This window comes from Schaalia odontolytica (assembly GCF_005696695.1).
GTDB classification, from domain to species: domain Bacteria; phylum Actinomycetota; class Actinomycetes; order Actinomycetales; family Actinomycetaceae; genus Pauljensenia; species Pauljensenia odontolytica_C.
Window position 1 is genome coordinate 1,149,661 of record NZ_CP040006.1, and the last position, 230,686, is coordinate 1,380,346.

The 230,686-nt window shown below is 64.9% G+C and carries 197 protein-coding genes, 8 tRNA genes, 1 pseudogene and 1 riboswitch (2 of these 207 running past the window's edge); of the genes and pseudogenes, 84 read left to right on the forward strand and 122 right to left on the reverse strand.

Features of this window, described 5'->3' with window-relative positions:
* Together sucB and lpdA are read right to left on the reverse strand one after the other, a co-directional pair.
* Nucleotides 1-385: the beginning of a 2-oxoglutarate dehydrogenase, E2 component, dihydrolipoamide succinyltransferase gene (sucB, locus tag FBF35_RS05060; protein WP_060567247.1), read on the reverse strand. 1,337 nt of this gene lie to the left of the window's left edge; the window shows 385 of its 1,722 coding nt (coding positions 1-385); its start codon is at nt 383-385; its stop codon lies beyond the left edge, outside the window.
* A gap of 28 nt (nt 386-413) precedes the next feature.
* A complete protein-coding gene (gene lpdA, locus FBF35_RS05065) occupies nt 414-1,787 on the reverse strand; it encodes a dihydrolipoyl dehydrogenase (RefSeq protein ID WP_007589040.1) in 1,374 nt (457 codons plus the stop codon).
* Nucleotides 1,788-1,999: 212 nt separating this feature from the next.
* Here lpdA and FBF35_RS05070 point away from each other — a divergent pair, with 212 nt between their 5' ends.
* The gene (locus FBF35_RS05070) at nt 2,000-2,491 is read left to right on the forward strand and encodes a hypothetical protein (RefSeq protein WP_187348977.1); all 492 of its coding nucleotides are present in this window, start codon (nt 2,000-2,002) and stop codon (nt 2,489-2,491) included.
* Between the two features lie 90 nt (nt 2,492-2,581).
* Here FBF35_RS05070 and FBF35_RS05075 read toward each other — a convergent pair whose 3' ends face one another.
* Together FBF35_RS05075 and FBF35_RS05080 are read right to left on the reverse strand one after the other, a co-directional pair.
* Nucleotides 2,582-3,043, reverse strand: a complete 462-nt coding sequence (locus tag FBF35_RS05075; protein WP_060567249.1) for a tRNA (cytidine(34)-2'-O)-methyltransferase — start codon at nt 3,041-3,043, stop codon at nt 2,582-2,584.
* 5 nt (nt 3,044-3,048) lie between these two features.
* Nucleotides 3,049-3,576 carry a YbhB/YbcL family Raf kinase inhibitor-like protein gene (locus FBF35_RS05080; protein ID WP_060567250.1) on the reverse strand — a complete coding sequence of 176 codons (528 nt, stop codon included), beginning with the start codon at nt 3,574-3,576 and terminating at the stop codon, nt 3,049-3,051.
* Between the two features lie 127 nt (nt 3,577-3,703).
* On the opposite strand from FBF35_RS05080, the gene FBF35_RS05085 reads away from it, so the two are divergent.
* From FBF35_RS05085 to FBF35_RS05095, 3 genes are read left to right on the forward strand one after another with little or no spacing between them, the layout of a single operon-like run.
* Nucleotides 3,704-4,186 (forward strand): hypothetical protein, encoded by a 483-nt coding sequence (locus tag FBF35_RS05085; RefSeq protein WP_060567251.1) that lies wholly within the window; start codon nt 3,704-3,706, stop codon nt 4,184-4,186.
* A 9-nt stretch (nt 4,187-4,195) separates the two neighbouring features.
* Nucleotides 4,196-5,749 (forward strand): DNA polymerase Y family protein, encoded by a 1,554-nt coding sequence (locus FBF35_RS05090; protein WP_060567521.1) that lies wholly within the window; start codon nt 4,196-4,198, stop codon nt 5,747-5,749.
* 39 nt (nt 5,750-5,788) lie between these two features.
* Nucleotides 5,789-8,920, forward strand: coding sequence for a DEAD/DEAH box helicase (locus FBF35_RS05095; RefSeq protein WP_060567252.1), 3,132 nt, complete (start codon nt 5,789-5,791; stop codon nt 8,918-8,920).
* On the opposite strand, the gene FBF35_RS05100 is transcribed toward FBF35_RS05095, so the two are convergent.
* Nucleotides 8,917-9,981: a zinc-binding dehydrogenase gene (locus tag FBF35_RS05100; protein ID WP_082632885.1), complete on the reverse strand. Its 1,065-nt coding sequence runs from the start codon at nt 9,979-9,981 to the stop codon at nt 8,917-8,919. The genes FBF35_RS05095 and FBF35_RS05100 overlap by 4 nt on opposite strands.
* 117 nt (nt 9,982-10,098) lie before the next feature.
* On the opposite strand from FBF35_RS05100, the gene FBF35_RS05105 reads away from it, so the two are divergent.
* A complete protein-coding gene (locus FBF35_RS05105; protein WP_060567253.1) occupies nt 10,099-13,383 on the forward strand; it encodes an error-prone DNA polymerase in 3,285 nt (1,094 codons plus the stop codon).
* On the opposite strand, the gene FBF35_RS05110 is transcribed toward FBF35_RS05105, so the two are convergent.
* Nucleotides 13,380-14,057, reverse strand: coding sequence for an HAD family hydrolase (locus FBF35_RS05110; protein ID WP_187348978.1), 678 nt, complete (start codon nt 14,055-14,057; stop codon nt 13,380-13,382). The two genes, FBF35_RS05105 and FBF35_RS05110, sit on opposite strands and share 4 nt — an antisense overlap.
* A gap of 88 nt (nt 14,058-14,145) precedes the next feature.
* Here FBF35_RS05110 and FBF35_RS05115 point away from each other — a divergent pair, with 88 nt between their 5' ends.
* The 6 genes from FBF35_RS05115 (at nt 14,146) to FBF35_RS10480 (ending at nt 17,541) form a co-directional block, all read left to right on the forward strand.
* Nucleotides 14,146-14,634 carry a MarR family winged helix-turn-helix transcriptional regulator gene (locus tag FBF35_RS05115; RefSeq protein ID WP_187348979.1) on the forward strand — a complete coding sequence of 163 codons (489 nt, stop codon included), beginning with the start codon at nt 14,146-14,148 and terminating at the stop codon, nt 14,632-14,634.
* Nucleotides 14,635-14,712: 78 nt separating this feature from the next.
* Nucleotides 14,713-14,799, forward strand: a tRNA-Leu gene (locus FBF35_RS05120).
* Between the two features lie 71 nt (nt 14,800-14,870).
* Nucleotides 14,871-15,542, forward strand: coding sequence for a DsbA family protein (locus tag FBF35_RS05125; RefSeq protein WP_060567523.1), 672 nt, complete (start codon nt 14,871-14,873; stop codon nt 15,540-15,542).
* Nucleotides 15,539-16,051, forward strand: a complete 513-nt coding sequence (locus FBF35_RS05130) for a nucleoside triphosphate pyrophosphohydrolase family protein (protein ID WP_060567256.1) — start codon at nt 15,539-15,541, stop codon at nt 16,049-16,051. The genes FBF35_RS05125 and FBF35_RS05130 overlap by 4 nt, the downstream gene beginning before the upstream one ends.
* 71 nt (nt 16,052-16,122) lie before the next feature.
* Nucleotides 16,123-17,220 (forward strand): NAD(P)/FAD-dependent oxidoreductase, encoded by a 1,098-nt coding sequence (locus FBF35_RS05135; RefSeq protein ID WP_060567257.1) that lies wholly within the window; start codon nt 16,123-16,125, stop codon nt 17,218-17,220.
* A 33-nt stretch (nt 17,221-17,253) separates the two neighbouring features.
* Entirely contained in the window at nt 17,254-17,541 is a 288-nt protein-coding gene (locus tag FBF35_RS10480; protein WP_060567258.1) for a hypothetical protein, read from the forward strand.
* Between the two features lie 101 nt (nt 17,542-17,642).
* On the opposite strand, the gene FBF35_RS05140 is transcribed toward FBF35_RS10480, so the two are convergent.
* Nucleotides 17,643-18,575 (reverse strand): aldo/keto reductase, encoded by a 933-nt coding sequence (locus FBF35_RS05140; RefSeq protein ID WP_060567259.1) that lies wholly within the window; start codon nt 18,573-18,575, stop codon nt 17,643-17,645.
* A 4-nt stretch (nt 18,576-18,579) separates the two neighbouring features.
* Nucleotides 18,580-19,434, reverse strand: a complete 855-nt coding sequence (locus FBF35_RS05145; protein WP_060567260.1) for a RecB family exonuclease — start codon at nt 19,432-19,434, stop codon at nt 18,580-18,582.
* A gap of 79 nt (nt 19,435-19,513) precedes the next feature.
* Between FBF35_RS05145 and FBF35_RS05150 the strand changes: the two genes are divergently transcribed.
* From FBF35_RS05150 to nusB, 12 genes are read left to right on the forward strand one after another with little or no spacing between them, the layout of a single operon-like run.
* A complete protein-coding gene (locus FBF35_RS05150) occupies nt 19,514-20,563 on the forward strand; it encodes a tRNA (adenine-N1)-methyltransferase (RefSeq protein ID WP_060567261.1) in 1,050 nt (349 codons plus the stop codon).
* Nucleotides 20,556-22,100 carry a proteasome ATPase gene (arc, locus tag FBF35_RS05155; protein WP_060567262.1) on the forward strand — a complete coding sequence of 515 codons (1,545 nt, stop codon included), beginning with the start codon at nt 20,556-20,558 and terminating at the stop codon, nt 22,098-22,100. The genes FBF35_RS05150 and arc overlap by 8 nt, the downstream gene beginning before the upstream one ends.
* Nucleotides 22,097-23,617 carry a depupylase/deamidase Dop gene (gene dop, locus FBF35_RS05160; protein ID WP_060567263.1) on the forward strand — a complete coding sequence of 507 codons (1,521 nt, stop codon included), beginning with the start codon at nt 22,097-22,099 and terminating at the stop codon, nt 23,615-23,617. The genes arc and dop overlap by 4 nt, the downstream gene beginning before the upstream one ends.
* Before the next feature lie 24 nt (nt 23,618-23,641).
* Nucleotides 23,642-23,818, forward strand: a complete 177-nt coding sequence (locus tag FBF35_RS05165) for a ubiquitin-like protein Pup (protein WP_060567264.1) — start codon at nt 23,642-23,644, stop codon at nt 23,816-23,818.
* 1 nt (nt 23,819) lies between these two features.
* The gene (gene pafA / locus FBF35_RS05170) at nt 23,820-25,205 is read left to right on the forward strand and encodes a Pup--protein ligase (protein WP_060567265.1); all 1,386 of its coding nucleotides are present in this window, start codon (nt 23,820-23,822) and stop codon (nt 25,203-25,205) included.
* Nucleotides 25,202-26,242 (forward strand): FKBP-type peptidyl-prolyl cis-trans isomerase, encoded by a 1,041-nt coding sequence (locus tag FBF35_RS05175; protein ID WP_060567266.1) that lies wholly within the window; start codon nt 25,202-25,204, stop codon nt 26,240-26,242. Before pafA ends, FBF35_RS05175 begins: the two co-directional genes overlap by 4 nt.
* 60 nt (nt 26,243-26,302) lie before the next feature.
* Nucleotides 26,303-27,514, forward strand: a complete 1,212-nt coding sequence (aroC, locus tag FBF35_RS05180; RefSeq protein WP_060567267.1) for a chorismate synthase — start codon at nt 26,303-26,305, stop codon at nt 27,512-27,514.
* On the forward strand, nt 27,511-28,020 hold the full coding sequence (locus tag FBF35_RS05185; RefSeq protein WP_060567268.1) for a shikimate kinase: 510 nt from the start codon (nt 27,511-27,513) through the stop codon (nt 28,018-28,020). Before aroC ends, FBF35_RS05185 begins: the two co-directional genes overlap by 4 nt.
* Complete coding sequence (aroB, locus tag FBF35_RS05190) at nt 28,017-29,099, forward strand: 3-dehydroquinate synthase (RefSeq protein ID WP_060567269.1); 1,083 nt, start codon at nt 28,017-28,019, stop codon at nt 29,097-29,099. Before FBF35_RS05185 ends, aroB begins: the two co-directional genes overlap by 4 nt.
* Nucleotides 29,096-29,620 carry a shikimate kinase gene (locus FBF35_RS05195; RefSeq protein ID WP_060567270.1) on the forward strand — a complete coding sequence of 175 codons (525 nt, stop codon included), beginning with the start codon at nt 29,096-29,098 and terminating at the stop codon, nt 29,618-29,620. The genes aroB and FBF35_RS05195 overlap by 4 nt, the downstream gene beginning before the upstream one ends.
* Nucleotides 29,621-29,644: 24 nt before the next feature.
* Entirely contained in the window at nt 29,645-30,208 is a 564-nt protein-coding gene (gene efp, locus FBF35_RS05200) for an elongation factor P (protein ID WP_007589238.1), read from the forward strand.
* Complete coding sequence (gene nusB / locus FBF35_RS05205) at nt 30,208-30,828, forward strand: transcription antitermination factor NusB (protein ID WP_060567271.1); 621 nt, start codon at nt 30,208-30,210, stop codon at nt 30,826-30,828. Before efp ends, nusB begins: the two co-directional genes overlap by 1 nt.
* 174 nt (nt 30,829-31,002) lie before the next feature.
* On the opposite strand, the gene FBF35_RS05210 is transcribed toward nusB, so the two are convergent.
* Nucleotides 31,003-31,299 carry a DUF2249 domain-containing protein gene (locus tag FBF35_RS05210; RefSeq protein WP_060567272.1) on the reverse strand — a complete coding sequence of 99 codons (297 nt, stop codon included), beginning with the start codon at nt 31,297-31,299 and terminating at the stop codon, nt 31,003-31,005.
* A 404-nt stretch (nt 31,300-31,703) separates the two neighbouring features.
* Here FBF35_RS05210 and uhpT point away from each other — a divergent pair, with 404 nt between their 5' ends.
* Nucleotides 31,704-33,119, forward strand: a complete 1,416-nt coding sequence (gene uhpT / locus FBF35_RS05215) for a hexose-6-phosphate:phosphate antiporter (protein WP_060567273.1) — start codon at nt 31,704-31,706, stop codon at nt 33,117-33,119.
* A gap of 2 nt (nt 33,120-33,121) precedes the next feature.
* Nucleotides 33,122-33,898 carry an inositol monophosphatase family protein gene (locus FBF35_RS05220; protein ID WP_060567274.1) on the forward strand — a complete coding sequence of 259 codons (777 nt, stop codon included), beginning with the start codon at nt 33,122-33,124 and terminating at the stop codon, nt 33,896-33,898.
* A gap of 49 nt (nt 33,899-33,947) precedes the next feature.
* On the opposite strand, the gene FBF35_RS05225 is transcribed toward FBF35_RS05220, so the two are convergent.
* Nucleotides 33,948-34,985 (reverse strand): LacI family DNA-binding transcriptional regulator, encoded by a 1,038-nt coding sequence (locus tag FBF35_RS05225; RefSeq protein ID WP_060567275.1) that lies wholly within the window; start codon nt 34,983-34,985, stop codon nt 33,948-33,950.
* A 131-nt stretch (nt 34,986-35,116) separates the two neighbouring features.
* Here FBF35_RS05225 and pyrR point away from each other — a divergent pair, with 131 nt between their 5' ends.
* The 23 genes and pseudogenes from pyrR to FBF35_RS05340 all read left to right on the forward strand — a co-directional run bounded on the left by pyrR (nt 35,117) and on the right by FBF35_RS05340 (nt 62,071).
* Nucleotides 35,117-35,680 carry a bifunctional pyr operon transcriptional regulator/uracil phosphoribosyltransferase PyrR gene (pyrR, locus tag FBF35_RS05230; protein ID WP_060567276.1) on the forward strand — a complete coding sequence of 188 codons (564 nt, stop codon included), beginning with the start codon at nt 35,117-35,119 and terminating at the stop codon, nt 35,678-35,680.
* A 3-nt stretch (nt 35,681-35,683) separates the two neighbouring features.
* Nucleotides 35,684-36,670 carry an aspartate carbamoyltransferase catalytic subunit gene (locus tag FBF35_RS05235; protein ID WP_060567277.1) on the forward strand — a complete coding sequence of 329 codons (987 nt, stop codon included), beginning with the start codon at nt 35,684-35,686 and terminating at the stop codon, nt 36,668-36,670.
* Nucleotides 36,663-37,982, forward strand: coding sequence for a dihydroorotase (locus tag FBF35_RS05240; RefSeq protein WP_060567278.1), 1,320 nt, complete (start codon nt 36,663-36,665; stop codon nt 37,980-37,982). The genes FBF35_RS05235 and FBF35_RS05240 overlap by 8 nt, the downstream gene beginning before the upstream one ends.
* On the forward strand, nt 37,979-39,166 hold the full coding sequence (carA, locus tag FBF35_RS05245; RefSeq protein ID WP_060567279.1) for a glutamine-hydrolyzing carbamoyl-phosphate synthase small subunit: 1,188 nt from the start codon (nt 37,979-37,981) through the stop codon (nt 39,164-39,166). Before FBF35_RS05240 ends, carA begins: the two co-directional genes overlap by 4 nt.
* Nucleotides 39,166-42,465, forward strand: coding sequence for a carbamoyl-phosphate synthase large subunit (gene carB / locus FBF35_RS05250; protein WP_060567280.1), 3,300 nt, complete (start codon nt 39,166-39,168; stop codon nt 42,463-42,465). Before carA ends, carB begins: the two co-directional genes overlap by 1 nt.
* Entirely contained in the window at nt 42,462-43,328 is an 867-nt protein-coding gene (pyrF, locus tag FBF35_RS05255; RefSeq protein ID WP_060567281.1) for an orotidine-5'-phosphate decarboxylase, read from the forward strand. Before carB ends, pyrF begins: the two co-directional genes overlap by 4 nt.
* Before the next feature lie 101 nt (nt 43,329-43,429).
* A complete protein-coding gene (mihF, locus tag FBF35_RS05260; protein ID WP_007589281.1) occupies nt 43,430-43,741 on the forward strand; it encodes an integration host factor, actinobacterial type in 312 nt (103 codons plus the stop codon).
* Between the two features lie 27 nt (nt 43,742-43,768).
* The gene (gmk, locus tag FBF35_RS05265) at nt 43,769-44,326 is read left to right on the forward strand and encodes a guanylate kinase (protein ID WP_003792399.1); all 558 of its coding nucleotides are present in this window, start codon (nt 43,769-43,771) and stop codon (nt 44,324-44,326) included.
* Between the two features lie 36 nt (nt 44,327-44,362).
* Nucleotides 44,363-44,629 (forward strand): DNA-directed RNA polymerase subunit omega, encoded by a 267-nt coding sequence (gene rpoZ / locus FBF35_RS05270; protein WP_003792400.1) that lies wholly within the window; start codon nt 44,363-44,365, stop codon nt 44,627-44,629.
* A 1-nt stretch (nt 44,630) separates the two neighbouring features.
* Nucleotides 44,631-45,860, forward strand: coding sequence for a bifunctional phosphopantothenoylcysteine decarboxylase/phosphopantothenate--cysteine ligase CoaBC (gene coaBC / locus FBF35_RS05275; protein ID WP_060567282.1), 1,230 nt, complete (start codon nt 44,631-44,633; stop codon nt 45,858-45,860).
* Nucleotides 45,857-47,044 (forward strand): methionine adenosyltransferase, encoded by a 1,188-nt coding sequence (metK, locus tag FBF35_RS05280; RefSeq protein WP_060567283.1) that lies wholly within the window; start codon nt 45,857-45,859, stop codon nt 47,042-47,044. The genes coaBC and metK overlap by 4 nt, the downstream gene beginning before the upstream one ends.
* Nucleotides 47,041-47,676 carry a vitamin K epoxide reductase family protein gene (locus FBF35_RS05285; RefSeq protein WP_060567284.1) on the forward strand — a complete coding sequence of 212 codons (636 nt, stop codon included), beginning with the start codon at nt 47,041-47,043 and terminating at the stop codon, nt 47,674-47,676. The genes metK and FBF35_RS05285 overlap by 4 nt, the downstream gene beginning before the upstream one ends.
* A gap of 42 nt (nt 47,677-47,718) precedes the next feature.
* Entirely contained in the window at nt 47,719-49,701 is a 1,983-nt protein-coding gene (locus tag FBF35_RS05290) for a hypothetical protein (protein ID WP_060567285.1), read from the forward strand.
* Between the two features lie 34 nt (nt 49,702-49,735).
* Nucleotides 49,736-50,680 carry a methionyl-tRNA formyltransferase gene (locus FBF35_RS05295; protein ID WP_060567286.1) on the forward strand — a complete coding sequence of 315 codons (945 nt, stop codon included), beginning with the start codon at nt 49,736-49,738 and terminating at the stop codon, nt 50,678-50,680.
* The gene (locus FBF35_RS05300; RefSeq protein ID WP_060567287.1) at nt 50,677-52,149 is read left to right on the forward strand and encodes a transcription antitermination factor NusB; all 1,473 of its coding nucleotides are present in this window, start codon (nt 50,677-50,679) and stop codon (nt 52,147-52,149) included. The genes FBF35_RS05295 and FBF35_RS05300 overlap by 4 nt, the downstream gene beginning before the upstream one ends.
* A 10-nt stretch (nt 52,150-52,159) precedes the next feature.
* The gene (rpe, locus tag FBF35_RS05305) at nt 52,160-52,822 is read left to right on the forward strand and encodes a ribulose-phosphate 3-epimerase (protein ID WP_034466910.1); all 663 of its coding nucleotides are present in this window, start codon (nt 52,160-52,162) and stop codon (nt 52,820-52,822) included.
* Nucleotides 52,823-52,931: 109 nt separating this feature from the next.
* Nucleotides 52,932-53,061, forward strand: a riboswitch (FMN riboswitch).
* Between the two features lie 56 nt (nt 53,062-53,117).
* Nucleotides 53,118-53,891, forward strand: a complete 774-nt coding sequence (locus tag FBF35_RS05310) for an ABC transporter permease (protein WP_060567288.1) — start codon at nt 53,118-53,120, stop codon at nt 53,889-53,891.
* Nucleotides 53,892-53,903: 12 nt separating this feature from the next.
* Nucleotides 53,904-54,953, forward strand: a complete 1,050-nt coding sequence (locus FBF35_RS05315; RefSeq protein ID WP_060567289.1) for an ABC transporter substrate-binding protein — start codon at nt 53,904-53,906, stop codon at nt 54,951-54,953.
* Between the two features lie 49 nt (nt 54,954-55,002).
* A complete protein-coding gene (locus FBF35_RS05320; protein ID WP_060567290.1) occupies nt 55,003-55,935 on the forward strand; it encodes a helix-turn-helix transcriptional regulator in 933 nt (310 codons plus the stop codon).
* On the forward strand, nt 55,928-56,866 hold the full coding sequence (locus FBF35_RS05325; protein WP_060567291.1) for a helix-turn-helix transcriptional regulator: 939 nt from the start codon (nt 55,928-55,930) through the stop codon (nt 56,864-56,866). The genes FBF35_RS05320 and FBF35_RS05325 overlap by 8 nt, the downstream gene beginning before the upstream one ends.
* Nucleotides 56,863-59,630, forward strand: a pseudogene (locus FBF35_RS05330) (DEAD/DEAH box helicase). The gene FBF35_RS05325 and the pseudogene FBF35_RS05330 overlap by 4 nt, the downstream one beginning before the upstream one ends.
* A 16-nt stretch (nt 59,631-59,646) precedes the next feature.
* Entirely contained in the window at nt 59,647-61,266 is a 1,620-nt protein-coding gene (gene lnt, locus FBF35_RS05335; protein WP_060567293.1) for an apolipoprotein N-acyltransferase, read from the forward strand.
* A gap of 19 nt (nt 61,267-61,285) precedes the next feature.
* Nucleotides 61,286-62,071 (forward strand): polyprenol monophosphomannose synthase, encoded by a 786-nt coding sequence (locus FBF35_RS05340; RefSeq protein WP_060567294.1) that lies wholly within the window; start codon nt 61,286-61,288, stop codon nt 62,069-62,071.
* Here the strand turns inward: FBF35_RS05340 and FBF35_RS05345 are convergent.
* Nucleotides 62,068-62,433, reverse strand: coding sequence for an RNA polymerase-binding protein RbpA (locus tag FBF35_RS05345; protein ID WP_060567295.1), 366 nt, complete (start codon nt 62,431-62,433; stop codon nt 62,068-62,070). The genes FBF35_RS05340 and FBF35_RS05345 overlap by 4 nt on opposite strands.
* A 163-nt stretch (nt 62,434-62,596) precedes the next feature.
* Here FBF35_RS05345 and FBF35_RS05350 point away from each other — a divergent pair, with 163 nt between their 5' ends.
* Both FBF35_RS05350 and FBF35_RS05355 read left to right on the forward strand, forming a co-directional pair.
* Complete coding sequence (locus FBF35_RS05350; RefSeq protein WP_060567296.1) at nt 62,597-63,340, forward strand: phosphatase PAP2 family protein; 744 nt, start codon at nt 62,597-62,599, stop codon at nt 63,338-63,340.
* A 33-nt stretch (nt 63,341-63,373) separates the two neighbouring features.
* Complete coding sequence (locus FBF35_RS05355) at nt 63,374-64,888, forward strand: Hsp70 family protein (RefSeq protein ID WP_060567297.1); 1,515 nt, start codon at nt 63,374-63,376, stop codon at nt 64,886-64,888.
* An 82-nt stretch (nt 64,889-64,970) separates the two neighbouring features.
* Here FBF35_RS05355 and FBF35_RS05360 read toward each other — a convergent pair whose 3' ends face one another.
* From FBF35_RS05360 to pepN, 7 genes are all read right to left on the reverse strand, one after another.
* A complete protein-coding gene (locus tag FBF35_RS05360) occupies nt 64,971-65,522 on the reverse strand; it encodes a MerR family transcriptional regulator (protein WP_034466881.1) in 552 nt (183 codons plus the stop codon).
* A 112-nt stretch (nt 65,523-65,634) separates the two neighbouring features.
* Entirely contained in the window at nt 65,635-66,402 is a 768-nt protein-coding gene (locus FBF35_RS05365) for a MerR family transcriptional regulator (RefSeq protein ID WP_060567298.1), read from the reverse strand.
* Nucleotide 66,403: 1 nt separating this feature from the next.
* Entirely contained in the window at nt 66,404-66,838 is a 435-nt protein-coding gene (locus tag FBF35_RS05370; RefSeq protein WP_003792423.1) for an FHA domain-containing protein, read from the reverse strand.
* A gap of 103 nt (nt 66,839-66,941) precedes the next feature.
* Nucleotides 66,942-67,742 carry a DUF881 domain-containing protein gene (locus FBF35_RS05375; protein WP_060567299.1) on the reverse strand — a complete coding sequence of 267 codons (801 nt, stop codon included), beginning with the start codon at nt 67,740-67,742 and terminating at the stop codon, nt 66,942-66,944.
* 1 nt (nt 67,743) lies between these two features.
* Nucleotides 67,744-68,076: a small basic family protein gene (locus FBF35_RS05380; RefSeq protein ID WP_060567300.1), complete on the reverse strand. Its 333-nt coding sequence runs from the start codon at nt 68,074-68,076 to the stop codon at nt 67,744-67,746.
* Nucleotides 68,073-68,933 (reverse strand): DUF881 domain-containing protein, encoded by an 861-nt coding sequence (locus FBF35_RS05385; RefSeq protein WP_060567301.1) that lies wholly within the window; start codon nt 68,931-68,933, stop codon nt 68,073-68,075. Before FBF35_RS05385 ends, FBF35_RS05380 begins: the two co-directional genes overlap by 4 nt.
* A complete protein-coding gene (gene pepN, locus FBF35_RS05390) occupies nt 68,930-71,509 on the reverse strand; it encodes an aminopeptidase N (RefSeq protein WP_060567302.1) in 2,580 nt (859 codons plus the stop codon). The genes FBF35_RS05385 and pepN overlap by 4 nt, the downstream gene beginning before the upstream one ends.
* Before the next feature lie 72 nt (nt 71,510-71,581).
* Here pepN and FBF35_RS05395 point away from each other — a divergent pair, with 72 nt between their 5' ends.
* The 5 genes from FBF35_RS05395 (at nt 71,582) to FBF35_RS05415 (ending at nt 77,006) form a co-directional block, all read left to right on the forward strand.
* Nucleotides 71,582-73,162 carry a UDP-N-acetylmuramoyl-L-alanyl-D-glutamate--2,6-diaminopimelate ligase gene (locus tag FBF35_RS05395; protein ID WP_060567303.1) on the forward strand — a complete coding sequence of 527 codons (1,581 nt, stop codon included), beginning with the start codon at nt 71,582-71,584 and terminating at the stop codon, nt 73,160-73,162.
* Nucleotides 73,163-73,241: 79 nt separating this feature from the next.
* Nucleotides 73,242-74,795, forward strand: coding sequence for a ribosome biogenesis GTPase Der (gene der, locus FBF35_RS05400; RefSeq protein WP_060567304.1), 1,554 nt, complete (start codon nt 73,242-73,244; stop codon nt 74,793-74,795).
* 161 nt (nt 74,796-74,956) lie between these two features.
* Complete coding sequence (locus FBF35_RS05405) at nt 74,957-75,592, forward strand: DNA-3-methyladenine glycosylase I (RefSeq protein WP_060567305.1); 636 nt, start codon at nt 74,957-74,959, stop codon at nt 75,590-75,592.
* A 60-nt stretch (nt 75,593-75,652) separates the two neighbouring features.
* Complete coding sequence (locus FBF35_RS05410; RefSeq protein WP_034466856.1) at nt 75,653-76,165, forward strand: PH domain-containing protein; 513 nt, start codon at nt 75,653-75,655, stop codon at nt 76,163-76,165.
* Nucleotides 76,166-76,211: 46 nt separating this feature from the next.
* Nucleotides 76,212-77,006 (forward strand): DUF421 domain-containing protein, encoded by a 795-nt coding sequence (locus tag FBF35_RS05415; protein ID WP_060567306.1) that lies wholly within the window; start codon nt 76,212-76,214, stop codon nt 77,004-77,006.
* A gap of 477 nt (nt 77,007-77,483) precedes the next feature.
* Here the strand turns inward: FBF35_RS05415 and FBF35_RS05420 are convergent.
* A tRNA-Pro gene (locus FBF35_RS05420) sits at nt 77,484-77,557 on the reverse strand.
* Nucleotides 77,558-77,964: 407 nt separating this feature from the next.
* Between FBF35_RS05420 and FBF35_RS10485 the strand changes: the two genes are divergently transcribed.
* Nucleotides 77,965-78,402, forward strand: a complete 438-nt coding sequence (locus tag FBF35_RS10485; protein WP_060567307.1) for a hypothetical protein — start codon at nt 77,965-77,967, stop codon at nt 78,400-78,402.
* A gap of 64 nt (nt 78,403-78,466) precedes the next feature.
* Here FBF35_RS10485 and cmk read toward each other — a convergent pair whose 3' ends face one another.
* From cmk to FBF35_RS05460, 7 genes are read right to left on the reverse strand one after another with little or no spacing between them, the layout of a single operon-like run.
* Nucleotides 78,467-79,201, reverse strand: a complete 735-nt coding sequence (cmk, locus tag FBF35_RS05430) for a (d)CMP kinase (protein WP_060567308.1) — start codon at nt 79,199-79,201, stop codon at nt 78,467-78,469.
* A 26-nt stretch (nt 79,202-79,227) separates the two neighbouring features.
* Complete coding sequence (locus tag FBF35_RS05435) at nt 79,228-80,427, reverse strand: prephenate dehydrogenase (RefSeq protein WP_060567309.1); 1,200 nt, start codon at nt 80,425-80,427, stop codon at nt 79,228-79,230.
* Entirely contained in the window at nt 80,424-81,173 is a 750-nt protein-coding gene (locus FBF35_RS05440) for a pseudouridine synthase (protein ID WP_003792436.1), read from the reverse strand. Before FBF35_RS05440 ends, FBF35_RS05435 begins: the two co-directional genes overlap by 4 nt.
* A complete protein-coding gene (scpB, locus tag FBF35_RS05445; RefSeq protein WP_060567310.1) occupies nt 81,170-81,730 on the reverse strand; it encodes an SMC-Scp complex subunit ScpB in 561 nt (186 codons plus the stop codon). Before scpB ends, FBF35_RS05440 begins: the two co-directional genes overlap by 4 nt.
* Nucleotides 81,723-82,601, reverse strand: a complete 879-nt coding sequence (locus tag FBF35_RS05450; RefSeq protein ID WP_060567311.1) for a segregation and condensation protein A — start codon at nt 82,599-82,601, stop codon at nt 81,723-81,725. Before FBF35_RS05450 ends, scpB begins: the two co-directional genes overlap by 8 nt.
* A complete protein-coding gene (locus FBF35_RS05455; RefSeq protein ID WP_060567312.1) occupies nt 82,585-83,448 on the reverse strand; it encodes a ParA family protein in 864 nt (287 codons plus the stop codon). Before FBF35_RS05455 ends, FBF35_RS05450 begins: the two co-directional genes overlap by 17 nt.
* 17 nt (nt 83,449-83,465) lie before the next feature.
* Complete coding sequence (locus FBF35_RS05460; protein ID WP_060567313.1) at nt 83,466-84,413, reverse strand: site-specific tyrosine recombinase XerD; 948 nt, start codon at nt 84,411-84,413, stop codon at nt 83,466-83,468.
* Nucleotides 84,414-84,540: 127 nt separating this feature from the next.
* Here FBF35_RS05460 and tkt point away from each other — a divergent pair, with 127 nt between their 5' ends.
* The 4 genes from tkt to pgl all read left to right on the forward strand — a co-directional run bounded on the left by tkt (nt 84,541) and on the right by pgl (nt 90,005).
* Nucleotides 84,541-86,625 carry a transketolase gene (tkt, locus tag FBF35_RS05465; RefSeq protein WP_187348934.1) on the forward strand — a complete coding sequence of 695 codons (2,085 nt, stop codon included), beginning with the start codon at nt 84,541-84,543 and terminating at the stop codon, nt 86,623-86,625.
* Between the two features lie 169 nt (nt 86,626-86,794).
* Nucleotides 86,795-88,321, forward strand: a complete 1,527-nt coding sequence (zwf, locus tag FBF35_RS05470; RefSeq protein WP_060567315.1) for a glucose-6-phosphate dehydrogenase — start codon at nt 86,795-86,797, stop codon at nt 88,319-88,321.
* Complete coding sequence (locus FBF35_RS05475; RefSeq protein WP_060567316.1) at nt 88,318-89,259, forward strand: glucose-6-phosphate dehydrogenase assembly protein OpcA; 942 nt, start codon at nt 88,318-88,320, stop codon at nt 89,257-89,259. Before zwf ends, FBF35_RS05475 begins: the two co-directional genes overlap by 4 nt.
* 2 nt (nt 89,260-89,261) lie before the next feature.
* Complete coding sequence (gene pgl / locus FBF35_RS05480) at nt 89,262-90,005, forward strand: 6-phosphogluconolactonase (protein ID WP_060567317.1); 744 nt, start codon at nt 89,262-89,264, stop codon at nt 90,003-90,005.
* Between the two features lie 9 nt (nt 90,006-90,014).
* Here pgl and FBF35_RS05485 read toward each other — a convergent pair whose 3' ends face one another.
* From FBF35_RS05485 to uvrC, 10 genes are all read right to left on the reverse strand, one after another.
* Nucleotides 90,015-91,016: a YdcF family protein gene (locus tag FBF35_RS05485; protein ID WP_060567318.1), complete on the reverse strand. Its 1,002-nt coding sequence runs from the start codon at nt 91,014-91,016 to the stop codon at nt 90,015-90,017.
* Between the two features lie 6 nt (nt 91,017-91,022).
* The gene (gene secG, locus FBF35_RS05490; RefSeq protein ID WP_050694727.1) at nt 91,023-91,268 is read right to left on the reverse strand and encodes a preprotein translocase subunit SecG; all 246 of its coding nucleotides are present in this window, start codon (nt 91,266-91,268) and stop codon (nt 91,023-91,025) included.
* A 162-nt stretch (nt 91,269-91,430) separates the two neighbouring features.
* Nucleotides 91,431-92,207, reverse strand: a complete 777-nt coding sequence (gene tpiA / locus FBF35_RS05495; RefSeq protein WP_060567319.1) for a triose-phosphate isomerase — start codon at nt 92,205-92,207, stop codon at nt 91,431-91,433.
* 3 nt (nt 92,208-92,210) lie between these two features.
* Complete coding sequence (locus tag FBF35_RS05500) at nt 92,211-93,401, reverse strand: phosphoglycerate kinase (protein WP_060567320.1); 1,191 nt, start codon at nt 93,399-93,401, stop codon at nt 92,211-92,213.
* A 107-nt stretch (nt 93,402-93,508) separates the two neighbouring features.
* Nucleotides 93,509-94,516 (reverse strand): type I glyceraldehyde-3-phosphate dehydrogenase, encoded by a 1,008-nt coding sequence (gene gap / locus FBF35_RS05505; protein ID WP_034466827.1) that lies wholly within the window; start codon nt 94,514-94,516, stop codon nt 93,509-93,511.
* A 204-nt stretch (nt 94,517-94,720) separates the two neighbouring features.
* A complete protein-coding gene (whiA, locus tag FBF35_RS05510) occupies nt 94,721-95,704 on the reverse strand; it encodes a DNA-binding protein WhiA (protein WP_060567321.1) in 984 nt (327 codons plus the stop codon).
* A gap of 45 nt (nt 95,705-95,749) precedes the next feature.
* Nucleotides 95,750-96,754, reverse strand: coding sequence for a uridine diphosphate-N-acetylglucosamine-binding protein YvcK (yvcK, locus tag FBF35_RS05515; protein WP_060567322.1), 1,005 nt, complete (start codon nt 96,752-96,754; stop codon nt 95,750-95,752).
* Complete coding sequence (gene rapZ, locus FBF35_RS05520; RefSeq protein ID WP_060567323.1) at nt 96,754-97,749, reverse strand: RNase adapter RapZ; 996 nt, start codon at nt 97,747-97,749, stop codon at nt 96,754-96,756. Before rapZ ends, yvcK begins: the two co-directional genes overlap by 1 nt.
* 42 nt (nt 97,750-97,791) lie before the next feature.
* Complete coding sequence (gene purT, locus FBF35_RS05525) at nt 97,792-99,015, reverse strand: formate-dependent phosphoribosylglycinamide formyltransferase (RefSeq protein ID WP_060567324.1); 1,224 nt, start codon at nt 99,013-99,015, stop codon at nt 97,792-97,794.
* On the reverse strand, nt 99,012-101,027 hold the full coding sequence (gene uvrC, locus FBF35_RS05530; protein WP_060567325.1) for an excinuclease ABC subunit UvrC: 2,016 nt from the start codon (nt 101,025-101,027) through the stop codon (nt 99,012-99,014). The genes purT and uvrC overlap by 4 nt, the downstream gene beginning before the upstream one ends.
* 186 nt (nt 101,028-101,213) lie before the next feature.
* Here uvrC and glnA point away from each other — a divergent pair, with 186 nt between their 5' ends.
* From glnA to FBF35_RS05545, 3 genes are all read left to right on the forward strand, one after another.
* Nucleotides 101,214-102,638, forward strand: coding sequence for a type I glutamate--ammonia ligase (gene glnA, locus FBF35_RS05535; RefSeq protein WP_060567326.1), 1,425 nt, complete (start codon nt 101,214-101,216; stop codon nt 102,636-102,638).
* A 115-nt stretch (nt 102,639-102,753) separates the two neighbouring features.
* Nucleotides 102,754-104,619: an AMP-dependent synthetase/ligase gene (locus FBF35_RS05540; protein WP_060567327.1), complete on the forward strand. Its 1,866-nt coding sequence runs from the start codon at nt 102,754-102,756 to the stop codon at nt 104,617-104,619.
* 46 nt (nt 104,620-104,665) lie between these two features.
* Nucleotides 104,666-106,582: an AMP-dependent synthetase/ligase gene (locus tag FBF35_RS05545; RefSeq protein WP_060567328.1), complete on the forward strand. Its 1,917-nt coding sequence runs from the start codon at nt 104,666-104,668 to the stop codon at nt 106,580-106,582.
* Nucleotides 106,583-106,673: 91 nt separating this feature from the next.
* Here FBF35_RS05545 and FBF35_RS05550 read toward each other — a convergent pair whose 3' ends face one another.
* On the reverse strand, nt 106,674-107,168 hold the full coding sequence (locus FBF35_RS05550) for a hypothetical protein (protein WP_060567329.1): 495 nt from the start codon (nt 107,166-107,168) through the stop codon (nt 106,674-106,676).
* A gap of 14 nt (nt 107,169-107,182) precedes the next feature.
* The gene (gene uvrA / locus FBF35_RS05555; RefSeq protein WP_060567330.1) at nt 107,183-110,047 is read right to left on the reverse strand and encodes an excinuclease ABC subunit UvrA; all 2,865 of its coding nucleotides are present in this window, start codon (nt 110,045-110,047) and stop codon (nt 107,183-107,185) included.
* A 56-nt stretch (nt 110,048-110,103) separates the two neighbouring features.
* Here uvrA and FBF35_RS05560 point away from each other — a divergent pair, with 56 nt between their 5' ends.
* Complete coding sequence (locus FBF35_RS05560) at nt 110,104-110,385, forward strand: YciI family protein (protein ID WP_003792462.1); 282 nt, start codon at nt 110,104-110,106, stop codon at nt 110,383-110,385.
* 69 nt (nt 110,386-110,454) lie between these two features.
* On the opposite strand, the gene FBF35_RS05565 is transcribed toward FBF35_RS05560, so the two are convergent.
* From FBF35_RS05565 to coaE, 5 genes are all read right to left on the reverse strand, one after another.
* Complete coding sequence (locus tag FBF35_RS05565) at nt 110,455-112,845, reverse strand: cation-translocating P-type ATPase (RefSeq protein WP_060567331.1); 2,391 nt, start codon at nt 112,843-112,845, stop codon at nt 110,455-110,457.
* A complete protein-coding gene (locus FBF35_RS05570; protein WP_060567332.1) occupies nt 112,835-113,833 on the reverse strand; it encodes a TerC/Alx family metal homeostasis membrane protein in 999 nt (332 codons plus the stop codon). The genes FBF35_RS05565 and FBF35_RS05570 overlap by 11 nt, the downstream gene beginning before the upstream one ends.
* 58 nt (nt 113,834-113,891) lie before the next feature.
* On the reverse strand, nt 113,892-114,872 hold the full coding sequence (locus FBF35_RS05575; RefSeq protein WP_060567333.1) for a TerC family protein: 981 nt from the start codon (nt 114,870-114,872) through the stop codon (nt 113,892-113,894).
* A gap of 275 nt (nt 114,873-115,147) precedes the next feature.
* Complete coding sequence (gene uvrB, locus FBF35_RS05580) at nt 115,148-117,232, reverse strand: excinuclease ABC subunit UvrB (RefSeq protein ID WP_060567334.1); 2,085 nt, start codon at nt 117,230-117,232, stop codon at nt 115,148-115,150.
* 82 nt (nt 117,233-117,314) lie between these two features.
* Nucleotides 117,315-118,007 (reverse strand): dephospho-CoA kinase, encoded by a 693-nt coding sequence (gene coaE, locus FBF35_RS05585; protein WP_410060423.1) that lies wholly within the window; start codon nt 118,005-118,007, stop codon nt 117,315-117,317.
* 91 nt (nt 118,008-118,098) lie between these two features.
* Between coaE and brnQ the strand changes: the two genes are divergently transcribed.
* Entirely contained in the window at nt 118,099-119,451 is a 1,353-nt protein-coding gene (brnQ, locus tag FBF35_RS05590; RefSeq protein ID WP_082632887.1) for a branched-chain amino acid transport system II carrier protein, read from the forward strand.
* Nucleotides 119,452-119,815: 364 nt separating this feature from the next.
* Here brnQ and rpsA read toward each other — a convergent pair whose 3' ends face one another.
* Both rpsA and polA read right to left on the reverse strand, forming a co-directional pair.
* On the reverse strand, nt 119,816-121,252 hold the full coding sequence (gene rpsA, locus FBF35_RS05595) for a 30S ribosomal protein S1 (protein WP_003792472.1): 1,437 nt from the start codon (nt 121,250-121,252) through the stop codon (nt 119,816-119,818).
* A gap of 171 nt (nt 121,253-121,423) precedes the next feature.
* A complete protein-coding gene (polA, locus tag FBF35_RS05600; protein WP_187348935.1) occupies nt 121,424-124,150 on the reverse strand; it encodes a DNA polymerase I in 2,727 nt (908 codons plus the stop codon).
* Here polA and FBF35_RS05605 point away from each other — a divergent pair.
* The gene (locus FBF35_RS05605; protein WP_060567336.1) at nt 124,149-124,625 is read left to right on the forward strand and encodes a PaaI family thioesterase; all 477 of its coding nucleotides are present in this window, start codon (nt 124,149-124,151) and stop codon (nt 124,623-124,625) included. The genes polA and FBF35_RS05605 overlap by 2 nt on opposite strands.
* Nucleotides 124,626-124,685: 60 nt before the next feature.
* Here FBF35_RS05605 and FBF35_RS05610 read toward each other — a convergent pair whose 3' ends face one another.
* Nucleotides 124,686-125,276, reverse strand: a complete 591-nt coding sequence (locus FBF35_RS05610) for an ANTAR domain-containing response regulator (RefSeq protein ID WP_007588074.1) — start codon at nt 125,274-125,276, stop codon at nt 124,686-124,688.
* A 63-nt stretch (nt 125,277-125,339) separates the two neighbouring features.
* Here FBF35_RS05610 and FBF35_RS05615 point away from each other — a divergent pair.
* A tRNA-Leu gene (locus FBF35_RS05615) sits at nt 125,340-125,413 on the forward strand.
* Nucleotides 125,414-125,549: 136 nt separating this feature from the next.
* Here the strand turns inward: FBF35_RS05615 and FBF35_RS05620 are convergent.
* From FBF35_RS05620 to aspS, 23 genes are all read right to left on the reverse strand, one after another.
* On the reverse strand, nt 125,550-125,765 hold the full coding sequence (locus FBF35_RS05620; protein WP_007588076.1) for a hypothetical protein: 216 nt from the start codon (nt 125,763-125,765) through the stop codon (nt 125,550-125,552).
* 236 nt (nt 125,766-126,001) lie between these two features.
* Nucleotides 126,002-127,447, reverse strand: a complete 1,446-nt coding sequence (gene pyk, locus FBF35_RS05625; RefSeq protein ID WP_082632888.1) for a pyruvate kinase — start codon at nt 127,445-127,447, stop codon at nt 126,002-126,004.
* 125 nt (nt 127,448-127,572) lie between these two features.
* Nucleotides 127,573-128,532, reverse strand: coding sequence for a prolipoprotein diacylglyceryl transferase (lgt, locus tag FBF35_RS05630; RefSeq protein WP_060567337.1), 960 nt, complete (start codon nt 128,530-128,532; stop codon nt 127,573-127,575).
* Entirely contained in the window at nt 128,529-129,338 is an 810-nt protein-coding gene (gene trpA, locus FBF35_RS05635; protein ID WP_060567338.1) for a tryptophan synthase subunit alpha, read from the reverse strand. Before trpA ends, lgt begins: the two co-directional genes overlap by 4 nt.
* Before the next feature lies 1 nt (nt 129,339).
* Nucleotides 129,340-130,635, reverse strand: a complete 1,296-nt coding sequence (gene trpB / locus FBF35_RS05640) for a tryptophan synthase subunit beta (protein WP_060567339.1) — start codon at nt 130,633-130,635, stop codon at nt 129,340-129,342.
* Complete coding sequence (gene trpC, locus FBF35_RS05645; RefSeq protein ID WP_060567527.1) at nt 130,635-131,483, reverse strand: indole-3-glycerol phosphate synthase TrpC; 849 nt, start codon at nt 131,481-131,483, stop codon at nt 130,635-130,637. The genes trpB and trpC overlap by 1 nt, the downstream gene beginning before the upstream one ends.
* Before the next feature lie 88 nt (nt 131,484-131,571).
* A complete protein-coding gene (locus FBF35_RS05650; protein ID WP_060567340.1) occupies nt 131,572-133,101 on the reverse strand; it encodes a chorismate-binding protein in 1,530 nt (509 codons plus the stop codon).
* Between the two features lie 103 nt (nt 133,102-133,204).
* Nucleotides 133,205-133,897, reverse strand: coding sequence for a prepilin peptidase (locus tag FBF35_RS05655; protein ID WP_060567341.1), 693 nt, complete (start codon nt 133,895-133,897; stop codon nt 133,205-133,207).
* Nucleotides 133,894-134,763, reverse strand: coding sequence for a shikimate dehydrogenase (locus FBF35_RS05660; protein WP_060567342.1), 870 nt, complete (start codon nt 134,761-134,763; stop codon nt 133,894-133,896). Before FBF35_RS05660 ends, FBF35_RS05655 begins: the two co-directional genes overlap by 4 nt.
* Nucleotides 134,760-136,196, reverse strand: a complete 1,437-nt coding sequence (gene mltG, locus FBF35_RS05665) for an endolytic transglycosylase MltG (protein ID WP_241772574.1) — start codon at nt 136,194-136,196, stop codon at nt 134,760-134,762. The genes FBF35_RS05660 and mltG overlap by 4 nt, the downstream gene beginning before the upstream one ends.
* A complete protein-coding gene (ruvX, locus tag FBF35_RS05670) occupies nt 136,193-136,681 on the reverse strand; it encodes a Holliday junction resolvase RuvX (RefSeq protein WP_082632889.1) in 489 nt (162 codons plus the stop codon). Before ruvX ends, mltG begins: the two co-directional genes overlap by 4 nt.
* Nucleotides 136,678-139,386 carry an alanine--tRNA ligase gene (gene alaS, locus FBF35_RS05675; protein ID WP_060567343.1) on the reverse strand — a complete coding sequence of 903 codons (2,709 nt, stop codon included), beginning with the start codon at nt 139,384-139,386 and terminating at the stop codon, nt 136,678-136,680. Before alaS ends, ruvX begins: the two co-directional genes overlap by 4 nt.
* A gap of 120 nt (nt 139,387-139,506) precedes the next feature.
* The gene (gene rpsD, locus FBF35_RS05680) at nt 139,507-140,130 is read right to left on the reverse strand and encodes a 30S ribosomal protein S4 (RefSeq protein ID WP_016461734.1); all 624 of its coding nucleotides are present in this window, start codon (nt 140,128-140,130) and stop codon (nt 139,507-139,509) included.
* Between the two features lie 119 nt (nt 140,131-140,249).
* Nucleotides 140,250-141,593 (reverse strand): replication-associated recombination protein A, encoded by a 1,344-nt coding sequence (locus FBF35_RS05685; protein WP_060567344.1) that lies wholly within the window; start codon nt 141,591-141,593, stop codon nt 140,250-140,252.
* Nucleotides 141,594-141,603: 10 nt separating this feature from the next.
* The gene (locus FBF35_RS05690; RefSeq protein WP_060567345.1) at nt 141,604-142,920 is read right to left on the reverse strand and encodes a hypothetical protein; all 1,317 of its coding nucleotides are present in this window, start codon (nt 142,918-142,920) and stop codon (nt 141,604-141,606) included.
* 205 nt (nt 142,921-143,125) lie between these two features.
* On the reverse strand, nt 143,126-144,211 hold the full coding sequence (locus FBF35_RS05695) for a hypothetical protein (protein ID WP_241772575.1): 1,086 nt from the start codon (nt 144,209-144,211) through the stop codon (nt 143,126-143,128).
* 330 nt (nt 144,212-144,541) lie between these two features.
* On the reverse strand, nt 144,542-145,336 hold the full coding sequence (locus FBF35_RS05705) for an ABC transporter ATP-binding protein (RefSeq protein WP_060567347.1): 795 nt from the start codon (nt 145,334-145,336) through the stop codon (nt 144,542-144,544).
* Nucleotides 145,333-146,382: a FecCD family ABC transporter permease gene (locus tag FBF35_RS05710; RefSeq protein ID WP_060567348.1), complete on the reverse strand. Its 1,050-nt coding sequence runs from the start codon at nt 146,380-146,382 to the stop codon at nt 145,333-145,335. The genes FBF35_RS05705 and FBF35_RS05710 overlap by 4 nt, the downstream gene beginning before the upstream one ends.
* Nucleotides 146,379-147,374 (reverse strand): FecCD family ABC transporter permease, encoded by a 996-nt coding sequence (locus FBF35_RS05715; protein ID WP_060567349.1) that lies wholly within the window; start codon nt 147,372-147,374, stop codon nt 146,379-146,381. The genes FBF35_RS05710 and FBF35_RS05715 overlap by 4 nt, the downstream gene beginning before the upstream one ends.
* A gap of 36 nt (nt 147,375-147,410) precedes the next feature.
* Nucleotides 147,411-148,448, reverse strand: a complete 1,038-nt coding sequence (locus FBF35_RS05720; protein ID WP_060567350.1) for an ABC transporter substrate-binding protein — start codon at nt 148,446-148,448, stop codon at nt 147,411-147,413.
* 87 nt (nt 148,449-148,535) lie between these two features.
* Nucleotides 148,536-149,720, reverse strand: a complete 1,185-nt coding sequence (locus FBF35_RS05725) for an enterochelin esterase domain-containing protein (protein ID WP_060567351.1) — start codon at nt 149,718-149,720, stop codon at nt 148,536-148,538.
* Between the two features lie 4 nt (nt 149,721-149,724).
* Nucleotides 149,725-150,342, reverse strand: a complete 618-nt coding sequence (locus FBF35_RS05730) for an L-threonylcarbamoyladenylate synthase (protein WP_048673009.1) — start codon at nt 150,340-150,342, stop codon at nt 149,725-149,727.
* A 74-nt stretch (nt 150,343-150,416) separates the two neighbouring features.
* Nucleotides 150,417-152,222, reverse strand: a complete 1,806-nt coding sequence (gene aspS / locus FBF35_RS05735; RefSeq protein WP_007590527.1) for an aspartate--tRNA ligase — start codon at nt 152,220-152,222, stop codon at nt 150,417-150,419.
* A 102-nt stretch (nt 152,223-152,324) separates the two neighbouring features.
* On the opposite strand from aspS, the gene FBF35_RS05740 reads away from it, so the two are divergent.
* Nucleotides 152,325-153,737 carry an MFS transporter gene (locus FBF35_RS05740; protein WP_187348936.1) on the forward strand — a complete coding sequence of 471 codons (1,413 nt, stop codon included), beginning with the start codon at nt 152,325-152,327 and terminating at the stop codon, nt 153,735-153,737.
* Here FBF35_RS05740 and FBF35_RS05745 read toward each other — a convergent pair.
* The 18 genes from FBF35_RS05745 to FBF35_RS05830 form a co-directional block, all read right to left on the reverse strand.
* Nucleotides 153,725-155,893, reverse strand: coding sequence for a DEAD/DEAH box helicase (locus tag FBF35_RS05745; RefSeq protein WP_060567352.1), 2,169 nt, complete (start codon nt 155,891-155,893; stop codon nt 153,725-153,727). The genes FBF35_RS05740 and FBF35_RS05745 overlap by 13 nt on opposite strands.
* Nucleotides 155,894-156,123: 230 nt before the next feature.
* The gene (locus tag FBF35_RS05750) at nt 156,124-157,692 is read right to left on the reverse strand and encodes a GTPase (protein ID WP_060567353.1); all 1,569 of its coding nucleotides are present in this window, start codon (nt 157,690-157,692) and stop codon (nt 156,124-156,126) included.
* A gap of 17 nt (nt 157,693-157,709) precedes the next feature.
* A complete protein-coding gene (locus FBF35_RS05755; protein ID WP_060567354.1) occupies nt 157,710-159,362 on the reverse strand; it encodes a dynamin family protein in 1,653 nt (550 codons plus the stop codon).
* Nucleotides 159,363-160,715 (reverse strand): histidine--tRNA ligase, encoded by a 1,353-nt coding sequence (gene hisS, locus FBF35_RS05760; protein WP_060567355.1) that lies wholly within the window; start codon nt 160,713-160,715, stop codon nt 159,363-159,365.
* Nucleotides 160,716-160,742: 27 nt separating this feature from the next.
* On the reverse strand, nt 160,743-161,462 hold the full coding sequence (locus FBF35_RS05765; protein WP_060567356.1) for an MBL fold metallo-hydrolase: 720 nt from the start codon (nt 161,460-161,462) through the stop codon (nt 160,743-160,745).
* 1 nt (nt 161,463) lies between these two features.
* A complete protein-coding gene (locus tag FBF35_RS05770) occupies nt 161,464-162,798 on the reverse strand; it encodes a DUF349 domain-containing protein (RefSeq protein WP_003792512.1) in 1,335 nt (444 codons plus the stop codon).
* A gap of 165 nt (nt 162,799-162,963) precedes the next feature.
* Nucleotides 162,964-165,264 carry a RelA/SpoT family protein gene (locus FBF35_RS05775; RefSeq protein ID WP_187348937.1) on the reverse strand — a complete coding sequence of 767 codons (2,301 nt, stop codon included), beginning with the start codon at nt 165,262-165,264 and terminating at the stop codon, nt 162,964-162,966.
* Nucleotides 165,265-165,342: 78 nt separating this feature from the next.
* The gene (locus FBF35_RS05780) at nt 165,343-165,882 is read right to left on the reverse strand and encodes an adenine phosphoribosyltransferase (RefSeq protein ID WP_034466718.1); all 540 of its coding nucleotides are present in this window, start codon (nt 165,880-165,882) and stop codon (nt 165,343-165,345) included.
* Nucleotides 165,879-166,967: a protein translocase subunit SecF gene (gene secF, locus FBF35_RS05785; RefSeq protein WP_060567357.1), complete on the reverse strand. Its 1,089-nt coding sequence runs from the start codon at nt 166,965-166,967 to the stop codon at nt 165,879-165,881. Before secF ends, FBF35_RS05780 begins: the two co-directional genes overlap by 4 nt.
* Before the next feature lies 1 nt (nt 166,968).
* Entirely contained in the window at nt 166,969-168,933 is a 1,965-nt protein-coding gene (gene secD / locus FBF35_RS05790; RefSeq protein WP_060567358.1) for a protein translocase subunit SecD, read from the reverse strand.
* A 26-nt stretch (nt 168,934-168,959) separates the two neighbouring features.
* Nucleotides 168,960-169,367: a preprotein translocase subunit YajC gene (yajC, locus tag FBF35_RS05795; RefSeq protein WP_060567359.1), complete on the reverse strand. Its 408-nt coding sequence runs from the start codon at nt 169,365-169,367 to the stop codon at nt 168,960-168,962.
* 179 nt (nt 169,368-169,546) lie between these two features.
* Entirely contained in the window at nt 169,547-170,587 is a 1,041-nt protein-coding gene (gene ruvB / locus FBF35_RS05800; protein WP_187348987.1) for a Holliday junction branch migration DNA helicase RuvB, read from the reverse strand.
* Nucleotides 170,588-170,591: 4 nt separating this feature from the next.
* Nucleotides 170,592-171,197 (reverse strand): Holliday junction branch migration protein RuvA, encoded by a 606-nt coding sequence (gene ruvA / locus FBF35_RS05805; RefSeq protein ID WP_060567361.1) that lies wholly within the window; start codon nt 171,195-171,197, stop codon nt 170,592-170,594.
* Nucleotides 171,198-171,252: 55 nt separating this feature from the next.
* On the reverse strand, nt 171,253-171,882 hold the full coding sequence (ruvC, locus tag FBF35_RS05810) for a crossover junction endodeoxyribonuclease RuvC (RefSeq protein WP_007590391.1): 630 nt from the start codon (nt 171,880-171,882) through the stop codon (nt 171,253-171,255).
* A complete protein-coding gene (pdxT, locus tag FBF35_RS05815) occupies nt 171,882-172,475 on the reverse strand; it encodes a pyridoxal 5'-phosphate synthase glutaminase subunit PdxT (RefSeq protein WP_060567362.1) in 594 nt (197 codons plus the stop codon). The genes ruvC and pdxT overlap by 1 nt, the downstream gene beginning before the upstream one ends.
* Nucleotides 172,469-173,371, reverse strand: a complete 903-nt coding sequence (pdxS, locus tag FBF35_RS05820) for a pyridoxal 5'-phosphate synthase lyase subunit PdxS (RefSeq protein WP_003792524.1) — start codon at nt 173,369-173,371, stop codon at nt 172,469-172,471. Before pdxS ends, pdxT begins: the two co-directional genes overlap by 7 nt.
* Before the next feature lie 2 nt (nt 173,372-173,373).
* Nucleotides 173,374-174,135 (reverse strand): YebC/PmpR family DNA-binding transcriptional regulator, encoded by a 762-nt coding sequence (locus FBF35_RS05825; RefSeq protein ID WP_060567363.1) that lies wholly within the window; start codon nt 174,133-174,135, stop codon nt 173,374-173,376.
* Nucleotides 174,136-174,283: 148 nt separating this feature from the next.
* On the reverse strand, nt 174,284-174,766 hold the full coding sequence (locus tag FBF35_RS05830) for a SixA phosphatase family protein (RefSeq protein ID WP_060567364.1): 483 nt from the start codon (nt 174,764-174,766) through the stop codon (nt 174,284-174,286).
* A gap of 31 nt (nt 174,767-174,797) precedes the next feature.
* Here FBF35_RS05830 and FBF35_RS05835 point away from each other — a divergent pair, with 31 nt between their 5' ends.
* Nucleotides 174,798-175,031, forward strand: coding sequence for a hypothetical protein (locus FBF35_RS05835; RefSeq protein WP_060567365.1), 234 nt, complete (start codon nt 174,798-174,800; stop codon nt 175,029-175,031).
* Here FBF35_RS05835 and FBF35_RS05840 read toward each other — a convergent pair.
* From FBF35_RS05840 to glgA, 7 genes are all read right to left on the reverse strand, one after another.
* Entirely contained in the window at nt 175,019-175,690 is a 672-nt protein-coding gene (locus tag FBF35_RS05840; RefSeq protein ID WP_060567366.1) for a histidine phosphatase family protein, read from the reverse strand. The two genes, FBF35_RS05835 and FBF35_RS05840, sit on opposite strands and share 13 nt — an antisense overlap.
* The gene (locus FBF35_RS05845; protein ID WP_060567367.1) at nt 175,687-178,623 is read right to left on the reverse strand and encodes a bifunctional [glutamine synthetase] adenylyltransferase/[glutamine synthetase]-adenylyl-L-tyrosine phosphorylase; all 2,937 of its coding nucleotides are present in this window, start codon (nt 178,621-178,623) and stop codon (nt 175,687-175,689) included. The genes FBF35_RS05840 and FBF35_RS05845 overlap by 4 nt, the downstream gene beginning before the upstream one ends.
* Nucleotides 178,620-179,960 carry a glutamine synthetase family protein gene (locus tag FBF35_RS05850; protein WP_060567368.1) on the reverse strand — a complete coding sequence of 447 codons (1,341 nt, stop codon included), beginning with the start codon at nt 179,958-179,960 and terminating at the stop codon, nt 178,620-178,622. The genes FBF35_RS05845 and FBF35_RS05850 overlap by 4 nt, the downstream gene beginning before the upstream one ends.
* 69 nt (nt 179,961-180,029) lie before the next feature.
* The gene (locus tag FBF35_RS05855) at nt 180,030-180,989 is read right to left on the reverse strand and encodes an SPFH domain-containing protein (RefSeq protein WP_034466683.1); all 960 of its coding nucleotides are present in this window, start codon (nt 180,987-180,989) and stop codon (nt 180,030-180,032) included.
* Nucleotides 180,990-181,035: 46 nt separating this feature from the next.
* Complete coding sequence (locus FBF35_RS05860; RefSeq protein WP_060567369.1) at nt 181,036-181,503, reverse strand: NfeD family protein; 468 nt, start codon at nt 181,501-181,503, stop codon at nt 181,036-181,038.
* 19 nt (nt 181,504-181,522) lie between these two features.
* Nucleotides 181,523-182,311, reverse strand: coding sequence for an ABC transporter ATP-binding protein (locus FBF35_RS05865; protein ID WP_060567370.1), 789 nt, complete (start codon nt 182,309-182,311; stop codon nt 181,523-181,525).
* A 36-nt stretch (nt 182,312-182,347) separates the two neighbouring features.
* Nucleotides 182,348-183,571, reverse strand: coding sequence for a glycogen synthase (gene glgA / locus FBF35_RS05870; RefSeq protein ID WP_060567371.1), 1,224 nt, complete (start codon nt 183,569-183,571; stop codon nt 182,348-182,350).
* A gap of 171 nt (nt 183,572-183,742) precedes the next feature.
* Between glgA and FBF35_RS05875 the strand changes: the two genes are divergently transcribed.
* On the forward strand, nt 183,743-184,978 hold the full coding sequence (locus FBF35_RS05875) for a glucose-1-phosphate adenylyltransferase (RefSeq protein ID WP_034466673.1): 1,236 nt from the start codon (nt 183,743-183,745) through the stop codon (nt 184,976-184,978).
* Nucleotides 184,979-184,980: 2 nt separating this feature from the next.
* A complete protein-coding gene (serB, locus tag FBF35_RS05880) occupies nt 184,981-185,664 on the forward strand; it encodes a phosphoserine phosphatase SerB (RefSeq protein WP_060567372.1) in 684 nt (227 codons plus the stop codon).
* Between the two features lie 9 nt (nt 185,665-185,673).
* On the opposite strand, the gene FBF35_RS05885 is transcribed toward serB, so the two are convergent.
* The 11 genes from FBF35_RS05885 to FBF35_RS05935 all read right to left on the reverse strand — a co-directional run bounded on the left by FBF35_RS05885 (nt 185,674) and on the right by FBF35_RS05935 (nt 196,980).
* Nucleotides 185,674-186,201, reverse strand: a complete 528-nt coding sequence (locus tag FBF35_RS05885; RefSeq protein WP_060567373.1) for an NUDIX hydrolase — start codon at nt 186,199-186,201, stop codon at nt 185,674-185,676.
* Complete coding sequence (locus tag FBF35_RS05890; protein WP_060567374.1) at nt 186,198-187,046, reverse strand: PrsW family intramembrane metalloprotease; 849 nt, start codon at nt 187,044-187,046, stop codon at nt 186,198-186,200. The genes FBF35_RS05885 and FBF35_RS05890 overlap by 4 nt, the downstream gene beginning before the upstream one ends.
* Before the next feature lie 181 nt (nt 187,047-187,227).
* Nucleotides 187,228-188,562 (reverse strand): PrsW family intramembrane metalloprotease, encoded by a 1,335-nt coding sequence (locus tag FBF35_RS05895; protein WP_060567375.1) that lies wholly within the window; start codon nt 188,560-188,562, stop codon nt 187,228-187,230.
* Entirely contained in the window at nt 188,531-189,145 is a 615-nt protein-coding gene (locus FBF35_RS05900) for a hypothetical protein (protein ID WP_060567376.1), read from the reverse strand. The genes FBF35_RS05895 and FBF35_RS05900 overlap by 32 nt, the downstream gene beginning before the upstream one ends.
* On the reverse strand, nt 189,142-190,323 hold the full coding sequence (locus FBF35_RS05905; RefSeq protein WP_060567377.1) for a glycosyltransferase family 4 protein: 1,182 nt from the start codon (nt 190,321-190,323) through the stop codon (nt 189,142-189,144). The genes FBF35_RS05900 and FBF35_RS05905 overlap by 4 nt, the downstream gene beginning before the upstream one ends.
* A complete protein-coding gene (locus tag FBF35_RS05910; RefSeq protein WP_060567378.1) occupies nt 190,320-191,246 on the reverse strand; it encodes a phosphatidylinositol mannoside acyltransferase in 927 nt (308 codons plus the stop codon). The genes FBF35_RS05905 and FBF35_RS05910 overlap by 4 nt, the downstream gene beginning before the upstream one ends.
* The gene (gene pgsA / locus FBF35_RS05915) at nt 191,243-191,869 is read right to left on the reverse strand and encodes a phosphatidylinositol phosphate synthase (RefSeq protein WP_060567379.1); all 627 of its coding nucleotides are present in this window, start codon (nt 191,867-191,869) and stop codon (nt 191,243-191,245) included. Before pgsA ends, FBF35_RS05910 begins: the two co-directional genes overlap by 4 nt.
* On the reverse strand, nt 191,869-192,462 hold the full coding sequence (locus FBF35_RS05920) for an HIT family protein (RefSeq protein ID WP_060567380.1): 594 nt from the start codon (nt 192,460-192,462) through the stop codon (nt 191,869-191,871). The genes pgsA and FBF35_RS05920 overlap by 1 nt, the downstream gene beginning before the upstream one ends.
* Nucleotides 192,463-192,467: 5 nt before the next feature.
* Nucleotides 192,468-194,501 (reverse strand): threonine--tRNA ligase, encoded by a 2,034-nt coding sequence (gene thrS, locus FBF35_RS05925; protein WP_060567381.1) that lies wholly within the window; start codon nt 194,499-194,501, stop codon nt 192,468-192,470.
* A gap of 72 nt (nt 194,502-194,573) precedes the next feature.
* Nucleotides 194,574-195,599: a lipid II:glycine glycyltransferase FemX gene (locus FBF35_RS05930; RefSeq protein WP_060567382.1), complete on the reverse strand. Its 1,026-nt coding sequence runs from the start codon at nt 195,597-195,599 to the stop codon at nt 194,574-194,576.
* 103 nt (nt 195,600-195,702) lie between these two features.
* Entirely contained in the window at nt 195,703-196,980 is a 1,278-nt protein-coding gene (locus FBF35_RS05935; protein ID WP_060567383.1) for a carboxylate--amine ligase, read from the reverse strand.
* Nucleotides 196,981-197,051: 71 nt separating this feature from the next.
* Between FBF35_RS05935 and FBF35_RS05940 the strand changes: the two genes are divergently transcribed.
* The 4 genes from FBF35_RS05940 (at nt 197,052) to FBF35_RS05955 (ending at nt 201,280) form a co-directional block, all read left to right on the forward strand.
* Nucleotides 197,052-197,903 (forward strand): hypothetical protein, encoded by an 852-nt coding sequence (locus tag FBF35_RS05940; RefSeq protein ID WP_060567384.1) that lies wholly within the window; start codon nt 197,052-197,054, stop codon nt 197,901-197,903.
* Between the two features lie 38 nt (nt 197,904-197,941).
* Entirely contained in the window at nt 197,942-198,652 is a 711-nt protein-coding gene (locus tag FBF35_RS05945; protein WP_060567385.1) for a hypothetical protein, read from the forward strand.
* 87 nt (nt 198,653-198,739) lie between these two features.
* Nucleotides 198,740-199,492 (forward strand): hypothetical protein, encoded by a 753-nt coding sequence (locus FBF35_RS05950; protein WP_060567386.1) that lies wholly within the window; start codon nt 198,740-198,742, stop codon nt 199,490-199,492.
* A 21-nt stretch (nt 199,493-199,513) separates the two neighbouring features.
* Nucleotides 199,514-201,280, forward strand: coding sequence for an alpha-glucosidase (locus FBF35_RS05955; protein ID WP_060567387.1), 1,767 nt, complete (start codon nt 199,514-199,516; stop codon nt 201,278-201,280).
* A 249-nt stretch (nt 201,281-201,529) separates the two neighbouring features.
* On the opposite strand, the gene FBF35_RS05960 is transcribed toward FBF35_RS05955, so the two are convergent.
* From FBF35_RS05960 to FBF35_RS06000, 7 genes are all read right to left on the reverse strand, one after another.
* The gene (locus FBF35_RS05960; protein WP_060567388.1) at nt 201,530-203,452 is read right to left on the reverse strand and encodes a DUF5979 domain-containing protein; all 1,923 of its coding nucleotides are present in this window, start codon (nt 203,450-203,452) and stop codon (nt 201,530-201,532) included.
* 620 nt (nt 203,453-204,072) lie between these two features.
* Nucleotides 204,073-205,701 (reverse strand): DUF5979 domain-containing protein, encoded by a 1,629-nt coding sequence (locus FBF35_RS05965; protein WP_060567389.1) that lies wholly within the window; start codon nt 205,699-205,701, stop codon nt 204,073-204,075.
* A gap of 1,694 nt (nt 205,702-207,395) precedes the next feature.
* Nucleotides 207,396-207,470: transfer RNA gene (locus FBF35_RS05980), tRNA-Val, on the reverse strand.
* A 1-nt stretch (nt 207,471) separates the two neighbouring features.
* A tRNA-Cys gene (locus FBF35_RS05985) sits at nt 207,472-207,542 on the reverse strand.
* A gap of 34 nt (nt 207,543-207,576) precedes the next feature.
* A tRNA-Gly gene (locus FBF35_RS05990) sits at nt 207,577-207,649 on the reverse strand.
* Nucleotides 207,650-207,705: 56 nt separating this feature from the next.
* Nucleotides 207,706-207,777 (reverse strand) — tRNA-Val (locus tag FBF35_RS05995).
* A gap of 1 nt (nt 207,778) precedes the next feature.
* Nucleotides 207,779-207,851, reverse strand: a tRNA-Gly gene (locus FBF35_RS06000).
* 154 nt (nt 207,852-208,005) lie between these two features.
* Between FBF35_RS06000 and glgX the strand changes: the two genes are divergently transcribed.
* From glgX to FBF35_RS06015, 3 genes are all read left to right on the forward strand, one after another.
* Nucleotides 208,006-210,117: a glycogen debranching protein GlgX gene (glgX, locus tag FBF35_RS06005; RefSeq protein WP_060567390.1), complete on the forward strand. Its 2,112-nt coding sequence runs from the start codon at nt 208,006-208,008 to the stop codon at nt 210,115-210,117.
* 142 nt (nt 210,118-210,259) lie between these two features.
* A complete protein-coding gene (locus tag FBF35_RS06010; protein WP_187348988.1) occupies nt 210,260-210,784 on the forward strand; it encodes a DUF3000 family protein in 525 nt (174 codons plus the stop codon).
* Nucleotides 210,785-212,029, forward strand: coding sequence for an HRDC domain-containing protein (locus FBF35_RS06015; RefSeq protein ID WP_060567391.1), 1,245 nt, complete (start codon nt 210,785-210,787; stop codon nt 212,027-212,029).
* A 10-nt stretch (nt 212,030-212,039) separates the two neighbouring features.
* Here FBF35_RS06015 and dxs read toward each other — a convergent pair whose 3' ends face one another.
* Nucleotides 212,040-213,941, reverse strand: a complete 1,902-nt coding sequence (gene dxs, locus FBF35_RS06020) for a 1-deoxy-D-xylulose-5-phosphate synthase (protein ID WP_060567392.1) — start codon at nt 213,939-213,941, stop codon at nt 212,040-212,042.
* A gap of 134 nt (nt 213,942-214,075) precedes the next feature.
* On the opposite strand from dxs, the gene FBF35_RS06025 reads away from it, so the two are divergent.
* Nucleotides 214,076-216,076, forward strand: a complete 2,001-nt coding sequence (locus tag FBF35_RS06025) for an alpha/beta hydrolase family protein (protein ID WP_060567393.1) — start codon at nt 214,076-214,078, stop codon at nt 216,074-216,076.
* Entirely contained in the window at nt 216,073-217,914 is a 1,842-nt protein-coding gene (locus FBF35_RS06030) for a chloride channel protein (RefSeq protein ID WP_410060438.1), read from the forward strand. Before FBF35_RS06025 ends, FBF35_RS06030 begins: the two co-directional genes overlap by 4 nt.
* Here the strand turns inward: FBF35_RS06030 and FBF35_RS06035 are convergent.
* Nucleotides 217,911-219,260 (reverse strand): class I SAM-dependent RNA methyltransferase, encoded by a 1,350-nt coding sequence (locus FBF35_RS06035; protein ID WP_060567395.1) that lies wholly within the window; start codon nt 219,258-219,260, stop codon nt 217,911-217,913. The two genes, FBF35_RS06030 and FBF35_RS06035, sit on opposite strands and share 4 nt — an antisense overlap.
* Complete coding sequence (locus tag FBF35_RS06040; RefSeq protein ID WP_060567396.1) at nt 219,257-221,332, reverse strand: APC family permease; 2,076 nt, start codon at nt 221,330-221,332, stop codon at nt 219,257-219,259. The genes FBF35_RS06035 and FBF35_RS06040 overlap by 4 nt, the downstream gene beginning before the upstream one ends.
* A 90-nt stretch (nt 221,333-221,422) precedes the next feature.
* Here FBF35_RS06040 and FBF35_RS06045 point away from each other — a divergent pair, with 90 nt between their 5' ends.
* Nucleotides 221,423-222,088: a potassium channel family protein gene (locus tag FBF35_RS06045; RefSeq protein WP_060567397.1), complete on the forward strand. Its 666-nt coding sequence runs from the start codon at nt 221,423-221,425 to the stop codon at nt 222,086-222,088.
* A 2-nt stretch (nt 222,089-222,090) separates the two neighbouring features.
* Entirely contained in the window at nt 222,091-222,795 is a 705-nt protein-coding gene (locus FBF35_RS06050; protein WP_060567398.1) for a potassium channel family protein, read from the forward strand.
* Here the strand turns inward: FBF35_RS06050 and FBF35_RS06055 are convergent.
* Genes FBF35_RS06055 through FBF35_RS06070 form a run of 4 tightly spaced genes read right to left on the reverse strand, consistent with a single transcriptional unit; the run spans nt 222,738 to nt 224,738 of the window.
* A complete protein-coding gene (locus FBF35_RS06055) occupies nt 222,738-223,412 on the reverse strand; it encodes a DUF3159 domain-containing protein (protein ID WP_060567399.1) in 675 nt (224 codons plus the stop codon). The two genes, FBF35_RS06050 and FBF35_RS06055, sit on opposite strands and share 58 nt — an antisense overlap.
* The gene (locus FBF35_RS06060; RefSeq protein ID WP_060567400.1) at nt 223,412-223,792 is read right to left on the reverse strand and encodes an OB-fold nucleic acid binding domain-containing protein; all 381 of its coding nucleotides are present in this window, start codon (nt 223,790-223,792) and stop codon (nt 223,412-223,414) included. The genes FBF35_RS06055 and FBF35_RS06060 overlap by 1 nt, the downstream gene beginning before the upstream one ends.
* Nucleotide 223,793: 1 nt before the next feature.
* The gene (locus FBF35_RS06065) at nt 223,794-224,426 is read right to left on the reverse strand and encodes a DUF3710 domain-containing protein (RefSeq protein ID WP_060567401.1); all 633 of its coding nucleotides are present in this window, start codon (nt 224,424-224,426) and stop codon (nt 223,794-223,796) included.
* Nucleotides 224,427-224,435: 9 nt separating this feature from the next.
* On the reverse strand, nt 224,436-224,738 hold the full coding sequence (locus tag FBF35_RS06070) for a DUF4193 domain-containing protein (RefSeq protein WP_003792577.1): 303 nt from the start codon (nt 224,736-224,738) through the stop codon (nt 224,436-224,438).
* A 166-nt stretch (nt 224,739-224,904) separates the two neighbouring features.
* On the opposite strand from FBF35_RS06070, the gene sepH reads away from it, so the two are divergent.
* A complete protein-coding gene (sepH, locus tag FBF35_RS06075; RefSeq protein WP_060567402.1) occupies nt 224,905-226,155 on the forward strand; it encodes a septation protein SepH in 1,251 nt (416 codons plus the stop codon).
* Between the two features lie 65 nt (nt 226,156-226,220).
* Here the strand turns inward: sepH and FBF35_RS06080 are convergent, their stop codons facing one another.
* On the reverse strand, nt 226,221-227,369 hold the full coding sequence (locus FBF35_RS06080; RefSeq protein WP_060567403.1) for an alkaline phosphatase family protein: 1,149 nt from the start codon (nt 227,367-227,369) through the stop codon (nt 226,221-226,223).
* Nucleotides 227,362-227,898, reverse strand: a complete 537-nt coding sequence (locus FBF35_RS06085; RefSeq protein WP_003792581.1) for a DUF5998 family protein — start codon at nt 227,896-227,898, stop codon at nt 227,362-227,364. Before FBF35_RS06085 ends, FBF35_RS06080 begins: the two co-directional genes overlap by 8 nt.
* A 67-nt stretch (nt 227,899-227,965) precedes the next feature.
* Between FBF35_RS06085 and FBF35_RS06090 the strand changes: the two genes are divergently transcribed.
* Nucleotides 227,966-230,434, forward strand: a complete 2,469-nt coding sequence (locus FBF35_RS06090; RefSeq protein ID WP_060567404.1) for a DNA topoisomerase (ATP-hydrolyzing) subunit A — start codon at nt 227,966-227,968, stop codon at nt 230,432-230,434.
* Nucleotides 230,435-230,574: 140 nt separating this feature from the next.
* Here the strand turns inward: FBF35_RS06090 and FBF35_RS06095 are convergent, their stop codons facing one another.
* Nucleotides 230,575-230,686, reverse strand: partial view of a PfkB family carbohydrate kinase gene (locus tag FBF35_RS06095; protein ID WP_060567405.1) — the final stretch only. 839 nt of this gene lie beyond the right edge of the window; only the last 112 of its 951 coding nucleotides appear in the window; the start codon falls outside the window, past its right edge; the stop codon is at nt 230,575-230,577.

The following is a 230,686-nucleotide window of genomic DNA, read 5'->3' on the forward strand; positions in this document are numbered from 1 at the left end:
CGCCCAGAGCGGGCATGCGCACCTCAGTACCCTGCGCGGGAGCGGAGGCAGGGGCGGCAGCGGTCTCAACAGGAGCTGCAGCAGGCGCTGCCGGAGCCTCGACGGGAGCAGCCGCGGGTGCAGCAGCAGGGGCTGCCGAAGCCTCAGACGCATCGCCAATGCGAGCGATCTCGGTGCCGACCTCGACAGTCTCATCCTCGGGGACCAGGATTTCCAGCAGGACGCCGGCCACGGGGGAAGGGACCTCGGAGTCGACCTTGTCCGTGGACACCTCAACGATGGGCTCGTCGAGTTCGACGGTGTCGCCGACCTGCTTGAGCCACGTGGTGACGGTGCCCTCGGTGACGGACTCGCCCAGAGCGGGCATGGTCACTGAAGTTGCCATGTGTGTTCTCCTATTAAAAAATTTTCGGTCAGTTGTGGACGTGGAGCGGCTTGCCTGCCAGCGCCATAGCCGCTTCGCCAAGCGACTCGTTCTGGCTGGGGTGTGCGTGGATCAGGGAAGCGACATCCGAGGGGTATGCCTCCCAATTCACCATGAGCTCGCCCTCACCAATCTGCTCGCCGATGCGCGCGCCGATGCCGTGGAAGCCCACGATCGGACCGCCCTCAACCGAGACCAGCTTGATGATGCCCGATGTGGCCAGGATAGACGACTTTCCGTTGCCGGCGAGGTTGTACTCGACGGTGCGCACCTGGTCTCCAAACTTTTCGCGTGCCTGCTTCTCGGTCATGCCGACGGAGGCAATCTCCGGCTCGCAGAATGTCACGCGCGGGATGTTGATATCAGCCTGCATGGTCGGGTTCAGGCCGGCGATCTCTTCGGCGACGAAGATGCCCTGCATGAAGCCGCGGTGTGCCAGCTGAAGGCCGGGAACGATGTCGCCGACCGCGTAGATGTTTCCAACGCCGGTGTGCAGGCGGTCGTTGGTGATCACGAAGCCGCGATCCAGCGTGATGCCGGCCTGCTCGTAGCCCAGGCCCTCGGTGACGGGGCCGCGGCCAACTGCGACCAGAAGGACGTCGGCGTCGAAAGCCTTGCCGTCTTCGGTCGTGACGTGCACGCCCTGCTCGTTCTGCGTGGCCGAGGCGAAGCGAGTGTTCGTGTGGAACTTGATGCCGCGCTTGCGATAGGCGCGCTCGAGCTGCTTGGAGATGGCCTCGTCTTCGTTGTTGGCGAGGTGGGGCAGCGCTTCAATGATCGTGACCTCGGCGCCGAAGCTGCGCCACACGGAGGCAAACTCCAGGCCGATGACGCCGCCGCCAAGAATCACGGCGGAGGAGGGAACCCAATCCATCTGAAGGGCCTGGTCGGAGGAGATCACGCGGCCGCCGATCTCGAGGCCGGGGATCGAACGCGAGTAGGAGCCGGTCGCCAGAACGATGTTGCGGCCGGTAATGCGCTGGCCGTTCACCTCGATGGTGTTCGCGTCGGCGAGGCGGCCCCAGCCGGAGATGACCTCGACGTTGCGAGACTTGAGCAGGCCCTGCAGGCCCTTGTACAGGCCGGAGATGACGGAGTCGCGGTACTTGCCCACCTGAGCCATATCGATGCCGTTGAAGGTGGAGGAGACGCCGAACTTGGACGACTCGCGCACGGCCTCGGCCGTTTCTGCAGCGTGCAGGTATGCCTTGGTGGGGATGCAGCCGCGGTGCAGGCAGGTGCCGCCCACCTTGTCACCGTCGATGAGGGCGACCTTCATGCCCAGCTGCGCAGCGCGCAGGGCGGTCGCGTAGCCGCCGGAACCCGCACCCAGAATGACGATGTCGTAGGTCGATTCGCTCAAGGTTTAAAACTCCTCGCTGATGAGCCGAAGCTCAGATGGTTGTTTTCATGACGGGCCTCACGGTCCTTATAGGTCCATTGTCCCACGTTTGCGCAACGCTGTCTTGAAGCTCAGTGTTCCATCGCGGTGCATCAGGCCACACGGCATAGTTGCTCGCGGCACTCATCTCTCATGCGATGCGCCGCGACAATGCTGTCGGTAGGATCAGACCTGTGCACGGACATGACACGACGAACGAGGCCGTCGGTGCGCGCGATCAGCGCCCGCCGTCGCTTGGACTTGGCCGCATCATCATTGCTCTCTTTTGGCTCCTCGGAGCTTGGATTCTCGTGACGGCCATCCTCGATCTTTTTCATGCGCAGGGACAGCCCTGGGGTCCGCGCATCGTTGCTCTCCTCGCAGGCATTGACTATCTCGTCGCAGCCACGGCGCTCACCCACAACGGGCGTCGCATGCGCATCGTTGGTTGGGTCACGATCTCTTTGTCGATTGCTATTCCGATTATTCTGTGGGTTGCATCGCTCGGCTTGGATGAGCTGAATTCCGCACGCTCAGCGTGGACTGGCTTCGGCGTCGACTTCTACTTCCTGCCCTTTATCGTGTCGATCATCGGCCTGATCTGGATGTGGCGCTCGAATCCGCGCAGGATCGTCTCACTCGCAGAGCAGGTCGAACGTCCATCCGCCCCGTGGAGGGCGCACTGACCCACTGCTTGATCCAGCGATGAACGCAGTAAGCGAGGCCCGGCGGAGTAATCCGACCCGGGCCTCGTTCGTCATCTTTCCGTCGTGGAGTTAGACGCCGTTCGGGAAACCCAGCTGTCGCCAGGCCTCGTACAGGACGATCGATGCGGAGTTGGCCAAGTTGAGCGAACGCACCCCGTTAACCATCTGAATGCGCACGCGATCCTCCACACGCGGATGATGCATCGCATCCTCCGACAGGCCGACCGACTCGCGCCCAAAGAGGAGGCCGTCTCCATCGGCATAGGAGACGTCGGAGTACATAGTGGTCGCGTGGCCCGTGAGCGCCCAGACGCGCCCTGGAACCTCGGCGAGTGCCTCATCGAGAGAATCGTGCACCATAACGTGCGCGAGGTCGTGGTAGTCCAGGCCTGCGCGGCGGAGCTTCGCGTCGTCCATGTCGAAGCCCAGCGGCTTGACCAAGTGCAGCATCGATCCAGTGCACGCGGACAGGCGAATAGCGGCACCCGTATTGCCGGGGATTTCCGGCTCCCAAAAAATAATGTGCAGCATAATCCTCAGGCCTGGTGGGTCACGGTCAGGGAGGCGCGTGCGATCGTGTGCTCGAGCGCCACGAACGAGGCCATGGCTGGGGTCGCGTCGTCGTCGAGCCCCAGCGAATCCGTATCGAGGGCGTGCACCGTGAATACGTAGCGGTGGGGGCGGTCGCCGGCGGGGGGAGCGGCTCCGAAGTAGGAGGCCTCTCCCGCATCGCCGCGCAGATGGAAAGCCGGACCGTCCAGCATGAGGTCGGATGCTCCGGCACCCGCCTCCAGGTGGGTCATGGACGACGGGATGTCAAGAATTGCCCAGTGCCACCAGCCCGAGGGGATCGGGGCGTCCGGGTCAAAGCAGGTCAGCATGAAGCTCGCCGTGTCCTCGGGGAAACCGTGCCAGGTGAGGTCCGGGGAAAGGGATCCGGCCTCGGCGGTCGCCGACTCGGGCATAGGCGCGCCGTCGGTGAGAACGCTCGATGACAGCGTAAACATGGGGACTTCCAGGCCCTCGTAGGGGCTGGGGGCAAGGGGGCGCTGGTCGATGTTCATGCGTGCTCCTTTCTCGGTGTTTCCATTGTGACCTATTCGCGCGCGATCGGCGTTCGGGACGCAGATGTATGAGCAGGGTTCTACACTTCCAGTGTCGAACACATGTTCTATTGTTGGGAGGGGAGTTATGACCGATGCGCACGCGCGACTACTGGCGGCGCGCGACGTGTTGAACCGTGCCGAACAGGCTGTTGGCCTGCGAGCGCGTGACGATATCGAGCATGCGCAGTCGGGGATTTCTCCTGTCCTTCTGGGGCCGACGGGCAGGGCTGAACTCATCCGACTACTGCTCGATGTGTGCCCCTCCGAGGGGTGGATCGGCGTGTGCGGAGTGAGCAATATCGGCTGGGAATGGGCCTCGCAGCAGGGGATGGACCTCGACCGTGTGCTGGTGTTAAACGCGGGGAAAGATCACCAGGTGGGGGACCTGTGTTCCCTTCTGATAGAAGCCTGCGATGTTGTCTGTCTCGATGTTCCTGAGCTGTCCGGCGCACAGCAGCGGGCCCTGGCGGCTCGGGCCCGATCGATGGGACGCACCATCGTGACACTGCGCCCCTGGCCGGGGTTCTCTCGCGATGCGGTGCGTCAACGGATGCGGCTGGTGGTCTAAGTGCGTGACATGGTGGTGTGGGTGCCCGATTGGCCCGTCCACTGCCTCGTGGTCGATCTGCCGCCGGGTGGCGCTGGGGCCGTCGTACATAGTGAACGCATCGAGGTTGCCAGCGGCGCTGCTCGGAGCGCCGGAGTCAGGAGTGACATGAGCGTACGAGAGGCGACATATGTGTGTCCCGATCTCGTTTGCTTGCCTCGCGACCCTGATCGCGAGGCGCGAGCGTTTAGCGCCGTTGTCGATGCTTTCGATTCAGTGGCGGCCGGGGTGGAGTGCGTGCGCCCCGGGGTAGCTAGGTGTCGGGCGCGCGGTCCCGCTCGTTGGCATGGGAGTGAGGAGGCCGCGGCCTTGGCTCTGGTGTCGGCGATCGAGGAGTCCGTCGGCGTTGAATGTTTTGTTGGCATCGCCGATGGTCCAGTCGCATCCCTGGAGGCGGCGCGCGAGGGGCGCATTGTTCCTGCCGGAGAAAGCCAATCATTTCTGGGGCGCGTCCCGTTACATCGTGCCCTGTGGGCCGTTCCTGTCGCGATGGCTGATAGAGCAGCTGACACCATCGAGCTATTGACGGGCCTAGGTGTTCACACGTGCGCGGATTTTCTGGCACTGGGGCGAGGTCGTGTGTGCGAGCGCTTCGGCGACGTCGGTGAACAACTCTGGAATCTCGCCTCCGGAGGCGACAGCGCCATCACGCTGGCCGGGCGCATTCAACCAGACATCACGATGGAGTGCGTCATTGATGTGGGTGGAGAGTCCATCGATACGATGATGGTGCCCATTGGGCGCATCGCACGAGATCTGTCTCAGAGGCTGGGGCGGGGCGGGCTCGTCTCGCAGACCCTGCGCATCGATGTGGAGGATGCCGGGGGCGGTCAGCGCACTCGCACGTGGAGCGGATGTGACGTGTGCGCATCCGACGACGTTGCGCTGCGTGTCCGGTGGACGCTCGCGGGGTGGACTTCGGGTATCGAAGGGCCCAGTGGCGCGGTGACCTGCATACGCGTCACCGCGTGCGATCCGCGGGTGGGGCGCAGTGCATCAGCACTGTGGGGGAGGTCAGACCGCGAGCGCGATGTCTCGCGTAGCGTCGTGCGCATTCAGGGGATGGCGGGGCCAGATTCTCTCCTGATTCCGCGGGTACAGGGCGGATACGATCCGCGCAGCCGTGTTGTGATGACCAGGTGGGGGAGTAAGCCTCTCCTTCGCCCGCATGAGGGGGCGTGGGAGGGACGCATCTCTCATCCTCCGGCGACGCTTTTTGACGAGCCCGTGCGTGTGAGGATTGTTGGCGCATCGGGGGCCTTCGACGACGTGCGTGTGGACCACCGAGGGGCCTTGAGTGCTGCACCCGCCTACCTCGTGAGCGAGCGTGATGTCTCGCAATCAGTGTCGGGGAGGGGGCGCCGTGCGGCTATCTCGCGGGTGGAAGGGCCTTGGCCAGTGGGAGGTCGGTGGTGGGCGCAGGAGAGACCGCGCGCCTACATGAGGGCTCTGCTTGAGGACGGACGGGACGTTCTCCTTGTCTGGAAGGAGGGGGAGTGGGCGATCGAGGGACTGTCCCAGTGAGCCGGTGCTGGGGATGGGTGGGTGCCGTAGACTGAAAGGATGGTATCTCTGTCGCACACGCTGGCCTCGCTGTCGGATGATGACATGATGGCCCTCGTTGGCCCGGCGGCGTGGGCGAATGGCCTGCGTTTAGCGCGCAGTGGCGCGGTGCGTGAATTCTCCTGGAGCGAGGATGGGGAGCAGGCTGAAGCACGCGTGAAGGAAGCCGGGCTGACCTATCGCGTGCGCGTCGCACAGGGCGCTGTGCGTCCCTCCCTCGCGTGTGCGTGCCCGCTGCGCAGTGATTGTCCCCATACGGTCGCGACGCTCATTGTTGGGCGCGAGGATGCCCGCGACAAGCAGCGCTCGGTGCCTGAGTGGAGCCGTGTCCTCGAGCAGATGCTGGGTTCTGACCGCGACCGCCTGGGCGAGCCGTTGGCCCTCGTCGTCGATGCGCATGATCCCGGGGTTGAGCCGTCTCTCATCCCGCTGCGCCGAAGCTCCTCATCCGGGTGGACGACGAAGAGGGCTTCGTGGCTCGATTTGACGGCGACGCAGTGGGCGTCAGTGACGGATGGGCTGGATCCCACGCATGTCTCGCTCATGCGCGAGGGGTACCGCCTGTCGCGTGAATCGCGTTCGTGGCACTCGCGCACGGAGGTGACGCTCAGTTCGCTGGGTGAGCATGCCTACGCGTGGCTGGCACGCCTGGTACGGGCCGGGGTTGAACTCTACGCCTCGACTGAGGCCGATGAGAAGGTGGTGCTCTCGCACGCAACCTGGGATGCGGACATTGATGTGCGATCCAGTGACGACGGCCTTGACGTCAGAGTCGTCGCGCGTAACGGAGACGAGGTGATCACGAGGCCGCGCATCGACCGCGACGCGAGTGTGCTCCTGCTGGATGGAGGGCGCGGAATCGCGCGGATTGAGGGTGTAGGAACGCTCGACGGCTTTCCTCTCGATCGAGGCCTGCATATTCCTGCCGCAGATGTTGCGCAGTTTCGTGGCACGTGGCTGCCCGCCCTCCTCAGGCGTTTTTCGATGGCTTCCTCCGATGGCAGTTTTGACGCTCAGGCTCGCCCGGACGTGTCGCTCGTGGGCACGGTGCGACGCGACGGGGAATCTGTCGTTGTGCGTTGGTGGGCCGAGTATCGTCAGGGTGAGTCACGCTCGCGCACTCCTGTGGCCCACTGCGCGGACGACGAGGCCGTGGCCGAGATCGTGGGGCGCGTCGAGTTGTGGGGACGCGGGTTGGACTCCGCCCTGTGGACCGCGCCTCCGACGACCGGGAGGCTGTCTCCGTGGCGTGTTCCCGCCTTCTTGGAAGCGGTTGTTGATACTGAGGGCATCGATGGCCTCGTGTGGGACGTTGCGGAGGATGTGCGTGCCATCGACGTGCGAGAAGACGGATTCGATGTCGATGTGAGCGTTGATCCGGCCGAACGCGACTGGTTTGACCTCAACGTGCGCCTGCGCCTCGGTGCCGTCACGATCAGCGTGCGCGATGCGCTCGAAGCGATCGCAGGCGGGCAGGAATACGTCGAGGTCGAGGGAACGTGGGTGCGCCTCGACGGCGAACGTATTCGTTCCTTGGCGACATTGCTGGAAGAGGCGCGCACCCTGGCGGGGTGGGACGGCGAGGGGTTCAGGCTCACGCCGATGCAAGTCGGCGTCGTCGATCTATTCGCGAGCGCATCCGACCACGTGAGGATCAGCGATGCGTGGAGGACGCGGGTTGCTCCACTGCGCGACGGCTCCTCGGATGAAGGTCTACCTCCGGTACCATCGCTCAGCTCGGTTCTGCGGCCGTACCAACGGCACGGCCACGCGTGGTTGACGGCTCGCTTGTCCGGTGGAATCGGTGGAATTTTGGCTGATGACATGGGCCTGGGAAAAACCGTCCAGATCCTGTCGGCTGTGGCAGCGCTGCGAGCGCATGCACCCGCTGGCGATCCCTCGCCTGTTCTCGTCGTGGCGCCGACCTCCGTCGTCGGCGTGTGGATAGACCAGGCGCGCACCTTCACACCGCACCTGCGCGTGCGCGCGGTGACCGAAACGGCCACGCGCCGTGGGACGACGATCCAGGAGGAGGTTGCCGATACGGATATCGTCGTCACCTCCTACACGCTCGCCCGCCTGGAGGCGGAGCAGTGGAACCAGGTGCGCCTCGGCGGAGTTGTCATCGATGAAGCGCAAGCGGTGAAAAACCCCCGCACTGCAACCTACCGTGCGCTTCGCGATCTTGAGTCGCCCTGGAAGTTGGCGGTGTCGGGTACCCCCATCGAAAACTCACTGGGAGACCTGTGGTCGTTGCTTTCCTTGACGTGCCCAGGCCTCCTACCCCCGTGGGAAACGTTCCAGCAGCAGGTGCGCAGGCCCATCGAAAACGGCGCGGACCCGGCGATGCTCGGGCGTCTGACGGCGTACGTCGCGCCCTTTGTTCTGCGGCGCACGAAGGAGGCGGTCGCTCCGGATCTGCCCGATAAGATCGTCGACATTGTGCGCGTCGATTTGGGCAAGGAACACCGCCATATCTACGATCAGTACCTGGCCCGCGAGCGCGCCCGGATTCTCGACCTGCTGCGAGACGTGGATGCGAACCGAATGAGTGTGCTCGCGTCGATTACGAGGCTGCGTCAGCTAGCGCTCGATCCGGCTCTCGTCGAGGAGTCGTATGCGCACGTGGGGTCGGCAAAAATCGAGTACCTGGCGGATCGGCTGGACGAGATCGTGCCACTCGGGCATCAGGCGCTGGTGTTCAGCCAGTTCACCTCGTTCCTGGAACGTATCCGGCACATGCTTGAGCGCCGTGGAATATCCGTCGTTCAGCTCGATGGCTCAACGCGTGGTCGCGCTGAGGTCATCGAGAAGTTCCGCTCGGGCGATGCGCAAGTCTTCCTCATCTCGCTGAAGGCTGGCGGTTCAGGATTGACCCTCACCGAGGCGGACTACGTCTACGTCATGGATCCCTGGTGGAATCCTGCCGCGGAGGAGCAGGCGATTGATCGCGCGCACCGCATCGGTCAGACGAAGAAAGTCAATGTCTATCGAATGGTTGCCACTGACACGATCGAGGCGAAGGTCGTGGAACTTCAGGATCGCAAGCGCCAGCTCATTTCTTCGGTGATGAATGGGACCGGGACGGGCGCTCGCCTGAGCGAGGCGGACCTGCGCGGGCTCCTCGACTAAAGGGCGGTGATGCCCCTCGGGCGAACGGCGACCTTCAGGCCAGCGCGTGTGCGCACGGCGTCGAGGGCGTCGCTGACGTCGGACAGCTCATACTCGTGTGTGATGAGCGGTGATAGGTCAATGCGTCCGCTCGAGAGCGCATCAACCGCCGCCGCGTAGTCGTCAAGGGTCGCGTTCGCGCTGCCGCTGATGGTCAGCTCCCGGTAGTGCAGGAGGTTGGGGTCGATCTGAGTCATCGCTCCCGCGGGGAAGCCTGCAAAGAAGGACACGTGGCCGCCGATGCGCGCGCACTGAGCGGCAACGGGGACGAGGTCTGGGGCTCCGACTGCGATGATGACGACGTCTGCTCCAACGCCGTCAGTCCACGTGAGGACCTCACGCACAAGATCCTCGCCTTGGGCGCTGGTCGTCACCTCGGCTCCCATTGCTCGCGCGGGTTCGAGGCGTGCCTGCCGTCCGCACGCCATGACGCGTGCGCCGGTAGAAACCGCGAGTGCGCAGTGGATGAGGCCGATCGGGCCAGTTCCCAGAACGAGTACACGGGAGTTGAATTCGATGGGCAGGCGTGCTGTAGCGCGCAGGCAGCACGAGAGCGGCTCGGCGAGCGCGAGGTGAGGCGGGGCGATCTCGCGAGCGACGGGGGTGATGCAGGCGAGCGCTTCTTCGGGGACGAGGACGAGGTCGGCGAGGCCTCCATCCACCCCCGTTCCGAATAGGCGCATGTTCGCGCACACGTTGGAGCGGCCGCTAGTACAGGGGGCGCAGTGTCCGCAGGCGATCTCCGGAGCGAGTCCGACCTGCGTGCCCGGAGCGGGAACGTCGACCCCTGCGGTGAGCTCGCTTCCAACGCGCCACACGCGTGCGGCAATTTCGTGCCCGAGGATCACACCCGGGGTGACGCCGTTCGTTTTCTGTCCAGTCGCAATGCGAAGGTCCGTGCCGCACAGGGTTGTTGCTTCGACGGAGAGGAGAACGTCGCGTGGGCCGAGTGTTGGGATGGGGCGTTCGTCGAGTACCAGGGCACCGGGGGAGCGAAGCGACGCTGCGAGCATGGATTCCATGTTCCCAGCATAGGGCTTGTGTTCCTCGTGGGAGGGGCGCCGTTCGTCCTCACTGTACGCACCAACGTACATCCCCACCATCACCACTATCGAACATATGTTCTATATAATGGCTGTGTGACCACGGAACGACGCTACGCAGAACTGCATGCGCACAGCGCCTTCACCTTCCTGGATGGGACCGACGAGCCCGCGCGTATGGTGGAGGAAGCTGCGCGCCTGGGGCTCGATGCCCTCGCGATTCTCGACGTCGACGGCATGTACTCAACCGTTCAGACGACGATGGCAGCCCGCGCGGCCGGCCTGCCGATCGTGTACGGCGCTGAGCTCACGCTCGCACCGGATGCTCTGAGAGGTATCGTTCCGGGCACATCTGCACCGGGGTGGGGACTCGCTCCCGGAGCTGAAGATCCGGGGATGCGCCTTCCTATTTTGGCGGCCAGCCCCAACGGTTACGCGCATCTCGTGGGAGCGATGAGCGATCGAGCACTGTCCGAACCTGGGCAGCGCAATCCACGCCACGACCTCGTCAATCTGAGCGAGGTCGGAGGGGAGCTCGTCGTCCTCACTGGCGGTAGGCGGGGTCCGCTCATGCGCGCGCTGCGAGCCGGGGGATCGGCGTCCGCACGCCGAGTCCTGGATGGGCTCGTGGACGCGTTCGGTCGCGACCATGTGCTCGTCGAGTGGCAGGCTGCGCGTGGGGATGAGGACGAGGTCGGAGACGTGCTCGCGGAGCTTGCGCGCGCGAGCGGAACTCACCTGGTGGCGACGAGCGGAGCGCGCATGTCCTCACCCTCGAAGCAGGCGCTCGGCGACATTTTGACAGCAACCCGCTTGGGATCGTCCTTGGACGAGGCGGAGGCTCATCTGGGCGCACACCGCTCTTTCCTGCGTTCGCCCGCGGAGATGGCGCGACTGCACGGATCACACCCGCAGGCACTCGACAACACGTGCGAGGTCGCAGCCGCGTGCGCTTTCGACCTGCGTCTCGTCGCCCCGCGCCTGCCACGTACCCAGGTCCCCGACGGGCACACCCCGGACAGCTGGCTCGCGCACTGCACCTACGAGGGCGCGCGCGTGCGCTATGGATCACGCGCGCACCACCCCCGGGCATGGGAGACGATCGAGCATGAACTGGGGGTCATCGAGCGCCTCGGATTTGCGGGCTACTTCCTCATCGTCAAGGAGATCGTCGACTTTTGCGCCCGAAACGGGATCCTCTGCCAGGGCAGGGGGAGCGCAGCCAACTCGGCGGTGTGCTATTGCCTGGGAATCACAGCGGTGGACGCGGTGCGCCACAACCTGCTGTTCGAGCGATTTTTATCCGATGCGCGCTCGGGACCACCGGATATCGACGTCGATATCGAGGCGTGTCGTCGAGAAGAGGTCATCCAGTACGTCTACGACACGTTTGGGAGGGATTGCGCGGCCCAGGTCGCGAACGTTATCACGTACCGCCCGCGCTCAGCGATCCGCGACGTCGCGCGCGCCCTCGGCTACCCCGCTGGTACGGCCACAGCCTGGTCCCAAGGCAGGGGAGAAGTGCCACCCCTCGTTGGGGATGCGGCCCAGGCGCTTGCGCGCCTACCCCGGCACATGGGGATCCACTCGGGTGGCATGGTGCTCACTGATCAGCCGGTATCGCGCATCTGCCCGGTTGGGTGGGCCGCGATGCCGGGACGTACGGTTCTCCAGTGGGATAAGGAGGACTGCGCGGATGCCGGCCTCGTGAAGTTCGACCTGCTATCGCTCGGCATGCTGACAGCGTTGCGCGTCGCCTTCGACGAGCTCCAGGCAGGTGATGTGCGTGCGGGGGAGGCCTCGAATCAGCTGCGCGGCTGGGCGCCTCGAGTAGTGCGAGGACGCGAGGGCCAGCCCCTAGGCCTGCACACCCTGCCGGAGGAGGATCCGAGGGTCTATGACTTGCTGTGCGCGGCCGACACGGTGGGCGTCTTCCAGGTGGAGTCGCGCGCGCAGATGAACACGCTTCCTAGGCTCAAACCGCGCTGCTTCTATGACATTGTTGTGGAGGTTGCTCTGATCCGACCGGGGCCGATCCAGGGGCGCTCAGTTAATCCCTATCTGCGGCGTCGGTCGGGACGCGAGAAGGTCACCTATCTGCACCCACTCCTTGAACCCGCCCTGCGCCAGACGCTCGGGGTTCCCCTCTTTCAGGAGCAGCTCATGCGCATCGCGACGGACGCGGCGGGCTTGTCGGGGGCGCGCGCCGATCAGCTGCGCCGCGCGATGGGCGCCAAGCGCAGCCCGGAGCGCATGGAAGCCCTGAAAGGGGACCTCATGGCGGGCATGGAGGAACGAGGGATCGATGCGCCCACGCGCGAGCGTATCTTTGAACAGCTCAAGGGCTTTGCAGACTTCGGATTCCCGGAGTCTCATTCATTTTCGTTCGCGCACATCGTGTACGCATCCTCCTGGCTGAAAGTGCACGCTCCCGAGCACTTTTATGCCGCGATCCTGGCCTCCCAGCCAATGGGCTTCTATTCGCCCGCGACCCTCGTGCAGGACGCCCGCAGGCACGGGGTGCGCGTGGCGGGTCCATCGGTCAACGATTCACTCGTCGACGCAAGCGTGCAGCGCGTGGGCGAAAATGAGACGGGGGAGTCCTACAACCCGGGGCGCACGGAGGCTTTGCCCTCGCGCGGCACCGTTGCCCTCGATGTCGATCGCGAGCTTGCGGTGCGTATCGGGCTCTCTCAGGTACGAGGCCTGGGTGCGGTCGCCGAGCGCATCGTCGAAACCAGGCGTCAGGGAGCATTTACGAGTCAGGCAGACCTTGCGCGGCGCGCCCACGTGAGCGCCTCCGCCATGGAAAAGCTCGCGATGGCCGGCGCCCTCGAGTGTCTGGGGGTCGGGCGGCGTGAGGGTGCATGGGCTGCGGGGGCGCTCGCGCAGCCACAGGGTCGGGGCGGTCAATGGCAGCCGTTTCTTCCGGGAACGGAGGTGGGGTCCCGCGTACCCGAGCTGCCTTCGTTATCGGAGGTGGAACGCATGCGCTCGGATGTCGCTTCGACGGGGCTGACCCCGGGGCTCCACCCTTTCAGCTACGTCCGCGGATCGCTGCCCGCTAGCGTCCTCCGAGCTGGCGAACTAGGCCAGCACCTGGCCGGACGCATCGCCGACATCGCCGGAGTCGTCACCCATCGACAGCGCCCGCACACGGGCGGGGGGATCACGTTCCTCTCCCTTGAAGACGAGACGGGTTTCGTCAACGTCTCTGTCTCGGTGGGTGCATGGAAGAAATTTCGACGCGTGTGCCTGGAGTCGAATGCGCTCCTCGTTCGCGGGACGCTCGAATGGGGTGACGGCGCGATTAACGTGCAAGCCTTCCAGATCGCCCCCGTCGACCTGCCCATCGACGTGCGTTCCAGAGACTTTCGCTAACCAGCGCTTCGCGCATGCTGTGCCACGCCATCTAGGAGGTATGTGCGCAGGTCATCGACCGTGTCGCACACGGCATCCGCGTCGTCAAGGCCGTCCTCAGTCGCGTAGCCCCACCCAACGCCGATCACTGGAATGCCAGCCTCCTTGGCGCCGCGCACATCCCAGATCGAGTCCCCGACGATGACGGGGCGGGAGATGTCGGCGCCGCGGGCCTCCAAGCGCGTCAAGGCCTCGTGAATGACTGTTGCTTTGCTCGATGCCGGGTCGGGTGTAGCGCCAGCAATCACGTCAAAAATGCAGGACAGGCCGAGATGCTCCATCTGAGCGAGAGCCATCGGGGCCTGTTTCGACGTCGCGGTCGCCAACGGAACGCCCGCATCATGAAGTTCGTGAAGCAGATCAATGACCCCGGGGAAGGGCTCGGGATCAAGAAAGTGAGCTTGATATCGCGAACGGTAGCCGCTCACGAGGTTGGCTAGGAGATCACCCTTGTAACCCAGGTCGCCGAAGGAGTACCACAGCGGCGGGCCGACATAGGTGCGAAGCCGCTGATCGTCGGGGATCGGCAAATCGTAGTCTGACAGTGCGCCACGAAATGCACTCATGACGGCAGGAGCGGAATCAACAATCGTTCCGTCGACGTCAAAAAGGACAACAGAAATGGATAAAGACACGTGGCTCCCCCGCGTTGTTGGTGCTTTCTTAGTCACTATGCCCTATTATCCCGAGAGAAGCATCCGACACGACCACGAGGAGGGAGACATGGAATCACGAGCACGACTGACGCCGATCGTTCAGGCCAATAGTGCGCGCGCTGCCGCATGGCGAGTCTTCTTCGAGGCGTCCGGGCGCCTACAGGGCATTCTCGAGACGCGCCTCAAGCGCACCTACGGGGTTTCCATGCCCGACTACAACATTCTCCTGGCCCTTTGGGAGGCGCCTGGCCATCGTCTGCGCATGGGCGAGCTGGCCGACCGCGTCGTTTATTCGCCGTCGCGCGTCACCTACCTCGTTTCGAATCTGTCGCGCGATGGATGGGTGGAACGCGTTCCCTCCGCGGTCGATCGCCGCGGCTACGACGCGTGCCTGACGACCCAGGGGATCGAAACTGTGCTTGCTGCCACAGAGCTGCATCAGCAGACGGTCAGCGAGTACCTCCTGGATGGCATGACGGACGCCGATATCGACTCAATTGCCAAGGTTTTCGCCACTCTCGACTCGCGCCTGCGCGACGGCGAAAAGGACTCCTAGTTTCGATTGGCGCATATCGCCCACATCGTGTTAAGCTTCTACTCGCTTGCGGATCGCAACGGTTCGCATCGCTCACCTGCGCGGGTGGCGGAATAGGCAGACGCGCTAGCTTGAGGTGCTAGTCCTCATTTTACGAGGGTGGGGGTTCAAGTCCCCCTCCGCGCACGAAATGCCCCGGGGCCGAAAGGCTCCGGGGTTTTCCATATCAATCGTGAGGAGGCACCGTGCGTATCGACATGTGGCTCGACACCTGCGACCCGTGGAGCTATCTCGGGCTGCGACACCTGCGCGCAGCCCTCGAGGATTTCGAGCATCGTGACAAGGTTGAGGTCTACCTGCACGCTTTCCTTCTTGACCCGGAACTCGACGCCCCCGTGGACAAGCCCCGCGTCGTTGCTCTCGTGGAATCCGGCGCTGCAACGCTCGAAGAGGTGCACGAATCCGACGAGCGCATGCAGGCGCTCGGCGCGCGCGAGGGGATTCGCTTCGACTTCGATAACCTCATCATCGCTCCGACGTCGCGCGCACACCGTGTCATCGCGGCCGCGCACGATGCGGATATTGATGCCGATACGGTGGCAGGTCCATCCTCTCTGCAACTGAAAGTCGCCGAGGCCATTATGCGCGCCCACTTCGAAATGGGGCTGGACATCTCCCACCCCGAGGTTCTCATCGGGTGTGCCCAAGACATCGGAATGCCGCCGGAGCTTGCTGCTCTCGCTGTGGGCGACGAAGAATGGGCGTCCCGCGTGTATTCAGACTTCCAGATGGCGATGCACATGGGTGTCACCGCCGTCCCAACGTACGTCTTCGACGCGCAGTTCCTCGTCGACGGACATCAAACGATCACCGCATTTACGAACATCCTGGCTACGGCCTGGGAACAGTCTCGAAAGGATCACGCATGAGCGAGAAGAACACCCCCACCTCGAACACGCAGGGGGCACCCAGCCCGATGGATCTCGTCATGGAGTTCCATCGCACATACTCGGTGCCGATCCGATCCTTCAACGATCCGACGCTCTCCTACGATCGCTTGGACCTGCGCATGAGCCTGATCGCCGAAGAATTCGCCGAACTCGTGGGAGCGGTCTACGGCAAGCGCGCCCGCGCCATCATCGAGGAAGCAACCGCTGAGGCCGTTGCTGCCGACGATGGAGAGCGCGATGTTATTGAGGCTGCGGATGCCCTTGCAGACCTCGTGTACGTCATTTTCGGGATGGCGATCGAGTCGGGCATGGATCTGGATTCGGTGCTCGCCGAAGTGCAGGCGTCGAACCTGTCGAAGCTTATGCCTGACGGCTCCGTCAAGCTCCGCGAAGATGGAAAGGTTCTCAAAGGCCCCAACTTCTTCCCGCCGAATGTTGCGCGCGGCCTCGGCCTGGAGACCGAGGAGAGCGCCAACGACGCGGACTAAGGTCCCTAGCACGCGCATTCGTGCCCGCCAGGTGACACAATAGACGCGGTCCACTCATAAGGAGGAAAGACATGGCACGCGTCGCAGTCATCGGCGGAGGTTACGGAGGCGTCACGGTAGCAAAGGGGCTGGACCCCATCGCAGACGTTGTCCTCATCGAACAGAAGGACCAGTTCGTCCATCACGCAGCCGCGCTGCGTGCCGCGGTCGACACCGTATGGGAACACGCGATCTTCATGCCCTACACGAACCTGCTGCACCGCGGCGAGGTCGTCCGTGGCACAGTGTCGCGTGTCGACGGCACGACCGTTCATGTCTTCGGCCACGACCCGATCGAGGCCGACTACGTCGTCTTCGCGACCGGATCGACCTATCCTTTCCCGGCGAAGTACTCCTCTTACCGCTCGTCCGTGGCGAAGGCTCGCCTCGAGCAGCTGCACGAGAACCTCGGCCGCGCCCGCTCGGTGATGATCGTCGGCGGTGGCACCGTCGGCATCGAGCTGACCGGCGAACTCGCCAATGCTTTCCCCGGCCTGGACATCACGATCGTCGAGGCCTCCGATCAGATCCTGGGTACGCCCGGCTACACCGACGCGCTGCGCAACGAGATCAGTGAGCAGCTGAGCACCCTCGGCGTGCGCGTCGTGACCGGCTCTGAGCTCGCTTACCTGCCCCCGCAGAATGTCGGCGACCTCGGTCACTTCATGGTCGAAACCAAGAACGGGGAGGTCATCGAGGCCGATCTGTGGTTCCAGTGCTACGGTGCCCGCGCCAACACCGGCTTCCTGATCGGCAGCGACTACGAGTCCGTCATGAACCCGAACGGCACCATCCGTGTCGATGGCACCATGCAGGTCGCGGATCACCCGAACGTCTACGCCGTCGGTGACCTCACCGATGTGCGTGAATCGAAGCGTGCCGACGCCGCGCGTCAGCAGGCCCGCGTCGTCATCGCGAACATCACCGCCCAGATCGAAGGGGAGAAGCCCGACGCCATCTACCAGCCGACGAAGGAGTGGGTGATTCTGCCCCTCGGCCCGAACATGGGTGCGTCGCAGCTGCTTGATGCGGACGGGCAGACCCGCATTCTCGGCGCGGAGCAGACCGCCGAGATCAAGGGAACCGATCTGATGGTGTCCGTTATTCGTTCGCAGCTCAACCTTCCCTGATAAAGTGCCCCGTCTCACGGTAGAATGACTGTCATGACTGGAGATGCCCGCCGCGCGCTGACGCGCCTGCTCAACGCTTTCGAAAACCACTTCGACATCGCCCGCGATGGAGACGAGGCCGACGACGCCGCGCTCGAAGCAGCTGAGCTTGCGCTGCGCGACGCGTTCTTCACCTACGACGACATTCTTTTCACTCAGCTGGGCGTGGAATTGCCGTTCGACATTCTCGATGACTCCGAGGAAGACGACGATGATTTCGACGATTCCGATGAAGACGATGACGATGAGGAAGAAGACGACTTCATTGAGGTCGACGACTGATTCGATCATCAGCTTGTTCAAGATGGGTGGGGTCCGAACCGCTTGGTTCGGACCCCACCCATCTTAACGTGATCAGCGACGTCAATCGCGTGAAGCGCGCCTTACTGAGCTACCTCGGAAAGAACCTGCCGAATGGGCGCCGGCAACGGCTCCGTGTAGTCGAGCAGCGTCTCCAACTGGCGCAGCGTGCGCGGACCGACGAGGGCACTGGTGACACCCGGATAATCGCGCACCCACGCAAGTGCCACGTCACCCGTTGAGCGCTCCAGTCCCGCGCCTGCACGCGTGGCAGCCTCAATGACGCCGCGCGCCGAGCCCGTCAAGTGACCCTCCACCAGATGGCGAAGATGCGGCGAAGCGGCGCGTGAGTCTGCGGGCGTCGAGTGGCGATACTTGCCCGTCAGAGCACCGCCAGCTAGTGCGGACGCGGCAATGACGCCGACCCCGTGTTCACTCAGCTCAGCGACCGTCGCCGCCCGCGAGGTATCCGCGAGGGAGAAGGGGAACTCGACCACCGAGATCGGAGCGCTCGCTCCGAGCACGCCGCGTGTTACGGCCTCGGCAAGCTGCCAATGCGTTGCCCGCGACAGCCCCACGTAGCGCGCACGGCCAGAGCGATACGCTGCGGTCGCAGCTTCAAGAGTCTCCTCCAGTGGGACCTCCGGGCGAGGCTCCACCATCCACACGTCCACGTAGTCGGTGTCCAACCGTGCGAGGGCATCATCGAGACTGCGCAGCAGATCGCCGCGCCCCGCAGCGCTCACCCACGCGCCTTCGGAGGCCCGGCGTACGCCTCCGCGCCACGCGACTGCCACGCGGTGCCGACCAACAGCTGCGATGGCTTCGGACAGGATGTCCACCGCCATGCCGTCACCATGGGACGCGGAACATTCCACGAGATTGCCGCCCGCGTCGACGAAACGGCGCAGCATGTCGAGCGCTTCGGGGCCGTCAGTGTCGCGCCCCCAGGTGAGCGTGCCGATACCAATGGCCGACAGGTAGAGCCCGGTGCGGCCGCATTGCTTCAAGTCCATGCATCTAGCCTAGCCGAGTCCGCAACAGCCACCGTGCATGTTGCTCGGGCAGCGGGGGAGTGGTTCCGCCGAACACCGGGCAGAGCGCACGCACCCCGCACCAGTTGCACAGGGGATTCTTGCGCGGCGCAAAGGAGTCGTTCTCAATGTCGCGTGCAATCGAGTCCCAGAGCTGGTCAATGTGACGCTCAAAATTCGCGATGTCACCCGCTTCGGGATCAAAGGTGATGACCTGGCCGGCCTTCAGATAGACGAGCTGCATGCGAGAGGGCAGCACCTGAGTGCGCGCGAGAAGTAGGGCGTAGAAACGCAGCTGGTACAGGGCCTCGTCGACGTAGCGCGGGCCGGGAGCCTTCCCGGTCTTGTAGTCCACGACCCGAAGCCGTCCGTCGGGGGCACGGTCCACACGGTCGATGAAACCGAGGAGCCGCACGCCGCCCGAGGTCGTCGTCGTCACGCGCTGCTCGAGCGCTGCGGGCGCAATCCACTGAGGCTGCTCGATCGCAAAGTACCCATCGATGACCGCACGTGCCTCATCGAGCCACGCGTCACGGTCCGCATCGTCGCTGAACAACGCGGGAACCTCCGGGTTCTTCGATGCCAAGGCCTCGTATTGGGGTCCTACCTGGCTGCGCGCGGCCTCAGGTGTACGCTGCTGCGCGGGCAGAGCGAAAAGATGTTCCAGCACCGCGTGCACGATTGTGCCCAGGGCCTTCGCGCGCGTTTCCGGTTCACGGTATCCGTCCAGGACGTGAAGACGGTACTGCAGGGGGCAGCGCTCGTATTCCTTCGCTCGCGAAGCCGAGAGTGCGGGCTCCCACGTGCGCTCGGCCGCCGAAGGGGTGATCAGGTCTGTCATGAATACCACGCTAACCCCTCCCGCCCTCATCTGTGTCCTGCCATGGGCGCAGCTGGTGGCAAGCGCTATCCTTTACGTAATGACTATTCAGCGTAATACTTCAATGTCGGCCAATGATTTTGGCCAGCCCACCCGCCGAGGCGTCCTTTCCGAGGGCGATCGCGTGCAGGTTCGCGACCCCAAGGGACGCTTCCACCAGGTGATTCTCGTGAGCGGTGGTCGTTTCCAATCCAACCGCGGCGGATTCAACCATAACGACGTCATTGGCCGTCCCGACGGCCAGGTGATTGTCACGGAGGAGGGCCGCCAGTTCCAGATCCTGCGGCCCCTGCAGGTCGACTATGTGATGTCGATGCCCCGCGGCGCCGCAGTCGTCTATCCCAAGGATGCAGGGGTCATCACCCACATGGGCGATATCTTCCCCGGCGCGACCGTCGTCGAGGCCGGCGCGGGTTCCGGTGCGCTGTCGATGGCTCTCCTTGATGCCGTTGGCCCGCAGGGTCGCCTTATCTCTGTGGAGCGCCGCCAGGACTTTGCTGACATCGCGGCCGCCAACGTCGACCTGTGGTTTGGCCGCCGCCATCCCGCATGGGACCTGCGCGTCGGTGACGTCGACGAGGTACTGTGGTCGGCCGAAGAGGGCAGCGTCGACCGGATCGTGCTCGACATGCTTGCTCCCTGGGAGAACATCGAGGCCATCACCCATGCACTGATTCCGGGCGGCGTGCTCGTGTGCTACGTCGCGACCGTCACGCAGATGTCACGTCTCGTTGAGGATCTTCGCGCCTCCGAGCGTTTCACAGACCCGATCGCCTGGGAGGACATGCGCCGCGAGTGGCACCTCGACGGCCTGGCGGTGCGCCCTGAGCATCGCATGGTGGCTCACACCGGTTTCCTCGTGGTCACCCGCCTCCTCGCGCCTGGCGTCACGCCGCAGGAACGTGCAACGCGTCCGGCGAAGGCAGCTGAAGGCCAGGGCGGCGCGTGGGACGACGAGCAGGACTGGTCGCTGGAGAAGGTCGGTCAGCGTGTGAACTCCGAGAAGAAGGTTCGCAAGGTCCGCCGCGACGTCGTCGCGCAGGCCGACACGTGGGCGTCGGAGGGACGTGAGGCAGCAGCTGATGAGTGAGGTCGAAGCCCGTCAGGCTCTCGAACGGCGCCTGATATCTCTGGAGGAAAAGAACGGCCGCCTCACCACCGCGCTGACGACTGCGCGCACCGAGTTGATTCGGCTCCAGGGTGAGCTGGCGGACGTGTCGCGTCCTCCGCAGACTCTGGCGACGTTCGTGCGGGCGTTTCCCGCGTCCCGTCAAATCGAGGTCGTCACGGGCGGTAAACGCATGCGCGTTGCCGTCACCCCGAAGCTCGATGTCACTGACCTGTCGTACGGGCAGTGGGTGCGTCTCGACGACACGATGATCGCCGTGGCAGCGGATGACTTCCCACGCAGCGGGCAGGTCGTGTCCGTGCTCGAGCTCGTCGGCGCCGACCGCGTGCTCGTGGCGACGGAAGGCGGAGCGGAGACCCTCCTCGAGCTGGCCGGCCCTCTGCGCCACGGAAACCTGCGCCCCGGCGATTCTCTCGTCGTGGACGCCCGCTCGGGCATCGCGTTTGAGCGCATCGTACGCGAGGATGTCGAGCAGCTGCTCACCCCCGAGGTTCCCGACGTCACGTACGAGGACATCGGTGGTCTCGACGATCAGATCGCGCAGGTGCGCGACTCGATCGAGATGCCCTTCAACCATCCTGAGCTGTACCGCCAGTTTGGCCTGCGTCCGCCCAAGGGCATTCTTCTGTACGGGCCTCCCGGCTCGGGCAAGACCCTGATCGCGAAGGCCGTTGCCAACTCGCTGTCGAAGCGCGGAGGAGCCTCGACGTTCTTCCTGTCGATCAAGGGCCCCGAACTGCTCAACAAATTCGTCGGTGAAACCGAGCGCCAGATTCGCGCCATTTTCGCTCGTGCGCGAACCCTCGCAGCCGGCGACACCCCCGTTGTCATCTTCTTCGACGAGATGGAGGCCCTGTTCCGCACGCGTGGCACGGGCGTTTCCTCAGACGTCGAAACGATGATCGTTCCGCAGCTGCTCGCCGAGATGGATGGCGTCGAATCCCTCGACAACGTCGTGATCATCGGCGCCTCCAACCGCGCGGACATGATCGACCCGGCCGTGTTGCGCCCGGGGCGCCTCGACGTGCGCATCCGCGTGGATCGCCCCGACCGCGCGGGCGCCCTCGACATCTTCTCGAAGTATCTAACGCCCCAGGTGCCGATCCATGCCTCGGAAATCGAGCGTTTCGGCGGCATTAACGAGGCTGTGGCGGGCATGAGAGAACGTGCAGTCGACGCGCTCTACGCGCGCAATGAGACGACGGCGCTCTTCCTCGCAACCCTGGTGAACGGCGACCACAAGCGCATCTACCTGTCTGACCTTGTGTCCGGCGCTCTCATTGCCGGCATCGTCGAACGCGCAAAGAAGTACGCAATCAAGGACGCGCTGACGGGCGCCTCTTCCGGGCTGAGCATGAATCATCTGCTGCGCGGGGTGCACGAGGAGATGAACGAGTCCCTCGAACTCGCGGCCACCTCCTCGCCGGAGGACTGGGCTCGTACGAGCGGACTGGCTCCTGAAATCGTCAGCGTGAAGCCGATTGGAACAGTGAAATGAGTAGCGAACGCATTATCGGAACCGAGACCGAGTACGGGGTGTACCGTCCCGGAGACACGTGGGCAAACCCGATCGCCCTGTCGACGAAGGTCGTCACCACGTACGGCGAGATCAGCCGCGCGGGCACGCCGGCCCAGGGTGCCGGCGTCGTCCGGTGGGACTACACGGGGGAGGACCCGCTCAACGACCTGCGCGGTATGCGCATGTCCCGTGCTGCGGCAGACCCGTCGTTGCTCACTGACGATCCGTACCACCTCGCTCCATCTGGTGGCTCGGAGCGCGTCGCTCGGCCGACCCCCGAAGAACTCGCCCTTCCGGCGGCGACGACCGCCGTCCTCACGAATGGCGCACGCCTGTACGTCGATCACGCGCACCCCGAGTACTCCGCGCCCGAAACGATCGGTGCGCGCGATGCGCTCCTGTGGGACCGCGCCGGCGAGGTGATCGCCCAGCGCGTCATGGCACGCCTGGAGGAGCTGGGTGAAGAACCTATCGTCCTCGTCAAGAACAACACCGACGGCAAGGGCGCTGCCTACGGCACCCACGAGAACTACCAGATGCCCCGCATCACGGACCTCGATGCGATCGTGCGAGGACTCACGCCCTTCATGGTGACGCGCCCCGTCATCTGCGGTGCCGGTCGCGTGGGACGGGGGCAAAAGAGCGAGGTGCCGGGCTTCCAGATGTCCCAGCGCGCCGACTTTGTGGAGAACGAAGTCGGACTGGAGACCACCTTCAACCGCCCGATTATCAACACGCGCGACGAGCCGCACGCGAATCCGGCTCAGTTCCGCCGACTCCACGTCATCGGCGGCGACGGCAACATGTTCGACGTCTCGGCCTTCCTACGTTTTGGCACCACGTCGCTCGTCCTGTGGGCAATCGAGCAGGGCACGGACCTGCGCTGGGATTCGATCGTCATGGACGATCCCGTGCAGGAGACCTGGAACGTGTCGCATCATCCCGACCTCGACTACAAGGTAACGACCGCGGGCGGCGCCTACACGGCGGCAGAGCTCCAGCAGGTCTACTTGGATCTGGTTCTCGACACCTTTGAAGAGACGGGAACGACACCCACGCAGGCCGATCAGGAGATCCTCACCCTGTGGCAGTCAGTGCTTGATCGCATGCGCGCCGACCTCTTCTCGGTGGCCACCGAAGTCGAATGGGTGGGCAAGTACCAACTCGTCAAGAGACAGAAGGAACGCGCCGGGCTCGAATGGAACGATCCGCGTCTGGCTGCCATCGACCTGCAGTGGGCGGACCTGCGTCCCAGCCACGGCCTCGTCTATCGACTCGCGAAGGCTGGCATGGTCACGCGCCTTGTCTCCGATGAGGAGGTCGAGCGCGCCGCAGACGTGGCACCCACGAACACTCGCGCTCACGTGCGTGGATGGGCGGTGGCCAATCGACCCGACCTCGTGAAAGCGTCATGGTCCTCGCTTGTCCTTGACCCGGGCGAGGGTGACCTCGTCCGATTCCCGATCGCCGACGCGCGCGATACCTCCACTCGATAAAGAACGACAGAAAGAAGAACAATAATGTCGAATCAGATTTTCGCAGGCGGCCCGACCCCCGAAGATGAGGCGTTCGAGGCGGCCGGCCAGGTTCAGGCGCGCACCTCGTCGATCGACTCCCTCCTCGACGAGATCGATTCCGTTCTCGAAACCAACGCCGAGGCGTTCGTCCAGGGCTTCGTCCAGAAGGGCGGCCAGTGACGTGAGGCGTCGAGTTTTCGGCATCGAAACGGAGTACGGGCTCACGGCCGCGTCCCCGAGCGGGGGCGCCCCGATGGATGCCGAGCACGCCGCTCGCCAGCTGTTCGAGCCACTCCTGCATCAGGGGCGCTCCTCGAACCTGTTCCTACGTAACGGCGGGCGCCTCTACCTTGACGTGGGCGCTCATCCCGAGTACGCGACTGCCGAGTGCGATCGTCTTGAGGATTTGCTCGAGCAGGATCGCGCCGGCGCCGCCATGCTTGCTGATCTGGCGGTTCAGGCAGACGAGGCCCTTTCCGAGCTCGGCTCGGACCTGCACCTGCACCTGTTTCGCAACAACCTGGACTCACAGGGTAACTCCTACGGCTGCCACGAAAACTATCTTCTCCATCGGCGCCGCGACTTCCGTCAGGTCGCCGATGCGCTCGTCGCATTCTTCGTCACGCGCCAGATTCTCGTCGGTAACGGCTGGATCAACACCGCTGCGGCGACGCCGCGCCTCCAGTTCTCCCAGCGCGCCGATCAGATGTGGGACGCCGTGTCCTCCGCGACCACGCGCTCGCGTCCAATCATCAACACGCGCGACGAGGCCTTGGCTGATTCTGGCGCATATCGACGCATGCACGTCATCGTCGGCGACACGAACGTCGCCGAGCCGACTACCGCGCTAAAGGTCGGTATGACCGAGCTCCTCATCCACGCGATCGAAGACGGTCTGCAGATCGAAGACCTGGCTCTTGCTGATCCGATGCGGGCGATTCGGGAGGTCAACTCGGATCTGTCCGGCTCGGCACCCCTCGAGCTTGCCAACGGTCGCACGACGAGCGCCGTCGCGCTGCAACGAGAGATCCGTGAGCGCGTACTGGCCCGTATTCCCGTCGCGGAGCTGGATCCGATGCGCGCCTACGTCGTCGACCTGTGGGGCAGGGGCATCGATGCCATCGCCAGCGGCGACTGGAGCAGCATTGACACCGAGCTTGACATCGCGATCAAGCACAAGCTTCTCACGTCGTACTGCGCGCGCAGTGGGGCGAGCCTCGCTGATCCGCGCGTGGCTCGACTCGAGCTTTCGTACTCCGATATCACCGCTGATGGCCTGTGGGAGCGAATGGAACGCGCGGGACTCATGCGTCGCCTCACCACCGTCGAAGGTGTCCGTCGCGCGCAGACGATTGCACCTGCGACAACCCGCGCTCACCTGCGCGGACGTATCATCGCAGCCGCCGAGGACGCCCGCGCAGACCTGAGCGTCGACTGGGTGCACGTGCGTCTCGATGAATCGTCGACGATTCCGTTGTCCTTGCAGGATCCGTTAGCCACCACCGACCCGCGTGTTGACGCGCTCATCGCGCAGATCGACTCTCAGTCTCCTACGATTCCCGCATGAGCCCCGAGTCGTCGTCACCTGATTCCCGCGCCGTCAGCCGCGCGCGCGGGTCCTCTCAGCGCGCCGCTGCGCGTGCACAGCGCTCCCGTGGCATCTCCCGTGCATCTATCTTCCTGCGCGTTGTTCTCGCGGTGGTTCTCATCGCCGCGGGAGGAGGCCTTGCCTGGTGGGCGTTCCACCCCCGCCCCGCCGCAGATGAAGCGAGCGCGCCCGAATCCGCTACCCAGTCGCCGGCCCTCGCTCTGTTCGACCGAGTGACCGTCTCCGGGCGCGTCGGTGCGACACCGACGATCGAGATCAAGGCCCCGCTGGAGATCGACGGTTTCAAAGCACGCGTGCTCGAGGAAGGCAGCGGTCGTGAGATCACTGAAGGCTCACCCGTCCTCGTCTCTGTCACCGCCTTCGACGGAACCAGCGGACGCATGCTCTCGGAGTCCGGCCGCCCTCAGATGAGCCTCGGCGTCGTCGGCTCCGGCCAGATCAATGAGGACCTTTCACGTCTGGTCACTGGCAAGCGCGAGGGTACACGAGTACTCGCGTTCCGTTCCATTACGATGGGTGACGGGTCGCCGAATACCATCGAAGTCGACGTCGTCGATATCCTGCCGTCGATCGCAACCGGTACCTCGGTCGACGCGAGCGTCGGTCCGATGAGCGTTGAGATGAGCCCGGAGGGGCCGATCATCAGCCATATTGACACGCTTCCTGGCGGCGTCACGACCCAGACCCTTATCAAGGGCGACGGGGTGCAGGTCCACGAAGGCGACCGGGTCGTCGCGCAGTTCACGGTTCTCGGCTGGACCGACGGTACCGTGCGCGTGTCCACGTGGGAGACCGGCGTGCCCGAGGTCATCAACTTGGGGACGGCGATGAAGGGTCTCGCGACGGCGCTCGTTGACCAGAAAGTGGGGTCACGACTGGCCATCACTATCCCTCCGGACTTGGCTGCCGGTGACGACACTCTGTGCGTCGTCATCGATATTCTCGGTACGGAACCTGGTACTGCGACGAACGGGGACCAAGCGCCTCAGTCGTGACCGTTCAGCTCGTGAGAGCCGTTTCGCACAAGGCTTGTCGCTTGTGGGACACTGGGAAGCATGCTGAGATGGATGACCGCCGGTGAATCACACGGACCCGCACTGCTCGCAACGATCGAGGGACTGCCCTCCGGGTTGCATGTGACGACGGAGGACCTGCGCCGTGGCCTCGCACGTCGTCGCCTCGGCTACGGTCGTGGCGCTCGGCAGAAGTTCGAGGCCGACGAGGTGTCGATCTTGGCTGGCGTGCGTCACGGCGTGACAACCGGCGCCCCAGTGGCTATTCGCATTGGTAACTCCGAGTGGCCCAAGTGGGAGACGGTGATGAGTGCCGATCCGGTCGATCCGTCAGAGCTTCTCATCGACGCGGGAACGGGAGACGAACGCGAGATCGCTCGTAACCGGCCACTGACGAGGCCCCGTCCCGGTCACGCGGACCTGCCCGGAATGCTGTCCTACGACCTGTCCGAGGCTCGCCCCGTCCTCGAGCGCGCGAGTGCCCGCGAGACTGCCGCGCGCGTTGCACTCGGTGTCCTCGCCGAAGCCCTCCTCGAGCAGGTCGCCGGCGTTCGTCTCGTGTCCCACGTCGTCTCCGTTGGGGCCCAGCACGCCACGGCCTCGTCGACGCCTACTCCCGCGGACGAGGCGGCACTGTGCGAGGCCTCGATGCGCACACTCAATCCGGAGGATAACGCCCGCTTCGAGGCAGCCGTCGATGCGGCCAAGCAGGCGGGTGACACGATCGGCGGCGTCGCCGAAGTGATTGCATACGACGTTCCAGTCGGCTTGGGCACTCACGTGACCGCGCGCGAGCGCCTCGATGCGCGCTTGGCCGCCGCACTCATGTCGATCCAGTCCGTCAAGGGCGTTGAGATCGGAGATGGCTTCGCGCAGGCCGCGCTGCTCGGTTCCGCGGCCCACGACGAAATCGTGCGGGGCGAGGATGGTCACCTGACGCGCGCCTCCAACCACGCCGGAGGCATCGAAGGAGGCACATCCAACGGCGCACCGATCGTCGCACGCGCTGCTTTCAAGCCAATCTCGACCGTTCCGCACGCCTTGCGCAGCGTTGACCTCGCAACGGGTGAGGAAGCGGTGGGCTTGCACCAGCGCTCCGACACGTGCCAGGTCGTGCCCGGCGCAGTCATCGCCGAGGCCGAGGTGGCTCTCGTCCTCGCAGATGCTCTGTCGGATCACGCAGGCGGCCGATCTGTTGGCGAGATGCGCAGGAATCTCGAGGCGTACCTCGCGGTCGTGGGGAAGCGCGCATGAGTACTCAGGGCCCCGTCGTCCTCGTGGGGCTGCCCGGTGCGGGCAAATCCAAGGTTGGGCGCCTGCTTGCCGAGCGGATGGGCGTTGACCACATCGATACAGACGCCCTCGTCGTTGAGCGCGAAGGCCGTCCGATCGCTGACATCTTCGCCACCGACGGAGAAGCGGCTTTTCGCGTGATGGAGACCGAAGCGGTCGCCGATGCGCTCACGCACGATGCCGTCGTGTCCCTGGGCGGGGGAGCGGCAGCGACTCCCGCCGTTCGGGAGCTCCTATCCGGGCACACGGTCGTCTACATTGACGCTCCCCACGAGGAGATCGTTCGTCGCACCGCCTCGAAGACGCATCGGCCGCTGCTGGCGAAGGACCCGTCCGGGACGCTCGCGCGCCTGCGCACCGAGCGCGAGCCTCACTACCGATCCGTCGCCACCATCGTCGTCGAGTCAGGGCCTCGTCCCGTCGACGACGTCGTCACCGCCATCGCCCAGCAGTTGGAGCACGCATGAGCACGATTATCCGCGTCACTGGAGAACGCCCCTCGACTATTACTGTCGGACACGGGCTCGGCTTCGAGCCGATCTACGAGGCCCTCGACGAGGCCGCGACGAAGGCGCTCATCATTCACGCGCGTCCTCTCGCTCACCGAGCCGAGGCCCTGGCGCAGTACCTGCGTGACCAGGGGATCGAGGCCTCAACTGCCGACCACCCCGATGCCGAGGCTGGCAAGTCAATCGAGGTTGTTGCGTCCCTGTGGGACGAGTGCGGTCGTCTCCAGCTCGGACGTAAAGACGCGATCGTCGCCATGGGCGGGGGAGCGACCACCGACATGGCCGGTTTCGTCGCCGCCACATGGCTGAGGGGCATCACCCTCATCAACGTTCCGACAACGCTCCTCGCTATGGTTGACGCAGCCGTTGGCGGTAAGACGGGCATCAACACGTCCGTTGGGAAGAACCTCGTTGGTTCGTTCTATCCGGCAACCTCCGTGGTTGCCGATATGGATCTCCTCGAGAGCCTGCCGACACCCGATCTGGCGGCCGGTGCCGCCGAGGTCATTAAGTGCGGCTTCATCGCCGACCCGGAGATTTTGCGCATCGTCGAGGATACGGAACCGAGCGAGCTTCTGCGATCGAACAGCCCGCAGCTTGCTGAGATCACCACCCGCGCGATCGCAGTCAAGGCCCGCGTCGTGTCCGCAGACCTCACCGAGGGCGGCCTGCGCGAAATCCTCAACTACGGACACACCCTCGCGCACGCCATCGAGCGCGCGAACGACTACACCTGGCGCCACGGCGATGCGGTGGCGGTCGGCTGCTGCTTCGCGGCGCGCCTGGCCCAAGCCCGAGGGCTGCTCAGCGCTGACGATGTTTCTCGGCACGACCTGCTTTTCTCACGCGTCGGGCTGCCGACTCGCTACGAGGGAAGCACTCTCGACGAGCTCACCCACATCATGCTCTCCGATAAGAAGGTACGGCGCGGAATCCTGCGCTTCGTGCTGCTTGATGGCATCGCGAACCCCGGGACGGTCTCCGTCGATCCGCAGGAGCTGACGGCCCCCGCGTCTCAGATCGGCATTCGCGCATGAGCCTCATCGTGTTGATCGGAGTGACTGGCTCCGGCAAAACCACCGTTGGACGCGAGCTCTCCCGCCGCTACGAATTGCCGCTGTACGAGGTCGACGAGGCCGTCGAGGCACGCCTGGGTGCGTCGATGCGCACCCTCGTGGTCGGACGCGATCCGCGCCTGGCCACCACAGCACGCGAAGAAGCCGACCGGCTCCTTGGTCTCGACGAGGGCATTGTCACGCTCGGTGCCTCTCAGCCGCTCGCCCCAGCCACTGCCTCGTCGATCGAGCGGGCGCGCGCAAACGGCGCGTTCGTCATCGAGCTCAGCGCCGACCTTTCCGCGGTATCACGCCGAGAAGGCCTCGGCGCTCCGCGCTCGGTCGGCCTGGGTGCACCCCGCGCCGTGCTGACCCAGCTCATGAAACAAGCGCGCGAGGCATACGCCTCCGTGGCCGACACAACAGTGGATACGAGTGACCGCACCCCGCAAGAAGTCGCGGATTTGGTCGCACGCGCGTGTAAACTGACCCCTGATTACTGATTCCTTCTCAAGTGAGGTACCCCTGTGGCAACGACCAATGATCTGAAGAACGGCCTGGTTATGGTGATCGACGGCCAGCTCTGGCAGGTTGTCGAGTTCCAGCACGTCAAGCCCGGCAAGGGCCCGGCCTTCGTGCGCACCAAGATCAAGAACGTCCTGTCCGGCAAGACCGTCGACAAGACCTTCAACGCGGGCCTGAAGATCGAGACCGCGACCGTCGACCGTCGCGACATGACGTACCTGTACCAGGACGGCACCGACTACGTCTTCATGGATCAGTCCACCTACGAGCAGATCAACGTTCCCGCCGAGACCGTGGGCGACGCCCGCAACTTCATGGTGGAGAACCAGAACGTTATCGTCTCCCAGCACGACGGCACCGTCCTGTTCGTTGAGCTGCCCGCCACCGTCGTCCTGACGATCACGCACACGGAGCCCGGCCTGCAGGGCGACCGTTCTTCCGCCGGCACCAAGCCCGCGACCCTCGAGACCGGCTACGAGATCCAGGTTCCCCTCTTCATGGAGGAAGGCACCCGCGTCAAGGTTGACACCCGCGACGGCTCGTACTCGGGTCGCGTGACCGAGTAATGTCGAAGCAGCACCGCTTCACCTCGCGCACCAAGGCCCGCAAGCGCGCGGCCGACGTTGTCTACGAGGCCGACCAGCGCGGTATGGGGTCTAACCCCGACGTGCTGCGCGACCTCCTGCGCGAGCGCCGCGTCATCACCGCGGCTCAGACTCCGCTCCCGGAGTTCTCGATCCAGATCATCGCGGGTGTGGCGGACAATCTGCGCCGCATCGACTCGTTGATCTCGGCGCACGCTCGCGTGCCCGGCCTGGATCGCATTGCCGCCGTCGACCTTGCGGTCATGCGCGTGGCGGTGTGGGAGATGCTCGAGAACGACGAGGTATCGCCGATCATCGTCATCGACGAGGCGATCTCGATCGTTCGCTCGATCTCGACCGACACATCGCCGTCGTTCGTGAACGCGGTCCTCGACGCGATCCGCAAGGATCTTGCGTCACCCGCATGGTCGCGTCGCAGCTCCGAGGAAGAGGAAGCACACGTTTCCGATGAGGCCGAGTCCTCGTCTGACAATGAGCTGCCCGCACAGGAAGCGCCCGCGCGCGCTCTGCCTGCCGGTGCCAAGCCGCTGGATGGCGGCAGCGTCGAAGACGAGCTTGACGTACTCCTCGAGGAGTACTGAGCGCTCGCTCTACATGCCTGGTGGGGCCGACTCTCATGTGGGAGTCGGCCCCACTTTTACTTCAATGCCAGCGGCATCTACAGGCGCAGCCGAGCGGGACGGTTGTTCCCGATTGGACTTGGGCATATGAGTCGGGGCAGGATCATGCCGATCCTGCCCCTTCACTGCCTGCTATCAGAGAGCAAGGCGAGTCGTTCGCACGTCCCAGAACTCCGGACCATCAACGATGACCTCGAAGGTCCACTCGCCGGGCAGCTGTGCGATCTGAGCAAGCAGCGGACGAGGCAGGTGGGGAGCGCGAATGATGAAGGATTCACCGGCGTTCATCGACTGGGCAGCGCCGAGGACAGCCGCGTGACGCAGACGGTGGGGGATAGCAGTCGCATCAATGGTCGGCTCGGCAACATCGTGTTCGCCGCAGCCACAACCGCCACCGCGGACCTCGGGGTGGGGAAGCTGTTCGATCGTCATGGTGTGGCCTTTCTATAGAGAAGTATCTGGGGCGCCGTCGGCGCTCATTGAATTTTACCGGGTTTGCCCCTTTCATTGCAGCGCCAACAGGACTACGTATTGTCATCGGAGACGTGATACCCGGTAGGGGTATTGCACGATACCCCTACCGGGTATAATTCACCGCCACGCGGCCACCGGCGTACGTCAGCGACAAGCGGGCCGAGAAGCATTTGACACGCATCACCCCCAACACCAGCCAAATGCCCCTACATTGCACCGTTTGACAGCAGTTCATAACCGACGATTTTCGTGCGCAAGTGAGCCTTGACACGGAATGTAAGCGTTTGTATTCTGGTGGCGTTACGCCGATGGCACCGGCGCCATCATCACCCGCGTACACCGACAACACTGGAGAGACAGCAATGACGCATCTATCCCGCATTTTCGATATTCGTACGTCTCCACCCACGTCCCTGACGCTCGAGCAGCAACGCAAAAAGTGGCTCATGGAGTTCCTCAAGACGTACGCCGTACTCGTCATCGTGTATGGCGGCTTCTACCTGCTGCGCACGAACTTCAAGTCCGCACAGCCCTTCCTCGTCGAACAGGTCGGGCTGACGACGACTCAGCTCGGCACGATCGGCTTCGCATTTTCGCTGACCTACGGCTTCGGCGGACTCATTCTCGGATTCTTCATTGATGGCAAGAACACCAAGAAGGTCATCTCCGCACTCCTGCTCGCCTCGGGTGTCACGTCGATCCTGATCGGCCTCGTGCTCGCATGGTTCCACAGCCCTTATGGCTGGATGATCCTCCTGTGGTCACTCAATGGCCTTTTCCAGGCTCCCGGCGGCCCCTGCTGCAACTCGACGATGAACCGATGGACGCCCCGTGCCCTGCGTGGTCGCTTCATCGGCTGGTGGAATGCCTCGCACAACATTGGCGCGATGGTGGCGGGCGTACTCGCTCTCTGGGGCGCGAACACCCTGTTCAACGGATCTGTCATCGGCATGTTTATCGTCCCTGCCGTCATCTGCATTCCGATCGGCATATGGGGTTGGTTCTTCGGCAAGGACGATCCTAAGGAGCACGGTTGGAACACGCCAGAGGCGATCTTCGGTGAACCTGAGTCGAAGGCTGATGCGGTGACAAGCTCCGTCTCCAAGGGGCGGATCCTGGTCGATTACGTTGTCAAGAATCCTGCCGTCTGGTTCCTGTGCATCGCTAATGTCGCCGCGTACTGCGTGCGCATCGGCATCGACAACTGGAACGTGCTCTACACACGTCAGGAGCTTGGTTTCTCCGACTACCTCGCGGTGAACACGACCATCGCGCTGGAACTCGGCGGCCTCGCCGGCTCTCTTCTGTGGGGATACTTCTCAGACAAGATGGGCGGTCGGCGCGCCCTCAGCGCCGCTATCGGCATGGGCGCCGTGGTCATCCCGCTCTTCGTCTACGCGCATGCGACGACGGCTCCCGTCGTCTACGGAGCTCTCTTCATGATCGGCTTCCTGATCTTTGGCCCCGTCACCTTGATTGGCATCTGCGTCATCGGTTTTGCGCCGAAGACCGCGACCGTGGTCGTCAACGCAGTACCTCGAGCATTCGGCTACGTCTTTGGCGATTCGATGGCCAAGGTTCTTCTCGGCCGCATTGCAGACCCGACCAAGGACGGTGTGACGATCCTCGGATGGCACCTCCACGGCTGGTCATCGACGTTCACCGTGCTGTTTGCATCCGCAGCGGTTGGCCTCGCCTGCCTGATCATGGTTGCGTTCTTTGAGGAGCGTAACCTGCGTGCTGACCGTGAATTCAGCGAAGCGAAGGAGGAATTGTGAGCATGACCGTTGATGTGGAGCACCTGCTCAATGCGGCTATTGAGGCTGTTCGCAGGGGGATGAACATCGCACTTCACCCACCCGTTGAGCTTGACGTGCACACGAAAGCAAATCGTAACGATCTCGTGACAGCCGTCGATAAAGCGATCGAAGCGGATATTGCGTCCCACCTTCACTCGGCGACAGGCTTGCCACTGCTGGGGGAGGAGGGGCACGCCGTTGACTCTTTCGCGGGGCTCGTCTGGGTCCTCGATCCGATCGACGGCACGATGAACTACGTGGAAACCCACCGCGATTATGCGGTGTCGTTGGCCCTGTGTGAGGACGGAATTCCGATCCTTGGCGTGGTCGCGGACGTTGTTGCCGGACGCATCTATCACGCGATCCGAGGCCAGGGCGCGTGGGTCGATGGGGTTCCTCTCACGCAGGCGACGGATGTGTCAACGTATCGTGACGCCATCATCATCACCGACATCAAAGAGATCCTCGCGCTGCCTCGGCTTGCCCGTGCACTTCAGGACAGCCGTGGCCATCGGCGCTACGGCTCCGCAGCGCTCGAATGCGTGGAAGTTGCTGTCGGCCGGGCTGGAGCATTCGTCCATATGTGGGTCTCTCCGTGGGACATTGCCGCAGCGACGCTCATCGCCACCGAGTGCGGTGCGCTCGCGACGCGCTTGGACGGAACTCCGCTCGACGTGCGCTACAAGGGATCAATTCTCCTCGGTACACCCAACGTGCACGCCACGCTCGTTGACTGTCTGATGTCCTCGGTCCAGTAAGAGCGGACGGTCGCGCGGGACGGGCTCACCGTCAGCTCGTTCCGCGCGGCTATCCCGTGCTCGCCCGCACGACGAGTTCGGTGTCGACACGCTGACGAGCCGGGCTGCCACCCTCGCCGAGCGCTCGTGCGATCGCCTGATCGACAGCGAGGCTCGCGACACGCGACGGCGCGCGGTCGATCGACGTCAGAGAGAGGGCGCGCGACGAAGCGATCGCCGAGTTATCGCAGCCCACAACCAACATATCGCGCCCCGGAACGAGGCCGTCCCCGAGGAGAGCAAGAATGGCTCCGTGCGCGCACTGGTCGTTGTAGCAAACGAGCGCATCGACGCCCGCAGGGACACCCGCTCGGACGGCGAGGAAGCCAGCGTCGACGTTGTCACCGCCCGGCATAGTCAGCGCATCGACCTCATGAGTGCGGCACGCCTGCGTAAAAGCCGCTTTGCGCGCTCGTGCGGAGGGTCCGGGAGGCCCTTCAAGGAATGCAATGCGTCGGCTGCCACGTTGGGCGAGAAGAGCAATCGCTTGCCCCATACCACGTTCGTTGGAGCTCGTGACGAGATCGATGTTCCGACGAGGCGCGCGCTGACCAATGAGGACAGTCGGAGTATTCGGAAAGCGCGTCGAAATACAGGTCGAGTCAACAGCAATGACCGCTTGAGCGCGCAGCTGCAGAACAGACTCCCAGGCTCGGTCAACGTCACGCGACGTGTCGATTGACTCCACAATGACCCGAAACCCCCGATCCTCAGCGTATCGGAGGGCCTCAGCACGGTAGCGAACATGCAGTTCCTGGCTGAGGGAACAGACGAGGCCGAGGATCTGCGGCCGCGCCGAAGCGAGGAGCGACGCCGCGATGTTAGCCCGGTAGCCGAGCTCCTCGGCCACCTTTTCGATGCGTTCGCGCGTTGGGGCGGCGACGCGCGGAGATCCCCCGAGAGCGCGCGACACGGTCGCGATCGATGTTCCGGCAGCGAGAGCGATATCGTCGAGCGTCACGCGGTGTCCAGACGTCGGACGGTCGTGCGCCAGCGGCGTCACACCGGTGCTTTGCCCGGGGGTGGACTGCTTCGACTGCTGGCTCATTCCTGCAGTCTAACGCCACTCACGTGGTGTTTCACACGTGGAGGTGTCACACCGGCTCCTGACGAGGAGCGTAGGATGGTCGTACGACAGATCCTTTAATGACCGTCCCGTGAGGCGGGGAAGGAGTAAGCGTGGCCGGAGTGCACGCAGATCGCGCATCGCGCGGCAAAGAAGTATTGGGAGTTGGCGACGTCGCACGCTCCCTGACCCGTATCGCCTATGAGATCGTCGAACGAAACGGCGGCAGCGATAACCTCGTCATCGCAGGCATCCCCACTCGTGGCGCAACGTTGGCGCGTCGTCTCGTCAATCGCATTCGGGAAGTCTCCGGCACCTACGCGGAACTCGCAATCATCGACACCACGATGTACCGCGACGACCTGGCCTCTCAGCCCCTGAGGGCTCCGAAAGAGACCCTGGTGCCTCGCACTGGCATCAACGGCAAGACCGTCGTCCTCGTTGACGACGTGTTGTACACCGGACGCACCATCAAGGCTGCGCTCGACGCTCTTACTCGTATCGGTCGCCCGGCGGCCGTTCAGCTCGCAGTCCTCGTCGACCGAGGCCACCGCGAGCTTCCGATTCGCCCGGACTACGTCGGCAAGAACCTGCCGACCTCCCGCGACGAAATCGTCACCATTCTGCTCGACGAAACAGACGGGCGCGATGGCGTCCTTCTCGGGAAAGGCCTGTAAACGATGAGCCTGAGCCATCTCATTTCGATCCGTGATTTGACGCGCGAGGAGGCGATTCTGATCCTCGACACGGCGGAGCAGATGGCCGCCACTCAGCGCCATGGCGTGAAGAAGCTTCCGACGCTTCAGGGAAAAACCGTCGTCAACCTCTTTTTCGAGGATTCGACGCGCACCCGCATCTCCTTTGAGACCGCCGCTAAGCGCCTGAGCGCCGACGTCATCAACTTCCAGTCCCGCGGCTCCTCGGTTTCCAAGGGCGAGTCCCTGAAGGACACCGCGCTCACGCTGGAGGCCATGGGCGCGGACGCGGTCATCGTGCGCCACTCCTCGTCGGGCGCGGCACACCGTCTCGCGCACGCCGGCTGGATGAATCTGCCGGTCCTCAACGCGGGTGACGGCACCCACCAGCATCCGACGCAGGCACTGCTCGACGCGATGACCCTGCGCCGCCACTACGCACCGTCGCTCGGCGAGGATGGAACGCCCGCCCCCGGCTCCGGCCTCGACGGCGCACACGTCGTTATCGTCGGCGACGTCCTCCACTCGCGCGTGGCGCGCTCCAACGTCGATCTCCTGACGCTCCTGGGTGCCCGCGTCACCCTCGTAGCACCCCCGACGCTCCTGCCGATCGGCGTGGAGACTTGGAACTGCGACACCTCCTACAACTTTGACGAGGCCCTGGCGAGCCGCCCCGACGCGGTCATGATGCTGCGCGTGCAGCGCGAGCGCATGTCGAGCGCGGGCGGTGGTTTCTTCCCGTCGCCCGGCGCCTACCACGCGGAGTACGGCCTCACCCCAGCACGCTTCGCCACACTGGCGCCCAACGCTGTCGTCATGCATCCCGGCCCGATGAACCGAGGCCTCGAAATCTGCGCCGAGGCAGCCGACTCAGACCAATCTGTCATCGTCGAACAGGTGTCGAACGGTGTGTGCATCCGCATGGCCGCCCTCTACCTGCTTCTCGCATCGGAAGGACACAGCAATGACTGAACAGACCCGTGACATCCTGATCACCGGCGCCTCGCTGCTCGGCGGCGAGCCCACTGACATTGCGCTGTCCGGTGGCACCATCGTCGCGATCGGGGCCGACGCCCGCAACGCCGTGCGTGACCCGCGCGTCATCGACGCTGAGGGCCTGATCGCCCTGCCCGGCCTCGTCGACATCCACACCCACCTGCGCCAGCCCGGCGGCGAGGACGCCGAGACCGTCTTCACCGGCACGCGAGCGGCCGCGGTCGGCGGCTACACGGCCGTCCACGCGATGGCCAACACGACGCCCACGCAGGATACGGCAGCCATCGTCGACCAGGTGCTGCGCCTGGGCGAGGAGGCCGACTGGGTCGAGGTTCGTCCCGTCGGCGCCGTCACCAAGGGCCTGGAAGGCAAGCAGCTCGCTTCGCTCGGCTCGATGGCCCGTTCGCGCTCGAAGGTCCGCGTCTTCTCCGACGACGGCAAGTGCGTGTCCGATCCCGTCCTCATGCGCCGCGCCCTCGAATACGTCAAGGGCTTCGGCGGGGTGATCGCCCAGCACAGCCAGGACCCGGCCCTTACCGAGGGCGCTCAGATGAACGAGTCGACGCTGTCCGGCGAGCTCGGTCTGGCCGGTTGGCCGGCTGTCGCTGAAGAGGCGATCATCGCCCGCGACATCCTGCTCGCCAAGCACGTCGGCTCGCGCCTGCACGTGTGTCACCTGTCGACCGCGGGTTCGGTTGACCTCGTGCGCTGGGGTAAGGCACAGGGTGTGGATATCACGGCCGAGGCCACGCCTCACCACCTGCTCCTGACCGAGCAGCTGGCCGCCACCTACGACCCGCTTTACAAGGTGAACCCGCCGCTGCGCCGTGCCGAGGACGTCGAGGCGGTGCGCGAAGGCCTCGCCGACGGCACGATCGACTGCATCGGCACTGACCACGCTCCGCATCCCCTCGAGATGAAGGACTGCGAGTGGCAGGCCGGCGCATTCGGCATGACCGGCCTGGAAACGGCGCTGCCGATCATCATCGAGACGATGGTGAACACGGGCCGTATGGACTGGGCGGACGTCGCACGCGTGATGTCGACTGTTCCCGCCCAGATTGGCCGCGTGGAATCGCAGGGCCAGGGCCTGGTCGTCGGCGCCCCCGCACACGTCACCCTCGTCGATGCGACGGTGCGCGTGACAGTTGACCCCGCCAAGCAGTGGACACGCTCCACGAACTGCCCCTTCCGCGGCATGGAACTGCCCGGACAGGTGCGTTACACGATCTACAACGGCGTCCCGACGGTCGTCGACGCCACCCCGATTGCCAAGGAGGACCGATGACCACGTCCGATATCGCTCTGCTCGTCCTGGAGGACGGCACCGTTTTCAAGGGCCGCGCATGGGGCGCGAAGGGCCGCACGCTCGGCGAGATCGTGTTCTCGACCGGCATGACCGGCTACCAGGAGACACTCACCGACCCGTCGTACCACCGCCAGATCGTCGTCATGACCGCCCCGCACATCGGTAACACCGGCGTCAACGACGAGGATCCCGAGTCCTCACGCATCTGGGTCGCGGGCTTCGTCGTGCGCGATGCCGCCCGCCGCGCCTCCAACTGGCGCTCGCGCCGCGAGCTTGAGGACGAACTGATCTCTCAGGGCATCGTCGGCATCGCGGACGTCGACACCCGTGCGATCACCCGCCACATCCGCGAGCGCGGAGCGATGCGCGCCGGCATCTTCTCGGGTGACGCGCTGCCCGTGGGCGCGCAGTACCTGGGGGACGAGGCCGTGGCCTCCCTCATGCGCATCGTCGCCGAGTCGCCCGCGATGAGCGGCCAGGCACTCGCCGCCGAGGTGTCGACGGACGAAACCTACGTGGTGGAGCCTCTCGGCGACTTCGAGGGCAAGGAACCCATCGCGCGCGTCGTCGCTGTCGACCTGGGTATCAAGTCGCGCACGCCGTACCACCTGGCTGCGCGTGGAGCGCGCGTCTACGTGGTGCCCTCCACCGCGTCCTTCGCGGACATCGAGGCACTGAAGCCGGACGGCGTCTTCTTCTCCAACGGACCCGGTGACCCCTCGACGGCCGACCGCGAGATCGGCGTGCTGCGCGCCGTCCTCGACGCGGGTATTCCGTACTTCGGCATTTGCTTCGGTCACCAGCTCTTCGGCCGTGCGCTTGGCTACGGCACCTACAAGCTGGACTATGGTCACCGCGGCATCAACCAGCCGGTGAAGGACGTGGCCACGGGCCGCGTGGAGATCACCGCTCACAACCACGGCTTCGCGGTGGATGCTCCGGTGGGGGAGCCCTCGGTCGCTCCCTTCGAGTCGGGCCGCTACGGGCGCGTCGAGGTCTCGCACGTCGGCCTCAACGACGGTGTCGTCGAGGGCCTGCGTGCCCTGGACATTCCCGCCTTCTCCGTTCAGTACCACCCCGAGGCAGCTGCAGGCCCGCACGACGGCGAGCTGCTCTTCGATCGCTTTATTTCCCTGATGACTGCCGCTAAGGAGACCCACTGATGCCCCGCAGGAACGACCTATCCTCCGTCCTCGTCATCGGATCGGGTCCCATTGTCATCGGCCAGGCGTGCGAGTTCGACTACTCGGGCACGCAGGCATGCCGCGTGCTGAAGGAGGAGGGCCTGCGCGTCATCCTCGTCAACTCCAACCCGGCGACCATCATGACCGACCCGGGCATCGCCGACGCCACCTACGTTGAGCCGATCACCCCGGAGGTCGTGGCCTCGATCATCGACAAGGAGCGTCCCGATGCGCTGCTTCCCACGCTGGGTGGCCAGACGGCGCTGAACACGGCCGTCGCACTGTCTGAAATGGGCGTTCTTGAGCGTTTCAACGTCGAGCTGATCGGCGCATCGATCGACGCGATTCGCGCCGGTGAGGACCGCGAGGAGTTCAAGGAGATCGTCGAGCGCTCCGGCGCCGAGGTCGCGCGTTCCTTCATCGCCCACACGATGGAGGAGTGCCACGCGGCCGCCGCCGAGCTCGGCTACCCCCTCGTCGTTCGTCCCTCCTTCACGATGGGCGGGCTTGGCTCCGGTTTTGCTTACACCCCCGAAGACCTCGAGCGCATCGCCGGCCAGGGCCTGGCCGCCTCGATCACGACCGAGGTTCTCCTCGAGGAGTCGATCCTCGGCTGGAAGGAATACGAGCTCGAACTCATGCGCGACAAGGCGGACAACGTCGTCGTCGTGTGTTCGATCGAGAACGTCGACCCGGTCGGCGTGCACACGGGCGACTCGATCACGGTCGCTCCGGCGCTGACCCTTACCGACCGCGAGATGCAGCGACTGCGCGACATTGGTATCGCCGTCATTCGCGCCGTGGGCGTGGACACGGGCGGCTGTAACATCCAGTTCGCGATCCACCCCGAGACGGGTCGCATTATCGTCATCGAGATGAACCCGCGCGTGTCGCGTTCGTCCGCGCTGGCCTCGAAGGCGACGGGCTTCCCGATCGCGAAGATCGCCGCGCGCCTCGCCACCGGCTATACCCTCGACGAGATTCCGAACGACATCACGGGCTCGACCCCGGCCTCGTTCGAGCCGACGCTCGACTACGTGGTCGTCAAGGTCCCGCGCTTCACCTTCGAGAAGTTCCCGGCCGCCGACCCGACCCTCACGACCTCGATGAAGGCCGTGGGCGAGGCCATGGCGATCGGCCGCTCCTACACGGAGGCGCTGCAGAAGGCCCTGCGCTCGATCGATAAGGGCGGCGTGCAGTTCCACTGGGACGGCGACGCGCCCACGCCCGAGGAGACCCGCGCTCTCGTTGAGGCCGCCGCAGTCGGCACCGAGGGGCGCCTCGTCCAGGTCCAGCAGGCAATCCGAGGTGGTGCGACCCTCGAGGAACTCTTCGAGTCGACGAAGATCGACCCGTGGTTCCTCGACCAGATGTTCCTCCTCGACGAAGTCGCAACTCGCATTCGCGAGGCCGAGGCGCTCACGGGCGACGTCCTCGCCGAGGCGAAGCGTCACGGCTTCTCCGACCGTCAGATCGCAGCGATGCGCGGCCTGTCCGAGGACACGGTGCGCGAGGTGCGCGGCGCGTTTGGCATCCACCCCGTCTTCAAGACGGTCGACACCTGCGCCGCCGAGTTCGCGGCCCGCACGCCCTACCACTACTCGACCTACGACCAGGAAAACGAGGTTCGTCCGCGCGAGCGCGAAGCCGTCATCATCCTGGGTGCCGGTCCCAACCGCATCGGTCAGGGCATCGAGTTCGACTACTCGTGCGTGCACGCGGCCATGTCGCTGCGCGAGCACTACGAGACCATCATGGTCAACTGCAACCCCGAAACGGTGTCGACCGACTACGACATCTCCGACCGCCTCTACTTTGAGCCCCTCACGCTCGAGGACGTCCTGGAGATCTACCGCGCCGAGTGCACCGCCGGCCCCGTCAAGGGCATGATCGTGCAGCTTGGCGGCCAGACCCCGCTGTCGCTCGCCGCAGATCTCGAGCGCGCCGGCGTGCCGATCCTGGGCACTAGCCCGCGCGCCATCGACCTGGCCGAGGACCGCGAGGAGTTCGGCAAGGTTCTTGAGGCGGCGCAGTGCCCGGCTCCCGCGCACGACACCGCGAACACGCCCGAGCAGGTTATCGCCGTTGCTGAGCAGGTCGGCTACCCGGTACTCGTTCGCCCCTCCTTCGTGCTGGGCGGACGCGGCATGGCGATCATCAACGACGAGCCGGCGCTCCGCGAATACCTCGCAAGCCACGACTCCGAGCTGCTGTTCTCGCGCGGCCCGCTCCTCATCGACCGATTCCTGGACGCGGCCATCGAGATCGATGTCGACGCCCTGTACGACGGCGAAGAGCTCTTCATGGGCGCGATCATGGAGCACATTGAGGAAGCTGGCATTCACTCGGGTGACTCCTCCTGCGTACTGCCTCCGATGACGCTGTCCGCGCGCGAGCTCGAGCGCATCACGGCCTCCACCGAGGCGATCGCTCGCGGCGTCGGTGTGCGCGGCCTCATCAACATCCAGTTTGCTCTGCTCTCCGACACTCTCTATGTCATCGAGGCGAACCCGCGTGCCTCGCGTACCGTTCCCTTCGCGTCGAAGGCGACGGGTGTGCAGCTCGCGAAGGCCGCCGCTCTCATTCAGGTGGGTGCGACGATCGCCTCGTTGCGCGAGGAGGGCCTGCTGCCCGCCCGCGACGCCCGCGAGATCCACGACGGTGGCTCGATCGCGGTGAAGGCAGCCGTCCTACCCTTCAAGCGCTTCCGCACGGCAGGCGGCGAAATCGTCGACACCGTCCTCGGTCCCGAGATGCGCTCGACCGGCGAGGTCATGGGTATCGACCGCGACTTCCCGACGGCATTCGCCAAGTCCCAGCTCGGCGCTTCGACCGACATGCCGACGTCGGGCACCGTCTTCATTTCCATCGCAGATACCGACAAGCGAGCGATCGTTCTGCCGGCCGCCCGCATGCACGAGATGGGCTTTAACATCCTCGCAACCTCCGGAACGGCATCGGTCCTGCGCCGCAATGGCATCGAGGCCCAGGCCGTTCGTAAGTCCTCCGAGGGCCGCGGCGACGGCGGCGAGCCAACGGTCGTCGACCTCATCAACGAGGGCGCGATCGACATGGTCGTCAACACGCCTCAGCGCAGCGCACCGCGTAATGATGGCTATCAGATCCGTGCGGCCGCAGCCTCGCAGGACCGCCCAGCGGTGACCACGCTGCAGGCGTTCAACGCGATGGTGCAGGCCATCGAAGTGCGAATGCGCGGCGCATACTCCGTGCGCTCGCTGCAGGAATGGGATTCCATTCGAGCGGAGGAAACGCGATGACTACTTCCGGAATCAAGCCTGCCACCTCGGTCGGCTTCGGCGACCGCCTGTACGCCGCTATGCGCGCGTATGGACCCGTGTGCGTGGGCATCGATCCTCACGCGGGCCTGCTGCAGGAATGGGGACTTGACGACGACGCGAACGGTGTGCGAGAGTTCTCTCTTCGCGTCATCGAGGCGCTCGGCGGTCGTGTCGCCGCCTTCAAGCCTCAGGCAGCGTTTTTCGAACGGCACGGCTCTCGAGGCGTCGCTGTGCTCGAGGAAGTCATCGCCGCCTGCCGCGAGGTCGGCACGCTGTGCATCGTGGATGCCAAGCGCGGTGACATCGGCTCGACGATGGACGGCTATGCGCAGGCATTCCTATCCGATTCTTCGCCGCTGGCGGGCGACGCCGTCACGCTCTCGCCCTACCTCGGCGTCGGATCGCTGACCCCCGCCCTCGAGTTGGCGCGCCAGACCGGCAGGGGAGTGTTCGTCTTGGCACTCACCTCCAACCCCGAGGGAGCCTCCGTTCAGCACGCCCGCGGCGAGGACGGAACCAGCGTTGCGGGCCGCGTCGTGTCCCAACTGGCGGACTTTAACAGCCAGTGTGACCAACAACACCTAGGCCCTGCTGGCATCGTCGTCGGGGCCACGGTCGGCGATGCGGTGAAGCGTTTGGGCATCGATCTCGCCTCACTGAATGGCGCTTTTTTGGCTCCAGGAGTGGGCGCACAGGGCGCTGGCCCCGCGCAGGTCAGGGAGGTTTTCGCCGGCGCCGAAGATGCTGTCCTCGCCTCGTCTTCCCGTGCAATCTTGCGCTCAGGCCCCAGCATCGCCGGCCTTCGAGACGCCTACCGTGCAACGGTCGATTCGCTGCAATAATCTGCTGTGTTACTAAAGAAGCAGCGTTTTGGTCTGGCACTAGTGGTCTGGAAGGTGACATAGCTTATTTACCGAAGATCCCAACCGAGGAGATGATCAGAATGGCACTACCTGATCTCACGCCAGAACAGAGGGCGCAAGCTCTCGAGAAGGCAACGCAGGCACGGAGGCGTCGCGCCGAAGTGAAGAACGCGCTCAAGGCGCGCTCGATGAACCTCTCGGAGGTTTTGGAACTCGCTGATTCAGACGAAGCAGTCGCGAAGATGAAGGTCGTTTCGCTACTGGAGTCGCTGCCGCGCGTCGGCACGAACACGGCTGCCGTACTGATGGACGAGTACAAGATCGCCCAGAGCAGGCGCGTGCGTGGCCTCGGCCCCGTCCAGCGGAAGGCGCTCGTCGAGCGTTTCGGCTGACGCGGTCAAGCGTGGCACACTTGAGTCATGACTAAGGCTCAACTGACTGTCCTCGCTGGCCCTACAGCCGTTGGAAAGGGAACTGTTGTCGCTGCGCTCACGAAGCGCTACCCGACGCTCAACGTGTCGGTCTCGGCAACAACTCGCGATCCTCGGCCCGGTGAACTGAACGGCGTCCACTACTACTTTGTCTCCGCCCAAGAGTTCGATGCAATGATCGAACGCGGAGACATGTTGGAGTGGGCGCTTGTTCATGGGAAAAACAAGTACGGGACGCCTCGCGGACCCGTCGATGAAGCCCTCGCTGCTGGCAAGCCCGTGCTTCTTGAGATCGACCTGGCCGGCGCGCGCCAGGTCCGCACCAACAGGCCCGACGCACAGTTCATTTTCTTGGCTCCACCTTCGTGGGAGGAGCTCGAGCGTCGCCTCATTGGCCGCGGCACGGAAGGCCCCGAGGAACAGGCTCGCCGTCTGGCTACCGCCCGCGTTGAGCTCGAGGCTGCCTCGGAGTTTGACCATGTTGTGATCAACGACGACGTGGAGCGCGCGGTGGATGAGCTGGCTCGGCTCATTGGCCTGGAGTAGTATCTATCTGAATCCGCCACTGAGAGGAATACACGCATGTCCGGAATTGTTGCCCAGCCCGTGGGCATCACGTCCCCGCCCATTGACGATCTGCTGGAGCACGTCGATTCCAAGTACGCGCTGGTTATCTTCGCCGCGAAGCGTGCGCGCCAGATTAACTCTTACAATCTGCAGCTTCAGCAGAACATGATCCAGTTCGTGGGTCCGGTCGTCGACGTGCAGCCGGATGAGAAGCCGCTTGCGGTTTCCCTGCGTGAGATCAACGAAGGCCTCCTGTCTCTCGAAGCTAACCCCGAGGCCTGACATGGCAACGATCGTCGTCGGCGTGACCGGCGGCGTCGCAGCCTTCAAAGCACCCATCGTGGTCCGCGAGTGTCAACGCGCGGGCCACGACGTGTATGTCGCTGCGACGCGCGCGTCTTTGGATTTCGTTGGCCGTTCCACCTGGGAGGGCATCACGTCCCGCCCGGTCGCCGTGGATATCGCGGGGGAGGGGCGCGCCGAGCATGTGGAGCTCGCTCGCATCGCGGATCTCATCATCGTCGTGCCGGCGACCGCGAATTCTTTGGCGCGCCTCGCCGCTGGCTTCGCCGACGACATGGTGTCACTGACGGTTCTTGCATCGGACGCTCCCGTTGTCGTTGCCCCGGCGATGCACTCCAACATGTGGCTGGCACCAGCCACGCAGGCAAACGTGAAGACGCTTCGCGAGCGCGGCTTCCACGTCATCGAACCTGCTTCTGGCGCACTCGGATCTGGCGACAGCGGTGTTGGCCGCCTTCCCGAACCTGGGGACATCGCGCGGGCGGCTCTCGAGATCCTCGCTGCTCACGAGCAGGCATCGAGTGCTCTTGCTGGTCGCACGGTTGTTGTGACGGCCGGCGGTACGCGTGAACCCATCGATCCGGTACGTTTTCTGGGCAATAAGTCGTCCGGCCGTCAGGGACTGGCGATCGCGTCGGCAGCGGCGCGAGCCGGCGCAACGGTACGCGTGATCGCTGCAAACATCGAGTCGGCTTTGCTCGCTACGTTGCCGACGGCCGTGCAGGTGACGCGAGTGGGAAGCACCCTGCAGATGCGCGAGGCAACGTTCGCGCAGGTGGCCGATGCCGATGCCCTCGTGATGACGGCAGCTGTCGCGGATTTCCGGCCCGAGGCCGCCTCGGAGTCGAAGATCAAGAAGGACCCATCCAACGAGGAAGCTCCGACGATTCGCCTGGTTCGTAACCCCGATATCCTCGCCGAGATCGGGCACAGCGACCAGCGCCCGCCCCTCGTCGTCGGATTCGCCGCAGAGACCGGCACCGACGAGGAGATTCTCGCCTACGGCGCTGATAAGGCAGCACGAAAGGGAGCTGATTTCATCTGCCTGAATCGGGTGGGGGAGAGCGTCGGATTCGGCGACGTACCCAACGACATTCGACTCCTTGATGCACGCGGGACCATCGCTGGCCGTTACGTCGGCTCAAAGGATGAGGTGGCCGCTGGTCTTGTCGGCCATATGGCTTCATTCCTTGATAATCTAAAGCGGTGAGTCAACAGCTTTTTTCTTCTGAGTCCGTTACCGAAGGTCACCCCGACAAGGTCTGTGACCGTATTTCCGATGCGATCCTCGACGCGCTGCTTGCCGCCGATCCCCGCTCGCGCGTTGCCGTCGAGACGATGGCGGCAACCGGTCTCATCCACATCGCCGGTGAGGTGACGACCGAGGCGTACGTTGAGATCCCGGAGATCGTGCGTCGCGAGATCCTGTCGATCGGCTACGACTCGTCACGCGTTGGCTTCGACGGCGCCTCCTGTGGCGTGTCCGTGTCGCTCGACGGTCAGAGCCCAGACATTGCCGGCGGCGTTGATGAAGCTCTTGAGGTGCGCGGCACCCAGGGCGGTGACCCGCGCGACCGTCTCGGCGCGGGCGACCAGGGCATCATGTTTGGCTACGCTTCTTCGGATACCCCGGACCTCATGCCCGCCCCCATTTGGCTGGCGCACCGCCTCGCGAAGCGCCTGACTGACGTTCGCAAGCAGGGCATCGTTGAAGGGCTGCGTCCCGACGGCAAGACTCAGGTGACTCTCGCTTACGAGGACGGTCGCCCGGTGGGTATCGACACGGTCGTCGTGTCCACCCAGCACGACGAGGCGCTGTCGCAGTCCGCGATCGCCGACGCGGTGCGTGACTATGTCATTAACCCCGTCATAGAAGAGTCCGGCCTCGCACTGGCTACCGGCTCCATGACGACTCTCATCAACCCGTCGGGTCGTTTCGTTTTGGGTGGTCCCGCCGCGGACGCCGGCCTGACCGGCCGCAAGATCATCGTCGACACCTACGGTGGCATGGCCCGTCATGGCGGCGGCGCCTTCTCCGGCAAGGACCCGTCTAAGGTCGATCGTTCCGCGACCTACGCCGCCCGTTGGGTGGCCAAGAACGTCGTTGCCGCCGGCATCGCTCAGCGTTGCGAAATTCAGCTTGCCTACGCGATTGGACGCGCTCGCCCGATCGGCCTGTATGTTGATACCTTCGGGACTGCTTCCGTGCCCGAGGAGCGCATCGCGGATGCCATCCGCGAGGTTTTCGACCTGCGTCCCCTCGGCATGATTGAAGACCTCGATCTGCTGCGTCCGATCTACCGCGAGACCGCTGCGTACGGCCACTTCGGTCGCGACCAGTTCCCGTGGGAGGCGACCAACCGCGTTGACCAGCTGAAGGCTGCGCTCGCATGAGCGAGGCAGTGGAAGCCGAGGACTACCTGCCGTCGTACGAGACTGAGGGCGCTCGGCGCGCGTGGCGTCGGCGCACGAGCCTGGAAATGATGATTTCCGGCTTCATCGGCCTCGTCACGTCGTTTGTCCTCTCGATTGAGGCGTGGCAGCTCGCCGCTAACTCATCGGCGCGCTTCGGCTGCGATATTTCATCTGTGCTGTCGTGTTCAGCGGTCGCGCAGACGTGGCAGGCACGAATCCTCGGCTTTCCCAATGCGTTCCTCGGCATCTTTTTCGAGGCCGTGGTTCTCGCTATTTCCGTCGCCATTTTTGCTGGCGTGAAGTTCCCGCGCTGGTACATGCTGGGCACGAACCTGCTGTACACGATCGCGCTGTTCTTTGCGTTCTGGCTGTTCGGACAGTCGTATTTCATCATCCAGGTGCTGTGCCCGTGGTGCCTCTTGATCACCCTGACGACAACCCTCGTCTTTGGTGGAATCACTCGCATCAATATTCGCGATGGCGTCATCCCGGCGCCCGAGGGTCTGCGTCGTATCGTCGCCCAGGGTCTCGACTGGGCCCTGTGGGGTCTGATCATCTTTGGTGTCCTTGCCATGGTGGTCGCGAAGTACGGGCTGAAGCTTCTCGGCTGAGAGCGGGACGCAGATGTGTGCTGGCCGTGATTCACTAGGATCATGACTTCCCAACAGGGCATGCTTGACGGTTTCGATCCGCCGCGGTCTCGGGCCGCGGAGATCGCACGCGTGCTCGTTGACGTCGATCTGCCGCACATGGATCGGCCGCTCGATTACGTCGTTCCAGACAAGTTCATCGACGAGGCCGAGGTTGGCCGCGCAGTTCGCGTGCGGTTTTCCGGCACGCGCGTGGACGGCTGGATCGTTGAGCGTACACGTCGCGATGTGCTTGACGATGCCGCGCAGATCGAATCGGTATCGTCTGCGATCCCGGTGTTGACGCCCGCACTGTATGAGGCCGCGCGTCGCATCGCACATCGCTTTCTTGCTACGACGTCGCAGGTCCTGTCGCTCGCTATCCCTCCGCGACATGCACGCGGCGAAAAGACTGTCGTACAGGCACACGCGTCGGCGTGGCCATCCGTTGACGCTCCGACTGTTTCTGAAGGCTGGGCATCCTATCGTGCTGGCGACGCGTTACTTCACCGCCTTGCAGCCGGAGAGTCTCCGCGTGCAGTCGTGACCGCCCTGCGTCCCCGGATGCGCGCGTGTCTGTCGGATGCCATCGCTGCCACTGTTTCGTCGGGGCGCAGCGCCATCATCGTTGCTGCCACCGGAGAGGACGCCGCGCGCTACGCACGCGCACTTGAGGAGGACCTCGGGGTGCCCGTCGCTGTGACGGGCGGTGAGGTGGCGCCCGAGGAGCGTTACCGTATCCACGTAGCCGCGACACTCGGGCGTCTTCCGATTGTGGTCGGCACGCGGTCGGCCGCGTGGGTTCCGTGTGCGAAGCTGGGCCTCATTGTCATCTGCAACGACGGCGACGATCGACTGCGAGAGCGCAGGTTCCCTCGCTGCGACGTTCTTGATATTGCCGTGCAGCGGTGCGCGGTGGAGGGCGCAGGGCTCCTTGTTGCTTCCTTCGCACGCTCCGTGAAGGCACAGGCTCTCGTCCGTTCTGGATGGGCGGTCAGTCTCGATCCGGTGCCCGGCGCGCTGCGCGACGCGACTCCACGCGTGCATCTGCACGGCGCGACGGAAGCAGAACGTGAGGGCGCCAGCGGCCACATGCGCATTCCCCCGGCAGCGTTGCGCATGATTCGCCAGGGCCTGCGCGAAGGCCTCGTTCTCATCCAGGTCGCAGCGTCCGGCTATTGGCCCACGGTCGTGTGCCGCCGTTGCAGCGAGCGAGCGCGCTGCCGCCATTGCTCGGGTCCTCTCGCAGTCAATAGCGGGGGAGAGGTCACCTGTTCGTGGTGCGCCCGCGCCACTGGTACTTGGCGGTGCCCACACTGCTCGGGAACAGAGCTCCGCGCAGCTCGCGTGGGATCGACGCGCACCGCCGAAGAGATCGCGCGCAACCTGCCGGACGCATCGGTCCTCGAGTCATCGGCTGCACACAGAATCACCCGCCAACTGCACTCACGCCCCACGGTCGTCGTTGCTACGCCGGGAGCTGAGCCAGACGTGGACGGTGGCTACGCCGCCGCCATCATCCTCGACGCGCACGCTCTGGCTGGGCGAGCCGAACTGTGGGCCCCGGAGGAGGCTGCCCGGCGGTGGCTCAACGCGCTGTCCCTTGTCCGCCCAGGCCACCCCGGCCTCGTCGTCGGGACGATTCCCGATGCGTTGGGGCAGGCACTCGTGCGCTGGGCCCCCACCGACTACGCCGATCGTCTTCTCGATGAGCGCGAGGCCCTGGGCTTCTTTCCGGCCACGACGATGGTTGCCCTCGATGGGCCAGCGGCTCAGGTCCGTCAGGTCGCCGAACAGGTGATTCGCGATGGAGGAGCTGAGCTGGTCGGCACCGTCGTGCGCCCGGCGACGCGCGAGGGCGAGGAAAACGAAGTACGCACACTGGTGCGCAGCCCGTTGGCCGGGGCGACGTCGATGCTCGCGGTGCTTACCGATATTCGACGCTCACGCAGTGCGCGCAAGGTTCCACTCGTCAAAATGAGCGTGAACCCACCCGAGCTCTTCTGAGTCAGGGCCTGCGTAGTGCCGTAAACTGGCGGCCGTGCGCATTATTTTTGCTGGTACCCCCGAGGCCGCAGTTCCCACACTGCGGGCCCTGCTGTCGTCGTCCCACGAGGTCGCCCTCGTCATCACGCGCCCGCCGGCTCGGCGCGGCCGCGGAAAGACGATGTACCCGTCACCGGTGGCAGAGGTTGCCACCGAATTCGGCGTGGAGCTGTTGGAGACAACGACGCTGAAGACCCCCGACATCGCTCAGCGCATCGAGGACGTGCAGGCGGACCTTGGTGTCGTTGTTGCTTACGGCGGCCTCGTCCCCCTGAACGTGCTGGCAATGCCCGTACACGGGTGGGTCAACCTGCATTTCTCGGATCTGCCGAGGTGGCGCGGAGCTGCTCCTGTCCAGTGGGCGATTCGCGAGGGGGATGCGACGACCGCGTCCTGCGTGTTCAACCTCGAGGAGGGCCTGGATACCGGCGACGTCTATTCGCGCGTCGAGGTTCCGATCGGACATGAGAGCGCGGGCGAGCTGCTCTCATCCATGGCCGAGGCCGGGGCGGACCAGGTGCTCGGCGTTGTCGATGCGCTCGCCGCTGGCAGCGCAAGCGCTACTCCGCAGCCTTCCGAGGGCATCACGCATGCTCGCCGCCTCGAGCACGTCGACGGCTACGTGTCATTCACGCACGATGCCGGGTACGAGGATCGCGTCATTCGTTCTGTGACGCCCAATCCCGGCGCCTACACGGTGTTGCCGGGCGGGGCACGCATGAAGCTCGACAAGGCAACGCCCGTGGACCGTGACGATCTCGCTCCCGGGCAGCTCGAAGTGACGAAGAAGCAGGTCACCGTCGGGTGTACGAGCGGTGCTCTCGTGCTCGGAAAGGTGGCGCCGGCCGGTAAGTCCTGGATGGACGCGGCCGCCTGGGCGAGGGGAGCGCGGCCTTCCGAAGACCTTCGCCTTGGTGGAGAGCTGGAGGGTGAGCGATGAGCGAGAGGCGTTACGCGGACGGCTACCGCAAGCTGCGCAAGGCCGATGAGCCCCGTCGTATTGCCTACGACGTTCTTCACGAGGTCGAGACCCAGGGCGCGTTCGCAAACATCGTGTTGCCGAAGGTTCTGCGTCAGGCCCGGCGTGACGGTCACTTCTCCGATCGCGATGCTGCCTTCACCTCCGAGCTCGTCCACGGCACGCTGCGTGCAATCGGTCGACTCGACTGGGTGATCTCCCGTCATATCGACCGTCCCCTGGCTGATCTCGATCCGCGTGCGCTCGTCGTTCTGCGTATGGGCGCCCACCAGCTCCTCGACATGCGAGTGCCTGATCATGCTGCTGTGTCGGCGACTGTGGACATCGCGCGTGAGCACCTGACGGATGGCCCCGTGCGTTTCGTCAATGCCGTGTTGCGCTCGATCACCCGCGAGGATCCGTCCGAGCGTGAGGCAGCCATGGATGCCATCGCCAATGAGGATGAGGCTCTCGGCGTGCGTTTCTCGCACCCGGCGTGGATGGTCGCTGCGTTCCGTGAGGCCCTGAAGGCCCACGGCTACCCCGAGGATGAACTTCTCGACGTTCTCGAGGCTGATAACGAGGTTCCCACGGTCACTCTGGTGGCTCGCCCGTCGTTGATGAGCGTCGATGAACTCGCCGACGAGGCCGAGGATATTCTCGACACACGCGTCGCCCTGGGTGCTGTCTCCCCGTATGCAGTGCTCCTCGAATCCGGTGATCCGGCGCGCCTGCCCTCGATTCGCGACGGCCGTGCCGGCGCACAGGATGAGGGATCGCAGCTTGCGGCGCTCATCGCCGCGTCCGCACCGCTCGAGGGCGGCTCCGACGAGCGCTGGCTCGACCTGTGTGCGGGTCCCGGCGGTAAGGCCGCGCTTCTCGCCGGCCTTGCTGCAGGCGTGGGAGCACGTGTGACCGCCAACGAAGTGCACCCGCACCGCGCCCGCCTCGTGGAGCGCACGACACGCCAGTTCGACTCCATCGAGGTCGTGAGCGGCGACGGTCGTACCTTCGGTGGCGGTCAGAGCGCATGGCCCCTCGGCTCATTTGACCGTGTCGTCGTCGATGCCCCCTGCTCGGGCATGGGCTCGATGCGCCGACGCCCCGAGTCCCGTTGGAACCGCACGCCCGCGGACGTGGAGGAGCTGACTGTTCTCCAGCGCGAACTCCTCGATCGAGCAGTCGCGCTGACACGCCCCGGAGGCGTTCTCACATACATCACGTGTTCGCCGCACGCGGCCGAGACGCGTGAACAGGTTGAGCGTCTGCTCAAGGCCGGCGAGGTTGAGCTGCTTGACACCGTGGCGCTCGCAAACGAATGCGCACCTGAAGCGCTGGACGTGCCGGCATCTGCGGGCGTTATCAAGGGGTTTAGCGGTCGGACGCTCCAGCTCTGGGATCACCGTTTCGGCACGGATCTAATGTTTGTAGCCTGCCTGCGCAAGCGCTAGCATATGCGTTATGAACGCCACAATTAGCCCGTCGATCCTCAACTGCGACATCGCTGACCTGCGCGGTGAGCTCACCAAGATCGCAGGAGCGGATATCGCTCACGTCGACGTCATGGACAACCATTTCGTCCCCAACCTGTCGTGGGGTCTGCCCGTCGCGGAGGCTGTCGTCAAGTCCGGCATTCTGCCGGTCGACGCGCACCTCATGATCGAAGATCCGGATCGTTGGGCTCCGCAGTATGCGGAGGTCGGTTGTGAGTCCGTCACCTTCCACGCAGAGGCCGCGGCGGCGCCGCTGCGCCTGGCGCGCGAGCTGCACCGCATCGGTGCACGCGCCGGCCTGGCTCTGAAGCCGGCGACTGACATCGCACCGTTCGTCGACATCCTCAACGAGTTCGACATGATCCTCATCATGACGGTTGAGCCCGGCTTCGGTGGCCAGTCTTTCATCGAGCAGATGATCCCGAAGATCGAGCGCACGCGCGCCGCGATCAACGCCGCAGGGCTGCAGGTGTCGATCCAGGTCGATGGCGGTATCTCGCGTGCGACCATCGAGCGCGCGGCCGAGGCCGGCGCCGACAACTTCGTCGCGGGTTCCGCAGTCTTCCGTGCGGAAGACGCTCATCGTGAGGTGGAGGCGCTGCGCGAACTCGCCAACGCCCATTCACACTGATCGCACACTTATTTCGGCGGCCGGAACGGGACGAGATCCCGTCCGGCCGCCTTTTCTTTCATAGCGGATACGCCTCGCGCAGCGCGACGGTCGGTGGCACAATGGCACACGAGTACTCCGGGGTCGGTGAAAGTCCGAACCGGCGGTGATAGTCCGCGACCCGCCTTCACAGAACGAGGGTGGTTGAGCCGGTGAAATTCCGGCACCGACGGTTAAAGTCCGGATGGGAGGAGTGCATGAGGCGCATCCGTGCGTCTGCTGTGCTGCGCGTACCCCCGGTGTCGGAAAGTAAGTCGTGGCAATTCGGAACAAGCCCTGCGGTGCGCTCACCGTCGCGGCACCGATCATCTTCCTTGCCCTTGTGCTGGCGGGATGGTGGCTGACGACGATGCTGACCGGCATCGAAGCCTGGCGTCTGCCCGATCCGTTTGCTGTTGCCCGAAAAGGCTTGGCGCTGCTCCAGCGCCCTGCCACCTGGCGCCAGATTGCGGTGACGGGAGGCGAGGCTATCGCAGGGTGCGCGCTCGGAACGGTCGTTGCGCTGCCACTCGCGTATGCGATCTACCGATGGCGGCTGTTGGCCGCCGCGGTGGAACCCTTCCTTGGAGCAACCCAAGCGTTGCCCGCCATCGCAATCGCCCCCATCCTCGTGCTGTGGGTCGGGTATGGCATCACGCCGGTCATCGTGCTGTGCGCGCTGATGGTGTTTTTCCCGATCCTCGTGTCCACCGTCGTCGGTTTACGTCATATCGATCGCGAGCTTCTCGAAGCCGCCGCGCTCGACGGCGCGACGGGCTGGACGATGGCCGCACATATGGAGCTACCTCTTGCCGCCCCCGCGATTCTGGGCGGCCTGCGTAACGGGTTTGCTCTGTCTGTGACGGGCGCAGTCGTGGGGGAGATGGTCATGGGAGGGTCCGGGCTCGGGCAGGTACTCACTCAAATGAGAAGCAACGTGGACACCGCCGGCATGTTTGTCGTCATCGCGATCCTGTGCATCATGGCAACAATTTTGTACGTCATCGTGTATCGAATCGAGCGGTCGAAACGCTACGCGATCACGCAGTGAAGGAGACATCCCTTGAAGCTTTCCGCTATCGTTCGCGCGACCGTTATCGCTGCCAGCGCCTCGCTGGTACTGGGCGCTTGCACAGTCGGTCCCGGTGCCACGCAGTCGGGCACGTCCTCGCAGGGCGCCTCGGACGTGACGATCGGTCTGACCTACATCCCGAACGTGCAGTTTGCCCCCGTCTATGTCGCTGATTCTCAGGGGCTGTATAACGACGCCGGCATCACGCCCACCGTTCGCCATCACGGCTCGGACGAGGGCCTGTTCACGGCGCTTCTCGCCGGCCAGGAGGACGTGGTCATTGCCTCCGGCGACGAGGCAGCGGTCGCCGCCTCGCAGGGTATGGACCTCGTGTCGATTGGCCAGTATTACGCGACCTACCCGGGGAGTGTCATCGTCCCTGCCTCGTCATCGATCACGAGCCTGGCTGACCTCGCCGGAAAGAACATCGGCATTCCGGGTGAGTATGGTTCGAGCTACTACGCCACTCTTGCCGCTATCAAGGCCGGTGGCCTGCAGACGTCAGACGTGACCATTTCGTCGATCGGCTACACACAGCAGGCGGCCCTCGCAGCTGGCCAGGTGGACGCAGTCGTTGGATTTACCAACAATGACGCGGTGCAGATGAGACTCGCGGGCATCGACATCCGGGAGATCCCGCTGGATGGAGCCTCGACTCCGCTGGTGGCGGCCTCGATTATTACGACGCGCGAATGGGCGCAGGCCCACCCCGATGCGGCACGCGCGGTCGTGTCCGCAACCACCGAGGCGATGAACGCGATCGCGGCCGATCCCCAGGTTGCGATTGACGCGACGGCAAAGTGGGATACGACGCTCAGCGACGAGACGTCTCTGGCCGCAGCCAATGCTGTACTCGCTGCGACCGTTCCTCTGTGGCTTGGAGACGATGCCCACGCTGACGGCATGCAGGACTTTGCTACGTGGTCTTCCATGGTGTCGTTCCTGACGTCGATTGGGGTCCTCGAAGGAGACGTCGATCCGACCGTCATCGTGACCAACGAGTACGCGAGCACAGCTGATGCCGCGTCGCCTCAGTCCTAAACGGTGCGCCGTATGCCCGGGACGCGTGCGTTTCGCGTAGGGTAGGCGGGTGAGTACCGCTGTCAACGCTAACGTGCGCGTCCTCGAGCTTTTTGTGGAGCTCCTGGGCGCGCGTCCCGGGCGCACGAAGGCGCAATTGCGTGCTCTTCCCGGATATCAGGGGCTCGCGGACGATGCCTTTGAAACGCAGTTTCAACGAGACAAAGATGCGCTGCGTGACGCTGGTGCCCACATGACGATTCACTCGGGGGAGCGTTACAGCATCGCCTGGGATTCTTTTGCGCCCGGCATCGAAGTGATGAGTACCGACCGAGCGCTCATGTCGCTGGCCGCACGCGCGTGGGATAGCAGCGAATTTTTCGCCGACGCGATCGATGCGAAGGCAGCCGCAGCTTCCTCCGACGACGTTCCTGCTCCGACAATTCGCCTGGGTCTCACCGGCCTCGGGGCAGCCACCGTGTTGTCGCAGGCAATTCGCGAGCGGCGCGTGGTGTGCTTCGAATACCCAGGGTCGCACGAGCTCACTGAGCGCTCCGTCGAGCCGTGGGCCCTGTCGGTCCAGGGCCGCGCCTTATACCTATGGGGATGGGACCTCGATCGCGGCAGCGAGCGTACATTCCGTGTGTCGCGCATTCGCTCCCAGATTTCATTCATCGGGGAGCCTGGAGATGCATCGCTCCCGCCCGAAGGAGCAGCGTTTCCGCGTGTGTCATCGTTCGTCTCTCCCGTCGTCGACGTGCGTGGGGACTGCACTGCACGCACGCTTCTCCATGGTTACGAGGCCGGGGCAGCATCTGAGGAGCACGGTTCGCCTCGGCATGGCTGGGAGCGCGTCGCACTCGAAGGCGCAGAATTGGGAACGTGGATGGGTCGTCTTCTTCCCCTGGCATCTGACGTGGTCGTCGTCGCGCCCGAGTCCCTGCGCGACGCGATGGTGATGCGCCTGCGCGCGGCTGCCAAGTGGGGTGAGCACGATGCCTGAGAACGTACAGTTGGCCGTTGTCCGCCTCGCTTCGATGGTGGCGTGGATGAGTGAGCACCCGGGCGCGAGCGTCGATGAGATCGCTGCGCATTTCCATCGAACTCGCCGACAGGTGCGTCGTGATATCGAGTATCTAGCGTCCGTTGGAGATTCACTGCCCGGCGCGTCTTTCGAGGTCGATTGGGAGCTCTACGAACACGAACAGCGCGTGTCACTACGCTCGACGCTGGGCGCCTCGGCACCGCTGCGCCTGTCCACGCTAGAGGCGCAGGCTCTGCTCATCGGGCTGTCTGCGATCACCCCGCTGCTTGGCACGGATCTTGCCGCTCATGTTCCGCATGCCGCCCTCGTCGTCTGCGCGCTCGGGGGTCTGAAAGAGGCCGACGCCGAACAGCACGTGGAGGCGATTCCGTCTCTGGCCTCGTCGAGCGAGAGCCTCGAAAGTCTGCGCGATGCCCTCCTGCGCGAAGAACGAGTGTCTTTCACCTACGTGTCCGCTTCTGGCGTTCGCACGCGCCGCATCGTCGACCCGTGGTCGCTCGAGGCGAGCGCGAGCGGCTGGCTGCTGCGCGGCTGGTGCACTCGCGCGGGGGAGGCTCGCAGCTTCGCGGTCGTGTCGATCAGCGACGTGCGTGGCGAGGGCCCGCGCGTCGAAGAACCGCGGCGCGTGCGTCATGACGCACCCACCTGGACGCTCGACATCGATCGCGATGCCCGGTGGATCGCCGACGAATACGACGGTCACATCATCGCCGAGCTGGACGGCGGGGGAGCGCGCATCACCCTGCCCGTCTGGAACGAACAGTGGGGCCTGAGCCTCCTCATCGACATTGCCCCACACCTGCGCGCAGCAACACCTGACATGCGCGACGAAGCCGCACGCCATGCGCGCTCAGTTTTGTCGATCTGGAGCCGAGAGGATGCATCGTGAGCCCCAAACGACGTCGACACCGCACCCGGGATGCTGAGAACGTCACCCAGCGCGAGGAGGAAGTCGGTCTCGGCGTGGGCAGTGCAGCCCAGCGCTACGCAGCGTACAAGGCCGAGGCGATGGCCGCCTCGTCGCTACGCGCGCGCTGGGTGTCCACGCTGAGCTTCACCCCGGACCCGTTCCAGATCCAGGCACTCGATGCCGTCGAGGCTGGCAGCTCCGTCCTCGTTGCCGCCCCTACCGGTGCGGGAAAGACAATCGTCGGCCAGTTCGGCGCCTACGTCGCCCTCGAGCAGGGAATGCGCGCGTTCTACACGACGCCGATCAAGGCACTGTCCAACCAGAAGTACCTAGAGCTGTGCGACCTATACGGCGCGGACAACGTCGGCCTGGCGACCGGAGACACGTCGGTGAACTCCGGTGCCCCGGTCGTCGTCATGACGACAGAGGTCCTGCGCAACATGATCTACGCGGGCGCGTCCCTGAGCGACTTGGGCGTCGTCATCCTCGACGAGGTCCATTACCTGGCGGATAAGATGCGCGGCCCGGTGTGGGAGGAAGTGATCATTCACCTGCCCGCACACGTCGCGATCATCGCCCTGTCCGCGACGGTGTCGAACGCCGAGGAGTTCGGGGCCTGGATCCGAGAAGTGCGCTCCACCTGCGAGATCATCGTGTCCGAAAAGCGTCCCGTCCCGCTCTATCAGCACATGATTGTCGGCGAGGACATCTTTGACCTGTACGCACCCACCGGCAAGGGAAAGCTTAATCCCGAGCTTGTGGCAGCGACGCGGGACTCCAGGATACGCGGCGGGCGTGGCTCGCGCTCGTGGAACCGTGAGGTTCGCGTGCGTCGCGAGTCGCGTCCCTCGACCCTGATTTCTCTTGATCGCGCGCGGCTGCTACCCGCCATCACGTTCATCTTCTCGCGGGCAGGATGCGAGGATGCGGTGCGCCAGATCCTCTCTACGCGCATCACGCTGACGACCCGCTCGGAGGCCGCCGAGATCGAGAGCTACGTGGATGAAGTCATCGCGCTCCTTCCTCCCGAGGATGCCATCGTCCTCGGCGCCGAGGCGTGGAAACGCGGCCTCATGCGCGGCATCGCCGCCCACCACGCCGGCATGCTGCCCCTCATGAAGGAGAGCGTCGAGCACCTGTTTTCGCGCGGCCTCGTCAAGATGGTGTACGCGACCGAGACTCTCGCGCTTGGCATCAATATGCCCGCGCGCACAGTCGTCATCGAATCGCTGACGAAGTGGAACGGCTCGGCACACGTCTCTCTGTCCGCCGGTGAATACACGCAGCTCTCGGGACGCGCGGGGCGTCGCGGTATCGACACCGAAGGCCACGCTGTCGTCTCACATCGTGGGGGAGTGGCACCCGAAGAGGTCGCAGCCCTCGCCTCAAAGCGTACATACCCGTTGATTTCCGCGTTCACTCCGACGTACAACATGGTCGTCAACCTGCTCGCGCGATCGACACGTGCCCAGACTCGCAAGGTCCTGGAGTCCTCTTTCGCGCAGTATCAGGCCGACTCCGCTGTCGTCGCGCTCGCTTCGCGACTGACCGAGCTGGAGGCTCAGCGCGACGCGACGGCCGAGGACCTGTCGTGTTCCCACGGTGACGTCCGCGAGTACCTGACCCTGCGCGACCAGTTGGGTCAGGCGGAGAAGTCCGGTGCACGAGCGCGCAAGCGCGAGGCACGAGATGAATCGCGTCGTCTTCTGTCCGGCGTGCGCCCGGGTGACGTCCTCGCACTGACTCGTGGCCGCAAGACACGCCTGTGTGTCGTTGGGGCGAAAGCCACCAGCGCCTCGGGCAGAGTCGAGGTCTCGGTGATCGGGGAGGACGCCACGTGGAGGGCCCTGGCCCCGAAGACGTGCGCGGTGCAATTGCTGTCGTCGGCCACATGTCAATTCCCGGTGGGTCTGCGCTACGGCGCACGAAGGAGCGCACACGCATCGCAGGGGAGCTGCGTTCCGGCGCTGCCAAGGGCATCTACGAGGTGCCGGTAGATTCCACGCAGGCCTCGGATCCGGTCTCGGCACTGCGCACCGCGATGCGTCAGCATCCGGTGCACCGCTGCCCGCACCGCGAGGAGCACGCTCGGGCGGGCGCCCAGTGGGCGCGCCTGGCGCGCGAGATCGAGCGTCTCCGCTCGTCGATCGACTCCCAGACGGGTTCCGTGGCCGCCCAGTTCGATCGTGTCTGCGCGGTCCTCGAGCGCCTCGGCTTTTTGGCTGGCGACGAGGTGACAGACTCGGGTCAGCGCTTGCGCCGAATCTTCGGTGAGCGCGACTTGGTGGTGGCCATGTCGATGAACGAGGGCACGTGGAATGAGCTCGACGAGGCGGAGCTCGCGTCGATGGTGTCTGCGCTCGTCTACGATTCTCGCTCCGACGACGATGCGCAGCAGCTGGCCCCTGCGGGCGTCGGCATTCGACTGCAGGAAGCCTGGCACGAGAGCCTGGCTACCCTGGAGCGCGTGCACCGCGTCGAAAAGGCCTGTGGCTGCGACCTCACCCCGAGCCTCGATGCCGGTCTGATGGCTGCCACACTTGCATGGGCGCACGGCTCGACGCTGGCCACGGCGATTGATGCCACGCCGATCCAGGCTGGAGACTTCGTCCGCTGGATGCGTCAGGTCATGGACTGCCTCGGCCAGATTGCGTCGGCGTCGTCTAGCGGCGAGCTTGCACGTAAAGCCGAGGCCGCGAAGGACCGCATCGGACGCGGTATCGTTGCGTGGTCGACGATTTGAGACACCTGGAGGGCTAGTGGGGCATCAAGACATCTTCCAGCGCGCATCGTTTGCGCACGTGTGCGGCGATTCAATCATCGCCGCGATTGCCGGCCTCGCGCTGTATGCGTCGTTTCCACCCGTAGGCTGGTGGTGGCTATCGGTGCCTGCCCTCGCCCTGTTTCTGTCGCGCATTGACGAGGCCAGGGCCCCGCGCGCGTTGACGGTGACCTTCGTGTTCGGCATGAGCTTCTGGGTTCCTCTCATCGACTGGATTCCGCTGGCCGTTGGCACGACACCCCCATGGTTCGTCCTCGCCTTCGTGCAGACTCTCTTCCTAATGGCATGGGTGCTCTTCGCGCGCTGGACTCCGCTGTGGCGGTGGGCGCGCGGTCCGCTCGTCCAGGCGTTGTTGTTTGCGCTGACCTGGACAGGCGTCGACGCTGCTCGCTCACGCTGGCCGTGGTCGGGCTTTCCGTGGGGATCTGTCGCCTTGCCTCAGGTGGATTCACCCCTCGGTCATCTCGCACCCTACGGAGGAACGACGCTCATCACCGCAGTCGTCGTATTTCTTGCCGTTCTTGTGCGCCGCGCCTTCGCGGCTCGCGACGCCGCCGTTGTACGTGAGCACTGGTTTTCACGCCCGGCATTGGCCGTCATCGTCGCCGCCGTATACGTCGCGCCCCTCGCAATTTCTTTGCCCAATCAGGCGGACAACGGCATGCTGCGCGTCGGCGTCGTCCAAGGCGATATCGCGTTGCCCGGAGCCGAGGCATACAGCCGTGAGGGCGAAGTGACCGATAACAACATGCGGGCGTCGCTCGAGCTTGCGAGTTCGCCGCAGGTCACCGATCACCCGATCGACATCGCGCTCTGGGGCGAGGGTTCCGTTGACCGCGATCCGCTTGCATTCCCGGCGATTGGCCAGGCCGTCGATCGAGCCGCCTCCGCGCTGGATGCACCGATCCTGATCGGCTACACGAACCTGAACGAGCGCGACCGCGTGAAGAACTGGCTGGCGGTGTGGGAGCCGGGCACAGGAATGGACGAGGCCGCACGTTACTCCAAGCACGTTCCCGTTCCTTTTGGCGAGTTCATTCCTTTCCGGAACTTCATTGCTTCGTTCGCGACCGAAGTTGCTCAGTCCAGCAAGGACATGGAAGCGGGGGAGGAGCCTCCCCTGATGACGATCCAGGCGCGCGACGGGCGCAGCGTTCCCCTCGCCGTCGGTATCTGTTTCGAGGCTGCGTACCCCCTCGTGATCGGCGACGGCGTTTCTCGTGGCGGTCAGGCGATCGTCGTTCCCTCGAACAACTATCATTTCCAATCCTCGGGCGAGTCCGCGCAGCAGGGCCAGCTCTTGCGCATGCGCGCAATGGAGTATTCGCGCAGTGCCGTTCAGGCTTCCACGACCGGCCACTCGTACGTGATTCGTCCCGACGGATCGATTCTCGCGAGTACGGGTACCGAGGAGGCAGCAACGCTCGCTGCCGACATCCCGCTTCGCACCTCGCAGACGTTGACGGCTTTGGCGGGGGAGAGGATTCCAGGTGCCGTAATGGTGGCGACGCTGATCATCGCAATTCTCACCACCACAACAGTTATCGGACAAGGAATCAGGGCATCAGCGCGCGCCAGACGTGCGTCCGGCCAGTAAATTCGGCAAGATGTGAGTCATGACTGAATCCGTTCCTTCCTCTCCGTCACCATCCGGCGACCACACCCTGATCGTCATCCCAACGTACAACGAGATGTCGACGCTGCCGACGATTCTGGACGACATCTGGGCACACGTGCCGGGCGCGCACGTGCTTATCGTCGACGATTCGTCGCCAGACGGGACGGGGGAGTGGGTCGACAACCGACGCGAGGGGGAGGAACGTCTCCACGTCCTTCATCGCCCCGCGAAGTCGGGGCTTGCCACCGCCTACGTCGATGGCATGGGCTGGGGCATCGACCACGGATACCCCTTCATTCTCCAGATGGATGCGGACGGCTCGCATCGTCCCGTTGATCTGCCGAAGCTACTGAGCCGCATGGCTGGTCCGGATCGCCCGGACCTGGTCATCGGGTCGCGTTGGGTGCCCGGCGGTGCCATCAATGGTTGGTCTGCGAAGCGTGTCGCCCTGTCCAAAGCCGGCAATTATTATGTCCGTTTTTGTCTGGGGACACCCGTGCGCGATGCGACGGCAGGTCTGCGCCTACACCGCGCATCTTTCCTGAGTGAACTCGAGGTTCTCGGTCGGGTAGCGACGACAGGATTCGGGTTCCAGGTCGAAATGACCGAGCTGGAGCGCTCCCTGTGCGCTGTTATCGCCGAAGTTCCGATCACCTTCGACGAACGCATGGCCGGTGAATCGAAGCTCGACTCGTCTATTTTCGTCGAGGAGCTCGTGATGGTAACGAAAGGCGGCCTGAGCCGACTGGCCCAGGCCGCGCGACGGATCTTGCCGAAGCGTTAGCCCTTGCGGTAGGAACCCTCGGGACGCAGGCGCCCCTCGCGGTACGCCGTAAGCTGCTCGGTCAGAACGACCTCGAGCTCCTCGATCGAGCGACGCTCGAGCAGCATGTCCCAGTGGGTGCGCTGCGGCTTGACGGGCTTGTTTTCCTCATCCTCGACGGTTTCGCCGATGAGCTCAGCCGCCTGGCCACACTTGCATTCCCACGTCGCAGGTGCGGTGGCCTCACTGGACAGCGTCACCTCGAACTCGTGGCCATTGGGGCACGCGTAACGAACGATGAAACGGTCGGCGAAAACGACACCGTCCTCAGACTCGAGGGACTTCGCACCGATCTGCATGCCACGCAGCGCGCGGTCAGCCATAACAGCCTCCTGAACAAAAGAACGAAACGGGTCCATTCTATCTGACACGTCAAGCGGAACGCTCCCACGGCCTCGTCTCAACCCCGCCCCACGATCCGATAATGTACATTATGTCTGATTTTCTTTATCGACCGCTCTCCGACCACGCGGTACAGTTACACCCATGACGACAGACCTAGACGTGCGCACCCGGCGCCCCCCTGCCATCCGAGAGACCATCGTTCTCGCGCTAGCGTGCCTGTCGTATTCCATCCTGTCATTCCTCGCGAAGGCTCCAGAGTCTGTCGCGGTCGCTCACGCACACGACGTCGCCGCCTTTGAGTCCCGCTTCGGGCTGTTTATTGAAGGTCACGCGAACGCCTGGCTCACGGCCCACCCACTGCTCGCATCTCTCGCATCCACCCAGTACGCGGTGTCATTCTTCGCGATGACCGGCTTTGCCATGGTTGTTTTATGGCTGAAGGCCCCCGCTCACTATCGGATCGCCCGATGGACACTCGTCATCATGACGCTGGGTGCGCTCATCACCTACTGGACCTATCCCCTGGCTCCCCCGCGCCTCGTACCTGAGCTTGGTTTCGTCGATGCCGTCGCCGAGCACACGTCCGCATATTCTCAGCTGTTTGGCACGCTTGCGAACCCCTACGGCGCCATGCCCTCGATGCACACGGGATGGTCTGTGTGGGTTGCAATCATGCTCGGCACGTACGTCTGGCGCTCATGGTGGGCCCGGCTCATTCTCGCCGTCCACCCCGTTTTAACCATCGTGACAATCGTCGCAACAGCCAATCATTATGTGGTTGATGCCATTGCTGGATGCGCATACTTCCTGCTCGCTTGGCTCTTTGTCACCATTGTAAACAGGGCCTTACTGGGGAATGTGGGAACGCCCGGCGAGACGTCCTAGGACCTCCCCTATTTAAACGCTAGTGTGGGTGCCATGAGACTCGGAGTTGATTTTGGCACCACGACCACTGCGATCGCTATCGTCGATCGGGGGAACTACCCGATCGTCTCTTTCGTCAACAATCACGACGATACGGTCGATTTCGTTCCGTCTATCATCGCTCTTGACGGCGACCGCCTAGTTTACGGTTTCGACGCCGAAGACGCTGCCCGCGAAGGTGCTCCTCACCTGCGCTCCTTTAAGCGTCTGCTGTCCGATCCGTCGGTGACTGACACGTCCACGCTGCGTCTGGGCAATCACAGCATCTCGATCCTCGACGCGCTGACAGGTTTCCTCAGCTACGTCGCGCGCCAGCTGCGCACCAACTCCTCCATCGCGTCGCTTCCGGATTCGGAGCCGCTCGAGGCCCTCGTCGGCATCCCGGCCCACGCATGGTCGGCGCAGCGCTTCCTGACCCTTGAGGCCTTCCGCCGCGCGGGTTGGGACGTCCTCGCGATGGTTAACGAGCCTTCTGCCGCAGGCTTCGAGTACACGCACCGCCATGCGGGCACACTCAATTCCAAGCGCACCGCAATCCTCGTCTACGACCTGGGCGGCGGCACTTTCGATGCCTCCATTGTCTCCGCCACGGGCACGCTCCACGAGGTCATGGGCTCGCGCGGCCTCAACATGGTCGGTGGCGACGACTTCGACGTCGTGCTCGCCACCCGCCTCGCCGCTGCCGCCGGGACCGACTCAGGCAAGCTCGGGGACGAGGCGTGGGAGCGTCTCATCGAAGACTCACGCGACGCGAAGGAGACTCTCTCCCCTTCGACGAAGTTCATCACCGTGCCCGTCGATGGTAAGCCTGTGACGATTCCCGTCACCGACTTTTACGAGGCCGCCACTCCCCTGGTCGAGGCAACGATCGAGGCCATGGAGCCCCTGTTAGTACCGGACGCATCCGGAGTTGGCCAGCTCGGCGGTGACATCGCCGGCCTCTACGTCGTTGGCGGTGGTTCGCAGCTGCCACTTGTTGCCCGCGTGCTCCGTTCGCGCTTTGGCCGCCGCGTGCACCGCTCGCCGCACACGGCAGCCTCGACCGCGATCGGCCTGGCCATCGGCGCCGACCCCGAGGCCGCGTACACGGTGCGCGAACAGCTCTCGCGTGGCGTCGGCGTCTTCCGTGAGCGCGAGGCCGGCTCATTCATCTCGTTCGACACGCTCCTGGAACCGAACACCGAGCTTGCTCCCGGCGAGACCCTCACGATTAAGCGCCGCTACCGCGCCGCGCACAACATCGGATACTTCCGCTTCGTCGAGTATTCCTCCTTCGACGAGGCCGGGGTGCCCCGCGGCGACCTGCAGCCCTACGGAGAGGTCATCGTTCCCTTCGATCGCTCCCTGCGCCGCTCTGACATCGACCTGTCGGCCGTCCCCGTCATCCGCACCGAGGATGGACCTCTCATCGAAGAGTCCTACATTGTCGACGAAAACGGCATGGTCACCGTGGAAATCACGGATCTGGAGGCCGCCTACACCGTGACGCGTCCTCTCGGCCGGCGTTAGTCGCGCAGGCGGCGCTCGCCGCTTGATAAGTGTGGGGCCCAGGCATCGCGCCTGGGCCCCACACTCACGATAAAGACACGTGTCAGGAAGCTGAAAGCTTCGAACGACGACGCTCGGCGAGCTCGTCGACGAACGCGGGTTCGGAACGCTCAAGGGGCAGCTCCGCGAGCGAGCCCTCGACCTCGCGCCAGACGCGGCCCACGGCAATACCAAAGACGCCCTGTCCACCCTGAAGAAGATCGATGACCTCATCGGTGGAGGTGCACTCATAGACCGACGCACCGTCGCTCATCAGCGTGATGGACGCAAGGTCATCCACTCCCCTGTTCTGCAGCGACGACACGGCAACGCGGACCTGCTGGAGAGAAACGCCGGCGTCCAGAAGCTTCTTGACGACCTTCAGGACGAGAATGTCGCGGAAGGAGTAGAGACGCTGCGAGCCGGAGCCGCGCGCGGCGCGGATCGACGGCTGCAGCAGACCGGTGCGAGCCCAGTAATCGAGCTGACGGTAGGTGATACCTGCTGCGCTGCACGCAACGGGACCACGGTAGCCCATCTCGTCCGTGTCGAGCCCCTCGAGGGGATCGCCGAACAGCATGCCTTGCCGGCTTGCGGCGTTCGCTTGTGCGCTCACTCGGGGGCTCCTTGCAGGTAATACGTGATGAGAACAGGACTACGGTAGAGCACGAGCGAGGCTCGGTCAATGACCGACCCGGCGAGTCTAACCTTCATGTTGAACATGAGACTTAGTCCCCGTCCTCAGCCAGCGACGACACCGCCACCGCCAGCATATCCCGGTGCAATTCGGCGAACAGGTCGCCCAGCTCGATAGCACGGGCGCGCGCACGCTCACGGTCCGCGCCACGGCCTCGTCCCCTCTGAGAGGAAACCGTCTGGTCGATGATATCCGCACTACGTTCCGCGCCCTGACGAACGGCACGCAGCACACGAACATCCACCCCTGCAGATTCGAGACGGGCGATGGTAGAAACGGCTTGCACGCAGCGAGAAGGGAAATAACCGGCCAGATCCGGAGTGATCAGCCCCAGCCGCGCATAGCGCTCGAGAGTATCCATATCGACGCCCGTCAGATCCGACAGATCCGCCGCCGGAATAGCCCGTCGGCCCCCCAGCGACACCGTCTGCCCCTCTGAGGACACAACCTGTGCGACGCGACGGCGCACGGGCGCATGACCGGCATCGAGCGCATCAAGCTGCCCGCGAATCACACTCAGCGGAGTGAAAGAATCGCGCTGCTCCGTTAGCACGTAGCGCAGCCGCTCGACGTCGGCGGCCGAGTACTTGCGGTACCCGGACCCGGTGCGAGCGGGCGAGACAAGGCCTTCGCTCTCCAGGTAGCGAACCTTCGACAACGAGATCGCAGGGAACTCGTCCTTCAGTGCATCGACTACACGGCCGATCGACAGCTCCGGCGAATGGTCCGCATCATGCGGCCACGAGGTCACTTCCTGCGCGGAAGCAACCTCGTGACGACGTGCAAGAGCTGCGCACACGTCAGGCCTGCTTGGTCGACGGCTGATAGGTCAGACGATACTTGCCGATCTGCACCTCGTCACCAGCGTGCAATTCGATCGAATCGACGCGCTCACGGTTCACATACGTGCCGTTCAGTGAACCGGAATCACGCACGATGTGGCCACCGTTAGAAGCGATGAACTGGCAGTGCTTACGCGAGACCGTCACGTCGTCCAGGAAGATGTCGGCCTTGGGCGACCGACCAGCGTTCGTCACCTCGGGATCAAGGAGGAAGCGCGCGCCCGTGTTGGGGCCACGCTGAACAATGAGAAGTGCAGAGCCGGCGGGCAGTGCCTCGACGGCCTCACGATCGCGAGCGGACAGGGCAACGGGCGCCTCCTCGACGTCCTCCGTGACAGGCGCGAGGCCAAAGATGGAGGTTGCGGTCGGGTCAAGCGGCTGGTTGTCGGACATTGTGCGCTCCAAACGATCATTTCAGGGACTGTATTAAGTGTAAACGTTCACCATCCGACAAGCGCGGGCACGGTGACTCCCCCACCGATTATACGGTGGGACCTCACTGGTAGGTGGCGAACTGGGGCGGGCGCGGAGTTGCAATCGACTCGATCGTGATGTCCGTCGACGGCGTGATCGCCACATTGGCGCCCTTGGCGCGCATCTGCGCCGCTGAACCAGCCTGGATATCCAACGCCGTGGCTATCGTCTGAGACTCCCCGATCACCTTCCACGTGTAGGGCGACTCAATGGGAGTTCCATCAACCGCAATCGAGCCGGCCTGCCCTGTGAAGGAGGACCTCGTTGAGAGGCGAATACCGTTGAGTTCGATCACCTCGGCGCCCGCATTGCGCAATTCGCCCAGCGTCATGACGAACTGCGTCGACGTCAGGTTCGCGCCGGCGTCGACGACCGAGACCGTCACGCCGGGGCCGTGGACGGGCACTGTGCCCGCGGCGATCTGTGCCTGCGTTTCGGCCTTACGTGCCGCCTGCTCACGAGCCTGTGCTTCATCCGCGGCACTGCGCAGTTCGTCGAGTTCGCTGGACAGTTCACCGCGACGCGTGCGTAGGTTTTGTTCCTGCGTGCCCAACTCATCAAGAACCGTGACGAGATCTTGTTCGGACAGCCCTTCGAGAGGGTCGGACCGCTGCGCGCGCACCTGCGTGGCAAGAGCGAATCCCAAAATCATAAAGATCACGAGCATCACAACGTGCAAACCACGGGGCAGCGCGAAGAACGCCTGCCGCGCCCGCGCCCACAGGCGCGGTCCGCTGTGTGGCTCACGGTGAACGCCGTGCCCGCGGGGCGCTGTCTCACGCTCGGGCGCGGTGGGGATCGTCTCTGGGCTCTGTTCGCTCATGTCAGGCCTTCAGTAGCAGACGGCGGATCGATGCGGTGTTGGAGAAAATTCGAATACCCAGCACGACGACAACGGCCGTGGTCATGGCGGATCCAACTCCCAGCTGAGTCCCCAAGAAAACCAGCAGGCATGCAACGACGACGTTCCAGAAGAAAGAGGTCACGAACACGCGGTCTGCGAAGCGCCCCTCCAGCCATGCGCGTCCCGCGCCAAAAAGTGCATCCAGGCCGGCAACGACGGCGACGGGAAGGAACGGGGCCAGCCACACGGGCACTGTCGGGTCGAGCAAGACGCCGAGAACAATGCCGATGATCAATCCGATGACGGCGATCATTGAGTGTCTCCTTCGGGTTGTGTATCCAGCGGTTGTGCGTACTGCGATGAGGTCGGTGCCTGCGCTTCCATGCGCAGCGACTGGGAGACCTTCGAGCTCACAGTCATGCCGCTGACTGATTGAGCGGCGGACAGGTAGTCACCGGTAGCGCCGCGGACGAGCGCAACGGACAGCGCGTTCGAGTCCCCGATCGCCGTGATCTCGTAGGGAGAGGACACGGGGGTGACGTTGACCAGAATGGCCGACCCTGCGGTGCGCACGAAAGTATCTGGTCCGATGCGCTGGCCGTTGACTGAAATGGCTTCCGCACCGGCAGCCCAAAGGGCGTTGACGACCATCGCAACGTCCTGGTCCCGGACAGCTCCGCTACCCTTTCCCGGGCCGCTTCGATCCGTGAGCGTGACGGTGATGCCGGGGCCGCTGACAGGTCGTGTCGCCGTCACCAGGTCTCGCGCACCATCCACGGCGATTGGTGAGCCAGACTGTGACAGGTCATCGATGGCGCGGCCGAGCGACTGCACCTCATCATTCAAGGCTTCGACATTGCTCGTCCGCGTAGCAGCCTGCTCTTTCAGGTCGGCTTTCACGTCATTGGACGGGCGCCGCAGCGAATCGATAGCGATGACCGATCCAAACCCAAGCGCTACGGCCACTGCGAAGACGGCGATGCGGCTGACAAGGCTCGTGGGCCGTGAGCCGTGGTCTGCTTGGTAGTGCTCGTAACCGGCGTCCAGCGGATTGGCGAGGAGCGACGTGAGCAGGGACATCGAGGCCGCGGGGTCCACGGACGAGGCCTGGGCAGGAGCGTCGTCGTGCTCCTCCCCCGGCTTCGTGCCTCGATGTCCCGGCTGTGTCACTGGCCCGAACTCCAGCGGCGCTGCACGCGCTCGTCGCGTTCGAAAGAGTCGAGATGCTCAACGACTATGCGGCGCAGCTGTGCAGGGGCATCCGTGTGCTCCTCGATCCAACGGCGCAGCAGTCCAACGGAGCGCTCGACGCTACCATCGCGGTCAACGTCGACACCGAGAGCGAGGACGCCGTTGGCGTAGCGCAGCGCCATGCCGATCGTGTGACTCTCCCAGTAGGAGATCATGCGCTCGACGGCGCTCTCAATTCCGCTCTCGCCCTCCCACGACGAGGCCTGCAGGCCGGCCAGGGTTGCGGTCAGGTAGTCGTTCGACAGGGAATCGCAGAACACCGACTCCCAGGCCCGCGCGCGTGCTTCTTCCGAGGGCAGTGACGCGAGGGCCTCGACGCTCATGCGAGCGGCTTCGCCTGAGCCGTCGGCACTGCGCCAGGCCTCGATGGACTCCTCATCGACGAGGCCGCGTGCAGCCAGGGCGCGGCGCGCACGCCAGGCGATATCGGGGTTGTCGCTGCTGGCGAAGTCCCGGACCGTGGCCTCATACTCGTCGCCGCCGCGGGCTGCGAACTCGGCGATGAATGCGCGCGTGTACGAACGCCACGCATCGGAATCCTCGGTCTCACGAGACAGACGAATCGTCGTCGCAAGCACCTGGTCATGCACATCCGAGCGAGCCTGCCCCGGCAGGAAGGACGAAATGGCCTCGGCGACGAACAGGAGGAGACGATCGCGGATCGCGGGTTCAGTTTCGGACGGAACGGCGTTAAGAACAGCGACCACGAAGCGGCGTGGATCCAGCAAGCCGTCACGCACCGCGTTCCAGAGAGACGCCCAGATAACGGCGCGCGTGATAGCCGCATCAATGGTGCCCACGTAAGCCAGCGCGACGTCGGTCGAGCGCTCGTCGAGGCGCGAGATCGCGTAGGTGAGGTCATCGTCGTTCACGACGACAAGGTCAGCGGACGCGGCGCCGCCGGGCACCGCCACAACACCCTCGGGATCAATGGGGGCGCTGTCACCGTCGATGCGGACGTCAAACACATGCGTACGCTCAAGCGCCCCGGCAGCGACGCGCCACGTCGAAACGGTCACGCGGTGGGGACGCAGCACACCGTTGCAGGCCTCGCCACCCTGATGAAGCGTGAAGTCCGTGATCGCACCGACGCTATCGGTGACCCACGAAGCCGACAGCGTCGACGGGCCAGAGGTCTCCAGCCACGCGCTCTTCCAGGAAGAAAGCTCCTGCTGCGAGGCGCCTTCAAGCGCAACGAGCAGATCCTGCAGGTTGGTCGCGCCGAACTGATGCTCAGCAAAGTAGCGACGTGCCCCCTCGTAGAAGGCGTCCTCCCCGACCCAGGCAACCAGCTGCTTGAGAACGGAGGCACCCTTCGCGTAGGTGATGCCGTCGAAGTTTGTCTTGGCTGCGGCGACGTCCGGGATGTCGGCGGCGATCGGGTGCGTGGTCGGCATCTGGTCCTGCGTGTAGGCCCAGATCTTGCGGTTCATCGCAAAGTTCGCCCATTCGCCCACGTAGCGCGTGGCCGTCGCAATCGCGCTGGCGCCCTGGTTCTCAGCGAAGGACTCCTTGAGCCACAGGTCATCCCACCAGGAGGGCGTGGCGAGGTCACCAAACCACATGTGGCACATTTCGTGCAGCGTTGTGTTCGCGCGGCGCTGGCGCTCGGAGAAGGTGGGCGTCGAGCGCGAAATGTAGTTCTCGTTGAAGGTAATGCATCCCGGGTTTTCCATGGCGCCGAGGTTGTATTCGGGCACGTACACCTGGTCGTAAGATCCCCACGGGAAGGTCACTCCGTAGCGCTCGTGGAAAAAGTCGAGTCCTGCACGAGTCACTTCAAACACGTCGTCGGAGTCGAGGTAGCGCGCGAGCGTACGGCGGCACAGCAGGCGCAGCTCGAGCTCAGCATGGCCACCATCCAACGCTCCGCCGCTCCACGTGCCGCCGTCGATGACCGCCCACGGGCCGGCAACAATCGCCGTGATGTAGCTCGAGAGCGGGCGCGTCGCCGTGAAGTCATGGCGCAGCGCACCCGAGTCATCCACGGCCTCGACGGCAGTCTCAACTCCGTTGGAGGAGACGACCCAGCCTGCGGGAGCAATGACGTGGAACGTCCACTCGGGCTTCACATCCGGCTGGTCCACGCACGGCCACGCACGGTGAGCGTCGTTGGGCTCGAACTGGGTGTAAAGGTAGACTTCGCCATCCTCGGGATCGGTGTAGCGGTGCAGGCCCTCGCCGCTGCGCGAGTAGCTCGCCAGGGCGCGAACCTCGAGGGTGATCGTCTCCCCCACCGGCAGGCCTCCGACCCACACGCGATCTTCGTCGTCCTCGAAAGCGTGCGGTTCACCATTGAGGAGAACCTCGGTGACCTCACCAGCGATGTCGATGAAGGTGCGTTCCTCATCCGACGTCAACGTCAGCGTCGACGTCACCGGATAAGTCGGATTCGTGGTGTCCTGGGCGCCTCGAATATCGACAACAACGTCGATGGCGGAGACGTGAAGATGGGCAGCGCGATGGTTTGCTTCGTTGCGTGTCAAAATCTGCATGGCACCTATCCTACTGTGTCACGGCCGGTATGTGTGGCGCGCGCCGCCGTCGCGACGAACTAGAGTAGACCCATGACTTCAGTGACTGATATTCGTCCCACGATCGCGCCGGTCCCGTTGAAGACTGCCCTGGCGGGCCTGGACATCCAGGGGTTCTACGCCGCCGACGGCCAGCTCGCGCAGATCGCAGAGTCCCCCCTCAGCCTGCGCGGCATCACCGTGTCGTCCGACGACTGCGAGGCCGACTGGCTGTTCGTCGCAATTCCGGGCCTTAAGCAGCACGGTATTCGTTTCGCGAACGCGGCGATCGAGGCCGGGGCGAGTGTCGTTCTCACGGACGAGGAGGGCCGCACGCAGGCCTTTGAACGAGGCCTGGGCGTGCCCGTCATTCAGGTGGCCGACCCGCGCGCCATCGTTCCGCAGCTGTGTGCGAATATCTACGCATCCCCCGCCACTCACCTCACGACGATGGCAGTGACTGGCACGAATGGGAAGACGACAACCTCCTACCTGATGCGCGCCGCCATCGCGTCACGATTCCCCAACGCGTCGCTGTGCGGCACGGTGGAAACGCACGTCGGCCCCATTTCGTTCGAGGCCGTGCGTACGACCGCCGAGGCTCCCGTCGTCGCACGCTTCCTGACGGCCACCGAACAGTACGAGTGCGGCGCCGGCGTTATCGAGCTGTCGGCACACGCACTGTCCCTGCACCGCGTCGACGGCATCGTCTTCGACGTAGCCGCGTTTACGAACCTGCAGCATGACCACCTCGACTATTACGGTGACATGGAGAACTACTTCCAGGCGAAGGCACTCCTGTTCACCCCCGAGCATTCCCGCCACGGCGTCGTCTGCGTGGATGACGAATGGGGTCGCCGCCTCGCTCAGCAGGCGACCGTGCCGGTCACGACGGTGTCCGCGCTGACCGAAGAGGCCGCCGACTGGCAGGTCCGAGATGTTACGCCCGATCAGACGATCGGACGCACCGTATTTTCCCTTGTCGACCCGTCAGGCACCGGGCACCGCGTCGCCATGCCGATCCTGGGTGAGGTCAATATTCAAAACACTGCCGTCGCGATCGTCAGCGCAGTGAGCCTCGGCATCGACCCTGCGGATGTGATCTCGGCAATCGAGGATGCTCCCCAGATCCCGGGACGCATGGAGAAGGTCAACCCGACGCCCGGCAGACAGCCGCTCGTCATCGTCGACTACGCCCATACGCCCGAGGCCCTCGAATGGACCCTGCGCTCAACCCGCGAGTTGACCCCCGGCCGTGTTGTCGTCGTCTTTGGAACGGACGGCGATCGTGATGCCACCAAGCGTGAACACCTCGCGCAGATCGCCGCGCGCGAAGCCGACGTGCTGTGGGTGACGGACGAGAACCCGCGCACCGAGGACCCGCAGGAAATCCGCGACTACCTGCTGCGCGGCATCGCATCCGTGCGTCCGGGCATGGAAGACGTCACCGAGGTAACAACCTGCCGCCGCGACGCCGTGCGACGCGCGATCCTCGCAGCTGAGCCCGGCGACACCGTCATCATCACGGGTAAGGGAGCCGAGTGGTACCAGGAAATCCAGGGGATCCACCACCGATACAACGACGTGCCCGTCGCCGCCGAGGTCCTCGTGGGCGACGTGCGCTCGCACGAATAAAAGCTGCGAAGCTGTGAACTGGCGCGCCGCACAGGCTCCCATCGGGCCTTTGCGGCGCGCCACGCCGTAGACTGGGCGGGTGAATGACTTTGACAACCAGCCCGACGTGACCGCCGAATTCGACGCGGACGCGGCCGAGAACTACATCGCCGACGCAGCCGGCGCCGCGCCTGACGCGATCGAACTGAGCGACGAAGAGACCGAGGCTCGCGCCCGTCTCATGCGCGCCAACCTCGACCAATTCGACTTGGACGAGGAGGACCTGGCGCTCCTGGCCGGCGAGTCTGCGCTCGCGGACTCTGACGACGTCGCGGCCGGCCTGCCCGTTCTTGCAGTCGTCGGCCGCCCCAACGTCGGCAAGTCCACGCTGGTCAACCGCATCCTTGGTCGCCGCGAAGCGGTCGTACAGGACACGCCGGGCGTCACCCGCGATCGCGTCTCGTACCCCGCCGAATGGGCGGGTCGCGACTTCACGCTCGTCGACACGGGCGGCTGGGAGATCGACGTCAAAGGTCTGGATCGTTCCGTCGCCGAGCAAGCGGAGATCGCCGTCGACCTCGCTGACGCCGTCGTCCTCGTCCTAGACGCGACCGTCGGCGTCACAGCCTCGGACGAGCGCATCGTGGAGATGCTGCGCGCCAAGAAGAAGCCGATCATCCTGGCCGCTAACAAGGTGGACTCTCCCCTGCAGGAGGCCGACGCTGCCTACCTGTGGAGCCTCGGCCTGGGCGAGCCTTATCCCATTTCCGCCCTGCATGGACGTGGCACCGGTGATCTCCTCGACGTCGTCATGGAGGTCCTCCCGACCGAGTCGGCCGTTGCCTCGGCCCTGCCGTCCGGCGGTCCGCGTCGTGTCGCCCTCGTCGGTCGCCCCAACGTTGGCAAGTCGTCCCTGCTGAACGCGCTGGCCGGCGGCGAGCGCGTCGTCGTCAACGAACTCGCCGGCACCACACGTGACCCCGTCGATGAGCTCATTGAGCTCGATGGCCGCTCGTGGTGGTTCGTCGACACCGCGGGTATCCGCCGCAAGATGCACCGGACGACAGGCGCCGACTACTACGCCTCCATCCGCACCCAGGCCGCCATCGAGAAGGCCGAGGTCGCCCTCGTCCTCATCGACGGTTCGACGCCGCTGACCGAGCAGGACGTGCGAGTCGTCCAGCAGGTTATCGACGCGGGCCGCGCGCTCGTCGTCGTCACCAACAAGTGGGATCTCGTCGACGAGGACCGCCAGAAGGAGATCAAGAACGAGCTCGAGCGCGAGCTGGTTCAGATCCAGTGGGCGCCGCGCATCAACCTGGCCGCGAAGACCGGCTGGCACACTAACCGCATCGTGCGCGCCCTCGACACCGCGCTCGAAGGCTGGGAGACCCGCATCCCCACCGGACAGCTCAACGCGTTCCTCGGTCAGCTCGTTGCCGCGCACCCCCACCCACTGCGTGGCGGTAAGCAGCCCCGTATTCTCTTCGGCACCCAGGCCTCGAGCAAGCCCCCGCGCTTCGTGCTGTTCACGACGGGCTTCCTCGATCCCGGATACCGCCGCTTCATCGAACGGCGACTGCGCGAGACTTTCGGCTTCGCCGGCACGCCGATTCAGATTTCGGTGCGTGTGCGCGAGAAGCGACGCAGGTGAGAACCCTCCGACGCGTGGCCCGCTTCCCCCTGGAGGCGGGCCACACTCGTAGTCGCCACTCCCCCGTCGTGTATCCACAGGGTGTTTTCGTGCGGCACCTTTATCCACAGGCATCGCGGATGTCCCTTGACCGCTGAACGCTGGGCGCGCAGGATCGACACATGGACACAACACTCGCCCAATCCGCAGTTGCTCCCCTAGCCTCGGGCCTCACCCTGTGCAATGACGGCCTCGTCCGGCCTGCGTGGGCCTCCCATGACGAGCTGTTACGCAGCTACTACGACACCGAATGGGGGCTGCCCGTCCACGACGAGGCCGGCGTCTTCGAACGCCTCGTCTTGGAGGGCTTCCAGGCAGGTCTCTCATGGCGCACCGTCCTGGCAAAACGCGAGGCGTTCCGCGCGGCCTTCGAAGGATTCATTCCCGATCGCGTCGCCGCATTCACAAGCGATGACGTCGATCGCCTCGTGTACACACCCGGGATCATTCACAATCGCCGCAAGATCGAGGCGGCGATCAGCAACGCTCGCGCAACGGTTGCTATGAGGAACGATTCTCCCGCGGCAGACGGCCCGACACATCTGGGCGAACTGGTCTGGTCGTATCGGCCGACGCTCGATCCGCTTCCGCGTTCGAAGGACGAGGTACCAACGCACCTGCCGGAATCCATAGCCCTCGCGGCCGACCTCAAGAACCGCGGTTATCGCTTCGTGGGTCCAACAACGATGCTCGCACTGATGGCGGCGATCGGCATCGTGAACACCGATATCGTGGGAACGCACCGCAGGCCTCGGTGAAGCACGCAGCCACCGTGGCTGGCTTCCTCGCAGGGCCGCAGAATCTGGCATGATGGTGCCATGGCACTGTCACAGAAGCTTCTCAGTCAGGACGAGGTTGTCGTCCGCCACATGCACACGCACATCAAGACCCTGCTGCCCGCGATCATCGTGGAGTCGATCCTCGTGATCGCAGCGGCGGTCGGTTCGTTCTACGTCCCAGAGAACGCGCGCTACTGGGCACTTGCGACCATCTGGATCGCAGTGCTCCTCCTGTCGATTCCACTCATCCTTGTTCCCTGGATCAAGTGGATTACAACGACCTACACGGTGACGACGAAGCGAGTCATCACCCGCACGGGCATCATCAAGCGCACCGGTCACGACCTGCCGCTCACCCGCATCTCCGACATCCAGATCGAAAAGGACTTCGACGACCGGATCTTCGGTTGCGGCACGCTCGCCCTCCAGACCTCCGCTGACGATCCGTTGCTGCTGCGCGACGTGCCGAAGGTTGAGACGGTGCAGGTCGAGATCTCCAATCTGCTCTTCCACGACATCCAGGGAGCTATCGACGCGGATCCGACGAGTTGATCACACCACGCCAAACCGCGTCCCCACATGCGAATAGACTGCTCTCATGTTCGATATTCACGGTTTCGAGATGACGGTCTTTAAGCTCCTGATCGGTATCACCCTGATCGTCCTCCACCTGCGCCTCACTGGCAAGCAGCGGACGGTCCAGCTGACACCGATCGACTTTATCGGGAACTTTATCCTCGGCGGCATTATCGGCGGCGTCATCTACAACCACGCAATCTCGTTCGCGGAGTACATCAGCTTCCTGCTCGTCACCTTTGGAATCATCTCCGGCCTGAACTACCTGATGTCGAAGTTCATGTCGACCCGCTCTCTCGTGATGGGAAAGGCGTACACGATCATCGAGGGCGGGCGATTTACTCAGGACGCGCTCGACAACACGGATAACAAGCTCGACCCAGTCGAGTTTCTCGCAGAGCTACGCGGCATGGGCATCTTTTCACTGAGCGACATCAGCCTCGTACAACGCGAAGCCAACGGCTCGCTGACGGTACGGCGCAAGGGCGAGGGCGGCGTCAACTACGTCCTGGTGTCCAATGGCCAGATCGTAGCTGACAACCTCAACCTCGCCCACCGAGACGAGGATTGGCTGCGACACGAAATTTCTCAGGCCGGTGTCGGTGAACTGGAAGACCTCTTCATCGTGGAACTGACTCCCGATAACCGATTGAACATTGTCGACGAGTCCGGCAATACGACGGCCATGAGTATTACCGATCCCACTGTCAACGTCGTCACGACTGTGACTGAGTTCCTGAACCCCGATTCGCAGGCGCCCACCCTCGAGGAGTTTGCAGCCGATAACACCGACACAGGCGCTGGGACTTCCGAGTGAGCATCCTCTAGCCCCCGACGCAGCACTGCCCCGGCCTCGTTCTTCTTTGGACGAGGCCGGGGCTGTACTTCGGGCCAGCTCACGCGGCTCGTGCGCATATCGGTGTGTGCACTGGAAGCCGAGTGAATGCGCCGCAACCGCGCATGACCATCACCGTGGCCGCATAGATAAGCAGGTCGAAATCATCCCCGTTGACGACTTCGACCTGTGAAACAGTTTACTGCAGTCCTTGAATGAAATGTGTCCGTTGCAACGGGCAAATCCCGCCGCTTCTACCTGCGAAATTACGTGAAAGATTAGCCGAAAACCCGCGTTTACCAGTCGAAATAAAACCGCAAAATACTGCGTCACATTTCGATTACAAAGCGAAGTTATTCCAGGGATCAGGGACCGAGGTCCCCACTGATCCACGGGACTAAAAGTCCTCGTCAGCACATACAAAAAACCACGAGGAGCATGTCCTCGCGGTTCTTTTCGTCGGGCTGGCGGGATTTGAACCCACGACCCCTTGACCCCCAGTCAAGTGCGCTACCAAGCTGCGCCACAGCCCGTATTCAGTTCGTCGCCGTGGCGACCTGTAGAACTATAGCGCACCTTGACGAAGTCAGGCAAGCCGACCGCAGTGCGCCGCGCCACACCCTCATCAGATCGAGCTGATACGCAGCTCGCCCCCCGAGGCACGTGTCAGAAGCCGGAACAGATGAATAGACGCTCATGAGGTGACTACACTGTCCTTCGTCCGTATCCCCTGCATCTACGAGAGCTTCTTTTGATGACCAGTCGACACCTCCTCTCAGTCACGGCGAGCCTTGCTCTGGCAGCCGCAGGCTTGATTGCACCCACATTCGTCACGCAGGGGTCCCCTGCAGTGGCGAGCCCGATGGTGAGCGTGTCCTCAAGCGCTCCCGCATTTGCCCATGCCGCCGTCACTGCAGGAACGCGAGCACAGACACAGCCCGTGACGATGCCGGCGAGGCGCATCCGAATCCGCTCGCACTCCAACAATCCCACCATCACAATCATCTCCTGGATCCTGGCGATCCTCATTGTTGGTGGCGGAATCCTGGTACGGTACGCGATCTTCAAGGCCACTCAGCGCAACTCAACCCCGCCGACGGCATTCAATGGCCCCAATGGGCCGCAGTACGGCGTGACAGGGAGCAACTACGGCACCGGGGGAACCGGATACGGAACCGGGGGAACCGGATACGGAACCGCGGGAACGGGATACGGCACCGGGGGAACCGGATATGGCACCGGAGGAACCGGATACGGCGCCGCTGGAGCCGGATACGGAACCGCAGCGGACGCGGCACAGCCAGGCTCCCCGGCATACGGCACCGGGGCCTACGGCAATCAGCAGGGCGTGCAGGGACCCTACGGAACAGGATTCTGAGACCTTCACCGTGAGTGCCCCGTACCAATAGGTACGGGGCACTCACGTGTATTGATACGCAGCCTCAGCGCGAAGCGTCGCGGACCTCGAGATCGCGGTCGACAAAGACCAGGACCGCCTCGCACACGCCTTCGATGTCGAGTCCTGTGGAGTCCACGGTCTCGACACCGGGGGCTGCCACCATGAACTCAGAGACCTGCGAGTCGGCCTTGTCACGGCCCTCGACCTGGGCCCGCACAATCTCCATGTGCTCCTCAGTGGCATCTCCGTAGAGTTCGAGGGTCCGGCGACGCAGGCGGGCCTCCTGATCGGCGAGCAGGAGAACACGAACATCCGCATCGGGGCAGACGACGGTCGTGATATCGCGCCCCTCAGCGATCATGCCGGAGCCTTGTTCACGGGCCTCCATCATTCGGCGACGCTGCTCGGCCGCCATCCACGCACGCACGTCAAGGTTCGTCGAGATGTGCTTGATCGCTAAGGCGATACGCGGCTCGCGAATCTCAAGGGTGATCTCTGAATCGCCGATCCACACGTGCGGGTCCGACGGATCCGACACGAGGCGCAGGGGCATACGAGCCGCTGCTGCGGCGACCGCCGCCGTATCCTCCAGATCGATGCCTTCATCCAGGCAGTACCACGTGAGCGCACGGTACATGGCGCCCGTGTCCAAGTAGCCGATGCCCAGACGGGTCGCCAGAGCCTTCGAGACCGTGGACTTGCCCGAACCGGCCGGCCCGTCGATGGCTATCGTGATGCCGACGCGGGAAATCGCATCTCGACGCTGCGTATCGTTCATCAAAACGTTCTCCTCACCGAGGTCGTTTAGTGGGTGATGAGTCGCCAACCCCGCTGTTGCAGGTCGGCGACAGCGCGGTCAGCGACCGCCGGGTCAATCATGACGCGGGCGACGCCCGCCTGCGCACCCGCAGAGTGTTCCAGAACCAAGTCTTCGATGTTGATCCCTGCCTCGCCGAGCTCGCTGAAAAGCCTACCGAGAGCGCCCGGCTCGTCGGGGATGAGCACTTCGATCTCGCGATACCGGGAAGGAGCACCACCGTGCTTGCCGGGAATACGCGCGACGCCCTGATTACCCGCGGTCATGACCCGATTGATCGCGCCCACGGAACCGCCGCGTAGGGGGCCGAGTTCTGCAGCCGCATCGAGGTGCGTGAGCAAGTCATCGAGGTCGGTGCGCAGATCACGCAGGATGTCTGCAACCGGACCGGCGTTGCCGGCCAAAATCGCTGTCCACAGGCGCGGATCGGAGGCCGCAATCCGAGCGGTATCTCGAAGCCCCTGCCCCGCAAGCCCGAGCGCCTGGGCTGGGGCGTCCACAAGACGCGCAGCAAGCATCGACGACACCAGCTGAGGAACGTGCGACACGAGTGCGACGGCATGGTCATGTGTGCCCGCGTTCATCTCGAGAGGCACGGCTCCGACGTCCGTCGCCAACGCGCGAGCTACCAGCACCGCGCGCGGCCACGTCGACTCGTGCGCAACGATCACCCACGGGCGTCCGTAGAACAGATCGGCATCTGCGGCACCCGCACCGCTGCGCTCACGACCTGCCATGGGATGCGATCCGACGTAACGCGAGGCTTCCTCGAGACGTCCCTCACGCTCCAAGCCGCGCAGCACATCGGCTACAACCGCATCCTTCACGGAGGCAACATCGGTGACGATCGCGTCGGGGAAACGCAGCAGCGATTCGACGATCACACGGTCAGCGACATCCGGCGGCGTCGCGACGACAACGATAGACGGCGCCTGATACGAAGGCGTATCCGAGCCACACTCGCTTGGGCGCACCCCGGCCTCGGCGAGAACATCGCCGAACGCCTGCCCGGCGCCCACGTCGGAGGCCAGGCGTAGCGAAGTGGGCGAGGCATCGTCGAGATAGACGCGCACTCCCCCGGCCCGCAGAGCGAGGCCCAGGGACGCACCCAGCAGACCCGATCCGATGATGAGGACCGGGCCCGCTGTTTGCACGACGCGCGCGCCGACGCCGTCCGAGGTGTTCACAGTCCGACGGCCCCGTACAGTGCGCTCAGCGCGTTGCCCTTCACGCGGCGGGTCGTTCCCTGCTTGAGATGGTCGAGAGAGATCGGACCAAAGCCCGTGCGGACGAGCTCGCGCACCGGGTAGCCAACAGCCTCCATCATGCGGCGCACGAGGCGGTTGCGGCCCTCGTGCACGACGATCTCGACGGTCGTGATGTCGCCGTAGGTGTCAACGATGCGGAAGGAGTCAACCTTGATCGGGCCGTCCTCCAGCTCGATGCCGTTCATGAGGGTGCGCTTGACGCCGGGCTTGACCTCGCCGTGCAGACGCGCCACGTAGGTCTTGCGAATCTCGTACTTGGGGTGCGTCAGACGGTTCGCCAGCTCGCCATCGTTGGTCAGCAGGAGCAGGCCGGACGTATCGATGTCGAGGCGGCCCACGTGGTACAGACGCTCGGGGTAGTCGGCGATCAGGTCGGCGATCGTGGGGCGGCCCTCCGGGTCGCTCATCGTGGACACGGTGCCGATCGGCTTATTGACGGCCAGGACGATGTGCTTCGTCTCATCCAGGATGAGGCGCTCGCCGTCGACGTGAATGACCTGCTTCGCCGGGTCCACGCGCACGCCCTGGTTACGGACCACGGTGCCATCGACGCTCACACGTCCGTCGGCGATCATCTGTTCGGACGCGCGCCTGGATGCGACGCCTGCCTGGGCGAGCACCTTCTGCAGGCGCACTCCACCCTCTGTGTAGGGGTTAGCCCTCATAGTTCTTCCTCCAATTCATCCAGCGCGTCGGCGTCTGGCAGGTAGGGTGCCAACGGTACCAGCTCCGACAGGCTCGTTAATCCCATTTTCTCAAGAAATTCCCCGGTCGTCCCGTACAGGCGCGCGCCAGACGGTGTCAGTCCCGTCTCTTCCACGAGGCCTCGGGCGAGCAGCGTACGCACGACACCGTCCACGTTCACCCCACGAATACGGCAGATTCGCGCCCTCGAAATGGGCTGACGGTAGGCAATGACCGCCAGCGTTTCGAGAGCAGCCTGAGACAGGCGCGCGTGCGAGGATCCGACAACGAAGCGCCCGACCACATCGGCGTATGCCCGTGCGGAATAGATGCGCCAACCGCCCGCCACTTCGCGCAGCTCGAAACCGCGCGGGCGTTCCTGTCCCTCGCCCAGGTACTCGGCGGCGAGAGCGCGCAGGTGCTGTTCTATGTCCGCGCTACTCACGCCGAGGACATCAGCAAGATCGGACGCGGCAACCGGCTCCGAGGCCACCATCAGAATCGCCTCGATCGCACCGCGCAGCGTGGTCTCACTCATCGGCGTCATCTCCTTCTGTGTCAATCACGGCCTCGGACGGGGACGAGGCCGTGGCTGAGTGCGCGTCACCGGCACCCGTATAGTCGTCCACATCGATGTCGATGCTTCCCTCGTCGCCGGTCCACTGAATCGTCAGCGTGTCAAGCGCCCCGTCTTGCTCAAACTCGATGGCTCCACGCCTATAGAGCTCCAAAAGCGCAAGGAAGCGAGAGACGACGACGGCTCGCGTGGGCGCATCCGCGACGAGCTCATGGAAGGTCATTCGGCCTGCTTCAGCGAGCATCGATGAGACGATCAGAGCCTGCTCGCGGACCGGAACAACGGGATCGTGCAGATGGGCGACCTGAACCGTCGGGCTCGTCGATGACAGGGCATCAGCAGCCAAACGAGCAAGGTCTTCGCGGGTTGTCAGCCACCGGAGATCGGGCAAGAGGCTCGCGAAATGCGGCTCGAGGGGCACGTCCCTGGCGATATACGAGCCGTACTCCCCCATCCGCGCGTCGATGTGTTTCGCGGCTTCCTTGAAAGCCCGATACTGCAGCAGGCGCGAGAACAGGAGGTCGCGGGCCTCCAGGTCAGCCTCGGACGCGTTATCCTCCTCGTCAACGCTGGGCAGCAAGTGAGCGGCCTTCATGTCGAGTAGCGTCGCCGCGACTACCAGGAATTCGGTCGTGCGCGACAGATCCGGGGACGCCTTCATAAAGGCGATGAACTCGTCGGTCACCTGCGCGAGTGCGACCTCGGTGATATCGAGCTTCTTACGGGCGATCAGCGACAGGAGAAGATCGAAAGGACCTTCAAAAACCGGGAGCGAGACCGCGAAGAGGTCGAACTCCCCCTGAACCTCGAGACTGTCAGGCCGCGTCGCCACGGGCGATGACTTCCCGCGCGAGTCGACGGTACGCGTGGGCGCCCGCGTGGTTGGGAGCGTAGGAGATGATCGGCTCGGTGGCCACAGAAGCATCCGGGAACTTGATCGTGCGACCGATACGGGTATCGAACACGAGGTCGCCAAAAGCTTCATGCAGGCGCTGCAGGACCTCACGCGAGTGCAGCGTGCGTGAATCGACCATTGTGGCGACGATGCCGTCAATCTTCAGGCGCGGGTTGATGCGATCGCGCACCGTCTCGATCGTCTCAACCAGCAGGGCCACGCCACGCAGCGCGAAGAACTCTGCCTCGACCGGAACGATGACGCCGTGAGCGGCGGTCAGAGCATTGACCGCGAGCAAACCGAGGGAGGGCTGGCAATCGATGAGGACCACGTCGTAGTCGGATTCGACGTGACGCAGGACGCGAGCCAGGGCGCTCTCGCGGGCGACCTCGTTGACGAGCTGGACCTCGGCCGCAGACAGGTCAATGTTCGCGGGGATAATGTCGAGGTTCTCCGTCGACGTGTGGCAGATCGTCGCCTTAACGTCCGCCTTCGGGTTCATGAGCAGCGTATAGATCGTCTGCTCCATGTCGAGGGCATTGATGCCCAGGCCAACAGAAGCGGCACCCTGGGGGTCGAAGTCCACGATCAGCACACGGCGCCCGTACTCAGCCAGTGCGGCGCCCAGGTTAATGGTGGTCGTCGTCTTACCGACACCACCCTTCTGGTTGCACATCGCGATCACACGGGCGGGACCATGCCCCGACAGCGGCGCGGGCACGGGAAAATCGACCGGCTCTTCGTGCAGGTCGGGCGTCAGCGTAGGGTGCGAGTTCGTGGTCACGCCCCCATCCTAATTCATCACCGCGCGGATGCGTCGGTGCCACGCGCCCGAGGGTGCGAGAGCGTAAAGACTTCGCGCAGCGCGGCGGCAGTCACTTGCGTGTAGATCTGAGTCGTCACCACCGACGCGTGCCCGAGAAGCTCCTGCACCTCGCGCACGGATGCACCACCCTCAAGCAGATGCGTCGCAAAAGAGTGCCGCAGCGTATGCGGAGACACCCGCTCCCCCAGCTGCGCGGCCTCCGCCGCGCGCCGGATCGCGGTCCACGCACTCTGCCGGGACAGCGCGCCTCCCCGGGAGTTCAGGAAAAACGCGGTGGATCCCCGGCCTCGTGCGGCGAGCGCTGGGCGGGCGCGCACCCGGTACGCGTCGAGGGCGTCCACGGCGAACGACCCCACGGGAACAATCCGCTCTTTGCGCCCTTTTCCGAACAGGCGCACGACAGGAACGTCTCCGTCCAGGTCGAGGTCATCAGCGCTGAGCGAGACGGCCTCGGAGACCCGGGCCCCCGTCGCGTACAGGAGCTCAAGGAGGGCGGCATCGCGCAGGCCGATCGGAGAGTCGTCGGCGTGGGCGGCGTCCAGCAGTCGTCCCACCTCGTCGACGGACAGGGCCTTGGGGAGGTGCCGCCCCTGACGCGGGGCATGTAGCTGCGCAGCTGCATCGTTTCCGACCGCCCCCTCGGTCAGCGCGTACTTGTGGAGCCCGCGGATCGCCGCGGACGCGCGCGCCACCGACGATGCTGCCGCCGGAGTTCCTGTGACCTGCCCAGATGCCAGGCGCATCGTGTAGTCCTCGATGTCCCTGGGACTGATGTCTTCGACGTTGAGCTTCCCTTGGCGCTTCATGTCAAACGCGTAGCGGGCGACGTCGCGTCGATAGTTTGAAACTGTATGCGCAGACGCCCCCTTCTCGACGCGCAGATAGTCCACCCAGTCGCGAACGAGAGCTTCGAGGGATGTCATGGTGACAGGGTAAGCGACTATGCAACATATGTGCGTGAGCGCTATCGGCATGCGCACATTTTCGCTAGACTGTGACGCGGTAAACCATTTCCGCCCCAATGCAGGGGCCCAACAACTGGAGACCAACGTGTCACTACACTGGGATCACATCGATGACGAAGCGGTCAAGACCGCTAAGCTCCTTGCCGCCGACGCCGTCGAGCAGGCCGGATCGGGCCACCCTGGCACCGCTATCTCGCTCGCCCCCGCCGCCTACCTCCTCTACAACAAGGTCATGAACGTCGACCCGGCCGACCCGCGCTGGATCGGTCGCGACCGCTTCATCCTCTCGGCCGGCCACTCGTCGCTGACCCAGTACGTCCAGCTCTACCTGTCCGGCTTCGGTCTCGAGCTCGACGACATCAAGACCCTGCGCACCGCCGGCTCCCTGACCCCGGGCCACCCCGAGTACGGCCACACCAAGGGCGTCGAAATCACCACCGGCCCGCTGGGCACCGGCATCGCCTCCGCCGTCGGCTTCGCCATGAACGCCCGCCGCGTCCACGGCCTGCTCGATCCCGAGACCCCGCTCGGCGAGTCCGTCTTCGACCACAACGTCTACGTCATCGCCGGCGATGGCTGCTTCGAAGAAGGCGTCTCCGCCGAGGCTTCGTCCCTGGCCGGCACCCAGGAGCTGGGCAACATCACCGTCATCTGGGACGACAACCACATCTCCATCGAAGACGACACCTCTATCGCCTTCAACGAGGACGTCCTGGCCCGCTACGAGGCCTACGGCTGGCACGTCCAGCGCGTCGACTGGCTCGGCGAGGACGGCTCCTACGAGGAGAACACCGCTGCCCTGAACGACGCCCTCGACGCCGCCAAGGCCGAGACCAAGAAGCCCTCGCTCATCGCGCTGCGCACCATCATCGGCTGGCCGACCCCCGGCAAGCAGAACACCGGTGGCATCCACGGCTCCAAGCTCGGCTCCGAGGCCCTCAAGGGCCTGAAGGAAGCCCTGGGCGCCGACCCCGAGAAGATGTTCGACGCTGACGCCGCCATCGTGGACGAGGTCCGCGCCCGCGCCGCCGCCCGCGCCGCCGAGTACCGCAAGGACTGGGACGCACGCTTCGAGGCGTGGAAGGCCGCTCACCCCGAGCAGGCCGCCCTGCTCGAGCGCCTCCTGGAAGGCCGCCTCCCCGAGGGTTGGGAAGCAGCACTGCCCACCTTCGAAGAGGGCAAGGCCATCGCGACCCGCGCCGCCTCCGGCCAGGTCCTCAACGCGATCGCCCCCGTCCTGCCCGAGCTGTGGGGCGGCTCCGCCGACCTCGCCGGCTCCAATAACACCTTCCTGAAGGGCGAGCCCTCGTTCCTGCCCGCGCACCGTTCCTCCTCGTCCTTCAGCGGCGACGAGTTCGGCCGCAACCTCCACTTCGGCGTGCGTGAGTTCGCGATGGGTGCCGCCCTTAACGGCATCGCCGCAGACGGCTTTACCCGCGCTTACGGTGGCACGTTCTTCGTGTTCTCCGACTTCATGCGCGGCGCCGTGCGCCTCGCCGCCCTCATGGACCTGCCCGTCACGTACGTGTGGACCCACGACTCCATCGGCGTGGGCGAGGATGGCCCGACCCACCAGCCGATCGAGCACCTGGCCTCCTACCGCGCGATCCCGAACTTCGCTGTCGTGCGCCCCGCCGACGCCGCCGAGACCGCCGCGTCCTGGAAGGCCATCCTCGAGCAGTCCCACCCGGCAGCCATCATCCTGTCGCGCCAGAACCTGCCCAACCCGGCACGTGGCGAAGGCACCGGCCTGGCCACCACCGAGGACCTGGCGCGCGGCGCCTACGTCCTGGCCGACACCGAGGGCACGCCCGACGTGATCCTGCTGGCCTCCGGCTCCGAGGTCTCCGTCGCCCTTGAGGCACGCGAAGCCCTGGCCGCCGACGGCATCGCCGCCCGCGTCGTGTCCGTGCCCTGCCTCGACTGGTTCGAGGCCCAGGACCGCGAGTACCGCGACTCCGTCCTGCCCCCGTCAGTGCGCGCCCGCGTCTCCGTCGAGGCCGGCATCGCCCTGCCGTGGTACCGCTGGATCGGCGACGCCGGCCGCGCGGTCTCCATCGAGCACTTCGGCGCCTCCGCGCCGGGTGAACTCCTCTTCAAGGAGTACGGCATCGACGCCGAGCACGTTGCCGCAGCCGCGAAGGAATCCATCGAGGCCGCACGTTCGTGACTTTATAGTCAACCGAACTGAAGATAGGGCTGCTGGCGCGCGGGGGCGTGCCAGCAGCCCTATTCTCTTACACATGTGTGGGTCCTCGGTCCCGTTCCATGTCCCCCCTGCGGGCGAAGCGTTCGGGTCCCGGCCTCGTCCTCACCCCTAGCGAACGGAGCGACCACTCGTGACCAACGAGATTCCCACCCTGCGCGATCCCCAGGACCGCAGGCTTCCGCGCATCTCCCCGCCGTGTGGCCTCGTCATCTTTGGTATCACGGGCGACCTTGCGCGCAAGAAGCTCCTTCCCGCCATCTACGACCTCGCCAACCGAGGCCTCCTCCACCCTGCGTTCTCTCTGACCGGCTTCGCCCGCAGGGACTGGAGCCCGCAGGACTTCGAGGAATACGTGCGCGTATCCATCGAGGCACACACCCGCACCGGCTTCAACGAGGGAACCTGGAACCAGCTGCGCTCGGGCCTGCGCTTCGTCTCGGGCACCTTCGACGACCCCGATGCCTACCGCCAGCTGGCCGACACCGTCGCCGAGCTCGACCACTCGCGCGGCACCGGCGGCAACCACGCGTTCTACCTGTCGATTCCGCCCTCATACTTCCCGGTCGTGGCCAAGCACCTGTCCGACACAGGCCTCAACAAGCGTCAGGGCCGCGAATGGCGTCGCGTCATCATCGAGAAGCCTTTCGGACACGACCTGGCATCCGCGCAAGAGCTCTCCGACGTCATCTCGCAGATTTTCGACGAGCAGGATGTCTTCCGCATCGACCACTACCTGGGCAAGGAAACCGTCCAGAACATCATGGCGATGCGCTTCGCGAACGCGATGTTCGAACCCCTGTGGAAGGCGAACTACGTTGATTCCGTGCAGATTACGATGGCCGAGGACATCGGCATCGGCACGCGCGCGGGCTACTACGACGGCATCGGCGCGGCCCGTGACATCATCCAGAATCACCTGCTTCAGCTCATGGCGCTGACCGCCATGGAGGAGCCCGTCCACTTCACGCCCGAGGAAATTCGGGCGGAGAAGGAGAAGGTGCTCTCCGCGGTGCGCCTACCTGAGGACCTGGCCATCGATACGGCTCGCGGGCAGTACGCCGGCGGCTGGCAGGGCGGCGACCAGGTGCGCGGCTACCTCGAGGAGGACGGCATTCCGGCCGACTCGACCACCGAGACCTTCGCCGCGATCAAGCTCTTCGTGGACACGCGCCGCTGGGCGGGCGTGCCCTTCTACCTGCGCGCCGGCAAGCGCCTCGGCAAGCGCGTCACCGAGATCGCCGTCATCTTCAAGCGTTCGGCCCACGTGCCCTTCGGCAACTCCGACCTCAGCGAGTCAGGCCAGAACGCGCTCGTTATTCGCGTCCAACCGGACGAGGGCCTGACCCTCAAGCTTGGCGCGAAGGTTCCCGGCACTTCCATGCAGGTACGTGACGTGACCATGGACTTCGCCTACGGCCACGCTTTCACCGAGGACTCGCCCGAGGCCTACGAGCGCCTCATCCTGGACGCGCTCGTCGGCTCCGCTCCCCTGTTCCCACACCAGCGCGAGGTCGAGGCCTCGTGGAAGATCCTCGACCCGATCCTGTCCTTCTGGGAGACCCAGGGTCAGCCCGAGCCCTACGCGCCCGGCACGTGGGGTCCCCAATCCGCGCACGACATGCTGGCCCGCGACGGCCGTTTCTGGAGGCTCCCGTGATCATCACCCTGAAGAACACCACGTCGGCCGAGGTCGCCTCCCGCATCGTGGAGCTGCGCGACGAGCGCGGTTCCGCCGCCCTGAGCCGTGTCCTCACGCTGCTCATCTGCGTGCCCGACCTCATCGACGTCGACAACGCCATCGAGGTCTCCGACGCGGTCTCGCGCGAGCATCCCTGCCGCGTGATCGTCATCGTCGAGCCCGAGTCCACCGAGGGCACGGCGCGTCTGAACGCACAGATCCGCGTCGGCGACGCAGCGGGCCTGTCCGACATCATCATCCTGGAGCCTCGCGGTGAGGCCGCGTCGAACATCGACTCGCTCGTCATGCCGCTTCTCCAGTCGGATACTCCGGTCGTCACGTACTGGCCGGTCGTTCCCCCGCAGAATCCTGGCGCGCACCCGCTTGGTCGCCTCGCGGTCAAGCGCATCACCGATTCGCGCGCAACCGAATGCCCCATGGATACCCTGTCGGCCCTCTCGGCCGTGTACACCCCCGGCGACACGGATCTCGCGTGGGCCGGCGTCACGCTGTGGCGCGCGCTGCTCGCGGCTATCGCCGAGGACTTTGACCGTCTGCCGACGTCGATCCGCGTCGCGGGTAATGCGACGCATCCCTCGCCGTTCCTCGTGGCCGCATGGCTGCATCACCAGCTGGGCGTGCCCGTCGAGCGAGTCGTAGATCCCGATGCCCACACGATCACGGACATCACGTTCTTCTTCGACGACGGCACGACCGTCTCGCTGTCGCGTAGCGCCTCCTCGTCGGTCGCGCGCTTGTCGCGCCCGGGCCTCGAAGATCGCTCCGTGAACCTCGCCCGCCGCTCCGTGCAGGACTCCCTCATGGAGGATCTGCGTCGCATGGATCCGGACGTCTACTATGGCGAGCTCCTCACCAAAGAGCTCCCGCGGCTGGCTGCATGCTCTGAGGGTGAGTGACAATGGCGGATGTCCACACGTTCGAGGTCTACCCAACCGTCGAGGAACTGAACGAGGCCGTGGGCCGTGCGTTCCTTGCTCGTCTCAACACGCTTATCGACGAGGCTGGAGCTGACTCGCGCGTCAACCTGGCCATCTCGGGGGGCGCCATCACGACAAGTCTCTTGCCGTCATTGCTCCCCCACGTGGGTGAGGTCGACTGGTCACGCGTGCGCGTGTGGCTGGTCGACGAACGCTACGTGCCGGCGGGAGACAAGGATCGCAACGACGATCAGGCGTGGGAGGGTTTCCTCCACGCGGCCGCGGGCGTTGAGTTCATGCGTATGCCGACCTCGGATGCGTCCGCTCCCGGCGCGGGTTCTCTCGACGAGGCGACCGCGGCGTTCGCTGACACGTGGCGCGATCTCATGGGCGAGGGTTCCTTTGACATCGCACTGATCGGCATGGGTCCCGACGGGCACATCTGCTCACTCTTCCCGGGACGCGTCGATATGGACGAGGCCTCCCCCATTCTGGCGATCCGCAATTCTCCGAAGCCCCCGCCCGAGCGCATCACGGTGTCGATGCCCGTCATGCGTGCGTGCGCAGAGGCGTGGCTGACGACAGCGGGTGCAGCGAAGGCGGATGCTCTCGGGCGAGCCTTTGCGGGCGCGTCTCCCCTCGACCTCCCGGTCGCGGGCATCCTTTCGCCCACGACGCGCCTTTACCTCGACGAGGCGGCCGCCTCTGCCATCGAGATCGCGTAACAACAAGGATCAGGACACCGCCGATAGAGCGTAGATGGCCACCGTCGCCAGCGCCCACAGCCCCATGATGAGCGCATACGGCCACCAGTAGCGCCGTGAGATCGCGATGAACTCACGAATAAAGGCAGTTGGAAAATAATAGCTCGCCGTCTTTGAGCCCAGGCCATCCGCGTTGAAACCCACTGCACGTGCGTACATCGCAGTGCGGAACACGTGATAGTCACTCGTCACCAACGCGGCTCGCTCCGGGGTGGCGCTACTAAGGCGCGTGATCAGATCCCGTGAATACGTCAGGTTCTCCCACGTCGTCGTGGATCGATCTTCCAGGACGATGGCCGAATCCGGTACCCCACGCGAGCGCAGGTACCGCGCCATGGCCTCAGCCTCCGAAATCACCTCATCGGTGCCTCGTCCGCCCGACGGAACAAAAACGCCCTTTTTGTCTTGCTTGACCCATAGGTCGTAAGCCCGATCGACACGCCCACGCAACAACGGCGTCAGGTCCGTGCCGTTCAACCCGGCTCCGTGGATAACGATGAAGTCATACTGGCGCTTGCGCGGCAGTGAGCGGTACAGCCAGGAATATAGCAGCAGCGCGGTAAACGACAGGAAAAACCAAGCCCCGCATAGCGTCAGCGCGAACAGGAATCCGAGGACGAGTCCGGGAGCCTCAACGACGAGCGCCAGCGGAACCGCAAGGAACCAGGCAACAATCGCACATGCAAACAGCAGCGGCAGCGCGTGCGACAGCGAAAAGCCTTCGCGGCGCACCAACTGCACCTCGTTGACGAGCATGAAAATAATGGTGACGAATGGTGCCAGAGCGACAGCGAGGCCGATCGGAAGCGTGATCCACCACTGATCAAGCTGGGATGACAACGCTCCCAGAGCGGACGCACAAAGGAAAAAGAAGAAGAAAGCGTTCCGGAACTGACGAGGTTCGCGACGGTACGACCAAATGAAAATGGCCCCCCACACGAGCGTGGGGAGCCATAGCACGATGTCGATCACGACCAATCAGCCACCGAACTTCGCAAGCAGCGCGTAGCCGATGATGCACACCAGCCAGATGAGCAGCGTGCCCAGGGTGATGCGGTTCAGGTTACGCTCGGCGACACCGGAGGAGCCGGCCGACGAGGAGATGCCGCCACCGAACATGTCCGACAGACCGCCGCCCTGTCCCTTGTGCATGAGGACGGTCAGGGTCAGCAGGATGCTGGTCAGGAAGATCAGCACGATCAGGACGTTGTTCAGAATGGTCACGGTCAATCCAGTTTCTATCGCAGTTCGCCCCGGATCGGGGCACATATAGCTTTAGTCTAACTGAGAATGCCGGTGGGGCCAACCGGCACACCGGTTGGCCCCACCTCGCGTCCGCTCCGACCCAGCCTAAGTGGCCAGGCGGAGTGGGCGCGTCACGGCTTCTCAGGCGTAAAACGTCGCCATGGCGGCGAAGGAGTCAGCCTTGAGGGACGCGCCGCCGACGAGACCGCCGTCGACGTCGGGCTGAGCCATGAGCTCCTTGATGTTGTCGGGCTTGGCGGAGCCCCCGTAGAGGATGCGCGTGGACTCGGCGGTCTCGGCGCCGAAGTCCTCGGCCAGGGCGGCGCGGATGGCGCCGCACACTTCCTGAGCGTCCTCGGCGGAAGCGGTTTCGCCGGTGCCGATGGCCCAGATGGGCTCGTAGGCGATGACGATCTTGGCGACCTCTTCGGCCTTCCAGCCGGCGAGGGCGGCGCGGAACTGGCCGAGCACGAACTCGACGTAGGTGCCGGCCTTGCGGACCTCAAGGGCCTCGCCGCAGCACAGGATCGGGGTCATGCCGGCGTCGAAGACCTTGCGGGCCTTGGCACCGACGAGCTCGTCGGACTCGCCGTGGTACTCGCGACGCTCGGAGTGGCCCATGACCACGTAGGTGACGCCGAGCTTGGTGAGCATCTCGGTGGAGATTTCGCCGGTGTAGGCTCCGTTATCGTGGATCGAGACGTCCTGGGCGCCGTACTTGATCTGAAGATCATCGGCGTCGACGATGGTCTGAACGGTGCGGATGTCGGTGAACGGCGGGATGACGAGGACCTCGCACTTGGAGTAGTCGTGGCCAGCGTCGGACAGGGCCATCGCCAGGCCCTGGACGAGGTGGTTGGCCTCGAGGTGATCGAGGTTCATCTTCCAGTTGCCGGCCATCAGGGGCGTACGTGCCATGAGTCAGTCCTCCAGAACTGCGATACCGGGCAGAACCTTGCCCTCGAGGAGCTCGAGGGAGGCGCCACCACCAGTGGAAATGTGGGAGAAGGTGTTCTCGTCGAAGCCGAGCAGGCGAACGGCTGCGGCGGAGTCGCCACCGCCGATAACGGAGAACATGGAGCCCTTGGACAGGGCCTCGGCGACGGCGCGGGTGCCGCCGGCGAACGCGTCGAACTCGAAGACGCCCATGGGGCCGTTCCAGGCGACGGTCTTGGCGGTCGCGAGCTTGTCGGCGAAGAGCTTCGCGGACTCGGGGCCGATGTCCAGACCCATCTGGTCGTCGGGGATCGCGTCGACCTTGACGACGGTCGCGGGCGCGTCGGCCGCGAACTCGGGGGCGACGATGACATCGACGGGCAGGACGAGGTCGACGCCGCGCTCTGCGGCCTCGGCGATGTAGCCCTTGACGGTGTCGATCTGGTCTTCCTCCAGGAGGGACTTGCCCACGGAGTAGCCCTGAGCGGCCAGGAACGTGAAGACCATGCCGCCGCCGATGAAGAGCATGTCAGCCTTCTTCAGCAGGTTGGCGATGACGCCCAGCTTGTCGGAGACCTTGGAGCCGCCGAGGACGACGCCGTAGGGGCGCTCGGGGTCGCCGGTGACCTTGGACAGGGACTCGATCTCCTTGAGGACGAGCAGGCCAGCGGCCGAGGGCAGCAGCTTGGCAATGTCGTAGACGGAGGCCTGCTTGCGGTGGACGACGCCGAAGCCGTCGGAGACGAACGCGTCGCCGAGCTTGGCGTACTCGCGGGCCAGCTCTTCGCGCTCTTCGTCGACCTTGGAGGTCTCGCGAGCGTCGTAGCGGACGTTCTCGAGCAGGGCGATCTCGCCCTCACCCAGGGCGGCGACGGTCTCGGTGGCGGACGGGCCAACGACGTCGGAGGCCAGCGTGACCTTCACGCCGGACAGCTCGGCGAGGCGCGTGGCGACGGGGGCCAGCGAGAAGGCGGGATCGACCTGACCCTTGGGGCGGCCGAGGTGGGCCATGATGACGACCTTGGCACCGGCGTCGGTGAGGGTCTTGAGGGTCGGCAGCGCCGCGCGGATACGGCCGTCGTCAGTGATGACGCCGTCCTTGAGCGGAACGTTGAAGTCGGAGCGGACGAGGACGCGCTTGCCGCGCAGGTCGCCCAGGGTGGAGATGGTCCTCACGAGGAGTCCTTTCGGTCTGAAGGCGGTGGCGATGTACGAGATGCCCGTGCACGAGCGTGCACGGGCATCTCGCTGATCAGCTCATGGCTGTTGTATCAGCTGTGTGCTCAGGCGAGCTTGGAGCCGATGAGGGCGGTGAGGCGAACGAGAGCGTTCGAGTAGCCCCACTCGTTGTCGTACCAGGACAGGACCTTGACGAGGTTGCCGATGACCTTGGTCTCGGTGGCGTCGAAGATCGAGGTGTGCGGGTCGCCCACGATGTCGGAGGAGACGATCGGATCCTCGGTGTACTTCAGAACACCCTTGAGCTCACCCTCGGCGGCGGCCTTGACGGCAGCCTTGACGGCCTCGACGGAAACCTCGTTCTTCGCGATGAAGGTGAGGTCGGTCAGGGAGCCGGTCGGGGTGGGGACGCGGACGGCGAGGCCATCGAACTTGCCCTCGAGCTCGGGCAGAACCAGGGCAACGGCCTGGGCAGCACCGGTCTTGGTGGGGATCATGTTCAGGGCCGCGGCGCGGGCGCGACGCAGATCCGAGTGGGGGGCGTCGAGGACGCGCTGGTCACCCGTGTAGGAGTGGATGGTGGTCATGATGCCGCGCTCGATGCCGAAGTTCTCCTCGAGAACCTTGGCGAGGGGGGCGAGGCAGTTGGTCGTGCAGGAGGCGTTCGACACGATGTTCATCGTGGCGTTGTCGTAGTCAGCCTCGTTCACGCCCATGACGAAGGTGCCGTCGACGTTCTTCGCGGGAGCGGAGATGACGACCTTCTTGGCGCCACCGTCGAGGTGAGCCTTGGCCTTCTCGCCGTCGGTGAAGAAGCCGGTCGACTCAACGACAACCTCGACGCCGAGCTCGCCCCAGGGCAGGTCGGCGGGGTTACGCTGCGCGAGCACCTTGATGTGCTTGCCGTCGACGATGATGCCCTCGTCGTCGTAGGAGACCTCGCCCTGGAAGCGACCCGTGATCGAGTCGTACTTCAGCAGGTGAGCGAGGGTCTTGTTGTCGGTGAGGTCGTTAACGGCAACGATCTCGATATCCGCGCCCTGCTCGAGAGCGGCGCGGAAGAAGTTACGGCCAATGCGGCCGAAGCCGTTGATGCCAACGCGGGTGGTCACTATGTTCCTCCTGCTCGTGCCCACACGGGACACGGTCTTCGATGCAACCGGGCGTGCGGGTTGCCTGCCCGGCCCGCAGATGTCTGCGGTTCCAGCAGTTCCTAATCTACACCTAAAAGCGGACTCAGTCACAATCCAATTAGAAAATCTGCACGTGGGGTAATTCTCGTTTGGATTGAGACGAAGCGGCAGGAAAAAGGGACCTCAGTCCTCTTCGAGCATGTCGAGGGTCAACGCAGATTCCGTGTCCGGGATACCTCGTTCGTGCGCGACCTTGTCCGCGAGAGCCAGAAGCCTGCGGATTCGACCGGCGACGGCATCCTTGGTGAGGGGCGGATTCGTGTGCTTGCCGAGCTCTTCGAGGGAGGCCTGCTTGTACTGCAAACGCAGCGTGCCAGCCTCAAGCAGGTGGGCGGGGACGTCATCTCCGAGGATTTCGAAGGCACGTTCAACGCGGGCACCCGCGGCGACGGCCGCGCGGGCGGAGCGGCGCAGGTTCGCGTCGTCAAAGTTAGCCAGTCGGTTGGCGCTGCCCCGGGCCTCGCGGCGTTCGCGCCGCTCCTGCCATGCCTCGAAGGTCTGCGGGGCGCCCATGGCGGAGATCAGCGTGCCGATCGCGTCCGAATCGCGGACGGAGACGCGGTCGGTGCCACGCACCTCCTTGGAGCGAGCAGAGGCGCCGAGCTTGCGCGCACAGCCAACCATCGCAAGAGCCACCTCCGGACCGGGGCACGTGATCTCGAGCGAAGAAGAGCGTCCGGGCTCCATGAGCGAGCCGCGCGCGAGGAAGGCACCGCGCCAGATAGCCGCGGCCTCCGCGGTTCCGGAGGCGACAAGAACCGGGGGCAGGCCGCGCACGGGGCGACGCAGGGAATCGACGAGGCCGGTGAGGCGCGCAAGTTCGTCAGCCTTATGGACGACACGCACGACGTAGCGCTTGCCACGTCGCAGGGAAGAACCAGACACCACGACGACGGAGGACTCGGCGTTGTACAGGGCCTGCAGGTAGGTGCGCAGGCGCCGCGCGGCCACGGGCGAGTCAAGCTCGGCCTCGACGAGGATACGCCCACCCACGAGGTGTAGGCCTCCCGCGAAACGCAGCGTCGCGCTCACCTCAGCGGCGACCTCGGACGGCGTCGTAACGACGGCGCGCGCCAGCTCGTCCTTCATGTCAGATGTCAGGGACACGGCTTCTCCAGATATGTCATGTCGTTTGTCAGCATGCAACAGGTTCTAAGGTAACCACGTTTCGGGCTGTCCGACCTCACCAAGGAAACCGTCAAATGCGTCACGCAGCGCAGCGGCGAGGCGCAGCGGGTCATGATGCGGGGCGCCGTCACCCGTGCGCACCTGCCGTAACAGGACGCGAGCACCCAGTTCTTCGGCGGCCACGATCAGTTCGTCGATGTCGTCGCACGCCGTCGGATCCGCAACCACCACATCGAGCTTGAGCATGGGTGCGTACTCGCGCAGAACACGTACGTGGTCGGCGGTCGACATGAGATCGGTTTCGCCGCGCTGACGCGCCAGGTTCAGCACAAGCGCGCGGTGGGCGTCGGTCGTGGCAAGCGCGCGGTTAATCTCTGGCACCAGCAGGTGCGGGATCACGGAGGTGTACCACGAGCCGGGTCCCAGGACGACCCAGTCGGCCTCGGAGATAGCCTCAGTGACCGCGGCGGGCACCTCGGGCGCTTCAGGGGTGATGCGTACGTGCTCGACGGTGCCGGGAGCGACGGCGACCTTGGATTGACCGGACACGACGTAGCGGCGGCCACCGTCGTTCATATCCGCCTCGATGTCGATCGGCGTCGACGACATGGGCAGGACGCGGCCCTGCGCGCCGAGGAGACGACCGACCCAGTCGAGGCCTTCGACGGGATCATCGAGGAGCTGCCACAGGCCGGAGATCAGCAGGTTGCCGAGTGCGTGCCCGTTGAGGGGCCCGCTCGTATCCAGGCGCAGCTGCATGACGTCGCGCCAGGTCAGGCCCCACTCGGATTCCTCGCAGAGGGATGCCAGCGCCATGCGCAGGTCGCCGGGAGGCAGGATCGGCATCTCCTCGCGCAGTCGGCCGGAGCTTCCGCCATCGTCGGCGACAGTCACAACAGCCGTCAGTGCGCGGGTGATATGGCGCAGGGCCCGCAGGGTTGCGGACAGGCCGTGTCCGCCGCCGAGGGCGACAATGTTTTGGCCGGATTCTCCACGTTGAACCCAGCCGGCTGCATCAAGATAGGGCATCAGTCTCTCCCAATGTCACGGTGCATCACGCGAACCGTGTATCCGTGTGAGCGCAGGCGTTCGGCGATAGCCTCGGAAGACGCGACGGAGCGGTGCTTTCCGCCCGTGCATCCGACGGCAATCGTGACGAATGGCTTCAATTCTGCCAGATAGCCGCTGAGCATGGGGGCAAGAAGGTCGGCATATCCGAGAGCAAAATCGCGCGCGCCCGGCTGAGAGAGCACGTAGTCGGCAACTGCCTGGTCCTTGCCCGTCAGATGGCGCAGCTCGTCCACCCAGTACGGGTTCTTCAAGAAACGCACGTCGACGACATGATCGGCGTCGAGCGGGAGCCCATGCTTGAATCCGAAAGACTCAACCGTGACCTGCAGGGGGCGCTCCTCCCCCGCCACGATGTCGCGGATGCGCCTCGTCAGATCGTGGACGCTCATCGTGGAGGTGTCGATGACCTCGTCGGCCGCGCGACGCAGGGGCGCAAGCAGGCGCATCTCGGCCTTGATGCCGTCCATGAGGGTGCCGGCGCCCTGGAGGGGATGCGGGCGACGGTTGGATTCATAGCGACGCACCAGAGTCTCGGGGCTGGCCTCGAGGAAGATGACGCGGTAGGCGATGCCCGCTCCCTTGAGCTGCTCGAGCGTGGCATCGAGCGTGCGGAAGAAGGTACGCGAGCGCACATCCACGCCGACAGCCAGTCGGTGCACGCCCGCAGCCGGGTCGTTCGACATCATGCCGACGAGAGCGGGCAGCATCGTCGGCGGCAGGTTGTCGACGACGTACCAGTCCAGGTCTTCGAGCGCGCGGGCGGCGCCAGTGCGGCCGGCTCCCGAGTAGCCGGTGATGATGAGAACCTCGTTGGAGGCGCGCGGCTCGTACTTCACACGGGCCATGTCACGCACGGCAATGCCCTCGGGGACCGTGGGAGGGTTCTCCTCGTTCATCGACGAGGTCTGGGCCTCGTCTGCGTCGTGAGCGTCCGTGGGTGTGTGGTCGGGCATGGCGTCCTCCTGACGGGTCGGCTGGTCGGGTAATGGGAGCTGTTAGGCGGAAGGTGCGGAGGCGTCGTCGATCGTGATGCCGGCGGCGGCGCGCCTGGCGATGACTCGCGCTTCCTTCGGCGTGCTCGCGGTGGTGGCGACGACGCCGACGCGCCTGCCGGCGCGGCTCACCGGCTTGCCGAAGATGCGCACGATGTCGGCAGTTTCGAGGGCGCGAGCGACGCCGTTGTAGACGGGGATATCGACGGCGCTCGTCGACTTGATGACCGCCGACGCACCCGGGGTGGACTGGGCGGTCGAGACGGGCAGGCCGAGGATGGCTCGTGCGTGCAGCTCAAACTCGGACTGGGCTTGGGTCACCATCGTGACCATGCCGGTGTCGTGGGGGCGGGGCGACAGCTCGGAGAACCAGACGTCGTCGCCCTTCACGAAGAACTCGACGCCGAAGATGCCGAGGCACGGGCCATTTCCGGCCTCAGCCAGGGCATCGGTCACAGCCTTGGCCATCTGTCGCGCACCCTCGAGGGCGGACTCGCTCATGGCCATGGGCTGCCAGGATTCAACGTAGTCGCCGCCCTCCTGGCGGTGTCCAATCGGAGCGCAGAAGCTCGTCACGACGCTGCCGGAGGCGGCATCCCAGGAGCGCACGGTGAGCAGCGTGATCTCGTAGTCGAAGTCAACACCCTCTTCGACAATGACGACGCCGGTCGTGGCGCGCGCGTCTTCCTCGGCGTGCGCCCAGGCGGAGGCGGCCTGCTCGGGTCCCGTCACGCGGGACTGACCGTGCCCGGAGGAGGACATCGTGGGCTTGACGAAGGCAGGGTAGCCGACCTCGTCGAGAGCTGCGGCCAGCTCGGCCTCGCTGCGCGCGAAGCGGAAGGCCGACGTGTGCACGCCGGGCAGGGATGCAGCGAGGTTGCGGATGCGCTGACGGTCCATCGTCGCCTGGACCGCGAATGCGTTGGGGACGACGCGCACGCCGCGCTCTTCATAGGCGCTCAGCTCGTCTGTCGCGATGGCCTCGACCTCGGGAACAATGAGGTCAACATCGACGCTGTCGAGCACCTCACGCAGAGCCTGCGGGTCGCTCATATCAAAAACGCGGGATTCGTCCGCGACCTGCATGGCGGGAGCATTGCCGTAGGAGTCGCAGGCGATCACCGTGCATCCGTAGCGTTGCAGGGCGATCACGACTTCCTTACCGAGTTCGCCCGATCCCAGCAGCAGCACGCGTGCCGGCAGCGGCACGGGAAGCGTCGTTGTCATGGTGTGTCCTCCCTCGACGATGTCGCTAGCCTATCGCGGATCGTGCGTGCAAGGCCGAGTCCCACGCCCTTGACCTCGGCGATCTGCTCAGGCGTGGCCTCTCGAATCCGCTTGACGGAGCCGAAATGCTTGAGCAGCGCGGCCTGGCGTGCGGGTCCAAGCCCTGGGATGGAATCGAGAACAGAGCGGCGCTGCGCCTTCGACCGGCGCTTGCGGTGCTTCGTGATCGCGAAGCGGTGGGACTCGTCGCGCAAATACTGCAGGAGGTAGAGAGCCTCCGACGTGCGTGGGAGGATCAGCGGGAAGTCGTCACCGGGGATCCACACCTCTTCGAGGCGCTTGGCCAGACCCACGACGGGCACGTCAGCGCCCACCGCGTCCAGTGCGGCTCGGGCAGCGTTCACCTGGGGCAGGCCACCGTCCACGACGACCAGGTCGGGACGATAGGAGAATCGCTTCGGGCGTCCCGTCATGGCGTCGATCGGGCCGGAAGCGTAGGCGACGCCGTCCTCGTCCTCACCGTCGACGCCGGCCTCCTCGGCGAGCAGCCGCGAGAAGCGGCGCGTGAGAACCTCGTTCATCGCACTCGTGTCGTCGGGAGTCCCGTTTCCATCCTCACCGCGGATGTTGTAGGTGCGGTAGGCGTCCTTGCGCGGCATACCGTCCTCGAAGACCACCATCGAAGCGACCTGGTTCTCACCACCAGTGTGCGAGACGTCGTAGCACTCGATGCGCAGGGGTGCACCCGGCAGATCGAGGTTCTCGGCAAGCTGCTCGAGCGCCTTCGAGCGCGCCGTAATATCGCCCGCGCGCTTCGTGCGGTGCAGGGCGAGGGCCTGGCGGGCGTTCTCCGTGACCGTGTCCATGATCTGGGCCTTCGGGCCGCGCTTCGGCACGTGCACCGACACGGACGCGCCCCGAATCTCGGCAAGCCAGCGCGCAATGGTCTCCTTCTCCTCGGGCTCGACGGAGACAAGCACCTCGCGCGGGATCGCCGAGGTCGGCGTGTGCGCGACATCGTCCACGCTCACCGCCGCCACCTTGGCCGTCTTCCCGGCCCCGGCCTCGTCCGTCGACGCCGACGAGTACACCTGCTCGAGGAGGCGAGCCATGAGCGCCGCGTCGTCTGCGCCGTCCACGCGCTCAATCACCCAGCCGCGCGTGCCTCGGATGCGCCCACCGCGCACGTGGAAGACGTGCACCGCAGCGTCCAAGTCGTCGCTCACCAGTGAGAACACGTCCGCGTCCGACCCGTCGTCGAGCACAACCGCGTTGCGCTCCAGCACCGTGCGCAGCGCCTTGACGTCATCGCGCAGCTTCGCCGCACGCTCGAAGTTCAGCTCCATGGAGGCCTGGCGCATCTGCTCCTCCAGGTCGCGGATCACCGGGCCCGTGCGCCCCTCCATGAACTGGCACAGCCCGTCGGCGAGCTCGCGGTGCTCCTCCATCGAGATACGACCCACGCACGGGGCCGCACACTTGTCGATATAGCCGAGCAAACACGGACGCCCCTGCGCCTTCGCGCGCTGAAACACGCCCGCCGAACACGAGCGCATCGGGAAGACACGCAGCAGCTGATCGATCGTCTCGCGAATCGCCCACACCTGCGTGTACGGGCCGAAGTAGCGCGACCCCGCCCGTTTGCGCTCCCGCGTCACCTGCACGCGCGGGAAACGCTCCCCCATCGACACCGCCAGGTAGGGGTAGGACTTGTCGTCCTTAAACATCACGTTGAAACGCGGATTGAATTCCTTAATCCACGTGAACTCCAGCGTCAGGGCCTCGACCTCGGAGCGCACGACGGTCCACTGCACGGCGCTCGCGGTCGTCACCATCTGCTGGGTGCGCGGGTGCAGGTTCGCGAGGTCCTGGAAGTAGTTGGTGAGGCGATTGCGCAGGTTTTTGGCCTTGCCGACGTAGATGACGCGGCCCTGCGGGTCTGAGAATCGGTAGACGCCCGGCGAGGTCGGGATGTCTCCCGTGCGGGGTCGGTACGTCGAAGGATCTGCCACGCTCCCAGGGTACGAGGCCGGGGCTGGGAGTGCCCGGCGCCCACCTCGGGCGTGCTGTATGTCATGAAACATTTGAATAATGAAACCAATACGCGCAGCCGCCACCTGTGGGCATATACTGGACTTGGTTGCGAATTGACCGATTCTTGACCTTTGAGTACAGCTCTCCCACAAAGAAGGACGTTCATGTTCACCTCCACCCAAGAGGTCGCAGACTTTATCTCCGAGCAGAACATTGAACTCGTCGACGTGCGCTTCTGCGACGTCCCCGGGGTTCAGCAGCACTTTACGATCCCCGTGAGCGAGTTCCTGGACGCCGCTTTGTCGGACGGCCTGATGTTCGACGGCTCCTCGGTGCGAGGATTCACCGCCATCCACGAGTCCGACATGAAGCTCATCCCGGACATCTCCTCCGCGTTCGTCGATCCGTTCCGCGATCGCAAGACCCTGGTCGTGAACTTCTCGATCGTCGACCCCTTCACCGACGAGCCCTTCTCGCGCGACCCGCGCCAGGTGGCCGCCAAGGCCGAGGCCTACCTGCGTTCGACCGGCATCGCAGACGAGTGCTTCATCGGCGCCGAGGCGGAGTTCTACCTCTTCGACGACGTGCGCTACCAGGTCACCCCGCACAACACCTTCTTCTCCGTCGACTCCCCCGAGGCGTACTGGAACACCGGTCGCGCCGAAGAGGGCGGCAACATGGGCTACAAGGTGCCCATCAAGGGCGGCTACTTCCCCGTCTCCCCCGCCGACAAGTACGCGGACGTGCGCGACGAGATGAGCCGCCTTCTCGAAGAGGTTGGCCTGACGATCGAGCGCGCCCACCACGAGGTCGGCTCGGGTGGCCAGCAGGAGATCAACTACCGCTTCGCGACGCTGCAGACCGCGGCCGACGACATGATGAAGTTCAAGTACGTCATCAAGAACTCCGCCCTCGAGTTCGGTCATTCCGCAACCTTCATGCCTAAGCCCCTGTTCGGCGACAACGGCTCGGGCATGCACACGCACATCTCGCTGTGGAAGAACGGCGAGCCCCTGTTCTACGACGAGCGCGGCTACGGCTCCCTGTCCGACACGGCCCGCTGGTTCATCGGCGGCCTGCTCGAGCACGCGCCCGCGCTCCTCGCCTTCACGAACCCGTCGGTGAACTCCTTCCGACGCCTGGTTCCCGGTTTCGAGGCTCCGATCAACCTCGTGTACTCGGCGCGCAACCGCTCCGCATGCATCCGCATCCCCGTGACGGGCACGTCGCCCAAGGCCAAGCGCGTGGAGTACCGCGTGCCGGACCCGAGCGCCAACCCCTACCTGGCGTTCTCCGCGTGCCTCATGGCGGGCATCGACGGCATCAAGCGCCGCATCGAACCGGCAGCCCCCATCGACAAGGACCTCTACGAGCTGCCCCCGGCCGAGTACCAGGACATCGCGAAGCTGCCCGGCTCCCTTGAGGCCGCCCTCGACGCACTGCGCGAGGACCACGAGTTCCTCACCGAGGGCGACGTCTTCACGCAGGACCTCATCGACACGTGGCTCGAATACAAGGAGACCAACGAGGTCGCCCCGATGCGCGCCTACCCGCATCCTTTCGAATATCAGCTCTACTACGATCTGTGATCTAATCGTCACTCAGCGGCCCCCACCCCGATTAAGGGGCGGGGGCCGCGCCACAACCAGTAGACTCACATCGAACCTGTTGTTCAGTCTTTGAACCGACATCCCGGAGGACACGATGAAGCGCATGCGTGATGGCTCGTACACGATTAAGCCGACGTACAAGGTCGGCGAGCACGACATCGTTCCGGACATGCTGGCCAAGCGCGCGCTCCTGCACCCCGACCAGGTGGCGGTCGAGCAGCGCACTTCCGTCGGCTCCACGCGTTCTCTCACCACGTCTGAGCTCCAGCGCCAGGTCGAGTACACCGCCTGCGGCCTCATCGGCCTCGGCGTACAGGCGGGCGACGCGGTCGCGATCCTGGCCCCGACCTCGTACGAGTGGCTCCTCCTCGACCTCGCGCTCCTGTCCATCGGCGCTATCACCGTCCCGATTTACGAGTCCGACTCCGCCGCCCAGATCGAGCACATCCTCACCGACGCGCACGTGACCCGCGTCTTCACGGCCACCACCCAGCAGGCCGAACTCGTGCACTCCGTGGCTCCCGAGTACACCGTGGCGGTCGACTCCTTCGACCGCGGTGCCCAGCGCATGATCGCGCGCGCCGCCACCGGTATCACCATCGAAAATGTCGAGCAGCGCCGCGCAGCCATCTCCTCCTCTGACATCGCCACCATCATCTACACCTCCGGAACGACCGGAAACCCCAAGGGCGTGGCCCTCACGCACGCGAACTTCGTGGCTACCGCGGAGGGCGCCCGCCAGGTCCTCGGCGACGTCATCGACTCCCCCGAAACCCGCCTGCTCCTCTTCCTGCCCGTCGCCCACGTGCTCGCTCGCCTCGTCATGCACGTGATCCTCTCGGGCCAGGGAGTCCTCGGCTTCTCCCCCAGCATCAAGAACCTGCTGCCGGACATTCAGGCCTTCAAGCCCTCCGTGCTCCTGGTCGTCCCCCGCGTGCTCGAGAAGGTCTACAACGCGGCCTCCTCCAAGGCGGGCGGTGGAATCAAGGGCCGCATGTTCGCGTGGAGCGCCAAGCAGGCGCGCACGTTCTCCGTGGCCTCTGAGAAGACCTTCGGCCCCGGCCTGTTCAAGAAGATGCGCCACGGCATCGCCGACGCGCTCGTCCTCAAGAAGATCCGCTCGGTTCTGGGCCCCAACCTGCGCTACATCGTCTCCGGCGGCGCTCCCCTGGCCACCGACCTCGCCCACTTCTACGCCGGCATGGGCATCACCCTCATCCAGGGCTACGGCCTGTCCGAGACCACCGGCCCGATCTCCGTCCAGCACATCGGCAAGAACCCCGTCGGCGGCGTCGGACTGCCCCTGCCCGGCAACTTCATCAAGATCGCCAAGGACGGCGAGATCCTCGTGCGCGGCCAGTCCGTCATGCCCGGCTACTACCACCTGCCCGAGCAGACCGCCGAGGTCATGCCCGACGGCAAGTGGTTCCACACCGGCGACCTGGGCTCGATCGACCGCAAGGGCCAGCTGACCATTACGGGCCGCAAGAAGGAACTCATCGTCACCGCGGGCGGAAAGAACGTGTCCCCCGAGGTCCTCGAGGACTCCCTGGCCACGCACCCGCTCATCGCGAACGTCATCGTCGTCGGCGATCAGCGCCCCTACGTCGGCGCGCTGTTCACCCTCGACGCCGACATGCTGCCCGACTGGCTGGCCAAGCACGGCCTGCCGCAGTGCTCGCCCACCGAGGCCGCCGAGCTGCCCGCCGTGCGTGAGTCCCTCGAGAAGGCCGTCGAACGCGCCAACAAGGCCGTCTCCCGCGCCGAGTCGATCCGCAAGTTCCGCATCATCGACGCCACCTTCACCGTCGAGAACGGCTACGTGACGCCGTCGATGAAGCTGCGCCGCCGCAAAGTTCTCACCGACTACGCCCACGAGGTCGACGCCCTGTACGGCGGCCCTGTCTCCGCCGAACCGGCGAAGAAGCGCGGGCTTTTCGGCCGCAGCAAGAAGAACTGATCCCACCACGCACGGCGCACAGCGCCCACCCCACGAAAGGACCGCAATGACGGTACGCAGGCTCGCCGACGGCTCATGGGAGTCGATCGCGACCCGAGAAGCCACCGAGGACATGAACCTGCCGAAGATGCTCCACCAGCGCGTGGCATCTCACCCCGGGCAGATCGCGATCGAGCGCCGCTCCAACGTCGGCGCGTGGCGCCCGGTCACGATGGAGACCTTCCTCGGCGAGGCCGACTCGATTGCGCGTGGCCTCATCGGCATCGGGCTCGAGCCCGGCGACCACCTGGCGATCCTGGCCCCCACCTCCTACGAGTGGGCACTCATCGACGTGGCCGCGCTGTCCTGCGGTGCCATCACCGTGCCCATCTACGAGACGGACTCCGCCTCGCAGATCGCGCACATCCTGGCCGACGCCGACGTGCGCATCGTCATCACAGCCACCACGCAGCAGGCCGAGCTGGTTGAGTCCGTGCGTACCGAGGGCGTGCGCCATATCCTCTCCTTGGACCGCGGCGCCGAGCGCGTCCTGACCGGCGCCGCACAGGGCGTCACGGTCGAACAGGTGCGAGAGCGCACCGACGCTGTCAGGCTGAGCGACGAGGCAACGGTCATCTACACCTCCGGCACAACCGGCATGCCCAAGGGCGTCGTGCTCACGCACTGCAATTTCATCTCGCCGATGCTGCAGGCCTACGACTTCCTGCCTCTCCTCATCAACGACCCGAAGTCGCGTTCCCTACTCTTCCTGCCGGTCGCCCACGTGCTCGCGCGTTTCGTCATGTACTGCCTGCTCGCAGGCCAGGGTGTCACCGCGTTCTCCCCCGACACGCGCAACCTGGTCAACGACATCGCGACCTTCAAGCCGACGATGCTCCTCGTTGTCCCGCGCGTCATGGAAAAGGTCTACAACGCCGCCGCCGCTAAGGCCGGCGGCGGCATGAAGGGCCGTCTGTTCTCCTGGGCCGCCAACCAGGCGCGCGCCCTGTCCAAGGCGACCGCCTACATCGACTCTCCCCTGCCCGAGTCCGCCGTCGCGGGTCCCGGCCCGGACACGACGCCCATTCCCGACGCCTCGGCGATGCCCTCCCCCGGCCCGTCGACCGCGCTCAAGCTGCGCGGCCGCGTCGCCGACGCGCTGGTCCTGTCGAAGGTCCGCGCGATCCTGGGCCCCAACCTGCACACGATCATCTCGGGCGGTGCTCCCCTGGCCCTCGACCTGGCGAACTTCTATCGCGGCCTGGGCATCACGCTGCTGCAGGGCTACGGCCTGTCCGAGACGACCGGCCCGATCTCCGTGGAGACGCCCCAGGACTTCCCACCGGACTCGGTGGGCTTCCCCTGGCCGGGCAACCGCATGAAGATCGCTCCCGACGGCGAGCTGCTCGTCCAGGGTATCTCCGTGTCGAAGGGCTACCACAACCTGCCCGAGGCCACGGCTGAGGCCTACGTCGACGGCTGGTTTAAGACCGGCGACCTCGCCTCCATCGACGATCGCGGCCACCTACGGATCACGGGCCGCAAGAAGGAACTCATCGTCACCGCGGGCGGCAAGAACGTCTCCCCTGAGATCCTCGAAGAGTCCCTGTCGACGCACCCACTCATTGCGAACATCATCGTGGTTGGCGACAACCGGCCGTACATCGGCGCTCTCATCGCTCTGGACACGGAGATGCTGCCCGAGTGGCTCGCGGCCCACGGCCTGCCCGTCGTGGACGCGGCGCAGGCCGCGAACCTTCCCGAGGTGCGCGACTCGCTCGAGAAGGCGATCGCCCGCGCCAACAAGGCGGTCTCTCGCGCCGAGTCGATCCGCCGCTACCGCATCGTCAATGCTGCCTTCACCGTGGAGAATGGTTACATGACGCCCTCCCTCAAGCTCAAGCGCCGCCGCGTCCTGGCCGACTACGCCGACGAGGTCGACGCCCTGTACGCGTCTGGCGAGGCGGAGAAGAACCAGGAGTAACCCGGCAACCTGACCGGTGATTACGCACCAACAAAGCGGCCCCGGCCTCGTTCATAGACGAGGTCGGGGCCACTTCGTGCTTTGATGCCTCCTAATCCCGGCTATTGCGACCGGCGACGAATGCGCAGAAGAGAGCGAGGAGGACAGCGACGCCCGCGACGGGCAGCGGAATCCAGTACGCCAGACGGTAGGCAAACTCCATGATGCCGGCGATCGCCATCGCGACCACCAGGAACAGGTGGAAGGCCCTCGACCACAGGAATCCGCTCGATCCACCGCTCCACAGAGACACGAGCGTCATCAGCAAGAAGACGAACGCAACCGTATAGAGCGCGCCCACCATGCCCATCAGCCACGTGTGCCGGGCCTCGGCCTGCACGAGAACGCACAAGCTCAGGTTTCCGATGCCCGCCACGAAGCCGCAGCTCAGGCCGAAGACCCGCGATCGACCGACCCCGCGTGCCATGAGCGCGGAGATCGTGAGCGTAGCTGCGACGCCCATGAGCGCAATGACGATCAGGTGGACCCATGCTGGCCAGAAGTACATGTGGCCGAAATAGCGGTAACCAGGAAGCATAAGGCCCATCCTAACCGTTCACGCTACTGGGCAGCTGCGTCGCGCGCGGCCTCCTTCGCGAGAACCTCGGCGAGGTACTGGCCGGTAAAGGATTCCTCAACCTTCGCGACCTCTTCGGGCGTACCCTGCGCGACGACCGTGCCGCCTCCAGCGCCGCCTTCGGGACCCATGTCGATGATCCAGTCGGCGCTCTTGATGACATCCAGGTTGTGCTCGATGACGATGACCGTGTTGCCCTTGTCAGCGAGCGACTGGAGCACCAGGAGGAGCTTGCGGATGTCTTCGGAGTGCAGGCCGGTCGTGGGCTCGTCGAGCACGTACACCGTACGCCCGGTCGAGCGTCGCTGCAGCTCGGAGGCCAGCTTCACGCGCTGGGCCTCGCCGCCCGACAGGGTCGTCGCGCTCTGGCCGAGGCGCACATAGCCCAGGCCGACCTCGACGAGCGTGTTGAGGTGGCGGGCGATGCGCGAGATCGGTGCGAAGAACTGCGCGGCCTCGGCGATCGGCATGTCGAGGACATCCGCGACGGTCTTGCCCTTGTACTCGACCTCGAGGGTTTCGCGGTTGTAGCGGGCGCCGTGGCAAACCTCGCAGGGCACGTAGACGTCGGGCAGGAAGTTCATCTCGATCTTCAGGGTGCCGTCGCCCTTGCAGGACTCGCAGCGCCCGCCCTTGACGTTGAAGGAGAAGCGTCCCGGACCGTAACCGCGCACCTTCGCCTCCTGCGTCTCAGCGAAGAGCTTGCGGATCTGATCCCACACGCCGGTGTAGGTCGCCGGATTCGAGCGCGGCGTCCGGCCAATCGGGCTCTGGTCCACGTGCACGACCTTGTCGAGCTGCTCGATGCCCGTAATCGTGCGGTGGCGGCCGGGCACCATGCGCGCGCCGTTAAGGCGCGAGGCCAGGGTGCGATACAGGATGCCGTTGACCAGCGTCGACTTGCCGGAACCGGACACGCCGGTGACGGCGGTGAGCACGCCGAGCGGGAAGGACACGTCGACGTTCTTTAGGTTGTTTTCGCGTGCGCCCTTCACCGTGACGACGCGCTTCTTGTCGATCGGGCGTCGGGTCGGAGGCAGGACGATGCGGCGCTTGCCTGACAGGTACTGGCCGGTCAGCGACTTGCGGTTGTTCAGCAGCTCCGAGAGCGGGCCCGAGTGCACGACCCAGCCGCCGGTCTCACCGGCACCGGGGCCGATGTCGACGATCCAGTCGGCGGCTTCCATCGTCTCCTCGTCGTGTTCGACGACGATGAGCGTGTTGCCAAGGTCGCGCAGGCGCTCGAGGGTGGCGATGAGCTTGCGGTTATCGCGCTGGTGCAGGCCGATCGAAGGCTCGTCGAGGACGTACAGGACGCCGACGAGGCCGGAGCCGATCTGCGTGGCCAGGCGGATACGCTGCGCCTCGCCGCCCGAAAGAGTGCCCGCTCCGCGCGACAGCGTCAGGTAGGTAAGTCCAACGTCGACGAGGAAGGCCAGGCGGGCCTCGATCTCCGTGAGGATAGGCGCGGCAATCGAGCGGGCACGCTGCTCGAGCTCGACGTCTGCGAGGAACGCGCGAGCGTCCGCGATTGACATGTCGGACAGTTCCGCGATCGACTTGTCGCCGATGCGCACGGCGAGAACCTCGGGCTTGAGGCGCGCGCCGTGGCACGTCGGGCACGGGATCTCGCGCATGTAGGAATCGAGCTTTTCGGACACTGCCGCGGACTCGGTTTCCTCGCGCTTGCGCTCGATGTACTTGACGGCGCCCTCGAAGCCCGTCGTATAGGAGCGCTCGCGACCCCAGCGGTTACGGAACTTGACCGTGACCTCGTAGTCCTTGCCGTACAGGACCGCGTCCTTGACCTTCTTGGGCAGGGACTTCCACGGGGTGCCCATCGCGAAGCCCAGTTCCTTGGACAGGGATTCGAGGAGCTTCTTGTGGTACTTGAAGTTCGAGTTCCAGGGGATGACTGCGCCGTCGGCGAGGGAGAGTTCCTCGTCGGGCACGACCAGGTCGGGGTCGACCTCGAGGCGGAAGCCGAGGCCCGCGCAGTCGGGGCAGGCACCGTAGGGCGCGTTGAAGGAGAAGGTGCGCGGCTCGATCTCGTCGAGCATCAGCGGGTGGTCGTTGGGGCACGCGCGCTTCTCGGAGAAGCGGCGGCGACGCTCGGGATCGTCGGCGTCCAGGTCGACGCAGTCGATGACGACGAGTCCATCCGACAGGCGCAGGGCGGTCTCGACGGAGTCGGTGAGGCGCTGGCGCATGCCTTCGCGAACGACGAGACGGTCGACGACGACCTCGATCGTGTGCTTGAGCTTCTTCTCGAGCTTGGGTGCGTTCTCGAGACGAACCAACTCATCATCGATGATCGCGCGCGTGTAGCCTTCGGAGCGCAGCTCGTCGATGAGGTCCTGGTACTCGCCCTTACGGCCGCGCACGACCGGGGAAAGCACCTGGAAGCGAGTTCCCTCGTCCATCGTGCGCACACGGTCGACGATCTGCTGAGGCGTCTGTGCCTGAATGCGTGCCCCACACTCGGGGCAGTGCGCCACGCCCGCGCGGGCGTAGAGCAGACGCAGGTAGTCGTGAATTTCCGTGATCGTGCCGACGGTCGAGCGCGGATTACGCGAGGTCGACTTCTGGTCGATGGAGACGGCGGGCGACAGGCCTTCGATGAAGTCCACGTCGGGCTTGTCCATCTGTCCGAGGAACTGGCGCGCATACGAGGACAGTGACTCCACGTAGCGGCGTTGTCCCTCGGCGAAAATCGTGTCGAAGGCGAGGGAGGACTTACCGGATCCGGACAGGCCGGTGAAGACGATCATGGAGTCGCGGGGCAGCTCAAGGTTCACGTCCTTGAGGTTGTGTTCGCGAGCACCCTGGATGATTAGCTTGTCATGCACCCCTCGATCCTAGCTGCCCTCTAGGCAAAAACGCGGATCAGGGCTAGTGTTGGGCTATGGCATTCTACGCAGTTGAATACGTGTACAACCCCTCGATGACCGAGACCATGGACGAGGTTCGCCCAACGCACCGCGCGTTCCTGTCCGGCCTGCTCGAGCAGGGGATCAACATCGCGTCCGGCCCCCTCGTTGGCGAGATCCCCGGCGCCCTGATCCTCATCAACGCCGAGAGCCAGGCCGACGTCGAGCGCATCCTGAACGAGGATCCCTTCTACGTCGCCGAGGTCATCCAGGCGCGCCTCATCCGCGAGTGGAACCCCGTCATCCGGGCGTTCTGATTCACGTAAACGTTCGAGGCCGGGGCCGGGTTCGCACCCGGCACCGGCCTCAACTCGTATCGAGCGCTCTCAGCCTTCGAGTGAGCGGGCGAACTGGCGCGCGTAGAAGATGCGCTGAGCAACCTCGACGAGGAGGGCCGCGCAGGCACCGACGCACGCGATGACGAGCCACTCGTATCCGCTCGGCGCGACCATCGAGAAGAAGTGGCGCACGGGCGGAATGAGCACGCCGCCCACGGTCGCGGAGATGACGCTGACCAGGAGCACCCACTTCCAGGTCGAGAGCGGGCGCGACGTGATGACGAGAAGCCAGATGGCGCCCAGCATGAGGGAGAGGATCGCGGCCGTGGACTCGCGCGCCTGCGGGGGTCCGTCGACGATGCCGAAGGCGGTGAGGGCGGCCGACGCGAGGATGATGCCCGTGGGCATCGCGAGCGACAGCGTGCGCTTCAGGAATCCGGGCACGTAGCGGCGCGGGTTCGGCCACAGGGCCAGGAAGAACGCGGGAATGCCGATGGTCAGCGAGTCGATGTAGCTGAACTGGCGGGGCAGGAACGGGTAACGCCAGCCGACCAGGGCCGTCACGATGACGAGCACGGCGGCATACGTGGTCTTGGCCAGGAACAGCGAGGACACGCGTTCCATGTTGGCGATGATGCGGCGCCCCTCCGAGAGAACACCCGGCAGCACCGAGAACTTCGAATCCACGAGGACAATCTGCGCGACCGCCTTCGTGGCCTGCGTACCGTTGCCCATCGCGATACCCAGGTCGGCGTCCTTGAGCGCGAGGGCGTCGTTCACACCGTCGCCCGTCATGGCCACACAGTGATCGCGTGCCTGGAGCGCGCCGACCATCGCGCGCTTCTGCTCGGGAGTCACGCGACCGAACACGTCGTGGTTCTCGATCGCGTCAATGAATGCCTCAGAGGTCAGGTCTTCGGGCAGGTCACGCGCGTCCATGAGGCGCGCGGGCGTGCCGTCGGGCGCGGTCAGGCCTGCCTGCGCGGCCAGCGCGCCGACCGTCGTCGGGTTGTCACCCGAAATAACGCGGACGTGCACGTCCTGCGAGCGGAAGTAGTCGAGCGTCTCTGCAGCGTCGGGGCGCAGGTCCTCCTCGAGGACCACGAGGGCGGCAACCGAACGGCGTGCAGGAAGCTCGTCATCGACCACAGCCTCGTCGGCGTGGACAAGGGCGACCACGCGGGAGCCCTCCTGGGCGATGCCGCGCACCTTCGCGAGGAGCTTGGCGTTGGCGGCCGAGGCCTCGTCGATGACGAACTCAGGGGCGCCGAGGATCCAGGATTCGCTCCCGCTCCCCCACGCGCTCCACTTGCGGGCCGAGGAGAAGGGGACGGACCACTCGATCCGCTCGGACGCGCCGGAACACTCAGATTCGCCCAGGTGCTCCCAGATGGCCTCCGCCGTCGCGTTGGTGCGGTCGCTCGCTGCGCTTGCCAGCGCCCGGAGGACCACGGCCTCGTCACCGGAAACGACCTCAACGCCACGCACTCGAATACCGCCGGTCGTCAGCGTGCCCGTCTTGTCGAGGCACAGGCAGTCCACGCGCGCAAGGACCTCCACGGCAGGAAGTTCCTGGACGAGCACGCCCCGGCGTGCCAGCGTCGCCGAGCCGATCGCGAAGTTCATGGACGTCAGGAGCACCAGGCCCTGCGGGATCATGCCGATCACCGAGGCGACCGAGAGCACGAGGGCCTCGCGCCAGTCTCCCCCGTGTCCGCCGGCGATGCGATTTTGCGAGTAGAAGGTCAGGACGACGATCGGAAGCAGCATGACGGAGACAACCTGCAGCACCCGGTTAATCGACGTCTGGATCTCCGAGACCGTACGCGTGAAGGCGCGCGCCTGTTCGGACAGGCCCTGCGCGTAAACGCGCTCACCCACAGCCGTGGCCACCATGCGGCCAGCACCCGCGACGACGCTCGTGCCGGCCAACAGCTGGTCGCCCTGCTTCTTCTTCACGGGGCGCGACTCGCCGGTCAGCAGCGACTCGTCGATTTCGAGGCCCGCCGAGGACAGGACCGTACCGTCCACGCTCACCTGATCGCCAAGCGTCAGATCGATGACGTCGTCGAGCACGACGTCACGTGCTGGGACGACCGACAGCGTGCCGTCACGCAGGACGGTCGCCTGCGGAGCATCGACGATAGCGAGCGAGTCGAGGGTTCGCTTGGCACGCAGCTCAGACACGATGCCGATCACCGCGTTGATGATCATCACGCCGCCGAAAATACCATCACGCAGGTCGCCGAACAGCAGCACGATGACCGACGCCGCGACGATGATCGCGTTAAACAGCGTCAGCACGTTCTCTCGAATAATCGACGTCACCGAGCGGGACGTACGGTCCTTCACCCGGTTGACCGCTCCGCGCGCGACGCGCTCAGCGACCTCGGCGGCGCTCAGGCCATGTTCATCGATCGTCAGGCTGTCAGCGCTCATCGGCACCCTCCTCGTCCATCGCGCTGCGCACCAGCGACGCAATCACGGTGACCACGAGAGTCACGACGATGACTCCCAGCGACACTGACACCGAAATCTCCGGCGCCCACTCGAGCCCGCGGCCGCCGTTGATAAACGGCAGCGTGTTGGCATGCAGGGCCTCAAGAATCAGCTTGATACCGATAAAGCTCAAAATGACGCCGAGGCCGTAACCCAGGTACACGAGCTTTCCGAGGAGCGCGTCCACCAGGAAGAACAGCTGTCGCAGCCCCATGAGTGCAAACACATTGCACGCAAACACCAGGAACGCCTGCGAGGTGATACCAAAGATCGCGGGAATCGAGTCGAAGGCAAACATGAGGTCGGCGGATCCCAAGGCCAGCACGACGACGAACAGCGGGGTGAGGTACGTGCGACCACCGTGACGGTACAGCATGCGGTCGCCGATAAAGCCGTCCGTGATGGGCAGGACTCGGCGTACGACGCGGATGAAAGCGTTCTCCTCGTATTCTTCGTCGTCGCCGCCACCTGTCACGGTCTCCTTGATCTGCGAGAAAGCAGTCCACAGCAGCCACACGCCGAAAATGAAGAACACCCAGGAGAAGCGCGCCACCAGCGCAGCACCCAGCAGAATGAACACAAGGCGCAGCAGCAGTGCGATAACGATGCCGAAAAGCAACGCCTTCTGCTGGTTCTCTCGCGGCACCCGGAACGCTTTCAGGATCAGGATGAACACGAAAAGGTTGTCCACGGACAGCGACCATTCCATCGCCCATCCCGCGTAGAACTCCTGGGCGTACAGCCACCCGTTCGTCAGCCAGATTCCGACGCCGAAGACGGCTGCCAATCCCACGTAGAACAGCGTCCAGCGAGCCGCCTCGGCAGCCGTCGGCGGATGGGGATTACGGGCATGCCCGAGGAAATCGAGCGCGACCAGACCGATGGCAACGAGGGCCAGAATGCCCCACGCCCACGGGTGAACAACCATGAGTACCTCTTAACTATCCGTCCATGGAATTTTACCGCTGTCCCACGGTCCACTCACGTCACGCGCGCCGTTTGCTGGAAACCGCGAGGGAAGCCACGACCGTGACCAGGATCGTCACGACGATGAAGCCCAGGGAGAACGCGATGGACGGCTCGGGGATCGCGGATACCTCGTGGCCGCCATTGATGAACGGCAGTTCGTTGGTGTGCAGCGCATGGTTGATCAGCTTGAAGCCGATGAAGCCCAGAATCGCGGCAAGGCCGTAGTGGAGGAACACGATGCGGTCGAGCAGGCCATCGATGAGGAAGTAGAGCTGGCGCAGGCCGAGCAGTGAGAACGCGTTGGCAGCGAACACCAGGTACGCCTCGGAGGTCAGCGAGTAGATCGCGGGGATCGAGTCGACGGCGAACATGACGTCGGCGGTACCGATCGCGATGACGCACAGCAGCATCGGCGTGATGTAGGTGCGGCCGCCGTGGCGGTAGAGCATACGCGAGCCGATAAAGCCGTCGGTGACGGGCACGACCTTCGACACCCAGCGCACGATTGACGGCGGGCGGTACTCCTCGTCGTCGTCATCGCTGGAGCCTTCGCGGACCTGACTGATCGCTGTCCACAGCAGCCACGCGCCGAACAGGTAGAAGACCCACGAGAAGTTTTCGATGAGCGCGGCGCCCGCCAGAATGAAGATGAGGCGCAGAACCAGGGCGATGATGATGCCGGCGAGCAGCACCTCCTGCTGGTTTTTCCTGGGTACGCGGAAGGTGGACAGGATGATGACGAACACGAAAAGGTTGTCGATACTCAGCGCTTTTTCAGTGATGTAACCGCCGAGGTATTCCTGGCCGTATTGGGGTCCCCAGACCGCCCAGACGATGGCGCCGAAAATAAGGGCGATCGCGATGTAGGCGACGGACCACCAGGTCGCTTCCTTAAGCGTGGGTTCGTGGGGTGTGCGGACATGGCCGACGGTGTCGACAACGATCATGGTCAGGATGATGCCAGCCAGGACGATCCAGGCAAGGGCGTGCACGTGCATACGTGGGGCCTCCGGTACGAGTCGGGTACCGGAGGTCTCCTCCCGCCAGGAAATCCTGGCCGGTGACGCCGGAGGCCGCGCCGCGTGGGCGGGCCGTCGTGATGACGACGCCACTGTTGGTGGGAGTACTCCCCTCCGCTAACGCTTCCATCCTAGTCGGTGCACCTCGTGTCACGTCCCCACGTGCGACGTGGCGTCGGTCGCGATTCCCACCGGGCGCTTATGACGAGGCCGTGGTTGCCCCGCGCCGACAGGCAACCGGGGCGGGTTCGGCGTCAGTGGGCGCGCTTCATGGCGCGCAGTTCCTTCTTCAGGTCTTCGATCTCGTCGCGCAGACGCGCCGCGACCTCGAATTGGAGGTGCTGAGCGGCGGTCATCATCTGGGCGGACAGCTCCTCGATAAGTTCGGCGAGCTCGGCCTCGGCGCGCTGACCCGATGTCACGGCACGGCCGCCACCAGTCGCGTCACTACGCTCCCTCTTGCTCTTCTCCTTGCGGTACCCGCCCTCAAGGAGGGTCTGCGTATCGACCTGCTCGCGGGCGAGCATGTCGGTCACGTCGGAGATCTTCTTGCGTAGTGGCTGCGGGTCGATACCGTGTTCCTTGTTGTAGGCGATCTGGATCTCGCGACGACGCATCGTCTCCGAGATGGCCTCGTTCATGGAATCCGTCATGTTGTCCGCGTACATGTGGACCTCACCGGACACGTTTCGGGCGGCGCGGCCGATCGTCTGGATGAGCGAGCGGGTGGAGCGCAGGAAGCCTTCCTTGTCCGCGTCAAGAATCGACACGAGGGAGACCTCGGGTAGGTCGAGGCCCTCACGCAGCAGGTTGATGCCGACCAGCACGTCGAAGGTGCCCAGGCGCAGCTCGCGCAGCAGCTCGACGCGGCGCAGGGTGTCGACGTCGGAATGCAGGTACTCGACCTTGACGCCGCGCTCGGCGAGGTAGGTCGTGAGCTCCTCGGCCATTTTCTTCGTCAGGGTGGTGACCAGGACGCGCTCGTCGCGTTCGACCCGCACGCGCACCTGTTCCAGCAGGTCGTCAATCTGGCCCTCGGTGGGCTTGACGACGACGAGCGGGTCAACGAGGCCCGTCGGGCGAATGATCTGCTCGACAACACCATCGGAGCGCTCGAGCTCGTAGGGGCCGGGGGTCGCCGACAGGTAGACGGTCTGTCCGATGCGCTCGGTGAACTCATCCCACTTAAGAGGACGGTTGTCCATCGCGGAGGGCAGGCGGAACCCGTAGTCGACGAGGGTGCGCTTACGCGACATGTCTCCCTCGAACATCGCGCCGATCTGCGGGACGGTCACGTGCGACTCGTCGATGATGAGCAGGAAGTCGTCGGGGAAGTAGTCCAGCAGCGTGTGCGGAGGCGTGCCGGGTCCGCGCCCGTCGATGTGGCGAGAGTAGTTTTCGACGCCCGAGCATGAGCCAATTTCTTTGAGCATCTCCAGGTCGAAGGTGGTGCGCATGCGCAGGCGCTGCTCCTCGAGCAGCTTGTTCTGGCCGCGGAACCACGCGAGGCGATCATCGAGCTCGTCCTCGATGGAGGCGATCGCCTTCTTCATACGCTCCTCGCCGGCCACATAGTGCGAGGCCGGGAACAGGTAGGTGTGGTCGACCTGGTCGATCACGTCGCCCGTGAGGGGGTGTAGCACCGCGAGGGAATCAATCTCGTCGCCGAACATCTCGATGCGGATCGCGAGTTCCTCGTACACGGGGATGATCTCGATCGTATCGCCGCGCACGCGGAAGGTACCGCGCGTAAACGCCATATCGTTGCGGACGTACTGCATCGCCACGAAGCGGCGTAGCAGCGCATCGCGGTCGATGATCATGCCGCGTTCGAGCTCGATCATGCGGGCCACGTATTCCTCGGGAGTACCGAGGCCGTAGATGCAGGACACCGATGAGACAACGACCGTGTCACGCCTCGTGAGCAGCGAGTTCGTGGCACTGTGGCGCAGCCGCTCAACCTCGTCGTTGATCGAGGAGTCCTTCTCGATGAAGGTGTCCGTCTGGGGCACGTATGCCTCGGGCTGGTAGTAGTCGTAGTAGGAGACGAAGTACTCGACGGCGTTGTTCGGAAGCAGCTCGCGGAACTCGGCCGCGAGCTGGGCGGCAAGCGTCTTGTTCGGCTCAAGGACAAGAGCGGGACGCTGCAGCTCCTCGATCAGCCATGCGGTGGTCGCGCTCTTACCCGTGCCCGTCGCGCCCATGAGGACGACGTCCTGTTCGCCGTCTCGAATGCGCGCAGCCAGCTCCCGGATCGCCTTGGGTTGGTCGCCCGACGGCGTATAGGGAGAGATGGCCTCGAAAGGCTTGTTGTGGCGGGTCACGACGTTATTGCTCACGCTCCTACGCTACCGCCCAGGCACTGGAGCTGCGCGCACAAAGCGCACGGGTTCGCGACGAGCGTGGAGTGCCCCGGCCTCGTCAATCAGTGACGGGAGCGTCCGGGGTCAGCCAACGCTCATAAACGAGGCGCGCGACTGCCTCGAGGTCGTCGGAGCTACCCTCATTGTCGATCCAGATCGTGGCGATGGCCCGACGCTCCTCCGACGAGGCCTGGGCGCGGATACGTGCACGCGCGTCCTCGGGCGCAACTCCCCTGCCCGCCAGACGCTTAACACGTTCCTCGATGGGTGCGTCCACGATGACGACCGCGTCGAAGCGATCCGCGTGGTCCCCTTCGATAAGAAGCGGAATGTCGTAGACCGCGAGGCTTCCTTCCGGGGCTCCACGCAGGATCGACCACGCGCGCGCCTCAATGAGGGGGTGGGTGATGGCATTGAGCCGAGCGACGCGCTCAGAGGCTCCTTCGCCTCCGAAGACCCGGGAGGCCAGGAGCGCCCGGTCCAGACTCCCGTCTTCCTTCAACAGGTCGCCTCCGAAGGCGCGCGCGACCTCGCTCAGCGCTGGCTCGCCCGGTTCGAGGATTTGCCGTGCGATAGCATCGGCGTCCGCAGTCACCGCACCCCGAGATGCGAAGACACGCGTCACGGCGGTCTTACCTGAACCGATGCCTCCGCTGACCGCAATAATTCGGCGCGGTCCCTGCGTGTGAGGCGCACCGATCGGACGAATGAGGGTCGCCGTGCAAGCCCCACAACTCAGAGTCGTATTCACACCCACAGGGTAGCTCGCCAATTGTTGCTTTTTGTGGTCGTCATGCAAGAATTGGGGCTGTTATAGAACCCACACCATCAAGTGAGTAGCAGTGACGCAGACAGTCAATGACGATTCCGCGGGACGCTCAAGCAGCACCGCCGTCCTCATCGCGACCTCTCTGACGCTTTTCTCAATGTTTTTCGGCGCAGGTAACCTCATTTTCCCGCCGATCATGGGCGCGTCCGCAGGAACAAACTTAGCTCCCGCGATGATCGGCTTCCTGATCGGCGGCGTCGCGCTGCCGGTCATCTCCATCATCACGATCGCACTGTCGGGCACCGACATGCGCGACCTCGTGAGCCGCGCCGGCACATCTTTCGGGATCGTCTTTTCCGTCATGGTGTACCTGTCGATCGGTGCCTTCTACGCGCTCCCGCGTACGGGTGCGGTATCGTTCTCGACCGCCGTCGCACCTCTCATCGGCACGAAGTCACTGACCGCGTCGATCATCTTCAGCTTCATTTTCTTCGGCATCGCGTTCTATCTGTGCTGGAATCCCGGCACAATCATCGACAACCTCGGCAAGATCCTCACCCCAATCCTGCTCGGGCTTCTCGTCCTCCTCGTCTTCCTGTGCCTGGCGTCGCTGCCTGCTTCGCATGACGCTCCGACCGGAGAGTACGCTGCCAATCCCCTGGCGGCGGGCCTACTCGAGGGCTACATGACGATGGACTCGATCGCCGCTCTGGCTTTCGGCATCATCGTCGTCACATCGCTCGGACACACCGGGGGCGGTATCGGGGCAAAGGTCGTGCGCCGGACCTCGACGGCGGCCATTATCGCGGGTTCGCTGCTCGCCGTCGTCTACGTGGGCCTGGGACTCATCGGTCACGTGATCCCGAATGCTCAGAGCTACAGTGACGGCGCGACGCTTCTCGCGGATGCCGCCCAGATGACGATGGGATGGCCCGGGCAGATCGTCTTTGGCCTCATCGTGCTGACGGCCTGCATGACGACGGCGGTCGGCCTGATCGCAGCGACCTCCGAATTTTTCCACCGCCTGCTCCCGGCCATCTCCTACCGCGCGTGGATGATTGTCTTCACGATTATCTCGTTCGTGCTGGCTTCGGCGGGACTGAGCTCGGTGCTCGCCATCGCGGTACCGATCATCACGTTCCTCTACCCCATCGCGATCACCATCGTCTTCCTGACGATCGCAACCCACCCGCTGCGTCTGGCCACCCCGGCGCTGTGGACGTTCCGACTGGGCACCTGGATGGCGGCGGCGTGGTCGGCGGCGACGACGCTGGCTCATGTCAGCGTTTACCCCGAGCACATCAATGCGGTGCTCATGTGGAGCCCGCTCCAGGCGAACCAGCTTGGCTGGATCCTCCCCACGGTCATCGCGGCGGCGATCGGCGCGTGCATCGATGTGGCAGTGATGAAGCGTTCGGCTACCTAAGCGCAACGAGTGTACGGCCCACGGGCCGCTAGAGCCTGGCTGAGGCGCACGTGGGCGGCGGCGGGGCCTGGCCCCACAGGTGTGGAGGGCGCCGGAGGGACCGGAGGGCACGGGCGGGCTTCGAGGCGCGGCTCCGAACGAAGTGAGGACGCCTAGCCTCGCGGGCGGCCGGGGCCTCCGGCGCCCGGAACACCCGTGGGGCCACAAGCAGCCCCGCACCCAGCGGGAGAGCCTCGCGGCAGCCGGAGATCTGGCGGCGCAACAACCACACAAAAAAGTGGTGGCCCCCAGGAAAACCTGGGGACCACCACTCATGCGTTCACTTGCGTGAACTGACGAGTCGAAGCTCAGTCGAAAGACTGGTTCAGTTGTTCGTCAGCTTCTCACGCAGCGCGGCCAGGGCCTCGTCGGAAGCAAGGGTGCCCTCGTTGTCGACCGGGGTCGAGTAGGAGGCCTGCTCCTCGATGGAGGGAGCCGCTTCGGCGTCCTCTTCGAGGGCCTTGCGGACCTGAGCCTTGTGGGCCTCCCAGCGGGCCTGAGCCTCGGCGTACTGGGCTTCCCAAGCCTCGCGCTGAGCGTCGAAGCCTTCCATCCACTCCTGGGTCTCCGGATCGAAGCCCTCGGGGTACTTGTAGTTGCCGTTCTCGTCGTACTCGGCAGCCATGCCGTAGAGCGAAGGATCGAACTCTTCGGAGGTCGGATCCACGCCCTCGTTGGCCTGCTTGAGGGACAGGGAGATGCGGCGACGCTCGAGGTCGATGTCGATGACCTTGACGAAGACCTCTTCGCCAACCTTGACGACCTGGTCCGGCAGCTCGACGTGACGCTGAGCCAGCTCGGAAATGTGGACGAGGCCCTCGATGCCGTCCTCGACGCGGACGAACGCGCCGAAGGGGACCAGCTTGGTGACCTTGCCGGGCACAACCTGGCCGATGGCGTGGGTGCGGGCGAATGCCTGCCACGGATCTTCCTGGGTGGCCTTGAGCGACAGGGAGACGCGCTCGCGATCCATGTCGACGTCGAGAACCTCGACGGTGACTTCCTGGCCAACCTCGACGACCTCGGACGGGTGGTCGATGTGCTTCCAGGACAGCTCGGAGACGTGAACCAGGCCGTCGACACCACCGAGATCGACGAACGCGCCGAAGTTGACGATGGAGGAAACGACGCCGGAGCGCACCTGGCCCTTCTGCAGGGTGTGCAGGAAGTTCGTGCGGACCTCGGACTGGGTCTGCTCGAGCCATGCGCGGCGGGACAGGACCACGTTGTTGCGGTTCTTGTCGAGCTCGATGATCTTCGCTTCGATCTCGCGACCGATGTAGGGGGCGAGGTCGCGGACGCGACGCATCTCAACGAGGGAGGCGGGCAGGAAGCCACGCAGGCCGATGTCGAGGATCAGGCCGCCCTTGACGACCTCGATGACGGTACCGGTAACGACGCCGTCCTCTTCCTTGACCTTCTCGATCTGGCCCCACGCGCGCTCGTACTGCGCACGCTTCTTCGACAGGAGGAGGCGGCCTTCCTTGTCTTCCTTCTGGAGGACGAGCGCCTCGATCTGGTCGCCCACGGCGACAACGTCGTCGGGGTTGACGTCGTGCTTGATGGACAGCTCGCGAGAGAGGATGACACCCTCGGTCTTGTAGCCGATGTCAAGGAGGACCTCGTCGTGGTCGACCTTGACGACAGTGCCCTCGACGATGTCGCCATCGTTGAAGTACTTGATGGTCTCGTCGATGGCTGCGATCAGGTCTGCTTCCGAACCAATGTCGTTGATAGCGACCTGCGGCGTGTTGGTGGTCATGTAGTAGTTTCTCCGAAACGGACTGGATAGTAGATGGACAGTTCCGGCGCCCCGAGACGAATGCGGATGCACTCATCCCCAGACACCGTGAACCAGTTTAGCAGCCTTTAACGGGCAAATGTGACGAATTTGGCGACACTTTCCGTGGCGTGCGTCGCGTCGTCCCGCCGGTCAGTGAGCGGCGAGCTGCCAGGACGCGCCAATGCCGACAGCAACATCGAGTGGAACGGAGAGTTCCACGGGCGTCGCCATCTTGTCGCGGACGATCGCTTCAACGGCGGCCGCCTCGCCCGGCGCGACCTCGAGGAGCAGTTCGTCGTGGATCTGCACGAGGAGGCGCGACTTCAGGCCGGCTTCGGACAGGGCGTCGACGACGTTCATCATGGCGATCTTGACGATGTCCGCAGCGCTGCCCTGGATGGGCGCGTTGAGAGCGGCGCGCTCGGCCATCTCGCGCCGCTGACGGTTCGAGGAACGCAGGTCGGGCAGGTAGCGGCGGCGCCCGAACATGGTCTGGGTGTAGCCGTCGGCGCGCGCCTGGGCGACAAGCCCCTCGAGGTAGTCGCGCACCTTCCCGAAGCGTTCGAAGTAGCGATCGCGCAGGGCGGCGGCCTCGGGCACGGGAATACCAAGTTGAGCGGCGAGGCCGTAGGAGGACAGGCCGTACGCGAGGCCGTAGGAGGTCGCCTTGATGCGTGACCGTTCCTCGGCGCTCACCTCGGCAACCGGGGTTCCGAAGACCATGGACGCCATCGTGCGGTGCAGGTCCTCGCCGGAATTGAAGGCTTCAATGAGCGCCTCGTCCCCCGACAGGTGCGCCATGAGGCGCATTTCGATCTGCGAGTAGTCGGCGCTCATGAGCGACTCGAATCCCTCACCAGCGACGAAGGCGCCGCGGATACGCATACCGTCGGCGCTGCGCGCGGGAATGTTCTGCAGGTTCGGATCGGAAGACGCGAGGCGCCCCGTGGCCGCGGCGACCTGGGAGAAGGTCGTGTGGATGCGTCCATCGGAGGCGACGGTCGCGGACAGGGAGTCGACCATCTGCTTGAGCTTGATGCGGTCGCGGTGGGTGAGCAGGAATCCGAGGAAGTCGTGCCCCGCTCCCCCCTCGTCCGCGGTCTTCGCGTGCAGGTCTGCCAGGGCCTCGGCGTTTGTGGTGTACCCGGTCTTCGTCTTCTTCGTCTTGGGCAGGCCGAAATGGTCGAAGAGGAGCTCCTGGAGCTGCTTGGGGCTGGAGAGGTTGACCTCGCGGCCGGCGGCAGCCCACGCGCCCTCGCGCGCGGCGTCGACGGCCTTGCCGAGCTCGTCGGATAGACCGTCCAGCACGGACGTGTCCGCAGCGATGCCGATGTCTTCCATCTGACCGAGCAGGACCGACAGCGGCATCTCCATGTCGGTGAGCAGCGCACCCTCGGAGCTTTCCTCCAGGCGCGAGCGCAGAGTCGAGGCGAGCGGGTGAAGGTGGGCGGCCAACTTCCCGGCGCGTACCTGGGCGGCGCTCGGGCCAGCTCCCATGTCGCCGAGATCGAAGAGAGCCTCAGAGTCACCCTCCTCTTCCTCGATCACGACGCCAAGCACACGCGAGAGCACATCCTCCAGCTTGTGGGAGCGCTGATCGGGATGCGCGAGGTACGCCGCCAGCATCGTGTCGCACTCGACGGCGCCGAGAGTCCAGCCGCGCGACGCAAGGGCATGGCGCGTCCCCTTCGCGTCGTGCACGATGAGGGACGAGGCCGTGGCGAGTACCTCGGCTAGTGCTTCCTCCTGCTTGGGGCTCAGTTCGACGGGATCAATCACGAGCGCCTCGTTCTCGGAGGCGAGGACAAGGCGGGTGACGTCGCCGCGAGTCGGTCGCATATCTCCCTCAACGAGCACGGCGAGCGTCGAATGAGCGCGAGCCCACTGAGCAATGCCGCAGGAAGCATCCGCGAGCGACACCGAGATCTCCACCTCGGCCACACCCTCGGGCGTCTCGTCGACGTGCCCCTCCCCCATGCCGATACCTGCGACCTCGCGCACCTTCTGGCGCAGGCGGCCGAACTCGAGAGAATCAAAGAGACGATCGATGGCGGCGACATCCGTGGGGCGGCGGGCCAGATCACTGGGCGACACCTCAAGGTCCATGTCAGTGAGCAAGCGATTGAGGCGACGGTTGCGCACGACGTCATCCATGTGTTCGCGCAGGGCCGCTCCGCGCTTACCGCCGATTTCGTCAGCACGCGCCAAAAGGTTGTCCAGGCCGTCGTACTTATTGATCCACTGTGCGGCGGTCTTGGGACCGACTCCCGGAACGCCGGGCAGGTTATCCGAGGTCTCACCCACGATTGCGGCAATCTCGGGATAGCGGTGCGGCGGCACTCCGTACTTCTCCTCCACCGCCTGCGGAGTCATGCGGCGCAGATCGCCGGGACCCGTCCCCGGATACAGCACCGTGACGTTGTCAGTCACCGTCTGGAAGGAGTCGCGGTCGCCTGATACGACGAGCACGTTCGCACCGTCGTTGCCGGCGCGGTAGGCGAGCGTCGCGAGAATGTCGTCCGCTTCGAAGCCCTCGCGTGAGAGCGACACGATCCCCATCGCATCGAGCACCTCGCGAATCAGCTCTACCTGGCCCTTGAACTCCTCGGGCGTGGCATCACGTGTCCCCTTGTACTCCGGATACTCCTCGGTACGGAATGAGTGCCTTGACACATCGAAAGCAACAGCGACATGCGTCGGCCGTTCGGTCTCAAGCAGCCTCGTCAGCATTGAGACAAAGCCGTAAACGGCGTTCGTGTGCTGGCCCGTGGCCGTCACGAAGTTATCCGGCGGAAGGGCATAAAACGCACGAAAAGCCATCGAATGGCCGTCAATAATCAGCACAGTGTCACTCACACATGCCACCCTAGATGCCATGACACACGATCACCAGACGAAACACACGCATTCTTCCTCACCCGATCCGCTCGCACGCGGCGGCTGGGTCGGCGCCCACTGGCCCGGCACCCTGATGGAAGCCACCGGCATGGAAGTGCTGGAGCACAGCGCGTCACGCACCGTGATCTCCATGCCCATCGATGGAAACCGCCAGAGCGCCGGAATCCTCCACGGTGGCGCATCCGCTGCCCTCGCGGAGACCGCGGCGTCGTTTGCCGCACAGATTCATGCGCGTGAAGCTAACCCGGGCAAGCAGGCCTACGCCGTCGGGACTGAACTCAACGCCTCCCATATCAGTGCAGGACGCGAGGGCATTATCACTGCAACCGCGACCGCCGTTCACCTCGGCCGCAGCTCGACCGTCCACACCGTGGAGATTCGCGACGAGGCCGATCGACTAATCTCCATCGCGCGCGTGGCGAACCGCATCCTGGTGCGTTCGAGCCACGACTGAGTTGCCAGGGCACAGCAATGGGGAGGGTCACTTGACCCTCCCCATTCGCTCGTCTATGACTCAGTCGTCGACCTGGTTGATCACCGCGTCGGCAACCTCACGCATGGACAGACGACGATCCATCGATGTCTTCTGAATCCAGCGGAAGGCCTCGGGCTCGCTCATACCCATGTTCTTCATGAGCAGACCCTTCGCGCGGTCCACGCGCTTGCGGGTCTCGAAGCGATCCGACAGATCGGCGATCTGATCCTCGAGAGACTCGATCTCTGCGTGACGCGACAGAGCGATCTCGACGGCAGGGATCAGGTCAGCGGGACTAAAGGGCTTCACGACGTATGCCATCGCACCGGCGTCGCGTGCACGCTCAACGAGCTCCGTCTGCGAGAAAGCCGTCAGCATGACGACAGCGCAGGACAGCTCCTGCAGGATCTTCTCCGCAGCGGTGATGCCGTCCATCTTCGGCATCTTGACATCCATCACGCACAGATCGGGTTCGAGCTCGAGTGCCAGCTCGACAGCTTCCTCACCGTCGGCAGCCTCGCCAACGACCTCGAACCCCGCCTGGGTGAGCGTCTCAACGATATCGAGACGAATCAACCCCTCGTCTTCTGCGACGAGGACGCGACGCGGTTCAGCCTGCTCTTCACTCATTGTCATATTCCTCAGTTTGATCGGTTTGCTCAGCTGCTCTATTGTGGGACACGCACACGCGAAGCCCCGATAGCCCAACTGGCAGAGGCGGTCGGCTCAAACCCGGCTTGTTGTGGGTTCGAATCCCACTCGGGGTACCGCCAGTGGAGTACGTGCTCCTAATGGTACCGGCAATTCAGCACGTGTGCGACGTGCGTAGCACAAATTGATATAGCAAAATCGCAGACGAACAAGGGGCCGACAAGCAAAGCTTGTCGGCCCCTTTGTCACGGCTCAGGCCACGACGCTCAGTTCGAGACCGAGGTACTCGGCAGCCGCGCCCCGGCGGGCCGGCTCGTCAAGGTCGGCAATCGCCTGCTTGACCCTCGAGTCGTGGAAGTCAGCGAACCACGGCTCAACGGCACGTGAGAGCTGGCCGACCTCCAGGTTGTTGGCCACGCGGCCAAACAGAGTGTCGTGGACCGACACGGTCCGGATCTTCGTATTCATTTCTCTTTCTCCTCTTCAATTCGGGCGCGCCAGAAAACATGCTTTGTTCGCACAGGCATTCCTGATCACGCCGGGCAGCGATCTGCTGCACTGCCGCGCCGTCGTTGGTGCGGCGTCCACGTGTCTCAACGTGTATCCGAGTACTTTATTCCACGGATTTCATTTTGTCCACGTGAACAAACACAAAAAGAGCGGGGGCACCGGCTTGCCGCCGGCACCCCCGCTACTCACGCATCTCACGCGTGGCGGGTTCCGCCAATCGCGTAGTCGGCCTCATCTCCGACCTCATGGATACGCAGCATGTTCGAGGAGCCGGCGATGCCCGGGGGCATACCAGCAACGATGACCAGCTGATCACCGATGTCCGCCAGGTGCGCAGACTGAACCACCTGATCGAGCTGCCACACCATGTCATCGGTGTGCTGCACCTCGGGCACGCGGTAGGCCTGGATACCCCACGACAAGGCAAGGCGGCGACGCGTGGACTCGAGCGGCGTAAAGGCAAGCATCGGAATCGGACGACGCATGCGCGACAGCAGACGCGCGGAGGTGCCGGACTGACTGAAGGTCACCAGGTAGCGAGCATCCATGTGCTCGGCGATACGCGCCGCGGCCTCGCAGATGACGCCCGCGCGGTCGGCGTAGAAGCCGGGGATCGAGGCGATGCGCTCGCCGCCGTTCTCTTCCGTCGACTCGATGATCGCGGCCATCGTTCGCACCGTCTCGATGGGGAACGCGCCGACCGAGGTCTCGCCGGAGAGCATGACCGCATCGGCGCCGTCGAGGATCGCGTTGGCGCAGTCGGAGGCCTCGGCGCGCGTCGGGCGCGGGTTCTTGATCATGGAATCCATGACCTGGGTCGCGACGATGACGGGCTTGGCGGCAATACGAGCGAGTTCGATCGCGCGCTTCTGCACCAGCGGGACGGCCTCGAGGGGCATCTCGACACCGAGGTCACCGCGGGCGACCATGATGCCGTCGAAGGCCTCGATGATGTCTTCCAGCGCCTCAACAGCCTGCGGCTTCTCGATCTTGGCGATGACCGGGATGCGCTTGCCCATCTCGTCCATGATCTCGTGGACGTCCTTGATGTCCTCGGCAGAGCGCACGAAGGACAGCGCGATGAAGTCGGCATCCTGCTCGATACCCCAGCGCAGATCCTCCTTGTCCTTCTCGGACAGGGCGGGGACGGAGACGGCGACGCCAGGCAGGTTAAGGCCCTTGTGGTCCGACACCATGCCGGGAACCTCGACGCGGGTAACGACGTCAGTATCGGTGACCTCGACGACGCGGACCGCGACGTTACCGTCGTCGATCAGCAGGCGGTCGCCGGGAGCGCAGTCACCGGGTAGGCCCTTGAAAGTCGTACCGACGAGTTCCTTGGTGCCGGGAACGTCGCGGGTCGTGATGGTGAAGGTGTCACCGATCTTCAGCTCCTGGGGGCCGTCCTGGAACGTCTCCAGGCGGATCTTGGGGCCCTGGAGGTCGACGAGAACCGCGATCGCGCGGCCGGACGTCGCAGACGCCTTCCTCACGCGCGAAATGACGGCCTCGTGTTCCTCAGCCTTTCCATGCGACCGGTTGATACGCGCGACATCCATGCCGGCGTCCACCAGTGCCTGGAGCTGCTCAGGAGATTCAGTGGCAGGTCCAATAGTGCAGACAATCTTAGCTCGACGCATAAGTAAAAGTTTACCTTCCAACCCCTGTTCAGACGAGGAAGATCAGCAGCGGGGCGACGTGATCATTCCCATGAATCCACCTGTGGTGGGACCTCTGGCACACGGATTGCGCGCACGGAGCGAGTCTAAAACTGCTCGAGAGTGCTCTCTTCAGCAGATTCATCCTCACTCACGCTGGTCCCCACGACATCGTCAGCATCAGATTCACCGGCGTCAGTCTGCAGGTCTTGGGCGTCTTCGTCCGCGTTTTCCGCAGTCGTCTCAGCGACAACGCGCGTCGGACGCCCAAGCCGGCCGGCGAGGACGAACACCAGTACTCCGAGTGCGAACACGAGGAGGGACGTCCATACATTGAGGCGCAGGCCCAAGACTCTGTGCGCATCGTCGATGCGCAGCATCTCGATCCAGCATCGGCCGGACGTGTAAGCCATCAGATACAAGCCGAACACCTGTCCCCCGGCGAAGCGGTGACGCCGGTCGAGCCACACGATGAGCGCGGCGGCGGCGAGGTTCCACAGGCACTCGTAGAGGAACGTCGGATGGAACAGCGTCCCCGCGGGGTAGCCGGCGGGCATGTGGGCGGCATCGATCTGGAGGCCCCAAGGCATGGTCGTCGGAGCACCGAAGAGCTCCTGGTTGAACCAGTTTCCCCAACGGCCGATCGCTTGGGCGATCAGCAGGGCCGGGGCCAGGGAGTCGGCGATGGGTCCGAGTCGAACACCCGCACGTTTGACCGCGATATACACGCCGAGCGCGCCGAAGGCGACGCCGCCCCAAATGCCGAGGCCTCCACGCCAAATCTGGAAAGCGAGCATCGGGTCACCGCCCGGACCGAAGTAAGCATCCGGGGACGTGATGACGTGGTAGATGCGCGCGCCGACGACGCCGAGCGGGATCGCCCAGAGCGCGGCGTCGTACAGCGTGTCCGGGTTTCCGCCGCGGTCGCGGTAACGGCGTGCCGTCCACCAGACACCGATGATCATGCCTGCGGCGATGATGATGCCGTAGGCCCGCAGCGGAATCGGCCCTAGGTACCAGACGCCCTGCGAAGGCGACGGAATACCGGCCGCGATGAGGGCGCTCACGCGTGTGCCCCACTCACGCCGGACTTCAGCTCGGTGGCGAGCTCACCCAGGGCCTTCAGGCCACGGTCGATGTTCTCGTCGAACAGAGTCTTGACGAGCGCGGATCCGACGATGACACCGTCCGCGTAGGCGCCGATCTCGCGGGCTTGAGCGCCGTTGGAGACGCCGAGGCCCACGCACACACGCTCGGCTCCGGCGGCGCGGGTGCGCTCCACGACGTCAGCGACGTGAGCGCCGACCGCTGCACGCGCACCCGTCACGCCCATCGACGAGGCCGCGTAGACCCAGCCGCGCGAGTGCTCGGCGATGAGCTTGAGGCGATGCTCAGGGGATGAAGGAGCGCTCAGATAAATACGTTCGAGGTCGTACTTGTCCGACGCCGCCTCCCACTGCGCGCCCTCCTCAGGCGGCAGGTCCGGCGTGATGAGGCCGGAGCCGCCGACGGCGGCGAAGTCCTTAGCGAAGCGCTCAACGCCCCACCACTCGACGGGGTTCCAGTAGGTCATCGAGCAGGTCGAAATACCGTACGAGGTCAGCTCGTCCACCGCGTGGAAGAGATCCTCAAGGTGCGTGCCTCGTTCGAGGGCGGCGACGGTCGCACGCTGGATGGTCGGGCCGTCCATGCCCGGATCCGAGTACGGGAAGCCGAGCTCGATGACGTCGACGCCGCAGTCCGCCAGGACCTTACCCGCGCGGATCGAATCCTCGACCGACGGGAATCCAACGGGCAGGTATGCGATGAGCGCAGCGTCGCCGCGCTGGAGGGCGGCGTCAATCGCGACAGCTGAATGGGGTGCACGCGTCATGTCACTTCTCCTCGTTCTCGTCCAGGACGGCAACGCCCGACGGGCCGGCGCTGGGGTCGATGACCTGCAGCTTCGCGTGTCCGTAGCCGAACCACCGCGATGCCGTGTCCACGTCCTTGTCGCCGCGACCCGACACAGTCACGATCACGATGGGCTCCTCACCCGGCGCAAACGGGCCCTCGGCCTCGGACTTCGCGCGGGCCCAGGCGCGCACGCCGGCGAGGGCGTGCGAGGACTCGATCGCGGGGATAATGCCCTCCGTGCGCGACAGGTGCAGGAAAGCGTCCATGGCCTCAGCGTCCGAAATGGGCATGTACGAGGCACGACCGGTGCGCGCCAACCACGCGTGCTGCGGGCCGACACCCGGGTAGTCCAGACCGGCGGAAATCGAGTGGGAGGCCTTCGTCTGACCGTCGCGTTCCTGCAGCACGAACGTGCGTGCACCGTGCAGCACGCCCACCTCGTCAGCAGTGATCGACGCGGCGTGTCGCCCGGTCTCAAAGCCGTCGCCGGCCGCCTCGCAACCGAGCAGCTCGACGCTGGGATCATCGATGAAAGCGGTGAACGAGCCGATGGCGTTGGAGCCGCCGCCCACGCAGGCCACGACGACGTCGGGCAGGCGTCCCTCGGAGGCGAGCAGCTGGGCGCGCGCCTCGTCGCCGATGACACGCTGAAGGTCACGCACCAGCTCCGGGAAGGGGTGCGGGCCGGCGGCCGTACCGAAGATGTAGTTGGTCGTCTCCACGTTGGTCACCCAGTCGCGGAAGGCCTCGTTGATCGCGTCCTTGAGGGTCGCCGATCCGGCCGTCACGGCGATAACCTCGGCGCCGAGCATCTGCATGCGCGCGACGTTCAGCGCCTGGCGCTCGGTGTCCTCACGTCCCATGTAGATCGTGCAGTCGAGGCCGAGGAGAGCAGCTGCGGTCGCGGTGGCCACGCCGTGCTGACCGGCGCCGGTCTCGGCGATGACACGCGTCTTGCCCAGCTCCTTGGTGAGCAGGGCCTGGCCAAGCACGTTGTTGATCTTGTGCGAACCCGTATGGTTCAGGTCCTCGCGCTTCAGGAACACACGCACACCGCCCAGGTCGGCTGCGAAACGCGGTGCCTCGGTCAGCAGCGAGGGACGGCCCGCGTAGTTCAGGAACAGGTCGCGCAGACGGCGCTGGAACGACTTGTCGCGCCACAGGCGCTTCCACGCGGCTTCAACCTCTTCGAGGGGACCCATGAGGGACTCGGCGACGAAGCGTCCACCGAAATCACCGAAGTACGGTCCTTGCGCAAAGTTCTCAGCAACCATCACTGTCCTTCCTGACGCGCCGCGGCGACGCGAGCCTTACGATCCGTTCGCAGAGCGGGATGCTGCCCGGCACTCACCATGTCCTGGATGCTCGCGCGGGGGTCGCCCGAGGTCACGAGCGCTTCGCCGACGAGCACAGCGTCCGCGCCCCACTTGGCGTATTCAAAAACATCATGCGCATTTGCGACGCCGGACTCGGCGACGGCGACAACATCCTGGGGAATCACGTCGATGACCTGCTCGACGGTCGAGCGGTCCACTTCCAACGTCTTCAGATTGCGAGCGTTGACGCCAATGATCGAAGCGCCGGCCTCCATTGCGCGCAGGGCTTCGAGTCGCGAGTGAGTCTCCACCAGTGCCTCCATGCCGAGCGAACGAGTGCGTTCCAGCAGGGACACCAGCACATTCTGCTCGAGCGCGGCGACGATCAACAGCACGAGGTCAGCGCCGTGAGCACGCGCCTCGTGGATCTGATACGGCGTAACGATAAAGTCCTTGCGCAGAATCGGAATGTCGACGGCCGCGCGCACGGCGTCAAGATCCGCGAGCGAGCCGTTGAAGCGACGTTGCTCGGTGAGCACCGAGATGACCGACGCTCCCCCGGCCTCGTACGTCGACGCGAGAGCGGCAGGATCCGGGATCGCTGCGAGCGCCCCCTTGGACGGCGAAGATCGCTTGACCTCGGAGATGATCTTGACGGCACCGTCGCGGTTACGCAGAGCTCCGAGAGCATCCTTCGCCTCCGGGACCTGGGTCTCCATCTCCTTGATTCGAGCCAGAGGGACGCGGTCTTCACGCTCTTTCAGGTCCTCGCGGACCCCAGCGATAATGTCATCGAGAACGCTCACGACGCTCACCTTTCAGGCAGAAATGATCAATCCTCACCTAGGCTAGCGAAAAATGGCCGCCAACGAGTCAGCCATCCCGCACTACGGGTCAGGACAGAGGAACGAGAGTCGACGCCCGCACGACGGACTCAACCGCCGCGGCGGCCTTATTACGCGACTCCTCGTACTCCAGGGCAGGAACCGAGTCAGCAACGAGACCCGCACCCGCCTGCACCGAGGCCACACCGTCCTTCAAGGAAGCAGTGCGAATAGCGATCGCTAGATCCGCGTCCCCCGACAGGTCGAAGTAGCCGACGACGCCGCCGTAGACGCCGCGGGCCGCGGGTTCGAAATCATCGATCAGCTGGATCGCACGAGGCTTGGGCGCCCCCGACAGGGTTCCTGCGGGGAACGTCGCGACCAGCGCATCGAGCGCGTCGGCATCCTCGCGCAGCACACCCGTCACCGTGGAGGAAATATGCTGAATGTGCGAGAAACGCTTGAGCTCCATGAGCGTGGAGACCTCGACCGACGCAGGATCACAGACCTTCGACAGATCGTTACGAGCCAGGTCCACAAGCATCACGTGCTCCGACAGCTCCTTCGGGTCCTCGAGAAGCTCGGCCGCCAGGCGATGGTCCTCGGCCGAATCTGCTCCGCGTGGGCGCGAGCCGGCGATCGGGTACGTCCAGACGCGGCGCCGCTCGGTCTTCACGAGGGTCTCGGGGGACGAGCCGACGACCTCGAAATGACCGCCCCGCTCGTCGGGCAGATCCAGGAAGTACATGTAGGGCGAGGGGTTGACCGTGCGCAGCACTCGGTAGACGTCGATGCCGCTGGCCGGTGTCGACACGTCGAGGCGCTGGGAAACGACGATCTGGAAGGCGTCGCCGTCTTCAATCGCCCGCTTGGCCGCGTTGACGGAAGACTCAAAATCTGCACGCGCCGTGCGCTCGCGCACCTCGGGCGGCGTGGCACCGCTGGCGCCCAGAACCGCGGGGGCGATCGGGGTCGCAAGCTGCGCGGTCATCGCGTCGAGGCGCTCAATCGCGCGGTCGTACGCCCCGTCAACACCGTCAGCCGAGCCGTTCAGGTTCCAGGCGATAGCCATGAGGTAAACCGAACCAGTCGCATGGTCGAGCGCGGCGACCTCGGTGGCGAGCACGAGCGTCGCATCCGGGATGTCGGATTCCTTCGGCGCGGTCGCTGCGAGCGTCGGCTCCCACTCGGGGATGATGCCCCAGCCCAGAGAACCAACGAGAGCACCCGTCAGCGGGGGCATTCCTTCAATCGCAGGCGCGGCGAGCTCTTCAAGGGCAGAGTGCACGACCTCAAGGAAGGTTCCCTCCTCCAGGGCACCCTCAGGATGCGAACCGATCCACTGCGCACGTCCGTCACGCGCGACGATCGCACCGGCGCTCGATGCGCCAACGAACGACCAGCGTCCCCACGAACCACCGTGCTCAGCGGATTCCAGGATGAAGCTGCCGTAGTTACCGTGCGCAAGCTGTCGGTAGACACCCACCGCGCTCAGCTCGTCGGCGAGCACACGGCGCACCACGGGGATCACGCGGCGCTTCGCAGCGAGATCAACAAAGACGTCGCGCGGAGGCCACGTCTGGCCCCATTCGAGGCTCACAGACTCAGACTGATACGAAGGCGTCGAAATACTCACCGCACTATTGTCCCATCCGGACGCGCACTCGTCCCGGCGTGGTCCACGATAAGACCTGCGCTTATCCCTACAGCCAGTCGGGGACAACGCCCCATGCAATGGTGCCAACGAGCGCTGACCCGATCATCCAGGGGCCCATCGGAACGCGTGTCTTCGTGCCAGCGGATCCGACGACGATCTTCCACAGTGCCGCGACGCCCGCGGACACGAAGGAGAGCGCGAGGGCAAAAATCGCAGCGTGCAGTCCCACGGAACCAACCAATGCTCCCAAGACCGGAGCCAGCTTGACGTCACCGCCGCCCATCCCGCCGGGCAAGCGATTCAACAACGCAACCGGGACGAACCAAATGAGCGCACCGATGAGTGCGCCGAAGAGCCGTTCCTGCCACAGCGGCGACATCACGCCGCCGACGATCACGCCGAGAACGACACCGATGCCCATTGCGACCGTGTAAGCGTTGGGCAACCGATGGGTACGAGCGTCGACGTAAGCACTCAGCGCACCGATCATCGCAACCGTCATCACGCCGGGCATACCGGGACGCATCTGCGCCGCGACAAAGAAGATTGCTCCGACGATGCCCGCGCTCCACACGATCGCATTGCGTGTGAGGGGCTTTTGCGTCGCTTCGATGAAGTAGCGGCGCTGAATCTTCCATCCCGACCGCCACAGCCACGAAAGAACCACAATCCAGGTGAGAAAACCTGAGATCAACGACAGATCGGTGTTCAGCCACGACGGCAGCCACGTCACGATCACGAGGCAGCCCCTTCCCCACCCACCCGCGCGCGTCGAGCAAGTTCTGCCTCCAGAGCGTCACGCATGACTTCGGTCTTCGGGCTGCGCCCCGTCATGAGCTGTACCTGCGCTGCCGCCTGGAAGATAAGCATGTCGGTACCTTCGGCAACGATGCCACCGTTCCTTTCAAAAACGCTGCGCAGCCCCGTCTCGCGAGGAGAGTAGACAACGTCGAGGAGAACCTGGTCCTCTCGAACTGTCATCTCCTCGGCAAGCGGGTCAGCAACGCCAGCAGGCAGCGTCGAAATCACAAGGTCAGCACCGCTGACCGCACGAAGAACCGCGTCGCGATCCGACCAGAGCACCTGTTCGATGCTGACGCCCAGTCGAGTGGATGCAGCGACGACGGAACCGGGTCCCCCGAAACGGCGCGCGGCAACGGTGGAGGTCACGATGCCAAGCTCACCGAGGGCGGCGAGCGAAGACGAGGCCGTGGCTCGCGCCCCGAGCACGACGGCACTTGTGGGGAGCGCTCGGTCCGCCTGCGAGCACGCGCGCCGAATCGCCGACGCGATCCCCGTGACATCCGTGTTGAAGCCAGCGAGCACGCCGGAGGAAGGAACCACCGTGTTGACGGCGCCAACTCCAGTGGCAAGCGGATCGATCGCGTCCAGGAGCGGAATGATCGCCTGCTTGCAGGGCATCGTGACCGACAGACCACGGAAGGAATCGTCCAACCCTGAGATGAACTCGGGCAGGCTCGCCTCATCGTGCTCGATGCGGCGGTACTCCCATCCCTCAATTCCGAGGTCTTCCCATGCCGCCCGGTGGATCACCGGGGACAGGGAGTGCTCAATCGGGGAACCGATGACACCGGCCCACATCATGACGCGGTGCAGACCTTCGGGTTTGCGTTGCAGTACGCCTTGAACTGTTCGCGGTTCTTCTCCTGTTCCTCGAGAGTCGAGGCAAACAGAGTCTCACCCGTGTCCAGGTTGACCGTAACGAAGTACAGCCAGTTGCCTTCAGCCGGGTTCAGGACTGCCTTGACGGCCTTCTCGCTCGGCTGTCCGATCGGGGTCGGAGGCAGACCTGCGTGCAGGCGCGTGTTGTAGGGATTGTCGTTGTCCAGGTCCGCCTGGTCCGGAACGCCGCTGGTCTTTCCGACGCCGTACAGGACGGTCGAGTCCATGCCGAGGTACCCCTTCGTCTCACCATTCGTGTCGGCGAGGCGATTCTCGATGACGCGAGCGACCATCGGCATGTACTTGTCGATGTTCATTTCACCGTCCACAATCGACGCCTTAATCAACACGGTCTGCCGATCCGCGGGGGCAACGCCGAGACGATCAAGCTCATCGACGGTTCCCTTCACCATCCGCGCGATGACGGTCGTCGGCGTGTCATCCTCGGAGACCTCGTAGGAACCGGGCAGCAGCCATCCCTCGGCGTTTCCACCGGCCTCAGACGGCAGGCCGATCGCTTCCGTGTCGGCGAAAGCAGCGTCCACCTGTTCCTCGGTGACGCCCATGATGTCAACGATCCGCTTCTTGACCTCGGACATCTTCTGACCCGACGTGATCGTAATCGTCGAATCGACGCGGTTCGTCTCATCCAACAGGCCTGCAAGCGCACCGGCTGCACTCATCTGTTGCTTCAGACGATACGTACCGGGGCGAATGGACATCGATGCCGGCGTCTTCTCGAACTGACGCACGAAGGCACCGACGGACTTCACGACGCCCGCATCCACGAGCGTCTGGCCGATATCGCGACCGGACGAATTCTCTACGATCGTCACCTCGACCGAGCCGGTGCCCGGCCCGGGGAAGTCATCCGATGCAGTCGTCGACGAGTTAAAGAGCTGATCGTAGGCGACGTAGCTGGCACCGGCCAGCAGGCCGAGCACCAGAACGATAATGAAGAAGGACCGCACCCGACGGCGGCGCTTGCGCTTGCGTGCCGCTCGTCGTTCACTGGCGAGGCGGCGAGAACGCATGCCCGTGGTCTCTGAAGGCGATTCCGCTCCCTGCGCTGCACTGCGCTGACGCAGCGCTGCACCGGACACGCGAGGAGTCGCGCCCGTATCCGTCACCTCGTCGAAAGAGGGAAGCGTGCGCTCACCCTGAGCCGTCGCTCGGACGGGCGCCACGGCCTCGTCACGAGAGGAAGCGCCACGCAAGTCGGTTCCCTGAGCGGGCGTCGCTGTCGCGTCCTGCGATGCGTGCTGCTCGTGTAGCTCGGCATCCGAATAGACCTTTCGCTCGCCGGAATGAATCTCTCGACGAGAACGGAAGGGGTAAGGGGGAGGCGTACTCATGCGTGCGCTCCTTCGCTTGGTTCGAGGATGATGTCCTCACCGGGAGCTCGACCGCCCATCCGTTCGAGCTCGAGTGCCTGTTCCAAAATGATCTGCGCCGCGACCTGGTCGATGATGCTGCGATGCTCGATCTCAGGAATCCCGGATGCGCGAAGACGCGCGTGCGCCTGGTTGGACGTCATACGTTCGTCGACCATAGCCACGCGAACATCGGGAACAAGCTTCTTAATGCGGCGCGCATACTTACGCGCCCCCTTCGCTGAGATCCCCTCTCCCCCACGCAAGTGCCGAGGAAGGCCAACGATCACTTCGATTGCATCGTGACTACGTACAATGTCGGCTAAGCGATCAAGATCGGACAGATCGGGAGCCCTGTGAAGGGTTTCGACGGGCATCGTGAGAATACCGTCGGGGTCGCACCGGCTGACGCCGACACGCACGGTGCCGACGTCCACGCCGATACGAATCCCCCGACGAATACTCACAGAGCCTCGATTTCCTTGCGGATCGCGTCAATCGCATCGGCAACACCCTCGGGCTTGGTGCCGCCGCCCTGGGCGATGTCGTCACGGCCACCGCCGCCACCGCCCATGTACTTACCGACGGCGCGAACCAGCGCACCGGCCTTCACCGACGCCTCGCGCGCTGCCTCGTTCGTCGCGACGACGAGCGAAGGCTTGCCACCGACGACGCCAGCAAGGGCAACGACGGTCCCGCGCTCATTGCCGAGGCGGTCGCGCACGTCGAGCGCGAGGGTACGCAGAGCGTCCGCGGACGGCATCTCACCGACTGCGGAGGCGACGACGGTCACGGGACCGATAGCCTTCGCGGAAGCTGCCAGATCGGCGCCCTGGCTCAGAGCCTGTGCCGTGCGGATCTTCTCGAGCTCCTTCTCCGACTCGCGCAGCTTGGTCAGCAGCGACTCAATGCGCTCGGGCAGTTCATCGGCGCGGCCGCCCACGAGCTGGGAGAGCTGGTTGACGAGCGCGTGTTCCTTGGCCTGGAACTCGTATGCGCCGTCGCCCACCAGCGCGTCGATACGACGCACGCCCGAGCCGACGGATCCTTCGGAGAGCACCGTGATGCGGCCGATGTGACCGGTCGTGGGAACGTGGGTGCCGCCGCACAGCTCACGGTCGAACCCATCACCGATGGTCACGACGCGAACCTCGGAACCGTACTTTTCGCCAAACAGCGCGATCGCGCCGGCTTCACGCGCGGCATCGATGCTCATGACCTCGGTGGTCACGGCCAGATCCTCGGCAAGCTTCTCGTTGACGAGGGCCTCAATATCACTCAGCTGCGAGCCCTCAAGAGCGGAGCCGTGGCGGAAGTCGAAGCGCAGGCGCGACGGCGAGTTCTCCGAACCCGCCTGGGTTGCGTCCTCCGACACGACGTTACGCAGGCCCGCGTACACCATGTGGGTCGCAGTGTGAGCACGCGCAATGGCGAGGCGACGCTGGCCGTCGATCTCGGCGTACGCCTTCTCGCCCACCGTCATGCCACCCTCGGTGAGGGTGCCGCGGTGGACGCTCAGACCACGGATGGGAGCCTGGACGTCGTGGACCTCAACAACACCGCCGCCAGCGAGACGGATCGTACCGTGGTCTGCCAGCTGGCCACCCATCTCGGCGTAGAACGGAGTGCGATCGAGGATGACCTCAACTTCGGCAGGAGCACTGGCAGCAGGAGCCGCCACACCATCGACGAGCAGAGCCTCAACGGTGGCCTCAGCAGCCTGCTCCGTGTAGCCCAGGAACGTCGAGCCGCCGCCCATCGCCTTCTCAATGTCATGGAAGACGCGGACGTCGGTGTGCCCGGTCTTCTTCGAGCGAGCGTCGGCGCGTGCGCGCTCCTTCTGCTCGGCCATCAGAGTGCGGAAGCCTTCCTCGTCGACCGACACGCCCTGCTCGGCGGCCATCTCGAGGGTCAGATCGATCGGGAAGCCGTAGGTGTCGTGCAGCGAGAACGCCGACGCACCAGAAATCACGGGGGCGCCCTTCGATTCCTTCGCCGTTGCAACCGCTGCATCCAGGATCGTCGTGCCGGCGCTGAGGGTGCGACGGAACGCGTCTTCCTCCGCGTAAGCAACTTCGGAGATCGTCTTCCAGTTGGTCTCCAGCTCGGGGTACGACGCCTTCATCGCGTCCTTCGAGGCGGTGAGCAGCGTCGGCATGGTTGCCTCGTCGACGCCCAGCAGACGCATCGAGCGAACGGCGCGGCGGATCAGGCGGCGCAGCACGTAGCCGCGGCCATCGTTACCGGGACGCACTCCATCGCCAATGAGCATGAGCGAGGAACGCACGTGGTCCGCGACGACACGCATGCGCACGTCGTCGTCATAGGCGGCGCCGGCCTCGGGGCCAGCGGCGCCCAGACCGTAGCGCTTACCGCTCATCTGCATGGCGGCCTCGATGACGGGGAAGACCTCGTCGATCTCGTACATGTTGGGCTTGTCCTGCATAACGAAAGCCAGACGCTCCAGGCCGGCGCCCGTATCGATCGCCTTCTTGTCCAGCTCACCCAGCAACGGGTAGTCCTTGCCGGAACCCTCACCACGCATGTACTGGTCGAACACCAGGTTCCACACCTCGAGGTAGCGGTCGCCACCCGGGTCGACGGTACCGCCCACGGCCTCAGGGCCATACTCGGGGCCGCGGTCGTAGTGCCACTCGGCGCACGGACCCGCCGGGCCGGGCTGGCCCGTGTCCCAGAAGTTCTCCTCGCGCGGCAGACGCACGATGTGCTTGGGGTCCATGCCGATCTGCTTCGTCAGCACGTCGAAAGCCTCGTCGTCCTGATCCCACAGGGTCACCCAGAAGCGATCGCCATCCAGACCGTACATGCCCTCGTCGCGCGAGCCAGTCAGTAGCTCCCACGCGTAGTTGATCGCACCTTCCTTGAAGTAATCGCCGAAGGAGAAGTTGCCGTTCATCTGGAAGAACGTGCCGTGACGGGTCGTCTTGCCGACGTTGTCGATGTCGTTCGTGCGGATGCACTTCTGAACCGACGCGGCACGCGGCCACGGCGCGGGCTCAACGCCCGTGATGTAAGGGATGAACGGAACCATGCCCGCGATCGTGAACAGAATCGAGGGCTCCGGAGAGACGAGAGAAACGGAAGGACGAATCTCATGACCCTGCTTCTCGAAGTAGTCGAGCCAGCGGGTGCGGATTTCAGACGTACGCATAGTCCCCCATGTTAGACGGTTGGCGCCGCTCGCGGCACATCGGCGCGCGCAATCGGACAGTGGAATGAAAGAAAAAACCGCGCCCCCGAGCGTCGCTCGGGGGCGCGGAGTTGACTAGTGTCAGCGCGAGTAGTGCTCGACGACCATCTGGACGTCGACGGTCACGGGGACCTCAGCGCGCTTGGGGCGACGCACCAGGGTCGCCTTCAGGCGGGCGAGGTCAACGTCCAGGTACTCGGGGACGGCGGGCAGCACGTCGCGGTGAATACCCTCAGCGGCGATCTCGAAGGGAACCGTGGTCTGCGACTTCGGCTTGACCTGCAGGGTCTGGCCGGGCTTCACGCGGAACGACGGACGGTCGACGATCTTGCCATCAACGAGGATGTGACGGTGCACAACGAACTGGCGGGCCTGCTGGATGGTGCGGGCGAAGCCAGCGCGCAGAACGAGGGCGTCGAGACGCATCTCGAGCAGCTCGACCAGGTTCTCACCGGTCAGGCCGGCGGTGCGACGGGCCTCCTCGAAGGCGCGGCGCAGCTGCGACTCACGGATACCGTACTGAGCGCGCAGACGCTGCTTTTCCTTCAGACGAACGGCGTAGTCGGAATCCTGGCGGCGGCGGGTGCGACCGTGCTCACCGGGGCCGTAGGGGCGCTTCTCGAAGTAGCGAACGGCCTTGGGGGTCAGAGCCAGACCGAGGGCGCGGGACTCGCGCACCTGCTTGCGGGAACGATTCGTTGCCATGTTTCTTCTTCCTGTTTCTCATGTCATGCCGGGAATCCCAGCATGGGGCCAACTCCAGGATCACCTCGATCCGTCGGCTAAGGCCCCAGGTGCCCGCTGGTGCGGACAACTGTTCCATCCTAGCGTCTTTTCAGCAGATTGCGAATCACACCGAGCCGCTTCGTGAGCATCGCCTCATGTCCGTTTTCGGTTGGCTCATAGTAACGGGCGCCTTCCAGGTCATCCGGGAGGTACTGCTGCGCGGCGACGTGGTGCGGCTGATCGTGCGCGTAGAGGTATCCGTCGCCATGCCCGAGAGACTTTGCACCGGCATAGTGCGCGTCACGCAGATGCTCCGGTACCGCTCCCCCACGTCCGGCGCGCACGTCGGCGATCGCGCGGTCAATCGCTAGGTACGTCGCATTCGACTTTGGGGCTGTCGCCACGGCGACAACCGCCTGGGCGAGAAGGAGACGCGCCTCGGGCATACCGATGAGAGCAACGCCCTGCGCGACACTCACACACATCGTGAGAACCTCGGGAGCCGCCATCCCGATTTCCTCGGAAGCGGCGATCATGATGCGCCGCGCAATAAAGCGCGGGTCTTCCCCGGCCTCGATCATGCGGGCGAGATAGTGCAGCGAGGCGTCCACATCGGACCCGCGCATCGACTTAATGAACGCGCTTGCTACGTCGTAATGCTGATCCTTGCTCCATCGAACCAGGGCTTGGTTCGCCGCAGCCTCGACGCTCGCGACAGTGATCTCGCCAGAGCCGTCATCACTGGCAACACCTGCCGCCGCCTCGAGGAGAGTCAACGACTTGCGCGCATCCGAGCCCGCCAGACGCACGAGGCCGGCCACGGCCTCGTCCGTAATGGAGAAACGCTCCGCGAGACCCCGCTCATCGACCAGCGCACGCCGGATCAGCCCCTCGATTGCATCCGCGTCCAGGGGACGCAACGTCAGCAGGAGCGAGCGTGAAAGCAGCGGCGAAATAACCGAAAAGGACGGATTCTCCGTCGTCGCCGCGACGAGAACGACCCACCGATTCTCAACCGCCGGAAGCAGGGAATCCTGCTGCGACTTAGAAAAGCGATGCACCTCGTCGACGAACAGAATCGTCTCCTCTCCCCCACTGGCGAGGGTTCGACGCGCATCATCCACGACCCGCCGAACGTCGCTCACACCGGAAGAAACGGCGGACAGCTCAATGAAACGTCGCCCCGACGCGCGCGCGATCAGATAGGCGAGGGTCGTCTTACCCGTGCCCGGCGACCCCCACAGCACCACTGAGGAAACCGCGACACCGTCACTCGAACCGGGCGACAGGAGGCGGCGGAGCGGCGCCCCCTCACCGAGCAAGTGAGACTGCCCAACCACCTCGTCGAGGGTCGTCGGACGCATACGAACGGCGAGGGGCGCGCCCGCGTTGAAAGCAGGCACGCCCGACTCGTCGACAGATTCAGAATCAAACAGATCCATGAAACCTAGCTTAGGACAGAGTGACTCCACTCGAGGAAGAGCCGATCTTAGGACCAGAGAGAACCTGGACAACCACGAGGCCGCCGAGGATCAGCATGCAGGCACCGGCACCGAGCAGGTATCCGTTGAGTCCCTCGGACTCATCGCCAGCGAGCGAGGAGGACAGCATCTCCGCATGAAGCTTCACGGCGCCCGATGCGTCAACCGACGAACCATTCGCTGCTGCACCGACAGCGGAAGCAACCTTAAATTCGGCCCATCCGACGAGCTCGTGCGAGCGGTTTGCGACAACGACCTTGTACTCACCGGTCGGCAGACCCGTGAGGTCCATGGTGACCTTGTTGGAGTCCTCGACCTGCAGCCAGCGGGCCTCGCCAGTCTGCATGATGTTGGCGCTCACCCAGTCGCCGACGGCAGCCTTCTCCGACGGCACGTTGATCGTCAGCTGGCCGGCCGTGAAGGCTGCGCTGACACCACCCTTATTCGAGTCGTTGAGCTGGGACACGTCACTAATCGGCGAGACGGGGGTCTCAGACGGCTGCGAAGCGGTCGCAGATGCAGACGGAGTGGGCGTGGGGGACGCGCTCTCGGAAGGAGTCGGGATCGGGCGCACGGCCGGCAGCTGCGGGTCATCGGGCACCGGTGCGGGAGCGGCGGAAGGCTCCGTCGTGGGCTCAACGACCGGGTCCGGTGCGGGCACCGGAGCGGGATCAGCGGTCGGCTCGCTCGTCGGAGCGGGCTCGGGATCCGTCGTGGGGGCAGGCTCGGCCGTCGGCTCGTCCGTGCGAGCGGGCGGAGCCGTCGGACCATCGGTAGGCGCAGCGGTCGGGTCCGCGGTGGGAGCGGGTGTCGGATCGTCGATATTGTCCGTGTACGGCGTGTAGATGCTCACCGTGCCATACATGGGGTTGGGCTCGACACCCGAAGTATCACTGCGGTAGAACACGACGGTAATCCAGTGCGTCTCCCCCGGCAGCCACTTCACGCCCTCAACGTTGTTCGTGCCGTCTGGCACAGGCGCGTAGATATCCCATTCCTTCAACGACTGAGCAGCCCACAGATCGGGGTCCGAAGGCGTCACCGTCTCGCCATCGCGCTCGAAAGTCGGACGGGTGAGCGGGGTGACACCCCCATGATCGAGGATGAGTCCCCAGTGCCCGGTTTCGGCGAACTTGGCCGCGAAATCAGCATTGTTCGCGATATTGACCTTGATCTTGTCCCCCGCCCGAAGGGCGTAGTGCGGTATTGCGTCATCGGCGCGCGCGGCGAAACCGGGGATCGCGAGACCGATGCCCGCAAACAGGAACAACGCCATGAGCAGGCTCATGACCCGACTGCGACCGACGAAGCTCCGAGCGGCTATGGCAGACGATGCTCGTCCGTGCTGCATACCGTTCTCCTTAGTGACTTAATCCGCAGAAACTATTGTATCGGATCAAGAGTAACAGGCGTAACGCGCAAATGCTAAATCCCAACACACACCATGTGGTTAATGCACAAATTCCCAGTGCATTGCCGCAGGTGTGCGACCTTTAGCGCAGCAGTCCGTGCGAGCGGCGAACAATGCTGACCGTCACGATCGCTCCGAGAAGGGCGAGGAGACCGCCACCTGCGAGGATCCAACCGTTAAGGCGAGACTCCTGCTCGCGAACAGCCTGGTTCGTGGCCTGCTGCTCCGAATGAGCCTTGGGGCCGATCTGCGACGCAGACACGCTCTCCTGCTCCGCGGACGGAGAGGGGGACGGGGCGTCAGCGTTCGAACCTGCGTCACCGCTAGCACTCGAAGAAGATCCGTTGCCGCCGGAGGAAGCCGCAGACGAGGCCGAGGCGGAGGGCGTCGGCATCACCGACGAGCGCGAGGTATCCGATGCATCTGCTGAGGGGGTCGCGCGAGGGGACGGCGATGCAGCCACAGTCGAGGGGGCGCTGGCCAACGCGTCGCTTGCCGCATCCGTAGAAGCATCATCGGTCATATCAACATCGGGCTTCGCAGCATTATCTGCCGCATTGTCCGAGGGAGACTCCGTCGGTCCGTCAGTGACCACATCAGAGGGCGCATGACCATCAGGCTCAGTCGACGGCTCATCCGCGGGCTCGCGAGAAGGTTCGTCCGTCGGCGTCAGAGAGCACACATGTGCCTGCGCAGTGGCCTCAATGACCGTCACAGACACCTGCACGTAGGTGCCGGTCACGCCGTCGCCGATCATGATCGAGTGCTCGGACCCAACCGCCCACGTCGACGGCAGCTCAATGTCGGCACTAAATGCGCCGGCGGTCGACACTTCGGCGACGCTCCACGCAGCCTTATTACGAGCAACAGCCGCGGGAACCCAGGCGGGAAGAGTGACGCCGTCGGGGCGAACTTCCTGCCCATCGTCGAGCGTGACGATGACAAAGCCGCGAGATGTCTCAGAACTAGCGCCCCAGCCAGACCCCTCCACATGAAGCGGAGATCCAACAGGAATGACCGACGAAACGACGATGGATGCACCCTCATCAGCAGCGGTGAGACACTGTCCGCCCACGCCGACAACTCCGTCAACACTGTATGCGGGCTGCGCAGCGACAAACACTCCACCAACAATGGAAGCAGACGCGGTCAGAGCCAGTAGAGGCATGCGCAGTCCCCTACCGTGCGATCGCATCTGTGTCGTCATCTGTGTCCTTTTCTATCTCGACGGGATATCGCGCGCTAATTGGCTTCACCAGGCCCAGAATCAATATGTCAGTGTCCGAGTAACCACTAGCTACAGACACCATACTATTGCCTGATGACTGTTCCGCAATTGCGAACAACAAGCAAATTACCGGAACATGCAGTCAAAACACGTTTTTATCAGGAAATATCGGCCTTCTAGCAACCTGTTGTGACTTATATTATCCAACAATCATGGGCCTGCGTGACCCGCCGGTCAACATTTGAGATATTGGGGATCACAACACACTGGTCATCGAGTCGGAATCACCAGTGGCGATCCCGTCTCAGGGTCATCGATGATCCTGCACGGCACACTGAAAACGCGTTCAATAAGATCTGCCGTCACAACGTCGCGCGGCGCACCCTGGGCCACGATCTCACCGTCCTTCATGAACACGAGGTGCGTCGCGTAGCGGAATGCCAGATGCAGGTCATGCAGGACGGCAACGACCGTCACGCCATCCCTATGGAGGCGCTGCGCCAAACGCAGGACTTCCAGCTGGTGATTGAGGTCGAGATACGTCGTTGGCTCATCAAGGAGCAGAATATCCGTCGCCTGGGCAAGAGACATCGCGATCCACACGCGCTGACGCTGTCCACCCGACAGCTCGCCGACGCGTCGCCCCACCAGGTCGGCGACCCCAGCGTCCTTCATCGCGCGAGCCACCGCCTCGTCGTCCTCAGTGCTCCACTGATGGAGCACCGACTGATAGGGATAGCGGCCACGAGCAACCAAATCCTCGACAAACATGTCGCCCGGAGCAACCGACGACTGAGCAAGCAAACCCAATCGACGCGCAAGAGCCTTCTGATTCATGTCGGCAACGCTTCGTCCATCCAGCGCAACCGCACCGCGTCGCAGGCCGAGCACGCGGGCCAGCGAACGCAGGAGCGTCGACTTTCCGCAGGCGTTCGGGCCAACGATGACGGTCAGTTCGCCTGGCAGGACATCCAGAGAAAGTCCTTCGAGGATCGGGGCATTTTTTCCATAGCCGACAACAATGTCCCGAGCACTCAGCCCACTGCACACAGCGTTCTCACTCACGATCTCACCTCACGAATCAACAACCAGAGAAGGTAGACGCCTCCAACAACGCCCGTCACGACGCCAACGGGAAGCTCGGCCGGAGCGACGAGCCTCTGTGCGCACACGTCTGAGACCAGCACAAGTAGAGCACCAACGAGGGCGGACGATGTAAATCCGACTCCCCCGCCGCCACACAGCCGGTGCGCGACATGAGGAGCGGCGAGAGCAACAAAAGCAACAGGCCCCGCCACCGATGTTGCGGATGCGACGAGTAGGATCGCGACGACGATAAGGAGCATACGGGTGCGACGTACTCGCACGCCAAGCCCCGTCGCAACGTCGTCGCCCATCGCGACGAGACCGAGGGGCACCGCGAAGACGGCGCACACCACAACGACAGCACCGATCACGATCAGCAAAGGCATCAGACGCGTGATAGTGACGCCGGAGAATGAGCCGGCACTCCAGAGCTGGGCACGCTGCGCTGCTTCCAGCGGAGCCTTGACGATCAGCAGCGAATTGACAGCACGCAACGCCGCCGAGCAGCCAATGCCGACGAGCACGACGCGAATACCCGTGACTCGCATACCACCCGCGCATGCGAGAATGACCGCACCCGAAACGAGTCCGCCGAGCAACGCCCCCACCCCAGTGACCGTGGGGCTCGAGCCCAGGATGATGATCGCAATCAGGGCGCCGGTCGCGCACCCCGTCGACAGACCGACGATGTCAGGGCTACCGAGCGGGTTGCCCGAAATCGTCTGGAAGATACGCCCGGCGATTCCAAGCGCTGCGCCGACAGCAATCGCTGCGAGCATGCGCGGCAGGCGCACCGACTGTACGAAGTAGACACCCAGGAAATCGTCCCGGGGCCCGCCGTCTCCCAGAAGACGACGGAACGAGTCACCGGCACTGAGTCCGTAGTCCCCCAGAGTCAAAGAATAAACGGCTAACGTGGCGAGGAGAATAAATCCGATGAGCACGACGGCGGCGCTGCGCCGGTGCACGCGCACCGACAAACGGCGCAGCGAAACGGTCTTGTAGCGCGAGGGAGCTGGCGTCATGACATGCCCTTTCCGCGCGCGCCCAGGATGAAGAACGGAGCACCAATCAGAGCGACGATGACACCCACGGGAACCTCGGACGGGGCGAGCACGAGGCGTGAGACGACATCAGCACCGCACACCCAAGCGGCTCCGACCACGATAGACCAGAGGGCAATGGCGCCCTGTCGGGCTCCGACAACACGCCGCACCATGAGCGGCACCGCGAGGCCGACGAACGTGAGGGGCCCACCCAGAGCAGTCGCTCCCCCAGCCAGTGCCGTCACTGCGACAACCCCGAGCACACGGATGAGTCGCACACGCACTCCGAGGCTTACCGCGGCGTCGTCGCCGAGTGCAAGGACACCCAGTGCCGATGTAATGAGAAGCGCAACCACTGCGCCGACGGCGATCACTGCACCCGCGCTCGCCACCGAGGCCATGTCAACGCCTTCCAATGATCCCGATGCCCAGTATCGGAATTCGTTGAACGCAAACTGGTTCGCGGCGAGAACAGCCTGAGTGAGTGATGCAAGAGCGGCCGATACAGCAATGCCTGCCAGAGCAAGGCGCGATCGGGATCCTCCCCCGCTACCGGAAATAGCGAAGACGAGACCGGCGGCCACCCCCGCGCCGACGAGCGAAGCGCCGAGCGTCGCCGCGCGGGTGGCGACGCCACTCGCAGCCGTCACCGTTACAACAAGGAAAGCAGCACCGGCATTGATGCCGAGTACCCCAGGATCGGCGAGAGGATTTCGCGTCATCGCCTGCATGATGGAACCTGCCAGCCCCAGCGCCCCGCCGATCACGAGCGCGGCGACGGTGCGAGGAACACGCAGTTGCGTGACCACCTGTGCGTCCTGGCTGGCTCCGCCGTTCACGAGCGCATCCCACACCACGTCGGGAGCAATCTGGCGCGACCCCAGAGCAAGGGACGCGAGGGTGACGAGGACAAGCGCCAGCGTCGCCACTGCGCAGGCAATGGCGACGCTGGTGATGCGACGTGTCGTCATGTTAGGTCATCGACCCGGTGTGTTTGTCCATCGACCTCAGGAGGCCGGGACAAACTGGGCCTCGATACTCGAGATGATACCGTCCATGAGGAGGTAACCACCGGTGGAGGTCCAGAGGGACCCGTCGACGGGAATGACGTGGTTCGCCTGGACGGCGCCGAGGGAGTCGAAACCGACGGTGTTCTTCGCCTCTTCGAGGGCAGCGGCCGAGGCCTCGACGCCCGTGTTACCACCGGCGGAGGGGTTATTCACCGAGGCCTTGCCCAGCGTGCCGAAGAAGATCCAGTCGGCGTCGATCTGATCGATGTTTTCCAGCGAGACGGGTTCGGAGTGGCCCTCGCCGTCACGATCCTGGTTCGCGGGACGCTTCATGCCGAGCGCGGTGAGAGCCTGTCCGGCGGGCAGCTCCTTGAGGATGAGGCCGGCGCTATCGCCCTGCCAACGCACAACCGAGTAGGTCTGATCGAGGTAGCCGGCGTCCTTCAGGCGGGCGCTGACGGAGGCAACGTGCTTGTCGAATTCCGCGAGCTTGGTCTCAGCCTGGTCGGCAAGGCCGAGCGCGTCGGCCGTCAGGGTGAAAGTCTCGCGCCAGTCGCCGCCCTTTTGCGTGGTGAAGAAGACGGGCGCGATCTGACTCAGCGCGTTCAGCGTTTCAGTATCGTTGTTCTTCACCGACGTGCCGTCAACGAGAATCAGGTCAGGGTGCGCCGCACCGATGGCCTCGAGGTTGGGAGTACCGATGGAGCCCAGAATCGGGATGTCACCCGCACGATCGACAAGGTAGTTGGCAACCGTCTGCTGGCCACGGCCCGAGACGACACCAATCGGGGTCACACCCAGAGCGAGCGCGTTGTCGGTCGTCGGTTCAGAGAGCGTGACAACACGGCTGGGGTGCGACGGCAGGGTAACCTCCTGGCCGGACGCGTCGGTGACGGTGCGCGTCGCAGAGCTCTCGGACATCGCGGAGGCCTCGGGGGACGAGGCCGGAGCGGGCTGGTTGGACGAGCAAGCTCCCAGAGCGAGAGCGGTCAGAGCGACGCCAACGATGGCGCGAATTCGCGTCGACAGGTGCACAGGTGTCTCAATTCAGTCGATCTTATCAGGTGCATAGGTAAGCCTAACCTATAGACCGCACATTGACCTGGGCTGTCTCACTGCTGGTCAGCATGTGAGAGGGTCCCATTCATCAAGGGCGCGGACGAGGCCTTCGCGCCACCATGCCACATCATGCCCACTGCAATAATGGTCGAGCTCCACGGCTGTGCCCTGACTCCGCAGGAGCTCGACGCAGTCGTCCACCACCGGACGCATCGTCTCTTCCAGCGTGCCCACCTGCAGCCGTAGCCGCACATTCCGGCGCGGCTCCACCGACCCCGCACGCAGGTCACCCATCAACATTCCTTCACCAATGCCTCGTCGCGCGCCTCCCCACCACAGTGACGGAGACTGGGCGACCGCACAATCGAGGGGAAGATCACTGCGTAGCGCCGCTTCCAACACAGCCAGACCGCCGTAGGACTGGCCTGCGACCATTACGGGCCCCGCACCCGCCTCATCACACACTGCCTGCAGTAGAGCACCGACGCGATCCGCATCGGTCAACTCCGCCTCGCGCTCGTCCAGATCTCCCGCGTCGATCGTCACGACGCGCAGGCCGGGATAACGCCGAGTCAACCAGCCGACGCCGTTACCCCGCCAAATCTCGCCATCGAAGAGGATGAGCGTGCACGTCGGATCCGCCTCGCCGTCATACATGACGATCCGCCGCTGCCGTGTGTGCCCCAGCCGGGCACTGATACGCGTACCAATCTCATGTTCTCGCGGAGCACGCATCCAAGGCGCTGACAGGTCCTCCGACGGCCACACCACCCGCGCATCGGGCCCAACGAAGAGTGAGGCGGCAGCGCCTCGCCCGTTCACGACTCTCAGGGGATTCGATTCATCCGGGGATGCTTCCTCAAGGAATCGTATCCACTCCCCCATGTCCCTGAGCACCGCGGGGTCGAGGCCCGACGGACCGACGATCACCTTCTGGTAGCTGAGGATCGCATCCGCGGGAAGCGCGCACACGAGCGCCCGAGCATCCCCGTGCCCGGACCCCACCGACATGCGAAAGTCGTCGAGATGCTCGCGCGCCCGATCCGTAATCGTGTTGAGGATGACGTAGCAATCAGCCGCAGCCTGGGCACCCCACTGGAAGGTCACGCGTACGGCGTCGACCCCATCGACGACGAGCCGAGGTCCGACGATCGGAAGCCCGTCGGCGTAACGATAGATGCCGTCCGACGCCTCCCAGCGCAGCCGGCAAAAACCGGTGCGCGAAAAAGACGCCTGCTCGAATGCCACGCGATCAGTCGAAGAGCGAAATGTCGCCCGCACCGACGCGCGCGACGACAGCGTCCCCGCCAGCAAAGTCAATGACCGTGGTCGGCTCGGCGACGCCCACGGGACCCACAACCACCAGATCAACCTGGTGTCCGATGCGATCATCCACGTCGAAGCCGTCCGTCAGCGGCTCTTCCTCGCCCGGCATGATGAGCGTCGAACAGGCCAGGGGCTCACCCAGCGCCTCGACGATCGTCTGCGTAATGACATGATCGGGGATACGCACGCCCACCGTGTGCTTCTTCTTGTTCAGCATGATGCGCGGGACCTCCTTGGTCCCCCGCAGGATGAACGTGTAGGGTCCGGGGGTGAGCGCCTTCATGGTGCGGAACTCGTGATTATCGATGATCACGAGCTCGCCCAGCTGCGCAAACGAGTGACACAGCAACGAGAAGTTGTGCTTGTCATCGAGCTTACGGATGGCACGGATCGTGTCCATACCTGCCTTGTTGCCCGCCTTCGTGGCGATCGCATAGCCGGAGTCGGTAGGCAGCGCGATCGTACCGCCGCGTTCCAGCAGGTCAACGACCGTGTTGACCAAACGTGCCTGCGGATTCTCAGGGTGCATCTCGACGTACGACATGTACCCATTGTGCACGAAACCCCCACCGGTCGGTAACCGATGGGGGTTCCGTGGACAAAGTCACGGACGAGGAATCACTTCTCCGATTCTTCGGAGGCTTCCTCACCGCGCTTCTTCGGCTTCGCGTCGACGCCAGCTTCCTTACGCTGCGCGGGCGTAATCGGGGCCGGAGCCTCGGTCAGCGGGTCGAAACCGCCACCGGACTTCGGGAAGGCGATCACGTCGCGGATCGAGTCGGACTTCGTCAGCAGGGAGACGATGCGGTCCCAACCGAAAGCGACACCACCGTGCGGCGGGGCGCCGTACTTGAAGGCGTCGAGCAGGAAGCCGAACTGCGTCTGGGCTTCCTCCTCGCCGATGCCCATCACGTTGAACACGCGGTTCTGGATGTCACGGCGGTGGATACGGATAGAGCCGCCGCCGATCTCGTTGCCGTTGCAGACGATGTCGTAGGCGTAGGCCAGCGCGTTACCCGGGTCCTTGTCGAAGGAGTCAACCCATTCGGGCTTGGGCGAGGTGAACGCGTGGTGGACGGCGGTCCAGGCGCTGTGGCCCAGCGCGACGTCGCCCTCGGCCTCGGCGTCGCCGGTGGGCTTGAAGAGCGGAGCGTCGACGACCCAGGTGAAGGCCCAGGCGTCGGGGTCGATCAGGTCGCAGCGCTTGCCGATCTCAAGGCGGGCCGCGCCGAGCAGCTCACGCGAGGGGGTGGGCTTGCCGGCGGCGAAGAAGATGCAGTCGCCGGGGTTGGCACCGGTCGCGGCAGCCAGGCCCTCGCGCTCTGCCTCGGTGATGTTCTTGGCGACGGGGCCGCCCAGTGTACCGTCCTCGGCGATCGTGACGTAAGCAAGGCCCTTGGCGCCGCGCGCCTTGGCCCACTCCTGCCACTTGTCGAAGGTACGACGCGGCTGCGAACCGCCACCGGGCATGACGACGGCGCCCACGTAGGGAGCCTGGAACACGCGGAACGTCGTGTCCTTGAAGTACTCGGTGAGCTCGGTGAGCTCGAGGCCGAAGCGCAGGTCAGGCTTATCCGAGCCGTAGCGCTCCATCGCGTCCTTGTAGGTCATGCGCGGGATCGGCGTGGACAGGTCGTAACCGATGAGCGCCCACACATTCTTCAGGACGTCCTCAGCGACCTCAATGACGTCGTCCTGGTCCACGAAGCTCATCTCGATGTCGAGCTGGGTAAACTCGGGCTGACGGTCGGCGCGGAAGTCCTCGTCGCGGTAGCAGCGCGCAATCTGGAAGTAGCGCTCCATGCCAGCCACCATGAGCAGCTGCTTGAAGAGCTGGGGCGACTGGGGCAGTGCGTACCAGGAGCCGGGCGACAGACGTGCCGGGACGATGAAGTCGCGGGCGCCCTCGGGGGTCGAACGGGTCAGGGTCGGTGTCTCGATCTCGACGAAGTCGCGGGCGTAGAGCGCCTCACGGGCAGCGCGGGAGACCTTCGAGCGCAGGCGGATCGCGTACTGCTCGGGCTCACGACGCAGGTCGAGGTAGCGGTACTTCAGGCGGGTTTCCTCGCCCACGTTGCCGGAATCTTCAGCATTGGAGGACACCTGGAACGGCAGGGGTGCGCTGGTGTTCAGGATTTCGATATCGTCGCCCATCACCTCGATGGCGCCGGTGGCCAGGTGCGGGTTTTCGTTGCCCTCGGGGCGAGCGCAGACCTCGCCGGTGACCTTCAGGACGAACTCGGAGCGCAGCTCGTGGGCGACACGCTCGTCGCGGACGACAACCTGGGCGATGCCGGACGCGTCGCGCAGGTCGATGAACGCCACGCCACCGTGGTCGCGACGACGATCCACCCAACCGGTGAGCGTCACAGTCTGACCGACAAGGTCGGTGCCGAGGGTTCCAATGTTGTGAGTGCGGAGCACTGTGATTCCTTTCGTAGTTACCATCCGCGAGACAGGCGGCGGCAGTGTCATTGTACGCCTGCCTTCCGAAGAGTCGCGCGTGCCGCGAGTACGATAGTGAACATGCCAACCGCCGAGCCCGCCTCTCCTTCCCGTACCTCCTGGACGACGTCCGAAATTGGCTTGGCCATCGGGTCGGTTCTCCTCATTACGCTCGTGGCCTTCGAGGAGCTCGCCGCCACGACGATCATGCCCGCAGTCGTCCAGTCTTTTGACGCTGCCGCCTGGTACCCGATCGCCTCGGGCGCGGCGTTGGCGACGCAGCTGAGCGCCACCGTGGTCGCGGGCGCGCTGGCGGATTGGAAGGGACCCCGTTTTGTCCTGCTCGCGGGATTGGTTCTCTTCGCTGTCGGTTTGGTGGTGTGCGCCGCGGGCACAAACGTGGTCATGTTCGTTGTCGGCCGCGCGCTTCAGGGGCTCGGCGGCGGCCTGCTCATCGTCCCGCTCTACGTCCTCGTCGGTGCGGTCGCTTCCCCTCGTCACCGTCCCTCGTTCTTTGCGTCTTTCTCGCTGGCGTGGGTTCTCCCCTCGCTGGTCGGCCCCGCGATCGCAGGCCACGTGACCCAGGAGTGGGGATGGCGCTACGTCTTTGGCGTCGTTCCGCTCTTGGTTGTGATCGCAGCGGTCCCGATTGCCTACGTCCTGCGCTCGATCCCGACTGCACAGGGCCAGCGCTCCCCCATGCTCGCGTCCCTCTCGCGAGACGCCGGGCTTGTCGGAATTGGCGTCATGCTGCTCCAGCTTGCGGGCGCCCTGTCCTCGCCTTTCGCGCAGTTCGGGGTCTTCGCCCTCGGCGCGTGCATCACCGCCTGGGCACTGCCCCGCCTCCTGCCGCGCGGAACGTTCATGTCCCGCCGCGGCATGCCCTCGGCGATCCTTGCAAGGCTGAGCGCGATGGCCTCGCAGGTCGGCCTCGCAGTCATGATCCCGCTCATCCTCCAGCGCGTGCACGGATGGTCCGAGGCCTCCTCCGCCTGGTGGGTCACACTCGGGTCGATCACATGGGCTATCGGCGCGGTCGGCCAGGCACGCGTTCACGATGCACACCTGCGCCGCCGGCTCCCGGTCATCGGCGGCGCGCTGATGGCCATCGGCGCGATCCCCGTCGGAGCCCTCCTGTTCCCCACGATACCGGTCTGGGTCGCCCTCATCGGCTGGCTGTTCGTCGGCCTCGGCGTCGGTCTCGTTCACGCGCCTCTGTCCGTTATGGCACTCGAGGTGACCCCCGAGGCCAAGCACGGGCGCGTGGCCTCTTGGCTGCAGGTCGCGGATTCGGCAGGACCAGCCCTCGAACTCGCCCTCGTGTCCGTCGCCATGAGCGCGTGGGCCGCCACCGCCACGGTGGGCGGGGCAGCCTACGCTCCCTACTGGGTGATTGCTGCTGTGCTTGCGATCCTCACCGTGGTCGCGGTGACGCGGCTGCGTCCCTCATCGGAACGCGCCACGGGTGAGGCGGCTAGCGCTCAGTCGTCGTAACGACGCTTGCCGAAGTGGCGGCGTCCGCCGTCGCGGCTTCCGTCGCGGTCCCAAGCGCCGTCGCGGCCACCCTCGCGTTCGCGGCGGGCGCGCTTGATGTCCTTCTCCCAACGCTCGGTGCGAACGCTGCGGCGCGGACGGGATCCGTCGCCCTTTTCGAAGCGGTGCGGACGCTTCTCATCACGGTCTCCGAAGCGGCCCTCTCGATCACCGTAGCCACCGCGGCCTCGGTGATCTCGGTCGAAGTCGCGGCGCTCACGGCGCTCAAATCCGTCGCGGTCACCGTGAGAACGGCCGCCGGGGCCCTCATCGACGCGGATGCGCAGCTGGCGGCCAGACACGTATCCCTTGGAGATACGGGACAGCTGCTCGCTGGACAGGTCCGCGGTGATGTCGACCAGTGAGAAGGTCGGGTAGATCTCGATGTTGCCGATGTCGCGGCCGTCGATGCCGCCCTCGCCAGCAATGGCGCCAACGATCGAACCGGGCTTGACGCGGTCCTTCTTGCCCACCTCGATGCGGTAGCGGGTACCGGAGCCGGGTGCCGGGCGGCCGCCACCGCGACGACGAGCTCCGTTCGCGCCGCCCTTGAGCGGGCGGTCCTTGTCGCGACCAGCCTCGAAAGTGGCGCCGACGAACTCGCCGGACTCGTCCAGCTGTTCCTCGCGGCGGATCTTCCCGTTGCCACGGCGATCCTTCTCGACGCGCGGGGCCGGGCCCTCGTCGCCGACGGCCGTCGCCATGAGGGCGGCGGCGATGTCCTCGACGGAGATCTCATCGCCGAGGTCGGCGAGCAGACGCTTGTACATGTCGAGACGGCCGCGCTCAATACGAGCGGACAGGCCCTCGAGCAGACGGCTGGCGCGGAATTCGGAGACGGCTGCAGGCGAGGGAATCTCGACCTCTTCCATCTCGGTGCCCGTCAGCTTCTCGATGCGGCGCAGACGGCCGTGCTCACGCGGGGTGAAGAACGTCAGCGCGCGGCCCTCACGGCCCGCACGGCCGGTGCGACCGATGCGGTGGACGTAGGCCTCGGGCTCACGCGGAACGTCAAAGTTGACGACGAGGGAGATACGTTCGACGTCGAGGCCTCGGGCGGCCACGTCGGTCGCGACCAGCACGTCGAGCGAGCCGTTCTTGAGGCGCTCGACCATGCGCTCGCGCTCGGTCTGAGCGACGTCGCCGGAAATGCCGGCTGCACGGAATCCACGGCCCGAGAGCTCCAGCGACACCTCTTCGACATCGGCGCGCGTGCGCACGAAGACGATGGCGGCGTCCGCCTCTTCCTGGCCTTCCTTGATGTGCTGGGCGCGGGTAGCCAGCACGCGCGAAAGCGCACCGATCTTGTGCTTGTAGGGCACCACCGCGTAGGTCTGATGGATGGTGTCGACCGTCGAGGACTCGGTGGAAACCGCAACCTTGACCGGATCCTTCAGGTGCTCGCGGGCAACCTTCTCAATGGCAGCGGGCATCGTCGCACTGAACAGTGCGGTCAGTCGATCATCCGGGGCGCTCGACGCAATCGTCTCGACGTCCTCGGCAAAGCCCATACGCAGCATTTCGTCGGCCTCGTCGAGGACCAGCATACGCACGTGCGACAGATCGAGGGCGCCCTTCTCGATGAGGTCGATAACGCGACCCGGGGTGCCGACGACGACCTGAGCGCCACGCTTGAGCGCACCGATCTGCGGGCCGTAGGGAGAGCCACCGTAGACGGGGACGACGTCGAGGCGGGCCGTACGTGCGGCGAAATCCTCGATCGCCTGGGCACTCTGCATCGCGAGCTCGCGCGTGGGGGCCAGGACGAGAGCCTGCACGTTGCGCTCGTCCGCGTCAACAATCGCTAGGAGCGGCAGGCCGAAGGCAGCGGTCTTTCCGGTACCCGTCTGGGCGATGCCGACAACGTCGCGCAGCTCCAGCAGCGGCGGGATGGCAGCTGCCTGAATCGGGGTGGGGACGCGGAATCCCATGTCGGTGACGGCCGCGAGGATCTCCTCGGGCAGGCCGAGGCTCGCGAAGGTCACGGTATCCGTGTCCTCTTCGTCCGCGCGGTCATCGTCGAGGTCACGATCATCGTCGAGGTCGTCAATATCGTCGGCAATCGCCGTCATCTCACGCTCGTCGTCAGCGCGTTCCGTGAAATCGTCAGAGGGCATAATTCATCCTTGCGTGGTGCAATCGGTGTCAGCAAAACCATCGGGGCGGGCCTACTCGGCTCCTCGGCGCGGCCTCACCCATAACAACAAATCCCGCATCCCGCGGGCACCATAACAAGGGGCAGCGCCTCATCGCTACAACCAGCATACCCTCGCAGGCAGCTGACAGAGGCGCGTGGTCGGCGAACTCACTGTCAGCGAATCGTCCGCCCGTTGCGACAGGACGAGACTCAGAGGGGCAGGCGAGCGAGGAACGAGGCGATCGTCACCTGTCGATTGTCCTCGGAACGCAGGGGAGCAACGACGAGTCGATCGACCGCATCGCGGCACAGTCCCCGCAGGTCACGCATCACAACGCGCCGACGCCGCGACGCAGTCCACCGGGCGAACGCCCGGCTCGCACACGCGCAGAGCACCGTGATCAACAGGCACAGCGCGACCAGTGCCGTCGGAAGCGGAATCGGCCCGAGCGCGGGGACCCGGACATCGATGAGGACAGCCCTGCCCAGGTGCACGAGGACGATCCACGCAACACCGATAACAACGCCCAGCCAGGCGAGCAGCTGGGCACCACCCAGCACACGGCAAAGCGCCGGGGCTCCGGTCGAGACGCGAATGTGCTCCGCAACCTCACGATGCGCTGCGTCCGGGACCTCTCGCGCCCCGCTAAGCGCACGCTCGACCAGCGCCGCACGCCAACGGGCAGGACGCGCCTGCGCGCGCTCCCCAACCGCCCCCCGAACAGCGTTGACGAAGGCAGCTTCATCGGAGGCGGACCGAGTCGGCAACGTCGGAGTCGTCGCCCCCTCGGCACGCGACTCATCGTCCAGATGTAGGCGGCGCAGCGGGTCCACACCCGTACGCGCCAGCCAGCGCAACGGCAGCCAGCCGCCCGCCCGGCGTCCGGCACGCAGCGTCGAGTCAGCCACGGCCTCGGCGATGATCGGAGCACCCGCGAGATCGGCGGCCGTGCCAGCCAATTCGGCGGCCAGACCCTCGGTCTCGAGGCCACGGACCGTGCCGGTCAGTTCCAAGGACTCGCGCAGTATCCGGGAGGCCTCACGCAGCGCAGCACGCGCGCGCGACGCCTGGCGTGAGACCCGCTCGGCCTCGCGCGTCAGGTGCTTGATGAGAGTGCGCATCCCTTCGCCCGACGTCGCCGACACCGCGAATACCTCGGCGTCAGCCATGCCGCGCTCGCTCAGCAGACGACGCAGATCCTGCTCGATCGCATCACGCTCGGGCACGGAAATGGTATCGATGTGCGTCAGGACGACCGTCACCGAGGCATGCGACGAGCGCAGACGCACCAGCCACTCGTCGTGCAGACGCGCGTCCGCATACTTCTGCGGGTTGACGACAACGACGAGCGCGTCGACGCGCGACGCCAGACGATCGGCGATGTCCGCATGACGTGCATCAACCGAATCAATGTCCGGCAAATCAACGACGACGGTGTCGCCAGGCAGCGCTTGCGGCGCCTCCACCCGACGACCGATATCCAGCCACCCCAGCAATTCCTGCGGTTCTCGGCCTCGCGGCAGCACGGCGCACGCCTCGTTCGTCGTGGGGCGCCGAACACCCGCAGTGACGACCTCTCCCCCACTCAGCGCGTTGACGAGGGAGGACTTGCCGGCACCCGTGCCTCCCAGCATGCCGATAACGCACCAGGACGGGTCGACCTCGCTGCGTTCGGCCGTCACGTCAATGAGATCGCGAATGTGCGCCAGAGTCTGCTGATCGAGGTCCGGTGCTGCCAGGGTGCACATCTCGTCAAGCTGCTGGGCAGCCGAAGCCACGGGGTTCGATGCTCGCCTCACGCCAGCACCTCCCGGGCTCTCTCCTCGGCCGCCGCCAGCTTGTCGATGAGAACCTTGTCGGAAGCCCGATCGAGGCTCGCGCTCACCGGGGCAACGACATCCGACAGAGACTCTGCGGCGAGGCGTTCGAGCGCCGCACGAGCCTGCTCGGCCAGCGATCGAACCGTGCGTTCGCCGAAATAGGCTTCCAGGATTGTCTGGGACAGGGCGGCCGATGCCCCGGCGATACCGACTTCAACACCGGTGAGACCACCGGTCATCGTAAACGCGGCCACCATCAGCGAGACCGTCACGACGTTGATGCCGCCCGCAAGCATGCGCCCACTGACGCGCGAGGACTCGGCCTGGCCACGAATGATCTGCGTGACCTCGCGTGTCCACTCCTGCGCGACTGTGCGTGCGCGCTGCTCCGCAGCATCGACGTCGAGCAGCTCATCGAACGAAGACGTATCGACGACGATACGCGCCCTGCGCAGGGACTCACCCCACGCCCGGTGGTATTGGTCCGCCAAACGCTGCGCAAGGCCTCCGGTCAGATCGCGCTGCACCTGAACGTCCGGCGCTGCCTGTCCACGGAGTGCACCCATCACGCGCGAGCTCAAACCAGAAAACACACGCGAGACGGTCTTGGACATATCCCACGAGCCCAGTACCTCGGCGATGCGTGCGCTTACTTCACCGCGCAGTACGTCATCACTCGACGAGGAGGACACTTCCCGGGCATAGGAAGAAACGAGCTGCTCGATATCGCCGGCTGCGGCCTCGAACTCGCGGTTGCGTTGCCTCGCAGCCTCCAGTGCGCGCGTCGTCTCCTCCAACGACGAGGCGACGGCCCCGGACAGCGATCGACGCACGATAGCGGCACGTTCCTCGGTATCGCGTCCGATTTCCTCCAGGTAGGAGCCGATCGGCGCGATTGCTTCCGCGGGCAGGCGCCCGTCGCTGAGCGGCTGTTCCTCGACCGTATGAATCGCGACCTCACCCAGGCCACGCCGGCGAGCCAACGAGGCCAGATCCTCGCGAATTTCCTGCGCTGCCCCGGCGGGGACGCGGTTGAGCACGATGGCGACACGCAATCCGCGGCTCGCGGCTTCCTCCAGGTGCTTCCACGCCACCGCATCCGCGTAGCGGGCCGCGGTCGTGACAAACACCCACAGATCTGCACCGTCGAGCAGCTCCGCAGCCAGGCGACGGTTTTCGTCCTCGACGGAATCAATGTCCGGGGCGTCCACAATACCTACGGCGGGCCACAGCGTCTCCTCGACAGCGATCGTGATCGCGTCGAGGCTATCCCCACCCGAGCCCTCGCTCTTCGCCAGTCTCGGCAGCACTCGGTCCGACATGAACCAGTCGCGTGCCTTGGGCGCGCAGACCAACACGGGGCGCCGAGTCGTCGGACGCACCGCGCCCGCCCGACTCACGTTTCGGCCAAGCAACGAATTGACGAGCGTCGACTTACCGGACCCCGTCGAGCCACCGACGACCACGAGCACAGGTGCATCCGCGTCCTCGAGGCGCGGCAACACGACGTCCTGCAGGCGTCGCAGCGCGCGCTCCGCGTCGCCACGACTCCCGTCCGGAATGGCATGGAGCGTTTCCTCGAGGGCATGCGCCAGCGAGCGAGCTGCTTCAACCGCCGTGAGGGACACTCAGTCGGTCACCTTCTCGATAGTGGGGACCGCGTCGGCCTCGGGTAGGACCCACGTGTGCGGATCGGCCTCCACCTGCTCGCCACTGCGAATGTCCTTCACCGTGTCAGCGCTGCCCTCCTCGCCCGGGAACCAGACGAAGGGGATGCCGCGCTTATCGGCGAACTTGATCTGCTTGCCGAACTTTGCAGCGCTGGGAGCAACGTCTGTTGAGATGCCGCGCGAACGCAGCACAGCGGCAATCGCCTCCGAGCGCTCACGCTGTTCCTCCGCGATGACCGCGATGACGACCGCCGTAGGCACCTTGCGAGAGGCCCTCACCATCGGCGCAGAAATCATGCGCGACACAAGGCGCGAGACGCCGATAGACAGGCCGACGCCCGGGTAGGTGCGCTTGCCGTCCTTCGCCAGGGAGTCGTAGCGTCCGCCCGAGCAGATCGAGCCGAGGTCCTCATGGCCTTCGATCTCCGACTCGTACACGCTGCCCGTGTAGTAGTCGAGGCCACGAGCGATCTTGAGGTCCGCGACGACCGCACCCGGCATCCGCTTGTTCGCGGTATCGAGGAGCTCGGTCAGCTCCTTCAGGCCCTCGTCCAGCAGTTCGCCGCCCACACCGAGCTCGGCCAGACGCGCGCGCACCTCGGAAGAGTCAGACGTGCGAATCTGCGCCATCTGGAGCAGAACGGATGCCTGGTCGCCGTCGATGCCGGACTGAGCCAGCTCGGCGGCCACACCCTCCGGGCCGATCTTGTCGATCTTGTCCAGGCCGCGCAGGGCAGCCTCAACGTCCGTGACCCCGAGGGATTCACACACGCCCTGAACGACCTTGCGGTTGTTCACGAGCACGCGCACGGGCGGGATCGGCAGGTTGTTCAGAGCCTCGGCCATCACCAGCGGCAGGTCCACCTCGAAGTGGAACGGCAGCTCGCCGTTACCCACGACGTCGATATCCGCCTGCGTGAACTCGCGGAAGCGACCGTCCTGGGGACGCTCGCCGCGCCACACCTTCTGGATCTGGTAGCGCTTGAACGGGAAATCCAGCTCGTTCGCGTTCTCGACCACGTAGCGGGCGAAGGGAACGGTCAGGTCGAAGTGCAGACCCATGCCCTTGTCCTTGGGAGCGCGTGCGCCCGCCGCCGCAGCCTTCAGGGCCTGCAGGCGGTCGAGCACGTAGATCTCCTTGGAGGTCTCGCCCTTTGCTTCCAACTGCTCGAGGGTCTCGACCGCACGGGTTTCGATGCCCGCGAAGCCGTGCAATTCAAACACGCGACGCAGCTCGTCGAGGACGTGCATCTCAATGATGCGGCCCTCCGGGAGCCATTCGGGGAAACCTGACAGGGACGTGCGAGCCATTGAGCGTTCTTTCTATGAGGAAGGTGGTTAGCCGATGCGACGAGCGCGAATCAGATACTGGTTTGAGCGTATCTCATCTGCGAGCGTCGTCGCCGGGCCGTGTCCGGGAACAAGGACGGTGCGAGGATCAAGAGCGTTGGAAATCGTGCGCAAAGAATGTCGCATTTGAGTTTCGTCGCCCCCGGGCAGGTCGGTGCGCCCGACGCTGTCTTTAAACAGCACGTCTGCGCTCATCGCCCACGGAACCGCCTCGTCGGAAGAGTAGAAGGACTGGTTGTTGACCCGGATATCGAGCGGGCTCTCCCCCAGGAAGACGGCCGATCCCTCGGTATGGCCGGGTGCGGGAACCATGCGTAGCCACACGCCGGGGCACATCTCAAACGAATCTGAGGGCACCTCACGCAGGTCGGCGGGCTTGACCCACTGCCCCACGAAGTCGGGCAGGGGCATCGGCAGGAACGAGGCCGGGTCATCCATGCGGTACATGTCGGGTCCCGGCACGTACACGGGAACGGTGCCTCCGTCCGCGCCCCAAGTGGACACCGCGGCTGCGTCCCAGACGTGGTCGGGGTGTCCGTGTGTCAGAAGCACCGCGCCCACGCTGACACCCTCAAGCTCGAGGACCTCGCGGATCAGGTGTTGGATTCCCGCTGAAGGGTCGACGACAAGGGCAGTGCCCGCCCCGGAAGGGACGAGCACAAGCCCATTCGCCGCGTAGAAAGGCGACGGAATGACGTGAAGACGCATGTCACTCCATGGAAGAGGAGATCTGCGCGAGCCAGGCGCGCTTGGTCTCGAGAGCCTCGCGCACGTTCCTGGCGGCCTTCTCGTCACCCTTGGCCTCGGCCTCGGACAGGGAACGCTCGAGCTGAGCGATCTGCTCCTCAAGCTGACCGACCATGCCAGCCGCGCGTGCGCGCGTCTCGGGGTTGGTGCGGCGCCATTCCTTTTCTTCGGCCTCGCGGACCGCGGCCTCGACGGCGCGCAGACGCCCCTCGATGCGGTGCAGGTCGGCGGACGGCACGCGGCCCACCTCTTCCCAGCGGTCCTGGATCTGACGGAGCTGAGCCTTCGCGCGATCAATGTCGGTCACCGGCAGGATGGCCTCAGCGTCAACGAGGATCGCTTCCTTCGCGACGAGGTTGTCGCGGTACTCCGCGTCGGTGGCCTCATCCTTGGCGCGGCGAGCGTCGAAGAACACCTGCTGGGCGGCGCGGAAACGAGCCCACAGCGCGTCGTCTTCCTTACGCGAAGCGCGCGGGGCGGCCTTCCAGCGGTTCATGAGCTCACGGTACGCACCGGAGGTACGCGACCAGTCCACGGACGAGGACAGAGCCTCGGCCTCAGCGATCAGGGCTTCCTTCACTCGCTTAGCCTCGGACTGGGCCTGATCGAGCTGCGAGAAGAACTGGCGGCGGTGACGGTCGAACTGGGTGCGAGCGGAGGAGAAACGCTTCCACAGCTCATCCTCGATGGCCTTCTCCAGGCGCGGACCGCGGCGCTGCAGGTTCTTCCACTCGTCGAGGAGGTCGCGCAGGGTCTGACCCGACTGCTTCCAATGGGTCTTGGCGGGATCCTGGGCAACAATAGCCTCGGCGCGCTCAACGACGGAGGTGCGCTCGGCGAGAGCGGCAGCCTTGGCGGCCTTGCGCTCCTCGCGGGCGATTTCCTTGCGCTCCTCGGCGGCCTTCTCAACCGCCGCAACGCGCTCACGCAACGCCGGGATATCTCCGATGACGTTCGGGGAGGCGACCTGCTCGCGCAGCGTTGCGAGAGTCTGGTCGATATCGCGCGGGCTCAGCGTGCCCAGGCGATCCTCAAAAAGCTTGATGGTGGCTTCGAGGTCTGCGTAGCGACGCTCGTACAGAGCGTAGGGAGAAGCAGGAATGCCCTCGGGGAAGCCGCCGATAACGCGCTCCTCGTCTCCATCCTTGACATACACAGTGCCGTCCTCGCCGATACGGGCGAAGGGGTGCTCGGGCACCTCAGAAGCAGCGATCGTCGTCGAGACCGCGGCCTCCTCAATCGTCGACGGGGCAGCTTCGGGAGCGGTTTCGTTATTCGGAATCGGCGTCGTGGTCACGATATTCCTTCTGAGACGAGGGCTTACGCCCGGCGCGGGTGCGTGCCGATGTGACACACACAGCTAGTGTGTCACATCTAACGAGCAGGGGAAAGCTCATCACACAAAAGGGGACGGATGTAACACCCTTTTCGCGCGAATCGACGTAAGCCGCCCGCGCCTCGTCTATGAATCGGCGCCGATGCGCACCGCCTCGAAGACTCCGTCGACCCGACGAAGGGCGGACAGGACCGCGTTCAGGTGTCCGAGGTCGGCCAGTTCGAATGAGAAGTTACCCGAGGCGACCTGGTCACCGTCGGTCTTCAGCGCGGCGGCAAGAATGTTGACGCGATAGTCGGACAGCACGCGCGTCAGATCCGAGAGCAGTCCGCCGCGATCAAGGGCGCGCACCTCAATCTGCACGCGGAACGGAGCGCCCAGCCCCTTCTCGTTCCAGGACACGTCGACGAAGCGCTCGGGCTGCAGCTGTCCGAGACGCACAGCGTTCGCGCACGTACTGCGATGCACCGAGACACCCTGGCCTCGGGTAATGAAGCCGACGATGTCGTCTCCGGGCACCGGCGTACAGCACTTGGCGAGCTTGACCCAGATCTCGTTCGGACTCAGACCGGCGACGGTGATCGCCGCATCGCCCGAGGCCTCGGAGCGTGGCTTCTGAGAACCGGGGGTCACGGCCTCGGACAGCGTCTCCTCAGTGCCGTCTCCCCCACCCAGGTTGTCGACGAGCTTGGAGACGACGTTTTGCGCGGAGATATGGCCCTCGCCGACAGCTGCGTACAGGCCGGACACGTCCGGATAGCCGAAAGACGTCGCGACCGACAGGATCGACTCGTGGCTCATGAGGCGCTGGAGCGGCAGGTTCTGCTTGCGCATCGCGCGGGCAAGCGCCTCCTTTCCGGCCTCCACAGCTTCCTCGCGGCGCTCCTTCGAGAACCACGCCTTGATCTTGGAGCGCGCACGCGGAGAGGCGACAAAGGCCAGCCAGTCGCGCGAAGGTCCGGACTTATCCGACTTGGAGGTCACGACCTCGACCGTCTCGCCCGACTCGAGGCGCGTATCCAGGGAGACGAGGCGGCCGTTGACCTTCGCGCCCACCGTGCGGTGGCCGACCTCCGTGTGCACCGCATACGCGAAGTCGACGGGCGTCGAACGCGCCGGCAACACGATGACCTGGCCCTTCGGCGTAAACACGTAGACCTCGTCACCGGCGATCTCGTAGCGCAGCGAATCGAGGAACTCCTCAGGATCGCCCGTCTCGCGTTCCATCTCGACCAAAGCGCGCAGCCAGTTCGCCTGCTCGTCAGAGCTCATGCGGTCCGCATCGCCACTCGAGGCGTTGGGGTTCTGCTTGTACTTCCAGTGCGCGGCGACGCCGTGCTCGGCGCGCTCATGCATGTCGAAGGTACGGATCTGGATCTCCACCGGCTTGCCACCGGGTCCGATGACCGTCGTATGCAGCGACTGGTAGAGATTAAACTTCGGCATCGCGATGTAGTCTTTGAAGCGGCCGGGAATCGGGTTCCAGCGCCCATGCAGTGCCCCGAGCACGCCGTAGCAATCCTTGATCGACTCCACCAGGACGCGCACAGCCACCAGATCGAAGACCTCATCGAAGGCCTTTCCGCGCACGATCATCTTCTGGTAGATCGAGTAGTGGCTCTTCGGACGGCCACTCACCGTCCCCTTCGTGCCCGAACGACGCAAATCCTCTTCGATCTGGTCGATGACATCTCGCAGGTATTCTTCGCGCTGGGGTGCCCTCTCCGTGACGAGGCGGTCGATCTCCTCGTAGATCTCCGGGTACAGCGTCTTAAACGACAGCTCCTCAAGCTCCCACTTCACCATGTTCATGCCGAGGCGATGAGCCAGGGGCGCGTAAATCTCCAGCGTCTCCTTCGCCTTCTTTGCCGCCGACTTGGCAGGCACGAAACGCCACGTGCGGGCATTGTGCAGGCGATCGCCGAGCTTGATGAGCAGAACGCGAATATCGCGGCTCATCGCGACAAGCATCTTGCGTAGCGTCTCGGACTGGGCAGCGGCCCCATAGTGCACCTTATCGAGCTTGGTGACACCGTCAACGAGGTTGGCGATCGCCTCGCCATACTCGGCAGCGAGCTGTTCGAGCGTGTAGTCCGTGTCCTCAACCGTGTCATGCAGCAGCGCTGCGACAAGCGTCGGGGTCGTCATGCCCATCTCCGCCAGGATGGTCGCAACGGCGACCGGATGGGTGATATACGGTTCACCGGACTTGCGCATTTGCCCGCGGTGGTGTTCCTCGGCAGTGCGGTAGGCCCGCTCGACGACACTGATATCCGCCTTCGGATGGTTCGCCCGCAAGGCGCGCACAAGCGGCTCAATCTCGGGGATTGTGGCGCGTCCGCGTGAGCCAAACCAAACGAGGCCAGAGCGCACTCGGGAACCGGCCGCGGGAAGTGCGGATCCTGAAGTCATGTCGTCGCTGCTCATGGCCCCATGATAGCGACGAACGAGCGGGTCCGGGGATCGTGGCGATCCCGGGACCCGCTCGTTGTCAAGAAACGACGCTTAGAGGTGTAGCGCGCTCTCCACCGTGACGTCCGTCAGCACCGAGCGACCGCCCAGCGCATCGAGTTCCAGGAGAACGGCCACGGCCTCGACGGACGCACCGCACTGACGCAACAGCTTCACCGCCGCGTTCGCGGTGCCGCCCGTCGCGAGCACGTCGTCGATGATGAGGACGCGCTGGCCCTCGTGGACCGACTCGGGGTGCATTTCCATGCGCGCCGTGCCGTACTCGAGTTCGTAATCGACTCCGATCACGTGGCCGGGCAGCTTGCCGGCCTTGCGGATCGTCAGCATTCCGAGGCCAAGCTCGGCGGCCACGGGGGCGCCGAGGATGAAGCCACGCGATTCAAGACCCGCGACTGCGTCGATGCGACCCTCGTAGCGAGCGCCGATCAGCTCAACCAGTTCCTTGAATGCCGGGCCGTTCGCAAACAGCTCCGTGATATCGCGGAACAGGACGCCAGGTTCCGGAAAATCCGGGATTTCCAGCATGTTGCTTCGCACCAGAGTGGCGATGCGCTCGCCAAGCTCACCGATCATCGATGATTCTTCTTCCTGTGGGGCTGGTTCTCGTTGCCCAGGCGCTTGCCGGGCTTGATAGGAGCCACCTTCACCGATGCGGAGGCGCCCGGCGTATCAGCGGCGTGGCGGCCCTGACGTGCCCGGTCGACGGCCGCGTTGTGCTCGCGGGTCTTGGGCGACAGCTCCTGGAAGGTGACCAGAAGCGGCGACGCGATAAAGATCGACGAGTAGGTACCGGCGATCATACCGACGAACAGGGCCAGCGAGATATCCACCAGGGTACCCGGGCCAAGGGCCACGGAACCGATGATCAGAATCGCGCCGACAGGGAGAAGCGCCACAACCGAGGTGTTGATCGAACGAACCATCGTCTGATTGACTGCGAGGTTCACGTACTCGGCGAAGGTGTAGTGCTTCTGCTCGTAGACGTCCGAGGTCAGCTCACGCACCTTGTCGAAGACGACGACGGTGTCATAGAGCGAGTAACCCAGAATCGTCAGGAAGCCGATCACGGTCGCGGGCGACACCTCGACCTGCAGGATCGCGAACACGCCGATGGTGACGGCGATGTCGTGCACAAGCGCGAGCAGCGCAGACGCTGCCATGCGCCACGAGCGGAAGTACACCGTCATCAGCAGGGCGACGAGCGCCATGAAGATGACGAGCGACTGAGCGGCCTTCGTGGTGACCGAGGACCCCCAGGAGGGGCCGATCGAAGAGGACTGCACCTCGGTCGTATCCACGCCGTAGGCGCTGGCCAGCGCGTCACGCATCTGAGCGGTCTGCGCGGAATCCAGGGACGTCGTCTGGATGCGCACCGAATCCGAACCCACGCGGGTCACCTTCGGGGCACCCTCGACGAGGCCGGTGGAGGTTACTGCGTGCGAGGCGAAAGACTCGCTCTGGTCGCTCACGTGAGCGACATCGAACTGAGAGCCTCCGGTGAACTCAATCGAGCGGTTCAGGCCCAGGATCGCGACGAGCGCGAAACCGAGAACGAGCACCGCGGCGGCGAGGCCGACGAAGACCTTACGCTTGGGAACGACAGCATAGGACTTGTCGCCCGAGTACAGGGCGTTACCCCACTGAGCAAAACTCATCATGTCAGTTCTCCTCTTCCTCGGTCACGCCTGCGGCGCCATCCGTCGTTTCGGCTGAAGCGTCGTCGACGGTCTCTTCCTCGGCCTTCGCGGCGGCGAGGCGGGCGGCACGGCGGCGCTCGGCAATCGACAGACCGTCGCCAGCCTCGTCGTCGTTGTCCTTCGCCGTCGCGGATTCACCGCGCACAACCACGCGTCCGCGACCCGCGTACACGAGAGCATTCTTCGCACCCAGGTGCTCGGGATCCAGACCCGACAGCTTGTGGCCCTCGCCGAAGAAGCGAGTCCGGATCAGCAGCTCCATCATCGGGTGGGTGAACAGGAAGATCACCGCGATGTCGATAACTGTCGTGATACCGAGGGTGAAGGCGAAGCCCTGAACGCCACCGACGGCGAGCAGGTAGAGGACCACGGCCGCAACCAGGTTGACGGCGTCGGAGACCAGGATGGTGCGCTTGGCGCGATCCCAGCCCTCTTCGACGGCGGCGCGCAGCGGTCGTCCGTCTCGGACCTCGTCTCGAACACGTTCGAAGTAGACGATGAACGAGTCCGTGGTGACGCCGATGGCCATAATCAGACCGGCGACGCCTGCCAGCGACAGGCGGTAGCCCATCGCCCACGACAGCAGCGTGATCACCAGGTAGGTGATGACCGAGGCAACGACCAGCGAACCGGCGGAAATGATCGCGAGGCCGCGGTACTGCCAAATCAGGTAGAGGATGACCAGCAGGAAGCCGATGAGAGCCGCCCACAGACCGACGGTCAGGTGGTCCGTACCGATCGTCGCAGAAATCTGCTGCTCGGACTCAACCTCGAAGTTCAGCGGCAGCGAGCCGAACTGCAGCTGGTTAGCCAGAGCAGTCGCGGACTGCGCAGTGAAGTTACCGCTGATCTGCGCCTCACCGTTGGGGATGATGGCCTGCATAGACGGAGCGGTAATCACGGTTCCATCGAGAACGACCGCGAACGAGTTACGGTCCGGAGTGCCACGATAGGACGCCCCCTGGGGGTCCGAATCGTGGTAGCCGTACAGGATTGTGGAGGTGTCCTTGAACTTCTCGGTGCCGTCGTGGTTGAACTGCAGCGACACGATCCACTGGCCGGTCGACTGACCGTTATTGTTGCGTGCGATGGCCGCAGCAGCAGTCGTCAGATCCGAGCCGGGAACGGCCACGGGGCCCAGGATGTACTTGACCTGGCCGGACTCGTCGCAGGCGGCGTAGGGCTTGTCGGCGGGCCCCTCGACGCGCTTCACATCGGCGGATGCCGAGCAATCGAGCGTCAGGAAGTCGTACATGACCTGCTCGGTCACCCAGGCGAGATCCGACGCGTTCTCGGGAGTCGTCGCGGGGGTGTCGGACAGGACGCCGTCGCCGTCCGCGTCGGCAGCGCCGCGCGCAGTCGCCTCATCCAGGGCGGTGGACTGGACACCAGACTGAGCAGCATCAGCCGCGCCGGTGCCACTCTGCTCACCCGACTGAGCACCGGACTGCTCACCCGACTGAGCACCGCTCTGCGCACCCGACTGAGGGTTATCCACCTTGGGCTGCTGCTGGTTCTGGAGAACGCCCTGCGCGGGCCCAATGCGCAGCACGGGGCGGAAGTTCATCTGCGAGGACGAACGGATCAGATCCAGCTGCTCCTGGGACGGGGTGCCGGGAATCGACACCATGATGTTGGAGCTACCCATCGAGGAGATCTCGGACTCGGACACGCCGGAGGCGTCAATACGATTACGAATAATCGAGATCGCCTGCGTGATGTCTTCCTCGGTGATCGCACGCTGCCCCTCCGACGTCGGGGTCGGGGTCAGGATCAGCTGGGTACCACCCTTGAGGTCAAGGGCCAGGTCAGGGTATGGGGATACGCCCTTGGCAAGGTGCCCGATCGCAAGTGCCGCGCACGCCGCCACGATGGCGACGGTCAGGGTCACGAGCGCGCGCACGGGGCGTCGTTTGTGTGATGCCACGGTTCTACTTTCCGTTCAGCCTTGAGTTACTTCTGCTGCTCGTCGGTGTCGCGCACGTCAAAAGACTGGGCGTCTTCCTGATCGAGGCCGAGGACGGATGCGTCCTCCTCGACGGTCTCTGCCTCGTCGGCGTCCGCTTCAGCCTGCTCCGCGTCAGCGAGCGGCGGCTGGCCACCGATCTCGGCGATGAATTCACGTTCCCAGTACATCTCATGTCCGTCGGAGGTCTCCAGGACGACGATGTCGCCGTCCAGGTCCACGAAACGACCCCAGAAGCCCACGCGGGTACGCACCCATTCTCCGGGGGTGACGGCTGCGAGCTGGTCACGCTTTTCCTGTTCCAGCTTCTGCATCTGCTGCCTGCGGGAGCGCGAGCTCCACATCATGAAGACGATGAGGAAAGCTGCCATGATCAGGAGCATGTAGTTGTTCATAAAGGCTGATTCACTTTCGATGACGGTCTAGCGCTTCGAGCGCACTTTGCCAGTCTAATGCCCGAGCAAGGTTTTAGCCTAAGCGATCAAGGTGTGGCGCGGCGCGAGACGCCACCGGAGCCGTTTTGACACTCGGCACGTGCCCGCGGCCTGCACGGATGGGGACGAGGCTCACTCCCCTAGTCGAAGAGGCCACCGTCCGGCGCCGGCGGAGTGAGGCCGAGGTGGGCCCATGCCTTGGGGGTTGCCATGCGTCCGCGGTTGGTGCGCACGAGGAAGCCTTCGCGCACGAGGTAGGGTTCCGCGACCGTTTCGACGGTTTCTGCTTCCTCGCCGATCGTCACCGACAGGGTCGTCAGGCCGACGGGACCACCGGCGAAACGACGGCAGATGGCCTCGAGGACCGCGCGGTCAAGGCGGTCGAGGCCGGAGGGGTCAACTTCGAAGAGCTCGAGGGCACCGCGCGCAGCCTCGAGGGTCAGCTGCCCGTCGCCGTGCACCTGGGCGTAGTCGACAACGCGACGCAGCAGGCGGTTCGCGATACGAGGCGTTCCACGCGAACGCGAGGCGATCTCGTGGGCGGCCTGCGCGTCAATGGGCGAACCCAGCAGCGAGGCGGAACGGGTGACCACCGACTGCAGCTCATCGGTCTCGTAGAACTCGAGATGGGCTGTGAAGCCGAAGCGGTCGCGCAGCGGCGCGGGGAGCAGGCCCGAACGCGTCGTCGCGCCCACGACCGTAAAGGGCGGAAGGGTGAGCGGGATCGACGTCGCGCCGGGTCCCTTACCCACGACGACGTCCACACGGAAGTCCTCCATGGCGAGATACAGCATTTCCTCGGCGGTTCGCGCGAGGCGGTGGATCTCGTCAATGAAGAGGATGTCGCCCTCTTGGAGGCCGGAAAGAATCGCGGCAAGGTCACCAGCGTGCTGGATCGCGGGGCCGGAGGTCAGTCGCAGGGACGTTCCCATCTCGGCGGCGATGATCATTGCCAGCGTCGTCTTGCCGAGTCCCGGAGGGCCCGCAAGCAGGACGTGGTCGGGGCTGGCCGAACGCATCCGCGCGGCGTCAAGCACGAGCTGCAGCTGGCCTCGCACGACGCGCTGGCCCACGAACTCCGAGAGCTTCTTGGGGCGCAGCGCGGCCTCGGCTGCCCGCTCGAGTTCCCCGGCGTCGGGGGCCACGATGCGCATCGCATCAACGTCGAAACCGGAATCCATCTGATCAGCCACGTCCGCCTCCCAGCGTCACGAGGGCGGCGCGCAGCATGTCGGATGCGCCAAGACCACTGCCCGCGAGTTTCTCGACGGCCTTGGCAGCCTGAGCCTCGGACCAACCCAGTCCGACCAGGGCAGCGCTGACCTCGGAAGCCACGGCGTCCTCGGTGGGCGCGGAAGCAGTGGCGGCTTCTCCACTCGGCAGGGCTGCCGGGGTGCCCAGCTTGTCGCCGATTTCGAGGGCCATGCGCTGAGCTGACTTCTTTCCCACACCGGGGATCCGCTGGAGAGCCGTGAGGTCCTGGTCGCGCACAGCGCGGCGCAGATCATCGGGACGCAGGACCGCCAATGCGGCGAGCGCGATCTTCGGTCCGATGCCCGACACCGACAGCAGCTTCGTGAACACATCACGCTCGTCCGCAGACTCAAAACCGTACAGCGTCATCGAGTCTTCGCGCACGATCATCGACGTGAACACGGTCATCTCCTGATCGCGCGAGGCGCCCTGCGCAAAAGCGGGCGTCACGTGCACGCGGAAGCCGATGCCTCCCACCACGATATCGATGTGGTCGAGGCCGACGCTCGCGACTGTACCGCGCAGAATGGAGATCACTGCATTCCTTTCGTTCATGGGTCACCCGCGCATGCGGGCGAACATATGTACGATTCTAGCCGCGCCTACGCCTCGGATCGACGGCACCCGTTCGGCGTTGCGCGGCCTGGGCCTCGGCCCATGCCTTTTGGGCAGGCGTCATGGATCCGCGCGCGGTCAGGCGACCCGAGATCGAAACGGCGACCGACGAGTCCTCGGGGGCGCCGAGCAAGCCTGTCCCCCGCCACGCGTGCGTAATCGCAATGGCAAGAGCGTCTGCGGCGTCCGCGGGCTTAGGAGCCTTGGCGAGGCCAAGGATGCGTGCGACCATCGCCTGCACCTGCGCCTTGTCCGCGTTTCCGTTACCAGAAACGGCGGACTTCACCTCGGAGGGCGTGTGGACAGCCATCGGCAGGCCGGCACGACCGACGCATGTCATCGCCGCACCCATGACCTGCATCGTGGTGGTCACCGACTGGAGATTGTCCTGCGCGAAGACGCGTTCGATGGCGACGACCTCTGGCTCGTAGCGCTCGATGACGCTGTCGATCGCGTCCGCGATCGTGCGCAGCCGGAAGTGCGTCGCCAGGTCCTTATCGGTACGGGCGACACCGACGTACACGAGCGAGGCGCGCCGCGACGCATCGACGTCAACCACGCCGAGGCCGCAGCGCGTCAGGCCCGGGTCGATGCCCATGACGCGCATCAGGCGCGGCCCACCATATCGACGAACATCGCGTGAATACGATCGTCTCCGCCCACCTCGGGATGGAAGGATGTTGCCATGACGTTGCCGCTGCGCACGCCGACGATCGGGCCTTCGGCGCTGTTGCCGGCGCGCGCGATGACCTCGATGCCCTCGCCCACCGATTCAACCCACGGGGCGCGAATGAACACGGCGTGGAAGGGACCTCCCTCAACGCCCTCAACGTCCAGGTCCTCCTCGTAGGAGTCGACCTGACGACCAAAGGCGTTACGACGCACGACCATATCGAGTGCGCCGAAAGAACGCTGGTCCTCACGTCCATCCAGGATCGACGACGCGAGCATAATCATGCCCGCGCACGTGCCGTAGACCGGCAGGCCGGAGGCGATCCGGTCGTTGAGCGTGTCAAACAGACCGAAGGAGAGCAGCAGGTTCGACATGGTCGTCGACTCGCCGCCCGGGATGACCAGGCCGTCGACCTGGTCGAGCTCAGAAACCCTGCGCACAAGCAGCGCGCGGGCGCCGGAGTTTTCCAGCGCCCGCACGTGCTCTGCGACGTCGCCCTGCAGGGCGAGAACGCCGATGGTCACCATCCGCGCTCCGCGAGGCGATGATCGACCGGCAGGTCGTCGACGTTGATGCCGACCATGGCCTCGCCCAGGCCACGCGAGACCTCGGCGATGACGGACGGATCGTCATAGAAGGTCGTGGCCTTGACGATGGCGGCCGCGCGCTTGGCGGGGTCGCCGGACTTGAAGATGCCCGAGCCAACGAAGACACCCTCGGCGCCCAGCTGCATCATCATGGCAGCGTCGGCGGGCGTGGCAATGCCACCGGCCGTGAAGAGCACGACGGGGAGGCGTCCCTCGCGGGCGACCTCGGCGACGAGCTCGTAGGGGGCCTGCAGTTCCTTGGCCGCGACGTAGAGTTCGTCCTCGGGCAGGGAGGTCAGGTGGCGGATCTCGTCGCGGATCTTACGCATGTGCGTCGTCGCGTTCGAGACGTCGCCGGTACCGGCCTCGCCCTTGGAGCGGATCATGGCCGCGCCCTCGTTGATGCGGCGCAGCGCCTCACCGAGGTTGGTCGCACCGCAGACGAAGGGAACGGTGAAGTTCCACTTGTCGATGTGGTGGGTGTAGTCGGCGGGGGTCAGGACCTCGGACTCGTCGATGTAGTCGACGCCGAGGGACTGCAGAACCTGCGCCTCAACGAAGTGGCCGATGCGGGCCTTGGCCATCACGGGGATGGACACAGCCTCGATGATGCCTTCGATCAGGTCGGGGTCGGACATGCGGGCCACGCCACCCTGGGCGCGGATGTCGGCGGGGACGCGCTCGAGGGCCATGACGGCCACGGCGCCCGCGTCCTCGGCGATCTTCGCCTGCTCGGGGGTGACGACGTCCATGATGACGCCACCCTTGAGCATCTGGGCCATACCGCGCTTGACCTGCGGGGTACCGACCTCGCGCTTAGCGGTCGAATCGCTCATGTTCACTCCTGCTCTTCCAGCTGGGCACGAACCTCGTCCGACAGGGACATATTCGTGTAGATGTTCTGCACGTCATCGGAGTCCTCGAGGGCGTCGATGAGCTTGTTGACCTTGAGGGCGCCCTCGAGATCGAGCTCGACCTCGGTGGAGGCGACGAACTGGACTTCGGCGGAGTCGTAGTCGATGCCGGCGTCCTGCAGGGCGGTACGCACGGCAACGACGTCCTTGGGGTCGGACTCGACGATGAAGAGCTCGCCGGCGTCCTCAACCTCTTCGGCGCCTGCGTCCAGGACGGCCATCATGATGGATTCCTCGTCCACACCGTCGGCGGCGGGCACCTCAACGATGCCGCGACGAGAGAACAGGTAGGCCACCGAACCGGGGTCGGCCAGCGAGCCGCCATGGCGGGTGAAGCCCAGGCGAACGTCGGAGGCGGCGCGGTTGCGGTTGTCGGTCAGACACTCCACCAGGAAGGCGACGCCGTTGGGGCCGTAGCCCTCGTACATGATGGTCTCGTAGTTGGCGCCACCGGCCTCGGCACCGGAGCCGCGCTTGACGGCGCGGTCGATGTTGTCGGCGGGAACAGAGTTCTTCTTCGCCTTCTGGATGGCGTCATACAGGGTCGGGTTGCCAGCGGGGTCGCCGCCGCCCGTGCGAGCTGCAACCTCAATGTTCTTGATGAGGCGCGCGAAGAGCTTGCCGCGCTTGGCGTCAATAGCGGCCTTCTTGTGCTTGGTGGTCGCCCACTTAGAGTGTCCCGACATCACTTCTCCCTGTTGGGTGGATAGATACCGCCATATTCTAACGCGTCTGCGGCCCCCATCCGCATCCGGGCGGGCGTCACATGGACAAACGTAAACACACTCACAGGAACGATGAACGAGGCCGGGGCCTCATCCGCGGGCACGTGACCTACCGGGTGGGCGGGGTCAGCACCGTGCGCAGAGCGCAGTTCGAAGGGGCCAGATCCTCCCAGGTTCCGTCGAAGGTAAGGATGAGAGCCGTCGCGGTCGGTACGCCTCGGGCTGCCTCTCCCCGATCATTCTCGCGCGCCAGCACGTAACCGGCGCCGGAGATAGTGGGCTCGTGACCGACGATGAGTGCGCTGGTCCCCTCGAAAGTGCGCGCCAGGGTGAGGATGTCCTCCTCGTCGGCGTTATAGACACCGCGGTCGAACCAGCTATCACGAATTGACACGTGCTGGTTGATCTGAGCGAAGGTCTGCTGGGCGCGCGTCGCGTCCGAGCACACCGCGACATCGAATGCGCCGATCTCACGGGATAAGACACCGCCGAGACGCGCGGCCTGATCGACGCCCGCATGCGTGAGGGGTCGAGTGTGATCGGGGTATGAATATGCGGCCTGCGCGTGGCGAACGAGAACGAGGGTTGGCATACTTCCAAGCGTAACCGCAGGGGAGGACACCATGGCACTGGGAGTCGAAGCCGCATCGGGCATCTGCTCGGCGCGTGAATGCACGAACGCCGCGAGCTACCGGATCGACTGGCGTAACCCTGCGATCCACCACGCCCGCACGAAGACGTGGCTCGCGTGCGAGGACCACCTGTCGTACCTGGAGAACTACTTCAAATACCGCTCGTTCCCTTTCGAGGTGTCAGCCTTCATCGCACCCGATCAGGATCCCTCTCAGGACCACTGATCCAGAGGCAGGTCGTTCCAGGTCAGGGCACGGAGCCCCTTCGCCAGCTCGTCGGCGCAGGCCGGGGTGAAGTCGGGCGCCCACTCGAAGGTGGACGTGCCCGTGTTCGACATGAAGTGCTTGGAGACGAGTTCCTCGTCGATATCGGTGGACAGCCACGTGGCCAGCAGGCGCGTGAGTGCACCGTGGATGACGAACACCGCGACGGCCTCGTCCCCCGCTTGCTCGCGTGCGGCCAGGCCCACGCGGCGAACGGTCTCGAGCGAGCGGGCCAGGGCTTCGCGCCCGCTCTCGCCGCCGGGCATGCGATTATCCAAATCCCCGGCGCACCACGACAGGGTCGTGCGCACGTAGAGCGACTGCGATGCCGGGTCGGCCGCCATTTCGAGGTCGCCAGAGCGGAGCTCGCGGATGCCGGGGTGCACCTGCGGGGTCAGCCCGTAGGCGCACGCCAGCGGGGCCGCGGTCAGCCGCGTGCGATGCAACCCGGATAGCGCGATGACGGTGGGAGGCGGCGCAACCTCAGACTCCCATCGATCCGCGAGGCGCTGGGCCTGGAGGAGTCCTTCGGGAGTCAGCCCAAGGCCGGGGCGCACCGTATCGAGCGCGCCAAGGCGATTCGCGGGGGTCTGTCCGTGCCGTACCAGCACAATCTTCACTGCTGCTCCCAGAAAAGTCGTTCCATGACGGCGCGCGCTTTGCGTCCAGCGCGCAGCCAGTCGTCTTCGAGGGCGTTCAGCCCGCCGCTACCGTACCCGAGGATGGCTGCGAGGGCACGTAGCTCCGCGCTGTCACGAGGCAAGACGTCGAGCTTCACACCGCTCATGCGCCCGCTCGCCAGCGTGTTGGCCGCGCGAATGCGAGTGGCCATGTCCCAGGCATCAAGAAGAGTCTGCGCGTCTTGAGCGCTGATCAGCTCGTGCTCCCGGGCGCTCAGGATCGCCTGCGTCGTCGAGGGCGTACGCAGTGCGGGGTTGTTCATTCCGGCACGCATCTGGATGAGCTGGATCGTCCACTCCACGTCCGTGAGGCCACCGGGGCCGAGCTTCACGTGGCGAGAGGGCTCGATGCCGCGCGGCAAACGCTCGTTCTCCATGCGGGCTTTCAGCAAGCGAATATCTCGCACATCCGACTCGCTCACTCCCCCATAGGCAAGCTCATCAAAAAGTTCCCGTGCAGCATCGGCGAGGCTTCCCTCACCGATCGGGCGCGCACGCACCGCCGCTTGGCGCTCCCAGGTGGAGGCCCACCGCTGCGCGTACTCACGATGCGACTCGATCGTGCGGCTCATCGGGCCGTTCTTACCCTCGGGTCGCAGGTCAAGGTCGACGACAATGCCCAGCTGGTTGGTCGCCGAGCCGAGGAGGTTCTTCACGCGGTTGACGATCGTCGTCGCGCTGGCTGCCGCCTCCGCCTCGGTGGTACACCCGACAGCCTCGTGCAGGGCAATCACGTCGGCGTCCGAGGCGTACGAGCACTCGCGTCCGCCGTAGCGGCCCATCGCGACGAACACGACGGCCGCCCGCTGCTCGCCCCACCGCTCAGCTTCCTCCCGCTGCGCGATGGCGAGGGCTCCGAGAATTGCCGCATCCGTGGCGTCGGCGATCGCGTTCCCACGAGGATCGACGCCGTCCAGCAGGTCGCTCATCGCGCAGCGCGTCAACTCGCGGGTGCGCACGGCGCGGACGCGAGCGGCGGCCTCCGTCGCGTCGTCGTGGCGATCAATGAGGGCTGCCACTTCACGAGCGAGCCGATGCGGCTCGCGCGGCGCCAGCTCACCATCGTCGTCGAGCCAGGCTACGGCCTCGGGACGCTTGGCGAGCGCCTCTGCAATCCAGCGGGAGTTCGGAAGCATGGTCGTGAGCCTGTGGGCGGCGACGCCCGAGTCGCGCAGGAGCGCGAGGTACCAGTGCGAGTCTCCGATATCCTCGGACAGGATGCGGAAGTTCAACAGGCCCATGTCGGGGTCGGCCCCTCCGGCGAGCCACGAGATGAACACCGGAAGCAGGTGACGCTGGATCGCGGCGCGCCTGCTCGTTCCCTGTGTGAGGGCTCCAATGTGCGTGAGCGCTCCCGCCGGATCCCGGTAGCCGATAGCAGCCAGTCGGTCGCGCGCACCATCCGCGTGCAGGGACACCTCGTCCTCGCTCAGCGACGCAGTCGCGGCGATGATCGGGCGATAGAAGACGTCCTCGTGCAAAGCGCGCACGCGAGTGCGCACCTCGTCGATAGCAGCACTGATCGACTCCGCATCCGCGAAGCGAGCGGTCCCCATCGCACGCCCGAGGACACGCAGCTCCCGGTCCTTATCGGGAATCAGGTGCGTGCGACGCATGCGGGGCAGCTGAGTGCGGTGTTCGACAGCGCGCAGGAAGCGGTAGCACGAGGCGAGCTGTTGCGCGTCACTGCGCGCGATGTAGCCACCCTCGCGCAACGCCTCAATCGCCTCGAGCGTCGACCTCACGCGCAGGAAGGCATCGGTGCGACCGTGAACAAGCTGGAGCAGCTGAACCGTGAACTCAACGTCACGCAGGCCCCCGCGCCCGAGCTTGAGCTCACGCGACGCATGCGAACGCGAGATATTGTCCTCGACGCGACGGCGCATCGCGCGCGCCGCCTCGACGAATCCCTCGCGCGTCGCAGCGCTCCACACGTAGGGCTGTGCGGCTTCCTCAAAGGCACGCCCGACGGTCTCGTCCCCCGCACAGGCGCGCGCCTTGAGCAGCGCCTGGAACTCCCACGTCTGCGCCCACTTGTCCCAATACTGGCGGTAGGACTCGACGGTGCGCACGAGCGCTCCGTTGCGCCCCTCGGGCCGTAGGTTCGCATCAACCGTCCACAGCGGCGCTTCGGTTCCGGGTCCCGAGCAGGCGGATGCCGTCGCCGCAGCAAGGCGCGTCGCGACCTCGAGGGCCACGCGTTCATCCCCGTCTGCCCCGGCCTCGGCGACGTAGACGACGTCGACGTCGGAGATGTAGTTGAGTTCCCGTGCCCCCGTCTTACCCATCACGATGATGGCGAAGGGGATACGCCCCTGCGGGTCGATGTCCCGCCTCGCCAGGGCAAGACCGGCCTCAAGCGTGGCGTCGACCAGGTCGGCGATGCGCCGACCGACCTCGGGCATGAAGCCTTCAGGATCATCGCTCGTCAGGTCATCGGCGGCCAGGTACAGCAGGACCTGGCGATACGCGCCGCGCAGATCGTCCACCCGGGCGTCCTCAGAGGCGACGAAGGCGCCGCGCTCCCCTCGCGTCGCAGCCACGGACGCGAGCATCACGCGCGCAGCCTCGCCGGGATCCTCCCACGTCGATCGAGCACGGCCGGGCTGGGCAATGATGTAATCGCCCAGCCACTGGCTGCCACCCAGGACGGCGCACAGGCGAGCGCGCGCACGCGAATCATCGACGAGTCCCCGCACGAGGCCGGAGTCCGCCTCGTGCAGACGGATCGCTGCCAGCAAGGCCTGATCGGGGTCGGCACTGGCTCCCAGGTCCGCCGCCCATACCTCGGCTCCACCCGGAAGCTCCTCGAAAAAGTCGAGGGCTCGGCGAGGGTCCAGGAATCCGGCAAACCGAAGTTCGTCAGGTGTCACCGGGGAACAACCTTCAGGAATTGCTCGAGCTCCTGGCGAGTAATCTGCTGGCGGTATTCCGTCCATTCCTTGCGCTTGTTTCGGATGACGTAGTCGAACACCTGCTCGCCGAGCGTGGAGGCCACCAGATCGGAACCCTTCATGGCACGCACGGCGTCCGCCAACGAGGCAGGCAGGGCGTGAATGCCCATAACCTGACGTTCGCGATCCGACAGGTCCCACACATTGTCCTCGGCCTCTGGCATCAGCTCCATCTTCTTCTCGATGCCCTCGAGCCCAGCCGCGATCAGGACGGCGAACGCCAGGTAGGGGTTCGCGCTCGGATCGGGGGCACGGTACTCGATACGCGCTGCCGCGGCCTTCTTCGGCTTGTAGAGCGGAACGCGCACGAGAGCCGAGCGATTCAAGTGGCCCCAGCACACGTAGGAGGGAGCCTCTCCCCCGCCCCACAGGCGCTTGTAGGAGTTGACATGCTGGTTGGTGATGGCCGCGATCTCCTCGGCGTGCGCGAGAAGGCCAGCGATGAACTGACGCCCCGTCGTGGACAGGCGATACTGGCCCGCAGGAGAGAAGAACGCATTTTCTTCGCCCTCGAACAGCGACAGGTGCGTGTGCATACCCGAGCCGGGGTGCTCAATGAAAGGCTTGGGCATGAACGTCGCAACAAGCTCCTCGCGTAGCGCGACCTCCTCAATGAGGGTGCGGGCAGTCATGATGTTATCCGCTGCGCGCACGGGATCAACGGCTCGCAGGTCAATCTCGTTTTGCCCCGGCCCACCCTCGTGGTGCGAGAACTCGACCGGAATCGCCATGTCCTCGAGCATGCGCACGGCGCGGCGGCGGAAGTCGTTCGAATCGCCGCGCGCCACGTGGTCGAAGTAGCCAGCCTGATCGACGGGGATCATGCGATCGGGCGTCACAGGCTGACGCAGGAGGTAAAACTCGATCTCCGGGTGAATCATGACCCGGAACCCGGCGTCGGCGGCGCGCTCCACGGCGCGCTCGAGAACCCCTCGAGGATCCGAGGGAGCCGGGCGGCCGTCAGGCATGAGGACGTCGCAGAACATGCGGGCAACCGGGTCCTCGTTAGAACGCCACGGAAGCAGCTGGAACGTCGACGCATCCGGCTTGAGTAGCATGTCCGACTCGTAGACGCGCGTCAGGCCTTCGACGGCCGACCCGTCGAAGCCAATCCCCTCACTGAACGCCTCCTCGAGCTCACCGGGGTCGATCGAGATCGACTTCAAGACGCCCGCAACATCCGTGAACCACAAACGGATAAAGCGAATGTTCTTCTGCGCGACCTCGCGCAGCACGTATTCCTGATGCGAATCCACCGGTATCCTCCCGTTGAGAAAAGAACGGGCCGACCGCAGGGACTGCGGTCGGCCCGGCATGGCTTCAGTCTACTTGCCCAGGTTGAAACCCTTCGAGATGGATTCCAGTGCGCCGGTGAGATCCGAGGGCAGCATCCACAGCTTGGACGCCTGGCCGTCTGCGATCTTCGGCAGCATTTCGAGGTACTTGTAGGACAGGAGCTCGGGCGTGGCCTTACCGGCGTTGATGGCCGCGAAGACCGTCTGAATGGCTTCAGACTCACCCTGTGCGCGCAGGATCTGTGCCTGGCGGGCACCCTCGGCCTGGAGAATCAGTGCTTCCTTCTGACCCTTGGCCTGAAGAACCTGAGCCTCCTGCTGGGCAGACGCGGCCAGAACGGCGGCCTGCTTGGCACCCTCAGCCTTCTTGATCTGGGCCTCACGCTCGGCCTCGGCCGTGAGGATCGTCGCACGCTTGGTACGCTCGGCGGTGATCTGCTGCTCCATGGCGGCCAGGACTCGCGGCGGCGGCTCGATGGACTTGAGCTCCACGCGGGTCACGCGAATGCCCCACGGGCCCGTGGCCTCGTCAAGAACGCCGCGCAGCTGCTTGTTGATCGACTCACGTGAGGTCTGCGTCTGCTCCAGATCCAGCGAACCGATCAGGTTACGCAGCGTCGTCGCGGTCAGCTGCTCGATCGCCTGCAGGAAGTTAGCGACCTCGTAGGTCGCGCTGCGCGGATCCGTGATCTGGAAATAGATGACGGAGTCGATCGAGACCATCGCCTGGTCGGCGGTGATAACGGGCTGCGGCGGGAAGTTCGCGACCTGCTCACGCAGATCGATACGAGCGGCAACGCGGTCCACGAAGGGGACCAGCAGGTGGAAACCACCCTGCATGACCGCCTGGAACCGACCAAGACGCTCCACAACGTACGCCTGCGACTGCGGAACGATCCGCACTGCGCGGGCGAGCGAAACCACGACGAAAACGACGAGAGCAAGCACCACGATGAACGCGATGTTGCCGATGATGTTTCCTGAATTCACGGCGTCTTTCCTTTCTTACGTCGATGAAAATACAAGATGTGCGGGATCAGGAGATCGAGTCTCCGTACGGATGCGTCGGAGCCGCAGAGGCCGGGTTGAGGGCACTCACGACGGCGGTTGCACCGTCGATGCGGTCAACACGAACCTCGGCGCCAACGGGCAGCGTGGGCCCCTCAGTGCGCGCGCTCCACTCTCCACCCGAGAACTGGATACGCCCGTGGCGCTCTCCCACGGCCTCGGTCACGTATCCGGTCTTGCCAATCAGACCGTCAGTGTTGCTCGGAACGTAACCGCTGGACCGGTCGATACGCCCTTTCAGGAAGGGACGCAGGATGACCAGGAGAGCAATCGAGACGACAATGAAGACGATGACCTGAACCGTCAGGTTTGCGCCGAAAGCGCCCGCGATGCCCGCCGCCAACGCGCCGATCGCAAACATGAGGAAGACGAAGCTCACGCTCATGACCTCGACGATTCCGCAGACGAGGGCACCGAGAATCCACAGCCACCACATACCGCTCACGCTCCTATTCTCACGCGCTCACGCCGCGCGCCCACCAGCGCCCGTCGGTGTTGCCAGCGAGCAGCGGCATGCCGTACACCTCGGACAGGTTGACACCCGTCAGGACGTCTTCAATCGGCCCCTGGTGAGTGATCACGCCGTTGGACATGATCGCGCAGTGCGTGACGCCTGCGGGGATCTCTTCGATCTGATGCGTCACCAGGATGACCTGCGGGGACTTCGAACCCTGCATGATCTCCGACAGAGCGGCGATCAGCAGCTCGCGAGCACCCAGGTCGAGGCCCGAGGTCGGCTCGTCGAGGATGAGCACCTCAGGGTCGGTCATGAGGGCGCGCGCCAGCAGCACGCGCTGGGCCTCGCCCTCGGACAGCGTCGAAAACTCACGCTGGGCGAGGTGCGAGACACCGAAGATGTCCATGAGCGCGTGGGCACGCTCGTCGTCGACCTGCTCGTATTCCTCGTCGTGGGCGACGGCAAGGCCCCAGGCAGCGCTGCGCACCGTGTCGAGGACCGACTGAGTCGGCACGATCTTGGCCCCCACCGCGGCCGAGGAGAGCCCCACGCGCGTGGCGATCTCTGAGGGGTCGGCGTGCGACAAATCGGTCTCCGAGACCGTCACCTCTCCGCTATCGGGAGCGATACGGCCCGAGGCCACGCGCGCCAACGTGGTCTTGCCGGCGCCATTCGGGCCGACGATGACCCAGTGCTGGCGCGGGCGCGTCGACCACGAGACGTCGGACAGGACCTGCGTGTCCCCGCGTTGGAGGGACACGTGAGAAAGATTCAGGACGTAAGTCATGTATCCAGCCTAGTCGTCTGTCGGGTGACGTGCGCCCTAAACGAGCGAACGGTACAGCTCGGCGGTCTTCACGCCGATCGCTTCCCAGGAGAAGTGATCGCGGGCGCGAACGAGGCCGGCCTCGCCCATACGACGGCCCAGCTCAGGATCGTCGAGGACACGCACCAGGCGATCAGCCATCGCTTCCTCAAAGGCGCGAGGATCGAGCGGGGTTCCCGTGCCGTCCTGCATCTGTTCGATCGGCACGAGGTAGCCGGTCTCTCCATCGACGATGACGTCGGGAATGCCGCCGGTCGCGGTGCCGACGACGGGCAGGCCGAGGGCCATCGCCTCGAGATTGACGATGCCGAGGGGCTCGTACACCGACGGCGTGATGAAGACCTGCGCCGAGGACAGGATCGCCGCCACCTCGGGTTGGGGGAGCATCTCGGAGATAAGAACGACGCCGGAGCGGCGAGCGCGGAGCTCGGCGACGAGGCCCTCAACCTCGGCCGCGATCTCAGGGGTGTCGGGAGCGCCGGCGCACAGCACAAGCTGAACGTCATCGGGCAGGAGCTGGGCGGCGCGCAGGAAGTACGGGAGGCCCTTCTGGCGGGTGATGCGGCCGACGAACACGACCGTGCGACGAGACGGGTCAATACCGTGCTCGGCGAGAACGCGGGCGCGCAGTTCCTCGCCCGCCTCACCCTCGGGGGCGTGCCACTTGTTCAGGTCGATGCCGTTGTGGATGACGTGCACGCGCTCGGGATCAACGCCGGGGTAGCAGCGCAGAATGTCGTCACGCATGCCATTCGAGACGGCGACGATCGCGCTCGCAGCCTCGTAGGCCGTCTTCTCCACGTAGGAGGACAGGCGGTAGCCGCCGCCGAGCTGCTCAGCCTTCCACGGGCGCAGCGGCTCAAGCGAGTGCGCTGAGATCACGTGCGGGATGTCGCCGAGAAGCGACGCAACGTGTCCGGCAAAATTCGCGTACCAGGTGTGGGAGTGAACCAGGTCAGAACCCTCGCACGCAGCAGCGATCTCGAGGTCGACACCAAGCGTGCGCAGCGCGGCGTTCGCTCCGGCCAGCTGAGGCAAATCCGCATGTCCGGTCACGCCCGGGTCGGCTCCATCGGTACCCGGTTCGCGCGGACCGTCAAACGCCTGGACACGCAGGTCATCGACGAGGCCGCGCAGGACCTTGGCCAGTTCGAGCACGTGGACACCGGCTCCTCCGTAGACGTGAGGCGGGTATTCACGGGTAAGGAGATCAACGCGCATGGTGGGGTCCTTCCGACGGGAGCGGCGTGTGAGACACATCGTATCCGATCTCACGTCACCGCTGGTCGAAAACGAGACAGTGTAGCAATCGATAGACATTTGTAATACAGTGTGACCACTCCCACGGATCCGCGCCGATGCGGGTCCACTCGACCAACGAAGAGGTGCCACATGGCAAAGAACCACGTTCTGGCAATCGTTCTCGCGGGCGGTGAGGGTAAGCGACTGATGCCCCTGACGGATGACCGTGCAAAGCCGGCAGTTCCGTTCGGTGGTCACTTCCGTCTGATCGATTTCGCGCTGTCGAACATCGTGAATTCCGGATACCTCAAGATTGTTGTCTTGACGCAGTACAAGTCCCATTCGCTCGACCGCCACGTCACAAAGACCTGGTACACGTCTCCCCTACTCGGCAACTTCATTGCTCCTGTGCCGGCTCAGCAGCGTCGCGGCCCGCACTGGTACCTGGGTAGCGCGGATGCCATCTACCAGTCGCTGAACATCGTCGACGACGAGCAGCCGGAGTACATCGTCATCATCGGTGCGGACAACATCTACCGTATGGACTTCTCGCAGATGGTCCAGCACCACATCGATTCGGGCCTGCCCGCCACGGTCGCCGGCATCCGTCAGCCGATCGAGCTGGCTTCGGCGCTCGGCGTCATCGACGGCGAGAACGGGGTCGTCAAGAACTTCCTCGAGAAGCCGAAGAACGCCGTGGGCCTGCCCGACGATCCCACCAAGGTCCTCGCCTCCATGGGCAACTACGTGTTCACCACGAAGGATCTGGTCAACGCTCTGCGGGAGGATGCGGCCGACCCCGATTCGAAGCACGACATGGGTGGCAACATTATTCCGTGGTTCGTCGAGCGCGGCGAGTGCGGCGTCTACGACTTCCAGGACAACGACGTGCCGGGATCGACCGACCGCGACCGCGACTACTGGCGTGACGTCGGTACGCTGGACGCCTACTACGAGGCGAACATGGACCTGATCTCGGTGCACCCGGTGTTCAACCTGTACAACCGCGATTGGCCGACCATGACGATGATCGACGGCTCACTGCCGCCGGCCAAGTTCGTGTACGGCGATGCGGATCGTCTGGGTCACGCGATCGACTCGTTCGTCTCCCCCGGCGTCATCGTCTCCGGCGGCGAGATCGTGCGCTCGGTCATTTCCCCGAACACCTACGTCCACTCGTGGGCGAAGATCGAGGATTCCGTTGTTATGCACGGCTGTCGCATCGGTCGCTCGGCCCGAGTCGTGAAGACGATTCTGGATAAGAACGTCGTCGTTGAGGAAGGTGCCGTCGTCGGCGTCGATCTTGACCACGATCGCGAGCGTGGCTTCACCGTCACAGAGTCCGGCATTACGGTCGTTCCCAAGGGCGCGGTCGTCCGCAAGTGAGCATGACTCACCGTCTCGACGAGCCGGGTGCTCCGCTGCTGTGTGCCAGCGGGGCACCCGGCCTCGTCGTCACCGACGTCGATTCGACGCTGATTCGCCAGGAAGTCATTGAGGAGCTCGCCGAAGCTGCGGGCACGCGGGCGCGCGTCGCCGAGATTACGTCTCGTGCGATGAATGGCGAGCTTGATTTCGCGGAGTCTTTGCGCGAGCGCGTTGCAACCCTCGCTGGGGTCCCCGAATCCGTCTTCGGTGATGTCCTGTCCGCCATCACCCCCACGAAGGGTGCTCGCGAGCTGATCGACGCAGTCCACCGGGCCGGCGGAAAGTTCGGCATCGTCTCGGGCGGATTCGAGGAAGTGGTCGCTCCCCTGGCGGCCTCCCTCGACATCGATTTCTACGCGGCGAACCGCCTCGAGGTCGCCGGCGGTATATTGACGGGCCGCGTGCTGGGCCGCATCGTGACCTCCCAGGTGAAGGTCGAGTGCTTGCGTTCCTGGGCCTCGTCCCTCGGTGTCCCACTCGAGCGCACGGTTGCGATCGGCGACGGGGCAAACGATATCCCCATGATGCACGAGGCCGGGGTCGGTATCGCGTTCTGCGCGAAGCCCGCCGTGCGCGAGCAGGTGTCGGTCCAGCTGAACACGCCGGACCTGTCTCTGACGATCGCTCCCCTCGGCCTCGCCTAGCCGGACACGTCAGGGTTCGCGCGTGTCTGTCAGGCGGATCATACGCCCGTCCCACCCGTCGCGCCAGGCGCGCGCGTACTCGAGGATCTGCGCGGGGTAGATTTCTCCATCGATCTGGGCGGCGGCCTCGTCGATGTCCCACCAGGCCTGGGTGTCGATGACGGAACGTTCCAGGTCAGTCCATCCATCCCGGCTCAGGGCGGTCGAGGGCGCCTGCGCGACGAAAAACCACTCGTCCTGCCTGGCGGTGACCGCCAGGAAGTCGAACTCGGCGGTCCGGTAGAGGACGGGGCCCACCAGGTCGTCAGGGGCCAGCTCGATACCGGTTTCTTCGAAGACCTCACGCACGGCTGCGGCGCGCGGGTCCTCGCCCTCTTCGATGCCGCCACCGATCGTGAACCACCAGAACCGCTCCGGTTGGTCCTCGTCGTGGCCCTTGGCCAAGAGGACCCGTCCACTGTCGTCAAAGAGGAGGACGCGGGCGGCCTCCCGATGGGGATAGCCGTCCGCGTCCACAGGCCAGTCGAGTGCGCTCATGCCTCCAGGGTAGCCCGCTGGCGGCGCAGACCCCACACGAGGAGAGCGACGCTCACGACGAAAACGGGGATCTCGATCGCGCCGTAGGTGAGGTTCCACGAGTCTTCGGGGGCCAGGAACCCAACGCCGTTAGCCTGGGCGTGCAGCGCGAGTGCTCCGCCGTATCCGCCGACCGCGACGAGAAGGCCCGTAAGCACATTCTGTGCTCGCAGCACCGCCCAGGCCAGCGCGTATCCGAACACGCCGGTAAAGATGGCATGCGCGTATGCGCCAAGGATGGCACGCACGAGGAACGATTCCCACAGTCCGCTCATCCCGTTTTCAAGGGCGCTCACGTAGTAGCCCACGTCCTCACCCCAGGCGAACCCGAGACCAACGAGCGCTCCAAGAACGCCGCCCTGCGCAGGGCGATCGAGCACCTTACGCGCAGCGAGAATCAGCGCCAGAACACCAATTCCCTTACCCGTCTCTTCCACGATGGGACCCGTGAGCACGGACGTCACGAAATCAACCGCTTCATCGCTCAGGTTGCTCGCGGCTACGGCCGAGTCGATGACTGTGTTGCCGTATCCCGCAAAGATCAGCGCGCCACCGGTTCCCCAGCCGAATGCGGCCAACCAGGACAGCACTGTGGGCTTGAGGCGAGCGGCCCATGCGAGGAACGCCAGGCCAACAACTGCGCTCAGCGTCGAGGCACCAACCGCAAGCCAGGCATCAGATGACGAGACCCCCTCGAGAGCTTCCGTCAATTCATAGATAGCCGCCCGAACACTCACTGCAACGAGGATGAGCGAGCACACGACGAGCGCCCACGAACGAGGGCGCATAGACACAGCATGAGTCACGTTATTTCCTTTCTGTCGCCCCCCATCATGCCCGCTGTTCCTATGCGTCGCCTATGAGGGGGCGATGTAACGGCCGTGAGAACGCGCTCATGCAACAGACCCCGTAGCGGGAGCCGCCGAGAAACCTGATCTCACCTCGTTGACTCGGTTCCGCCCCATTGCCCCTGTTCAATGCGACGTGTCAGGCGACGTGCGCACGACCCGCGACGGCGTTCGTGACATCCTTTTGCTGCTCCGCGATAGAGGTCAGTCGCAGGAATTCACGGCGCTTTTCAACGGCATCGGCCAGCATCTGACGATCGTTTTCGATGCGCGAGGGATCGGCGCCATGGCGAGCCATGAGGCGCTGGTCGAGGCCGAGGGAGGCCAGGTCGGACAAGAAGGCTCGCATGGCACGCTTCGCATCCCGACCACCCTGGGCAGCCCACTTGAAGGCGGCTTTACGCGCGCGACGATCGGTCGCCATCGAGACTTCGCCGGGAAGGATCCATCCGGTGCGCACGTACGGGACGAGGCCATCGCGAATGTGGAGAGCCTCCCGACGCGCAGCTCGCAGCAGCAGAATCGACCAGAGGACGAACCCAGGAATACCCACGACGACATACATGGCAATGAAGGCAAATCCAGATCCGGTCAATGCGGCGCTTCCATTCCACACGAAGTGAATGAGCATCGCAAAGAACCAGAAGACGACGACGATAGCGGTCTTCAACCAGCCCCGCTTGAACTTGAGGAGGGCGAGCGCCAATCCGATGCCCGTCATCGAGGTTGCCATGACGTGTAGGAAGGGTCCCAGCAGGGCGCGAACAACGAATACCAAGACGAGAGTCTTTGTTCCTTGTCCTTCGGTGCGCAGGAAGTACAGGATGTCCTCGAAGAAAAGGAACCCGGCCGCCGAGAATCCCGCGTACACGACACCGTCGAGCACCGAGTTGATGGAGTTGCGGCGTACAACAACGATGATGAGAACGCCGATACCCTTGAGGGTCTCCTCAACGAGGGGCGCGATGAATGACGCGGCGAGTGCCTCCGCACGGTCGAAGTCACCGATTGTGGCGGCAATGTCCTCACCCAGTGCAGTATTCATGATCATCGCCGACAGGGTCGCCACGCCCCCGCCCCACAGAAACATCGCAAGCTTCGTCGTCCACGGTTCAGGCTCCCAGCGATCAATCCGCTGGAGGAAGCCGACGACGATCACGAGGGCAACCAGGGACAGCAGCGTCGTCTTCACGAAGGACGTCACGCTCGAAGACTCGGGTGCCAGACCGAAGACGATGATGCCGATGGTCCCCAGCACGCCGATCGTCGTCATGACAACCTCGAACCAGGGGAAGGAGTGCGCGGCCTTGGGAGGCTGCCAGACGGGAGCGGCATCGTCGGGGGCCGGTGCTGAGACGCCATCGGTGGAGTCGATGGTGGCGCTGCTGATCTTGCTGAGGCGATAGTCCTCGCCGGGCCCTCCCCAGTGGGTCGCGTGCATATCAGTAACCTCGTCCGCCCGTCTGCGTGTCATCGTCAAAGTCAATGGGCTCGGGAATCGGAGCATGCCCGGCCAGTCGCAACAATTTTACCATTCGTGCGGAACGCAGGGCGCGAACTCCCGCGACATCCACGTTGTGCACGTTGCGTGTGAGCTCGATGCGGTAGCACGTCGCATCCAACGCTTCCAAGCGCGCAGCGGCTTGGGGATCCGATACAATGCGCGCCCGTTCTTCAAGGGTGAGAGTCTCACGGATTGCGCGAGACAGGGCGGACGCACGCTCCAAACGCGCGGCGACCTCGACACGATCGCCCTGGCGTTGCGCCGCGGTTCGGCGGTCGAGGCCATCGGTGGTGAGCTGGTCTCCCCCGTCCTGAATGTAGGCGCGTGCGGCGTCGGCGAGGCCGGAGCTTTCCAGACCGGCGCTGCGGCTCAGAAGGTCTGCCTCGGAGGCCCGGCGCAGCAGGAGTCGCGAGAGAGAGTCTCGCGAAGCAAGGATGCGCTGATGGAGCCGGTCCAGGCGGCGCGCTCGCGTGATCGCGAATCCTGCGATAACGCCGAGCGCGATAACGGCGAATACGATAGCGACAAGCAGCCAGGGGGACAGCGAGATCATGCGAGTTCCTCCCCTTCTTCGCCGCGGCCTCGGATCAGGTCACGTGCCCGACGCGTTCCCGATTCGGCGGGACTTCCCATGGCGATCGCCAGCTTGTAGACCTCGAAGACCTTATCCGCCACAACCTCCCAGTCGTACTGCGCCGATGATCGCGCTCCGGCTGCGGACAGTTCCTCGAGGCGGTCGCGGTCTGTCAGCAGGTCGATGAGTGTACGTGCGAGCGAGTCGCTGTTGCCCGTCTCGAAGAGCGCGCCAGCTCGCCCGTCCTCTAGCACCGCACGGAAGGCTGGGATATCCGAGGCAACGACTGCTGTATGGGCCGCCATCGCCTCGACAAGGACGATACCGAAAGACTCGCCGCCCGTCTGCGGAGCGACGTAGACGCTGGCGCCCGCGAGCAAGGATTCCTTCTCCTCATCGCTGATTCCACCCAGGAAAGACACGGAATCACCAAAACGCTCGACGGCCTGGCGAATCTCCGGAGCGTCTCCTCGACCGGCAATCAGGAAACGCGCACCCGGGAAACGCTCAAGGACACCAGCAATGGCACCGGCGAAAATGCTCAGGCCCTTACGGGGCTCATCGAGGCGGCCGAGGAATACGATGACCGGACGTTCGTCCGTCGCCACCCACTGTTCAAGGGGCTGCGCGGTGCGGAACGAGGCCGTTTCGACCCCGTTCGGAATGATGACGGCATCGCCGCCGTGGTGCTCGATCAGCGTTCGGCGCGCCTCCTCGGACACCGCGATGCGCACTCCGATGCGTTCCATGTACAGGCGCATGGGCGCCGAGGCAATCGCGCGCGAGACCGACCGACCGAGGGCCGCGTGGAATGTCCCCACGAGGGGGGCAGTCGAAAGCATCGCAGCTGCCATGGACACCGAGGGAACGACAGGCTCGTGGACGTGCACGACGTCAAAATCGTTGTCTGCCAGCCAACGGCGAGTACGCGCGAGTGCCTTCGGCTTCACGGAAATATTGGCCACCGATCCGTTAAAGGGGATCGACACGGACGAACCGGCGGACGTAATCCACTCAGGCAGGTCCTCCGAGGTCGACGGCGTCAGCACCTGAACGTCGTGTCCGCGGGACCGCAGCTTCAACGCGAGGTCGCGAATGTGGAAGCCCACTCCCCCGGGCACGTCCCAGGAGTACGGATTCACGATTCCAATCTTCATCGATTCTTCCTCTCGTGCTCGGCCCTCGCGCGCGCCAGGCGCTCGGGGTCAAGATCCTCCACATACACGCGTTGCATCATGTGCCAGTCCTGCGCCTTGGTCGCCATCATGGCGGCAAATTCGTCCACCCACGCCTGCGTGAGGGCCTCGACGCGATTGAGGCCGGGGCGCTCCTGGCCATCCACGTTGATCGGTCCGACACAACGCACTCGGACATCGGCCCCTGCGGGTGTCTCGTTCTCGTACGTGATGCAGGCTGCAAAGAGCGGACGCTCCAGCTTGGTCGCGAGCGCAGCGGGACCCGCGGCGACAAGTGCGCGCCGAGTCCCCAGGTCGACCTCAATGCCCGAACCCGAAATATCCCGGTCTGCAAGAAGCGGGACGATGACGCTACGGCCGCGCACGCGCTCGATGAGGGTAGAAAAGACCGACTCGCCCTTCGCGACGCCGATGATCTCCATGCCGAGGCCTTCGCGCAACGACACGAAACGTTCAAACAGCGCGGGAGGCTCCACCTTTTCAGCCACGGTCACGATGTCACGACCGTGTGCGCACGCCCACGCGCCAGCACGATCCCAGCTGCCGGAGTGTCCGAGAGCGAGGACGACCGGGCCATCTTCGCTGGCCGCAGCCAGGGCCTCGAAGCCCTCGAAGGAGACGCCCTCGAGCAACGGCTCGCCACGACGCGAGCCGAGCATTAGCTGCTCAGCGTAGTTGCGGATGTGCGACCGGACCGCGTCACGCACCTCGTGGGCGGACGGCTCGTTTCCGGTTAAACGCGCCATGTTGGCGCGCAGCCGGTCGATCATGGCTCCCCCGCGCCTGGCCGCAATCGATGCACCAGTGTCCGCCATGCGCATGACGAGGCGCAGCGGCAAACGGGGGGCGATCGAAAAAGCGAGCGACAGGGGCGAAAAACTCACGGCGTTCCTTCGTCGATGTTGCGGGCAGTGAACCAGATGCGCTGGCAGACGGTGACGAAGGAGGCAAACGCCACCCAGGTCAGGCCGGCCGCAAACACCCACTCGGGCAGACCGAGGCTCATGAGGATCGCCGTGCCCATGCCGATGATGAGGCGGTCGGTGCGCTCGGCAATACCCAGCTTGGCAACGACGCCGACGGATTCGGCGCGGGCGCGCGCGTAGGGCACGGCGGCAGCACCGACAATCGAGCAGATGCCGGCAATGATTGCCCATGTACGCACGAACGAGTCGTCCATCTGGAAGACCGCGTAGGCGGTGAGGGAGCCGAACACGGCGCCATCACCCAGGCGGTCAAGCGTCGAATCCAGGAAGGCGCCAAAACGCGTGCCGCCCGTCGTCATGCGCGCGAGCGTGCCGTCAACAGAGTCGCCGAACATGACGACGGCCAGGGCGATGCCGCCCTGCCAAATCCATCCCTGAGGAATGCAGATAACCGCGATCGCGACCGTCGCAACGGTGCCCGCGATCGTCACCATATTCGGGGTGACGCCCACGCGTGCGAGAACGCGAGCGAGAGGCGTAAAGATCGCCTTCGTAATGGAACGTCCGTGGTTTCCGAGCATTAGTCCTCCTTCGGCCAGGCGGCGGCGAGCCGGGCACGAGCGTCCTCCAGGAGCTCGGGCACTGCCTTCGTCTGCGCGATAATCGGCAGGAAGTTCGCGTCGCCCAGCCAGCGCGGAACGATGTGCTGGTGCAGGTGGGCGGCGATGCCGGCACCGGCTACCTCGCCCTGGTTCATGCCCAAGTTGAAGCCCGCCGGAGCGGCAACGGCGCGGGTAACACGCATGGCGGTCGCCGTCAGGTTGCCCAGCTCGATGCGTTCCTCGTCGGTGAGCTCCGTGTAGTCGGAGACGTGACGATACGGGCACACGAGCAGGTGCCCGGAATTGTAGGGGAACAGGTTCATGAGCACGAAGCACGTGTCGCCGCGGTAGACGATCAGTCCCGCCTCGTCATCCTTACCGGGCGCCGTGCAGAACGGGCACCCCACGTCCGAGGCGTCGACGGGCTTGCCTTCGCCGCGGATATAGGCCATCCGGTAAGGGGTCCAGAAACGACCGAAGCCGTCCGGGACGCCCGCCAGGGAGCGGGCGTCCTCGGTCGGCAACTGGCCGTTCGGGGTACCGATCGAATCGGAACCGGCGTCACGGCTCATGACTCTCACGCCTCGTCGAGGCCGTCGATCTGGTCCGCGTTGTTGCGCTGCTCGATGTGCGAGACGATCAGCTCAACCGCGCGATCAACGGCGACGCCGTTGTGCTGCGAGCCGTCACGCAGACGGAAGGACACGGCCCCGGCCTCGACGTCCTCGCCGCCGGCGATGAGCGTGAACGGGATCTTGTCCTTGGAGGCGTTGCGAATCTTCTTGCCGAAGCGGTCGTCTGACAGGTCGGTCTCGACGCGCACGCCGCGCTCACGCAGCTTCGCGGCGACGTCCTTGACGTAGCCGTCAAAGGCCTCGGCGACGGGGATGAGACGGACCTGAACGGGCGAGAGCCACGCGGGGAATGCGCCCGCGTAGTGCTCGGTGAGCACACCGATGAAGCGCTCGACGGAGCCCAGCTTGGCGGAGTGGATCATGACGGGGCGCTGACGGGAACCGTCGGCCGCCGTGTACTCCAGGTCGAAGCGGTCGGGCTGGTTGAAGTCGTACTGGATCGTCGACATCTGCCAGGTACGACCGATCGCGTCCTTAACCTGCACGGAGACCTTGGGGCCGTAGAAGGCAGCGCCACCCGGATCCGGAACCAGGTCGAGGCCGGTCGCGGCGCAGGCATCCTCGAGCGCCTTCGTGGCGGCCGCCCAGTCCTCATCCGAGCCGATGAACTTGTCCTTCTTCTTGCCGTCCTCGTCGCGCGTGGACAGCTCCAGGTAGAAGTCCTTGAGGCCGAAAGCGGAGAGAATCGACAGGAAGAACTCGATCTGCGTGCGGATCTCCTCCGAGGCCTGCTCAGGCGTGCAGTAGGTGTGCGAGTCGTCCTGCGTGAAGCCGCGCATGCGGGTCAGGCCGTGGACGACGCCGCTCTTCTCGTAGCGGTAGTCGTGACCCAGCTCGTAGAAGCGCAGGGGCAGCTCGCGGTAGGAGCGGCCGCGCGAGCGGAAGATCAGGTTGTGCATCGGGCAGTTCATGGCCTTGAGGTAGTACTCCTGGCCTGCCTTGGTCACGTTGCCGTCCTCGTCGCGCTCTTCATCGACGAGCATGGGCGGGAACATCGTGTCCGCGTAGTAGGGCAGGTGACCCGACGTGTGGAAGAGTCCACCCTTGGAGATCTCGGGGGTGTGCACGAAGTCGAAGCCGGCCTTCTTGTGACGGTCAGTCACGTAGGACTCGATCTCGTGACGCAGGATGCCGCCCTTGGGATGGAAGACAACGAGGCCGGGGCCGATCTCCTCGGGGAAGGAGTACAGGTCCAGCTCGGCGCCGAGGCGACGGTGGTCGCGGCGCTCGGCCTCCTTGATGCGCTCCTGGTAGGCGACGAGGTCTTCCTTGGAGGCCCAGGCGGTGCCGTAGATGCGCTGGAGCTGATCGTTGGACTGATCGCCCTTCCAGTAGGCGGCCGAGGCCTTAGTCAGCGCGAAGCCGTTACCGATGAGCTTGGTGGAGGGCAGGTGCGGACCGCGGCACAGGTCCTTCCACGCGACCGAGCCGTCGCGGCGCACGTTGTCGTACATGGTGAGCGTGCCGCCGCCGACCTCGACGGAAGCACCCTCGGCGCCCTTACCCTTCGTGGTGACGAGTTCGAGCTTGTAGGGCTGCTCAGCCAGCTCGACGACAGCTTCCTCCTCGGAGAACTCGCGGCGCACGAAGCGCTGGCCTTCCTTGACGATGCGCTTCATGCGCTTCTCGAGGTCGCGCAGCAGCTCGGGGGTCACCGCGTCGATGTTGCCGAAGTCGTAGTAGAAACCGTCGGTGATGAAGGGCCCGATACCCAGGTTCACGTCGGGGAACACATCCTGGACGGCCTGCGCGAGCACGTGCGTGGCGCTGTGGCGCAGAATGTTCAGGCCGTCCTCGCTGGCCAGGGTGATGGCCTCGACGGTCGTTCCTGCTTCAAAAGGCGTCTCGAGGTCACGCGGGGTGCCGTCAACCTTGATGGCGACGACGTCGCGCGACTTCTCGAACCACGTTGTGCCCGTGGTCCCCGCCGGTACGGTCTGTTCGTGTCCGTCAATGACGAGCGAGATATCGGGCACTGTGTCTCCTAGTTTCGTTAGATACGCGAGATTGTGTTGCGAATAGAATTCTAGCCCCGTGGCGCGAACGCTTCAGGAGCGGGCGCGCCAGTCCTTCACGGCCTTCGCGGCGCTCAGGGCACGGTAGGTGGCCTTCTTGATGGGCATGTCCCAGCCGCCGGGCACGTCTGTGAAATGCGTGGCGAAGGCGCTCTTGTACTTGCCGACGCTGTACAGATCGGGGCAACGCGGCGAGTGCGCGCCCATGAGGTCGAATTCGCGCACGCCATCGCGGGCGAGGAATTCGGCCGCCAGGAAGTCCAGGACCGGGGGCTGACGCAGGCGACGGCCGGCCTCGGTGGAGGCACCGTACTCGGCCTGCGCCCGGATTCCTTCGACGAGGCAGAAGTCCCAGCACAGGATGTTGCCGTCGGCGTCACGCATCGAGAAGATGCGCGCGTGCTTCGGGCCCAACGTCTTGAGCAGGCTGAGGTAGTACTCCTTGGGGTGAGGGCGGAAGCCGTCACGCTTAGCGGTCTCTTCCATGACGGCGTAGTACTCGTCGATGACGGCATCGACGTTGGCGGTGTCCTCGTGGAAGGTCACGCCCTCGGCCTTGCCCTTCTTCAGGCCGGAGCGGATCGAGCGCTTACCGGCCTTGGGCATGGCGGCGAGGATCGCTTCCTCGGTCTTGCCAGACGTGTCGATGACGACGGTGCGGTCGTAGGAGATCGTCTGCAGCGGCATGCACAGGTCGGGGTGCTGGTAGATGGCGTGCAGGCGCACGAAGGCGACGGTCTTATCCTTTGCCTTAATCTCGCGCACAAGGTCCGCTCGCAGAGCAGCTTCGCGCTCCGGGGAGGCTTCCTTCACCCACGCGGGTCCCCACTTCGCCCACAGGTAATGGACGCCACGCACCGAATACTTATAGAGGGTGATGAACGCGATCTTGGAATCATCCTCACACCAGGCGTAACGTCCCCACACTCCGTGGCCCTGGGATTCTTCAAACGCTTCCCACACGCACGTCTGTTCGATGGGCAGGGAGCGGTCCTGGAAGCCAGAGACCGCGGCGATCTTGTCTTCCTGAGAGATGGGCACGAGTGCGGTTGTCGTCATGGTGTCCTCGTTAGTCGGAATTATCGGTCGCGTAGGGGGTCAGTCTATCAGGGCCTCCTCCCCCACCGACGAGGCCGGGGCCGGGCAGGGAAGGGGCGTGACGTCAGTAGGACGTCTCGGTGGGTTCCGGATAGTAGCGGGCAAACTTACGCCTATGGTTCTGCTTCTGGAGCCACACGGTCAGGTTACGGCGCAGGTCCTTCTCCGTCGGATTGAGAAGCAGATCAAAACGCCGGCCCTCACGGATGATGCGCTTGACGCGCGCGCGCAGATCCTCATCGGTGATGTAGTGCAGCAGCAGGGAGTCCGGCACGAGGGTGTAGAGAATCTCGTCGGTCGCTTGGGTCTGCTCGCAGGCCTTGCCGTCAATAAGGTCCTCGACCATCGGGATCATCGGGTTCGCACCGGCGGCGGCCATGTACCAGTTGTTGCGGCCGATGCGCGGATTCACCTCGAAGAAGAGCGCTCGCCCGTCCCGGGGATCGATCTTCACGTCGAAGTTCGCGAAACCGCGGTAGCCGTTCTCGGTCAGTAGAGCGCAGGCATCGCGCCACAGCGTCGGGAAGTCCTCGGTGATCATGGCGACGGGGTTTCCGATCATCGTGGGCGCGTGGTCTTCGAGGAGGACACGCGCCGACCCGATCAGGGTCACCTCTCCGCGCGAGTCCACATACGCCGTGATCGAGCGCATCGCGGTGTTATCGCCAGGAATCAACTCCTGCACCAGGAAGGTATCGCGGAAGCCCGCTGCCTTCAGGGTCCCCCACAGCTGAGTGAGTTCCTCAGCCGTGTCGATGAACCAGATCTTGCGCTTGCCCTCGAACTCGAGCACGTCATAGGGCTCGCCCTTCGCGGACTTAGCAACCACCGGGAAACTAAAGGGAATCTCGGGAGCGGCCCAGGCCTCGTCCTCCGCTCCGGAGAAATCGACCTCGACCGTACCCGGCGTGGCAATGCCGGCACGCTCGCACGCACGAGCAAACTCCGCCTTGTCGGTGAGTCGATCCATGACCTCCTCGGTGGGGAACGGCAGCGCGTAGTGGCGCGAGAGCGTCTCCATGTTCCGAGCAACGAACGCCGAGAAAATGTCGTGGTTGGCCATCAGGATGAGCTTCTTATCCGAATGCTCACCCGCAATGGTCATAAGGACGTCCAGGAGCTGTGCGTCACTCGCATGAGCGCTCACGTGGCGGACATCAAAAAAGTGCGAACGCGTGATCGACTCGGTCGGCTGCGATCCCACGCAGATGCACCGACAACCGAACGCTTCGTTGAAACAACGCCCAATTCCGTATACTCCGAAGTCTCCTCCGATAATGACGGGCAGGATATCTTCGCGGGGCATCAGCGGTCGCGTCTGAGTCAGATAGTCGATCGTCATGCCACAAGCCTAGCGCCTGGTAGGATACAGAACGTTCCCTGAGACCTCTCTCACCAACACGGAAGTACATCATGAGCACGCCCTATTCTCCCGAGAATCAGCAGCCTTACCAGCCCCAGCAGGGTGGATACCCACAGCAGGGCGGATACCAGCAAGGTGGCTTCGGGCAGCAGCCCACCCAGCAGATGCCCGCCATGGGCGGCTACGGGCAGCAGCCCACCCAGCAGATGCCCGTAGCGGGCGGCTACGGCCAGTCTCAGGGCTACGGTCAGCAGGCCCAACAGGGCTACGGTCAGCAGGCCCAACAGGGCTACTACGCTCAGGGCCAGTTCCAGGGAGCCCCGGGCGGCGATCAGCCGGCAAAAAAGAAGACGGGCCTCATCATCGGCATCATCGCGGCCGTCGTGGTCGTGCTCATTGCCGCCGGCGTCGCCATCTGGTGGTTCATGTCCGGCGACGACTCTTCCGACGCTGATGCTGCCCAGAGTGCCCCGAGCGCCGCAGCCCCGTCCGCAGGCGCAAACCCGTCGCAGCCTCCCGTGGGCACCAACCCCTCGCAGCCTCCCGTGGGCACCAACCCCTCGCAGCCTCCCGTCGGCACCAACCCCTCGCAGCCTCCCGCGGGTACGTCCCCCTCTAAAGGCACGGGTCCTGGCGCCGGCTCTGATCCTGACATGGAGAAGCAGGCCATCGCCGAGTGCACGAAGGAAATCAACGACGACTACACGAACGCAAACGTCTCGGACACGAAGCTGGAACTGAAGGAAAGCTACGGTGAGACTAAGTGGTGGGACTACACCGGTACCGTCACCGGAACAAGCACCATCACGAACAAGCCTGTCACGACCCGGTTCACGTGCTCCGTGTTCTACTTCTCGAGCACGAAGGAATACTCCGCTGTCGTCATCCCCGAAACCTACTGACACGCGCTGACAGCTTCTGATAGACCGAGGGAGTCCCCATGTCCAGCCCCTTCAACCCCAACCAGCAGCCGATGCCCGGCAACGGTCAGTACCCGACCGGCCAGCAGTTTGGTGCTAGTTACGGCCAGCAGCCCGGCCAGCAGATGACTGGCGCGGGCGGCTACGGTCAGCCTCAGGGCTTCGGGCAGCAGCCTCAGCAGGGCTACTACCCCCAGGGGCAGTTCCAGGGCGCTCCCTATGGTGGAGCGCCGGAAAAGAAAAAGACGGGCCTCATCGTCGGCATCATCGCAGCAGTCCTGGTCGTCGCTATCATCGCCGGCATCGCGATCTGGGCACTCAACAAGGACGACTCTGACTCGGTCGCTGATTCACCCACGATGCCTGGGGTTCCTTCTCAGGGCTCCGGCCCTACGGCGGGCACCAACCCGATGCAGCCTCCCGTAGGTACCAACCCGTCGCAGGGGACCGCTCCGGGGAATGGGAACGGCGGTCAAGGTGACATGCAGCAGCGGGTTGCCTCGATGTGCAAAGAGGAAATCAATAAGAAGTTTTCAAACGCCAACATCTCGAATGAGAACTTTACGCAGCCGGAGGTCCTCCCCAACGGCCAGAAGCAAATCTACACCGGGATCGTCAGCGGAACCGAAACCTCAACGAACAAGAGCGGACGTTGGTCGTTCACATGTAACGGCTACTACATTAAAGACATGAACGACTACACCGGCTGGATAACCTACAAAGAAGCCTAAGCCGTCACGTTCACGAGCTACCTTCTACGCACGTTGCGTTCACCTTGGAGACCGGCTCAACCTATCGAACCACAAACGGGAGCACCAATGTCGAACCCCTACAACCCCAACCAGCAGTCTGCTGGCGGAAACGGCCAGTATCCGGCCGGGCAGCAGTACACCCAGCAGATGCCCACCGCAGGCGGATATCAGCAGCAGGGGTACCCACAGCAGCAGGGATACGCCCAGCAGCCTCAGCAGGGCTACTACCAGCAGGGCCAGTTCCCGGGCGCCCCGTACGGTGGAGCGCCGGAGAAGAAGTCAAAGACCGGGCTGATCATCGGCATCATTGCAGCAGTGGTGGTCGTGATCCTAGTCGCTGGCGTCGCGATCTGGGCGCTGACCAAGGACGATTCCTCCACCGACAAGGCATCGGCCTCGCCGAGCGCTCCGACCAGCGCAGCGCCCACGTCCGCTCCTTCCGCGGAGCCCAGCCCGTCGGCTCCCATGACTCCCGCCCCTGCACCGACCCAGTCCACGCCGCCCGTCAACACAAAGCCCAGCCCGGCACCGACCCAGGGTACGGGTTCTTCCGGGAGCGTCAGCTCCGATGAGGAATACGGCGTCAAGTCTGAATGCAAGTCCGCACTATCGCAGACGGTCCAGCAGGGCAAGCTTGAGAACTGGACAGTCGAGCGCGACGGCGTGGATTCGAGCGGACGTCCTCAGTACCTATCGAAGGGCCAGTTCAACGGCACTCTTCTCACGGGCAAGAGCGGCACCTTCGACTTCACATGCACAGTCGTCTACCACCAGGAGAATGGCTTGTACGAGGCGTGGGCTTCTATCGACGCCTACTAAACCGTACAACCGACAAGCGCAATGATCATCCACCCCGAGCTGCTTCCTGGCGAACTCTACGCAGCGCAGCCCTGGTGGAAGAACGCCGTGCTGTACCAGGTCTATCCCCGTTCGTTCCAGGATACGAACGGGGATGGACTCGGAGACCTTGCAGGGATTATCCGCCGCCTCGACTACCTCGCTGAGCTGGGTGTCGATATCGTGTGGATATCCCCGATCTACCGCTCCCCTCAGGCGGATAACGGCTACGACATCTCGGACTACCGCGACGTCGATCCGCTGTTCGGAGATCTCGAGACTTTTGATGCCCTCGTTGCACGTGCTCACGACCTGGGTATGCGCATCGTCATGGACCTCGTTGTCAACCACACGTCAATCGAGCACCCCTGGTTCGTTGAGTCAGCGTCGAGCGTCGACTCAGAGCGTCGAGACTGGTACTACTGGCGGGATCCACGCCCTGGCTTCGAGCCTGGTGCTCCCGGTGCTGAGCCGACGAACTGGGAGTCGTTTTTCGGCGGGCCGGCGTGGGAGTACGACGCGTCTACCGGCCAGTACTACCTTCACCTTTTCGCACGCGAGCAGCCCGATCTGAACTGGGAGAACCCGCAGGTTCGTGACGCCGTCTACGACATGATGAACTGGTGGCTTGACCGGGGTGTTGATGGTTTCCGCGTCGACGCGATCGACGTCATTTCGAAGCTACCGGGCCTGCCTGATGGAGGCGCCCCGCGCCCGCCGTTTGGGGTCGGGCACGAGTGCTTCGCGGACGGTCCTCGTCTCCACGAATTCCTGCAGGAGATGCACGAACGGACGTTCGCTCACCATCCGGGGTCGTTTACGGTGGGCGAGGCCTCGAACGCATCCCCCGAGACAGCACTGCTGTTTTGCGATCCCGAGCGCCGCGAGTTCAACATGCTCATCCAGTTCGAGCATGTCAACCTCGGCCTCGAGAACGGCAAGTTTTCGCCCCGCCAGCTGGCGCCCGGGGAGCTGGCGGATGTTCTCACTCGCTGGCAGGACACGCTCGGGACGCGCGGATGGAACGCGCTGTACCTGGAGAACCACGACCAGCCGCGCTCGGTGTCCCGTTTCGGGGATCCATCGCTCTACTGGTACGAATCGGCAACCGCACTGGCGACCGCCTATTTCCTCCAGCGCGGAACCCCCTTCATCTATCAGGGCCAAGAGATCGGCATGCTCGGCGGTGATTTCACGACCGCAGCCGATTTCCGTGACGTCGAATCCGTGTCGTACATGGAGTGTCTGGGGATCGATAAGGTCCCCGAGGGACTCGCCGCGATGTCGCGAGACAACGGCCGGACCCCGATGCAGTGGGACTCCTCCCCCGCTGCCGGCTTCACCTCGAGCGAGCCATGGATCGATGTTCCGCCGTCCGCCGCTGCCATCAACGTTGCGGCACAGATCGAGGATGCAGGATCGGTCCTGTCGTATTACAAGGCACTTATCGAAGCTCGTCACCGCGTTCCCGCGCTGACGCAGGGCTCATTTGAGCGTATCGACGTGAGTTCACCGGCGCTCTTCGTCTATCGTCGGCAGATGGCGGGCAGCGAGGTTCTCGTGATGGTCAATCTGTCCGGGCAACGCCACGCTCCCCTGTTCTCCCGACAGGACGAGGCCGTGGCTTCGTTGCCGTGGCGCCTCTACTTGGGCAACACGGAAGCATCACAGACGACGACCGATGAGACCGGCAATCACCCGGGCAGCGAACCCACTGTTGCCACACCATTGAAGCCGTGGGAGGCTCGCGTGTATCTCCTCGCCGGATAGAGCCACGAGGAGCAACCCAAGGCAACGTCGGGTTCAATGCAGGCTGCCGCTGCGCCCTGTGAGCAGCACCCGACCATAGGCGAATGACCGTCGTTCTTTTTGCACGATTAGTGGTTTCCGGTCTCAGTACAACTGCTTCACGCACGTAGAACACGCGGGTGGGAAGACCAAGTCTTCCCACCCGCGTGTTCCGCATGATTCGTGCATTCGCGTCATCGCTTCGGAGCCGCGAGAGTAACCTTCATCGGGTCAGCGCTGACGACGCTTGACTGCGACGAGCGATCCACCCGCAAGGGCCACGATTCCGGCCAGGACGCCGATGTTCGCAGCATCAGCACCGGTCTTCGCCAGGCGCGGAGCCGGAGGCGTCGAAGGCGTCGGGGTCGGCTCCGGCGTCGGGGACTCCGAAGGCGTGGGGGTGGGCTTCGGAGACTCCGAGGGGGTCGGAGTGGGCTCCGGGGTCGGCGTCGGAGTGGGCTCCGGGGTCGGAGTGGGCTCCGGGGTCGGCGTCGGGGTCGGCGTCGGCGTGGGCTCCGGGGTCGGCGTCGGGGTCGGCGTCGGAGTGGGCTCCGGGGTCGGCGTCGGGGTCGGCGTCGGAGTGGGTTCCGGGGTCGGCGTCGGGGTCGGCGTCGGCGTGGGCTCCGGGGTCGGCGTCGGGGTCGGCGTCGGAGTGGGTTCCGGGGTCGGCGTCGGGGTCGGCGTCGGAGTGGGCTTAGGCGTAGGGACCAGCTTGTTGTTCAGGTTCAGCGCAAAGAGCTGATCCTCGCTGAGCTTGAAGGTCGCCTCGCGGTTGTTGGCCTTGAGGGTGACGCCCTGCGCGGTATCGAACACGCGGCTCTCGGCCTCGTTCCAGGTCACGCCATCGGCTGCAGGGAGGTCACCCTCGGAGACGGTCACCTCGGTGCCCAGCGGGAGGGTACCCGGGTAGCTGTAGCGCTTACCGGCCTTGACGGTCGCCTGGTAGGTCTTGTTGACCGACGGATCGGCGTCGTTCTTCAGCGTGATGTTGAGGGTGTACTCGAGGTCCTTCGCGTTGTCGGGGAGCTCGCCGTCGACCTTCTTGGTCACCGAGAACGTCTGGTGCGCAAAGGCATCCGCAGACGCACCAAAACGCACCACCTTCGTGACGGGCGAAACGTTCTTGCCGGGCACGTTGAACTTCGCGGTGTTGGAGAACTTACCAACGACGTCAGCGGCGCGCTTGGCCCCCTCGACGCGAGTCGGAATCTCGACGATCGCCGACTGGTTCGCGGGGATCTCAGGGAAGGTCACGGTCAGCTTCTGGGGCGTGCACTCGACCGTTGAACCAGCACCGAAGGCACCATTCGAGGTGTCCTTGCTCTGGCGCTTACCCTCGGGCGTGGTCGGATCGACGACGACGAAGGTGTGCTTCTTGACGTAGTCGTTCACCGTGTCGCAGTCGTAGCTCCAGTTTTCACCGGCGGGAACCTCGTCGACGATCGACGCGCCTTTCACGGCCGTATCACCGGCGGGCAGGATCACTCGCCACATGATGGCCTTGTTCTCATCGCCATCCTCGCTGTCGTTCAGGCCAATCCAGCCCTCCTTGACAGTGCGAGCTTCACCGGTGGGGCGCACGACCATATTGACCTTGCGCGAAACCACCTTGTTGCCCACCTTCACCACGAAGTTCTCGTTGGCGGGGCCGGTGTACTGAATCGCGGCGCTCGTCGTCACGGAGCCCGCCCACTCGGCGGCCGAGTCGGCGTTCTCGTTGAAGACGACGGTGACGATACCGTCGGTCCCCCAGGTGCCGCAGCCGATGACAACGCCGGTTGCGGAACGGACGTCAAAGGTACGCTCGGCTGTGGGGCGCAGGATCACCTGACCCGTGTTTGCCTCGGCCACGGTCGCGTCGTAGGTGAAGAAGTCGCCGGCCTTCACAGCACCGTTCGTCTTCCACGGCAGTTTGACGCCGACGTCCCACAGGTTCGCGATTGTCTTCGCTTCTGCACCCTGGGGATTGACCAGCTGAAGGTTATCCCAGTCGAGGTCAACCTTGTTGTTGACGTTCGTCGTGGGGGCGGGGCACGCAAGCGCCGTGGCCGACGCCGTGCGGGTCGTCAACAGCTGCAAAGCACCAAAGAAGCTCAATACCAGAGCGAAAGCTACAAGAAGGGCGCTAAGCCGACTGCTCTTCAACGCAACCATAAAAAACTCCTGTCGATGGACATGAGACGGTATCGCCTCAAGCACATAATTATAGAGTAACGGAGTAAAATTGCTAGCAGCCGCCACGTTAGCGAAAAACTATTTGAATTAAAATTCCCTGTCAAACGCGTTTAAGCAGCACATACACAGCCTAGAAAACACATCTGTAATTGAACCCAATTAATTTCTGCACAGCAGGTAAAACGTATTTGACCAGCAAAAACGCGGATTTCAAGAAATAATGTCGTTGATCACATTTCTGTGCATTATCACCCTTTTCCGCCTCGCGCGACCGTCAGCTACATGTCCTCATTCGACACGAAGCCCTCCATCACAGCGCAGCGACAAACGCCTCCGATGAGCCACAATAGGCCACAACAGCAACCGCTCACGCTTCGCAACGGCGACCTAGCCCACCCCGTCCCTGAGCGCCAACGACAGCAGGATTCTCGCCCGCTCATCTTTTGACAGGACTTTTGTCCGTACTGGTCCCAACATCCCCCCTCCACACAACCAAACCACTGCCCTGGAAGCACCTACAAAGAAGTGGGCGGGATGAGCAATGCTCATCCCGCCCACTGCGCCCCTCAGGCACTCACGCACCTGCGGGCCACGTCGTCTCAGTGGCTACGACGCTTCGCGGCCACGAGAGACAGACCCGCGATCGCGACGATTCCAGCCAGGACGCCCAGGCCGGCCGCATCGGTACCGGTCTTCGCCAGCTGCGGAGCGGGCGAAGGAGTTGCCGAGGGCGTCGGAGCAGGGGTCGAAGGCGTGGCCGACGGGGTCGGGGTCGGGGCCAGAACGTTGGTCAAGGTCAGCGAGTAAACCCGATCATCGCGCAGCGTGAAGGTAGCCTCGCGGTTATCCGCGGAGAGGGTCACGCCATCAGCGGACTCGAAGACGCGGCTCTCACCATCGTTCCAGGTGATACCCACACCAGCGGGCAGGTCGCCCTCCGACACCGTCACAACGGTGCCCAGGGGCAGAGACGTGGGGTAGGTGTAGGTCTCGCCAGCCTTGACGGAAGCCTCGAAGGTCTTGTTCACCGAGGGATCGGCGTCATTCTTCAGGGTGATCGTCAGCGGGTACTCGAGATCCTGAGCAGACTCAGGCAGATCCCCCTCGACCTTCTTGGTCACAGAGAAGGTCTGGTGGGCGTATGCGTCGGCAGCCGCGCCGTAGTGGATGGTCTTCGTGATAGGCTCGGTCACCTTAACACCAGCAACGTTGAAGTTGACGGTGTTGGAGAAGACGCCCACGACATCGCCAGCTCGCTTCACGCCATCAACATGGCCGGGCAGCAGGATGATGGCGGACTGGTTCGCGGGAATCTCGGCGAGCGTCACAGTCACCTTGGTAGAGGTGCACTCGACCTGCGCGGCAGCACCAAAGGCCCCGTTCGAGGTGTCATTATCCTGGCGGAGCCCCTCGGAGGTGGTCGGGTCGGTCACCAGGTAGGTATGGTTCTTCGCGTAGTCGTTGACGACGTCACAGTTGAAGCTCCAGTTGGAGCCCGCGGGCACCTCGTCGACGATCGATGCGCCGGTCACGGCCTTGTCGCCAGCGGGGAAAATGACGCGCCAGATGATGGCCTTATTCTCGTCGCCATCCTTATCCTCTGCAAGGTTGAGCCAGCCATCCTTCTGGTAGCGAGGAACGCCGGGGGTGCGACGCAGCATGTCAATCTCGCGCTGGACCTTCTTGCCGAGCTTGACCGTGTACTTCTCACCGCCGGGACCGGTGTACTGGGTCAGACCATTGGTGGACACGTGGCCGTACCACTGCGCGGCGGACTCGACCTTCTCGTTGAAGACGACGGTCACCATGCCGTCAGCACCCCAGGTGCCACAGCCGACGACGACGCCATTGTCGGAGATGACCTCGAACTTACGAGTAACGTTCGGGCGCAGCATGCTCTCCCCCGTCGCGGCGTTGACGATCGAGGCGTCGTAGGTGAAGTAGTCGCCAGCCTTCACACGACCGTCGGTCTTCCACGGCAGCTTAATGCCGAGGTCCCACCAGTCACCCACGGCCTTTGTCTCACGACCTCTGTAGTCGACAAGCTGAGCATTGTCCCAATCCAAGGTGACCTTGTTGCTCACATTCGTGGTCGGCTCGGGGCAGCTCAGGGGGGCCGCAGACGCAGGAGCCTGAGCGCCGACAAACTGCGCCAGGCCAAAGAAACTCAAAACCAATGCGAAAGTCGCAAGAAGAACACCGAAGTGACGGCGCTTCAGGGCAACCATAGAAAACTCCTGTCAACGGGATGTGCGACGACGTCGCCGCATACCCGCTCAGTCTATGCTAATCGCCTGCAATTTGGTCAAGAATCAGAGGGATTAGTTCCTCAGGCACCACAAATAACACGAGCGACAAGAGCAAACATCGCCGATTTGTCGGACTAATTTATAAACTGACAAAATTTGTTGCCCGGGCGTGTCGCCCAATGGGCGAACAACCAACCCAGAATGCCGACAAACTCACCAGTCGTTCAGCAAATGGAAGGATGCTACAACGCCGCGCACTGATCGACCATCTCCCCAGCGCCACGCGACACAAAGGGGTTATAGGACACTACGTGTTGCCGCATGGCACTGGTTGTTGCTTGTGGACCCACGGATTTTCTGGGTGCCGGGCCCGGCGACGCCCTCTATGCCGATGGTGGTGGGGGTTTTGCACTACATGAAGCCCTTCTTCGGCGTATTGACGGCGTGTCGGAGCATCATGTAGTGCAATTCCCCCCGTTTGGTGACGGTGAGATCACGGTTTGAGGTTGTGTGGTGCCCACAGTGCAGACCACCTCGGCAAAAACCGGTGAAAACAGCTGTTTCGGGCGAGGTGGTCTACGTTTTGGGCACAATGGTGCCTGTCGTGGAGTGTTGTTCGCACGTAAGCCCCTGAACATGCGCGTTAACCCCTTGATACGCACGTCAACCCCTCAACATGCGCCTGGGCGGCGTTGCCCGCGTGCGGGTCATCAGGCCCACGTGCGAGTTGTAGGGCCCGCGTGCGGATCATCGGGCCCACGTGCGAGTGAGAGGGGCCAGGTGTGAAATGGCGGGGCTGGACATAGCTTCAGGGCCCGCGGGCACTGCGGCCTGGCCCTGTTGGCCAGGTGGCCCGGTTGTCTGAAACCATCGTCGCCTTTGCTCGCGGGTGAGTGCGTGGGGGTGAAACCGCCATCGCCTTTGCGGGTGAGAAATAGGCGTTTTTACGGCGCTTTTCGGGTGCAGAGGCGATGGCGGTTTCAGTGGTTCCTTGTTGGGGGCGTGCAGTGGTGTTGTTGGTTTCAATGTCGCCATCGTGTCGCGCCTCGTGCGCGACATTCGTCGCCCTGCCCGGCCTGATGTGGGTGCGGGCGCGAAAAAGTTTGCCCTACGTGCTCACAATGGTCAAAAATTCGCGTTTGATGGCGAGCTGGGCAAGTATTTTCGTGGAAACGCGGCTGGAGCGGCCGTGTTGGTCGAGTTTTTTCGCAGACCAGCAGTCGTGGGATACCGCCGGGCGAGTTTGTTGTGCTGAGGTCCTGCTAGATTGGCCCGCCTACTGGCAGTGTTAACCCTTCTATGCGCAGCTAAACCCCATTGGTGGCATGGTGGGCAGCCCGCCCAGGCCACCACCTATCGGGTTAACGTGCGCATCAAAGGGGCCCACGTGCGCAGGATGCGTTCACAGAAACAGAAGATGGACCTGAAGGGCTCGCAGGCCCCCCGACGATCCCCATGCCTCCCCGGCGACGACAGGGGCGAGACCCCGAAGGGTCCCGCCCCTCGTTGCGTACGGTGACCGCACCATCGGCGCCGAAAAGTCACCCTTCCAGCAACACGTAGTGTCGTATGACCCACACAAACGCCGTCAACAGGAGACGAAGAAAAAACTCCCGCCGACATTCGACGAGAGTTCGATAAACAAAAAAGCCGGACTAACCGATCCGACTTACTGGTGGGCGATACTGGGATCGAACCAGTGACCTCTTCCGTGTGAAGGAAGCGCGCTACCCCTGCGCCAATCGCCCGAGGTGGGTACGGGATTCGAACCCGTGTATACGGCTTTGCAGGCCGCTGCCTCGCCTCTCGGCCAACCCACCACACCCAATGGGATCGAGTGGATTCCCGATTGAGAGCGGATGACGGGACTCGAACCCGCGACCCTCACCTTGGCAAGGTGATGCTCTACCAACTGAGCCACATCCGCGTGAACCGCTTGTGCGGCTGGGCTATAGCCCGCCAATCCTGTTTCCAGGATGACCGTGGGCGATACTGGGATCGAACCAGTGACCTCTTCCGTGTCAGGGAAGCGCGCTCCCGCTGCGCCAATCGCCCGAGCGGATGACGGGACTCGAACCCGCGACCCTCACCTTGGCAAGGTGATGCTCTACCAACTGAGCCACATCCGCGTTTCTCAGAACGTTAACCGTTCTTCGCAACGGGTAAAACCTTAACAGAAGATCTGGCCAGAACGCAAAACCAAAGCCCCGTTATCCAAGTCACACGCCTATTTCCGGGCGGATTATCGCCCAATCGATACACATTCGTGCGAGGCTTGTCGGTATGGAAACGCGACCTGGCAAGGCCTACCCCCTGGGTGCCACCTTTGACGGAACCGGAACGAACTTCGCGATCTACTCCTCGGTCGCAACGTCTGTGACGCTGTGCCTCTTGGACGATGACCTCAACGAAATGCGCATCCCCATGACGGAAGTCGATGCCTACGTGTGGCACGTCTATGTCCCACAGGTGCGCGCCGGCCAGCGTTACGGCTACCGCATCGACGGCCCCTGGGATCCCCAGAACGGTTTGCGTTGCGACCCTGCGAAGCTCCTTCTTGACCCTTACGCGAAGGCGATCGAGGGCCAGCTGAAGGATTCTCTCGACCTCCTCTCCTATCAGGCCGACGATCCCCTCACACTCAAGGGCGGCGATTCCGCCGACGCGACAATGCACTCCGTCGTCGTCAACCCCTTCTTCGACTGGGAGGGGGACCGCAGCCCGGGACACGACTACTCCGAGTCGATCATCTACGAGGCCCACATCAAGGGCATGACGATGCGCCACCCAGAGATCCCGGAGGAGCTGCGCGGCACCTACGCAGGCATGGCGCACCCGGCGATTATCGAGCACCTGACGAAGCTCGGCATCACCACGGTCGAGCTCATGCCGATCCAGCAGTTCACGAACGATACGACGCTGCAGGCCAAGGGATTGTCGAACTACTGGGGCTACAACACGATCGGCTACTTCGCCCCGCACAACGCATACGCGGCTACGAAGGACCCCGGCGCACAGGTCTCTGAGTTCAAGGCAATGGTGAAGGCCCTGCACGCCGCTAACATCGAGGTCATCCTCGACGTCGTCTACAACCACACGGCAGAGGGCAACCACATGGGCCCAACCCTCTCTTTCCGCGGCATCGACAATCCCTCCTACTACCGCCTCGTCGACGGGGATCGTCAGCACTACTTCGACACGACGGGCACGGGCAACTCCCTCCTCATGAGCTCTCCTCAGGTCCTGCAGCTCATCATGGACTCGCTGCGCTACTGGGTCACGGAGATGCATGTGGACGGCTTCCGCTTCGACTTGGCCTCCACTCTGGCCCGCCAGTTCGCCGAGGTCGACCGGCTGTCCGCATTCTTCGACCTCATCCACCAGGACCCCGTGGTCTCGCAGGTCAAGCTCATCGCGGAGCCGTGGGACGTGGGTGCGGACGGCTACCAGGTTGGCGGCTTCCCTCCCCTGTGGTCCGAATGGAATGGCAGGTACCGCGACACGGTGCGCGATTTCTGGCGCGGCGAGTTCTCCTCGCTCCCTGACTTTGCTTCCCGCCTGGCCGGCTCCTCCGACCTCTACGGGACGACCGGCCGCAAGCCCATGGCGTCCATCAACTTCGTCATCGCCCACGACGGCTTCACCCTGCGCGATCTCGTGTCCTACAACGAGAAGCACAACGAGGCGAACCTCGAGGGTGGGGCGGACGGCGCGAACGACAACCGTTCGTGGAACTGCGGCGTCGAGGGCGACACGGATGACGAGGAGATCATCGAGCTGCGCTACCGTCAGCAGCGCAACTTCCTGACGACCCTCATGTTTTCCCAGGGCGTGCCGATGATCGCCCACGGCGACGAGCTTGGCCGCACCCAGCGGGGCAACAACAACGTGTACTGCCAGGACAATGAGCTCTCGTGGATCAACTGGGATTTGAATGAGCACGACTACAAACTCCTGCGTTTCACCCGCCATCTCATCCACCTGCGACGCGATCACCCGGTGATGCGCCGCCGCCGTTTCCTGGAGGGTCCCGCGCAGCGCGGCGGTGAGTCCGAGCTCGGCGAGATCGAATGGTTCACCCCGGCGGGCACGCACATGACGGAAGAGGAATGGAACCAGCCGTGGGCTCGCTCGACGATGGTCTTCTACAACGGCGACGCCATCCGCGAGCCTGACGCGAACGGTCGCCGCATCCTCGACGACGATTTCCTACTGCTGCTCAACGCCGCTCCGGAACCCGTCGACTTCACGCTCCCTGACGCGAAGTATGGGCACATCTGGCACACCGTCGTCGACACGGCGGGCGACGATGATCGCGACGAGTACCACTCGGGCGACATCGTGCGCGTCGGACCACGTACCTCGTTCATCCTGCGCAACCCGCGCGGCCTGTAGTCCCCGGAGCGACATCGACCGAGACAAGGCACGCGTACCCGCTACTTATCGACCTGAAGGTTGGCGGCGCGTCTAGACCAAAAGGCGCATGGACACCCGTACGATTTGATTTGTGAATGAAAACGCGGTGCCCGAGGAGTTTATGCGGGCTCTGCTGTCCCTGCGGCAGGCGGACCACCTGGCGCACATACTCCTCGAGGAGGTTCCCCCACCTCGTCGTTTGGCACCCTTCACGGCGGCGCTCGCGATGCGGACCACGGACGAGGACGAGGCCGGACAGCCCCTGTCGACTGGTCGCATGGTCATCCTCCACGACCCCGTGGAGCAGATCGGCTGGAACGGCACGTTCCGAGTCGTCTGTCAGTTGCGTGCGCAAGTCGATGCCGAGATGATCGGCGACCCGCTGCTGTCGGAGGGCGTGTGGGGCTGGATGCTCGATTGCCTGGAGACTGCGGGAGCCGGATTCCATGACATCACGGGCACGGTGACGCGCGAAATGAGCGAGGCCTTCGGCGGTCTTGAACTGCGAGGATCATCTCTGTTCGTCGATGTGCGCGCCTCGTGGACGCCCAACAGTGAGTATCTTGGTGAGCATCTGTCCGGCTGGGCGGATGTCATGCGTCGGACGGCAGGGATCATGCCTGCCCGTCATCTCGAAGGAGTCTGAGTGCTGGTCAACAATGGCGGCGGTTTGCCGCAGGGCGATACGGATAATCCGGAGCTCATTGCGCAGCCGCGTGGGGGGACCCCCTCCGTCATTGATACTCAGAAAGATCTTGAGGCTGCGGCTCGCGCGCTGAGTGCTGGCTCAAGCCCAATCGCCCTGGATGTCGAGCGCGCTCAGGGCTTCCGCTACGGCTCCGATCCTTACCTCGTGCAGATTCGCCGCGAGGACGTGGGCACGTTCCTCATCGACACGCACGCGCTGCCGGACCTGTCCGTGCTGCAGCCGGGAGTGGAGGACGTGTGGCTGCTGCACGATTGTTTGCAGGATCTGCCGAATCTGCGCCAGGTTGGACTGCGCCCCTCAGCCCTGTTCGACACGGAGATCGCAGCGCGCCTCATCGGCCTGGAGCGTTTCGGGCTGGCGGCCGTCGCTGAGCAGGTGCTTGGCCTGGGCCTCGTCAAGGATCATCAGGCCTCGGACTGGTCGGTGCGTCCCCTGCCGAAGGAGTGGCTGCGCTACGCAGCCCTCGACGTCGAACTGTTGACGGAGCTCTACTATCGGCTCTCGAAGCGGCTCGATGAGATGGGCCGTTGGGAGTGGGCGCAGCAGGAGTTCACCTACGCCTTGTCGGTCACCCCTCCCGGTCCGAAGCCCGATCGCTGGCGTTCTGTGCCCGGCGCGGGCAAGATCCGTTCTCGCCGCGGCCTCGCGGTTTTGAAGGCCCTGTGGGAGACGCGCGAGTCGATCGCTCAGCGCATCGACCTCAGCCCCGGTCGCCTCGTGCGTAACGCCGCCCTCGTGCGCGCGGCCTCGAATCCTCCGCGTAACAAGCGCGCGCTCATGAGCATCAGCGAGTTCCGCTCCCCCGTCGCCCGCCAGTACGAGGACGAGTGGATGCGAGCCCTCGCCAGCGTGGCCGCCATGACGGAGGACGAGCTGCCTCCCAAACGCAAGCCCGTGCAGCCCGGGTCGATCCCGGAACCGCGCCACTGGAATCGGATTGACGAGGCCTCGGCCGCGCGCCTGGGAACGGTGCGTAATGCGGTCGCTTCAGTCGCGTCGAGTCTCGGTCTGGCACCCGAGGTCGTGCTCGCTCCCCAGGTGCAGCGCTATATCGCGTGGGCTCCCCTGGATCCGTCGCGCCCTTCGGGTGATGAGGTCGAGGAGCGTATGGTCAATCGCGGTGCGCGCGACTGGCAGATCGATCTGACGCTCGACCCGATCTGCGACGCGCTCGGCGTCTGATTCGAATGATCTAGCGCTCGCCGATTCGCTCGACGAGCTCGCGGGCCGTGCGTTCGATGCCGTCGGCGTCGAAGCCGAACTGGGCGATCATGGCCGCGCGGTCGCCGTGCTCGGGGAATCCCTGCGGCACGCCCAGGCAACGCACGGGAACACCCGTCTCCGCGACCGCGTCGCGCAGCGACCAGCCGAAACCGCCCTGGACGATACCGTCCTCGACGCTCACGACGCAGTCGTAGTCCCGCACCAGCGTCGCCAGATCCGGGCAGATAGGGATCATCCACTGCGGGTCCGCAACAGTGACGCTGACTCCGTCAGCAGCCAGGCGGCGCGCGGCCTCGATCGCGTCGGGCGCGCACGCGCCAGTACCCACGATGAGCACCCGAGCGGATGAATCAGCCACTGCCTCGTCGAAGAGGATGTCCACTCCCCCGACGCTGCGGAGCGCCGGCATGGGCTCGGGCAGCGATCCCTTGCGGTACCGGATGACAGTGGGAGCATCATCGACGTCGAGCGCCTCACGAAGGCGTGCGCGCAGCGTCTGTTCGTCGCGGGGAGCCGCCAGACGCAGGCCAGGGATCATCGAGCACATCGCGATGTCCCAGACGCCGTTATGCGAGGCGCCGTCCGCGCCCGTCACGCCCGCGCGGTCCAGCACGAAAGTGACGCCCGCACGGTGGAGGGCGACGTCCATGAGAAGCTGGTCGAAGCCTCGGTTCAGGAAGGTCGCGTAGAGCGCCACGACTGGGTGAGCGCCCTGGTAGGCCATGCCGGCGGCGGAGGCGACGGCCTCGGCCTCGGCGATGCCAACGTCGATCACGCGACCCGGGTATGCCTCGTGCATGGGGCCAAGGCCCACGGGACGCATCATCGCGGCCGTAATGCCGACGATGTCATCGCGCGTGGCGGCTTGAGCGCAGATCTCGTCGGCGAAGACTCCCGTCCAACCGAAGCGCTCGGGGGCGACCGGGAGCCCGGTCTCGGGGTGAATCGGGCCGACCGCGTGGAAACGGTCAGCGATGTCCTCCTCGGCCGGCGTGTAGCCGCGGCCCTTTTCGGTGATCATGTGGACGAGGACCGGCTCGTCGAGGGAGCGACCGCGGCGCAGAGCGGTCTCGACCGCCGCGATGTCGTGGCCGTTCACGGGGCCGATGTACTTCAGGCCCAAGTCTTCGAACATGACCTGGGGCATCAGCGCGTCCTTGATGCCCGATTTCAGGCCGTGCAGCGCATCGTAGGCCGCACGTCCCGGCATGCCGTGGCTCAGCAGGTGCTGTTTGCCCCACGCCAGGGCCTTCTCGTATCTGGCGGAGGTGCGCAGCGCATCCAGGTGAGCCGCGAGACCGCCGATCGTCGGCGCATAGGAACGACCGTTGTCGTTGACGATGATCATGATGCGGCGGTTTTTCGCCGTCGCAATGTTGTTCAGCGCCTCCCAGGCGAGGCCACCCGTCAGCGCGCCGTCGCCGATGACACCCACGGTCCACGTGCGATCCCCCTGGCGGTGCTTCTCGCGGGAGATGCCATCCACCCACGCGATCGACGCCGACGCGTGCGAGGACTCGACGACGTCGTGCTCAGACTCACCGCGCGACGGGTAGCCGGACAGGCCTCCCGGGCAACGCAGCGACGAGAAATCTTGACGTCCGGTGAGGAGCTTATGCACGTACGCCTGGTGGCCGGTGTCAAAAATGATCGTGTCCTGCGGGGAGCGGAACACCCGGTGCAGGCCGATCGTCAGCTCGACGACGCCCAGGTTCGGGCCCAGGTGCCCACCCGTGCGCGACACGTTGTCAATCAGGAACGCGCGAATTTCCGCCGCCAATTCGTCCAGCTGCTCGCGTTCCAGGCGACGCAGCTCCCGCGGTGCGCTGCAGCGCGACAGCAGGTCGCGTGACTCTCGTGTTCCAGACATGAGAACCAGTGTAGTTGCCGAAGCGTCTCATCTACAGATCAAAGTGCATGTCAGGTACGTTCGACCCGCGCAGGCGACAAGCGCGCGCACTAAGATAGGTGGTGTTGGCTCGCCGTACCGCTTAAGGAGGCACTATGTCCGTCACCGTCGCACCCCACGGCCTGTGGAAGTCCCCCATTTCGGGCGATTCTTTCACTGCCCGTTCGGTCACGCTCTCCCAGGTTCGCGTCGACGGACCCGACACCTACTGGGTGGAAGGACATCCGCGCCAGGGCGGACGTGGGACGCTGCTGCGCCGTCGCGCTACGGGGGAAACGGGCGAGGTTCTGCCTCTCATCGACGGTTCCCGCCTGCCCGATGTCGGCACGCGGGTGCACGAGTACGGCGGCAAGGCATACGCCGTTCACCACGGCGTCATCGTGTTCTCCGATCAGACCGACGGCCGTGTCTACGCCTTTGATACGGCCGATCCGCGCCGCGTCGTGCGGCCCCTGACGACCCTGTCGAAGGTCCGCTACGGTGACTTCTGGATCGCCGACGTGCGCGACCTCGTGTACGCGGTGGCCGAGGACCACTCTGCCCCGGGCGAGCCCGTCAACAAGATTGTCGCTATTCCTCTCGATGGCTCCGCGGCCCGCGACGACAGCGCGATCATCACGGTGTTTGAGGGTACGGACTTCGCTCAGGCGCCGACCGTCTCCCCCGACGGCACGAAGATCGCCTGGATCACGTGGGACCACCCGAACATGCCGTGGACATACTCTCAGCTGCGCGTCGCGTCCCTGACCTTCGAGGGCACCATCGATCAGGAGGTCATCCTGGTGGATCGCCCGGGCGTGTGCGTCTACGAGCCGCGCTGGACGCTCGACGGCGATCTCATCCACGTGGATGACTCCTCCGGCTGGGCAAACCTGTACCGCACCCAGGGCTTCGTGTGGCAGGAAGGCGAGGACCCGAACGCCTGGACCTCGCGTCTGCGCACTCGCGCGCTGCACCCGGGACCTCACGCATTCTCGCACCCGCACTGGCAGCTGGGTCTGCACTCCTACGACAACTACGACAACGACTACCTCGTGTGCTCGTGGGCCGAGGACCAGGTCTGGCACATCGGCACCGTGCGCATCGACAACGGCATGGCCGAGGAGTGGGCGACCGGTTGGTGGCCGATCGGTAACGTCGCCGCTGCGGACGGCCGCGTCGTGTTCCTCGCGGATTCCGCGACGCACACTCCTGCGATCATCGAGGTGTCGCGCGGCAAGACCAAGGTGCTGCGTCCCTCGTCGGAGGCCGAGGTGCCCACCGCCCTCGTCTCCACGGCTGAGATGCTCACCTGGAAGACCTCGGACGGCGAGGAGGCTCACGGCTTCTACTACGCGCCCGTGAACCCCGAGTTCGCCGCCCCCGAGGGCGAGCTGCCCCCGCTCATCGTCAACGTGCACGGCGGACCGACTGAAGCGGCCCGCCCCGGCCTGCAGGTTCCCTTCCAGTACTGGACCAGCCGCGGCTTTGCGGTTCTGGACGTGAACTTCCGCGGGTCGACGTCCTTCGGCCGTCCCTACCGTGAGCGCATCAACGGCAACTGGGGCGTCATGGACGTTCAGGACTGCGTCGACGGCGCTCAGTACCTCATCGATCTGGGCCGCGTCGACCCGAAGCGAATCGCGATCCGTGGTCGTTCTTCCGGTGGCTTCACCGTGCTCAACGCGCTTGCGTCCTCCGATGTGTTCACTGCTGGCGCGTCGTTCTCGGGCATCGCAGACCTGGTGAAGCTGAAGGAAACCAGCCACAAGTTCGAGTCGCACTACGACGGAATTCTGCTCGGCACCGATGACACCTCAGACCCGGTGTGGGCGCAGCGCTCGCCCATCAACCGTGTCGGTGAGATTAAGGCGCCGCTCATGCTCCTGCAGGGCACCGACGACCCGGTCGTTCCCGCCTCGCAGGCCCAAGAGATGTACGAGGCACTGCGTGCCAACGGTAACGCGGTCGCCCTCAAGCTCTACCAGGGAGAGGGACACCTCTTCCGCTCGGCCATCAACATCAAGGATGCGTGGCAGTCGGAGCTGGCCTTCTACAGGACCGTCTGGGGCATCGCCACCGACGCCCCCATTCACGTGGAGATCGCAAACCTGTGACACCCCTGAGTCAGTCCCCGCAGCCAGAGGAACCGGCTGCGGGGACTCGCTTGCGCGTCGGCCATACGGTCGCCGCGCATCGTTCCCTGCTCGGCGTGGCCGCCGCACTCGTTGGTGCGGTCGTCGGCGCGGCAGCCGTCGTCTTTAACCTCGCGATTCGCGCGTGGACGTGGGTGTCCACCGGCTTCGACGAGTACACGACCCATATCGGCCAGTCGCACGGCGTCTGGGGGTGGGCTCCGTGGCTCTTCCTGCTTCTCTCCCCCGCCATCGCCGGCCTGCTGTACGGGCCGCTCATCCAGCGCTTTGCTCCCTCCGCGAAGGGACACGGCATCCCCGAGGTGATGCTCGCGGTGCGCCGTAAGGGTGGGCGCATCCCGGGGCGCGTCGCCATCGTCAAGATCCTGGCCTCGGCCCTGACCATCGGCTCGGGCGGATCGGCGGGACGCGAGGGCCCAATCGTGCAGGTGGGCGCGTCGCTGGGATCCACCATCGCGTCGTGGCTGCGCATGCCCGTCTCCCGCGTGGTCCTGTTGGCCTCGTGCGGGTCGGCGGCCGGCATCGCTGCCACATTCCACGCTCCCCTCGCGGGCGCGGTGTTCGCCCTCGAGGTGATCCTCGTCGAGTTCACGGCCGAGACCTTCGGCTTTGTCGTCCTCTCAGCCGTCACATCCTCGGTGGTCGCGCGCATCCTGCAGGGCGACGAGATGGTCATTCGCGTCGCCGACAACCTGACCTTCGCGTCGATGTCGGACATCTGGTGGGTGGCGCTCCTCGGCCTCGTCGCGGGGCTGTGCGGCCTCGGCTTCTCCAAGCTCCTGTACGCCTCGGAGGACGCGATCGACTGGCTGTGGGCACGCACCCATCTGCCCGAGTGGGCGCGTCCGGGCGTGCTCGGCCTCGCCCTCGGCACGGCTCTCGTTGCGTTCCCGTACATGTTCGGCTCGGGCTATCCGCTTGAGGAGGAGGCGATCGCGGGGAATTACTCGATCGCGTTCCTGCTGGCCCTCATGCTGGGCCGCGCTGTGTTCACGTCGTTCACCATTGGCATGGGCGGTTCGGGCGGTGTCTTCGCGCCCACGCTATTCATCGGCGCGATGGCGGGAGCCGCCTTCGGACACGTCGTCTCGCCTCTGTCGGATTCTCCCGTCGGGGTGTTCGCCGTGGTGGGCATGGGAGCCGCCTTCGCAGGTGCGGCGCGCGCCCCGATGACGGCGGTGCTCATCATCGTGGAGATGACCGGCCAGTTCTCGCTGATCCTGCCGATGATGCTCGCGGTCGTGATTGCAACGGGTGCCTCGCGTTTCCTCACCCGCGCGACGATCTACACGGAGAAGCTGCGCCGGCGCGGCGACGTCCTCGACGACCCGGTCGAGGGCACGCTGCTCGGCACTCGCGCGGCGTCCGAGTGGATGACGGAGGCTCCCGAGACACTCCCGTGCGTGGCGAGCGCCGCGTCAGCGATTGCCGCCCTGCGCCGCACGAAGGAGACGGTGCTGCCCGTCGTGAACGAGGACCGTTGCTTCGTGGGTCTCGTGTCGTCGCTGCGCCTGGCGGAGCTCACGCAGGAGGACGGATCACTCGACGCACCCCTGTCGGATTTGCCTCTCATCAACGAGGCCGTGGCTGCCTCCGCTCCCCCGTCCGAGGTTCTCGGGGCGCTGCGGCGCACGGGCCTGCAGTCTTTGCCCGTCGTGGATGAGGGCCGACACGTCGTCGGCTGGGTCTCCGAGCGCGACCTGGTGGATCGCATGTACCGCGATCAGCGCCGCGCGATCGAGGCCCGCACGCAGACGTCGTGGGGCTCGCGCATGCAGGAACGCAGGAGAAGCCGCTAGCGGCTCAGCACCGAGACCATCTCCACGTGGTGAGTATGCGGGAAGAGGTCCCACGCCTGCAGTGATTCGAGCTCGTATCCGGCCTCGGTGAGGGTGCGCAGGTCACGCGCGCCCGCCGCCGGGTCACAGGACACCAGGACGACACGAGGGGCACCGGTGGCGGCAATCGCCTCGCACACCTCGGCTCCCGCACCGGCGCGCGGCGGGTCCGCCACGACAACGTCCGGCACGGCTCCCAGCTGGCCAGACAGGTCAACGACACCCTCGCGATCCACGTTTCCGGCGAACGCGTCCACCCAGTCGAACGCCGCGAGGTTCTCGCCGGCGTCGCGCACGGCACCCTCGTCACCCTCGAGCGTCACAACGCGGCCCGACTCGCCGACGGCGCGCGCGAGCGGCACGGAGAACAGGCCAGCACCCGAGTACAGCTCCATGACCGCGCGACCAGCCGCGGCCTCGCCTGCGCCGAATGCAGCAGCCAGCACGGCGTTCGCGAGCACCTCGGCGCCACGCACGTGCGTCTGCCAGAAACCGGAGGGCCGCACGTAGTACGACTCGACGCCGGAGCCGACGGGCACATTCCAGCGCAAGACATCGGCGTCGATGCGCACGCCGTCGGCGGCGTACGTGTCATCGCCGATCAGGACGACGGGGTCGCCGCCGGAGGGGGCCACCGCGCGCACGCGATCACCCGGCTTCCACAGGCGACGCCACGGCGTGTCCTCATCGAAGAGTCCGAGTTCGCGGATCGCGGGGACAGCCAGCGGCATGTCCTCAAGCGCGATCACGCGTCGTCCGCGGAACTCGTGCATGCCGGCGCGCCCATCCGCATCGATAACGACGTCAATGCGAGAGCGGCGGCCGGTCAGCGAATCGCCCGGATCCTCGTCACCGGGCGCAGGAGCGACACGCACTCCACCGAGGGCGTCCAGGACCTCGGACAAGGCCTCGCCGCCCACGCGGCGCAGCTGACCGGCAATGACGCGAGACTTCCAGTCGCGCTGTGCGGCGGGCGTCAGGTGCGCGAGCTCCCCGCCGCCGACGCCTCCCGGACCGGCCTGGGGCCAGACGGAGTCGACGCGGTCGGCCGAGGCCTCGACGACCTCAATGGCATCCGCCCACGCGAGCTTTTTCTGGACGGCGGTCACCCGCGCACGAACCACCTCGCCGGGCGCCGCGTGGCGCACGAAGACGACACGCCCGCTCTCGTCGCGGGCAACGCACGCACCACCGTGCGCGGGCTCGCCGACGCTCAGCTGGAGGATCTCGCCGATCCCCTCGCGGGGCTGCGCGGATGCGGTGCGACGGCGCGGGGAGGGACGACGACGGGAGGGACGGGGGCTCATGAGTTCTCCTCGGAGGCGCTATCGCTGCGAGTGTCGCCGGGCTGCTCGGTACGCAACTTCGGTTCATCTGAAGGCGGGGCAACGCGCGCAAACGGGTCGTTGACGCGCTGGCGACCCTCCACAACGTCGTCCTCGCCGAGCTGCCAGGGGACGACGGTAATCACCACGCCGGGAACGCCAAGGAGCGCGGCGCGCAGGCGCAGGGCCGACTGGTTGTGCACGAAGTTCTCCCACCAGTGGGTGACGAGGAACTGCGGCATGTAGACCACGAGCATCTCGGTGGGCATCGCACGGCGACGCCCACGCACGTACTGCAGGATGACCGAGGCGATGTCACGGTAGGGCGCGGACAGGAGCGTCAGCGGCACGGGAACACCGGAGGCCTTCCACTGGCGCAGGATCTTGTTCTCTTCCTCGTCATCGGCAACGACGGAGACGAGCTCGATCGACGTCGGCGAGGACGCGCGAGCTGCCGCGATCGCTCGCATGGCGGGGCGCGACAGGGAGGACACGAGGACGAGGGCACGCACACGGGTCGGCAGGGCGCGGCGCGCATTCCAGTCGTCCACGCGCAGCTGCGAGCGGATCGTCTCGTAGTGGTGGTGGATCGAAATCTGGAGGCCGAAGACGATCGCAATCATCAGCAGGGTGATCCACGCGCCGTGCGTGAACTTCGTAGCCAGGACGATGATGAGCACGAGGCCGGTCATCATGAAGCCGACGATGTTGACGGCGCGCGAGCGCAGGACGGACATGCGTTCCTGGCCGGACTGGCGCGTGCGCAGCTGCCGGTTCCAGTGCTTGATCATGCCCAGCTGCGAGAGCGTGAAGGAAATGAATACACCGACGACGTAGAGCTGGATGAGGCGCGTCGTCTGGGCCTGGAAGCCGACGATCAGCGCGATCGCTGCGGCCGTCAGGACGACGATACCGTTCGAGTACGACAGTCGGTCGCCGCGGCGCACCATCTGGTGGGGCAGGAAGGAATCGCGCGACAGGACGGATGCCAGCGTCGGGAAGCCGTTGAACGCCGTGTTGCCCGCGAGCACCAGGATGAAGCCAGTGACGACGGTGATGAGGATGAAGAGGATCGATCCCTGACCGAACACCGCGGAGGCGATCTGCGAGATCGCCGGATCGATCGGCGTGTTCTCCGGGACGGGCGCGCCCTGGTAAGTCAGCTGGGTTGCGGCATCGTCGACGATCTTCACGCCGGTCGCGCGCGCCAGCACAAGGATCGAGATCATCATTGAGGCGGCGATCAGACCGAGCATCGCCAGCGTCGTCGCCGCGTTGCGGGACTTGGGGCGACGGAACATGGGCACGCCGTTGGAGATGGCCTCGACGCCGGTGAGCGCGGCACAGCCCGAGGAGAACGCGCGCATGAGCAGGAAGGCTCCCGCGAGCCCCGCCAGGCCGTCGGCGTTGCCAGGAGCAGCCACGAGGTCGTAGGCGGCCGTGGGCGACTCCCCGAGGTGTCCCGTCGCCATCTTCGCGAAACCGACGACGACCATCAGGCCGATGGCACCCATGTACAGGTAGGTGGGCACGGCGAACGCGCCACCGGCCTCGCGCGTGCCGCGCAGGTTCAGGGTCGCCAGGATGACGACGAGCGCGACCGCGATCGGCACCTCATGGCCGAGGAGAGCCGGAACGGCGGTCGTAATGTAGCTGGCGCCCGACGAGATCGAGACGGCGACCGTCAGGATGTAGTCGACCAGCAGTGCCGAGGCAACGAGCAGGCCCCAGGAACGGCCCAGGTTCGTGGTCACAACCTCGTAGTCGCCGCCGCCCGACGGGTAGGCGTGCACCGTCTGACGGTACGACGCGACCACGACCGCGAGCACGAGCGCGACAACGACGCCCACCCACACGGACTGAAGCGCGGCCATCGAACCGGCGAGCGCAAGGGTGAGGAGGACTTCGTCCGGCGCGTAGGCGACGGACGACAGCGCGTCCGACGCGAAGATCGGCAGGGCGATTCGTTTGGGGAGAAGCTGGTGGCCCATCGCGTCCGATCGCATCGGGCGCCCGATGAGCACGCGCTTTGCGTAGGCCAACAAGTTCGTCACGGATGTTAAGCGTAGTCCACCGAGCCTGACACTGGCAGCGCCGAAGCGCACGCATGGCTATTACGCGAGGACCGGAGTACTTTGGTAGTCGTGCACTTTGTGATCATGGGTTGCGGGCGCGTCGGCGCTCGCCTGGCATCGACGTTGGACGCCGCGGGTCATTCCGTGGCGGTTATTGACCAGGATTCCAAGGCTTTCTCCCGCCTCTCGCCGGACTTTTCCGGCCGTCGCGTGACGGGCGTGGGCATGGACCGCGACTGCCTGCGTCAAGCGAACATCAAGGACGCGTACGCGTTTGCGGCTGTCTCGTCGGGTGATAACTCGAACATTATCGCCGCGCGCGTCGCACGTGAGGTATTCCACGTCGAGCACGTGGTCGCACGCATCTACGACCCCACGCGCGCCTATTTGTACGAACGCCTCGGCATTCCGACGGTCGCCTCGGTGCAGCGCACCGCCGAGTCGGTGATGCGTCGCCTACTTCCTCCGGACGCGTCGCTCATCTGGTCTCACCCGACCGGAGAGGTCGGCCTCGTCAATGCGACGCCCTCCCCCGGCTGGTACGGCCTGAGCTTCCAGGTCGTCGAGGAGCTCACGGGCTGCCGCGTCGTCTTCACGTCGCGCTTGGGATCCATCCGCACCGCGTCGCCGGACCTCGTGGTCCAGGAGCACGATCAGCTGTACTTCGCGATCAACGGAACCGAGACCGCGCAGCTGCGCGACCAGTTGGCTAACCCGCCCAAGACGGAGGTGTGAGCATGAAGATTGTGATTGCTGGAGCCGGATCGGTGGGCCGCAGCGTCGCCCTGGAGCTGCTCGCTCACGGCCACGACATCACCCTGATCGACAACATGCCTGAGAAACTGCGCATTTCGTCCGTGGCAGACGCGGACTGGGTGCTCGCCGACGCGTGCTCGCCTGACGCGCTGCGCGACGCGGGCGTGGCTGAGGCCGACGTCATGGTCGCCGCGACCGGCGACGACAAGGCAAATCTGGTGATCTCCCTGCTGGCAAAGACCGAGTTCGCGGTCCCCCGCGTCGTCGCGCGTCTGAACAACCCGAAGAACGAGTGGCTGTTCGATCAGGCGTGGGGCGTGGACGTGTCCGTGTCGACGCCGCGCATCATGACCTCCCTCGTCGAAGAGGCTGTGTCGGTGGGCGTGCCGGTGCGCTTGTTCTCTTTCAACACGGCGGCCGTGTCGATGCACGCGCTCATCCTGCCGGAGGATTCCCCGGTCGTGGGCAAGCGCGTCCATTCCCTGCAGCTGCCGGCACGCTCGGTCCTCGCCGCGCTGCTGCGCGACGGCCGTCCGATCACGCCGAGCGCCGACGACGTGTTCGAGGCCTCCGATGAGCTCCTGCTCCTCGTGCCCGATGCGGACATCGCCGAGCTGCAGGAGCTGCGTCAGTTGGTCGCGTCCCCTGTCTCGGAGGAGTCCGAGGACGAGGAAGGCGAGGAGTAATCCTTCAGCTTCCACCAGGTGGCCCAGGCTCCCAGCGCGAAGAGCGGGAGTCCGAGGGCCAGCTTGGCAACACCGAGAGCAGCGACCTGGCCGGCGAGCCACAAGGGTGCCTGCACGGCGACGCGCAGCGCGAAGATTCCCGCCCACATCCACGTGATCGCAGCGCAGCTGCGGCGCAGGGACGCGTAGGCGGGGTCGGACTGCCAGCCCTTCACCAGGCCGGTCAGCGGACCGTAAAACTGGGCGACGAGGCTTCTCCCGCACAGGACGGACAGAGCGAAAGCTAGGGCCATGGCCACGTTCGTGGCGATGCCCCAGACGAAGTAGTTTTCTCCCCGCCCGGTCGCCGCCGCGAAGATGACACCGATGGCGACTCCAAACAGGCCGGAGAGAGCCTGCGCCATCCCCTGGCGTTGGACGAGGCGGATCCCGCAGGCAAGCAACGCGACGGCCGAGGCCGCGATGAGCGTCGGCACGAGGGCGCGCGTGGCCACAAAAACGATGACGAAGAGGAGTCCGGGCGCGGTGGCTTCAATGACGCCGCGTGTGCCGCCCAGGGCTCGTGACCAGGAGAATTCCTCAGAGGTGGCCTGATCCATCCAGCGAGGAGTCGGCATCAGCCCTCCCCCGCGATCACGCGGTACAGCGGGTTGATGATGACGAGGCGTTCACCCACGCGTCCGACGGTGCCTTCGACCTCGAGTCGCTGGCCGACGCTGAGTCCCGGAATGGAGGAGCGTCCGGGCCAGCGCAGTTCGAGCGTGTCAGTGCCGTCGTAGAGGGTCGCGACGAGGACACGCTGGGCACCCTCCTCGGGCGGATACGTCATGCCCAGCAGCGTGCCGAACACGAGTGCGTGAGAGCGGTCGGTCACGTCGCGAATCGGCGTGACACCGCGGGCGGCGCGCGCCAAGTCTTCGTCAAGAGCTGCGTCCAGGGAACGCGTGTCCTTGTCGAGGCCGAGCGCAGCGCCGACCTTAGCGAACCACGAGGCCATGTCAGGCATCCTGAGCACCCGCGGGCAGGTGCACCGGCAGCAGCTCCAGGCGGGTGCGCGGGTAGTCGTCACGACGCACGACGATGCGGTCGATGACCTTCTCGATGTCGGCACCGGCTTCCGCGGTGGCAGCGGCCGGTCCGAGGATATCGATGCGCGCGAACCAGCGGTCGCCTTCACGACCGATGATGCGCATGCGCGAGGTCGCGGAGCGGCCGTCGGGCATCTGCATCGGCATGTCGACGAGCAGCTCGTTGCCGTAACGCGTCGGGTAGTCGGCGACCTTGGCACCCTGATCTTCGAAGCCCTTACGGATTTCTTCGCGCAGCTCCTCCCACACGCCGCCGGAACGGGGTGCGGCTGCAACGCTCATCTGGATGCCGGAGTTTCCGAGCACGACGAGGATCTGCAGGACGGTCGTGCCGTCGTCTGCGACCTGGGTGCGCAGCTGCATGCCCTGAACCGCGGGGAACAGGATGGACCCCATATCGACGTAGCCGTCGGTGGTGTCGACCTCCCCGTAGTTACGCGGGCCGGGCTCGCTCCAAATCGCAGCGTCTTCGTCGCTCAGGCGAGGCAGGGCCTCGACCTCTTCGATCTCTTCTTCGACAGTCTTCTTCTTGCGTCCGAACATCGTCCTACCTCACATCGCGCACTCGGTGCACACGGGGGCGCCGTTGGCGTCCACGTGGTCGAGCTGCGACGCGTGGTGCACGAGGAAGCACTGCGAGCAGGTGAATTCGTCTTCCTGGCGGGGAACGACGTGGACCGTCAGTTCCTCCTTTGACAGGTCCGCGCCGGGAAGCTCGAAATTCTCAGCCGCTTCGTTTTCGTCTTCTTCGATCTCGGCGGAGCCGGCGTCGTTGCGACGGGACTTCAGCTCTTCGATCGAGTCCTCTGCGACCTCGTCTTCGTTCTTGCGCGGCGCATCGTAATCGGTTGCCATGGTTCTCCCCTTTCGCCTCTCGAGCCGGTTTGCGCGAGTGGTCTATGCGCAGGGAGGATAACACTTGTGAGAGTAATGTGCCATCGTATGTGTGACACGCGCCCAGCTACGCGACATTCTGCGCATTATTTGAGACGATTCGACCTAGACGTTTGAGGAGGAAGTGATGATTGAGCTCGAATTGCTCGGGACCAGCGCCGATGGCGAGTCCCTGGTGCTCACCGATGCCCAGGGTGAACGCTATTCGGTGTTGATTTCCGATGAGCTCCGCGGCGCGACGCGCCGTGATCGTCCGCGAGTGGAGCTGGCGCCCGCTCGTCCGACCCTCGCTCCTCGCGATATTCAGGCTCTCCTGCGCGCCGGCGCAACACCGGCAGAGATCGCGGAGCAGCACGGCATGGAGGTCAGTGCGGTTGAGCGTTTTGAGGCTCCCGTGCAGGCCGAGAAGGATTATGCGCTGACGCGCGCCCGCGCCGTTCGCATTGGCGACGGCGGCCCTACGATGGGCGACCTCGTTCTGGATCGACTGGCGGCGCGCGGCGTCGACCCGTCGTCTCTGGAGTGGACCGCGACGCGCGAGGCCGGGGAGCCCTGGCAGATCATCGTGACCTTCGTGCAGGGTGCGGCCGAGCACGCCGCCCACTGGCACCTGTCGAACTCCGGTTCGCTCGAGGCGATCGATCAGGAGGCTCAGTGGCTGACTGAGCAGGTGTCCGCTTCCCCGACGGCGTCGATCTTCACTCCGATGCCGCGCACCGCGCCAGCTCCCATCGTCGATCCCAGCGCTGAGGACCTGCGTAACCGCGAGGCCATCATCGACCAGCTCAATGCCGTGCGCGGTAAGCGCCAGCAGATTGATTTAGACCTGGACGATGAGGTCGACGAGGAGGCCGAGTACCTGGCAGCTATCGCCGGCGAGGAGGAGGCTCCCACGACGGAGCCCGACACGTCGACGGGCCCGATTTCCGCGCGCATCTATTCCCTCGCGTCGGCGCGGACTAAGGCGGAGGCGCCGTCCGAACCCGCCGAGGACACGCTGTTCCCCGCGACCGGTCAGATCCCGTCTGCCCGTCCGACGCAAACGGGCGCCATCCCGGTAGCGTCCCGCTCCCCCAAGACCGAGGCCCCGGCCTCGTCGGGCGTGCTCCCGTGGCTGTCCGATACCCCCGCGTCCTCCGGTGAGGACAAGGGCGGCGAGGAGCCGAAGGCCGAAGAGCAGGCGACCCCCGCGATCCCCATGAAGGCTGTGTCGCCGTCCGATTCCACTGACTCCGCTCCTGCCGAGGCAGAGGAGAGCGCAACCGGGTCCGTCCCCGCGCAGGGCGTGACGGGTTCGAGGATGGCGCGCGCTTCCTCGAAGAAGACCCGCCGGTCGGTCCCCAGCTGGGACGAGATCCTGTTCGGCTCGAAGTCGTAATCCGAGCAAACGCCGAGCGGCCGCCCATTAAGGAGCGGCCGCTTCGTGTATGTCCCGTAGTCGTCCTACGACAGGACGATGACGGGGATGCGCATCTCCGTCGAGGTGAGCGAGCCGTGAACGCCCGGCATCGCGATCGCCGAGGCGCTCTGGGTCCGTGAATCCACGATCCCACCGTTTCCTCGGGCGAGGACCAGCAGGTCGCCGATGATCGATGCACCGTCTCCGGGGCCGATGAGCGCGCCCATCTGGTCGCGCGAGAGGATCCACGCGCTCTCCCCCAGGACGTCGCGCCAGCGCGCCTCCACGTCGGCGGCGTGGCCCTCCTGCGCGTGTACGTGCACGGCTCGTGTCTCGCCGGCGACGATGCGCACGCCCTCGCGCAGAGCGGGCGTCGCGGCCACGTCCACGAGGGCGGAGTGCTCCACGTTGATCATGCCGTGGTCAGCCGTCATGACGGTCCGCACGCCCGCGGGTAGGCCGCGCAGCAGCGCGGACAGCCCCGCGTCGAATTCTTCGAGGCAGCCGATCCACGCGTCCGATCCGACGCCGGAGCTGTGGCCGGCGTGGTCGATCTCGGACCAGTAGAGGTAGACGACGGGCGTGCCGGCGCGCAGCTCGCGCAGCGCGGCGCTCACGCGGTCACTGAGCGACTCTGCGGGCACGTGGCGTGCTCCGCGCAGCGCCGCTCCCGTCAGCCCGGAACCGGCAAAGCGCGCGGGCGAGATGACGGCGGAGGACACGCCCACCGCAGCCAGGCGCTCAAAGTAGGTGGGCGTGGGCTGCCACTCGGTGGGCGCCGGCCCACCCTCCATGGCCAGCAGGTTCATGATGCTGCCGCCGTAGGCGACGGAGAAGCCCACCATGTTGGTGGTGCCGGGGCGTGCACCCGTGCCAAAAGCCGTGATGGCCGCGGCGGTCGTCGAGGGGACGACCGTGTGGATCGAGCGAATATCGTCTCGCACGCGGCGCAGCGTCGGCGTGTGCCCCAAGTGATCCTGGATCAGCTCGTATCCGAGCCCGTCCACGAGGATGAGGAGCAGCTGCTCAGCCCCGGCCTCGATCCCGAGGGCGCCGCCCGCCTGCGGGGAGGCGCCGGGCAGAGAGGAATCGATCGACGAGAGGGCACCAGCGATGACGTCCGTAATGACCGGATCGCCCGCGCCGGGCAGGTCGGCGCCGGGCAGGTCCAGCGTCAGTTCACGCTCACTCACTGCGGGTCCCCATCAGGCGAGCGAGATGATCGACGAAGACCATTGCCTCGTCGAGAGCATCCTGACCGTCGGCGGCCGCGGAGATGCGGAAGGTCATGTCGTCGGGGAAGGACGTGCCCGTCAGGCCGTGGTCGGCCATGCAATTCGGGTCGTCGCAGCGGGCGGGCTCGAGCTCAAGGCGGCGCGCGCCCTTCAGGTCCAGGGCGATCGTCATCTCGGACAGGCCGCTCGCGTTCTCGGGGTCCGTGTAGACCTCCATCGTGGAGTACCCGGCGATGTCGCCCACGCGGTGCACGGCCGTCGCGATCGTCGCCGATCCGCCGTCCATCTCGTCGACGTGGAGCTGAACGATGGCGCGGTCCGTCAGCGAGGCGACCGTCAGGTGTCGGAAGACCGATCCGCGGTCGAAACCCGTATCCACCTGGCACAGCGTCGCCAGCGGCTCCGCGGCGCCCAGAGCGCGGCGCAGCGCACGCTGCACGGCCTTGGGGTAGAAGCCCCCACGTTCGATACGGGTCCATGTGTCCATGCCCCAATTGTGCCCCGAAGCGGCGCGCCAGTCGAAATGAGCGCCAAGCCGCGCAATAATTGCGCGTATGGCTAAGAAGGACCAGGTCGTCGACATCCCTGAGAAGGACGAGAACATCACAGAGATCGACGTGTCCGATGAGATGCGTGGGTCCTTCCTGGAGTATGCCGTCTCGGTGATCTACGCTCGCGCGCTCCCCGACGCGCGCGACGGCCTCAAGCCCGTGCAGCGCCGCATCCTGTTCCAGATGGATCAGATGGGGCTGCGCCCCGACAAGGGACACGTGAAGTCCCAGCGCGTCGTCGGCGAGGTCATGGGTAAGCTCCACCCGCACGGCGATTCCGCGATTTACGAGGCCCTGGTGCGCCTCGCGCAGCCCTTCAACCTGCGCGTTCCCCTGGTTGACGGCCACGGTAACTTCGGATCTCTGGACGACGGCCCTGCCGCCGCTCGTTACACCGAGGCGCGCATGGCACCCGCCGCTCTGGACCTGGTGACGGGTCTGGATGAGGACACGGTCGATTTCGTCCCCAACTACGACAACCAGTTCATGCAGCCGGACGTCTTGCCGGCGGCCTTCCCCCAGCTCCTGGTCAACGGCGCCTCGGGCATCGCCGTGGGTATGGCGACGAATATCGCCCCGCATAACCTGTCGGAGACGATCGCTGGCGCTATCCACCTGCTGGATAACCCGTCGGCGTCCGTCGCCGACCTCATGCGCTACATCCCCGGCCCCGACCTGCCCGAGGGCGGCGTCATCGTCGGCCTCGAGGGCATCAAAGAAGCCTACGAAGCCGGCCGAGGCGCGTTCAAGACCCGCGCGAAGGTCCAGATCGAGCGCGTGACCGCCCGCAAGATGGGCATCATCGTCACGCAGCTGCCCTACATGGTCGGCCCGGAAAAGGTCATCGAAAAGATCAAGGAGAACGCGAACGCGGGACGCCTTAAGGGCATTTCCTCGGTTCAGAACCTCACCGACCGTATCCACGGCCTGCGCCTGGTCATCGAAGTAAAGAACGGCTTCAACCCCGAGGCCGTGCTCCAGCAGCTCTACCAGCGCACGCCTCTGGAGGATTCCTTCTCGATCAACGCGGTGGCGCTCGTGGGCGGCCAGCCGCGCACGCTGGGCCTGAAGGAGATGCTGCAGGTCTTCCTGGATCACCGCCTGGATGTCACGACACGCCGCAGCCGCTTCCGCCTGAAGAAGTGCGAGGATCGCCTGCACCTGGTCGAGGGCCTGCTCATCGCGATCCTGGACATCGACGACGTTATCGCCATCATTCGCTCCTCCGATGACGCGGAGATCGCGCGCGAGCGCCTCATGACGGCCTTCGACCTGTCCGAGGCCCAGGCCAACTACATCCTCGAGCTGCGCCTGCGTCGCCTCACGAAGTTCTCGCGCATCGAGCTGGAGACCGAGCGCGATGAGCTGCTGGCAAAGATCGCTTCGCTGCGCGAGATCCTGGAGGATCCAGAGCTGCTGCGCGCGCTCGTGAAGAAGGAGCTGCGCGAGGTCTCGGATCGCCTGGGCACGCCGCGTCGCACGCTGCTGCTGGCCTCGACGGGCACGCCCGTGGGAGCCGCGTCCGACGATGCCGCACTGGCGGCCCTGCCGTCGGTGTCGCGGTCCGGTAAGGGCCTTGACCTGCAGATCCCGGACGACCCGTGCGTCGTGGTCCTGTCCTCCTCGGGCGCTCTCGCCCGCGTCGAGGGCGGGGACCCGCTGGAGCCCGGTCCGCGCGCGGCGTCGGACGGCTGGCGCGTACAGCTGCCGTCGACGGCCCGCTCGCAGGTGGCCGTGGTGACGGAGGACGGCGTCGCCCACCGCATCGACGTCGTGGATCTACCGGCGCTCCCCCGCTTTGAGACGGGCCTGTCGCTCGCCGGCGCCATGCCTGCGTCGCTCCTCCTGCACACGGACGTTCCCGCAGTGGGCCTGCTCGATCCCGAAGGCACCGACGTGGTCGCGATGGGCACGGCTCGCGGCACGGTCAAGCGCCTGCGCCCGGACGTGCTGCAGCGCGACGAGTGGGAGGTCATCGCCCTGGAGGACGGCGATCGCCTGGTGGGCTTCGATCGCTGCTCGGACGAGGCGGACCTGGTGTTTATTTCGTCGGACGCGCAGCTGCTGCGTACCCCCGCCGCGAAGGTGCGCCCGCAGGGTCGCACGGCCGGCGGCATGGCCGGCATGAAGCTGAACCCTGGGGCCGAGGCCCTGGGCTTCTGGGTGGTCGAAGCTCCCATCGACGCCGTCGTGGTGACGGTGGCCGCGGCGCTCGGCGCGCTGCCGGGCACGGGCCAGACGACTGTGAAGGTGACGCCTTTCGAGTGCTACCCCACGAAGGGTCGAGGCGGCCAGGGCGTGCGCTGCCAGCGCTTCCTGCGCGGCGAGGATCGCCTGGATATCGCTTGGGTGGGCACCAAGCCGGCACGGGCCGCGTCCGCGGATGGTTCGCCTGTGGAGCTTCCCGCTGAGGATGAGCGCCGCGACGGCTCGGGTGTACCGATCACCTTTGCGATCGCATCGATCGGCTGACGCGTCCTTCTAGTCATAACGGTGGGGTGGCCGGGAATTCTCCCGGCCACCCCACCGTTGTCTCTGTCATCGTGCAGATATGACTGTGGGCCCAGCCAATCGGCCGGGCCCACACCCATCAGTTGAGGAACGCTCCCCCGTCAGCCTCGCAGCGTCGGGTCGGCGGCCAGAATGCCGGCAACCTCCTCGCGCGTGGGCGAGTACGCGCCCTGGTGCAAGATGGTGATGCCGGAGGTGATGATGCCTCGGTGA

Bases quoted from the DNA above. Each gene is read 5' to 3' on its own strand.
- FBF35_RS05075 (WP_060567249.1), bottom strand. From the start codon at position 3,043: ATGCTGCACATTATTTTTTGGGAGCCGGAAATCCCCGGCAATACGGGT.
- FBF35_RS05080 (WP_060567250.1), bottom strand. From the start codon at position 3,576: ATGAACATCGACCAGCGCCCCCTTGCCCCCAGCCCCTACGAGGGCCTG.
- FBF35_RS05085 (WP_060567251.1), top strand. From the start codon at position 3,704: ATGACCGATGCGCACGCGCGACTACTGGCGGCGCGCGACGTGTTGAAC.
- FBF35_RS05090 (WP_060567521.1), top strand. From the start codon at position 4,196: ATGGTGGTGTGGGTGCCCGATTGGCCCGTCCACTGCCTCGTGGTCGAT.
- FBF35_RS05095 (WP_060567252.1), top strand. From the start codon at position 5,789: ATGGTATCTCTGTCGCACACGCTGGCCTCGCTGTCGGATGATGACATG.
- FBF35_RS05100 (WP_082632885.1), bottom strand. From the start codon at position 9,981: ATGGAATCCATGCTCGCAGCGTCGCTTCGCTCCCCCGGTGCCCTGGTA.
- FBF35_RS05115 (WP_187348979.1), top strand. From the start codon at position 14,146: ATGGAATCACGAGCACGACTGACGCCGATCGTTCAGGCCAATAGTGCG.
- FBF35_RS05125 (WP_060567523.1), top strand. From the start codon at position 14,871: ATGTGGCTCGACACCTGCGACCCGTGGAGCTATCTCGGGCTGCGACAC.
- FBF35_RS05130 (WP_060567256.1), top strand. From the start codon at position 15,539: ATGAGCGAGAAGAACACCCCCACCTCGAACACGCAGGGGGCACCCAGC.
- FBF35_RS05135 (WP_060567257.1), top strand. From the start codon at position 16,123: ATGGCACGCGTCGCAGTCATCGGCGGAGGTTACGGAGGCGTCACGGTA.
- FBF35_RS10480 (WP_060567258.1), top strand. From the start codon at position 17,254: ATGACTGGAGATGCCCGCCGCGCGCTGACGCGCCTGCTCAACGCTTTC.
- FBF35_RS05140 (WP_060567259.1), bottom strand. From the start codon at position 18,575: ATGGACTTGAAGCAATGCGGCCGCACCGGGCTCTACCTGTCGGCCATT.
- FBF35_RS05145 (WP_060567260.1), bottom strand. From the start codon at position 19,434: ATGACAGACCTGATCACCCCTTCGGCGGCCGAGCGCACGTGGGAGCCC.
- FBF35_RS05150 (WP_060567261.1), top strand. From the start codon at position 19,514: ATGACTATTCAGCGTAATACTTCAATGTCGGCCAATGATTTTGGCCAG.
- arc (WP_060567262.1), top strand. From the start codon at position 20,556: ATGAGTGAGGTCGAAGCCCGTCAGGCTCTCGAACGGCGCCTGATATCT.
- dop (WP_060567263.1), top strand. From the start codon at position 22,097: ATGAGTAGCGAACGCATTATCGGAACCGAGACCGAGTACGGGGTGTAC.
- FBF35_RS05165 (WP_060567264.1), top strand. From the start codon at position 23,642: ATGTCGAATCAGATTTTCGCAGGCGGCCCGACCCCCGAAGATGAGGCG.
- FBF35_RS05175 (WP_060567266.1), top strand. From the start codon at position 25,202: ATGAGCCCCGAGTCGTCGTCACCTGATTCCCGCGCCGTCAGCCGCGCG.
- aroC (WP_060567267.1), top strand. From the start codon at position 26,303: ATGCTGAGATGGATGACCGCCGGTGAATCACACGGACCCGCACTGCTC.
- FBF35_RS05185 (WP_060567268.1), top strand. From the start codon at position 27,511: ATGAGTACTCAGGGCCCCGTCGTCCTCGTGGGGCTGCCCGGTGCGGGC.
- aroB (WP_060567269.1), top strand. From the start codon at position 28,017: ATGAGCACGATTATCCGCGTCACTGGAGAACGCCCCTCGACTATTACT.
- FBF35_RS05195 (WP_060567270.1), top strand. From the start codon at position 29,096: ATGAGCCTCATCGTGTTGATCGGAGTGACTGGCTCCGGCAAAACCACC.
- nusB (WP_060567271.1), top strand. From the start codon at position 30,208: ATGTCGAAGCAGCACCGCTTCACCTCGCGCACCAAGGCCCGCAAGCGC.
- FBF35_RS05210 (WP_060567272.1), bottom strand. From the start codon at position 31,299: ATGACGATCGAACAGCTTCCCCACCCCGAGGTCCGCGGTGGCGGTTGT.
- uhpT (WP_060567273.1), top strand. From the start codon at position 31,704: ATGACGCATCTATCCCGCATTTTCGATATTCGTACGTCTCCACCCACG.
- FBF35_RS05220 (WP_060567274.1), top strand. From the start codon at position 33,122: ATGACCGTTGATGTGGAGCACCTGCTCAATGCGGCTATTGAGGCTGTT.
- FBF35_RS05225 (WP_060567275.1), bottom strand. From the start codon at position 34,985: ATGAGCCAGCAGTCGAAGCAGTCCACCCCCGGGCAAAGCACCGGTGTG.
- FBF35_RS05235 (WP_060567277.1), top strand. From the start codon at position 35,684: ATGAGCCTGAGCCATCTCATTTCGATCCGTGATTTGACGCGCGAGGAG.
- FBF35_RS05240 (WP_060567278.1), top strand. From the start codon at position 36,663: ATGACTGAACAGACCCGTGACATCCTGATCACCGGCGCCTCGCTGCTC.
- carA (WP_060567279.1), top strand. From the start codon at position 37,979: ATGACCACGTCCGATATCGCTCTGCTCGTCCTGGAGGACGGCACCGTT.
- carB (WP_060567280.1), top strand. From the start codon at position 39,166: ATGCCCCGCAGGAACGACCTATCCTCCGTCCTCGTCATCGGATCGGGT.
- pyrF (WP_060567281.1), top strand. From the start codon at position 42,462: ATGACTACTTCCGGAATCAAGCCTGCCACCTCGGTCGGCTTCGGCGAC.
- mihF (WP_007589281.1), top strand. From the start codon at position 43,430: ATGGCACTACCTGATCTCACGCCAGAACAGAGGGCGCAAGCTCTCGAG.
- gmk (WP_003792399.1), top strand. From the start codon at position 43,769: ATGACTAAGGCTCAACTGACTGTCCTCGCTGGCCCTACAGCCGTTGGA.
- rpoZ (WP_003792400.1), top strand. From the start codon at position 44,363: ATGTCCGGAATTGTTGCCCAGCCCGTGGGCATCACGTCCCCGCCCATT.
- coaBC (WP_060567282.1), top strand. From the start codon at position 44,631: ATGGCAACGATCGTCGTCGGCGTGACCGGCGGCGTCGCAGCCTTCAAA.
- FBF35_RS05285 (WP_060567284.1), top strand. From the start codon at position 47,041: ATGAGCGAGGCAGTGGAAGCCGAGGACTACCTGCCGTCGTACGAGACT.
- FBF35_RS05290 (WP_060567285.1), top strand. From the start codon at position 47,719: ATGACTTCCCAACAGGGCATGCTTGACGGTTTCGATCCGCCGCGGTCT.
- FBF35_RS05300 (WP_060567287.1), top strand. From the start codon at position 50,677: ATGAGCGAGAGGCGTTACGCGGACGGCTACCGCAAGCTGCGCAAGGCC.
- rpe (WP_034466910.1), top strand. From the start codon at position 52,160: ATGAACGCCACAATTAGCCCGTCGATCCTCAACTGCGACATCGCTGAC.
- FBF35_RS05325 (WP_060567291.1), top strand. From the start codon at position 55,928: ATGCCTGAGAACGTACAGTTGGCCGTTGTCCGCCTCGCTTCGATGGTG.
- FBF35_RS05340 (WP_060567294.1), top strand. From the start codon at position 61,286: ATGACTGAATCCGTTCCTTCCTCTCCGTCACCATCCGGCGACCACACC.
- FBF35_RS05345 (WP_060567295.1), bottom strand. From the start codon at position 62,433: ATGGCTGACCGCGCGCTGCGTGGCATGCAGATCGGTGCGAAGTCCCTC.
- FBF35_RS05350 (WP_060567296.1), top strand. From the start codon at position 62,597: ATGACGACAGACCTAGACGTGCGCACCCGGCGCCCCCCTGCCATCCGA.
- FBF35_RS05355 (WP_060567297.1), top strand. From the start codon at position 63,374: ATGAGACTCGGAGTTGATTTTGGCACCACGACCACTGCGATCGCTATC.
- FBF35_RS05370 (WP_003792423.1), bottom strand. From the start codon at position 66,838: ATGTCCGACAACCAGCCGCTTGACCCGACCGCAACCTCCATCTTTGGC.
- FBF35_RS05375 (WP_060567299.1), bottom strand. From the start codon at position 67,742: ATGAGCGAACAGAGCCCAGAGACGATCCCCACCGCGCCCGAGCGTGAG.
- FBF35_RS05380 (WP_060567300.1), bottom strand. From the start codon at position 68,076: ATGATCGCCGTCATCGGATTGATCATCGGCATTGTTCTCGGCGTCTTG.
- pepN (WP_060567302.1), bottom strand. From the start codon at position 71,509: ATGCAGATTTTGACACGCAACGAAGCAAACCATCGCGCTGCCCATCTT.
- FBF35_RS05395 (WP_060567303.1), top strand. From the start codon at position 71,582: ATGACTTCAGTGACTGATATTCGTCCCACGATCGCGCCGGTCCCGTTG.
- FBF35_RS05405 (WP_060567305.1), top strand. From the start codon at position 74,957: ATGGACACAACACTCGCCCAATCCGCAGTTGCTCCCCTAGCCTCGGGC.
- FBF35_RS05410 (WP_034466856.1), top strand. From the start codon at position 75,653: ATGGCACTGTCACAGAAGCTTCTCAGTCAGGACGAGGTTGTCGTCCGC.
- FBF35_RS05415 (WP_060567306.1), top strand. From the start codon at position 76,212: ATGTTCGATATTCACGGTTTCGAGATGACGGTCTTTAAGCTCCTGATC.
- cmk (WP_060567308.1), bottom strand. From the start codon at position 79,201: ATGAACGATACGCAGCGTCGAGATGCGATTTCCCGCGTCGGCATCACG.
- FBF35_RS05440 (WP_003792436.1), bottom strand. From the start codon at position 81,173: ATGAGGGCTAACCCCTACACAGAGGGTGGAGTGCGCCTGCAGAAGGTG.
- scpB (WP_060567310.1), bottom strand. From the start codon at position 81,730: ATGAGTGAGACCACGCTGCGCGGTGCGATCGAGGCGATTCTGATGGTG.
- FBF35_RS05460 (WP_060567313.1), bottom strand. From the start codon at position 84,413: ATGACATCCCTCGAAGCTCTCGTTCGCGACTGGGTGGACTATCTGCGC.
- pgl (WP_060567317.1), top strand. From the start codon at position 89,262: ATGGCGGATGTCCACACGTTCGAGGTCTACCCAACCGTCGAGGAACTG.
- tpiA (WP_060567319.1), bottom strand. From the start codon at position 92,207: ATGGCACGTACGCCCCTGATGGCCGGCAACTGGAAGATGAACCTCGAT.
- yvcK (WP_060567322.1), bottom strand. From the start codon at position 96,754: ATGCCCTATCTTGATGCAGCCGGCTGGGTTCAACGTGGAGAATCCGGC.
- rapZ (WP_060567323.1), bottom strand. From the start codon at position 97,749: ATGCCCGACCACACACCCACGGACGCTCACGACGCAGACGAGGCCCAG.
- purT (WP_060567324.1), bottom strand. From the start codon at position 99,015: ATGACAACGACGCTTCCCGTGCCGCTGCCGGCACGCGTGCTGCTGCTG.
- glnA (WP_060567326.1), top strand. From the start codon at position 101,214: ATGTTCACCTCCACCCAAGAGGTCGCAGACTTTATCTCCGAGCAGAAC.
- FBF35_RS05540 (WP_060567327.1), top strand. From the start codon at position 102,754: ATGAAGCGCATGCGTGATGGCTCGTACACGATTAAGCCGACGTACAAG.
- FBF35_RS05545 (WP_060567328.1), top strand. From the start codon at position 104,666: ATGACGGTACGCAGGCTCGCCGACGGCTCATGGGAGTCGATCGCGACC.
- FBF35_RS05550 (WP_060567329.1), bottom strand. From the start codon at position 107,168: ATGGGCCTTATGCTTCCTGGTTACCGCTATTTCGGCCACATGTACTTC.
- FBF35_RS05560 (WP_003792462.1), top strand. From the start codon at position 110,104: ATGGCATTCTACGCAGTTGAATACGTGTACAACCCCTCGATGACCGAG.
- FBF35_RS05565 (WP_060567331.1), bottom strand. From the start codon at position 112,845: ATGAGCGCTGACAGCCTGACGATCGATGAACATGGCCTGAGCGCCGCC.
- FBF35_RS05570 (WP_060567332.1), bottom strand. From the start codon at position 113,833: ATGGTTGTTCACCCGTGGGCGTGGGGCATTCTGGCCCTCGTTGCCATC.
- FBF35_RS05575 (WP_060567333.1), bottom strand. From the start codon at position 114,872: ATGCACGTGCACGCCCTTGCCTGGATCGTCCTGGCTGGCATCATCCTG.
- rpsA (WP_003792472.1), bottom strand. From the start codon at position 121,252: ATGACCACCAACACGCCGCAGGTCGCTATCAACGACATTGGTTCGGAA.
- FBF35_RS05605 (WP_060567336.1), top strand. From the start codon at position 124,149: ATGACACACGATCACCAGACGAAACACACGCATTCTTCCTCACCCGAT.
- polA (WP_187348935.1), bottom strand. From the start codon at position 124,150: ATGGCATCTAGGGTGGCATGTGTGAGTGACACTGTGCTGATTATTGAC.
- FBF35_RS05610 (WP_007588074.1), bottom strand. From the start codon at position 125,276: ATGAGTGAAGAGCAGGCTGAACCGCGTCGCGTCCTCGTCGCAGAAGAC.
- FBF35_RS05620 (WP_007588076.1), bottom strand. From the start codon at position 125,765: ATGAATACGAAGATCCGGACCGTGTCGGTCCACGACACTCTGTTTGGC.
- pyk (WP_082632888.1), bottom strand. From the start codon at position 127,447: ATGCGTCGAGCTAAGATTGTCTGCACTATTGGACCTGCCACTGAATCT.
- trpA (WP_060567338.1), bottom strand. From the start codon at position 129,338: ATGACGCGTGCACCCCATTCAGCTGTCGCGATTGACGCCGCCCTCCAG.
- trpB (WP_060567339.1), bottom strand. From the start codon at position 130,635: ATGGTTGCTGAGAACTTTGCGCAAGGACCGTACTTCGGTGATTTCGGT.
- FBF35_RS05660 (WP_060567342.1), bottom strand. From the start codon at position 134,763: ATGATGTGGGCCGGTGTCATCGGTTCCCCGATTGAGCACTCCCTGTCC.
- mltG (WP_241772574.1), bottom strand. From the start codon at position 136,196: ATGAGTACGCCTCCCCCTTACCCCTTCCGTTCTCGTCGAGAGATTCAT.
- alaS (WP_060567343.1), bottom strand. From the start codon at position 139,386: ATGCGTACGTCTGAAATCCGCACCCGCTGGCTCGACTACTTCGAGAAG.
- rpsD (WP_016461734.1), bottom strand. From the start codon at position 140,130: ATGGCAACGAATCGTTCCCGCAAGCAGGTGCGCGAGTCCCGCGCCCTC.
- FBF35_RS05685 (WP_060567344.1), bottom strand. From the start codon at position 141,593: ATGGATCTGTTTGATTCTGAATCTGTCGACGAGTCGGGCGTGCCTGCT.
- FBF35_RS05690 (WP_060567345.1), bottom strand. From the start codon at position 142,920: ATGAGCCTGCTCATGGCGTTGTTCCTGTTTGCGGGCATCGGTCTCGCG.
- FBF35_RS05695 (WP_241772575.1), bottom strand. From the start codon at position 144,211: ATGCCTCTACTGGCTCTGACCGCGTCTGCTTCCATTGTTGGTGGAGTG.
- FBF35_RS05710 (WP_060567348.1), bottom strand. From the start codon at position 146,382: ATGACGCCAGCTCCCTCGCGCTACAAGACCGTTTCGCTGCGCCGTTTG.
- FBF35_RS05715 (WP_060567349.1), bottom strand. From the start codon at position 147,374: ATGACGACACGTCGCATCACCAGCGTCGCCATTGCCTGCGCAGTGGCG.
- FBF35_RS05730 (WP_048673009.1), bottom strand. From the start codon at position 150,342: ATGTCGTACGTCGAGATGCACCCTGAGAATCCGCAGGCACGTTTGGTC.
- FBF35_RS05740 (WP_187348936.1), top strand. From the start codon at position 152,325: ATGCCAACCGCCGAGCCCGCCTCTCCTTCCCGTACCTCCTGGACGACG.
- FBF35_RS05745 (WP_060567352.1), bottom strand. From the start codon at position 155,893: ATGCCCTCTGACGATTTCACGGAACGCGCTGACGACGAGCGTGAGATG.
- hisS (WP_060567355.1), bottom strand. From the start codon at position 160,715: ATGGCTCGCACGTCCCTGTCAGGTTTCCCCGAATGGCTCCCGGAGGGC.
- FBF35_RS05765 (WP_060567356.1), bottom strand. From the start codon at position 161,462: ATGCGTCTTCACGTCATTCCGTCGCCTTTCTACGCGGCGAATGGGCTT.
- FBF35_RS05775 (WP_187348937.1), bottom strand. From the start codon at position 165,264: ATGAGCAGCGACGACATGACTTCAGGATCCGCACTTCCCGCGGCCGGT.
- FBF35_RS05780 (WP_034466718.1), bottom strand. From the start codon at position 165,882: ATGATCGGTGAGCTTGGCGAGCGCATCGCCACTCTGGTGCGAAGCAAC.
- secF (WP_060567357.1), bottom strand. From the start codon at position 166,967: ATGATGAGTTTTGCTCAGTGGGGTAACGCCCTGTACTCGGGCGACAAG.
- yajC (WP_060567359.1), bottom strand. From the start codon at position 169,367: ATGAACAACTACATGCTCCTGATCATGGCAGCTTTCCTCATCGTCTTC.
- ruvB (WP_187348987.1), bottom strand. From the start codon at position 170,587: ATGGATTCCGGTTTCGACGTTGATGCGATGCGCATCGTGGCCCCCGAC.
- ruvC (WP_007590391.1), bottom strand. From the start codon at position 171,882: ATGCGCGTCATGGGCATCGACCCGGGCCTGACGCGCTGCGGCCTCGGC.
- pdxT (WP_060567362.1), bottom strand. From the start codon at position 172,475: ATGGTGACCATCGGCGTTCTCGCCCTGCAGGGCGACGTCGCAGAGCAC.
- pdxS (WP_003792524.1), bottom strand. From the start codon at position 173,371: ATGAGCGATTCGACCGCTAAGCGCGAGGTCGGTACCCCGCAGGTCAAG.
- FBF35_RS05825 (WP_060567363.1), bottom strand. From the start codon at position 174,135: ATGTCGGGACACTCTAAGTGGGCGACCACCAAGCACAAGAAGGCCGCT.
- FBF35_RS05830 (WP_060567364.1), bottom strand. From the start codon at position 174,766: ATGCCAACCCTCGTTCTCGTTCGCCACGCGCAGGCCGCATATTCATAC.
- FBF35_RS05835 (WP_060567365.1), top strand. From the start codon at position 174,798: ATGGCACTGGGAGTCGAAGCCGCATCGGGCATCTGCTCGGCGCGTGAA.
- FBF35_RS05860 (WP_060567369.1), bottom strand. From the start codon at position 181,503: ATGTGGTGGCTGTGGATTCTCGGTGCCCTCGTCTGCGGAATCGTCGAG.
- FBF35_RS05865 (WP_060567370.1), bottom strand. From the start codon at position 182,311: ATGACTTACGTCCTGAATCTTTCTCACGTGTCCCTCCAACGCGGGGAC.
- glgA (WP_060567371.1), bottom strand. From the start codon at position 183,571: ATGCGCGTTGATCTCCTTACCCGTGAATACCCGCCTCACGTCTACGGA.
- FBF35_RS05875 (WP_034466673.1), top strand. From the start codon at position 183,743: ATGGCAAAGAACCACGTTCTGGCAATCGTTCTCGCGGGCGGTGAGGGT.
- serB (WP_060567372.1), top strand. From the start codon at position 184,981: ATGACTCACCGTCTCGACGAGCCGGGTGCTCCGCTGCTGTGTGCCAGC.
- FBF35_RS05885 (WP_060567373.1), bottom strand. From the start codon at position 186,201: ATGAGCGCACTCGACTGGCCTGTGGACGCGGACGGCTATCCCCATCGG.
- FBF35_RS05895 (WP_060567375.1), bottom strand. From the start codon at position 188,562: ATGACACGCAGACGGGCGGACGAGGTTACTGATATGCACGCGACCCAC.
- FBF35_RS05900 (WP_060567376.1), bottom strand. From the start codon at position 189,145: ATGATCTCGCTGTCCCCCTGGCTGCTTGTCGCTATCGTATTCGCCGTT.
- FBF35_RS05905 (WP_060567377.1), bottom strand. From the start codon at position 190,323: ATGAAGATTGGAATCGTGAATCCGTACTCCTGGGACGTGCCCGGGGGA.
- pgsA (WP_060567379.1), bottom strand. From the start codon at position 191,869: ATGCTCGGAAACCACGGACGTTCCATTACGAAGGCGATCTTTACGCCT.
- FBF35_RS05920 (WP_060567380.1), bottom strand. From the start codon at position 192,462: ATGAGCCGTGACGCCGGTTCCGATTCGATCGGTACCCCGAACGGCCAG.
- FBF35_RS05930 (WP_060567382.1), bottom strand. From the start codon at position 195,599: ATGACGACAACCGCACTCGTGCCCATCTCTCAGGAAGACAAGATCGCC.
- FBF35_RS05935 (WP_060567383.1), bottom strand. From the start codon at position 196,980: ATGACGATCGACTATCTGACTCAGACGCGACCGCTGATGCCCCGCGAA.
- FBF35_RS05940 (WP_060567384.1), top strand. From the start codon at position 197,052: ATGAGCACGCCCTATTCTCCCGAGAATCAGCAGCCTTACCAGCCCCAG.
- FBF35_RS05945 (WP_060567385.1), top strand. From the start codon at position 197,942: ATGTCCAGCCCCTTCAACCCCAACCAGCAGCCGATGCCCGGCAACGGT.
- FBF35_RS05950 (WP_060567386.1), top strand. From the start codon at position 198,740: ATGTCGAACCCCTACAACCCCAACCAGCAGTCTGCTGGCGGAAACGGC.
- FBF35_RS05955 (WP_060567387.1), top strand. From the start codon at position 199,514: ATGATCATCCACCCCGAGCTGCTTCCTGGCGAACTCTACGCAGCGCAG.
- FBF35_RS05960 (WP_060567388.1), bottom strand. From the start codon at position 203,452: ATGGTTGCGTTGAAGAGCAGTCGGCTTAGCGCCCTTCTTGTAGCTTTC.
- FBF35_RS05965 (WP_060567389.1), bottom strand. From the start codon at position 205,701: ATGGTTGCCCTGAAGCGCCGTCACTTCGGTGTTCTTCTTGCGACTTTC.
- glgX (WP_060567390.1), top strand. From the start codon at position 208,006: ATGGAAACGCGACCTGGCAAGGCCTACCCCCTGGGTGCCACCTTTGAC.
- FBF35_RS06010 (WP_187348988.1), top strand. From the start codon at position 210,260: ATGCGGGCTCTGCTGTCCCTGCGGCAGGCGGACCACCTGGCGCACATA.
- dxs (WP_060567392.1), bottom strand. From the start codon at position 213,941: ATGTCTGGAACACGAGAGTCACGCGACCTGCTGTCGCGCTGCAGCGCA.
- FBF35_RS06025 (WP_060567393.1), top strand. From the start codon at position 214,076: ATGTCCGTCACCGTCGCACCCCACGGCCTGTGGAAGTCCCCCATTTCG.
- FBF35_RS06035 (WP_060567395.1), bottom strand. From the start codon at position 219,260: ATGAGCCCCCGTCCCTCCCGTCGTCGTCCCTCCCCGCGCCGTCGCACC.
- FBF35_RS06050 (WP_060567398.1), top strand. From the start codon at position 222,091: ATGAAGATTGTGATTGCTGGAGCCGGATCGGTGGGCCGCAGCGTCGCC.
- FBF35_RS06055 (WP_060567399.1), bottom strand. From the start codon at position 223,412: ATGCCGACTCCTCGCTGGATGGATCAGGCCACCTCTGAGGAATTCTCC.
- FBF35_RS06060 (WP_060567400.1), bottom strand. From the start codon at position 223,792: ATGGCCTCGTGGTTCGCTAAGGTCGGCGCTGCGCTCGGCCTCGACAAG.
- FBF35_RS06065 (WP_060567401.1), bottom strand. From the start codon at position 224,426: ATGTTCGGACGCAAGAAGAAGACTGTCGAAGAAGAGATCGAAGAGGTC.
- FBF35_RS06070 (WP_003792577.1), bottom strand. From the start codon at position 224,738: ATGGCAACCGATTACGATGCGCCGCGCAAGAACGAAGACGAGGTCGCA.
- sepH (WP_060567402.1), top strand. From the start codon at position 224,905: ATGATTGAGCTCGAATTGCTCGGGACCAGCGCCGATGGCGAGTCCCTG.
- FBF35_RS06085 (WP_003792581.1), bottom strand. From the start codon at position 227,898: ATGGACACATGGACCCGTATCGAACGTGGGGGCTTCTACCCCAAGGCC.
- FBF35_RS06090 (WP_060567404.1), top strand. From the start codon at position 227,966: ATGGCTAAGAAGGACCAGGTCGTCGACATCCCTGAGAAGGACGAGAAC.